The sequence below is a fragment of the Dialister sp. i34-0019-2H8 genome, from assembly GCF_042846925.1.
GTDB lineage: Bacteria > Bacillota > Negativicutes > Veillonellales > Dialisteraceae > Dialister.
Genome location: NZ_BAABYQ010000001.1, coordinates 1,449,595 through 1,680,280 on the forward strand (window position 1 = coordinate 1,449,595; position 230,686 = coordinate 1,680,280).

Sequence of the window (230,686 nt, forward strand, 5' to 3'; positions counted from 1 at the left end):
GGAAAACGGGCTAGTTTGAAAAGCCAGAGATTGGGAATCTCAAGTGACTGGTGACTCGTAACGGGTAACTCAGAGACATCCGTCCCTCGTATCGTCATTTCGAGCAAAGCGAGAAATCTTCCTTGCACACCGGTAAAAGGGAGAGTATGAGATGACGGGAAAACCAAGCAACTGGGCGATTTTCTGTACTGCCGCATGAATGCCGTGCACCGCTGTGGCAAGGAGATCGAGGACCGCGATCGGGATGACGAAACGAGAGACGGGCTGTCTCACATGGCTTTTCATCCGAGCTGCGGGAGCCAACCTCCGCCCCTTCGGGGCACCTCCTTCCAGAGGAAGGAGGGAAAAGTCCAAAATCCTTCCCGCCATGGAGAAAGCAATGAAACGAGAATACCGTTACCGCACCCAAAGCCTTCCTCGTATCGTCATTTCGAGCAAAGCGAGAAATCTTTGTCATTCGCGATCAGGCGATCGATGTTTGAAAGTCCCAAACGGGAAGCCTGACACCCGCAGACTTTCGGGCATTGCCCCATATACTCGCGGCGAACCGCCAGCACCATTTCGCATTTCTTATTTCTAATTCAATCGAGGCTTTCATCCCCGATAAAGGGGCGATACGCCCCACGACCAAGTTTGACGAATCCGTATTTCTTAAGAGGATCCGCGCATCGCTTCGAGGTAGCCTTTCTGCATCTTCTTCGCATGGCGATAGATCACGGAAGGCGAGGTGTGTGTCCGCTTCGCGATTTCCGGCCACGACAGCCCCTCAAGGCGCAGAAAGAGCAGCTCCTTCTGTTTCTTCGTCCAGGGGATCAAGTCCCACGGATTTCCCTCCTGCATGGAAATCCGATGGTCCCAGTCCACCTCATACCAGTTCGGCGCAGGGCCGTCGGATGCGATTTCTCCCGTCACCAGGAGCTCCGCCGTCTCGCTCGAAGATGCCGTCATCTCGTGGGCGAGCCTCTTCTGATGTCCGCGGCAGATGTCGACGGCGCGCCACCGCATACGCTGCGTGATGTACGACAGAAAGGACACGCGGCTCTTCTCGTCGTACTTTTCCAGGCATTCCAGAAAGGCAAGCCACAGCTCCTGCCGCGCCTCTTCCGCGGGCAGCGTCTCATAGGCTGTCTTCGACAGCGAATAAATAAGACCTTTGAACCGTTCGCAGAGCGCTTCTTTTGCCGCCTGCTCTCCCGCCTTCGCCGCCAGCGCCAGACGCTGGATGGCCTCACGGGCAGAAATAGATTCGGGATTTGCATATATAGTTTTTTTCATAGAGAAATCTTCCATTTCTCCGAAAGCGCTTCCGGTCATCTCACCGGCTGGCCATACTATATCATGCGAATTTTTCGCGTTCCCGCTCCAAAGAAGCCTGTTTTTCTCATCTGCCTCTCAGAAAAGCTGCTTCAAAAGCAAGGAAGAGAAGAGTCCATCTCTTCCCCATTTTTCAAGCCATGTCCGATGTGCTTCAAAATTTTTGAAGCACGTCAGTGATTTTCTCCACTCAAAAAACCGTAAAAGCTCGATTCTATCTGACTTTTACGGCTTTTTGAAAATTATAAAAAGGACTTGACAAGTTTTCAAAAGTACGCTTTCAAGACGTATTTCCCCCACGCAAAAAAGACAGGAGGCTATCCTATCGAAGGGTCTGATCCAATGAATCGGGCGCCAGGCTGGGAGGCGTAGAGTTTTCGAGGGCGGCCTGGCCGTAGCCAGGACTTCTACTCACTTAGAGGCGAGCCTGATCTTGTCGTCAATGCGATCCACTTTATTCGGCTTCGGATTTTCATCCTGTCTTTTTTATTGTCTTACTGTCTTGCACACCTTCCCCGACTCCTCCCGGGCGAAGCCGTCGAAGGGAGAAACGCTCGAGAGCCGCATCATATCCGCTGTCCTTTCTTCCCTCTGCCTAGGATGAAGGAAATCCGGTCACCAGATATCTCCGGGAAGCTCTCTCCCGCTTCTATACATAGCATCGAGAATGCCGGAAAAAAGTGACCTTTTTTAGGAAATGCGGATCAGGAAAATACTGATTCAATCGCAGAGTCTGATTCTGCAAGAATTTTTATATACTATTTCTACTCCATGTAAGAGACAATGCCATCGAATAGTTTGCAAGCCGTGTCATACGAGGCGCGATCATAAAGAACAAGGTAGATCTCCATATCCACTTTGGTGTGCAACAAGAAATCTCGGATAGCACGCACGGCGATGCGGAGTGCCTGGTCTTTCGGATAGCCATAGGCACCTGAGGAGATCAGCGGGAACGCGATGGATCGTACGCCGCGTGCGCAGGCAAGGGCAAGGGATGTCTTGTAGCAGGAAATGAGAAACCCTCCCTCTCCATGCTGCCCATCTTTCCAGATGGGCCCGACGGTGTGGATCACGTATTTTGCCGGTAAAAGATAGCCCTTCGTGATCTTCGCATCGCCCGTCTGACAGCCATGGAGCGTCCGGCACTCCGCGAGGAGCTCCGGCCCCGCCGCCTGATGGATGGCACCATCCACCCCGCCCCCGCCCAAAAGTGTCGGGCAGGCGGCATTCACGATGACATCGACTTTCATTTTTGTAATATCGTTTCGAATGATTTGAAATGGCATGGTTTTCATCCTTTCTGGTCACGAGTCTGGCAGGTGTGTGAAGGAAAATACGGATTCAATCGTTGTCCGCCTTGGCTCTTGTATTTTCATGCAAGGCGAGGAATAAGCCGCCGCGAATAGCGAGCTATGTAAGGAAGGCTATGACGAAGTCATGTAAAAATTCTTGTAGAAACGGACTCTGCGATTGAATCAGCGTTTCCTTATATCATTCGCCTGCCTTTGCTCTTAGTATACTGAGCATCGGCTATTTCCTCAACCGCTAAAAGAAATAAGGTGTGATATGTTACCGCGCTTGTAGAAATCATCCCCCGTTCTCATCGGAAGATACGCCACATGGCAGCGCTTTTGATGACGATACCAGAAACCGCAAAAGTCTCATGTCTCCTAGTCTCATGTCTGACGCCACCAAAAAAGGCGATGTGAAATAACGATCATCTCATTTTCGCGTTCCATCTGCCACGGGGGACTTGCAGCTCTCATAGGAGTGACCGGGAAACCTTATCCCAGCTGTCTTTCATGCCATAGTCACCCTATCCGCCCCTTCGGGGCACCTTCCCCTAGAGGGGAAGGCTGCGATACGAGAATACCATCTTCTAAAAAAGGCGGCGAAGCCGCCACCTGAACCAAATGAAAGCAAAGTAAAAAGGAGCTGTGAAGAAATGAGGATTCATTTCTTCACAGCTCCTTTTCTTGACCATCTGTCGGTCACGCTTTCAGCGTACCGACGATCTCATTGATATCTTTGACGCCATTCTTATCACACCATGCATCGAGTTCACGAACGATGCGTGCCATGGCGGTCGGGTCAGCGAGGTTTGCCGTGCCGACCTGGACGGTCTTCGCACCCGCCATCATGAATTCGACGACGTCCTCGCCGGTCATGACGCCGCCCAGCCCGCAGACGGGGATATTGACGGCTTTCGCGACCTGCCAGACCATACGAAGAGCCACTGGCTTGATCGCCGGGCCGGAGAGGCCGCCGGTGACGTTGCCGAGGATCGGGGTCCTTGTACGGGTATCGATAGCGATGCCAAGGAGGGTATTGATGAGAGAGATCGCATCTGCGCCTGCCGCTTCGACGGCTTTGGCGATGGTGACTACGTCAGTCACATTCGGCGAGAGCTTCACAATGACAGGAAGATCTGTCGCATCCTTCACCGCTCTGGTGACAGCCGCTGCCTGCTCGGGGTCCGTGCCGAAGGCTGCACCGCCGACCTTGACATTCGGGCAGGAAATATTGACTTCGAGCGCTGAGATGCCGGGGACGGAGAGCAGTTTCGCGCATTCGGCGTATTCTTCGACGGATTTTCCGACCATGTTCGCGATGTAGGGGCAGCCGAGTTTCTTCACTTCCGGAAGGTAGTGCTCGAGGAAGTACGGCGCGCCCGGATTTTCCAGACCGATGCAGTTCAGCATGCCGGAGGTGGTTTCTGCGATGCGGGTACCGTTATTGCCTTTCCATGGCGTCGGTGCAAGACCCTTGCCGGAAATGGCACCGATCTCCTTCATATCGATGAACTTGGCAAGCTCAAGGCCGAAGCCGACGGTGCCAGAGGCGCCGATCAACGGACTTGCCATCGGGATGCCAAGGAAATTCACAGCTAAAGAGCTCATAATACGACCTCCTCTGCTTTGAATACGGGGCCATCCACGCAGACTTTGTAGTGACCTTTGCCATCGGCTCTGTCGCATACGCAGCCGAGGCAGGTGCCGATACCGCAGCCCATGCGGCGCTCCATGGAGACTTCGCAGGGGACGTTTGCTTCTTTCGCCATCTGCGCGGTGATACGCATCATGATGCCGGGGCCGCAGACGCAGGCTTCATCGACATTTCCATTCTTAAAGAGCTCGGGGAGGACGGAGACAGAGAATCCTTTGATCCCATAGGAGCCATCATCGGTGGTGACGATGAGCTCTTTCAGAGTCTTGGGGAAAAGGTCTTTCCAGAAGACTTCTTCTTTGTTGCGTCCGCCGATGACGACGGTCATCTGCCCCGGCTTTGCTTTCTTTGCCATGAAGAGGATCGGCGCGATGCCGACGCCGCCGCCGATACCGACGATATGATTTTTATCCATATCGAAGGCGGTGCCCAGCGGCCCCAAGCAGTCGACCACGTCTCCTGCTTTCAGGTGGGACATGGCTTCGGTGCCTTTGCCGACGATACGGTAAATGATCTCAAGGATGCCCTTCCCCGGTTCTGTGCCGGCGATAGAGATCGGGCGGCGCAGGATGCAGGTGGGATCATTCACCTTCACATGGATGAACTGACCGGGCTTTGCATCTTTTGCGATGAGCGGAAGCTCGAGACGCATGCGCCAGATCGAGGGGCCGACCAGCTCTTGGCTGAGGATGCGGCCTTTTTCTACATAGCCTGCCATATCAATTCTCCTTCACATAGTCCTGAATGGCTTCGACATGCGGTTCGCTCGAAGAAGCTGCCATGACGCGCAGGACTTCCTTCGCAGTATCGAGGGAGGTGATGCAGGGGATCGCAAGCTCGACAGCGATGCGGCGCAGGTCATAGCCTTCCTGCTCGATCTGGCTGCCATAGGAAATGGTATTCACGAGCATGTCGACACGGCCGGACTTCAGGTACTTTTCACAGTTCTCGCCTTTTTCGTGGATCTTCTTGATGATCTCGACCGGGATGCCGAGTTTTTCGAAATAAGCGCCGGTGCCGGAGGTGCAGATGAGGTGGTAGCCCAGCTCTACGAAGCCTTTGGCAAGTTCGGCAGTTTCCGGCTTATCTCTGTCGGAGACGGTGATGAGGACATTGCCGCCTGCCGGTACGGTGAGATGAGCGGCTACGACAGCCTTGTAGAGGGCTTCCTGATAGGTGTGGCCGATGCCCATGACTTCACCGGTGGACTTCATTTCCGGTCCCAGTTTGATCTCTACGAGGCCGAGCTTCGAGAAGGAGAAGACCGGTGCTTTGATCGCGACATAGCCTTTATCCGGGACAAGTCCGAGCGGAAGGCCGGTATCCTTGAGGCTTTCGCCGAGCGCGATGCGGGTCGCGTATTCGACCATATTGATACCGGTGATCTTGCTCATGAATGGTACGGTACGGCTGGCTCTTGGATTGACTTCGATGACATAGACCTTGTCTTTGACCACGATGAACTGGATATTCACAAGGCCCTTGACGTTCATGGCTTTGGCGATCTCTCTGGTGTAATCGGTCAGTGTCTCGATGATCTCCTGCGAGAGGTGCTGCGGCGGGTAGACCGCGATGGAGTCGCCGGAGTGGACGCCGGAGCGTTCGATCTGTTCCATGATGCCCGGGATGCAGACGTCATTGCCATCGGAAATGGCATCGACTTCGACTTCACGGCCGACCATGTACTGGTCGATGAGAACAGGATGTTCATGGGATGCAACGACGGCTTCTTTCAGGTACTGGCGAAGTTCTGCCTGATCGTAAACGATCTGCATCGCGCGGCCGCCAAGGACGTAGCTCGGGCGGACGATGAGCGGGTATTCCAGCTCTTCTGTCTTTGCCATCGCTTCTTCGACGGACTCGACGAGGCAGCCTTTCGGGCGCGCGATACCGAGCTGTCCCATCAGGGTGTCGAAGCGTTCGCGGTCTTCGGCCATATCAATGGATTCATTCGAGGAACCGATGATACGGATGCCGCGCTTGGCCATCGGGGTCGCCAGGTTGATGGCGGTCTGTCCGCCGAACTGGCAGATTACGCCTTCCGGTTTTTCTTTGTCAATGATTTCGAGGACGTCCTGCTCGGTCAGTGGTTCGAAGTAGAGAGAGTCGGAGGTATCGAAGTCTGTAGAAACGGTTTCCGGGTTGTTATTGATGACGATGGATTTCTTCCCTGCCTTGCGCAGTGCCCAGGAGGCATGGACGGAGCAGTAGTCGAATTCGATGCCCTGACCAATGCGGATCGGGCCGGAGCCGAAGACGACGACAGAGCCCTTGCCCTGCGGCTTCACTTCGTCTTCTGCGCCGTAGGTGGAGTAGTAGTACGGTGTGTGCGCTTCAAATTCTGCCGCACAGGTATCGACCATCTTGAAGTCCGGATGGAAATCCAGTTTCTTCTTGAAGTTTTCGACGTCTTTCGGGGTGACTTCAGCGAAATGTGCAATGGCTTCATCCGGCATCTGGATGCGTTTCGCCGCTTTCAGAGTCTCTTCGGTGAGACCTTCCTTCATGAGGCGGCGTTCCATCTTGATGATGTTCTGAATCTTGTAGATAAAGAAGAGGTCGATCTTGGTGATGCGGTTGATCTCTTCCGGTTCGATGCCGCGGCGCAGGGCTTCGGCAAGGACGAAGATCCTTTCGTTATCGATGCGGGAGAGCAGGCAGCGGATATCATAGAGGGACTGTCCGTCGAGCTTCTTCAGGTGCAGGTAGCCTTCCCCGACTTCCAGCGAGCGGAGGGCTTTCAGGAGCGAGCCTTCGAGCGTGCGGTCTAGTGCCATGACTTCGCCGGTCGCTTTCATCTGGGTACCGATGGCACGATCCGCGAGGGTGAATTTTTCGAATGGCCAGCGCGGGAATTTGCATACGACATAGTCGATGGATGGTTCGAAGCAGGCTTTCGTATTGCCGGTGATGGCATTGGTGATCTCATCGAGGTGCAAGCCGAGGGCGATCTTCGCTGCGACTTTCGCGATCGGGTAGCCGGTGGCTTTCGATGCGAGCGCGGAGGAACGGCTGACACGCGGATTGACTTCGATGACGTAGTACTGGTTCGTCTTGGTATCAAGACCGTACTGGACATTGCAGCCGCCTTCGATCTTGAGGTAGCGGATGATATCAAGAGATGCGGTACGGAGCATCTGGTACTGGCCATCGGTCAGCGTCTGTGTCGGAGCGACGACGATGGAGTCACCGGTATGGACACCGACCGGGTCGATATTTTCCATAGCGCAGACGATGATGCAGTTATCCGCACTGTCTCGCATGACTTCGAATTCGACTTCTTTCCAGCCGGCAATGCTGCGTTCTACGAGGATCTGATTGATCGGGGAGAGCTTGATGCCACGGTTCGCGATTTCTTCCATCTCATAGCGATCATGTGCGATGCCGCCGCCGGTGCCGCCTAAGGTGTATGCCGGACGGATGATGACCGGATAGCCGATCTTATCCGCAAAGGCGATGGCTGGTTCCAGTTCCTCGAAGATTTCAGATTCCGGGACTGGCTGATGGATCTCTTCCATCGCAGCCTTGAAGAGTTCACGGTCTTCCGCATGCTTGATCGCATGGAGAGAAGAGCCCAGGAGCTTCACGCCGTACTGGTCGAGGACACCGGCATCCGAGAGCTGGACAGCCATGTTAAGGCCGACCTGCCCGCCCAGTGTCGCGAGCAGTGCGTCCGGGCGTTCTTTCTTGATGACTTCTGTCACGAATGGCAGAGTGATCGGTTCGATATAGACACGGTCAGCGATATCCACGTCTGTCATGATGGTGGACGGATTGCTGTTCACCAGGACGACTTCGACGCCCTCTTCACGAAGGGAGCGGCAGGCCTGAGTACCGGCATAGTCAAATTCCGCAGCCTGTCCGATGACGATCGGGCCGCTGCCGATGACGAGGACTTTCTTCACGTCTTTATTGATCATTTTTTGAATTCCTCCATGGCCTTGGTAAATTCGGTGAAGAGATAGAAATTATCCTTCGGTCCCGGGGAGGCTTCCGGATGGTACTGGACAGCCTGGATCGGAAGGGTCTTGTGACGGATGCCTTCGATGGTGCCGTCATTGACGCTTCTATGGGTGACTTCGATGCATTCCGGAAGGTCGTCATCGGAGATCGCATAGCCATGGTTCTGGCTGGTAATATAGACGCGGCCGGTGCGAAGATCCTTGACCGGGTGGTTCGCTCCGCGATGCCCGAAGGGCAGCTTGAAGGTGTGACCACCGAGTGCTGTCGCGAGCATCTGGATACCAAGGCAGATGCCGAAGATCGGTTTCTTTCCGATGAGCTTCTTGACGGTCTCTACGACGAATGGCACATCCTGCGGGTCCCCCGGTCCAGGAGAGAGGAAGATGCCGTCCGGATCTCCTGCCAGCAGCTCTTCGGCAGACGTATGCGCCGGGAAGACATGGACGGTGCAGTCATTGGCCGCAAGCGAGACGAGGATATTCTTTTTCAGGCCGCAGTCGAGAAGGGAGACCTGATATTTCCCGTCGCCATAGGTATAGGGATAGTCGGTCGTCACGCGCTCTACCTGATCTCTGTGGAGCGGCTTTGCGAGTTCTTCGGCGATGAATGCATCGCTTCTGTCTGCCGAAACGATGATCGCTTTCATGACGCCCTGGGTACGGACCATACGTGTCACGGCACGGGTATCGACATTGTAAAGGCAGGGTACATGGTATCTTTCGATGAAATCAGTGATCTTTTCCTTGCATTCCCAGTTCGACGGATGCTCTGCGATCTGGTCAAGGACGAAGCCTGCTGCTGCCGGCTTTCTATTCTGCATGAAAAGATCGTTCGCGCCATAGTTACCGATGAGCGGGTAGGTCAGGGTGAGGATCTGCCCTTCATAGGACGGATCTGTGAAACATTCCTGATAGCCTGTCATGCCGGTATTGAAGACCAGTTCCCCCAGCCCTTCGACAGAGCCTAAGAGGTCGCCTTCGAAACGGGCGCCGTTTTCCAAAATCAAGAGGCCTTTCATTTGAGCACCTTTCCTTCTTTCATGACAATCTCTCCATCCACGATGGTCATGACCGCTTTGCCTTTCAGCGTCAGCCCTTCATAAGGAGTGAAGAGGGATTTCGTATAGAGATCCTGTCCGTGGACAGTCCATTCTTTATCGGGATCGATCAGCGTAATATCTGCCGGAGCGCCTTCTGTCAGGACGCCGCCTTCGATGCCGAGGAGCTTTGCCGGGTTCACACTCATCAGCTCGACGATCTTGTCGATGGTGAAGCCCTCCTGATGGTAGAGCACCGTCAGCGTCGAGGCGAGAGAGGTCTCAAGACCTGCGATGCCGTTCGGCGCACAGTTGAAGGGAACATCCTTTTCTTCATTGCAGTGCGGAGCATGGTCCGTCATGATGGCATCGATGGTGCCATCCTTCAGCCCTTCGATCAGCGCTTTTCTGTCTTCGTCCGTGCGCAGCGGCGGCGCCATTTTGAAAGCCGCTTCATAGTGCTTCAGCCATTCATCAGTGAAATAGAGGTGCTGCGCGGTGACTTCTGTCGAGCAGTTCACACCCTTCGCCTTGGCCTCGCGGATCAGATCGACGGCCTTGCCGCTCGATACATGCGCGATGTGGATATGACAGCCGGTCAGCTCCGAAAGGAGCAGGTCGCGAGCGACTGCGATATTTTCCCCTGTCGCCGGACGTCCGGTGACGCCCATCGCATAGGAGACCTTGCCTTCATTCATGAAGCCGTGTCCGCACATCGTCATATCTTCCGCATGGTCGATGACCATCTTGCCGAGCTGATCCGCATACTCCATGGCGCGGCGCATAAAATTGGCACTCTCTACATAATGTCCGTCATCCGAGAAAGCGACAGCGCCATCCGCTGCCATATCCCCCATTTCCGAGAGCTGCTTGCCTTCGAGATCCTTGGAGATCGAGCCGATCACGGAAACCTTCACGACACCCGTCTCAGCTATGCGGTGCTTCACATCACGCAAAACCGCCGCATTGTCGATGACAGGCTTCGTATTCGCCATAGTCGCGACACGGGTCACGCCGCCGGCAGCCGCTGCCTGTGTGCCTGTATAAATATCTTCCTTGGCTTCCTGTCCCGGTTCACGCAGATGGACATGCATATCGATGAGACCCGGTGTGACAAAAAGTCCCCTCGCATCGATTTCTTCTACCTCTTTGCCAGCCGCGCTGACATTCTGGCCAATTTCCTTGATCTTTCCATCTTCCACCAGGATATTTGTCACTTCATGCTGGTGCTTGGCCGGGTTTACGATGGTACCATTCTTAATTAAGAGCATCAATGTCTTTCCCCTCCGTCAGTGTCAAATATTCCAAAGCCATACGTACAGCCACGCCATTTCTGACTTCTTCCTGAATCCAGGATGCTTCATCGTAGGCTACATCATAACCGATTTCAATGCCTCTGTTCATCGGGCCCGGATGGATCACTGCCACATCCGGCTTGCAAAGTGCGAGGCGCTTCTGATTGATACCGAAAAGGCGTGCATATTCACGGGTCGTCGGGATGAATCCGCCAGCCGCTCTTTCGAGCTGGATACGGAGGATATTGATCGCATCCGCATCTTTCAAAGCCGTCTCCAGATCATCATCCACGATGCAGCCCATCGCTTCCAGTTCCTTCGGGACCAGTGTACGCGGTCCCACCAGATGCACTTCGGCTCCCAGCTTTGTGAAGCCTATGATATCGCTTCTTGCGACACGGGAATGCAGCACGTCACCGATGATGACATACTTCATCCCTTTGATCTTCTTTCCTGCTTCCTTCATGGTGAAGAGCTCCAGAAGCGCCTGGCTCGGATGCGCATGGGCGCCATCGCCTGCATTCAGCACGACCGGCACCTTCACCTTAGGGCTCATGACCTTAGACGCAAAAAGAGCAGCCCCTTCAGAAGAATCACGAATGACCACTGCATCCACTCCCATCGCGGAAACGGTCAGCAATGTGTCTCGCATACTTTCACCCTTCGTCATCGAGCTGCCACTCTTTGTAATATTGATCACGTCGGCTCCCAAATACTTACCGGCAAGCTCGAAAGAACTACGAGTTCTGGTAGATGCTTCGGAAAACACTGTTACGATAGATTTGCCTTTCAGGAAATCTTTTTTCTTATTGTCAGATAACACAATTTTTTTCATCTGTGCTGCTACTTCTAAGATCCGCTCAATCTCTTCGGCTGTGAAATCAGCTAGCCCAAGAACACTGCGGCCTTGTAGTGAAATCGTGCTCATGCCGGCCTCCTTGAATCAACGCATAGAATGGGATTCTATGATAAATAGTTATCCCTATAATCATAAAGGGTAATTCACACTTTTTCAATAGCATAAGGGTATTAAATTTTTATTATGAAGAGAGCATGGAGTTTAAGAAAGCACTGATTCGATCGCTCCTCCCGATCAGCGTTTCCCTAAGCACATATCGCAAAGTTTGAAAGCAGGGATGAGTGACTGGTGGCTAGGGATTAGGCTGGCGATACGAGAAAACCGCTAGGGAAACACTGATTCAATCATTATCGGATTTCATCCTTGGATTTTTATACAGAGCGAGGAGACAGAGGGCGCGAATAGCGAGCTATTTAAGGAGGATGTCGACGACACTATGTATAAAAATCCATCTGAAACCTGATTCTGTAATTTAATCAGCGTTTCCCTAGTTCAAAATCTCCGCGGCGCTTCCATATTTTTATGCGCCGCACCACCCCCTCTGAACCTGTAGAACCCGCTCCCCCTCTTTCGCACGCCATCAAGGGACGGCACGCCCCAAGGACTTTCCCTTACCTCTCACTCGCTCCCACCGCCGCCAGAATCACTTTAACGAAAGCGGGTGGGATGAAATCCTTTCCCAGATGGTCAGCGAGTGAACGCCCGATGATGACGCCTTTATTTCCATAAAGCCATGCAAAGTAATAAAACTCCAGCGCTTTCTCATCTCTGGGATTGATATTCGAAAGTTTCCTTGGCGGATAGTAGCCCTTTGGGATGGCGAGCTTTGCGCCTGCCTTTTTGACAAGCGCTGAACTCACAAGATTCCCCCCCTCCGTGATATCTGCGATGACCGCATCTAAAAGACGTCGGCCATTCCGGGAAAGGCATGCCTTCACGACATCCATTTCATAGCAGATATAGTCCGTATAGAAGACACCCGCGCTCTTTTTGTGTTCCCCCATCACATCGCGATCATAGAGCGAGACGACAGGCACATGGAAGCGGCGGATGAGGGAAGCGATCTTTGAGATCGAGCTTTCGCCCCTCGCATTGATGAGGCAGATGCCATAGTGGTCGAAGCGGATCCCCAGCGTCTTTGCAAATCCAGCAAAGGAACCATACTCTGTCTCACCCTCGACAAGAACCGCCGCCCTCGCATAGAGCGCTTCCTTCACCTCTGGGAAATGCATGATGAGGTGCTTCTCGATTTCCCTGTCAAAATGAAATGAAGCGCCGCAGGCGGCCTGCACCAGCTTCTTCTCATCCCAGTAGAGGCGGATGATCTGCCGGTAATCATTCACCAGCGCATCTGTCGAATGCGTCACGACAAAGAGCTGCCCCGAAAGCCCGTCGACGCCCAGAAGCGTCTGCACCAGCTTCAAAAAAAACGGCTCCTCATTCGACAGGATCATGTGACAGAAAGAAAGCATCGCCCGCTGCAGGTAAGGGTGGAGATGGAGCTCCGGCTCATCTACACTGACGAGCAGCGATAAAAAGCGCCGCCCCTTCGCATCCGTCGTCACCATGTGCTCGAAGGAAATGGCGCGGCTTGCCTTTTTCTTCATCATCTGCATCAGCAGGACAAGCGCCGTCCGCGCCATCAGACAAGCCGTACGCTGGTACGAAGAGCCATCTCCCCTTTCCCCAAACAGCGTCTCAAGCAGTGAGAGCGCCGCCTGCGATGGATGCTCCTTCGGCAGGGAAATCCCAATCCCCTTCTCTCTAAACATCGTCTCCACCTCAGAAATAACCGCCGGTGACTCTGCAAAATAATGCTGCAAAAGAGAAAGCAGCTCTCCCATCGATGCATGAGCCATCATCCTGCGCGGCATCTCACACAGGGAAAAATCGATATAAAAAAGACATCGCAGGTACTCCAAGGGCAGCTGCCGCCCGCTCGCCTGATCAAAGAGACGTGGCACCACTTCCTGCACCGCCTGCACCAGATAGAGCTCTGCAGTCTCCCCTCCCGCCTCTTCGGCAAGCGCCAGCCGTATCTCGATGGGATGGTCTGCATCAAGGAAATCGCCTTCACGGAATCCATACCCATGGCTGATCCATTTCAAGAGGCAAAGGAAATTGCTCTTACCGATATTGTTATCCCCCACCATATAGTTCACCTGTCTGTCAAATTGAAAGACGACATGGCGGAAGGTGCGGTAGTTATCAATGGTCATGGATGAAATATGCATGATCTCCTCCTCAGAAATGCGTTCATGTGCATGCTCTTACCTATATTATATGCATCCTGCCAGCAGACTGCAAAAAACAAAATACGCCGCGAAAAGATGCACCAACTTGAACGGCTTAAAACAGGCAGGAAGAAGATGGATCAAGTACCTTGTAAAATCGTATCCTTCGATCCCATCAGTGTTTCTCTGATTTTCTCACGCAAAAACGGGCAGCAAAGCTTCTCTGCTTTGCTGCCCGTTCCTCAAAACGAATCAGGCATGTACTGCCGCCTCGTGAATCTTTACAGGGCTTACTTGCTCTTTTTGCTTCTGAAATACTGCATAGCGAAGACGCCACCCAGTACGACAACGCCGATGATGTCGGTCAGGATGGTCGGATCGATGAGACAGAGACCGCCTGCCAGAAGGAGAAGCCGCTCCAGGATATTCGCCTTGCAATAGAGCTGCCCGATCATGGCACCCGAGACGCCGACCATACCGATAAGCGCGGTGACAGTGGTTTCCGTGACGGAGAAGAGTGTCGCATTGATGCCCAGGATTTCAGGGGAAAGAACGAAGACATATGGGATAATAAAGGCCGCAATGCCAAGCTTCGACGCATTGACGCCAGTCTTCAAAGGATCACCGCCGGAGATCGCAGAGCCTGCGAAAGCAGCCAGCGCAACCGGCGGGGTGATATCGGCAATGATGCCGAAGTAGAAAACAAACATATGCGCCGCCAGGATCGGTACACCGAGGGAGATCAGAGCCGGAGCAGCGATGGTCGAAGTAATGACGTAATTCGCTGTGGTCGGTACGCCCATACCGAGGATCAGCGAGGTGATCATGGTGCAGAAGAGAAGCAGGATGAAGTTGCCTGCGGCGATATCGACAAGAGCCGAAGCCAGCTTCAGACCGACGCCTGTCTTGGTGACGATACCGATGATCATACCGGCGGACGAGCATGCGATCAGTACGCCGAGCGCACCTCGCGCACCTTTGATGAGACCGTCAATGATATCAGCGATGCTCATGCGGGTATTCGCACGAAGCATGGCAGAAGCGATAGAAATGAAGATACCGGCAAGCGCCGCTTTCATCGGGGTGTAGCCGGAAGCTAAAAGACCGATGATGGCGATCAGCGGAATGGCCAGATGCCCTTCTTCTTTCAGGATCTTGCCCCATGGCGGGAGCTCGCTTCTCGGTGTGCCCTGCAAGTTATTCTTTTTCGCTTCGAAATGTACCCCGAGGAAAACGCCAATGAAGTAGAGAATGGCAGGAACGATGGCAGCCTTGACGACTTCCATATAGGGGATACCGACGAATTCTGCCATCAAGAAAGCTGCTGCGCCCATGATCGGCGGCATCAGCTGTCCGCCGGTAGAAGCGGCCGCTTCTACTGCACCGGCGAAATTCTTGTGATAGCCCAGTTTCTTCATCATCGGGATGGTGAAGGAGCCGGAGCCTACGACGTTCGCTACCGAGGAACCGGAGATCGTACCCTGCAGAGCCGAGGAAATGACAGCGACCTTAGCTGGTCCGCCGGATGCCCAGCCAGCGATGGCATTGGCGATATCGATGAAGAATTTCCCAAGACCTGTCTTTTCCAGATACGCACCGAAAAGGATGAAGAGGAAAATGAAGGTGGAGGAAACACCCATCGGGATGCCAAAGACGCCCTCTGTCGTGAAGAAGAGGTGTCCGACCATCTGCTTGATGGTGAGCCCGCGATGTGCGAGCGGCCCGGGGAGGTACGGTCCGAAGAACCCATACGCAAGGAAGCAGCAGACAACAATGACGATCGGAAGGCCTACGATACGGCGAGCCGCTTCGATGATCATCACGATGCCAAGCACCCCGATCACGGTATCCGTCGGAGTGACGGTGCCGGCGCGCAGGATGAGCTGCTGGTAGTTCACAAGAATGTAAATGGGGGGGATCATCGCAAGGACGGCAAGTGCCACGTCGATCGGATGGAAACGCCCCTCCTTGACCCAGGCTTTCTTCGTCGGGCAGAGAAGATAGACGAGGCAGATCCCGAAGGACAAGTGAACGCAGCGCTGGATCATCGCATCCAGTGCGCCGAAAAACCCGGTATAGATCTGGAAGAGCGAGAAGCAAATACAGATGACTGCGATGACTTTGGCACAGATGCCTTTGTATTCCGCTGTATTTGACTCTTTATCCAGCTCTTTTAGCTTCTTCTGCAGCTCCTCAGACATTTCTCCATTTTCAGAAACGCCTTCAGCCTGCACGTTCTTTTTCTCTAAATCAGCCAATTGTATCAACTCCTAATTTCTTTTTTCTTATACAGCACCTGGTACAGCGGTGCTACATACAGATGAAGTTCCTTTCCCAAAGGCATAAGGCTTGCCAGGTCATACTCCGTATCTCCGACATAGACCTTTTCTTCATTCGTCACGCCGTTACGGATCGAGAGCTCCGGATAGGGACGGTTCATGTTATCCAGAATAAACCAACCGTCTTCTTCGCGGAAATCGCCATCTTCTTTGGAGAAAGGAAGTCCTACCCCCATGGATTGGTATTTGGTAGACTTCAGTACGAGCCCCGTCGCCATGTCATTGACTTCAAGGTACTCGTGAATCATCGTCTTCTGGACCGAGTGCCTGTACACCAGTGTCACCGGTGTACCCGGACGCACCCGCTGCCTGATGATGAATCCGTCTGCTGTCTGTCCGAAAAGATAGTCCTGCCGAACAAACCAGCCTCCCACGGTCACTATCACACAGACGATCATCCCGAAAACGATAAGTATGGTTTCTAATTTCCCGTTTTTCTTTTTCTTCATGAAATGAAAGTGAGAACGGACTCCTTAGATGAGCCCGTTCTCCCTCCTTCCTATAAGGGAAAGCGCTGATCAGATCAGTGTTTCGATATGGATTGAACTTGAATACGTCACATGCTTGCCATGCCAGAGGCTACGCGGTTGCTATGCGGAAGGTGCATCGCTCCCCCGTTCAATGTACAAAACCCGCTGAGCTTTAGAGACTTCTGCATGATGCCGGATGACCGCTGTCTTATTTCGCTTTCAGATACTTTTCAGCGCCGGCATTCATCTTGATGGACATGCCTTCCAGAGCAGTATCCTTGGTGATGTACTTGCCGACAGCATGAGCAGCTTTCATACGGTCAAGGTGTTCGTAGATGGCTTTGACGATCTGTTCGCCGAGATCATCAGAGAGTTTATCGGTGGTAACGATGACGCATTTCACGGCTACGGTGTTGACATCTTCTTCCTGTCCAGGATAGGTGCCCTTCGGTACGGTGATCTTGGTGAAGTATGGATACTGCTTCATCAGCTTGTCCGCATGTTCTGCATCGATATTGACCAGTGCTGCGGATTTATTGGCAGCCAGATCCTGGATCGCTGCGGTCGGGAAGCCTGCAACGACGACGCCGACATCGACATTGCCATCCTTCAGTGCATCAGCAGCTTCGCCGAAGGAGAGATACTGTACATCGATATCATCATAGGTCAGGCCATATGCACCAAGAATCTGACGGGCATTCGCTTCTGCGCCGGAGCCGGAAGCACCGACAGCGACCTTTTTGCCCTTGAGGTCAGCGATGGATTTGATGCCTTTGTCAGCGGTGGTGACGAACTGGACAGTTTCCGGATAGAGTGCAGCGATACCGCGGATGTTTTCTACCTTGTTGTCCTTGAACATTTCCTTGCCGTTGGCTGCATAGTAAGCGATATCATTCTGGATGAAAGCGATGTCGACGGAGCCGTCTTTCAGCATATTGACATTGGCTACAGATGCACCGGTAGACTGTGCGGATGCATTCATGCCTTTGATATTCTGGTTCAGCAGTTCAGCGAGCGCGCCGCCCAGCGGGTAATAGGTACCAGCAGTACCGCCGGTAGCGATGTTCAGGAACTGTTTTCCGCCGCCTGCAGAAGAACCGGAATCGCCGCAGCCTGCAATCAGAGCTGCACCTGCGATGCAAAGAGCACCTGCCATGATCATTTTCTTCATTGCTTTTTTCATAATAGTCGACCTCCTACGTCTCCCCCAAGTGGAAAGCATGTCCTCCATGAGATGAATTCCACTCTTATGCTTTCCTAAAAAACAGGATGCCTTCCGAGACTCCATCCGCAAGATGAAATAATATTCAAAAAAATGCAAATACCTTGAACTCTCAAAAGCACTCCCGCACCGAAGCAAAGTACAAAAAAAGCAGCAGACAAAGAGAAAACTCTCCTGTCATGCTGCAGCTTCTTTGCTCCAAGTGTTATTAAGTTGGTATTATCATACTACTTTTCAAAGTCTTTGTAAAGTAGGCTTGGCTGAATTCCTTGATTATTCTGATATTTTCCGCTGTCATATCGGTCTGCCTCCCCCAAAACGGTATGGAAATAGATCTGGCAGATCTCTACCCCCGCATAGATGCGGATCGGCTGTACGCAGAACATTTCCAGCGTCCAATACCCTGAGAAGCCTACATCTCCAAAGCCTGCCGTCACATGGATGAAAAGGCCCAGCCGCCCGATGGACGAGCGTCCCTCGAGCATCGGTACGAAGCATCTCGTTTTTGTATATTCATGCGTCCGTCCCAGGTAGAGCTTATTCGGCTGCAGCACATAGCCTTCCTCGGGGATATGGAGCAGCGTGCCTTCATTTCTCTTCTTCATGTCGAGCTCATAGTTATCATACACCATCAGCTCATCAGCCAGAGTGAGGTTGTAGCTGTTCGGATTCACCCTCTCCGGATCAAAGGGATCGATGATGATTTCTTCCCCCATATGTCGCACAATTTCTTTGCCGGATAAAATCATTTCAGTTTTCTTCCTTCCTCTGTAAAAATTTTTCGATGCGTAAGCATCCGCCTGCGGCTGAAAGGTGCCTTCGCCTTCTCTCCCGCGACAAGGCCATAGAGTTTCCTTTCCCTTTCAGAAATCCGAGGAGACACCAGAAGCTCGCCCGCATCTGAAAAAGAGATGAGATGCGCGGAAAAAAGTGCCGCATGGGTCGGACAAAGCATGAGCCCCTTTTGCGATTCGCCGTGCGTCCCATAAGGGACCGCATGGAGAAGAGAAATCCGATCTGCCCCGCACACGATGCAGCAGGGGTGCGTCCCCATCGATTTTCTTTTGAAATCCACATTTTTTGAAAACCGCTTTCGGATCTCATCGACCGTATGCGAAGACGAGTGGGAAAAGAGGCTCCCCTCGCACCCATATGCCGTCTCATCGCTCTCAAGCAGCTGGCGAATATCATCCAGATGCCAGATATCCGCATCCATGATCTCTCGGTACGCTCTTACGGCCTCAGGTTTCAGCACCCAGAAATAGGTACCGTTATCGTCCTCACTCCCATCGAAAACATACTCCCATGGCGAGCGGCGAACGCGAGAGGCCGGCGTTTCGGAAAGACGAAATTCTCCCGTCTCTTCCTCTCTTGGCGTCTCGTCCTTCTTCTCGCTCGCATGATAGGTCAAAAGATCTCCCGACTCATACATCTCACGGATCTTATTCCCTGCCCAGCCGACACCTGCATTCAGTGCCCGATACTCCAGATGGAGTGCCTTCGCAATATTCTTTGCGTTATCCATATAGTCTTCGGAGTGATAGAGCCGCGAGAAGATCTGCATCATCAGCGCACTCATGACCGTCTTGTCCGCCATAAGCGAGAGCCATCCCTCTGTCGTGATCTCGTCCCACCGCTTCAGCCCTTTCCGTCTGGCCATCTCGTCGCCTCCCTGCTCTCACGCTATTGTCGTCACAAAATTATTTTTCATTATAGCATCTTTCCTCATGAAAATGTAGATATACCGGCATAAAATAGGGACTGTCGGACAGGATTAACCCACGGGTCGCCCTTTGCTTGTTTGCGAAAGAGGGAGCGCAGGGTCTATGGGGAAGGCGGGTTCTACCGGTTCAACGGGGGGTGCGGCGCATAATAATTGCAAGCACCGCAGAGTTTTGATAGCGCTTCGCGCCGTCGTCATCCCGAGCGTAGCCGAGGGATCTCTATGGCACTACGGTCAGTATCACATAGGCACTGATACGGAAACGACGCCTTGGTGCTGCGTATTTCTGCGTTCACACATACATCGTTTCCCGGTCTGCAAGAAAGATTTCTCGCTTGCGCTCGAAATGACGATACGAGAGTCTGACGTCTCCTAGTCTCTTAGTCTCCTAGTCTCCTAGCCACCAGCCACTCATCCCTGTTTTCAAGCGCGAGGAGGCCCGGATCAGTTGCAAATGCTTCTCAAAACTCATGCCAGACTTGCTCACATCTGCTATAATAGGTAGAAGTGTAATTTATAAAATGTAGAGAAACGCTGAGGCAATGAGCAAGGGAAACACTGATTCAATCGTTGTCTGATTTCATTCTTGGATTTTTATACAGAGCAAGGAATCATCTGACGCGAATAGCGAGCTATTTAAGGAGGATGATGACGAAGCTATGTATAAAAATCCATATGAAATCCGGCTCTGCGATTGAATCAGCGTTTCCCTAGATGCAGATTCGTCTCTGCATCTCTCAATCTCTCACAAAAGGTGAATACTATGGATAATTTTATCGGAAAACATCTGCTGGTCGACTGCTATGGCTGTGTGCAGGAAGAGATCACTTCTTCCAAGGAGCTGATCTCTGTCATGAATCAGGCGGCCAAGAATCTGGGTATCGAAGTCGAAGACACCTTCTTCCATGAGGACGAGGAAGAGATCACACTCGCTGCTTATGGAAAGAAAGCCCATGTTTGCATCCACGCTTATCCGCAGCTCGGCTATGCCGCTGTAGACATCTACAGCTTTGACTGCGACATCCTCCCCGCCCGTGCGATGGCTGTCCTTCGCAGTGCTTTGGAGCCGGAGAAGATCCGTGCTACCTCAGTCAAGAGAGGGAATATTGATCCAGACATGAAGCCGAATATCCGCTCCCGCTCGACAGCGATGCACAAATTCAAAAACACAGGACATCACATGACCCAGGCCGGTAAGAAGGTCGCCAATTTCATGGTGCATAGAAACGAGAAAAGAGACACGCTGGGACCGGAGTAAGACCATGAGGGATCAGGGAAGCGTTGATTGAGAGCTCGATTTCACGAGAAGGCATTTCCCATGAAATCGAGTGCCTTTTTACTACCCGTTAGCACGCCCTCTCATCCCTAGTTAAAAAACAACAAAAAAGGAGCTGTGAAGAAATGAATCCTCATTTCTTCACAGCTCCTTTTTACTTTGCTTTCATTTGGTTCAAGGTTCAGGGGTAAGGTGGCGGCTTCGCCGCCTTTTTTTAGAAGATGGTATTCTCGTATCGCAGCCTTCCCCTCTAGGGAATGCTCTTAAAGTTAGCAACCCCCATTTCAAATGGGGGTTTATTTGGAACCCCTCCGGGGTTTTGTACTGACACCTGCCTATGGCAGGTCTAGCAAATCGTCTTTGTACTTACAGCCGCCTATGGCGGCTCTTTCGCTTATTCGTCTTACTTACTTCTCGAACTTATCGCTTTCTTCTTGCTCTGAAATGTAACGCTTGATAACTTCTTCGTTGATATTCCCGACGGTTTCTACATAATAGCCTCGTGCCCAGAGATGCCGTTCTCCCCATCTGGCTTTTATCTCGGGATGCCGGTCGTATATCATTAACGCACTTTTCCCTTTGATATAGGCTACTACGTCTGATATATTCAACTTCGGCGGTATCCCGAGATACAGATGCACATGATCCACGCATGCAGCTCCCTTGATCAGTTCCACTTTCTTCATCTCGCACAATTTTCGGATGATTTCAACCAAATCTTTCCTCATTTGCCCGTAGAATACTTTCTTGCGATATTTTGGGATGAATACGATATGATATGTGCAATTCCATTTGGTATGAGCTATACTATTGTTGTCCATTTGGACTCCTCCTTTGTTAGCTAAAGTGGTTTGCTAGACCCTCTTTATTCTAACACTGGAGGATTTTTTATACTCTAGGCAAAGCTACGGCTCCACCGGGTCCCCCATCTCAGATGGGGGCTTAATATACGAATACAGTTAAGGAAATCGTTAGCTACGTAACGTCTTGCTTCCCCCTTCGGGGGAAGTGCCGAAGGCAATAGGGGCATGCCAGCGGTATAGCGTGCTATGTTGAATAGTCCGATGCGATCGATATTCCAACACTTTCATGCAATACCGCTACGTAGCCCCCTCAGCCCTTCGGGCAGCTCCCCCGATGGGGAGCCAAGAACGTTCTTCCGCTTAACTTAATAGCCTTCCCCTCGAGGGGAAGGCGCCCCGCAGGGGCGGATAGGGTAACTATGGCATGAAAGACAGCTGGGATAAGGTTTCCCGGTCACTCCTATGAGAGCTGCAAGTCCCCCCCGTAGCAGATGGAACGCGAAAATGAGATGATCGTTATTTCACATCGCCTTTTTGATTGCACTGCTTTCTATCAAGCACGCAGGGTGATATCCGCTTCGCCAAGCTTCTTGACGATTTTTTCGATCCACTGATCGACTTCTTTATCGGTCAGTGTGCGGTCATCCGCGCGGAAGTACAGGTTGTAGGCCATGCTCTTATAGCCTTCCTGCACCTGCTCGCCCTGATAGAGATCGAAGAGACGGAGCGTTTCCAGATGTCTGCCTGCTGCCTTCTCAATGATGGCTTCGACTTCTTTGTTTGTGTATTTCGAAGGAACAAGCATAGAGAGGTCTCGCTCAGAAGCCGGGAACTTCGGGATCTTCTTGTAGTCGATGGTGGCATCGATATAGGGAAGGAGCTCCGGTACATGGATCAGGAAGCCATAGACATCCTTCTTGATGCCCCACTGGTCAAGGACCGCCGGATGCAGCTCGCCGAAGGAAGCAATGATTTTCCCATCTTTGACAAAGTCGGCGGAAATCCCCGGATGGAATACCGGATAGCTGGAACGCTCAATATCATAGCCGCGGACACCGATAGCAGAGAGCAGATTTTCCATGATGGCTTTCACATCAAAGAAGTCGTAGGTCCTCGTGCTGTTCGGGTAGCCGGCTTCTTCCGGGCACCCGCAGAGAAGTCCGGAAACGAGGTCGTATTCATTCGGGAGCTCGGTCAGCGGCAGGGCTTTCGGATAATACACATGGCCATATTCGAAGATGGCGACCTGATCGTTTTTCTGAGACAGATTGTAAGAAAGCGTATGCATGAGGCCCGGAAAAAGGCTGGTACGCATATCCGGGTATTCTTCGGAAATCGGGTTCAGGATCGGAATGGCTTCGTAAACTGCATCCCCTTCCGGGAAATTCAGCTTCTTGAGATCGTTCTTATCCATGAAGCTGTAGTTTTCGACCTGCGAAAGACCATTGGCAATGAGAGCATCTGCCATACGGAAGAGTGCATCCTGCTCCTTGGACATAGCACCCTTTGCAATAGCGCTCCATGGGGTGGTGATCGGAATATTCGAGTAGCCGTACACGCGGGCCACTTCTTCGGCAAGGTCTGGCATGCCTTCCAGATCGAGACGGAATTCCGGGACAGTGACTTTGAGTGCGCCATCCTGTTCTTCGACATGGAAATACAGGTGGGTCATGATATCAAGCATTTCCTCTTTTGGCATATGGATCCCGATGTAGTCATTGATGGCCTTCACGGACGTTTCGATGACCTGCGGCTCTGCCTTGACAGGATATTCATCAAGCATGCCCGGTGCAGCACTGGCAGCCCCCTGTTCCACCAGGAGCTGGCAGATGCGGTTGATCGCCATTTCACTTCTTGCCGGATTGATGCCCTTTTCGTAGCGGCCGGACGCTTCGGAGCGCAGGCCCAGACGGCGGGACGTTCTTCTGATGGAAGCACTGTCGAATACGGCAGCTTCCAGAAGGACAGACTTGGTTTTCTCCGTGACTTCGGAGTCAAAGCCGCCCATGACGCCTGCGATGCAGGCAGCTGTATCGCTGCCGTCTGCGATGACAAGGTCAGCCACATTCAGCGCTCTCTCCTGCCCATCCAGTGTTTTGATGGTCTCGCCTTCTTTGGCCAAGCGGCAGGTCAGAGAGTGGCCGGCCACCTTGTCATAGTCATAGGTATGAAGCGGCTGACCGATTTCCAGCATGACATAGTTCGCTGCATCGACGACATTATTGATCGGACGGATCCCATTGCTGCGCAGACGGTTTTCGATCCATTCCGGAGAACGGCCGATGGTCACATTTTCAAGGAGACGTCCGCAGAAGCGTTTGCAGAAGGTAGGCTCTGCGATATGGACTTCCGCGCGGCCCTCAATGGATTCACCGGTCTCTTTGACGGAGATCTCCGGCAGGTTCACTTTTCTTTTGAAGATCGCACCGACTTCCAGTGCCATACCGATCATGCTGAAGCAGTCGGCACGGTTTGCGGTGAGTTCCATTTCATAAATCACATCATCCAGATCAAAAAGGGTGTGGAAATCAACGCCGATCGGGGTATCTGCCGGAAGGATCAGGATGCCTTCTTTATTGAGTGCCGGGAAGAGATTATCATCAAGTCCGAGTTCTCCCAGAGAACACATCATGCCATTCGACACGACACCGCGGAGTTTTCCCGCCTTGATCTTCGTGTCACCGCGAGCAAGTCCCCCCGGAGCCTTTGCATCGTGTTTAGCCGGTACATGCGCTCCATCAAGTGCGACCGGGACGATCTGCCCGACTTCGACATTGGACGCGCCTGTCACGATCTGGATCGGTGCGCCCTTGGCGCAGTCCAGCTGGCAGACGACCAGATGATCAGCATCCGGATGTTTTTCAATGGAAAGAATCTTGCCGGTCACGACACCCTGGATGCCTTTTCCCGGATAAATCACATGCTCGACCGGAATGCCGTCAACAGTCAGCGTTTCCGCCATTTCTTCCGGATCAAGGCCCTTGATGTCGACCAAAGTGCCAAGCCATTTTAAAGATACGTTCATCTATGTAATCCCCCTCTGATTAGAACTGTTTCAGGAATCTGACATCATTTTCATAGAAATTTCTGAGATCGTCGATCCCGTAAAGAAGCATGGCGATACGTTCGATACCCATGCCGAAAGCGAAACCGCTGACCTTTTCCGGATCATATCCATTGAGCTTCAGCACCATCGGATGAACCATACCGCAGCCAAGGATCTCCAGCCAGTCCGGATCACCGCCTTCATCATGCGTGCGGGCTGCGAAGGAAATGTCGACTTCCGCAGACGGTTCCGTGAATGGGAAGTAGCTTGCGCGGAAACGGATCTTCGTATCAGAGCCGAAAAGATCTTTCAGGAAGATTTCCAATGTGCCTTTCAGATCAGCGAATTTGATGCCCTTATCGACGACGAGCCCTTCGACCTGATGGAAGACAGGGGAATGGGTCGCATCATTATCCCAGCGAAAGACTTTGCCCGGTGCGATCATACGGATCGGGGAATTGGGCTCATGCTTGCGAAGCGTTCTCGCCTGGACAGGGGAAGTGTGCGTGCGCAGCAGGATCTCCGGCGTGATATAGAAAGAGTCCTGCATATCACGGGCCGGATGATCCTTAGGCAGGTTCAGACATTCAAAGTTGTAGTAGTCCTGCTCGATCTCCGGTCCTTCTTCGACCGAGTAGCCCATGCGCATGAAAGACTTCATGATCTCACGGAGCGCCTTATCCAGCGGATGGATATGCCCTTCCTTCTGGTGACGAGCCGGCAGCGTGATATCGACCGTCTCACTCTGGATGCGCTCCTCGAGGCGCTTTGCCTTGAGCTCAGCCGCTTTCGCTGCGATGACCGCCTCTACATCCGTGCGGACCGTATTTGCCAAAGCCCCGATGACCGGACGTTCTGCCGCAGAGAGGTCCTTCATGGAGCGGAGGATCGCCGTCAGCTTGCCCTTCTTTCCCAAGAAGAAAACTTTGGCATCCTGCAGCGCCTTCTCATCGCCTGCCGCATGGACCTTCTCCTCCGCCTGCACCTTCAGTTCGTTCAGGTCTTTTTCCATGTTGGCTTTCAATGCGTCCAACTTACTTTCCATTGACTTTACCTCCTCTATGATATGCCGGATCTATCCGACTGCGAGTACGGGAAAATAAAATAAAAAAAGACCACGCCCCGAAAGGGGCGAAGTCATATCCGCGGTACCACCCTAATTTGTACTCGAAAGCCATAACGCAGCTCCTGCGTCCGACCTACTCCGTTCAGCCGGAAGCTCAGAAGTGAAATAAGTCTCCCCCCATCCGCCCGCTTCCCACCTGCCGCAGGCTCTCTATAGGATGTCATAAAGACTCTGTCTTCCTCATCGCTCTAATGTATAGGATTATTGTAGCGATAAACGAAAGAAATGTCAAATCATTTGCCATGAAAACGTAAAGATCAAAAGCCGGGATGAGTGGTTAGAGGCTAGTGACTGGTAGCTAGGGACTAGGAGACTGGGAGACTGGGAGACATCGGACTCCCGTATCGTCATTTCGAGCGAAGCGAGAAATCTTCCTTGCAGGCCGGTAAACGATGTATGTGTGAAAACAGGGATGAGTGGCTGGTAACTGGTGGTTAGGAATTAGTAGCTAGGGATTAGGCTTGCGATACGAGAAAACCGCTATTATTTATACTTCGCGGCGCTTCTATATTTTTATGCGCCGCACCACCATTTCGCATTTCTCATTTCTAATTTCTCATTCAATCGAGGCTTTCAAACGTAATCATGAGGTGTGCTACCCCTCCTTAAATAGCATAAAAATCCCGCCTGTAAAAAGCGGGATCTCAAAAACTATCGGGCAAGAAAATCATCCAGCGCCGCAAGCGCACGCTCTGCAAGCTTCTGGTTCTTTTCCTTTTTCGGCACTCTCTTTTCAAGCGGCGGGATGAGGCCGAAATTCACATTCATCGGTTGGAAATTTTTCCCCTCGAAATGGGAAATATAGTGACAGAGCGCACCGATCGCCGTTTCTCTCGGAAATGCCTTCGGCTCCCTTCCATGGAAACGGGCTGCCGCCGCATACGCTGCCACGATACCGGATGCGGCAGACTCGACATATCCTTCGACGCCTGTCATCTGCCCGGCAAAGAAAAGACCTCTCTGCTTTCGGCTCTCCATCGTAGCATCTAAAAGATCAGGCGAATCAATGTACGTATTTCTATGCATCACACCATAACGGATGAATTCCGCATGAGAAAGACCGGGGATCATACCAAAGACACGCTTCTGCTCCCCCCACTTGAGATGCGTCTGGAAGCCGACGATATTGTACATGCTGTCTTCCTCATTATCCTGGCGGAGCTGAACCACCGCATAGGGATCCTTCCCTGTGCGCGGATCTGGCAGTCCCACCGGCTTCATCGGGCCGAAGCGCATCGTATCTTCCCCGCGCGCTGCCATGACTTCGATCGGCATGCAGCCTTCGAAGACTTTTTTATTTTCAAAGCCATGTACCGGCGCCATCTCTGCTTCGCAGAGCGCTTCACGGAAGGCCTTGTACTCTTGCTCATTCATTGGGCAGTTCAGGTACGCCGCTTCGCCCTTGTTGTAGCGGGACATGCGGTACACGACGTCCATATCGAGCGACTCCTTCGTCACGATGGGCGCCGCCGCATCATAGAAATGAAAGCCTTCCCCGCCGCAGAAGGCTTCGATGGACTCCGCCAGAGCGCCTTCTGTCAGCGGCCCCGTCGCGATGATGGTGATACCGTCCTTCGGAAGCTCCGTCACCTCTTCTTCCACGACGGAGATCAGCGGGTGATCCTTCACCTTCTCCGTCACGGCTTTCGCATAGCCCATGCGGTCGACCGCAAGAGCCCCGCCCGCGGGGACGCTGTGTGTGTCCGCGGCATCCATGATAAGGGAGTGGAGGCGTCTCATTTCTTCCTTCAGGAGGCCGACGGCATTCGTCATCGCCGCTGCCCGAAGGGAATTGCTGCAGACAAGCTCAGCAAAATAGGATGTATGGTGCGCCGGTGTCTGCTTGGTGGGACGCATCTCGATGAGTGTCACCGGGATGCCCATCTCCGCGAGCTGCCAGGCCGCTTCACTTCCGGCAAGGCCCGCACCGACTACGGTGATATGGTCTGTCATATTTGTCTCCTTTGTAAGGTTATAGGGTTCAGGGTTCGGGGTTAGTCTGCGAGCGTGTGCCCCCTTCATTACGTTTGAAAGCCTCGCGCTCTCTAGTTAGAAGTTAGGAGTGAGGAGTGAGGAGTGGTTGTGCGGCGCAAAAAATAGAGCGCCGCGGAGTATAAATTGAGCAATGTCCGAAAAAGGCATTCCAGTCACCAGTCACTAGCCACTAGTCACTCCTAACCCCTAATCCCTAGCTACTAATTTCTAGTCACTAGTCACTCATCCCTGCTTTCACACATGCATCGTTTATCGGTCTGCAAGAAAGATTTCTCGCTTCGCTCGAAATGACGATACGAGAGAGTCTGGTATCTCCCAGTCACCAATCACTTGCGGCTCCTAATCCCTAGTCACTTCTCCTCTTTCTTTGCTCTTGTTTTCCGCTTCGGATGGGTCGGACAGTCAGGATTCGAGCAGGAAATGACCTCCTTGCCCGTTTTATAGGTTTTCTTCGTCATGATGGCTCCGCAAGTCTCACAGAACTGGTTGATCGGCTCATTCCAGAGCGCCATATCACACTTCGGGTAGCGGCTGCATCCGTAGAAAATGCGGCCGCGATGGCTTCTGCGCTGCACCATATGCCCTTCATGGCACTTCGGACAGACGATGCCCGTGTCGATCACGATGGCTTTATTCGCGCCGCAGGACGGACATTTCAGATAACGTCCATAGGGTCCTGTGCGGTAGACCATGAGCGTACCGCAGGCATCGCATTTCACATCCGACACCTCTTCCGGCCCTTCGGCAAGGCTGTACGGCTTGATGTTCTTGCAGTTCGGATAATTCGGGCAGGCAAGATATTTCCCATAGCGGCCCATTTTCACGATCATCTTTGCACCGCATTTCTCACAGGTGACATCAGAAACCTCCTGATTCTCCTTCTTATCCTTTTCTGCTTCTACATTCGCTGACTCAAGCTCGGCCGCAAAGACTTTGTAGAAGTCTGTCATGACCTTTTTATAGGTGGCTTTGCCTTCCGCGATCTTATCGAGCCAGTTTTCCAGATTCGCCGTGAAGTCGACATTGATGATGCCTTCGAAATATTTCTTCAAAAGCTCCGTCACTTTGAATCCGACTTCTGTCGGAACGAATTGTTTATTTTCCTTCGTCACATAGCGTCTCTTCTGGATGGTATCCAGGATCGGCGCATAGGTGGACGGACGGCCGATGCCTTTTTCTTCGAGTGTCTTGATGAGGCTCGCTTCTGTATATCTTGGCGGCGGCGCGGTGAAATGCTGCTCGCCATTGACCTTGGTGTTTTTGACGATATCGCCTTTTTTGAGCGGAGGCAGGAAATCACTTTCCTCGCTGTCCTTCTTTTTTGACTGCTGCATGATGGTAAAGCCGTCGAAGAGGACATGCACGCCCGTCGCTTTCAGGGTATAGATACCGCACTGGAGCGTCGCACTTGTGCTCTGCTGGATCTGCGGTGCCATCTGGGAAGCGATGAACCGATTCCAGATCAGGGTATAGAGACGGAGCTGGTCGCGTGAAAGTATGCCCGTGAGAGCAGACGGCGGGAAGGAAAGGCTGGTCGGGCGGATGGCTTCGTGGGCATCCTGCGCTTCCTTCGACTTGCTGAAAACGTTCGGCTTCGCCGGCAGGTAGTCTTCCCCATAGGTCTCGGAAATATACGGACGCACCTGCTTGATCATTTCATCAGAAATACGGGTAGAGTCGGTACGCATGTACGTGATGAGCCCCACGTGGCCATGTCCTGGGATCTCTACGCCTTCATACAGGTTCTGCGCGAGCATCATCGTTTTCTTCGAGCTGAAATTCAGCTTATTGACTGCATCCTGCTGCATGGTGGAGGTGGTGTAGGGTGGCTTTGTCTTGCGCTGCTTTCTGGACTTCGTGACAGCGGTGACTTCAGCCTCTTTCCCCTCGATCCCTTTGACCGCGGTATCCGTCTCCTCCCCATTGTGGAGTTCCGCATCCTTCCCGTCGATCTGGGTCAGCTTCGCTTTGAAGGACTCCTTTTTTTCCGTCTTGTACATGGCTTCGATCGACCAGTATTCGACAGGGACAAAAGCACGGATCTCCTCTTCTCTTTCGCAGATAAGGCGGGTCGCGACCGACTGCACGCGGCCTGCGGAAAGGCCACGGTAGACCTGCCGCCACAGCCATGGCGAGAGCTTATAGCCCACCAGACGGTCGAGGACACGGCGCGCCTGCTGGGCATCGACACGGTCAAGATCGATCGGCTCCGGATCCTTGATCGCTTCACGGATCGCTGGCGGCGTGATCTCATGGAAAGCAATACGCACCTTGTCTTCCGGATTCACATCCAGAAGCTTCGACAAATGCCAGGAGATCGCTTCGCCTTCGCGATCAGGGTCCGTTGCCAGAAGGATATCGCAGCACTGGTTCGCCGCTTTCTGCAGATCCTTGATGACATTCGCCCGATCCGTCGAATTGACGTACTCCGGCGTAAAGCCATTCTCTATATCGACCCCCATGGTACGCTTGGGAAGATCACGCAGGTGTCCCATGGACGCCATGACTTTGTAGTCCGGTCCTAAGATGCGCTCGATGGTCTTCGCCTTGGCCGGGGATTCCACCACGACCAGGTGCTTGCCCTTGGGATTCGGCTTTCTTTTAAATGCGACCTGCCGTGTGCGGCGGGTCTTTTTCTTTTCGATCGTTATCGTTCTGGTAATAGGCACTTCATTCCTCCTGAAATGGTTTGTTGTATGGAATAAACGCAGATGGGATCAGACTCTCTCCTGCCTTTTCTTAGAAAAGCACCGATCACATCGAAGGATCCCTCCCCTTAGTCTTTTCTCGTCACGATGTATCGCCCCGAGCCGACCTCTCTGATGTATCCTTTCAGCTGAAGCTGGAGCAGCAGCATGGTCAATTTTACCACAGACAGGCCGGACTGCTGCAGGATCTCCTCTGATGTCACTTCATTTTCTGTACAGCAGAAACGATACACCAATTCTTCCTCCAATGTCAACTGCTCAAGGAAACCTTTTTCAGATTTTTTATTTTCTTCTTCCTTCCAGCCATACTCCGAGAGGATGTCATCTGCCGATGTACAGCAGATGGCTCCGTTTCGGATGAGCTGATTCGTCCCCTTGCAGGAAGGCAGCCAGATACTCCCCGGGACAGAGAATACATCGCGCCCTTCCTCCAAAGCAAAGTCAGACGTAATGAGCGAGCCGCTCCGTTCAGCCGCCTCCACGACGAGTATCCCGCGGCTCATCCCTGCGATGATGCGGTTTCTCGCAGGAAACTGGCGGCCAAGCGGCGGCGTACCGGGCGGGTATTCGGAGACCAGTGTCCCGCCGCTCTCTATCACCTGATGGAACAGATGGCGATTCTCCGGTGGATATACGCGGTCCAGACCGCACGCCAGCACAACCACGGTCGGCGATCCGCCTTCCATCGCACCCGTATGCGATGCGCTATCGATCCCTCGTGCTCCGCCGGAAACGACCGTGATGCCGTGAGCGGAGAGCCCTCTGGCAAGTTCATGTGCCGTCTCGATCCCATATGCCGTCGCTTTTCGCGATCCGACGATAGCGATCGTCCGTTCAAAGCAGGGCAGCGCCCCGCGATAAAACAGAACTGCCGGCGGATTCGCCGTCGCAGACAAAAGCGGCGGATAGTCACTGTCCTCAAAGGTAGAGCAGCGGATATCAAGCCGGTAGAGCTTCTCTTCGATCTGCTCAAGGTTTGTCTCATTTCGGTAAGCCAGAAAGGCAGCCAGTGTCTTTCCTGTCAAGATGTGTGACTTTTCGACAGCCTCCGCCGATGCTTTCCATACATCTTCCGCCGTCTCAAAATAGTCCATCAAAGCCCGCATGTGCTTCGCGCCCAGCCGCGGACAGCCCGGAAGGGCAGCAGCATAGATATCCATGGGATGCTCCTTATATATAAGCAGATCAGAGATCCAGGGTCAGAACTGACAAAAAGAGATATGGCAAGGTGCCACTTCGATCCCTGGTCACTTTCCATTGATCATATTTCTGAAACTGATCGCTTCGGCGACATGCTCGGGGCGGATCTGGTCGGAACCCGCGAGGTCAGCGATCGTCCGTGCAACTTTAATAATGCGGTCATAGCTTCTGGCCGAAAGGTGTAGCTTTTCGAAGACGACACGTAGCATTTCTGTCCCCTCTGCGTCGAGCTGACAAGTCTCCTTCAGCTGGCGATGCCCCATCTGTGCATTGCTCTGCATATGCCAGCGTGAGAGACGCTCCGCCTGCACAGCCCGCGCCTCGGCGACACGCTTTGCGATATCACAGGAAGGCTCGCCCTGAATGGTCGCGGTGAGCTCACTGTATTTCGGGCGCATCACAGAGACATGCAGGTCGATGCGGTCGAGAAGCGGCCCAGAAATCTTCTGTCCGTAACGGCGGATCTCTCCATCCGTGCAGGTACATTCCCGCTGCGGATCTCCAAGGTATCCGCAGGGACATGGATTCATCGCCGCTATCAAGATAAAATCCGCCGGATAGGTGAAGGCTGCATTCACACGGGAAATATGTACTTCTCTGTCTTCCAGAGGCTGGCGCAGGACTTCCAGCACCGTTCTTGGAAATTCCGGCAGCTCGTCCAGGAAAAGTACGCCGCGGTGGGCCAAGGTCACTTCCCCCGGTCTGGGGATACTGCCGCCGCCGATGAGCCCCGCCATGGAGATCGTATGATGCGGACTTCTAAACGGGCGCTCCCGCATGATATCTTCCGCTTTATAGAGGCCGGCAACGCTGTAGATCTTCGTCACTTCGAGCGCTTCTTCCCGCGTCATCGGAGGCAGGATGGTCGTGATGCGGCGGGCCAGCATGGTTTTCCCGGAGCCCGGCGGCCCGGTCATCAGTACATTGTGCGCTCCGGCAGCTGCGATCTCCATCGCCTTCTTGGCAAGGATCTGTCCCTGCACCTCTGCATAGTCTACATCACTCATCACTTCGCGGCGCGTCTCGTGGCGTTCTGCCGGTGCCATCTCCTGGCGGCCGCAGAGAAATTCCACCAGATCCCGGAATGTCTTCGGCCCATAGACCGTGATGTTCTCACAGAGAAGTGCTTCACCGGTCACCTCTTCGGCCATGACAAATTTGGAGATCCCCGCTTCCCGTCCGGCAAGCACCATGGAGAGAATGCCGGGGACCGGGCGGATCTCTCCCTTGAGCGATAGCTCTCCGATGAACATGATCCCTTCGAGTGCTTCTTTGGCGACATCGCCGCTCGCAGCCAGAAGGCCGACAGCGATCGGAAGATCCAGTCCGGAGCCATCTTTTTTGAGGTCTGCCGGAGCCAGATTCACCGTCACTTTGTCGACAGGAAAGTGATAGCCGGAGTTCCGGATGGCAGAGTGTACGCGCTCCTTCGACTCTTTGACCGCCGTTGTCGGAAGTCCCACGATGTCAAAGGAGGGAAAATTCTTATTGATGTCGACTTCGACGCCGATCACATGACCATTCAGACCGAACGTGGTCGAGCCCAATACTTGTGCATACATAGGATATCCTCCTTTGAGAAGGGAAATGATGTAGGGTTCAGGGTTAGCCCCGGCATGGTGCCCTTTGATTACATTTGAAAGCCTCGCTTGAATGAGAAATGAGAAATGGTGGTGCGGCGCATTTCGTCATCCTGAGCGGAAAAAAACGTCGTATGTTAGCAAATGGCTTATCTGAAACAGGAGAACTGAGTCGAAGGAACTAAGCGACGCGGAGGTTTGAAACTAGCGGTTTTCTCGTATCGCAAACCTAATCCCTAGCTACTAATTCCTAGCCACCAGTCACTAGTCACTAGCCACGCATCCCTGCTTTCATACATACATCGTTTACCGATCTGCAAGGAAGATTTCTCGCTTCGCTCGAAATGACGATACGGGAGTCTGATGTCTTCTAGTCCCCAGTCGCTCCTCATCCCCACTTTCAAAACGCATTCCTGATATGATGAAACTTCACAGTCCCATCCGCCATCTGCATGACTTCGACAACGTCGAAACGGATGCGCCGGCCTTCTATATGGCGGCTACACGCGAAGGCTTTCGCTGTATAGCGGATGTGCTGCTGCTTGAAGGGCGTCACCGCTTCCTTCGGTTCTCCATAGCGACGGTTTGTGCGGCTCTTGACCTCGATGAATACCAGCGTCTCTCCATCTTCCATGATGAGGTCGATCTCCCCATGCGTACGCTTGAAATTACGCGCGAGAAAGTGATAACCCTTCCCTTCCAGATATTTTTCTGCCGCCGTTTCTCCATCGCGGCCAAAGCGGGTCGTCTGCATAGTATATCTCCTTGGCTATATGGCGCTTTCCGCCTGCCTAGTCCCGGTGAACAAGACCATTCTTTACTCTATTCTCTATCCTCCCCGCCGTTTCGTCAATGAAAGAACGTCGCTATATGCAAACGGTATCAATAATGACTTTCTCATGAAAAAAAGTAATAGCAGAGACATGTTCTGCTATTACTTTCCTCATCCCTCAAAAACTGCTTCCGCCATCGCAAGAAGCCGTTTCCGATCCGTCTTCCCTGTAGATGTTTTCGGGATAGATGCCACGCGAAGGATACGGTGCGGGATCTCCCAAGCATGAAGCTTTCCCGCAAGAAAGCTCATAAGTCGAGCATCCGACGCAGGCACCTGACCGGACAGAAAGGCGATCAGGCGGTCATCCCCATTCGCCTGCTTTTCTCCGATGACCTCAGCCTCCTCTACGCCGGGCAGCATCAGAAGATGGGAGAGCACCTTTTGGCGACTCACATGATTTCCCTTGATGTGATACTGATCCTCTCTACGGCCGAGGAAGTAGAGCATCCCCTCTTCATCGACGCGGCCCATATCATGACAGGTAAGAGGTCTGCCTGCCCCTTCGACAGCAAACGGCGTATCGACGTAGATCTCTTCGTCCCTGATGGAGATCGAGATCCCCGGAAACGGCCGTCCCACCGCGCTCGGATGGGTCAGGATATCCTTCCCTTCGATATAGCTCACATAGCTTAGCTCGGACGCACCATAGTAAAGGATGGTACGGCTCATCGGGAAATGCCGGGTAAGCGCATCCAGGATCCGCTTCGTCATGAGCTGCGAACCTGTCAGAATATGCGTGACGGACGGGGCTTTCCCTCTGACGCGGCAAAGGGCGGAGAGCTTCGAGGGGATCATATAGACATGCGTCGCCTGCGTCTCTCCGATGTCTTTCATCCATGTCTTTGGCTGTACAGCCTCCGTCCCCGCGATCGTCCCTCCTGCATAAAGGAAGGCCATCAGCATGTTCAGATTTCCTGTGAAAGCCATCGAACCGGACAGATAAAGCACCGCATGCCTATCGATGTGAAAAATATCGTTCTGCACTGGGAAAAAATCCCGCCAGCTCGCTTCTTTTCGGAAGAGCACCTTGGCAAGGCCGCTCGTCCCCGAGGTCAGTACACCAAAGTCGGCGTCGGCCCCCGTCTCTTTGCCGGTCATCTGCCAGAGCTCTCCCGCCGGCTGCATCTTCAGCCCGTCAAAGCAGGTATCCGAAAGAAGGCCTCCGATCGGACGCTCCCTGAGAAGCGCGGCGATGTCCTCCTCCTTCAGGTATTCGTGAAGCAGCACAGGCACGACCCCCGCCATCATCGCGCCAAGGAAATAGAGCACCTGCGAGGGAGGATCTGAAAGGCGCAGTCCCAGCACCTCTCCCTGCCACGGAGATAGAGACGCTGCGATCGCACAGACGCGCGAGTACGCCTCACTATATGACAGTGCCTCTCCCCTCCATAAGAGAAAGATCTTCCGAGGGGACTTCTCAGCCCAGCGTTTTAAATCCTCATATAAATGCATAGTCTTTTCTTCCTGTTCATGATATGAAATCTGATACATTGGGATTTCTGAAATTTGAAAGCAGATATGAGGGATGTGTGGCTAGGGATTAGGGACTAGGGATTAGAAACAAGCGGTGATTGAAATAGCGCAATTGGTATACTGACCGTTCTGCAAGGAAGATCTCTCGGCTACGCTCGAGATAACGACAACGCGAAGCGCTATCAAAATTCTGCGGCGCTTCTATATTTTTATGCGCCGCACCACCACTCCTAACTCCTAACTCCTAACTAGAGAGCGCGAGGCTTTCAAACGTAGTCAAGGGACGGCACGACCCCTGAAACCATTATGCGTCTCTTCCCATCTTATTTTCTATCAGTATCGCTTCGGCGACGCCACCCGCAGCCGGGATCGCGGCGACACCATAGCGCCCGTTTTTCTGCTTGAGGATCGCCATCAAATGAATCATGATCTCCGCCCCGGATGCCCCATAGGGATGTCCGTAAGCCAAAGCACCACCGAAGCAGTTCAGCCGATCCTTCACGGACGGATGACGCCCCATGAAATCGGCACTGATGACCGCGAAGGCTTCATTGTACTCGAAGGCATCGATATCTTCATAGGAAAGCCCCTCCCGAGATAACAACTGAGAGACCGCCTGATCTGCCATGAGAGGCGAGCAAGCTGGATCGCCGCCGGACGTGCGCACCGCCTTGATCTCCGCCATCGGATGCGCACCGTGTGCCTTCACCCAGTCATCGGAAGCGAGTGCCACAAAAGCCGCCCCATCATTCATCGTGCAAGCATTCGCCGCCGTGAGTATCCCATCCGGCACATTCGTCACATGCGGCGCTCTTGCCAGCAGTCGTTCGCTCATCCTTGGACGGATGGCCTCATCCCTTGTACTGCCAAAGAGAGGCACGATATACGGCGCGAGGCAGCCTTCCTTCTCTACGCGGCTCGCCCGCTTGTGGCTAAGAAGGGCTGCCTCGTCCGCTTCTTCTTTGGAAATCCCTGCTTTCTTCGCCGCGCGCTCCGCGCCCAGAAGCATCGCATCATCACTAAATTCCCCCGGCCGGAACTGTGCCGCCGTGAATTCAGGCTCTCTCTTTCGGCTTCGTTCATCCCATTCCTGATAGATGCGGCGCGGTGCGAGCGAAGCACTCTCGGTGCCGCCTGCAAGGATGAAGTCCGCCATCCCGGAGGCGATCTTTGCTGCAGAGAGGTCGATCGCTGCCAAAGCAGAAGCGCACTGGAGATCCAGCGTCATAGCGGGGACCTCTTCCGGAAGACCCGCCTCGAGTACCGTGAGGCGTCCGATATTTCCGCCTGGTCCCACCGCATTCCCGCAAAGCACCAGATCAGGGAGTGCTGACTTCCCGTACTTCGACCACACCCTGTGAAGAATTTCTCCGCCCAGCACCTCAGGCCGCACCGTCTTAAAGATGCCATATCGTATACCGATATGGCTGCGCAGCCCGCCCAGAAGATACACCCGATCTCTCATTCCCTGCTTCCTTTCCGCTGGCATTCTCCGGCAAAGCACAATGTATCCGTATACCCGAGAAGCTGATCCCCCTCTTTCTTCAAGTATACCATCTCCCCTGCCCTGACAGGATGATGGAAACGAAGCCGGATCGCTTTCCCGGGATACATGGCAACGAGCGACAAGAGCAGCTGAAAACCACTCACGATCGGCTGCGATCCCTGATGGATCGCATTATGATCGCCCAAGGCATCGCTGAAGTGATGGACCTCCTCAGCGGTAAACAGCCGCCACGGCTCTCCCTCCCGTCCCTTCTGCGGACATTTCCCCGCATGGAAAGGAAGGAGCACCATAGAAAGCTCCCCGCCGTCCGTACATGCCGAAAGGCGGATGAGCCGTCCCTCCTTGACATGTACCCCGCAGGATGCCTTCGGCGTGCCTTCTTTCCAGAAGATCTCTGCCATCACCATCCCCTGCCATGCGTCTTTCCATACTGAGCATAGCATTCGCATTTGTTCTTCCATACAGCCTCCGAAAAAAGCTGTGACAGCCTGGGCCATCACAGCTTTTACATCATATAAAACAACCGGGAAACGCTGATCCAGCTCCAACCCGTTTCCTAGGGAAACACTGATTCAATCGTTGTCAGATTATACTCTTGAATTTTTATGCATAGCGAGGAATAGCCTGACGCGAATAGCGAGCTATTTAAGGAAGGCTATGACGAAGCTATGTATAAAAATTCTTGTAGAATCTGACTCTGCGATTGAATCAGCGTTTCCCTAATCTCTCTCGATCAGTGTCTTTCTATACTTTGCCACCAGGAAAGAGGCGAGGATGATCTTAGCCAGATCACCGGGCAGGAAGGGGAACATGCACATCACCATCGCTGACCACATGCCTGTACCGGTGAGGAACATGAACCAGCTGATCCCCATCACGTAGCAGACTGCCGTACCAGCCAATGTCGCAGCGAGCATAGGCTTGAAGGTATGTCCCAGCTTTTCGGATACCAGTCCCACCACGAAAGCCATCGGCGCAAAACCAAGGATGAATCCGCCCGAAGGCCCTGCCAGGACAGAGATCCCCGCACGCATCATCGAAAAGACCGGCACACCGGCTGCCCCCAGAATGAGATAGATCAAAAGAGCGAGAAGCCCATAGCGCTTCCCGAGAAAACCACCAGCCATCAGCACGCCGAACGTCCCGAGCGTGATCGGCACGGGCTGGATCGGAATGGTCAGCTGCGAGCACACCGCGCACACCGCAGCGAATAACGCACACAGGACCTGCATGCGGATCGAATGATTTGTATTCATGGATATGACCTCCTAGAAATTGGCCGAGACAAGAAACCGAAGGTGTAAGGTGCAAAGTTTTCCTACCAGTCACCAGCCACTAGTCACTCCCAATCCCTGCCAACTATATTTGATGTGCTTATTATAAAGTGAGAAAAACCGTTTGTCAACTCACTTTATTCATCAGTTGACAAACGGTTAACGATAGAAATGACGCATATGGATTTCCCTGCAACGCCTATCTTTTTAACCATGTCCGTGCAGGATGAAGCGCTTTGTGAAATAATTCCAAATCATCACGATCGCAGAAGCCACGACCTTCGAAAACATATACCATATCCCAAGAAGGTCGATGCAGCACCACATGACAAGCTGATTCAGCCCCAGCCCCATGAGAGACGTCACAATAAAGAGCACCATCTGTTTCGTACTCTGAGTCTCTGCATGAAAGACCACATAGACACAGAGGATGTAATTCACAATGAGTGAGATCGTAAAAGCGATCGGTGCGGAAACCAGCGGCAGAAGACCGCCGTACTCCGTCAATGTAAAAAGCAGGACATACTCTAAGAGGAAGCATCCGCCCCCGACAGCGAGGAAACGAAAAACTTCCCAAAAACGATCCATGGAAGGGAAGATCTTCAAAATAAGAGACGCTAAAAATGTAGGCATAATATGTTCCTTTGGAAATAGCAGCTAGGGAAACACTGATTCAATCGCAGAATCAGCGTTTCCCTAAGGATTGCGAGTGACTGGGGATTCGTGGCTAGGGATTAGGGATTAGGAACCTCGAGTGGCTAGTGACTTGTGACTGGAAGATACCAGACTCTCTCATATCGTCATTTCGAGCGAAGCGAGAAATCTTTCTTGCAGTCCGATAAACGATGCATGTGTGAAAGTAGGGATTCGGGACTAGTGACTAGTCACCAGTGGCTTAAATGCGACTTTCGGGCATCGCCCCATTTATACATCGCGGCGCTTAGATCCTTCGACTCAGTTCTCCTGTTTCAGATAAGCCATTTGCTAACATACGACGTTTTTCTCCGCTCAGGATGACGAAATGCGCCGCACCACCATTTCGCATTTCTCATTTCTACTTTTTCATTCATGCGAGGCTTTCATCCAAAATCAAGGGGACAGCACACCCACGGGGCTGACCCTCCCCCCTATTTCATTAACATCCGAATCATATTCATCTGGATCTCCAGATTCTTTCTGGCATTCTTGACCTCGGTATCCAGCACAAGACCGATGCCTGTGGAAATCACGGCGGCCACCATGAAGAAACCGGAGGTCACGAGCGTCGGCATCTTGGGGACAAGGCCCGTTGCGAGATACTCATGAAAAACAGGTAGAAAGAGCGAGAGAGAAATGAGTGTGAGGACGAGTGCCGCCGCCAAGAAGAACCGCAATGGGCGATAATCCTTGTACAGCATGAAGATCGTTTTCAGCACCCGCGCCCCATCTCGGAAGGTATGAAGCTTGCTGACACTTCCCGCCGGACGGTCACGATAGGATACCGGCACCTGCATGAGAAGCAGATTCTTATCCAGCGCGTGGATCGTCATTTCCGTCTCGATCTCAAACCCTTCTGACAGGATCGGAAACGTTTTCACAAATAGGGGCGAAAAAGCCCGATAGCCCGTCATGACGTCTCGGATCTCCTCCCGTCCCCTGCCCCAGAACAGATTGATGAAACGGCGGACGAGCACATTGCCGGAATTATGAAAAGGACGCTTATTCTCCGTAAAGTATGTCGAAGAGAGACGATCACCGATCACCATGTCGGCTCTCCCCGAGAGCACAAGCTCCGCCATCTCCCGCGCCGCTTCGGCCGGGTAGGTGTCATCGCCATCAGTCATCACATAGCAGTCTGCCTCGATGTCGCGAAACATGGAGCGGATCACATTGCCCTTCCCCTGACGGTATTCATGCACGACGATTGCCCCCGCGCGCTTCGCGATCTCTGCAGTGCCATCGGTGGAATTGTTGTCATAGACATAGATATCCGCCTCCGGGAGTACCGCGCGGAAATCTGTCACTACCTTCTCAATGGTCAAGGCTTCATTCCAGCAGGGAATGAGAACAGCGATACGGGGCATGGGATATCTCCTTTTCATGAAATAAGTTTTCGGTCAAGGCTTCAGATTTAGCCCAAAGAGCGTACCGCCCTTTGCTTGGATACAAAAGAAGTTCAACAGATTCTATAGGTGCAAACGGAGCGCCATGCTACGCTTCGCAGGATCGTAAGATCCACACAGCAGATCTCCTGTGGACATAACGTCATCCGCCTGCCATTGGTTTCTCCATTGTACACCATAGAAACAGGCCGTGCCAGCCGATTCCCGAATTGTTTAAAATTTAGAAAAGCTAAGGCCAGCAGTTTCTTGCGCATTGCTTGTTGTTTAGAAATCCACGCCACGCATTCTAAGGCTTGGAGTGTAAGCGTGCCTGTCCCTGTGCTAAGAAAACGCTGATTGAGATCCCTAGCCTTTGTACTCATGATTCAGGCAAAATTTTCCCGATATACTACCTTTCCCTCCCACTCAGGTAATGCTATTAAGCTAAGCGGCAGAACGTTCTTGGCTCCCCATCGGGGGAGCTGCCCGGAGGGCTGAGGGGGCAGCACTACTGTATATTGGGCATTGTTCGATGGCAGCTGGCATGCCCCATCTCGCTGCGCTCGAAATGGCGTCTCACTGGATTTTAACGTCGATTCGCTCCTAAAAATCCAGTTCGCTTGCACATATTGCCTTCGCTGCTTTCCCCGAAAGGGGAAGCAAGTCATTACGGCGCTAACAGTTTCCTTAACTTAATAGCATTACCCGCTCAGGATCATGAGCCCTCCGTTCCACGGGCTGATCCTCCCCTGAGTCCTGCCCCCAAACCCATTTGATTTCCTTCCCCATTCCCTGTATGATAGGAGAAAAACGAAAGAGGGCTTGCTATGAGCGAAGACGTATCGGTATTACAGACGGCAGAAGAGATCCGCGCACACATTTTAGACATTTATTCTAAAAACCATTTCATGAGTGACTATTTCCATATAAAGATCACGGACATCCATTGCGGCAGTGCGACCGTCAGCCTGAAGACGGATCCTTTGAAGCACAACAACCACAGAGGGCGCCTGCATGGGGGCGTACTGGTAGCGCTCGCCGACTCGGTCACGGGCGTCACCTCGGCCACCGTCGGTGCCTCTGTCGTGACGGTCGCCATGACGATGAATTTCATCCGCACTGCCAAGCCGGGAGAGACGATCCGCGTCACAAGCCGCATCACGCACAATGGCCGCACTACAATCGTCATCGAGGCGGATATGTTCGATGAAGAGGACCACCTGATGGCCAATATCCTTGCGACAATGATGGTGGTGGATCATTTCCCGGAAATCCCGAGGGAATGGCGAGATAGTGACTAGTGACTAGGGACTGGTGACTAGGGACTAGGACGTGCCGCTCCTTGATTGTGAATGAAAGCTCTGCTCGAATGAGGAATTAGGAATGAAGGTGGCGACTTCGCCGCGAATATATATGAGGCGATGCCTGAAGGCCGGAGGATAGAAGTCAGATGTCTAATGTCAGGCGTCTGATATCTGATGTCTCCCAGTCTCCTAGTCTAATCCCTAGCCACTCATCCCTCATCCCTGCTTTCAAACTTATTTACGGCGCAAAAATCAAAAGCGCCGTCTTTTTTATGAAATCTTCCCATGCAAAAAAGACGTAAAATCATGCATCCTACGTCTTTTTTGATTTTAGTTGATTTGGGGAAACGCTGATTAAATCACAGAATCAGTGTTTCCTTAGATTTTCGCCAGCGCCTGTTCGAGATCTGCGAGAAGGTCATCGATGTTTTCGATACCTACGGAGATGCGGACGGTGCCCGGGGTGATGCCGGCTGCCTGCTGGGCTTCCGGGGAAAGCTGCTGGTGGGTCGTGGAAGCCGGGTGAACGACAAGAGACTTGGAGTCACCGACATTAGCCAGGTTAGAGAAGATCTCAAGATTGTCGATGAATTTTCTCGCTGCATCAAAGCCATCCTTGAGTTCGATGGAGAAGATGGAGCCTGCACCCTTTGGCAGGTATTTCAGCTGCAGCTTGTGGTACGGGGAAGATTCGAGACCCGGATAGTTGACTTTAGCGACCTTCGGGTGCTTTTCGAGGAATTCTGCGACTCTGGTGGCATTGTAGACGTGGCGTTCTACGCGAAGAGACAGGGTTTCGAGGCCCTGAATGAAGAACCAGGAGGAGATTGGGGAAATGCAGGCACCGGTATCACGGAGAACCTTCGCACGGATACGGGTCACGAAGCCTGCGCCCGGTACGTCAGTCGCAAAGTTGATGCCGTGATAGGAAGCATCCGGAGAAGCGAAGTGCGGGTATCTTTCCGGCTGGTTCCAGTTGAACTTGCCATTTTCTACGATCGCGCCGCCCAAGGTCGTACCGTGGCCACCGATGAATTTCGTGGTGGAGTGCACCACGATATCCAGACCATGTTCCAGTGGACGGAAGAGATAAGGCGTCGCGAAGGTATTATCAATGATGACTGGCAGGCCGTGGGCGTGAGCAATGTCGCGGATGGCATCGAAGTCCGGGATATTGATGGCCGGATTCCCCAGCGTTTCGATATAGACTGCCTTGGTCTTTGTGGTGATCGCTGCTTCGATCTCTTCCGGATGATCCGGATTTACGAAATGGGTGGTGATGCCGAGCTGCGGCAGGGTATCGGTGAAGAGCTCATAGGTCCCGCCGTACAGTGTAGAGGCAGAAACGATCTCATCCCCGGCACCGGCAATGTTCAGGATCGCATAGGTGACAGCAGCTGCCCCGGAAGCAACGGCGAGAGCCGCCGTGCCGCCTTCCAAAGCTGCCAGTCTCTTTTCGAGTACATCCTGGGTCGGATTCGTCAGGCGACTATAGATATAACCGGCATCCTTCAGGGCGAAGCGGTCTTCTGCCTGCTGCGCGTCCTTAAATACATAGGAAGTGGTCTGGTAAATCGGAACCGCTCTGGCGCCGGTCACCGGATCCGGTACCTGGCCTGCATGCTGCTGAAGAGTTTCGAAATGATAATGTTTTACGTCTGCCATGATGAATTCCTCCTGTAAAAAAAGGCTGTTGATAGCTCGCGGGAAAGCGTCTCTCTGGACTATCAATCACTATTTCTTCCTTCATAGTAAATGTGGCAATGCATGGGCAATAAAAAAAATCTCGTCCCTATCAAAGGGACGAGATCGTCATTCGTGTTACCACCCAATTTTATGTCCGGATCGCTCCAGAACACCTTATCAGGTACGCCGGCTATTGCCTTGATACCCTATCTCTATAACGGGAGCTCCCGGGCTGCTTCATCATTCAGCATGCCAGGCTCAGAGGCCATCTTCCATGGATTCATCTGTACTCGTTTTCACCTGCCCGAGCTCTCTTTGCCAGCGTCCTTCATGTACTCTTCTCTTCACTGCCTTTATGAAGTTGAAGCTAATATACACCCTCAGAGAATATGTGTCAAGAGTTTTTTATTCAATATGGGGAGAAAGGTGTGGGGCTTGAGATCGGGATCTAAGGATCCAATGGAGCCCGCAGGTCGTGAAGGGAGAATATGTCTCCCATGGCAGCAGAGGGATGCTTCCTACGCTCTGCTGCACTTTATAGCTATGCCGTCCCGCTCCCCGCAGGAGCTTTGGCACGCTGCATCCCGCATCAGCTTTCTTTGACAGCCTGAATAAACGCCGCTATCTTCTCCGGATCCTTCCCCTTCCTGTCTGTATACTCCACCCCCGACGATACGTCGACGACGTCAGGATGGATGAGGGAAATCGCCCTTCCTACATTCTCTGCCGTAAGGCCGCCCGCAAGAAACCATGGCTTCTTGCGTTTCTTTTCCGCGAGCCTCTTCCAGTCGAAGGCCTTCCCGCTGCCAGGCTCTGCCGCGTCAAAAAGATGAGCGCAGATGCGGGGATCCTCTTCTTCCTCTGCTTTGCCATTATACGCACGGATGATGGGAAGCCGGGTCATGGAAAGTACCTCTGCTTCAAGCACGCCGTGCACCTGCATATAGTCGAAACCTGCCTTCTCGATCTCCTCAGCCTGTGCCGACGAAGGAGACACCACGACCGCCACCTTTTTGATGCGCGGATCTGCCGCACGCAGGATGGCCTTTGCCGTCTCAAGAGAAATGTTCCGTTTGCTCTTCTCGAAGAAAAGCACCATCCCCATATATGAGACATCAGGATAGGAAACAAATGCGGCCTCCTTCGGATCTGTGAAGCCACAGATTTTGATCTGAGTCATAGAACCCTCCTTTGATATCATCAGCCCCCCGAGTCATGCATAGGCATGATGCCCGAAGGCTGGCAAAGTGATGCAGTTTCTCATTTTTCTTACTCTCACAGTTTCTCTGCGTTTGACATAACGATGCGAGGAAAACACCGATCCATTGGCAGACTATGATCGTTCCTGATCCACGACCGCCAGTCACTTACCTCGCCACGCCTGTTGTCACATTCACACGGATCGTCTCGAGCGACATGCCTGTCGTATGCTCGATCTCCCGCTGGATCCTGTCACGCATGGTATGGATCACCGATTTGATCTCCTGCGGCGTTCCCGGGCGGACGGAGACGTCAAGTGCCAGAATGAGGCCATTCAGCTGACTCTCACTCTTCTCACTGCTGACGCCTGTGATCCTGACTTTCTTCATCCCCTTCACCGCATAACGGACAAGCGAAGCGATGACGCGGTCAGAGAAGGAGAGCTTGCCATAGTAACTGAAGACCGGACGCACGACAGAGCGTTCATTCTGCTCGCTGAAACGCTTTGGCACTTCCTTTTTCCGATTTCTGAAAAATTTCAGCGGATCGACTAGGTACCCCTTGAAATACGGCTTCAGCTCCATCGTCGGAACGGGAATGACATGCTTCCCTTCCTTATGACGTGCTTCGCTCGCCTTCATCATTTCTTCAGGACGCGCCACATCCTCGATGCGGATATACTTGCAGGGCTCCGGCAGATCCAGTGCCTTCGTGATCGTCACGACCATACGATCTGACGTTCCCAAGATCAGAATGCGGTCCGGATGGATCTTCTGGAGCGTCTTCTTCACATCTTCTCTCTGCTCTTCATCCCAGAAAATCGCGCGGCGCACCGCCTTCAAGCGGCTCTCTTCTCTCTTGGCTGACTTCCCTGCGACAATGCGGTTGTGATAGATCAGGATCCCATCATCAATGATGCAGGAGCATTGATTCTCATAGGCGATCACCAGCGCACGGTCACTCTTACCTGTGCCTGGCGGTCCATAAAAAGCTACAACTTCCATAGTGCTCTCCTTTTCGTTTTTCTTTAGTATAAATGTTCACGGGAAATTTGTCATGAGGAAAATGGGGAAAAGGTTAGAGGTTCAAGGTTCAAGGTTCAGGGTTCGGGGTTCAGGGTTCGGGGTTCGGGGTTCGGGGTTAGCCCACGGAACGGGATGCCTCTTGATTGCGTACAAAAACTCTGTTCGAATGAGAAATTAGAAATGAGAAATGGTGATGCGGCGCATAAAAATCAGAAGCGCCGCGGAGTTTCGATAGCGCTTCGTGCACAACGTCATTTCGACCGTAGCCGAGGGACTTTATTGCAAAACGCTCATCGCCTGATGTGAGGCAGCACCAGGACATCGTTTTCCCTCGGTGGATACACGATGATTCTCGCAGTGCAGTAAAGATCCCTCGGCTGCGCTCGGGATGACGATGCCAGAGAATCCCAGTCACCAGCCACCAGTCACTCCTAATCCCCAATCCTTAGGGAAACACTGATTAAATCGCAGAATCAGATTTCATATGGATTTTTATACATAGCTTCGTCATCATCTTCCTTAAATAGCTCGATATTCGCGTCAGATGATTCCTCGCTCTGTATAAAAATCCAAGAATGAAATTTGACAACGATTGAATCAGTGCTTCCCTAGCTACTCATCCCTAGTCCCCAGTCACCCAAAACAAAAAAGAAGCCTTTCGGCTTCTTTCACTCTTCCCCTACGATCTGAACCTCGGTATGCAGATCCACGCCATAGGCCTCTTTGACCTTCTGCTGCACCTGATGGATGAGAGAGAGCATGTCTTCGCAGGAGGCACGGCCATTATTGATGAGGAAACCGGCGTGTTTCTCGCTGACCTGCGCATCGCCCACCGAAAATCCTTTGAGCCCCAGTTCTTCGAGCATCTGTCCAACAAAATGACCATCGGGGCGCTTGAAGGTGGATCCGGCGCTTCGTTTTTCAAGAGGCTGCTTCGTAGCTCTTCTCTGGTTGAGATCCTTCATCAGCGCTTCGATGTCCTTTTGATTGCCCGGCTTTAACGAAAGCGTGATATCAAGGATGACTTCCCCGTTCTGCATGAAGGGGCTGTGGCGATACCCATAGCCCATATCCTTGATGGAGTGGACAATGATATCCCCCTTCGCATCACAGGTGGTAGCAGAAACGATGATCTTCGCCATTTCTCCGCCATAGGCCCCCGCATTCATATAAGCAGCTCCGCCAATACTGCCGGGAATGCCGCTGGCAAATTCCATTCCAGAGAGGCCATACTCCAATGCTTTCCTTGCAGCAGCTGCCGTAGGCACTCCGCTCGCGACCGTCAGGAGATTCTCCTTTCTTTCCATGCGGTGCAGACGACCGGTGAATACCACCGCCCCTCGGATGCCTTTGTCCCGGACGAGCAGGTTCGCCCCGCCGCCCAGTACGAAAAGCGGCACCGCATGCTTGTGTGCGAGCTTTGTGATGAGGCACACTTCTTCTGTCGTTTCCGGCATCAGAAAACAATCCGCCGGCCCACCGATGCCAAAGGTGGTATGACGCTTCATGGGTTCATTTGTTTTTATCTGATTCTCTCTTAAAATGCCGGAGAAAATGCTTGCATAGTCGTTATTCATATCCGATTCCTTACCCTTATAAAATCATATCTTATTTATTATAAGGATGCGCATGGAGCGCGTCAATGGGAAAATAGGAACCTTGAGTGACTGGAGACGGGTGACTGGTGACTAGTGTCTAATGTCTAGTGTCTAGGGATTAGGGATTAGACTAAAAGACCCAGAGACTGGGAGATATCAGACTCCCGTATCGTCATCGAAAGCACAGCTGAGGGATCTTTCTTGGGAAACACTGATTAAATCGTTATCGGATTTCATTCTTGGATTTTTATACAGAGCGAGGAGACAGAGGGCGCGAATAGCGAGCTATTTAAGGAGGATGTCGACGACGCTATGTATAAAAATCCATATGAAATCTGATTCTCTGATTTAATCAGCGTTTCCCTTGCACTGCGGTCAGTATCACATAGGCATTGGCAGGGAAACGACACCTTGGTACTACGTATTTCTGCTTTCACACATGCATCGTTTATCGGTCTGCAAAAAAGATTTCTCGCTTGCGCTCAAAATGACGATACGAGAAAAGGGTATCCCCAAAAGTTTGAAAGCAGGGATTAGGGATTAGTGGCTAGGGATTAGGAGTTTCAAGTGACTAGTGGCTGGAATGCCAGCTCATGGCATCGCCATTATTTATACTCCGCGGCGCTTAGATCCTTCGACTCAGTTCTCCTGTTTCAGATAAGCCATTTGCTAACATACGACGTTTTTCTCCGCTCAGGATGACGAAATGCGCCGCACCACCATTTCTTATTTCTCATTCAATCGAGGCTTTCAATCACAATCAAGGAGCAGCACGCCCCCACAGCTCTTCTCCCCATCAAAAAACCGCAGCCTAAGCTGCGGTTTTTGGTTCAGGTTGTCAGATGAAATAAATTATTTGTTTTCGATCAGTTTCAGGTCGACAGCAATATTCTTTTCGACGTTTTCGCCCTTAGCGAGCTTCAGAGCAGCATCGACGCCGATCTCGCCCATCTTGTCCGGCTGCTGAGCGATGGTAGCTGCCATGGTGCCGTCTTTGACTGCTTTCACGCCGTCATCCGTGCCGTCAAAGCCGATGATGAAGATCTGCTTGTTGGCAGCTTTGGCAGCGGAGATAGCGCCGAGAGCCATTTCATCGTTCTGTGCGAAGATGGCTTTGACATCCGGGTTTGCCTGGAGAATATTTTCAGAAACGGTCAGGCCCTGGCTGCGATCGAAGTTTGCACTCTGCTTTGCGAGGACTTTCAGTTTCTTGTCAGCGATGTTATGGAAGCCCTGGCCGCGTTCACGGGAAGCGGATGCGCCCGGGATACCTTCGAGTTCAGCGACCGGAGTGCCTTCGCCGAGTTTGGAAACGATGTATTCTGCTGCCATTTCGCCGCCCTTGATGTTGTTGGAAGCGATGTGTACAGCGACTTCGCCCTTGTCAGAAGCACGGTCGATGGTGATGACCGGGATCTTGGCTTTATTGGCTGCAAGGACAGAGTTGGATACTGCTGCGGAGTCTACCGGATTCACGATGAGCACGCTGATGTTGCCCTGGAGCAGGTCAGCGATATCATTAGACTGTTTTGCCGGATCATTCTGTGCATCGACGATCTTGACATTCACGCCAGCCTTTTCAGCAGCTGCTTTGACGCTGTTTGCCATGGTGACGAAGAATGGGTTGTTCTGCGTGGAGACAGAGAAGCCGATGGTGACTTTCTTCGCGCCGGAAGCAGCAGAAGAGTCGGCTTTCTTATCAGAGCCGCCACAACCAGCAGCAGAGATGAGTGCTGCGCCAATGAGAGCTGTTAATGCGATTTTCTTAAACAAAATGTTTTCCTCCTTAGTTCTTCTTGCGATCCATCAGGACGGCAAGCAAAATAACTACGCCTTTGACAACCTGCTGATAGAAGCTGGACACATTCAAAATGTTCAGACCATTATTCAAGGTACCGATGATGAGAGCACCGATGAGCGTGCCGGAAATACGGCCTTTGCCGCCTGCGAGCGAGGTACCGCCCAAGACGACAGCTGCGATAGCATCCAGCTCATAGCCCATGCCGGCTGTCGGCTGCGCGCTGTTCAGGCGGGCAGTCAGGATAGCGCCGGCGATAGCGCAAAGGCATCCAGTCAAAGCATACGCAAAAATCTTGATTCTGTCAATCTTAATCCCGGAAATATAGGAAACTTTTTCATTTCCGCCGACCGCATAGGTCTGACGGCCAAGCGGCGTCTTCTTCAGGATGAAGAAAAGGATCAGGAAGGCGATGAGCATCACGATGGCCGGGACCGGAACTTCCATGATGAAGCCCTGACCGAAGCCTGTGAAGAAAGGATCATCCGAAAGGCCGGAGATCGGGTTGCCATTCGTATAGACGAGCGTCGCGCCGCGATAGATGGTCATTGTAGCGAGCGTTGCAATGAAAGGAGCGACCTTTCCGTAGGAAATGATGACACCATTCACAGCACCGAGCAGGATCCCGATGAAAGCAGAGAAAAGGATCGCGAGCTCCGGATTCGTCCCTTTGGCGATCATGCTCGCCATGAGCGCAGAAGACAGCGCGAGGATCGAACCGACGGAGAGGTCGATGCCGCCGGTCAGGATGACGAAGGTCATACCAAAGGCAATAAGCGCATTGATGGAAATCTGACGAGCCAGATTTTTCAGGTTCGACGGATCGATGAAGCTGTCATTCAAAGCCGCGATAACGATAAAGAGTACAATGAGACCAATGAGCGGCCCCATTTCTCTCACAAGATTTTTAACTTTTTCGGAATTCATGCTTACTCTCCTCCGGTAGCCAATGTCATAATACGTGTCTGTGTCGCATCTTTATGATCGATGATGCCAGCCAGATGTCCTTCGTGGATGACCATGATACGGTCGCTCATGCCGATAACTTCCGGCAGTTCAGAAGAAACCATGATGATCGATACGCCTTGGGCGGTCAGTTCATTCATCAGGTCATAGATATCCTTTTTCGCACCGATATCGATGCCGCGGGTCGGTTCATCCAGGATGAGCAGCTTCGGATGCATGCCCACCCACTTCGCGATGACGACCTTCTGCTGGTTGCCGCCAGAGAGAGCGCTCGCAGGAAGCTCGATGGTCTGTGTCTTTACGCCGAGCTTGTGCGATAACGTATCTGCGAAACCGAATTCTTCCTTGTCATTGATGACGCCGCTCTTGGCGAGGGCATTCACACTGGGGAGTGCAATATTTTTCTTGATCGAAAAATCCAGAATGAGCCCTTCCGTCTTACGGTTCTCTGTAATGAAACCGAAGCCGAGCTTGATGGCATCGAGCGGCTTTTTGATCTTGATCTCCTTGCCGGAAAGGTAGAGCTTGCCTTCCTTGTGCGGATCCACACCGAAGATCGCTCTCATGATCTCTGTACGGCCAGCGCCCATGAGACCGGCTACGCCCAGGATCTCCCCTTTTCTGACAGAGAAGGAGATGTGCTCGAAGACGCCCGGCTGCGAGAAATCTTCGACCTTGAATACTTCATCACCGGGTACATTCGTACGCGCCGGATAGTACTCGCTCATCACGCGGCCGACCATATCGCCTACGATCTGATCCATATTCGTTTCTTCTGTCGGGCGGCTGCTGATGGTCTGCCCGTCGCGCATGACGGTGATGGTATCACAGTTATTGAATACCTCTTCCATACGATGAGAAATATAGATGATGGAGACACCCTTCGCCTTCAGCTTTCTCATGACTTCAAAAAGGCTGTCGGTCTCACGCTCCGTCAAAGCGGCGGTCGGTTCATCCATGATGACCGTCTTGGCATCGAGCATCAGATTTCGTGTGATCTCTGTCATCTGCTGCTGACCGACAGAGCATTCCCCTGCGATCTCATCGAGCGGCAGCGTGATGCCCATTTCGCAGCACTTTTCTTCCGCCATCTGGCGCATCTTTTTGAAGTCAATGAAGCCAAAAGCCGTTTTCGGCTGATTCATCAGGAAAAGATTCTCCAGGATAGACAGATTCGGCCAGATATTCAGCTCCTGATGAATGAAAGCGATCCCGTGCTCTTCCGCATCTTTATTATTGCGGAAAGTCACTTCCTTGCCATCCACCAGAATGGTGCCGGCATCCGCCTTGTGGATGCCCGTCAAAATATTCATTAATGTGGATTTGCCTGCGCCATTCTCCCCCATCAGTGCGTGGACTTCGCCAGGACGGATGTGGAGATTCACTCCGCCTAAGACCTTATTCGTCCCGAAGGCTTTGCAAATCCCGATCATATTGATATCCATGTACTACCTCTCTTAGAAGATGACGCCGGACTCGAGAATGATATTCGAATACGGAGTGATTTCGCCCGTACGGATGACGGCTTTGCAGTCTTTTTCCCATGCTTTCAGCTCTTCATGGCTATCCAGCATGACCCATTCCACAGCATCTTCCGGGAACACTTCATGAAGCGCTTTCCACTGCTCCGGATTTTCCTTTTCCGTCTCCGGTGCGATATAGACCTTCTGGATCTCCATGTATTTCGCCATTTCCTTCACGACTTCGATGAATTTCGGTTCACCAAGACGGAGTGCGAGATCGATCTTCGGCGTACCGGCTGGCACCGGAAGGCCGCAGTCTCCGACACAGATCTTATCTGTATGACCGAGGTCTGCTAAAACCTTAGCAATATTGCTGTTCAAAATCCCTATTTTCTGCATGAGAGCATCTCCTCCACTTCTTTGCGCCATGGCATACCACCCTGTGCGCCGATCTTTCCGACAGATAGTGCTGCCGCCGCATTGGCAAAACGAATGGCTTCTTTGATAGCCAGGCCTTCGCAGCGCGCCGTAGCAAAAGCCCCATTGAAGGTATCGCCTGCCCCGGTCGTATCGACGACCGGCACCGTGAAGCCGGCGACCTTGACGACCTTGCCCGCTTCGCCATAGACCACGCCATCTTTGCCGACGGTCATGATGACCTTGCCGGCTTCGGAAATCAGGATCTCATCCCGATCCATCCCGTCAAACATCAGTGCCGCTTCATGTTCATTCGGCGTGAGATACGTCACTTTCCTGACCCAGTCCTTCGGGATATCCATGTACGGTGCCGGATTCAGCATCACCGGGACGCCCGCTTCAAAGCAGCGGTCGATGATATAGCCGATCGTGTCCATCGGGATCTCATGCTGCAGCATGACGAGATCAGAGGAAGAGATCACATCCCAGTCCTTATCGATCATCTCGCGGCTGACCTTATCATTCGCCCCCTTGATGACGATGATACTGTTATCCCCTTCTGCCAGCGTGATGTGTGCCGTGCCTGTCGTGATGCCGGAGAGCGTCTCCACATAGTCCGTCTTCACGCCGCTCTCTTCCAGCGCCTTTTTCATGAGCGCTCCGTAAGCATCATCCCCTACACAGCCGATCATGTATACGGTAGCCCCGAGGCGCGCCGCTGCGACAGCCTGATTGGCACCCTTGCCTCCAGGAGAAACGATCAGGCGGCTGCCCATCACGGTCTCGCCAGCCTGCGGTCTTCTGTCCGCCTCCACGGTAATGTCCATATTACAGCTGCCTATTACAGAAATATGACCCATAAGCCTCCATCTTCCTTTACCTTTTACAAATACGCCGAAGAAACAGGATAATCTCATAATTCCTAGCGAAATATTCGATTCAATAAAAAAGTATCCACATAACGCTTTTTTCTTTCTACATAACCGTATTATTTTAGCATAAAGCCTTTAAAGAAAAAAGAGAGGGAAAAAAATTTTACAATATGTAAGAGTTTAGTGTTTAGTGACTAGTGACTAGTGACTGGTGACTGGTGACTGGTGACTGGGAAGCGGAAAATGGCAACTGTCATTTTCTCTCATATCGTCATTTCGAGCGAAGCCCTCGAATCTTTCTTGCACACAGGTAAGCAATAAGTACGAGATAGCAGAAAAGCGTAGTACTAAAACTTCGTTTATGAAATGGCACAAACTTGCTGATTTTCGTGCTGCAATAGAGATTTCTCGCTTGCGCTCGAAATGACGATACGGGAGAGACTTTTTCCTCATGTTTGATTCCCCGCGGCGTTTCCATATTTTTATGCGCCGCACCACCACTCCTCACCCCTAACTCCTCACTCCTAACTAGGGAGCGCGAGACTTTCCTTCGCAATCAAGGAGCGCCCCCACGACAAAACCCTCTGCCCAAAAGCTGAGCAGAGGGTCTCCTCTATCCATCCATTACACGATCGGTTCTCCGTGATACAGTTCTCCATCGATATCCGGTTTCACACCATAGCCGATGGCCCATTCACATTTATACTTGAGAGCCTGCGCATGAATGTTCTTCACGCGGTCAATGGTCTTGATGACTTTCGCCGGGACACCGACGACGAGGGAATTCGGCGGGATGACCTGATTTTCCAGAACAAGCGCGCCAGCAGCGATGATGGAACCGCGGCCGATCTTGGCACCAGTCAAAACAGTCGCATGCATGCCGATGAGGACATGATCCTCAATGGTACAGGCATGGATGCAGGCGCAGTGCCCGATAGTGACATAATCGCCAATGATGCAGGGATCGTCATCCGCCACATGCAGGCAGACTAGATCCTGTACATTCGTGCATTCACCGATGGAGATGTAATTCACATCGCCTCTAGCCACGACGCCCGGCCAGACACTCGCATACTTTCCGATCCGGACATCGCCGGAAAGGAATACCTGTGGAGCCACAAACGCATTCGGATCGATCTGCGGAATTTTTCCGTTAAATTCTTCATTGGAAAGAGTATACATATGAAAGACCTCCCATCCTCTACACATAGATTATTTCCTATCTGTATTATACTACGGAAGGCAAGCGTATGGGGATTAAATTTTTCTAAAAAGGAAAAATTTCGGAGTTAGCCATCTAGGCGTGTCGTCCCATTGACTGCCAGCGAAAGAGGTGAGCGGGTTCGGAAGGTTCAATGGGTTCAACGGGTTCAGCAGGGGCGGTGCGGCGCATAAAAATAGGGAAGCGCCGCGGAGTTTTGATAGCGCTTCGCGCGCATCGTCATTTCGAGCGTAGTCCTCGATCTTTATTGCAGAACGCTCATCGCCTGATGTGAGGCAATACCAGGACATCGTTTTTCCTCGGTGCATACACGCTGATTCCCGCAGTACAGTAAAGATTTCTCGCTTCGCTCGAAATGACGATACGAGAGTCTGATGTCTTCTAGTCTCCTAGTCTCTAGTCACCAGTCCCTAGTCACTCGAGACGCCTAATTCCCAGCCACTAATCCCTAGCCACTAGTCTCTAGTTACTTCTTCCCCAAAAACTTTGTGATGGTTTTCACGACAAGGTCTGGCGCAAGCGGCTTGGACAGATGTTCATTCATCCCCGCTTCCCGGGTACGGATCTTATCTTCCGTGAAAGCATTCGCCGTCATCGCGATAATGGGAACCCTCTTCGCATCCTTGCGGGGAAGAGCCCGGATCTCTTTTGCGGCCTCGCAGCCATCCATGACAGGCATCATGACATCCATCAGGATCACATCGAATGCACCTTCGGGTGCCTTTGCAAAAGTCTCGACAGCCTCTTTTCCGTTCCATGCTTTCGTGACGACAGCGCCCTTTTCTGCGACAATAAATTCCGAGATCTCCATATTGAGCTCATTGTCTTCGACAAGAAGAATACGGACACCTTTGATCGACGCCTCGGCTTCTTCGGTCGTGTTCTCGGCTTTGCCGGCTGCCTTGTCGATCAGGAAGGGGAGCTTCACCGTGAACGCCGTCCCTTCTCCCTTTTGGCTGGTAAAGGAAATACTGCCGCCCATGGTTTCCGCAAGTTTCTTTGCGATCGGCATGCCAAGTCCCGTACCGTTGTAGGCCGTCTTGACACTTTCGTCTTCGCGGGTGAAGGGTTCAAAGATCCGTTTCTGGTACTCCTCGCTCATACCGATCCCGGTATCCTTACAAATAAACGTATAGAAAGCGCGGCCATCCTCACTCTCGTCTTCCCGGAGGCTGAGTATGATCTTCCCATGATCTTTATTGTACTTCACAGCGTTACCCATGATATTCATCAAAAGACGCTTCAGGTGACCTGGACTGCCTATGAGATTCCAGTGTGTAACGGAAAGATCCCTCTTGATGACTTCGATACCTCTTTCCTGTGCCAGCTTTTCGATGACAGTAAGGACTTCATTCAAAAGCTCCTGCAGATGGAAGGATTTTTCTTCGAGCACGACTTCACCGGACTCCAGTTTCCCCATATCAAGCACTTCATTGATGAGCTCCAGGAGCAGTTGGGACGCTTTACTGATCTTCTCACGACATTCGACCTGCTTTTTCAAATCATCGGGATAGCGCTCTGCCACCGCCAGCATGCCAATGATGCCATTGATCGGTGTACGGATATCATGGCTCATACGCTGGAGGAATTCTGTCTTCGCGACATTGGCGGCATCTGCCAGGCGAGCCTCTTCCTGAAGGCTCTTGCGGTATGTCTCTTCCCTCTCCTTCTCTTCTTTCTGGTGCAGCATCTGTTCCCGGTAGCGATACATAAAGAAGGCGGACAGAGCAAACAGATACAGGACGAAGATTATGCCCAGATTCTTCGGAAGTGCGGCAAATACTTTGGTATCCGGCATATATACATAGATGTAGTAGTCGCGCTGGCGAAGCATGATGCCATAGGCATATTCTTCACTGATATTCACGAGATGCCGACTGCCCGCATTTTCTTTCAAGGCCTGCACCACGGGGAGATGCTTCGTCTTTTCTCCGATCAGTGCTTTATCATTCGAAGCGATGACCTGTCCGTCATCCGCGACAAGGATGGTGCCATCCGTCAGGGGATTGTACCCTGCAAGCAGACTTTGGATCATGAGCGTGTAAGTTCTGGCATACTGAGCGGGTGTGTATTGGTACACGACGATGATGCCCGGCTTGTCCATGCGTCCGCAGGCAGCCATATCGATAAAGGCCCCATCCGGGAGGCGAAGACGCTGCGAATAGGTTTTTTCCGGATAACGGGCGCAGTCTTTCACGACATCTCTGGATAGGATGCCTGCGAGCGCTTCTTCTGCAGAAGGCATCTTGGTGACAGACTCCTTTGTCTCTCCTTTTTCGTCAAGAATCAGAATGCCGGAAAGCCACAGTCCACGGATATTCTGCTGCAGCAGCGCCTCCTCTGTACTGCGTCCTGTCTCTTTCTCCGCCTTGAGGTTTGTCCCTACCTGACGCACGCTTTCGATGAGCCGCAAAAGCGATTGGGACTCCAATGCTTCATTATAGTGTGTGACGCTTGAGCTCTGTACCTTCACATATTCTGCCGTTTCATAGAGACGCGCTTCCGCCGCCTTCTTTTCTTGGTCGCTGAAATAGAGCGAAGCGCCGAGCATGACCAGCAGCCCGCCAAGGATCCCGACCGACCAGAAACGGATGCCTTTTTCAATGGACGCTTTATCAGTAAGCAAGCTTCTCCACCTCCAGGTATTGTTTCGGATTTTCTAAATACTTTCCGATAATCCTCTCTGACGTCCCATCCTGCCTCATCTCTCGAAGTGTCTTATCAAGCTCCCGGCAAAGACTGCGGCGGTCCTCCTTATCGAAAGCCACGCCGATCCCGACCGTCATGAGCGGCTCAGGAAGGATGCGATACTCCACATCATAGTCCTTCATGTACTGGAGGATGGAAGTCTCGTGCTCTCCGACGGCATCCGCATAGCCTTTGCCAAGAAGTGTGTAGATCAGTGCGCGATCTCTCATGCTGAGAAGATGCTCCAGCTTAGGAATGCGAGGATCATTCCTTCGAAGGAAGATGCCTTCCGGCTTCGTGGTGGACTGTACCGCCAGTGTCTTCCCTGCAAGATCCTGCAAGTGGTAAATGTTACTCTCTGGATTCACTGCGACCACCTGACGGCTCACCATGTACGGACCCGCCCACCGGTAATCGTCCAGACGTCCTTCCATGGAAAAGCAGCCCATGATGCAGTCCAGCTCTCCGCTCTTCAAAAGGTCTTTCTTCTTCTCCCAGTCGATGTTATGCACTTCGACTTGATACCCCATGCGGCCGAAAGCCTCTGTCGCAAGATCCACATCGATCCCCGTCGGCACACCGTCTTCATCAAAATAATTGAAAGGCGGATAACGGTCACTCCCCAGCTTGATCACCGGACGCTTATCCTTCTGCGGCGTCCCCTGAGGCATACCGCAGCCTGCAAGAAAGAAGCCCGTGAGACAGATCCCAAGGATGATACCCATGATACCCTTATGACGCATGATAACCCCCTTAAAGAACGTTAATTTTTTATGATTGTATCAAATCGATAAATAAAAATGCAATAGAGCAATCGGAGAAATGTAATTCTCCAAGTGTATCATCAAGAAAAACGCATCCGCCGCTTCTAAGCGCTTGGCATCTCCGATGAGATCAGAATTTTTTCAGCTGAGAAGCCCGCATCTTTTGAAGCTATGAGCACACCAAAAAACGGTTCGCTTTCGCGAACCGTTGGCAGGGTTTCCCTGATTCTATTTCCCCAGCTCTCCCTTTCGGACACGCCCGAGGTAGATTTTCATCCCGAGAGAAAGCTGGATCAGACCGGCGATGGCGTAGACTTCCCAGATCCCTGCCATCATGGAGATCGCGGAGGAGACGAGCGGCCCCACCATATTGCCAAACTGCTGCGCCGTATTGAAAAGGCCAAAGACGCGGCCACGGAAATCATCCGGCGTGTACATGACCATCGCCGCATTGAGCGAAGGATTGACACCGATCACAAAGCACCCGACGAGGAACTGACAAAGGCCGAAGCCCACGACCGTGTCTGGTATGGACTGCGCCATCGTCAGGCATCCCGCAGCAAGCAGCGTGAGACAGATCGCAAAATAATAGCCTTTGCGCTGGCCGAATTTCCCCCACAGCGTCGTCGTGAGCGCGCCTGCGATGCCGCCGCTGCTCATGATGAAGCCGGAAATGAGCTCCACATTTCCCATGCCATCCAAAAGCTCGGAAACGTAAAGTGCCGTCACCGGCTGGATCATGAGGATCGTCGTCTGCAGACCGAAGGCGATGAAGAGGATCTCCCGAAGGTGCCCATTATGGAAGGCATACGAGAGGTCTTCCCCGATGGTGGTCACCTTTGATTCCACCTTTTTCACCATCCCCAGCTTCGGCTCTCTGACATAGAGGATGACGAGCACGGCAACGAACCAGAGGAACGCCGCAGAAATAAAAAAGGTATTCCGTATACCGATGAGATGCGCCAGCGTCCCTCCCACAAGAGGCCCCGCGATGCCGCCCACGATGAGCGCTGTCTGCCCCATCCCAAGCGTGGCCCCCAGATTCTTCGGATCCGCACTGACGGAGATGATCGCCATCGACGCTGCGACGAAGCCATTCGAGAATCCCATAAAGGCACGAGCCGCTGTCATCTGCCAGGCATTCTGAGACAACCCGCAGAAAAGGTAGGAAAAGCCGAGCAGCACCGCCGCGCGGATCGCCATCTGCTTCTTGCCCCTCGTATCCGCCATCTTTCCCCAGACAGGCCCCATGATGCCCGCCACCAGAAAGCAGCTCGAGAATACGACCCCCGTCCAGATCGCGATACTCTCCTCAGGTACTCCGATATCCAAAAGATAGAGCGGCAGGAAAGGAATGACCATCGTATAGCCGATAGAAACAAGGAACATGCTCGCAATAAGGATCATGATATTTTGTCTGTACTTCGTGGATGGTCACCTTCTTTCTGAAAATAGGGTTAGCCCACGGGGCGTGCCATCCCTTGGATTACGAATGAAAGCTCTGCTCGAGTGAGGAGTGAGGAGTGAGGAGTGAAGGTACGGCGCATAAAATTAAGAAGCGCCGCGGAGTTTTGATAGCGCTTCGCGCGCATCGTCATTTCGAGCGTAGCCCTCGATCTTTATTGCAGAACGCTCATCACCTGATGTGAGGCAGTACCAGCACATCGTTTTTCCTCGGCGCAACACGCTGATTCGCGCAGTACAGTAAAGATCCCTCGGCTGCGCTCGGGATGACGATGCCGACGAATCCCAGTCACTCCTAATCCCCAATCCTAGCTACTCATCTCTGCTTTCAAACTTTTGGGGATACCCTTTTCCCGTATCGTCATTTCGAGCGCAAGCGAGAAATCTTCCTTGCAGACCGATAAACGATGCATGTGTGAAAGCAGAAATACGCAGCACCAAGGCGTCGTTTCCCTGCCAATGCCTATATGATACTGACCGCAGTACAGTAAAGATCGAGGGTTGCGCTCGGGATGACGATGCCGGCGAATCCCAGTCACTCCTAATCCCCAATCCCTAGCTACTCATCTCTGCTTTCAAATTTCAGGGTTCAGGAGGTAGCATTTAAGTCACTAGTCACCAGTCACTAGTCACCAGTCACTTATCCCCCAGCCACTTCAGCGCATCATCGAGCATATTTGTCGTGACGAAATGCCCGAGACGAGGATAGGTGATGCGCGTCACATCACCGCCAGCTGCCTCAAGGGCTTCGAAGAAATGTGCCTGCGCGCGCGGATCAACAGAAATGTCACTTTCCCCATTGGTCATAAAAAGAGGAATGGATCTGATCTCCTCTATATGGGACAGCGGCTGCTCTTTTTCCAGCGCATCGTAAAGCGGCCAGTTTCTCCCTAACGAGATCCCGAAACGCGCCTGCATGAATAAATGTGAGAGGATCCAATCGCCCGAGCCATTGAAGGAAATCACCGATCTCACCAGTTGCGGATAGCGAGCTGCGATCCCCAGGACGGACATGCCGCCCATAGAGTGCCCAGCGATGATCGGCGTGCCATAGCCCTTTTCCCGCACGAAGTCATGGAGCGCCTCGTACTCTCTGACATTCTGCCGGATCGTTTCCCAGAAAATGCTGTAATCTTCGAGCCGATAGTAATCAGAGAGAGCATCGCGCTCCCCATGATGGATCGCATCCGGGACAAAGACAGTATAGCCATGAAGCGCAAAGACAGCCGCTTTCGTGGTCTGGTATTCTCCGCGGCTGCTCCAGCCATGGTAAAGAATGAGCGCCTTTCCCTCGTCTCGGATCGGGTGCACGATGCGGACGGGAATATCCCCCACGTAACTTTTCTCGATATGGAGCTGCAGCATATTTGCCCTCCTTTGGTATGTAATAGGGTGCAACGGGTTCAATGGGTTCTACGGTTTAATGGGTTCTACGGGGAAGGTGCGGCGCATAAAAACAGGGAAGCGCCGCAGAGTATAAATAATGGCGATGCCCAAAGGTGGTATTTAGTCACCAGTCACCAATCACTAGTCACTCCCAATCCCTAATCCCTAGCTACTCATCCCTGCTTTCAGACTTTAGCTCCGGATGCAGACGGTCTGTCCACTTCCAGCGATTGTGCAGCCAGAACCATTCCTCCGGATACTCACGGATCCACGCTTCCAGACGCTCATTGATCTTATCCGTGATATTCTGGATGGCTTCCTTCTTGGAGAGTCCTTCCTCCGGCGTGATCGGATCGCCGATGATGATCTCAAAGCGGAAAGGCCCCGTCTGGTGGATCAGCGCTGTCATGACCGGCAACTTGCAGAGCATAGAAAAATGCGCCGGCCCTGTCGCAGTCAGTGTTTTTTCACCAAAGAAATCAGACAGGATCCCCGTGTCTCCGGGGTCCTGGTCGCACAGAAGTCCCACGAAGTATCCTTCCTTCAGCCGGCGGAGCATATCACGGACGCCCGTCTTATACTCGACAGTCTGCCCCGGCATCGAGCGATATTCACAGAGGAAACGATCAAACTCTTCATTATTCTGCTTCATCGCGACCGAAAGCAGCGGATAACCGTAGAGCGCAAGCGCTGCCCCTTCGACTTCCCAGTTGCCGCAGTGCGTCGCCGCCAGAATGCAGCCTTTCCCTTCCGCCTTGATCGCATCCAGCTTTTCCTTCCCTCGAATGGTCACATACTCGGAAATATTCTCCTTCGTAAGCAGCGGAAAGCGGAACATCGAGACACCCAGCGGCCCGAAACGGACAGCCGAAGCCTTCGCGATGCGCTCTGCTTCCTTCTCGTCCTTAGCAAGGCCCGTGCGGAGAAGATTCGCTACCGCAAGTCGTTTTCTTCTCGCCGGTACCAGCAGCCAGAAAAATTTCCCCAAAGCGTCCCCTGCCTTCACAGCATTCTCTTCCGAAAGCCCACAGCAAAAAGCGCCGAGCGTCTTGAGCAGTCTATAGGTTCCTTTCATAGGATACCCCTTTCATGGATAATCAGTGAAACGTCTTGCCCGCATCCCCGATGGCCGGACTATGCCATTCCGTGTGCAAGACTGCGATAGTGGCTGCGCCATATCATAATATCCGGCGCCGCCACTGATGATCGGTGAGCCATCCCCCATTGCCTGAAAACAGGCCGTTCATACTGAGCAGATCCAGTGGGGCGGGCAGCCTATAAAAAGCGCCCGAGCGATCGATTTCTATCCATTTTACCATATTCATGAACAAAATGCTTTTATTGTTGAAAAGGAAGAGCCTCTCATTATGCCCCTCTCTGCGAAGCATTTCTCAAGCCTGCACATGATTTGCCATTTCCCGCGAAGGGAACCTTCCACCATACCGGCCATAAAAAAAGACTGGCTTTCGCCAGTCTTTTTCGTCCAAAAGCATCCGATTACTTGGAGTACAGTTCGACGATGTTGGTTTCGTTGACTTCGTCCTTGTATGGGAGTTCATCTCTCTGCGGGAAACGAACCAGGGTAGCAGTCCAGTTATCGAAAGATTTTTCGATGTATGGAAGATCGAAGGTCTTAGCTTCCTGGAAGGACTGTTTGAACATTTCGTTGGATCTGTAAGCTTCACGCAGGGAAACGACCTGGCCAGCGCGCAGCGGGTAGGACGGAATGTCTACTCTCTTGCCATCGACATTGATGAGGCCATGGGTAACCATCTGACGAGCCTGACGGATAGAACGTGCAAAGCCAGCACGATATACGACGTTATCGAGTCTGGTTTCCAGCAGGAACAGCAGGTTTTCGCCTACGACGCCGGACATTCTCTTTGCTTTATCATAATAGCGGTAGAACTGCTTTTCAAGCAGGTTGTACATTGCTTTTACTTTCTGTTTTTCTGCGAGCTGGATGCCGTATTCAGACATTTTCTTCTGACGAGCTTCCGCTGGCTGCCGTTTTAACGCTTTCGGATGGCCGTAAACATTTACGCCGAAACGTCTGCTGGTCTTAAAACGGAGATTTCTGTTTGTTGCCATTGTGTAAGTCACCTCTCTATAAAATACCGCTATCCGAATTGAATAGCTTATTTATTATAAAGGGTAATTCGGGCCGTGTCAAATAGAAAATGGTGAATAGATTCAGAATCAGGGGTAGTCCATGGGGCGTGCCGCTCTTTGATTACGTTTGAAAACCTCGATTTAATGAGAAATTAGAAATGAGAAATGCAAAATGGTGGTACGGCGCATAAAAATATGAAAGCGCCGCGAAGTATAAGAAGTATAAATAATGGCGATGCCATGAGCTGGCATTCCAGTCACTAGTCACCAGTCACTTGAGACCTCTAATCCCTAGCTACTAATCCCTAGCTACTAATTTAAGTTTGTCGAACATGACCCGTTTGACCGCGAATGACAAAGATTTCTCGCTTCGCTCGAAATGACGATACAGGAGTCTGATGTCTTCTAGTCTTCTAGTCTTCTAGTCTTCTAGTCTTCTAATCGCCTAGTCACCAGTCACTCCTTCTTCCCCACGACCTTATGCAGCAGAGAGACCACCGTCAGCACCGCAGTGAGCCCGATGATCGTCATCGACCAGGCGACGCCGACCTGCAGATAGCCCTTCAGGGTAAACTCCCACGGAAAATACATGACGGTCAGAATCGCCGTCGCGATGCATCCGATCACAAGGAGCGTACTGTGCGCGCGATAGGTGAAAAGATAGATGATGCCGGCCATATAGCCCCAGAAACCGCCACCGATCATCAGATCGTGATAATAAAAGACAAGCGACAGTGCCGAGCACATGATCGCGTACTTCATACCTTTCATAAAGGGACTCCTTTGTTCATATTTATTATTGGCATATCGCAAAAAGATGCCGGATCGCCCCTTGGACGGCTCGCCCATGGATCTTCTTAGTCTTCTTTAAACAGCTTGCTGTACGCGTTCAACAATGCATTGCCATGGTAAGCCAAAAGTAAATCTGACTAAGGTGTGATCCGTGTTTGCCGGGTCATTTCCCTCCTACTACCTTTTGGAAATCCGCATCCCCGCGGAGCCATTCAAAGTGATCCTGACTGAGCGCCTCAGGGCGGACATGCTCTGGATCGATCGTCATCGCTTTTTGCAGATATGAGAGCGCATTTGCCTTATCCTTTTTATCCGCATAGTTCGTCGCGATCCCATAGAGAGACCACGTATTCTTTGGATCGACAGCCAGCACCTTCCGAAAGTAGGAGATCGATTCATCATAATGCTTGGCAAGCTTCTGCGCCATCGCCATATCATAAAAAGCCTGCGTATAATCAGGATTGATTTTGAGCGCCTTCAAAACCTGTCCGATCCCCTGCTCCGGCGAAACATCGAGTGCCAGTATGAGCCCCTTCAGAGAAAGCGCTTTGTAATTCTCCCGATCGATTTCCAACGCCTTGTCACAAGTGAGAAGTGCCTCCCGATTCTGCCCTTTGGCGTAGAGAGTAGACGCCTCTTGGAAAACCTTTTCTGAAGCCGGCGCGATCTCATGGATCGCCTTCACGGACACAGACTGCGAGGAAGCGGCGGGTGCCGAGGAAGCCGCTGGTTTCATCTCTGCGCCGCAGCCAGAAAGGCCCACGGCCAGAAGCGAAGCGAGCAAGAGCGCGTAAATTTTCATGATGATTCCCCTTTCTGATGGGATTTCTGCTCGTGACATTGTATAATCATTATAGCAGAAGGGATTAGAGATGAGTAGCTTCGAGTAACTGATGACTGTTGACTTGAATGCTACCTTCGGGCATCGCCTCCTATGTATTCGCGGCGAAGCCGCCACCTTCATTTCTAGGGAAACACTGAACCCATTATTTTCAAGGAGGTTTTCTTATGAATCCATACGCATTTATCACAGGTGCCACGAGCGGCATCGGCCTTGCCACTGCCAAAGCGCTGGCAGCCTCTCACTACGACTTGGTACTCGCTGCCAGAAATACAGAAAAACTCGCGAACGTGAAAACGGACATCGAGAAAGAAAGCGGCGTGAAAGTCACGACCTACGCACTGGACGTACAAGACCGCGAGGCCATCAAGGAAGTCACCTCCCAAGTACTCGATACCTTCGGTGCGCCGGATGTGCTCGTGAATGACGCAGGTCTTGCCAGAGGCCTCGAGCCCTATCAGGACACAGCCCCGGAAGATACGATGGAAATGATCGATACAAATATCAAGGGCCTCTTCCTCGTCACCCGCGCCTTCCTTCCTGCAATGGTAAAAGAAAATAAAGGTCACGTCGTAAACCTCGGCTCCACGGCTGGTCTTTATGCCTATGCCGGTGCGGCAGTCTACTGCGCGACAAAGGCCGCTGTCAAAACCTTCAGCGATGGCCTTCGCATCGATGTCATGGCAAGCGATGTAAAAATCACCACCATCCAGCCGGGTCTTGTGGAGACACCATTCAGCGAAGTCCGTTTCCACGGCGATACGAAACGTGCCGCTTCTGTCTATGCAGGCATTGATGCGCTGCAGGCAGAGGACATCGCGGATGTCATCGCCTTCGTTGTCAGCCGTCCGAAGCGAGTCCAGATCAGCGACGTCGTCATCATGGCTGCCCAGCAGGGGACAGGCTTCCTTGTCAGCAAGAAATAGCGACCGGAGATCTGATTTCACTAAAAAAATCCTCACTTCTTTCGAAGTGAGGATTTTCCATTTTCATTTATACATTCGAGCGGAATTTCAGGAAAAAGAGCTGGATAGCAAGCATCATGACCAGCGCCACCACGCCGCCTGCCAGACCATTCCCTGTGAATCCATCTACCAGGTAACCGACGACGCAGCTCGAAGCGACCACCATGACATAGGGAATCTGGGTCGAGACATGGTCGATATGGTGACACTGCGCGCCCGCCGAAGCCAGGATCGTCGTATCGGAGATCGGAGAAATATGATCGCCGCCGACAGAGCCAGCCAGCACCGCAGCGACCGTCATGACCATGAGATTCTGGTCATTATTCACGACAGCCAGCACGATCGGGATCAGGATGCCGAAGGTCCCCCAAGAGGTACCGGTAGCAAAAGCAAGACCGATAGCCACCAGGAAGAAGAGTGCCGGGAGCATGATAGCCACCGATGCATTATCGCTGACCACATTTCCTACATAGCCGCCGATATTCAGGTATTCCTTACCAACGACACCAGAGAGCGTCCATGCGAGCGTCAGGATCATGATGGCCGACGTCATCTGCTTGAAGCCTTCACCAAAGCAGGAACAGAACGTACCAAAGGAAAGCACCTTTCTTGGAATATACAGGACAAAGGTGAATACAAGCGCAATGAAAGAACCGATGACAAGGCCTCGTGCGGACTCACAGTTTGCAAAAGCATCCGCGACGCCTTTGCCTTCCAGAATACCGCCTGTGTAAAGCATACCGAAGATACAGCCGCAAATCAGGACGAAGAGCGGGAGTACAAGGTCGATGATGCGGCCATTTCCCACCGGCGCACTCGATTCGTCATCTGCATACTCTTCCGGAATCACCAGCGTGCCGCCGCTCTTCCTTTCAAAACCAGCCATGCGGGAAAAATCCTTTCCCGACCAGATAAGGACCAGCATGAAAATGACCGTCAGCCATGCATAGAGATTCAGCGGAATGGTCGAAAGGAAAAGAGCGAATCCATCGATCTCACTTCCCTCCGGCAAAGAAGATGTAACTGCCGCCGCCCAGGAAGACACCGGCGCGATGATGCAGACCGGTGCTGCTGTCGCATCGATGATGTAGGCGAGCTTCGCACGGGTGATCTTAAAGCGGTCTGTGACCGGACGCATGACCGTACCGACTGTCAGACAGTTAAAATAGTCATCAATAAAAATCAAAACACCGAGCACCATGGTGACAAAGAGTGCGCTCTTTTTACCCTTGATCGTGCGCGCTGCATAGTCTCCATATGCCTGCGAAGCCCCTGATTTCTGAATGGCTGCTACCATGATACCAAGCAGCACCAGAAAGACCAGGATGTACACATTGCCCCCGACCTTGTCCGACATGATCTTGAACATCGTATCAATAGCCCCAAGTACGCTGAAGCCGGTGAACATGAAGGCACCCATGAAAATGCCAATGGCCAGCGACATGTAGACTTCCTTCGTCGCCAATGCCAGGATAATTGTCACGACTGGTGGCAGCAGTGACCAGATGGTTTCACTCATTCACTCATTCCTCTCTTCTAAAAGCAGCACCTCGCTGCAATGTAATATTTTGTTTATTATACTCTAAATACCCCTATTTGTACACCAAGCTGATCACTCTCCTGCCGTCTTTTCATTTTCAAAAATACCCGGCGCTGCAATAGCAAGGAGAACGAGCAGAATGCCAAAGCCCTGGACAAAATTGAAATGGGTATGAAAGATGAAATAGGACGCAATGACAGAGATCGCCGGTTCGATGGTCGCAGTGACGGAAGCCTGTGAGGCCGGAAGGAACCGAAGGCCTGCATTGTAGCAGGTAAAAGATAGCGCCGTACCAAGGACAACGATCCAGAAAATATCGAAGCGGACTTCCGGAGCAAAGAAGCCGGAGAAGTCCCCCATGGGATTGATGATATAGGAAGCCACGGCTCCAGTGAACATGCCCAGCGCGAGGACGAAGGAATTATCCAGTACACCGATGAAGCGCTTCGGAAATACACAGCAGATCGCAAAGAAGACCGCTGACGCCAGCCCCAGATACACGCAGTCTGCAGGTACCGAGAGACGACTCACATCTCCGCCCGTCACCAGAAGGAGGACTCCGATGATCGCCAGTACGACGGCCGCGAGCTCCCCTGCCAGCGGCAGCCGTCTTTTTTGAAAGGAGACCCAAAGGATCACCATCGCCGGACAGGTATATTGGATGACCGTTGCCGCTGCCGCATTGCCGGCGGCGATCGAAGCAAAGTAGGTATAGTGCATCAGCATCAGACCGACTACACCGTAGAAGATCAGTCCCCACCAGAGAGATGGCTGTTGCCCCAGCTTCCGCCAGCTGTCTTTCAGCTGTCCTTTGGCAATAGTCACAAGCAGCATGATGCCGCTCGCACAAAACATGCGGAAGACCGTAAGATCCATCGAGTCGAGTGTACTTTTTTGGAAAAAATCCTGCGCCGCAAGCCCGCACCCCGCCCACATGGTGCCTGCTGTCATAACGAGAAGAATAGCGATAAGATGCATAGAGGTCACCTGTTATTATAAAAAGGAACAAAATACGCTTTCAGAGTCAGTCCTTGAAGTGAAAAGGAGACTAAGAGACGCGAAAAGTATTGAGCGGGACATTTCCGTAAGCCGCTGCTTTCACCATTGGCCTGATCTCGGGCATGAGTCAGCTTGATTACCGTCACTCGCAATTTCCCGTCACTTTCCTTTATATAACACAAAAACCCGCCATTGGCGGGTTTTTCATGGTGGGACTATTTGGATTCGAACCAAAGACCTCTTCGATGTCAACGAAGCGCTCTAACCAGCTGAGCTATAACCCCATGTCAGATGAATGTATTATACACGATATGAGCGAAACATGCAAGATGCTTTTTTGCAATTTCTTGCATATGGCTAGACAGATGCGGTATCCACGCTGCAACTCGCCATCTTGTTATGGATCGCAGTTTCGGCGATCGACGCCGCCGATCCTATCGGCTTCATTTACAGGATAAGAAGCTCGCCATGCCGTAAGATGACAGGAACATCGTTCCCGGCAGGGTAATGTTATTAAGTTAAGGAAATCGTTAGCTACGTAATGTCTTGCTTCCCCCTTCGGGGGAAGTGCCGAAGGCAATAGGGGCATGCTAGCGGTATAGCGTGCTATGTTGAATAGTCCGATGCTATCGATATTGAAGTGGTAAACTAAAATTGGACACAGAGGGGGTAATCTTTAGACATACAGTGTACACTGCATAGGCAGTGCAAAATAAGCACTGGACAGAGTGTCCCCCTTACTGGACAGGAGGTTTGCCATGAAGTACACGAAAGAACAAAGATTGGACATCGGTCGACGAATTTACTACAGCGAAATAAGTCGGTATGAAGCCGCGGAAGAATATGGCATTAGTGAGCAGACCGCACGGAATTACATGAGAATGTATCGGGATGTCAATCGGCTGCCGCCCAAACACGGTCAGAGATCCATCGGCGCACTCTCTTTCAAGAAAGAGCCGGTAGAGCTGGATGAACTGAAATCTATGACAAAGGAGGAATTGATCCAGGAGCTGATCAAGGCCAGGATCACAGAAGCAAGGTTAAAAAAAGGATACGAGGTGAAGGGAGATGGTACGGTAATTCTATACGCCAGCAAGACTACCAAGTGATTATGGAGCTGTCAGGAGAAATCCCAGTGAAGATCCTATGTAAAGCAATGGGCATCCAGCGGAGCAGTTTCTACGCATGGAAGAAGCATCTCTCCCATCCTTCGGAAAGAGAGAAGAACCTTGCAAGCAATGTCAGGCTGTTTCAAGAATACCACTCGAAGTATCCGTCGCATGGTTACCGCTGGCTGAATGCCAAGATACGCCTAGACAAAAACATTGTCCTGTCTGACCCCTATGCTCATAAGTGTTGCAAGATTGCGGGAATCAAGAGCAAGTCCAAGCATTACCGCTACAAGAAGGCTGGAGATCCGGCACGGATATTCCCAAATCTGCTCCTGTCAGAGATGCAGATTGACGGGCCGATGCAGTGCATCGTGAGCGATATGACAGCGTTTTATGTGAAGGGCGCCTACTACGAACTGACTCTTTACATGGATCTCTGGAACAATGAGATTGTCATCTATTCCCTTTCGGCAAAGCGTGGCGACCGCATGACCTATATCAGTGGGCTGAGAGATCTGATTGCATGGAAGGAGCAACATCCAGAACACCAAATGATCCTGCACACGGACCAGGGATCTGTCTACGCATCTAAGGCCTACAACGACCTGCTGCCCATGTACGGCATTACCCGGTCGATGTCACGTGCCGGAACGCCGACAGATAACGCTGCAATGGAATCTGTCAATGGATGGATTAAGGCCGAGATGTTCATGGACTTGCACGTGACCGGAGAGAAGTCCATCGCGGAAGAGGTGGATGATTACATCCATTTCTTTAACGAATATAGGCCAGCCTATACACTGGGCTACTTGACGCCGAAGCAGTACCGAGAACGCCATATTTCTAAATGCTGAACTTATTCAAGTTGTAGTTGGCATAAAGTGTCTGGCGGTTCCCGAGACGATGTTGGAAGATTTACTGTATCTTGTACAAGTATTCAATTTTTATGCCTAATTTTTTTAGTTTCGTGTCCAATTTTTGTTGACAAGTGCAATATTCAAACACCTTCATGCAATACCGCTACGTAGCCCCCTCACCCCTTCGGGGAGCTCCCCCGATGGGGAGCCAAGAACGTTCTTCCGCTTAACTTAATAGCATCGTTCCCGGCAAGGCGAGCTTACGGTGGACAAGATACGGATCTTCTTCAAATCCATCTATCAGGACTCCAAAAAGCGAACAATGCTTCTCTGCACTCATCCCATGTTATTTGTACGTGGGGATCTCTCAGAAATCAGAACTCATTATACAAGCGAATACCCCGCCTTGCAGAATCCTGTAAGGCGGGGTATTCGTAGAATTGTAGTTTGGTGGGACTATCTGGGTTCGAACCGGAGACCTCTTCGATGTGAGCGAAGCGCTCTGACCAACTGAGCTATAGCCCCATGTGATACTACGTATTATAGCACCACATGAGAGATTTGTTAATAGTCGTTTTACACAGAAGCGAGGAAGATCTTTGGATCACGTTTCATCTGTTACATATGAATGAATCCCAGTACATTGGCAAGGGAGGAGATGAAAATAACAGCCAGACAGATCGGCGCAAGGAAGCGGACGAAAAGACCATAGACACATTCATAGCGGAATTTTGAAGACTGCTTCACTTCGTTCTCGATCCACTTGATGCCGACAGTCACCACGATGAGGACGCAGGTCGCAAAGGCCGAGACCGGCATCATGATGGAATTCGTCAGGAAATCAAAGAAACTGAGAATATCCATACCAAAGATGGTGATGGATGCAAGAGGACCGAATCCGAGCGAAGAGAGAGAGCCCAGCACGATCATCAGAATGAAGACGGCAAAGGTCGAGAAATTACGACTCCAGCCGCATTCATCCTGGAAGGTGGAGACGCTGGTTTCTGCCAGAGAAATCGCTGAGGTAAGAGCAGCAAAGAGGACGAGTGTAAAGAATACGACACCCACGAGGGTACCAAGCCCCATGCTGGCAAAGACTTTCGGGATGGTGATGAACATGAGAGACGGGCCCGCATTCAGCATTGACGGATCGCCGCCGGAGAAGGCAAAGACTGCCGGGATGATCATAAGACTGGCGAGGACAGAAATTCCTGAGTCGAAAGCGATGACCTGAAAGGTCGCATGCTCCAGATCAAATTCCTTCTTCATGTAAGAGCCATATGTATAGAGGATCCCCATCGCGACAGAAAGAGAGTAGAACATCTGCCCCATCGCAGAAACAACCGTCATCCAGGAAAAATGTTCCAGGTTGGGCACCATGAAGTAGGTGACGCCTGCCCATGCACCGGGCAGCGTGACGGAGTAGCCGGCCACCATGATCGCGAGCACAATGAGTACCGGCATCATGATTTTGGATACGCGTTCGACACCATTCTTGACGCCGGCGAGAATGATGGCAAGGACGCCGGCGGTGAAAACGATGAACCAGAATTCAGCCGCCATGCCGTCAGAAACGAAGGCACCGAAAAAGGTATCCGTCGCAAGCAGTTTCGTATCACCGGCGAGGTATTCGAAGAGGTAACGGGTGACCCAGCCGCCGATAACGCTGTAGTACGGCAGGATCAGCATCGGAATGACGGCATTGATCCAGCCCCCTGCGGTAAAGAAGCCGCTCTTCCCGAAATGATGGAAAGCTCCGACCGGACTCTTTCTCGTACCACGTCCGAGCGCGGTCTCAGAAACGATCATCGTATAGCCGAAGGTGACGGCCAGCAGAAGGTAGGTCAGGAGGAAGATGCCTCCGCCATACTCTGCAGCAAGGTACGGGAATCTCCAAATATTCCCGAGGCCGACAGCGCTGCCTGCGACAGCCAGCACATACCCCATTTTGCCGGAAAAGGTACTGCGGCTATTCCCATTTTGATTTGTCATATGATTGCCCTCCTATTGGGTGCTGAGGAAACACTGATGCAATAATTTTTTTGACTGGTGACTCGTGACTTAAGGAAAGAAGAATGCATCCGATTTCCACTTATACGGAATGGAAAACGGCCAGCCGTAAGACTCTATGTCCTGAAAAACGCGGATATGGAATGCCTTATGGCTGACCGTCAATCTATACACCGGTTCAATAGATTCTATGGAACTACGGAACCTGTTGGCTCATTCATCCAAGCTGAGTCATCAAAGGATAATGGACCCCCCATTATTCTCCGAGCGGTACCCACTTGCCACCCTTGACTTCGAGGACTGCGAGGTCCATCTTCGGATCACGGTTTTCATCGAATGCAAATTTGCCGGTAGCGCCTTCGAAGTCGCTGATCTTAGCCAGGGTATCGCGGAATTTCTTGCGATCGGTGGTGGTACCAGACTGTTCAACTGCCTGATGGAGGACATACATCGCATCATATGCCTGAGCGGCGAACTGATCCGGTTCATGTCCGTATTTAGCCACATATGCTTTACGGAAGTTCTGTGCCTTGTCGGTCTTTCTTTCCGGGTTCCAAGGAGTAGCTACGACGGTGCGGTCAGCTGCTTCGCCAGCCTGTTTGATGTATTCCGGGCTGTTGAAGCCGTTGCCTGCAAGAACATACTGGTTCATGCCCATTTCACGCGCTTTCTTCACGATGAGAGCGCCTTCCTGATAGAGACCTGCGACAGCGATGACATCCGGGTTTGCTGCCTGGATCTTGGTCAGCTGAGCGGAGAAGTCGGTATCTTTATCTGCGAAGGTTTCATCTGCAACGACTTCGAGACCGAGCTTCTTGCAGGCATCCAGATAGAACTGGTGTTCACCGACCATCTGGTCATTGTTATTGGAGTACATGATAGCGATCTTCTTGAAGCCCAGTTTTTTCTGTGCTTTTTCTACCACCTGCGGGATGTTCATTTTGCCCGGGATTGCATTACGGAATACATAGTCGCCGATTTCAGTGACTTTCGGGCCGGTGGTACCGGTGCCGAAGACAGCGACTTTGGACTGCTGGGCGATCGGGTCGGCAGCCATCGCTTCACCGGTGGTCATCGGTCCTTCGATAGCGAGGACTTTATCCTGTTCGATACACTTCTTCATAGCGTTGATGGCTTCATTCTTGACGAGCTTGGTATCATACACCTTAAGATCGATCTTGACCTTAGTGTTCGGATCCTTGTTGATTTCCTCGACTGCGAGTTCCGTGCCTTCCTTCATGGCGACACCGTAAGCCGCACCAGGACCGGTATAAGCGGTGATGAAACCGAGTTTTACGGTTTTGCCGGCATCTGCGCTGCCGGAAGCTGCTTTCTTATCTCCGCCGCAGCCTGCGAATGCACCTGCCAGTGCTGCTGCTGCCATGACTGCTGCCATTCCTTTGATCCATTTTTTCTGCATAATTTTCTACCTCTTTCAATAATCAGCTACTCCACCCCAAAAGATCGTATGAAGAAATAAAAAACTCCGCCGGCTTTTCTGCCAGCGGAGGCGCGAACGCGGTACCACTCCGATATTTCACTCTATGCCAAGCCAATGCGGGTAAAAAAAGCCCCTATCCTCTTTCGAAGATAGGGGCGAAGTCTCGCGGTACCACCCTACATTGTACTTAGCAGTCTTATTCGTAACGTGAATGAAACGCCTGTCATTACTCAGTTCACGACAAGGGCTCTCGAGGGATATTATACAAGGCTCTTCGCCGATTCTCACCATCCATCGGCTCTCTTTAGAAGAGATCAAGTACTTTTTGTCTCGTTCATAGCTTTCTTTGGGGGTATTGGATTTTAAATTGTGATTATTTTACTTCCTGCTTCATGAGTTGTCAAGAGGGATTTTGGAAAAAGTTGAAAAAACTGTGCAGGATTATAATACATATGATTCTTCTATCATCTGTGGCAGACATACTGACATGCCATCCCCTCATCTGACGTCTATGCCTTCTGTCCTTTCCTGAATCAAATACTCATCCTTGGCTCTTCATACCAGTATACTATACATACATGTAATGTATATATTACATATACTACAACGAAGCAGCTATACATGTAAAGTTTACAAAAATACATAAATCCATGCATATCAACTATATTTTCTTTGCCTTTTCTCTCCTTTTCCTATATACTACTATAGTAATAGTACACAAAATAGCTGAAAGAAGTCTGCAGGGCTTTCCCTCTGCGAATCTGACTTTCCCCCTTTGGAAAACGAGGTTCAACCCATGAATATGACACACGAAGAACTCTTCGTAAAAATTCTTGACCAGATGCCCTTCGGCGTTTACTGCGTCGATACAGAACGCAAGATCTTCTACTGGAGCAAAGGCGCAGAGCGCATCAGCGGCTACAAAGCGGAAGACATGCTCGGCAAGCACTGCTTCGAGAGCCATCTCGATCATATCGATGAGACCGGCACCCATCTGTGCCATGCCATGTGTCCGCTCGTCGCGACCATTTTCGACGGACTATCCCGTGAAAAAGCCGTCTGGCTGCGGAACAAAGAGGGCGACCGAGTCGCTGTCCTCGTTCACACGGAGCCCCTCTTTCAAAATGGAAAGACGCTGGGCGCTATCGAGTACTTTTATAAGATATAAGTAGAGCGACTGGTGGCTAGGGATTAGGGATTAGGAGTCTCAAGTGCCTAGTGCCTAGTGCCTAGTGACTAGTGACTGGTGACTACATACCATCTGCGGGCTTCGCCCTTTTTATACTTCGCGGCGCTTCATAATTTTTTGCGCCGCACCACCACTCCTCACTCCTCATTCCTCACTCCTAACTAGAGAGTAGAACTTTCACCCGCAATCAAGGGGCAGCACGCCCCAGGGGCTACACCATGACTATTACTACGACAAAGGCGGTGACGAACAATGAATAAAGATGTTTCACTTGACGTAATCAATCATTCTATACAAAACAGCATACTGCACGCTATGCCCGGAGGCATTTTTATTTATCGGGCGGATACCCATGACATTCTGTATGCCAATGATCGTTTTCTTGCCATGCTTGGCTATGACAGCCTGGAAGCGCTAACTCAATCGCGTGGCCATACCTTCGATGACATTCTCTCCGCCGCCGACAAAGAGCGTGTTTTCCTAGAAATCGAACATCAGCTGCGGCAGAGCTTGATCGGATTCGTTGATTTCAAAGCCATCACAAAACAGGGTCCTCTCCGATACATGGAGATTTTTTGCCGTACCACCACACTTCCGGACTATGGACATGTGATTGTGGCCTTCGCCGTCGATGCAGGAGCGAAGTACCTGACCTACTCTATCGACCGGCTGACAGCGCTCCCGGGGCAGCGTCGTTTCCTTGAATATGCAGCCAAATGGTTCAAGCTTGCCAGCATGAATCCGGCATCACCGCCGATTGTGATCCTTTATTTCAATCTCTGCCACTTCAAGTCGTACAATATCCACTTCGGCCTTGATGCAGGTGATGCCCTCCTGCTCCATATGGCGGAGACGCTCAGGGAATGCTTCCCGAATGATTTCATTGCGCGCTTCTCTGATGATCATTTCGTCGTCCTCACCTATGACATAGATCTTCAAAACCGTGTCATCGATGCCCACAAGAAGCTGCTTTCCATGTACATGCGTTCCCCGCTCGAAGTGAAAATCGGGATCTATCAGGTAGAGGATCTCTCGATCACGCCGAGCAAGGCCTGCGATCTTGCGAAGCTCGCCTGTGACAGCATCAAGGATCGCCTTGATGTCTTCCTCTGTGAATATACCGCCAAGGTGCAGCACGCCGTCCTCATTCGTGACTATGTCATCGATCATCTGGATGAGGCCTTTTCCAAAGGCTATATTCAGGTCTACTACCAGCCTGTCATCCGCTCCATCACGAAGACGCTATGCGGTCTCGAAGCGCTGGCCCGCTGGATCGATCCCGTGTACGGATTCCTGAAGCCGAGTGAATTCATCCCGGCTCTTGAAAATACACGCCAGCTCTATCAGCTCGACCTGTACATCTTAGAAGAGGTCTGCAAGCGCCTCCGCGCCTGCCTGGATGACGGCATACCGGTCGTCCCGATTTCCATCAACCTCTCCCGCATGGACTTCCTCACCTGTGACATCTTCACCGAGGTGGAAAGACGAACCCAAAAATACCGGATCCCCCACCACCTTCTCTGCATAGAAATCACGGAGAGCATGTTCGTACAAAACGCACGAGAGATCCGCATCATCCTCGACCACTTCCGCGAGGTGGGCTATCAGGTCTGGATGGATGACTTCGGAAGCGGCTACTCCTCACTGAATGCGCTCAAGGACTATCACTTCGATGAGCTCAAGATCGACATGGACTTTCTGTCGAATTTCACGCAGCGCTCGAAGGATATCATCCAGTCCACCATTCATATGTCAAAAAAGATCGGCATTCGTACGCTGGCAGAGGGCGTGGAAACGGAAGAACAATTCCGCTTTCTCCGAGACATCGGCTGCGAAAAGATCCAGGGCTACTTCTTCGGCAAGCCGCTCCCCTTCGATGAGATGAAAGCCCATATCCTTCTGCAGCATATTGACGTTGAGACAGAAGAGCTCACAGCATATTATGAAAAAGCGGGAGATATGGACTTCACGACGGATGAGTCACTTGCGATCGTAGAGACCATGGAAGATGGCAAGCTCTATTTCCGCTTCGCCTCCCCAGCCTATCAAGACGTACTTGCTTCCGTCGGCGCACCCACTACACGTGACAGTGAAGCCCGCCTCAATATGCCGGAGAGCCCGATCCGTAAAAAAATCGCGCGTCTGCTCTCCCATGTCTACGATTCCGACCAGCCCTACGCCATCACCTATACCATCGATGATCAGTATCTCTGGCTGAAGGTGCAGAAGATCGCCCAGCTCGGAAAACGCTTCCTCATGCGCTGCAAGCTTCTCAATATCACACGCAATGCCATCCAGATCGAGCAGATGAAAGTGAACGGTCTTGAAAAGGATCTCTACGACCTCTACCATGCCATCGTTATCAATGATCTTGACCGCGGCACCTGCCAGCCTGTCGTTTTCTGCCGGGACTATCACAAGTTTCATCCCGGTCACACCTACTGTTACCGCACAGCAATGCGTGCTTTCGGATATCTCTCCATTCAGAAAGAAGACCGCCCTCGCTATGAGCGCTTCATGGATGCGGACACCATCTCCGATCGCCTTTCTGCACATGGCGGCACACTCTCTGAATACTTCCGCACCCTGACGCCGAACGGCTTCGTCTGGTGTCAGCATGTCTTCATCGCTATCCCCGACACCAATTGCCGTATCTTCCTTCACACGGTCAAGCCCGCCGCCCCGAATAACCTCGCCATGGAAAAGGGTCTTGTCAAGCTGTATAACGAGATCAAGAAAGACTGGTGACCTGTAACCGGTGACTGGTGATAGGACCGGCAGCATAAAAGGCTCTCCGTACGAGCATTGCGCGGGAGAGCCTTTTTTCGTGTGCCGATCTGCGCTATAATATAGGATATAAGTTTCAACGTACAGCGGTGTGACCGGAGATCAGAGTAGACCATGTAGGGCACTTTCCTCAAAAAGGATCTTCCCGCCAATGGAAAAACGGGACTGCCATTTCCTCACTCATGACATCTCCGGATCCCCCACACTTTTTTCAGGAGATACCCATGACAGAATCCACACGATGCACCATCATCGTCAATCCGACCTCCGGACGCGAACGAGCCCCGCGCTATATCCCGCTCCTCCATACGACACTGGCAAAGCGCTATGACAATATCACGATCAAGCTGACTGAAAAAGCCGGAGATGCCACGGAATTTGCACGCATCGCCGCAGAAAAAGGACGTGACGTCATCTGCATGGGCGGTGATGGCACGATCAATGAAGTCATCAATGGCATGGTACCCGTAGGAAGTCACTCCGCCTTCGGTTTTATCCCTTTCGGTACAGTCAATGACCTCGCCCGCGCTCTTCACATCCCACGCTCCCCACAGGGAGCCATCCGTATGCTCGAGCATGCAGTCAAGACGAAGATCGATGTCGGCAAGATCAATGACCGCTACTTCATCAACGTTGTCGCCGCCGGTCTCATTTCTGAAGCAGTCAGCGAAGTCTCCATCAAAGAAAAGACCCTCTTCGGATCGCTCGCCTACTTCATGAAAGGCATGCAGGTCTTGAACAAGCAGAGATCCTATCACTTCAAGATCGAAGAGGAAAACGGCACCGTCATACAAGTCTCCTCCCCTTTGATCGCTGCCATGCTGACAGACTCTGCCGGCAGCTTCCGCAACCTCATCCCGCCGGAGGATCGCAATAAAGGCATCATCAAGCTCTGCCTCTTCCACGACTTCGCCTGGCTGAATGCCATCAGGCAGGCACCGAAGCTCCTCGCCGGTTTCCAGATGGGTCCTGACTTCGTCACGGTCGTCGGTATCAAAAAAGCGCACATCTCCATCACGGAAGGCGATACCCTCTCGACCAATGTAGACGGAGATAAGGGACCGAATTTCCCGATCGACCTTGAGATCCTCCCCTCCCGTCTCCCCGTCTTCGTTCCCGAGCACGTGGATGACAATGCGACGCATCTCCCCCACTTCTTCGAACGCGTCGCTCCACACATGCATTTCCCATGGGCAGAAAATGGGGAAGAACCGATCAAGGGGACGACCATTGAAGAAGTCGTACGGGAAGTGCAGGAACGGGAGAAGAGGAAGAAGTGCTAAACGAAGAGACTTGAAGACTTGAAGACTTGAAGACTTCAGACTTCAGACTTCAGACTTCAGACTTCAGACTTCAGACTTCAGACTTCAGACTTCAGACTTCAGACTTCAGACTTCAGACTTCAGACTTCAGACTTCAGAAAACGCGTCCGATGTTTCGCATGTTGCGAAACATCGGACGCGTTTTAGCGTATTGCATATTGCCCAAATGGCTTATTACAAATGGCTTATTATTGAGTACCCGCTTGTACCACGCTCCCTCCGCCCACGGCTTTTTTCGACATTGCTTCTCTTTCCCAGAATTTGTGCCATCCGCATGTCTGACTAGTGAAAGCCAAAGGAAGACGCTTCTATCCATATACCGCCATTGATGAGTTCTCACGCTGGCGTTATATGGAAGCCATTGAAGAGTGCAGCACCTACTCTTCCATGATATTTCCGATGCATCTCGTTCAGGCTTCCCCTATGCCTATGGAATGTGTGCAGACAGATAACGGCACCGAATTCACTAAACGATTCAACAAAGCAAGGCTTGACGAAGACCTTACTCTTTTTGGGCGTACATTAAAGAAGTATGGAAATCTCCCAAAGATACACTCCATGGTTTCATCAAGCACGGTATAACATATGTTTGACAAACCAACAATTGGGAAAAGATACGTGTCAGTTTTATCCCTTAATCAATAAAAAAGGTGTTGCAGCATATGCCGCAACACCTTAAAAAAGCAGTAATTAAAACACTGTCTGATTTGACGTCGTGATCTAATCTATGTTTTTTATGATTTCACTACCTTCTCCGTATTTTCTGCAAGTCCCGGGAAATCCAATGTCGCGAAGAGGTCGCAAAGGGTTTCATTTCTGCGGATCTGCTGGATGCTGCCATCTTCATGGACGAAGATCTCCTGATGACGGAGGCGTCCATTGTAGTTATAGCCCATGCTGTGACCATGAGCGCCGGTATCATGAATGACGATGAGGTCGCCCATTTCGATTTCCGGAAGTGCTCTCTGGATGGCGAATTTATCGCAGTTCTCACAAAGGGAGCCGGTCACGTCATAGACGTGATCCTTCGGTGCATCTGCTTTGCCGAGGACCGTAATGTGGTGGTAGGCGCCATACATCCCCGGACGCATGAGGTCGGCCATGCAGGCATCGGTACCGATGTAGTCTCTGTAGATGTGCTTGTAATGGATGGCTTTCGTGACGAGGAAGCCATACGGGCCGGTCACCATGCGGCCGCATTCAAAGGAGATGCAGGTATCTTCAAAGCCTGCCATTTTTTCTTCGAAGAGCTTCTTCGCACCTTCGCCGAGGCCTTCGAGGTCGACCGGATCCTGTTCCGGACGATAGGGGATGCCAATGCCGCCGCCAAAGTCGATGAAGGAGACGGTGATGCCTTTTTCTCTCTTGATCTCATTCGCAAGATCAAACATCATGCTGATGGTTCCGAGAAGCCCCGGGAGCTGGAGCTCCGCGGAGATGACCATGGTATGGATACCAATGTAGGAGATCCCATGGTCCTTCGCCCAGTCGACACAGGTCATGAGCTGGTCCTTGGTCATGCCATACTTGGCTTCTTCCGGAGTACCGATAATCGCATTGCCGCGTGCAAGCTCCGGCCCCGGATTATAGCGGAAGCAGATCTTTTCCGGGACGATGTGAAGACGTTCCATGTCGCCTAAATTCGATACATCATCCAGATTGATGATGGCGCCAAGGTCATTCGCTTTCAAAAATTCTTCGTCCGGGGTATCATTCGAAGAGAATACGATCTGATCACCGGTGATGCCGACACTCTCAGCAAGCACCAGCTCTGCCATGGAGCTGCAGTCTGCACCGATGCCGAGCTCCTTGAGGCTCTTCATGATCCAGGGGTTTGGCGTCGCTTTCACCGCAAAGTATTCATGAAAATTCGGATTCCAGGAAAAGGCCTTCTGCAGACGCTTCATATTGTCGTGGATGCCTTTTTCATCATAGATGTGAAATGGTGTACCATACTGCTGTGCTACCTGTCGGATCAGCTCATCGCTGAATGGGATCTTTTTATCAGTCATTACATATCCTTCTTTCCTAGTCTTTTGATTTTATCAGAAAATTCGATGTTTAATTATAACACACGAGCATGGGATTGACTATAGAAAATAAGAAGGGGTTCAGGGTGAGCCCATGGAGCGTCAAGCCCCAGAGACAGACCCTGAACCCTAGAGAAAATCGTCTTACCAAGTGACACTACCGATGAACGGTTCTACTTACTTATTATCCGCATTCGCTACAGCTTTCTTGCTGTATTCTTCTGTCCATTTCTTGAAGTTGCCATTGTCCGTATTTTCTTTGATGACTTCGTTCACGACAGCAAGGACATCTTCGTTGCCCTTCTGAATGGCAGCCGCAGAGTTCTTGACAGCATTCGGGAATTTGATATCCGAGAACATCAGGTCATCATTGAAGATGAGATACTGCTGACCGACGATGCCTTCGACAACGAGGCCATCTACCTTACCATGCTTGAGCTCGAGCACGACTTCAGGGACATGCGCAAGACCGACGATCTTGGCATCCTTGATCTTTTCCTTTGCCAGAGCTTCCTGTGTGGTGGACTTCTGGACGCCGATGGTCTTGCCGTAGAGATCTTCTACTTTCTTATATTTATCCGCATCTGCCTTTTTGATGATGACAAGCTGTTCTGTAGGCAGATAGTTGTTCGAGAAATCCATAGATTTCTTACGTTCATCAGTTGGGTTGATACCGGCGATGGCGATATCGACCTTACCGCTGGTCAGCGAGGTCAGAAGCGCCTGGAAATTCATATCCTGCACTTCGAGCTTGACGCCGAGCTTGTCAGCGACTTTCTGTGCAAGCTCCATATCAATGCCGATGACTTTCTTTTCGCCGACGGATGTATCGACGAATTCATATGGCGGGTAGCCAGACGCAGTGCCTACGACGAGCTTGCCTTCTTTCTTGATCTTCTGCATCAGCGGACTTTCTTTCTGCGTCTGTGGCTTGCTCGATGCCGCTTTGTCAGCGCTGCCGCCGCAGCCTGCCAGGGTGAATGCCGCCATAGCTGCCAGACCAAGGGCAGCTGCTTTCCATGCTTTGCTATGTTTCATCATCATGATACGCACCTCTCTAGTGAAATCGTCCCCATCGGACTTGCGGAAACGCTGATTAAATCGCAGAGTCAGATTTCATCAGTGTTTCCTTACGTTTTTGTATGCATAGATAATAGCATGATTATGCATATATGTCAATAATTATTCATTCAATTTTCGCAATTTTTCGAGATCCAATTTCTTTTATTCTTCCCTTTACGGAAAGCTCCGCATGCGTGCAGCAGATAGGCTCTGCGATATCGCGTACTTTTCAGCCTTACTCCTTCCTGCTGATAAAAAGGCGCAGCCTCCTCCATGGAGACTGCGCCTTTTATGCAAAATATGCACGAGCAAAGTCCGATAGCCTTACTTCGCTTTTTCTACTGCGATCTTGCTGTACTGATCGACCCATTTCTCAAACTGGCCGGATTCGGTATCCTTCTTGATGATCTCATTGATGATCTTCATGAGATCGTCATTGCCCTTCTTCATCGCTACAGCAGAGACTTTCTTTGCCCCTTCGAACTGTACATCTGCAAGAGCGAGGTCATCATTGAAAATCAGGTACTGTTTAGCTACGACGCCTTCGAGAACGATCCCATCGAGCTTTTCATTCTTCAGCTGCAGGATCGCATCCGGTACGCTGGAGAGACCGAGGGCTTTCGCACCTTCGACCTTCTGTGCCGTCGCTTCCTGTGTGGTGGACTTTTCTGCGCCGATGGTCTTGCCTTTCAGATCTGCCGCTGTCTTATATACATGCTGATTCTTCTTCAGGACGAGCAGCTTCTGCTCCGTCGGAAGATACTTGTCAGAGAAGGCCATGACTTTCTCGCGTTCCGGAGTCGGGGAGACACCGCCGACAGCGATATCGACCTTGCCTGCCGTGACGGAGGAGAGCAGTGCAGAGAAGCCCATATCCTGGACTTCCATCTTGACACCGAGCTTGTCAGCGAGCTGCTGGCACATTTCGATATCGAGTCCGATGACCTTCTTGTCAGCAGAGCCGGAGTCTACGAATACATATGGCGGGTAGCCGGAAGAGGTGCCGACGATGATCTTGCCTCTCTTCTTGATGGTTTCCATCAGCTGTCCCTGCTGCGCTTCGCCGGAGGCAGCAGATTTCGCTATGCCTTTGTCATCCCCGCAGCCAGCCATCAGAAGTGCGCCGGCAGCAGCCAGACCAAGCAGTGCGAATTTTACAGATTTTTTCATTTGAAAGACCTCGCTTTCCCAAATTGGTAATTCACTCATGCCATACTAGCATGATGATGGAAATCATGTCAATAAGAAAAACGGATGCAGCCGCTAACGTACATCCGTCCTTAGATTTGTAAAATTTTTGAAAACGCTGCATCAATCGCAGAAGCAATATTATAAGCAGGGTTTGAGCTCTCGTGAGAAATTGGCGCTTGCACCGATCCGGAAATACCGATTTCTAGCCCTGCCCTGACTTATTTCTTTGCGTTTTCTACGGCTTTCTTCGTCATTTCATCGACCCATTTATCGATGTTGCCATTATCACGGTTCTCTTTGATGACTTCGTTGACGATCTTGATAAAGTCTTCATTGCCCTTAGGTACGGCGACCGAGGAGCCTTTGCTGTCTATTTTGAAGAATACATTCGTCGGAGCCAGATCAGGATTCGTGATGAGGTACTGTCCGCCGACGATGCTCTGTACCGGGACAGCATCGACTTTGCCCTGCTGGAGTTCCAAAAGCGCATCCGGAACCTTCGTCAAAGATACGACCTGTGCATCTTTGATCTGCTCGTTGGTCAGCTTTTCCTGCAGAGAAGACTTCTGGACGGCGATCTTTTTGCCATTGAAATCAGCCAGCGTCTTGTACTTGCCTGCATCTTCCTTACGGACAAGGAGGGTATGCTTGCCGACGAGGTAGCTGTCGGAGAAATCGACAGTCTTCTCTCGTTCTGCAGTCGGAGTGATGGCGGAAATCGCAATATCGATCTTGCCTGTCGTGATAGAAGCCAGGAGCGACTGGAAAGTCATGTCCTGTACTTCGAGCTTGACGCCGAGCTTCTTCGCAACGGCTTCTGCGATTTTGATATCGATCCCCGTGATGGATTTTTTATCCTTGACTGAAGTATCCAGGAATTCGTAAGGCGGGAAGCCCGGTGCTGTACCTACCACGAGTTTACCGTCTTTCTTGATTTTCTGAAGGAGAGCGCCCTGTCCTGCCGCACTCGATGCTGCAGAAGAAGCGGCTTTGTCTCCGCCGCAGCCGGTAAGGGCAAATACACCGCAGGCTGCCACACCCAGGATGACCAGTTTCAACATTTTATTCATCATCTATACCCTCTTTGCTTTCTTTTCACATGTAGTTGGATTGGATGCAATAAATATACACCTATTTGCATGAAAATGCAATAGTCACGTATAAAAAACAATGGCGATGTGAAATAACGATCATCTCATTTTCGCGTTCCATCTGCCGCGGGGGACTTGCAACTCTCATAGGAGTGACCGGGAAACCTTATCCCAGCTGTCTTTCATGCCATAGTCACCCTATCCGCCCCTGCGGGCACCTTCCCCTAGGGGGGGAAGGCTGCGATACAAGAATACCATCTTCTAAAAAAGGCGGCGAAGCCGCCACCTCAACCTTGAACCCTGAACCCTGAACAATGAAAGCAAAGTAAAAAGGGGCTGTGAAGAAATGAGGATTCATTTCTTTACAGTCCCTTTGTTTACATGAGGGATCGTATACATCATATGTATGTGTCAGGGCAGAGCTCTTGATCGCTAAGAGCATATCCTCTCAAAACGAATGCCCGATGGGCGCTGCTGCCCGCGCAGAAGCGATAAGCCGCATTATCTGTTACTTTCCTCGACGAGCTTCATGATCTCATCTTTCTTCTCTTCGAGGAGCGATCGGTCTCCCATCGTCTCCATATTGAAACGTATAAGAGGCTCCGTATTCGATGGACGGAGATTGAAACGCCAATTTTCAAACTCAAGCCCTACGCCATCCGTAGGATCGATAGCCAAGGCTTTCGGTGCATAGGCTGCCTTGACTGCAGCGAGGGTTTTCTCCACATTTTGGGCTGGCAGATTGATCTCTCCGCTCACGGGGAATTCTTTCTCCATTTCAGCGACCATTTCGCCAAGGTGCCTGCCTGTCTCGCTCATAAGCTCTGTCACGATGAGCCATGGGATCATACCGGAGTCACAGTAAGAGAAGTCACGGAAAAAATGATGGGCACTGTTTTCAGCTCCATAAATGCCATGGACGCGACGCATAGTCTCCTTCATGAAAGCATGTCCCCCCTTCGATTCGACGGGCACACCTCCATAGAGACGGCAGATCTTTTCCGTATTCCAGAAGACGCGCGGATCGTGAATGATGATCTCTCCGGGATGCCTCTTGAGAAAATAGGATGCAAGCAGTCCTACCATGTAGCAGCCTTCTACGAATTTCCCATTTTCATCGATGAAGAAGCAGCGGTCAAAGTCTCCGTCCCAGGCGATCCCGAGATCTGCTTTTTCTTCGAGCACCTTCTCCTTGAGCGGCTTCTGGCACTCTTCCAGCATCGGATTCGGCACACCATGAGGGAAGCTTCCGTCCGGCTCCATATATAATTCTGTAAAAGTAAAGGGCAGGTGTTTCTTTAGTTCCGCGAAGGCGATATTGGCACAGCCATTTCCTGCATCCACCACAATGTGAAGTGGCTTCATCTTCGTGACATCCACAAAGGAGAGGATACAGTCGATGTAGTCCTGGAGAATCTGTCTCGCAAAGATCTTCCCTTTTTTCTCTGCCTCGGGAAAATCACCGGAGAATGCGAGTGCTTCGATGTCTTTCAGTCCCGTATCAGCACTGACAGGGATCCCCCCTTCGCGCACAAGTTTTAAGCCATTGTAATTCGATGGATTATGGCTCGCGGTAATCATGATGCCGCCGGAAAGTCCGTAATGGAACGTAGCGAAGTACATCATTTCCGTCCCGCAAAGGCCGATGTCCATCACATCCGCGCCGCCATCCGTCAGACCTCGCATGACAGCCTTAGCGATGGCAGGAGAGCTCGGACGGATATCATAGCCGACACACATCGCCTGCGGATGGTAGAGTGCTGCATACGCGCGACCTACGCGATATGCCAAGTCTTCGTTCACCTCCGCCCCCACGACACCGCGAATATCATAGGCTTTGAAGCCTTTATGAGAAAGTAGGAGTGGTTGCATGGTATTTCTTCCTTTTTGAAAAACCGAAGGAGACAGGGAGCCGATCATCGTCAGACAGCATCCATCGGCAAATCTGATCCGTCGATTGGATCCCCATGTCCCTAACATCATCAGTCAGTCATCTTCGACACGTCTTTTCCCATCCGAGAGAGCACCTGCACATATCCGTCGGCGCCGAATTTCAAGCAGCGCTTCACGCGGGAAATCGTGGCAGTGCTTGCGCCCGTCGCTTCTTCGATGCGGTCATACTTATCTCCCGCTTCGAGCATACGTGCCACTTCCAGACGCTGCGACATGTCACGCAGTTCATTGATCGTACAAAGGTCTTCAAAAAATTCATAGCACTCCTCTCTCGTCTTCAAAGTCAGAATGCCATCGAAAAGCTGATCCGTCAGCGGATTCACCAGTCTGTGATTCACACTCATTGATATGTCCTCCTGTCATTGGGTAGTTATAGTTACGATACTTTAGTATATTATAGCATTAGAGGCGAAGCGGTGCAAAAGGAAAATGGGTTGGGAGTGGCTTGTGACTAGTGACTGGTGACTAAATACTAGCTTCGGGTCTCGCCATTATTTTATACTTCGCGGCGCTGCTATACTTTTATGCGCCGCACCACCATTTCGCATTTCTCATTTTTAATTTCTCATTCAAGCGATGCTTTCGCACGAAATTAAGGGCAGCACGCCCCACGGGCTCCCCCTTCCCCCCTATTGACTTTCCTTCTCATAAAGAGTACAATTCATTCAATCGGCTTTGTCGATTGAATTACATACGACTTTCATCATGAGTGGCGGAGGGACTGGCCCTTTGAAGCCACGGCAACCATCTTTATGAAACGGTGCCAATTCCAGCGAGTGTATTCTCGAAAGATGATGCGACTGCAAGCTTTCATCTTCCGATGAAAGTTTTTTGTTTTTATGAGGAGACTCCAATGATTGAACTCAAACATATAACGAAAGTATATGGCAATTTCAAAGCACTGGACGACGTCAGCGTCACCATCAGAGATGGTGAGATCTACGGTATCGTCGGGCAGTCCGGTGCAGGGAAATCGACCCTGGTCCGCTGCATCAATATGCTTGAACCACCGACCACAGGCGAAGTCCTGATCAATGGCAAAGACATGATGAAGCTCTCCAAGGCGGAACTGCGCAGCGAGCGCAAAGGCATCGGCATGATCTTCCAGCATTTCAACCTGCTGTCCTCCCGCACAGTGGCAGGAAATATCGCATTCCCTTTGGAGCTTGCCAATGTGCCGAAGGCAGAGCAGAAGAAACGCATCGATGACATCCTCGAGATGGTCGGTCTCACTGAGTACAAAGATAAGTACCCCGCAAAGCTCTCCGGCGGACAGAAGCAGCGTGTCGGCATCGCACGCGCTATCGTGTCCAATCCATCCGTACTTCTCTCCGATGAAGCGACCTCTGCGCTGGATCCGGAAACGGTCAAATCCATCCTGCAGCTGCTGAAAGATATCAATAAGAAGCTCGGCATCACCATCATCATGATCACGCATCAGATGGAAGTCATCAAGGAGATCGCTGAACGTGTCGCCGTCATCGAACATGGCCGCATCATCGAAGAAGGCTCCGTCGTCGATCTTTTCACCAATCCGCAGACTCCGACTCTGAAAAAATTCGTCGGCTCGGTCATGTCTTCGGAAGTACCGGAACAGCTCTCCCACATGGATATCCATGCTGATAAAGAGAACGCGGACGACCAGACCGTCCTCTCCCTCTCCTTCCGCGGCGACGTCGCAAATGAACCGATCATCGCCAACCTCATCAAAAAGTACAATCTGGACGTATCTATCCTGTACGGTTCCATCGACTACATCCAGAATGTATCCTTCGGCCGTCTCATTATCACCATCATTGGCGATGACAGCGATATGCAAGAAGCGCTCAGTCATCTGAAATCGTTACCTATCACAAGCGAGGTGCTCGGATATGTCTCCAGTCATTAGTAATCTTCTTCTGAAAAGTACGGCAGAAACCTTCTACATGCTCGGCGTTTCTGCCCTGATCGCCGCTGTCGTCGGCATTCCTCTGGGGATCCTCCTCGTCGTCACGGAGAAAAACGGCATTCTCGCCTGCCGCCTGCTCAATAAGCCGCTCGCTTTTGTCATCAATATGATCCGCTCCATCCCATTCATCATTCTGATGGTCGCGATCATTCCTCTCACCCGTCTCATCGCCGGCACCTCCATCGGCACCACCGCAGCCATCGTCCCACTGACCATCGCTGCGATCCCCTACACCGCCCGCATGGTCGAGACCTCCATCCGTGAAGTTCCCTTCGGCCTCATCGAAGCAGCTGAATCCATGGGCGCTTCCCCATTCCAGATCATCAAGAAAGTCCTCATCCCGGAAGCCCTGCCTTCCGTCATTGAGAATATCACTGTCGTCATTGTCACCCTCATCGGTTCCTCCGCTATGGCAGGCACCATCGGCGGCGGCGGCTTAGGCGACCTCGCCATCCGCTACGGCTACCAGCGTTTCCAGGCCGACGTCATGGTGGCTACCATCCTCGTCCTTATCGTCGTCGTCCAGCTCATCCAGTTTATCGGAAGCAATCTTGCGAAAAAGGCGAATAAGAAGTAAAAAATGGATAAGCCTGGGGAATGGAGACTGGCTATGTCCGCCTTCTCCTCTGCGTCCTCTATATGCGCCCTGCCCCATGCCTCTTATCAGGTTTTCCACCGGATCTATAGGAAATGCGAATTCTCCCGCTTCCATACATAGACACCGGATTTTATAAAAGAAGGGAAGTATATTTATGTTAAAGAAACTCGTCATCGCTGGACTTTGCGCCCTCTCCGCAGCAGCCATCATCACCGGCTGTGGTTCCAACGCAAAGCCAGCCTCCTCGGCCGCTGCCTCTGTACAGGAAAAGAAAGAGATCACCGTCGGTGCTACGGCTGGTCCGCATGCAGAAGTCGTCGAAGCCGCTGCCAAAGAAGCTGAAAGCAAAGGTCTCAAGGTCAATGTGAAGGAATTCTCCGACTATGTCACTCCGGACCAGGCACTCGCTGACGGCGATCTCGACCTCGTTGTCTACCAGCATGAACCGTTCCTGAAGAACTTCAACAAACAGCACAATACAAACCTCGTCTCTATCGGCAAAGCTATCCTGATGCGCATGGGCGTCTACTCCGATAAGTATAAGGATATCAAGGATCTGCCGGACGGCGCTACCGTCTCCATCCCGAACGACCCGACCAATGAAGGCCGTGGTCTCCAGCTGCTCGAAAAAGCAGGCGTCATCAAGCTGAAGGAAGGCGTCGGCATGAAAGCCACCCCGGCAGATGTCGTAGAAAACCCGAAACACCTGAAATTCCAGGAACTCGAAGCCGCTCAGCTTCCAAGAAGCCTTGCTGATGTCGATGCATCCGTCATCACCATGAACTACGTCATGAGCTCCGGACTTTCCCCGAAAGACCAGGGCATCTTCCTCGAAGACAAGGATACCCCGCTCGCCGTTATGATCATCGCTGCCCGCGAGAAGGACAAGGATCAGCCGGCTTATCAGAAATTCGTCAAGTACTATCAGTCTGAATCCGTCAAGAAATTCATCGCTGAAAAATACAAAGGCACCATCGTTCCTGCTTGGGAATAATGAAATAGAAATAAAAAAGATCGCGCAAGCGGTCTTTTTTTGGTGTGGGGAACCGGTCTATGGATTCAAAAGTGTGAATGTCAATGAAAAAGTGAACCACATGACCGTGAATTTTTGAGCCACTGTGATTGCGAAAAACTGAGCCATGTGGCCGTGAATTTCTGAGCCACTTTGAGCGTAAAAAACTACGACTTCCTTCTGCGCGCATTTTGGAAGCGATACGATTCGCCATTCATGTTAAGGATATGGGAGTGGTAGGTCAGGCGATCTACCAATGCCGCAACCAGTGTGGCATTCTTGAACATCTCAGGCCATTTGGAAAACTCAAGATCGGTCGTAATCATGACGCTTATTCGTTCTGAACGTTCGGCTATGACCTTGAAAAGGGGCTCCGATTCATGAATAACCAGTTTACAATCTCTCATATATAATGCTATTATTCAGGTCTTGATATTTTGAGCGTTATGGATTCACGTCCCTTCTTATAAGTTATTTCATCCCCTTCTATTTTAACTACTTTCCATGAATCATCTAATATTGGAGATGTCGCTTCAATATAAGCTTCATCTAGTTTTCGGACCAATTCTTTAAATTGTTTATCATATTCCTTCTTTCTTCTTTTTCCTTCAATATGTTTTTCTATATGATCTATAGCATCTTCTTCATTTTCATATTTGAATTTGAAGGAGCTAAACCCAAGCATGCGTGAGACCCCCTTTACCGGTGGACGATAGCAAGGATAGTAAACTAGTTTTCCCTTTCTCACATATTTATTAACATAGTATTCATTTCCATCATCATCTGTCTCTATTATTTTTATGTCATTCATCAAGTGAAAATAATCGTATATTTTATATATGACATCGTTATAAAGATCCTCTTCATCATAATATTCACCAGGTCTAAAATAATGCTTCTCGTCTTCATTATCTATGAAGCCAAAATTATAACCAAATATCTTTCTTTCGGTCGGAGGACAAGTTTCGATACAATAATGCCTTAGTATTTTTACATGTATACCCGTGTGCACATGCAAAACAGTTCGATTTTATCGAGTGTTTCAAAAATCTCACTTTATTTTCTTCTTATCTATGACATACGCAAAATAGCCCCTGCAGATACAGGGGCTGTGTCTTTTTTACAACGATTCGTAATACTCACGAATCTTGTTTGCCATCAATTTTCTTCGCTTAACTAGGAAATCGGAGTAATCAGTGATATCCATATTTTCAAATCCATCTGGAACGCAGTTTTGGCGCAAATTATCTTTCAGTACCTCCTTATCGACAATACTTCCATATTGAGGAATTTTGGACTCGCACTGACTCAATATGTTTTTCATATAGATACACGGGGCATCATCACTGATTCGGATATTGATTTCCTGCTGAAGGAATACGTAATTCGCGATCTGGTTGTACATCGATTTAAGCAGACCATGATCCGTCAAATACTTTTTAGGAAACAGATGATGAATATCGCCGCGATTTTCCAACATGCTCTCCACTTCGATGTGTTCTGACAAGAAGCCTTTGTCATGCGATTTTGCTTGTGCTGCTAAGAAAATATTGAAATAGGGGCTGCTTGCTACGGAAGTATCCAATTTCTGTAAGAGCGTAACATTCCAGAAAGCAGCAGAAAGTTCCCCTGCTTCAGTCACATTCAAATATTCTACCGGGTCATCATAAGAGAAGAAACGCTTGATATCATAATCAAACATGGATTCAGGGGAGCTGGAATACCGTCCTGTCAAAATCGAGAGCACCACCCAGTGCCGCACGATTTTTTCGATGATACCATCGGCCACCTTGCGCTCCCGCAGTGCCAAGTAAAGTGCATAACCAAAGTTCAACACATTCTGCGAGCGTATCAAGGAAGGCTTCACAATACCCGCCGAATTTATGATCATAAGGAATCGTTCGTAATTGGTCTGATTGATGGTATGCAATACCGCATCATGCAATTTGGCAAAAGAGTCCTCTTCGATTTCAATTTTAAATTCTCGTGTTTCAAAATCACGGCCAGACAGCAAACTAACCAGATCTGCTAATCTGCCTCTTTTGAATTTGTAGGTGAATGCCACGCGCAAAACATCAGCATAGGATGTTTTATATATAGGATTCACTTTTCCGGCGGCCCATTTGATGGCATCGAATTCTGGCTTAGACGCAAAATCCGTGTCATTTGCTTTGATATCTTTCAAATCTTCTGGGGATTCCAGCAAGTGACAGAAATAATCGATGGTCTTCCTGGTCAGATTTCCTCCGTATGCTTCATTAGAGGAAATCTTTGACATGGCAAAATCGGCTTGTGACAATACGACCCCTTTGGAATTGATTCGAATAAAAATATCTGTGACGCTATCAATATCCAAGTCTGCATTCAAGCTGATAACGCCTAATCTATTATCCTGAATTCCACGAAGTTTAGTAAAAATGTCACTGATTCGAGACATTTGATTATTGTCATTTAGCCCATTCTTTTGGCAATAATCCATGACCTGGGAGAAAAAATTAAAATTCGACTCAAACATTTTCGAGATATCCGGAATCCACTTACTACTCTTTTGATTTGCGGAGTTGGATACTTCAAATGTTTCTTCCAGAGGATTAAATGCGATGACAATCCGTTTCCATTTATAGTGAGAATCAAGAACTTCATTCCCTGCAATAGCCGCTGACAGTGCTGTAATACGCTGCTGCCCGTCAATTAGTACTTTTTTCCCAGAAGAAGTTGTCCCATCTTTCAGTTTAACTTTCGGATTTTGCCATACAATAATGTAGCCAACGGGAAAGCCTTTATATAAGGAGTCTAACAAATCACGAACTTTGGAGGCGTCCCAGACAAATGGGCGCTGCATCTCCGGAATAGCAATTTCTCCAGCCTTTATATCTGACAATATCGTATCCACAGCGAAATTATTGACATCGTATCGAGCCATCATCGCACCCCATTCTGTAAAAAGTTTAAATAATCCTCAGCACTCACTATAATGATCTTTGACAAATATTATAGCATAGAGCACACAAGAACACGAAAAAGAGCCCCTGAAAAACAGGGACTCTCTCTTTTTAAATTTACTTACCTTACGCTCACCGCTTTGCCATCTGTCTCTGATACATAGAGATCAGTGCATCCTGCAGAACCTGAGAAAAGTTTACATGATTGGTCTCTGCGAATGTATTCAGCCAGGCAGGAATCGTCAGATTTTTTCGAACTGCTTTATTTCCATAGCGCTCTTCATAGGCGTTCATGTCCAGAACCAATATATTTACAAATCCATCCGGGCTATCTGGATGAATGGTGCTCCGATCACTCGCTGCCGGAACCGGACGGCCTTCTTCCATTTCATCCAATACCCAGCTGGAAGCGGCATCGGTTGCCATGGCGATTGCATCCTCCAAAGAATCTCCTTCGCTGATGCATCCGGGAAGGTCAGGAACAACTACCGTATAAGCGCCTGGCTTATCTTCACACGGATAGAAGCAAGCAGGATAAAGTAATTTTTTCATAGGAATCGCCCCCTTATCAAATCAATCGGGACGTATCAAGTCCCGCAGCAGTAAAAATCGATTTCACTGTTCTTTTATCTAGGGAAACACTGATTAAATCGTTGTCAGATTTTACTCTTGAATTTTTATACATAGCGAGGAATAACCTGACGCGAATAGCGAGCTATTTAAGGAGGGCTATGACGAAGCTATATATAAAAATTCTTGTAAAATCTGACTCTGCTATTTAATCAGCGTTTCCCTAGATCGCCTCTGTGACAGGGAACGGTAATCTTTCCCGGTCTCCCAGGATGCGTGTATTGATAGTGAGAGCCTCTCACAGCCTTTTGGACCCACCCGTTGTCTTCCAGTATTTTGATGACTTCTCTGAATTTCATTGTTCCGCCCTCCTTTCTTTATTATACGCATTATGCGCATTTTGTAAAGGCCACTTATCATTGTCCAAAATGATTGGCTATCAGACATAAAAAACAGCATAGCCGCAATCACGACTATGCCGTTTTTTCATGAAATAGAAGGTTTAGGGTTCAGAGAAACAGGTTCAACGGGTTCAATAGGTTCTGAGGGTTCAACAGGTGTGGTGCAGCGCATAAAATAGTAGAGCGCCGCTCTTTCCCCGTTGAACCTTCTGAACCCCTGGAACCTGTCGAACCCGCTAAACCAGTCACCAATTAGTACAATGCTTCATTAGCAATGACGAGGCGCTGTACCTGATTCGTTCCTTCATAGATCTGCATGATCTTGGCATCACGCATGTATTTTTCATTCGGATTTTCACGGGAGTACCCATTACCGCCCATGACCTGCACCGCTGTCGTGGTGACTTCCATCGCCGTATCCGAAGCGAAACACTTCGACATAGCGGAGAACATGGACGCCCTCTTATCTCCCTGCATCTTCAGCCAGCAAGCCTTATAGACAAGCGCGCGTGCCGCTTCCGTCTTGGTGACCATATTCGCGATCATTTCCTGTACCATTTCGAAAGAAGCGATCTTCTGGCCGAACTGCTTTCTCTGGTGTGCATAGTGGATGGCATTTTCCAGTGCAGCCTGTGCGATACCGACAGAAATCGCACCGACGACCGGACGGGATGTTTCAAGCGTCTGCATAGCGATGCGGAAGCCCATGCCTTCACGACCGATGCGGGCGCTTGTCGGAACGAAGCAATCATCAAAAATGATTTCCGATGTAGCCGAAGCGCGGATCCCCATCTTGTCCTCTTCCTTGCCGATGGAGACGCCTGGCGTATTTCTATCGACAGTGAAAACGGTGAGGCCACGAATACCGCCCGACTCACGGGTATTGGCAAAGAGTGTGATTTTGTCACAGATCGGCGCATTGGTGATGAAGCACTTCGTACCATTCAGGACATAGCCGCCATCGACCTTTTTGGCCTTACAGGATACCGCACCTGCATCAGAGCCTGCTCCCGGTTCCGTCAGCGCAAAGCAGGCGATCCCACCGTTGTTCAGGCAGTCAAAGTATTCCTTTTTCTGTTCATCGCTGCCGGCGAAAAGGATCGGGAAGGAAGCAAGCGAATTGGCTGCGCAAACAGTCGCAGTACCTGCACAGCCCTTTGCGAGCTCTTCACTGATCATCGCACCCGTCAACAGATCGAGTCCTGCTCCGCCATATTCCTTCGGAACAGCCAGCTGAGTCATACCGGACTGTTTCAAAATCTTCAACAGTTCCGGATCCATGACACCGCTCTTATCGATGTCCAGAGCGCGCGGCGCGATCTCCTTCTGTGCGATTTCCTTCGCCAGATTTACCAGCTCCTGCTGCTTTGCATCTAATGTAAAGTCCATTCTCGTTCCTCCATGAAATCAAAGTGCTTCTTCTGCCAGGGCTTCCCCCTAAAATTTTACTATATTGCTATTATTATAACAGATATGCTGGGCTTTCGGATGGAAAAATATAAAAATACTCGCAGAATCCACGCCTCCATCTTCCCTGAGACCGCCCTGTCTCCCGTACCTTTTTCCGTCAGCTCCTGCACCTAGGCTTTGCCGCCGTCCTGCTTCCCTAATGCTTCGTACACTTCTGCCAATGTCATAATAAGAACCTCCTGTGTTCTTCACTCTTTGGGCTTCTATCCCAATAAAAAAGGCCGTTCTTTAACGCCTGCGGCAGGGCTCCCGTCCCTTTGGACTTAGTGTAAAATTTTACTCGGTAGGGGAATTTTTCCAGAAACAATAAAAGAGGAAAGCCTCCCTTTGAGTGGAAATGTTATAATTTCCGTGCACAAATAAAACAAAGAAAGGGCTTTCCTCATGGATATTATAACAAAAACTGGAGAAATTTGGAGTGAAAATGCAATTGGTGCAGTCATTTCTCTCATTAAGAAATCTGATGACTCTATCGAGGCTGAAAGGAAGCTAACTCATTGGCTCACTGAAATGAACTGTCAGCTTATAGCTATGGCTCTGGCGCGTATTGACACTGAGCTGTATCAGATTTACAAGGTACAGGGGTGGCGTGTGGCACGCCGGGACCCTAGGACGATTTGCTGCCGCTATGGAGAGCTGACCTATACCCGAAGACTTCTGCAGAAAGAAGGGAAGAGCTTCTATCCCCTGGACTGCAAAATGGGCTTTGAGTCCAGAAAGCACTACAGCCTGGGAATGATTGAGCGGATTGTCGAGTCTGTCGCAATTACGACATCCCGCAGTGCCAGTGAACTCCTGCAAAACCTGGCAGGGATTACCATCTCCCATCAGTCCGTTATCTCACTTAAGAATTATGCCGGTAAGAAGGCAAAGGCTTACGAAAAAGCATTCGTAGAAGAGAAGAAGGATAAAAAGCCAGTACAGCCGGAGATTATAGCGATTGAAGGGGATGGAATCATCCTCAAAAACAAGAAGAAAGGCGAGGTCTCGGAGGTGCATCGCCTCCAGGTATACGAAGGAGTCAGGAAAAATGGCAACAGGACAGAACTGGTAGGACTTCGCTGTTTTGCGTCCACCAGCAGGAAAGAACTTTTTGCAATGGCAGCAAGCTATCTGCATGGGCACTATGACCTGTCTAAGACCACGGTGCTATCGAATGGGGATGGAGGGTCCGGGTACCAGTTTCAGGACTTTGAGCAAATGGTAGAAGGCTGCCTGGATCACCAGCACTTCCGTGACTGCTATCATGTACATGAAAAGATCCGGACCCGGCTCAGCTTCTGCAAGAGGGAACTGGTAGACCGTATGATCCGAGAGTTTCACCAGACCGACGATATTATGAAACGGATTCCCGTATGGATGGACACTGCCCGGAGCTGCGCCCGAACAGAGGCGGATTTGGAGGAGGTAAACAAACTGCAAAGCTATCTGGAAAGAAATGCTCCCTATATCCCAAGCCTGAGCCAGCGCGGCATCCATACAGAAATCCACTTGGGTACTGCAGAAACGAATCACCGGTTCTACAGCTATCGCATGAAACGGCAGGGGCGGAGCTGGTCCAGCGAAGGAATGGAGTGCATGGTCTGGGTACTGACCGCCCGGAAGAATAAGACGCTTACGCAAGCCCTCTTGTACCATGCTAATGGGAAGAGCTACAAAAAGATGGATAGAGCCATGCACAAAGCCGTGGTGCAGGCAGAGCGCAGAATGAGAAACTATAGGCCAGGATGCCTGGAAGGGCGTATAGGCATTTATGGAGCTTCTTCTTCCCCCATGGGAAGACTTGCCAGAGCAATACAGAAATACTGATTAAACCGAAGCCACGGAGATAGTAATTATCGACAGTCAAATGAATTACCGAGGAAAACTTGACACTTATCCCTTTGGAAAGGCGTGTTTGTTACCATTTTGAATTATGCTATAATATATAGAAAAGGATGACTAGAACCTTCGCCCTTTATTGGTGGGGGCTGGTCATCCTTTTTTTGATACCGTTATTTGAAAGGCAATAAAAAAGCACTCGCAAGAGCGCTTTAGATTGTTAGATATCCCTCGGCAGGCGTCGCCTCTCCTGCATCTCTTTTGACCGTGAAGGTGCGTGGTTGCAACGGAATTTACCACCTCGAGGGATTTCCATAATCATTATACTTCATTTTTAGTCTCCGACTATGCCTATTCGCCTAAAAAATTCATCTGCTAACGGGTCCCCTTTCTCAAAATTAGCGGGGTCCCAATCTTCTCCATATTCCTTAGCGATAGCTTCGTCTAACTCTTCATCGGTCATTTTTTCTAGATCCTCGTTACTCATTTTTATCGCCTCCTACAATATTTTCGACCGCTTCCGCACCGACGCAGCGTTGGCTGTTGATTTGCCATTCCCTGCCCTCTTGATAATGTGGATTTACGGAAGCGAGCTTCTCCGCGGCGGTCTTCTTTTCAGCAATGAAAAGGAATTGTTTCAGTTTATCTTGTTCGTTCACTGGTCTTCCTGCCTGCATTATACCATTAGTGATTTGACATTGCATTACTTCATCGGAATCCCCCCTCGCATACTGCTTCCAGCTGGCTCCCTTCTGGACTTCCTTTGCCCCATTCACTCCGGCAAGCGTCTTGTCTTTCGGCTCTTCGCTTGTCACTCGCATGGATCCATGAAATATGGGAACCACACGGCACATGCAGTTCGGATGGACTGGCAGCTTCTAATGTCATAATAAGAACCTCCCGTGTTCTTCACTCTTTGGGCTTCTATCCCAATAAAAAAGGCCGTTCTTTAACGCCTGCGGCAGGGCTCCCGTCCCTTTGGAAAAGCAATAAAAAAGCACCTGCATACGCAAGTGCTTTTATTCTGTTTTGTTAATCAAGCCAGGCTTCTGCCATTACCTGCTTTTTATATTCCTCAAACAGTTCCTTTGCTTCTGGCGGCGCATCCGCCTTCAAACCTCCTCTTTGGGCAAAATATGGCTCTAACTTTCTTTCCAACTCTTCCACCGTTTCAGAGAATTTCATTGTTGGCATCGCACTCACCTTCCTTTCAATAATTCATGCGTCCTATATTCCGTAAAGAACTCATCATATCGGCCAAGCTTGTATATTTTAGTAGCATATGAACTTACACTATCCACATCATACCCTTTAGCTATTAGCTTGTCAAATATCCCCGCATACTCAGCACATAGTATATTTATTTGTTGAAATCTGTTATTTTACCATGCTTTGCCATATACTTTTGGGCGTCTTTCCAATGATACAATTCGTGTATTAACGTTGATAGACGATTATTATCGCTACTTAGGTGCTCTTTCACCCACTTTGAATCTAACAAGTGCACATTTATAGCCAGTTGATTCCTTATACAGTCAAACGTTCCTACAGCAGGTCCCATTTCATTATCGCTTGCAATAATAACCTTTGGGAAATCCTTTAGCTCCGTTATCCCCATGAGGTTTATGCTTTCATTTAACTGCTTCTCGACTTCATGCACCATTTTAGGTTTTACAGGAACTCCGTCAGCGAAGGCCAAATCATATTTTGAGTTTAAAATAGGGCGAACCGTTAACATTTGCCCTCTATACATTCCATATTTTTCCAAATCTCCATATTCAGGGATTTTGTACGCTTGTACCGTTTGCGCTATTCGACATTGCATCACTTCATCGGAATCCCCCCCCTCACATACTGCTTCCAGCTGGCTTCCTTCTGGACTTCCTCCGCCCCATTCACGCCGAGAAGTGAACAGCGCTGCATCTCTGTAAGGATCATGATGTAGGCGAGCCCCCCCCGCAAGCGTCTTGTCTTTCGGTTCTTCGCTTGTCACTCGCATGGATCCATGAAATATGGGAACCACCCGGCACATGCAGTTCGGATGGACTGGCAGCTTCTAATGTCATAATAAGAACCTCCCGTGTTCTTCACTCTTTGGGCTTCTATCCCAATAAAAAAGGCCGTTCTTTAACGCCTGCGGCAGGGCTCCCGTCCCTTTGGAAAGGCAATAAAAAAGCACCCTTTCGGATGCTTAATATTCTGTGACGCGACCATTTTCGTCTGGTTCTGGGTCTTTGAAGAACTCTTCATAACTCTTTCTAGCTTCAGGCGGTGCGTCCTTTGCAAGCCTCAGTCCGCCATATTTATCTCGATAATACCATTTAGGATTAGTTAAAAAATACGGCATCTTTCTGTCACCGCACATCTGTCTTTTCTCCATTATTCCACCTCCTCAACCATTCTTCTAAAGCCTTCCCTAACACATTAGGGCTCCCACAACGCATATTTGCATGACATTCAGCAAAAAACTCTCGTGGGTTTTCCTGTCCATAAGCAGAAAGCCAATTTTTGTAGGTTCTGTTTGTAACATTTGAATCAATCGTCCTAGCAATCTTAATGATTTCCTTCTTAATCTTTCCTGTTTCTTTAAGATATGCAGACTTCACATCGTAGTCACTTACACCTGCAATACGGCCATAAACCGCAACCGTTTCAATAGCATGCCCCAGCTCATGGCTCATTGTATAATGCAATGCTTCATTTTCACTAGCTGGCATTTTGAAATTGCTTTTAGCTTGTCTATCTACAGCCTTCTTGATTACTGCCTTGTCTTGGAATGAATTTTCATTTATAGAAATATCAATGCTCTCCCCACCTCGGAAATAATATGAAGTGACTCCATACGCTCCCCTTAAAGGTTCAGCCTTTAAATTCAAACCATGTGCTTTGACATATTCAGCAAATTTAGGGTTGCCCTGCAGCACGTCTACGACTTCTTGCTTCATCGCTACACGAATTCCTCTTGGTATAGCGGAAAAATCACAACTAACTCCAGCAACTTTAAATGCCTTCGTAATCTTGCTCTCTTGAATTATATCATGAGGAATACGACAAGTCATTATTTTGGAAAAGAACCCTTTGATGTACTTTCTCCAATCACCGCCTTTATCTACGTTCTTCGCTCCATTTTCACCTAGTAATGAAGTACGGTGTGACTTGCTAAGGCTCTTGATATATTCCATACCACCATCAAGAATTCGGTCTTTTGGTGTCTCACTCTTCAATCTGCTTGAACCCTTGAACACTGGAACCAATCGGCACATACAATTCGGATGAACTGGCAGGGATGGTACTTTATCTTTCGGGAAAATGCCTTCCCCCATGCTCCACAAATCAGCATGGGCGTACAGGTCGCAAATGTCATCGCATGGATGGCGGCTCGACAGCTTCCACTTGAAGGCGATGCAGTCGGGATCATTGGCATATTTGTACATGACCCCATCCATGTAGGCTCTCGCTTTCTCAGTGCGGGCAATTCGTTCCGCAAAGTATCGGGCTTTCTCTTGGGTGGCCACGTAAATGGCTTTATCTACCATCTCCTCATTGCCCTTTGAAATAGCGTCGATTATGCCATTGTAGGCCGCCTTGAGTCCCTGCGTGGATAATTTATCTATGTTCCTTTGCGCATCGCACAGGGCGCGTTTGAACGCGTTCCTTTGGTAGTCTTTAGACAGAGCAGGCTGCAGAAGGCGGCGAGCGTGCTTTGGTTGTACCGTCAAACCTTGATGACAGGCAAATACTTTTTTCTAACGAAGAAGATGATTAAGCCAGTCATACTGCATCAAAAAATGCCATCCCGTCATGCGCTGCGGAATGGCATTTTCTTGATTTGGTAAAAGTATTGGTAGAAGTGATAAATTTTATGCGAGTTAGGTAGAAAAAGAAAAGCCCGAAGTCATCCATAACTTCGGGCTGAATGTCTGGTGGTCCTTCCCGTCATGGGTACAAACACAATTACCTTCAAAAAGAATTATTTTTCTCTAAATATAAGAATAGCATAAAATCTCCGATTCCCCACTTGCAAAATAAAAAAAGACGTCTTGATTTAACAATGTGCTAATGTGCTAAATCAAGACGTCCTTTTTTTATTGCCATCCTATTTCTTAATCCATGCACACAAAAGCCCGCCAGAAATTGCGATCCAGAGATTCCGCTGGCGGGTCTTTACCCTAATTTTCCTTTTTGCCTCTTGCTCTAACTCGATCAAGGATTGATTTGCTCTCTCTAATGATTTCTGCGTCGCTTCGTTCACTGTCTTGGAGATTACGATTTCCTTCCTCAATCTTCTCAATTCCTCGGCCTGCTTCTTGATTGTCTCTTTCTGCTGATTCAGCAAGGTCGCTTGCTCGGTCAAGACTTTCTGCCGTTCTTGACTGTGAGCTTTCAGCGTTTGTAAGTTCGTTTTTAATTGCGTCAACTCGCTGCTGGATATCTGATACATCCCCTCGGCCCGCGAAATAGATCCAGCCGCTAGCCACAAGGAGCACGCCAGCAAGCAGATACATAATCTTTTTGCAGTCCACATTATGCCCTCCTTTATTTTATCCTTCCCACACTCTTAATCTAAATAAACAGCGTCGATTTCGCCTTTACTTTGTGCAGCTTCGACCTGCGCCTTTGCCGTGCGGTATGCAATATGCAGGAGATTGGAGCGTACGGCGACCGCTGCTACAATAGCGCGCAGGTCCTGAACCGTAACCACCGCATCATCATTGTCTGCCGTGGTCCAGCTGATGCTTGCGCCTTCTCCCTGAAGCGCCAACGCGATTATTGCTGCTGCGATGCGGTCGCGAGCTTTACTGTCGTAATCGTAGAGGTGCCCGCCATACGCAATCGGCTCAACCTCCGCATCATCGCGTTGGCGCTTCAGTTCAAAAATTTTGCGGGTGCGGATATTTTCAATCGGCTCCTCAGCCTCACCGATAGCAACACCTAAACATCCCAAATCAGCATCCGATATGCTGAGTGGGATAAATGTGCCATCCTGTCCCATGGCCTCTGCCAAATCATAGAGGTTGTTATAGATATTGTCCTTGTATGTGTATGTTTTCACTGCTTGCCTCCTTAGTTAAACACAATTTCGACTTTATATTTTTTACCCACATTAGCGGCGGTAAACATGCTTGATATATTTGACGGCACACGTTGCAAAAAGGTATAAAATCCTACTAAGTCACCTTGATATGACATTTTGCCTACTGTCAAATTAACAGTTACACCCGTTTCAAGCGGTGTGATGTTAAGGCTGATATTGCGACTACCGCTCGTAACACCATCCCCCTTAAAGGCTACATCAATCCATCCACCATAATAAGAGAGTATAACAAGAGTAACAGCTCTTCCTTCGTGTGTAACATTGCCTGTAACTTCACCATAGTAACCGCTGTTGGCATTATATCCATATTGACCACTTTTAGTTCCCATAGTCATGATAAAGGCATTATCCCCGGTATCCCCGCCGCTTCCAGCAGATTTTTTGATAAACATCATCCTGTTAAGTCCCATGGTTATCACCTCATGTCAGCTTATTAGCCTGCACGATGCTGGTCAGGCTCCCGTTGCCATCCTTAGTCATAAGGATGTTAAGTAGCAAGCCAGCACTCGTTATTGCTAGGTCGGAAGCAGTACCGATGTATTTAATCGTTCCGCCGTTGGTGATGGACAGCGCATAATCACCACCAGCAGTGATGTATGCCGTAAACACTGTTGACTGATTACTGCCCAACAGTGCTGATAACGTCGCAAGGTTAAGAGTAAACGCTCCTGTTGCATGATAGTATGCTGCTGACGTAGATGGGCTGACGGATGATGTACTGCGGTTAGGCGTAGTATACTGCTCATATCCAAGAGTTGCCAAATTAAACGTCTGCTGCGCTCCCCACACGTTTTGTCCGGATGTTTTAACATAGCCATCCAAAGACTGATGCTGCGTCAGATATCCGCTGTCATTCGATAATTGTGATACCTTAGTCGGTACATCGGATTTCTTGGCAAATTTCCCGTTCAGCTGCGTACATAGCTTTCGAATAGCCCCCAGCAGCGAGTCCTTGTAAGTGCTCATGCTAGCACCTCACTTATATAATCGTTTCATTAACAATAGCGGTAATCTCATCATCAGTCGCCAACGGAAAGTCATTGATTTTCATGTAGGCAGATAAGTCGACCACGCCGGAGAGATTATCCCATGCGTTGCCATTCCAAACTACGTTATCCCCGGCTTTGATTCCGTTAGAAGCATCAGCCGCCACAACGTTGTATACATCGCCTACAGCCTTCCCGTTAACGGGGAGCTCCGCATAGGTGTTCACGCTCCCGCGGTACTTGTAAACGGTTGTGATGTCTGCTTTTTTCGCATAAGTACGATCTATATCGGCGCTCTTTGCGTAGAGAGACAGGTCCAATTGCCCCTGAATAGCGGAAATCGTACCGTCTTCGGAAATAGTCACATTATTGCCCGCCTTGACGCCACCGATGGTGCTTGCTGTCGGTGCTGGAAGGACGTAGTTATTCGCTCCTGCTGCTACGCCTGCGAGCTTTGCTTTTTCTGCGGCAGTATAATCATTGGTAGAAAGGCCTTTCCCAGTTTCCTTCCTGACAAAAAGGCTATTCAGCTTTGCAATCAAAGCGGTCATAGCGGCAGCAAAATTGGATTTTCTCAGAATTTTATCAGTAGTAGCCATATTATTCTCCTTTTAGTAGATTATCAAAAATATCATCAATGACAGCCACGCATTCCGCATCGGTTGCATAATCTGCCACGAAATCGCCAGTATCAGCCGGAGTCAACACACCAGTTAAAACTCCTACGGCAGACAGGACTCCCGTAAGCGTTTCGTTATCACTCATCAGAAAGTCACCTCTTCTGTTAGTTTCAGCATGTGTGGTGGAATCACAGTCGCAACAAATCCATCAGGCCGGCGCAATTCGACATCATAGTAGTATGTGCCATACGCCAGATTATCTGTCTCTCTAGGAACAATGGTGATGCAATTATTAGCAGCCGCTTTTTGGATAACGATTTCCTCATCGTTTGGGGATCTTTTTACTGTAAAAAGCACCTGATCATCCGGAGTGATTTCGTAGTCAGTACCGTCTTGATTTTTAATTTGCAGTCTGAAAGTAGCAGTATCTCCTCTTGTCAGACTAATTCCATTGTTGACCACTTTCAGCACAATATCACCTCATCAGTACCATTCACTTAAATCATATTTCCGCCCATCAATTTCAAAAGAATCAGTATATTGCCAACCAGCAAGGATTCTGCTCGGGAAATAATCATGGAAATCACATGCACCGGCATATTGGGCAATCCATACGGGTACATAATCAGCTAGATCATCAAGATTCAGGCAGTCTGTGATAGTAGACAGACTTGCATAGATTCCGGCAGAATAACCCGCTGCATTGCATTCTGAAATAAAAGCACTGCAGATAGCCGTCACATCATCTCTACCCTGTCCAATGACCTCAGGGGCTTCCGCATCAAACCAAATCCCTAACGGCGGTGTACCGTACCCCAATGCATTCAACGCCTCGATCACTCGATTTGCTTCTTCTCTTGCTCGCTCGGTAGTTTGTGCGTGCGTGTAGCAATAGGCGCCCCACGGCAATCCCCTAGCCTCCGCACCGGCGATATGTTTTCCGTGCAGTTGAGTCAGGCTTCTGCCCTCGGAAATCTTCACAATCGCACCACCGACTCCTGCGGCGATGAGATGAGACCAGTTAATGTGATCATTCCAGTCACTTAAATCAGTTACCAGCATTCGTTATCCTCCTTTTTCCAACGTCCCTTTATCCAATCCCCTACGGTAAACAAAAAGGCTGCCACGTAAATAACAACCCATTCTTTTAATTTCATGTTGGACTCCTCTTTTTAATTACTGCAGCTAAATTATGGACCATAGACACGCCAGCATCGTCCAGGTTTTCCACGATGCTGAGGAGCTCAGTGGATGCCAGGTAGGCAATCACGATCTGTGCAAAATTGACATGACCCACAAGGATATCGGCTAGACCGCCAGCAATCACCAAAAACATATAAGCAAAGATTTTCCCTGCAAACTGCGTCTTCATTTCATGGCTATTGATGATACGAGCCCGATGTGCCGCTGGAATGCCTCGGATGGAATCAACCAGCGAGGGCTTTTCCACGTTGTTCTCAATCAGCCAGTGATAAGACAGGGCGATAAATTTGGCGAACAAGTCAAGAGCCACCAACACGGCGAATGCGGTAAAAAGCATGATGTGCTTCGACATGGCGATGAGTAAGATCCCCATAAGAATTTTGTAGGGCCAGCCATCCGGGATACTGCAAATCGCACGATCGGCGGAATTGTAAATTTGAATGAAGATTTCAGTCATGTTTTATCCTCCGCATCTTTCTTTTCTTCCGTTTCATCTTTGGGTGTCAGCGGCTTCGATCTGATACATTTCGCATTAGTGCAAAGTCCAGTCTTATTATCCATCTTGCGATGGCAAAGGAAACATCTTTCCATTTAAATCGCTCCTCTCTTTTCTGTGTATTCTGCAACCAGTTCTTCTCTTTCAGCTTTGAGGTCATTGTAGTAGTCCTCATCTTCTACGGCTTTTGCTTTCGCCATTTCTGTTTCGATATCGCTGATTTTTGTTGAGTATTCCGCATCAAGAGATGCGAGTGCTGCCTCGCGCTTCTCGTCCTCTGTTGGTTCGGGCCGCGGCACGTACTCCCCGTTCTTGTAAAGCAGATCATGCTGTAAGGCGTTATTATAGGTCAAAGCATCCTGCACTACATGCGTAAAGGTTGGATACTGGTTATTTGCCAGCTCTTCCAGCTCCTCTACCGTCTCCCCATGCACACCGGTGACGTAGGATGTGACACGTTCCCCGCTCTCCTCGTAAATGGAAACATACGTGAGAGCAGGGTTCGTGATAGAAATTGATTCACTCATTTTTACCCTCCTTGAAAGGAAACACTATGAAAAATCCAAACGGTTATGGCTGTGTCAAACATTTAAGCGGATCACGGAGGAATCCGTTCGCCTTTGTTGTAACAGACCACGGAAAACAGATAGTGAAGGGCTACTTTCCTACCAAAATGGACGCACTCGCCTATCAGGTTGAATACTGGAATATGCATGGCCGCACCCGTCTTTCTGAAATCACACTTGAAGAATTGTACGCCGAATGGCTGCCAGCGCACCGCCCCCTACGTTTCTGAAAGCACCGTGCGAAGCTATCAATCAGCCTATGGTCATCTCTATCCCCTCTATGGCATGCCAATCAAGGAAATCAAATACAAGCACATGCAAGCCGCCCTGGACGCCATGGGTGGCTTATCTTATGCAAGCAAAAAGAAAGTACGCAATCTCCTATCACTGCTCTGGGCATATGCAAGGCAGATGGACTACACAAGCAATGACTATACCGGCCTGCTACGTATAGGAAAGAACCGCCCTGTGAACCCACATCACGCTATCAGCCGCCGCAAAGTCAATGCCCTATGGAAGATGACAGACGTTCCCGGCATCGATATCATCCTCATACTGATCTACACCGGCCTGAGAAACGGCGAGCTCCGCGCCCTGCTGAAATCCGATGTAAACCGTCGGCAGAAATACATCCGCATACGGAAATCAAAAACCGCGGCAGGCGTGCGTATCATACCTATCCATAGCCGCATATGGCCTTTTGTAGAAGTGCGCCTATCCTGCAATGGTTCCCATCTGATAACCGACGATAGCGGCATGCCCTATACATATAGCCGTCTAGCCCGCCTTTTCACCCATGTTATGGAATTGGTGCACGGCGAAAAGCATAAGCTCCACGACACCCGCCACACCTGCGCCACGTGGCTTGATGACGCCGAGGTGAATGACAACGCCAAGAAAATGATTCTCGGGCATGCACGCAATGATGTGACGAACGGCGTCTATACCCATAAAAACTTGCGCCAGCTGCGGAAAACCATCGAGAAAATCTGATACCAACCTGTTACTAACGGCTACCTATTGCAACAAAAAAGTATCGCGGATATCGAATGATCCGTGATACTGATTTGTCCCATAGAAAGCCCACGATTTAGCCAGTTTTCGCTCTTTCTGTACAGAGCAATGCGGGGCGGCTGAGATTAGAAAATACGCGACGGAGACTGAAAATATACAGGGTGGAAACTGCGGGACTAGCACCAAAATTGGCTTCCCAGTTGCATTCCCAAAATTTTGCGGAGCCGTCACTTTAGGACAGATTTATGGCGGTAACAGGAGTGACCATTACGGAAACCTCGGGAAAATAACAGCGACAGATTTCACTAAAGACAGCTGGAATAGTATGTACATCGCTATTGGCATATAGACAGGGTGGAATTGGTGGTTCCGGTTTCACATATCCGCTTGCCCTGTCTAGGGTTTTGACAGTTGCGTTTTCGCTCAATAGCGGCGTCTGGGCTTATAACTGGTATACGCAAGATTCGAAGGTAAATATCAGCAATACAGATGCATCAAACCCCAAAGGATTTCCTTACAATTGGTTGGTTATTGGCATTGCTTAACGGCCGATAGCTACCCACTCGAAGTATTGACCTTGCTGCTCTGTACCGATCGCATAGCGAAATTGTGATTCATTTTTCCAGACAATGTGGTGACCGGTTCGGTACGCATACCTATCATTCTTGTTGCGTTCTGGGCTGCCTGTAATCGTAAAGCATGCATTAGGGAATGCAATAGGGTAGCTGACAGTGTAAGCAGGCGTGGCCCCATCGTTCTCCCAGTTCTTTCCATTGTTGTGCATTCCACCCTGTATAATTAGCGGCACCGCGCCGCTAAGCTTCACCCACCATGCATTAGCGTTTGACACATCGCCTGCAATAACCCCAACACCAGGCTCATTGATAGCCCCAATAGCCGTACGCACTTCTGCTGCCGTCGCTTTACCAAGTACGTCGCGCATGAATTTTGACAGACTGGCAAGAGATGCTGCGTTCGCTCCTGTGAAGTAAGGTAATTTATCAACTGATGGACTGAGTCCGCCTAATGCTTTTAGTGCAGTAGTTAAATCAACTTCGATATCAGCATTATCACTTCCATCAAAAGAAGCAGCCTTGCCCGTCAGACAATCTCCAATAACGTTGATGTATCTAGCCGTTTTCAGCTTAGTGGCAGATGCTGCATTTCCCGCAATGCCATTAGCATGGGATTGGGCGCTTTTGTTATGATTTGCAAGCGTATCATCTCCGGCTGCTTTGTTAGCATCAATAGCTTCTTTTAATCGGGCATCGTTAGAGAAGAGCTGACTTGCCATGTCGTTTTCCAGTTTATAATGAACCGGATCAGATGAGATTCGCTGCGGAAATCCGTCGGAATTGAAGTCAAGAGTATCATCGATTCCGTCTGTTGGTCTTGTCACATTCCCCGCCGAAGCGGGAAAATCAGTTTTCCATTTATCAAGATATTTTGCCATGTCTATTCCTCCCATTTAGTAATGGACGAACCATAGGTATATTTCCCATCAAATTGGATTTTTCCATTCCATGAAAAGCCTAGATACACATTGAGTCCCAAATGTGCCGGCTTGTAATAGATGATTGTATTCTGCATCTGTTTCAAATCCTCTGTATTTGTGGATGTAGTGTAGATATTGAAATAGTACTTGTCGTTATGTTCCTCGATGTATCCATATCCGTAGGCATTCACCACTTTCCCCAAAAAAGATACCGTGCTGGTTTGCGTACCTTGCAGCTTAACCAGCACTTTTTTGCGCCGTTGTTCATAAGTATCTTCCGGGCTAGGGTGCAGGTCCAGCACTCGTTCCCACATGGATAGTCCCCAAGTCGCTTTCTCGACGAAAAACTGATTCAGCGCATCGAGAATAGCATTACGGATGTTTTCATGCTCCCATGAACACGCCTCACATACTGCACGGAAATGAGGATCTTTTTTTAGAAAAGGCGGCAAGTACTGCGTGATATCTATTTTGTCAGATGACCTTAGTAGTCTAGTCAACCCTAGTCACCCCCATAGTGCCGGCTCTAGGCAGGTATCCTGATGGAATTCTTACATTACTGATACCACCATTGATTTTTAGTGAGTCATAGTCTGAAATAGCACCACTATTAAGCAGTACCTTGCCGACTTGGGCAATGGATACATAATCACTATCAAATCCACTATCTACCAAGTACGCATCCAGTGTATTTTTCAGCACAGACGCATAATCCTGTAAATATTCCTGATTGACCTTTACGTTAGCCGTCACGTTGATATTGAGATATGCCGGCGCCGTTACGGTCACAGTGGCACCGATGGGCCGTACCGTCTCGATATAATCAGCCACCTTTTTCTGCAGTTCCTGACTGGCTGCATTTTTATTGACGTCGGTAACAAGCACCTTGACCGTGCCATTGCCGTTCCATAGGGGAATGACTTTCACATCCCCCACACCAGCTACGGAGAGAGCCCATTCCTTATAATGCATCACATTTCCCGACGTGGCAGGCGTTCTGACATGTACCAAGTACCGTTTCAAGAGAGATTCGTCTGTTTCCTCTTCAAACCCATCGTGGGTAGCATCCTTATTGATGACTTTCGACACCCCGGGAATACTCATAGGGATCTTGTCGATGGTGTTGGCCCCCACATTACCCGAAGTGCCAGCGATCTGCGCCGTGATTTTTACATCCACGGTCCCGTTATCAGCGATGGTACATGCTGCATCAGTCGTAAAATATACATTATTGTCGGTTGAAAATACGGAGCCCTGCGGGACGATGATACCTTTGGTCCCGGTGATAGTCAGGGCCCCAATGGCTTTAACGGCCGGCTTCCTATCAATGCCGAACTCCGCGGCGCGAAGTGTCAAGTATTCACCCCATGATGTATCCGCAAAGGCAGCCTTATAGAGCTGCTCAATTTCAACTTCGCTCTTCGCAAACTCAAAGCTATTGGACGCCAACACATCATTTTCAAAGGTTCCTTCGATTTTCGACGCTTCAATCCCGCTTTGTCTTTGTAATTCCTGCAGGATTCCGTTCTGATCTCTAGCTACATACATTACGCACTCACCTCCCCATAGACCGTTGTCAGGTCAATCGTTACTGTCGCCTTTCGCCCTTCCTGTGAAAATGAAATATCATTGATGGATAGAATGTAGGGATTTACCATAAGGCATTCCGTAATCATTCGTTTCAGCTCGCTGATTCGTTCCTGTACTCCCATCACCAATCCTATAAATGGCTTGATTTCAATACCGTACTGCCACGAATAAGCAAGGTATGTATAGCGTTCTGTGGCCAATGCTTTATATACCCATATCTTGATAGCCTCGGTGCCTTCTAGCAGGATATGCTTCCCCGATTTGTCATACAGAAAACAATTCTTTTCAAAATCCCATGCGAATTCTTTAAATAACGGTAGATCCTGCGTATCAGAGGAAGCCTGAATCAAAGCCTCGCTGGCACCGACAAAAGGAAACGCTTCACTCATAGTTTCACCCCGCTATCTGCTATCCAATATAGCTGATTTCCTTCTAGATTCTTTGAACCTTCCAAAGGTATCACTAGGACGATAGTTCCCTGCTTTAGCGTATCCGTCCATGTCTCATCGTTATCAATAGGATGATTGTGGCTGGCGTATTCCGCATAACCGCCACCACCGCCACGATAGGACGTCTCGCCTACCATGTGCCTGGTATAACCGGGCATGAGGTATCTGGAGATATAAACATCTTCCTTGTGGAGCTGGATAGTGTTGACATCAATAGCGATATCGGGAGGCGGCGATCGCACGATACCCATCTGAGCCATTTGCACCTGCTCGTCTTTCCCTGCCTGGTGCATCAACCCGATCATGCGATTGGCCGACTGCTCGATAGTTGGAATTTTATCCGCCATTGGCTCCCGCCTCCTCTTTGGTCATAATGTTTTCAAATTCCAGTTCCAGTTTCATGGTGTGCATACCATTCTCAAAGATATGGCTATCACTCTTGATCCAAAACTGGCCTTTGAAATATTGCTCCTGCACGGCAATGGAATAGGGGGCTACCACCCGATAATCGCCCAGCATATCTAAGGTGCCGGTTCTATCAGGGCCTTTTAGCAACGATTCGATTTCCTGCTGCGCATTGGCTTTTGGATTAGTCTTATATACATCCTGTATCAAGCCATATTTTTTGATTTGGTCATCTTCGGATTGATAGCCGGTGGCATTCCCCTCTGCATCAGTGATCACGACCTGATTCACCATGTTTTCAATGCTTTCGGCAAACCGTTCATTCAATACATTGGTATACCCATTGGCTTCGTAGTCCTCGATGAGAGTTCCCTTTTCGACTACATCCAGCTTACTGCCATTCATCAGCAGGGCATATTTCTTCTTGGTTTGCTTCGCCGCCTCGGTATATGCCATGAGAATAATCTGATAGCCAGATTTCCTGACAGCAATGAAAGAAACGGGCGTCCCTGTAGCAAGGATATTGCCCGTTTCGATTCCCAGTTCATTACAAACCGACTCTGTGATACTTTCAGGAGTCATGTCTGTAAATTTACGTGTAGTTTTGCTTTTATTTAGGATGAACAAATTGTCATAGGCAGTGACAGAGACTTTGGACGCCTGCACGTCCCGCTCCAGATGAAATATATGCCCATGGAATCGAAGCGTGCCGTCCTCATCGTACCCATATACCGTATCGCCATTATCCAATGGATGATTAGGTAGGTTAGGATCTCGATAGTCCTGCACTACATCAAATACCAGCCGGCGGGCTGCCTGCAAACGGGACCCGGACCACTCGATGCGACTGATTAGCTGCGTGATGTCATCTACATGCTGAGTCTTTTTCCCATCACTATCAGTCGTTATGTATTCGTGTTTGACAATCATTTGATGATCAACCTGCCAATCTTATCCGCGTTATTGATAGCCAAATCTTTCAGATCATTGCTTTGGGCAATACGACGCCATTTGTTGGCCTGCCCGTAGCATTTCTTGGCCACGTCCACCACATCCTTCGCCTTTTTCAGTTTAGCTGCTAAATCTGCTTTTTTGTCTGGCGATGGTCTGTCTTTCAAGCCCGTGGTCTTATCTACCTGCTTATTGTTGTTGGCAAGTGGCGTATTCAGATCCTTGTACTCGGTGAGAGTCAAAGCGTAGTAAATATCCCGACTTCCATCCTGTTCTTTGTAATCGAATTTCATGATACCGGTCATAAGGTTGACCGGCGAATCAGTGATAATGATTCTGACAGGCTTTCTGCTTTCCTTCCACTTCCTTAGTTTTTCGACGAAAAAAGACGGTTCGAGTGCATCCCCAACTACAAAGGGGTAGTCATGTACCGAAGCTGGAAAAAAACACTGGAAAGAAATCCGTTGCGCCTGAGGCAGCCCAAAGACGAGTGCTTCGCCTACCTGCTCGACGTTGACAACCTTATTCCCCTGCCCGGTAGATACCTCGTATACACGCGGCGTAACAGGCAGCGTGACTTTTTCTGTTTCACAAGAAAGAATGATCTGCCGCTTCGAGCTGCCTCCACCTAAGATTGCGGAGGCGATATTTAACGCGGTACCAAGTGCTCCCCATGCCTTCATTACGCACCTCCGTAGTTTGCATAGCCCTGTTCGAGGGCTCTCATGATGGTATAAGCGATTTTGTCCATATCGGCTTCGTTTCGCACAACGAACGTATTTCCCGTAACCATGACAGTGTTCCCAGATGCGGTCGAATTCTGTACTTCACGAGAAATGATCTGTGCTGTTTTCCCCGCCGGATAGATCCGGCTGCCCTGCGGCAGGTCGATGAGTTCGCCACCGTGTTCATTGATTTGCGCCAAACCGCCAGAGAAATGCATATCCCCTACGGCGTCCATCGGCACGCTGTCACCGACACGCACAGTGCCATCGCTTCCAAAAGAGTAATGACTCATAGCACTGGCAGAAATCTGCGAAATTTTAGAGGAAATCGGTGCCATGACGTTTGCTTTAAACCATGCTGCTGCGCCGCTCCATGCACCCTGCACTGTGCTCCACGCATCCGTAAACGCGGATCCGATGTCAGCTCCCGTAGTCCCTGCGCTGGCGTCAATAGGATCCCAGACGGAAGCGTCATACCAGCCCGCTGCATCGCTCCACTGTCCTTTGATGGACTCGACGGCTTCCTGTCCGTGCGCCTTGAGTCCTTCCCAGACGTTATTCCACAAGTCTCCGATCACCTTCGAGCGTTCTTCCGTTGCCTGCTCCATGGTTTTAGTGATGTCGTCATAGTCCTCGTAGGTCATACCGCGAGACGCATTGTCCCGATACATGGCCGCTTCTTTCATAGACTGCAGACGGCCTGCACCAAAAGTGCCATTAGCAAGACCGTTCCCGATATAGTTGCCGAAAACGCTGCCACCCAGTCCACCAATAATCGAGCCTATCATTGCGCCAGGAACAGCACCTATGCCGCCGAAAGCACCTCCGATGGCCCCGCCGGCCAGCGCACCAGCTTTGGAACCGGCATACATGCCGGCAAGTGAGCCGCCCGCCTTTAGGGCTGCAGCACCACGTTCTTCCGGCGCTGCACGGTAGACCTCGTAAGCAGAAGTGGCAAGAGCAGCGCCCATCATGACGCGTCCGAAGATTTTTCCGTACCGGGCGGCTTTCCCTGCATCCATCTTCCCATCCGCTTTTGTACCGGGGATAGAGCCAGCTCCGCCGACGCCTGTGCCGCCAGAGCTTACCGCACCATTGACGATAACTGTGTTGGCAGACACCACCATGTCATTTAATGCACCGTTCCTGCCACCGGCAATGCCGCCAGTCTTAGGATGCAGCACACTGGAGACAGCATCGACGCCGTTCTTCGTCAACTTTGCGATCTTATAGAGCGCCCCGGCCAGCGCTCCGCCGGCTAGAACGGAGCCTACGCCATCAAGCTGCAGGAACTTGTTCTTCAGATCGACGACGAGCGTCCCGACTATATCAAATACGTCACCAAAATCCAGCCCGTCCTTGATATTTTCATTGAACCGATTTAAGAGCTTCGTACCCTCCTGCGCCAAATCGCGAAGGCCGCTAGATACGTGGCCACTCAGCAGGTTTTTCGTCAGCCCGTCCCATGCGCTGGAAAGATAGGTCAGATCGCCCGCCAAATTGTCCAGGCGAGTCTTTGCCATCTTATCCGCGGCACCGCGTGAACCGTCGATGGCTTTCGTCAGCCGTTCGAACTTGTCATCCGATTCGTTGACGATAGCCAGTAAACCGGACATGGCTTCCTGTCCGGCAAGATCAGAGGCAACTTTGCCCTGCGTGGCTTCGTCGAGGCCTTTGAACCCTTTTCGCAAATCCAGCAGAATCTTCCGGAGCGGTTTCATCTTCCCCGTTGTCGTGTCGATAGCAGAGAACCCGCCGTCGATGTGCTGGCTCAGTGTCGCCATCGCTTCTTTCACGTCTTTTGTCGGCGATACCAGGCGGGTCATCAATGCACGAAGCGACGTGCCGGCCTGCTCCCCTTTGACGCCGCTGTCTGCCATTGCGCCAATAGCGAGCGCCGTGTCCTGAATGTTATAGCCAAGAGCCCCCGCAAGCGGCGCTACATACTTGAATGTGTAACCCATCTTTCCGACATTGGTATTAGAATTGGCAGCCGCTGCAGCGAGCACGTCAGCGAATTCCCCCGCTTCATCAGCCCCCATTTTAAAAGACGTCATAGCGTCCGTTACGATGTCTGATACCGAAGCCAGGTCTTCGCCAGAGGCGGCAGCCAGATTCATGATGCCAGGAAGACCGCCGATCATTTCCTCAGTCTTCCAGCCCGCCATGCCCATATAAGTGAGCGCCTGCGCCGCCTCCGTCGTGGTGAATTTCGTTTTCGCCCCCATCTCCAAAGCGGACGCCGTGAGCTTCTGAAATTCTTCGTCTGTAGCACCGGAAATCGCCTTGACGCCGGACATGGTCTGCTCGAAGTCCATGTAGCTTTTCACAGTATTATAAATACCAAAGCCGACTCCCGCACCGCCAAGCATCTGCAGCGAAGTATTCATAAGCATGCCAGAAGCAAGCCCATCAAGACTGTTTTTCAGCTTGCCGCCCTTCTGCACCAGGTTAATAGCTACCTCTTTCGAGCGGATGCTGTTCATCTGGTTCCTGATCCGGGTAATCGCAGGCGTTGCCTTATCCGTCACGGATACTGCCGCCCGATGATTTCCCTTGATCCCAGAAAGTGCGCTGGCGGTCTTCTTGATTTCAGCCGCAGACTTGACAGCAGATGCCGCCAGTCTGCCATTGGCCGTCGTCAGCCGGTCGACCGCCGACAGCGAACCCACTACAGAAGTTTTAAACCCGGAGACGTTTTTCTTCGCGGTCTTGATGGCAGCCGTCATCTTATCCCGCATCTCGAGCGTAGCGCTCAATACATACTGGCTCATCCTATCACCTGCCTTGTCATGCCTACTGCGACCAGTTTAGCCGCCCTCTCATCCTCTGCCTCCATAGCCGCATGGCAGAAGATCTTCTCGACCGGCGACAGTGAGAAGAAATAAGAGAGAGAATGACCATGGGAAACTAAAAAGGCCGCCGTAGCAGCCTCCCAGTTCCCTTCAATCAGTTTTTTGCGTCGTCGTGAACCTTTCGCACGATGTTTTTGTTATAACCTGCACAATCAAGAATAGCCACGGCGATCCGAGTCATTTCGCCTGCATCAAACAGTTTACGCACAATATCCGTCGGTTCCACGCACCCATAGGCCTCCTGCAGCTTGGCATCCTTCAGATTCGGGGATACTACGCAGTTCAGCACGAGATACGCATCTCCATCCCCCTCCGTAGCTTTGGATTCGAGCACCATCGCTGCCGTCGGTTTCTTTACCGTGATGACGCCGATGGATGTTTCCATGTCATACTTTTCTTTCTTCGCCGCTGCTACGGCTTCTTTCATTTCGATCAGTTCTTCGATACTTACAGCCATTCTCATACCTCGCTATTCTACTGTTTCAATAAATTTCGCATCCTCAGGAGTGAATCCAAAGGGAAATTCCTTCTCGACCACTTCACCCTTCTTGAAATTCATCAGAGCAAGCTCATTAAAGAATACATTATCAATGGACACGCGTTCCTTCTGTCCATCTACGGCATCCGGATCATCCAGCAGACCCACAAGCGTAGCTCTCGGATCATGGCCATTTTTCCACTCCTCCAGATAGGCGTTAATGTTGCGGTTAATGACAGACTTGATTGTCAGCGTACCCGAACCGGTGAGGGATACGATTTTGGAGTCTTTGGAATTGCCGATCAGCACGTCCTCGCGGTCTGCCGTTACCTTACATTCAAAGGATTCAATTTCAAAGAGAAGTTCACCATCCCACCATACTTTTCCGTGGGAACCATTCCAGCGACGACGACCTCTGTATTTCACATCTTCTGCAGCTCTAGTCATTATTCATGCCTCCTACATTACATAATAAATACAATGTTCAGATCTTCCATGGCGTTGACTGGCTTCACACTGCCAGCCAGTACCACATTAGTACCTGTATTGTACTGACGAATCTGCATAGCCGTCATGGTGGATGTATCTTCCCCGTGGAGCTTAGCATAATTCGCCTGATACTGTTCATCGATATCTACCGTGTTATTGCCGTCACGGTCAAGAACATTGCCTTTGATTTCATCGAAGTATACCAGAATAGCGGTGATGAAGAGCATTTTATGGTCATAGCCATTAATGACTTTGCCCACATAGTACTTCTTGAACGTATCACGGATATCATCGGTAATCATATCGAGTGCTTCCATAATCTTGATGTATCGGAAATCTTCGCCTTTATCAGTGGTGAAGGTAGTCAGAGAATTGCATGCTCGGGCAATCTTGACTCCATCCCCATCCTGTTCATCAAAGAGAAGCAGCTGGCCTTTATCAATAAGAGAATCGATATCTTCATACTGTTCTACCTCTTCGATTTCGGTCAGCTTGAAATAGGTAGCAGAACGGTCAAGCGCAAGGCCGGCCAAAATACCGGTGATACGAGCGGTGTACTGGAGAGCAGTGTAGGTGGTATACACCGGATTTCCCTTGGAATCGGTATCAGTCTTTACCTTGATGCCGCCGGTACAGAAATTGATGATGCCTTCATGGTCCGCTGCCTGATTAGCTACCACAGCCTTGAAAGTCTTTCTCTTGTTTCCGCGTTCAGACTTGATCCAAGAAACGATATCCTGCTGCTCCTGTTCAGTACTGTTCGGATAGCAGAGATAATTCCATTTTACGCTTTCCAGTTTTGCAAGGGTACCGGCCAGTGTCTGAGTTGGTTCAGAGATGTCTGCTTTTGGCAGGGTATATACCAAAATGCGAAGCGGTGTCCCCAGCAAGCACTTTTTAATCAGATCTACGTTTTCCGCGGTCAGTCCTTCATCTGGGATGTCAGAAACATCATTGATTTTGTAGTACTTGCTGACATCAGTTTCCTCATTTTTGAGGATCATCGCCACAATGCCTCGAGCGCTGCGCTTGATAGCCGTAGTTCCCTTGGTTTTAAAATCAATCAGTACCTGTGGCAGGCCAAAAACTTCAGCTTCATTTGCCATATTGTTACTCCTTCCTTAAATTGAGCGTCAGCTCTTCCATCAGTTCAAATTCTTTCTGACTCATGTCAGCGTCCGTGAACTGTAACCGGAAAATATAATGCAGCACTTCATCATGGACAGTGGTTTCGGCTTCCGGAATGGTGATGGCTCTATCTTCTACATAAAAGACAGGGCGAATCGCCAAATCGAGAATCTGACCAATATCATAAATCTTCATCCGATCAATCCGTCCGAATAAGTCCTCATCAGGAATATACTGGATGTCAATCTCGATATTGCGGTCATGATATACGCCTTCCCCATCCACCGTTGATGTGTAGGGCTGCATTTCGACATAAAAATAAGGCGCATCCGACTTTTCAACGTTGTCAAAGTGCACCTTACAATCTGGAAATTTGTTTTTTAGTAACGCCGTAAGCGTTTTCTTGAGACTTCTATAGGTAATCATGAGAGCAAATCCTCCATGATGGTTTCTGCATCCGCCTTGAATTGCCTTTCCGTTTCCGCCAATCCTTCATGAAGCATCTTCGCACCGGGAACGAACCGCGTGCGGCCCTTCCTATCCTTCGCCCACCCGCCTCCGCGCTTTCGTATGCGGTGCCCGAATTCTACATGCCCCGCATAATGCGTATTGTTGTAAACTGTAGCAGCCCCCTTGACGGCGCGGCTCCTATGCCAGCCGTTTCGAAGCGTACCGGTATCCACCGGTGTGTTGTCCTTGACACGACCGTTCAGAAGCTCCGCCTGCTGCGCGACGAACTTGTTTCTCTTAGCCAGTGATTGATCCAAAATACTTTGCAACTTGGCATCCAGCTGGTCGAAGCCGGTGATTTCTTCGCCCATCAGGCCTCCTCCCCTTCCCGTTCTGCGTTAATTTCCTTGTGAGTAGGATAGTTCAAAGCCTTACCGGCACGAAGCAGAAACTGCTGCTCCGCTACCGTCTGAATGGCCAGAATGTCATTAGGCCGTATATCATACTGGGGGTCACAATCAATGCGGAGCTTTTGTGTCAACACATCGCCCCGATCGGACTGTTTCCCGGTCAAGCTGATTTCGTAGATGCCAAAATGACAGGGAATCTCGTGATAGATTTCATCAATCCTATAGTCGTCAGCTCCCTCTGCATCCAAAGAAGCGACTTGTCTGGACACAGTCATGCGGTCATTGTACATAAACTGTTTCAGCAACCGCTTCATTCTTACGAATTCCATGGCTGCCTACCTCCCACCTTGCGGAAACGGTTCAGCTTTGGTTTCAAGCTCTCAAAGTCTGCTTCATGGGGATTCCCAGTAGAAGATACATCAGATACCGCAAAGGTAAATTCCGTATCATTCTGCTTCAAAGATTTCAGCGGTGCTTTTTCTCCTGAAGTCTCCGCATCCATCCACTTAGTAATAAGCTCCACCGCCGTATAAATCAGGCTATCAGGGAAATCCTCTCGGTGGCAGTAATCCATCACATCCACTACAAACTTCTCCACGTACATTCGGAGCTTTGTATCGTTGATGATAGGCGATTCCTCTACCATACCGTTATAATCCCCTTTGACCTCCATGATTTTGTCATAAATGGCCGCATCGGCTTCCTCTTGAGAAATATATTTCATCGCATCACCTACATTCTAGGGTATCAAAAAAGCACCTGCAACTCGCAAGTGCTTTTGCTTACCAATCTATATCTGGCAAAATATCTTTAAAAGGCCTGCCCATAATCTTAAAGTTTGCCAATGCCTCATCAATAGAAGAATATCGGTAGTCATCATCAGTATCTGCACGTCCACAAGTATATTCGGTAGGATCATTGTAAACTCCTGTTTTGGAGTCAAACACTTCACCAATGAAATACCAATGTCCTTTATAAGAAAATGTTAAATCCTGTGCAGCATCTAAATACTCAATAAGCTCTCTGCGTGTCAATGATCTCACCTCAGATTCCTACCAACTTCTTTTCTATCAACTCGCAAGTGCTTTTGGTTTAAAATATCACTGTATCCCAAATTTCCTTGTCAAATTGAGGAATTGCTTGCTTCGTTTTTATCGCACGCCAAAGTTTCTTCGCTGCTAATTTATACTCACTTGCAACAGGGTGTACAGGATCCAATAACGTAACACGCTCAAGAGAATGCTGTCCGAATACTTTTAAGTATTCCGTCTTTGCACGAGTTAAATCCGCCATTGCTATATCAAGATTCGTCCCGAATGCGTCTGCAGGCATATTAATCCCCCCATTTATGCCATTAATATCAGACCAGCATGTTCGCCAGCACTTTTCAACAAGTGTTTTTTAGGGTTACATCGCATCCCAATCCAAATCTGGTAAAAGACTTCTGAATGGCTGTCCATCAAGGAATGTAGCATTCATAAAGGCCTCAAAATCAGGAAAATCCCAACATTCCTCATCTTTCAATGTATCATATACGCAAATATAGTATCTTAAATCACCCGGATCGTGCTCAACAGAATATCTAATTCCTTTATACCAAAATGAATTATTATACAGTGTCCAATTTTCCATCCCATCACGTAGTTGCTTTTCGCTTAACTGCAGCTTCAATCTCATTTTTCATCCACTCTCTTTCCCTATCGCCAAGCTCTTTCCCTTTATCAGGGCTTCCCGCCCATTTACCGGAAGGTTTCTTCTTCCATTGCCAAATATGCATATGCTCTCCGACTTCGCCAAAGGGATGTTTTTTGGAATTTCCATGTGGCCCGCAATGAATCTGTACTGCCATAAAACCATTGCTATCATAAAAATCAAAATCGTATTGTAAGTCATTTCTGTTAGATTGGTGCATTACTACGCTATTAGGTAATCCTCTACTTGGAGTCTGCTGATGAGCACTTTGTGCATATTTGGTAGCAATAATCGTCCCATCTTTTCGAGTAGGCCATTTACCCTCGCCTGTTGGTACAAGCCTTGGTTCTATATAAGTATTATACCACGACTCATAGGTCATATTCTTTGGAACATGAATGGTTTTCTTTTCGTAATTCCTAGCTGTTCGAGTTCCATCTTCGTTATAGACGTCTCGCAAACTACCAGCGATAGTGCTACGACAATTCGGATGCAACGGTGGTGCATTTTCACCAGGGCGGTATTCATCAATGGAATAGACGTGACCGTCATGTGACCGGCATATAGCAGAAGTACGCCTGTCTAATGTAGCAATGAAACGGTAGTATTTCATGCCGGACTCTTTGATACTGTCAGCGGCTGCACGATTCTGAACATAGTTCATTTCCGTCCGTACTAGCCTTCTCGCATTGGAGAGACCGGCATGCATTTTGTCTTCTACCATTTTTGCCATCTGAGGGACGGACAGCCCGCGGTGCAGCCCATTCGACACGACTGTGCGAAGGGCCGTGCCGAGCTGCTGGTCATTCTTCCAGATACGCTGACTATAGGACTTTCCGCTCCACGGAGCAGCGGCGATTTTTTGTGCCGTATCGTCATCAATAGCGACATTCGCCTTCATGATTCCCGTCCGTTCTGCCACGTCATAAATGCCGTGGTAGAAACGATCCTTATAGGCATCCATCAGAAAGTCCGTCATGCGGTCTTCTGTCTTGCGTCCCAGCCGGTCAAGAGCCTTCAGCGTTTCTGCATAGAGCTTATCCAGACGCGAAATGCGGCTTCGCATAGCGAGGGTGTTCAGTTCCTCCGACAGAACGCTGCCGTTCTCGATCCCCTGCAGGTATTCTTCCATGCTCATCCGCCAGACGCGATATTCATCGCCCGTCAACAGTCTGTGCGCTTCTGCCATAGATAGTTTGTTATCTTTCGCGAAGCACCCATACAGAGCAGCGATGTCCCTTTGGATGTCAGCCAGAGCCTGCTCATAATACGCCGCCAGATCGCGCTCTACGGTAGTCTGGCAACGATTGTGCCAGGCTTCTTCATAGGCTGCGGCCCTGGCGGCCCAGTATGCTTCATTCTCTGACTGCTTATCCATCATTAGCCAACCTTATGCTTCAGGGCTACCATGCGGATAGCTTTGGATTCATATACACGATTCCAATTGGTGGCATCCGCCAGTTCTGCGCGAGTTGGGGATTCCGGATTGGTCCTCCTCTTGTTGGTCCATGCTACTCCCCGTGGATGCATGATAAAGCAACGGCGGTTATAGAGCATGTCTACGCCAGCGCCGTCATCCGGGTCACGTTTGGTTTCGGTCTGCACGAAACGAACCGGAGAACCTTCGCCGTAAGCAATAGCACCGGTACCAAAGAAATAGGTGGTGTATACGCCAGCAGATACTGGGCATCCATCATCTACAATGACACGGCGGCCCTGGTATGTATCAAATTCCACATTGGTAGAATCTCTTTCGGTAGCAATGAGGTTCTTTTTCTTCAGGTATGCTTTGGTAGCAGAATGCATCACCACAGCGGAAAGCTGATCCTGTGCATCGCCCATGAGCTGGAGGGTATCGATGACTGCAGAGGCAGAAATGTTGGCAGCTTCCCCTTCCAGTGCAGAAATATCCAGAATATGGTCTTTCATGGAAGTAGAAGCGAATACGCCAGCAAGGATATTGATGAGTTCCTTCTGGTACTGTCTAGCCCAATAGCCTGCTACCAGATCGCCAATAGCGGCCATCGGGTCCTTACCAGCCAGTGCGGCAGACAGATTGGAAGCACTCCATTTCTGTCTGCGCATGATGGTAGTGGATACATCTTTCTTGGATGTGATTTTCTGTGCTTCGATAGTCTGCCCTTCTACGATGTTGTCAGCGTCTCCCTGCAGATCTTCGAAGAATGGCATGTTGTGAGTACGTGCTGCTTCGCTCGCCAGGGCATCGAATGCCGGGCTTCTAGTAATAATACCGGAATTGAAAAATGCAGATTTCTCCATGGTTTTCTGCACTACGTATGGATTAAACAGTTCCGGGACGATGATATCGGAAATAGTAGTTCCTGCCATTTGTATTGTCTCCTTTTAGATTAAATGGTTACTCCGGCGGCCTGTGCAAAGGCTTTGGCCTGTTCCGGATTTTCTCTGAGCAATCTTCCCTGTTCAGTGAGGTTAAACGTATCTTTTGCGAATGGATTGGTGCTGGGGTTTCCGTTTCCGCCTTTGGGATCATACTTCGGGTTAGGGCCGGCCTGCTTAAACAAAAATGCTTTGTTCTTCTGCAGTTCCTTCAGCTGTTCGTCCAATCCGGTGATTTTTCCATCGTCACCAAGGATGAGTTTGGTCTTGTCGAACAAGCTGGAAACAATGTCCACATCCTGCGCTTTGTCCACAATAGCCAGTTTGATAGCGTCATTGATACGGAGTTCTTTCATTTTCGCATCAGCTTCCTCTTGGGCCTTCTTGTTGGCATCCTGCAGGGATTTAATCTGGTTCTTCAATGCGTCCAGATCACCTGTAGACTTTTTGAGGGTTTCCAATTGTTTGTCACGGTCCGCTACAGTAGCGATTAAGGTCTTCTTTTCCTCGTTGACCTCATTGAAACGAGATTTTGGTACATACGCACCATCTAAGAAAGCAGTCAGCGCTTTTTTCGCTGCTTCCTTTTTATCGGCTGCGATGCCCAATTCAGCAAATAATTCTTCCTGATTCATAAAATCCTCCTCCGGTTTTTACCGTGGTTCACCTGCCACGTTAGGAAATAAAAACTAGTCATCTTTCTTGCCATCTAAATCCCCTCCATAGGGATCAGCCTGCGCATCCTGCTCTTTGCGTTCCTTTTCGATCTGTTTTGCTTCTGCTTCTGGATCATCCACGAATGGATGGCGGGATAAGATCGTCTTATTGGACACAATGCCCACGGAATTGCTGCACATGGTCACAAGGTCAGAGTCATTTTTAATGGACGTTCTCGTCCATGTCTGTACGATGCCTGCTGTGTCCCTCCCATAATGCTGCAGTATCGCATGAAGCAATTCGTCGAATCCCATACGGAATTGGACTTCCATCTGCCCCGCCTTGAGCTCCAGCAGGGAATAAACGAATTTCATGGCTTCGCCGGAAGTCTTATCCAGTCCCTGCTGCTCCGGATCTACCCCCTGTCCCATGGTAAAGATCGCCTTTCGGGTGATTTCCAGCATTTTATCCCTGGCTTCTACCGGAATATCAATATTTAGAGTGGACACCCCAGACGAATCCCCTGTGCCTGCAGATTCCACGGAAATGGTTTTGTAGTATTTCAGGTTCTTCAGGAATTCGTTTAGGTCTTCCCCGCCGTAATTGGTCAAAATAAAAATGACCTCTTGAATATCCTCTAGGTCATTCATGAAACCGCTTAACGTTTTGTCATAAGCGTCTATCAGCTTTTTGATTTTATTGAGATCACTGGTAGCTCGTTGATTGTTGCGGAATGGGATAAACGGCACCCGGCCGAAGTTATGGATAAACTGGTTATCCGCTTCAGACAATCCCGCATTGTAAAAATCAGCAAAGCAGCTATAAGGGGATAGCCTATCCATCGTTTCATCCGATTCCGGGATTCGATAAGCCTCACATTCCCGGTCATTCCAATACTCATAAACCTTGTAGGCATCACCGTTATCATCGTACTCACGATACACGCGGAGCACTGCCAGCAGATCATGGGACAATTTGGGCGACCAAATCGGGATAATCTCCTCACTGGGTACTACGGCATACTGGAACTTCTTATTCTCATCAATCCAGTAGTGCAGCCATCCGACCCCTGCATTGGATGCATTGGTGGCCAGCTCTTGGATTTTGCTTGCATAACCGCCTCCCAGTGTATCAGTAATCACCTTATTGACGTCATCGCTATGTGTATCAAACAAAGGCGGGGCAGTAAAAAGATAAGACACCTTCTGATCCACCAGCAGGCTGTAAAAGCTCATGGGGATTCGATTGTCTGCCGTGCGCATGGGGTTCTCGATATCACCCTTTGCCTCTTTCTCCTGCCTGCTGGGGGCGAATAGGATATCATTCAGGTTGTTGTAATACCGGTCAGCCGTCAGGGCCTGCTTTAAAAATTCGCCGTGACCGGTGACATATTTCTGTATCATTTTTCTAGCTACGGTTAAATCCACGTTCTCACCTCCTTAAAATCTTCACTCTTGCCCTAGCCATTTCATTCTGGCAGGCGTATCTCGTGGCATCGATGGCGTGGTTGTCTGCGTCAGGGTAGGCAGAAATAAACTGCCCCTGACGATTTCTCTCGTATTCGTAGCAGGTAAATTCCCTGTATGTGTTCGGGCACCTGCGCTTATCGATGTATATCTTCCGCCTTCCCTGCAGCCATTTGATGCCGTAAGCTACACTGTCAGGCCCTTTGCGGCATCCGATAATATTGACGCCCATGTCACGTATTTCAGCAATACTCTTCGGCTCTGCAGAATCGGCGATGATCGGTGCCGTGAGGTGCTTGGCACGCAGGATTTGCGCTACAGCGCGGTTCGTGAGTTTCTGCTGGTATACCTCGTCAAAGATATACAGCTCCTCCTTCTTAGCATCATAGTGCATCTGAACGAAAGCCAGAGGATCTACCGCGAAACCGAAGTCCAGCCCGCAATGCAGCCTGTCGAATTGTGCAATCATCTCATCGCTCATGTGCAGATCCTCCACATTCTCGAAGACGGCACCGCCGGTCCCGGTGACTTTTCCCAGATACTCATGCTCGTAGCTCTTGAGATTCTTCCCCTTCAGCTTGTCCGCTTCCAGCAGGAACTGGCTGCCTAGCCATTCCTTCGGGACCTGCAAATAGGTGGAATGGTGTATCAGCCTATCCGCATCGTCATAGAGCTGCTCTTCGTTCACCCAGTTGTTTCTCGACTTTGGCGGGTTGAAAGAACAGAACTCCCAGTATTTATCACCGCCGCGAAGCAAAGACTGGTTCAGATTCCGGATCTCTTCCATACCGGCGAACTGGTCGAATTCTTCAAACCACACCACGCCGATATAGCCGAATGGCGGCTTGATGGACTTGAGCTTCATGGGATCATCATCGCCCATGAAATAAATCTTCTGCCCCGTATGCTTCAGGGTGATTTCCGGCGGGGAAATCTTTGCGGAAAACAAACCATTAAGGCCCATAGCATCGATTCCCCATAACACCTGCGGATAAACCGATGTCTTGATGGTGTTCCCGACTTTTCGGAGTACGACCGCATGGCACTTGGGGTTCTGCAATAGCAGGATAGGCAGCATGACACTCACAAAAGAGGACTTCGTACTGCCACGGCCGCCTTTCATCCAATAATGGGTATGACGGTGATGAATGATGTCTTGGAAGACGGCATCAAAAGCAGGCCCAACATGGTCCGCTACGTTAATCTCCATCGTCCCCGCCTCTTTCAAACTTGAATGTAATGTGCGCCTCACCGTCAACATCTTCCGGCCTGTCCAGTCCGTAGCGCTTCGCCAGCTGCACCGCCGCTTTGATACGGTCATTGGCTCCGATCTGCTTTTCTATGGTTTTTGCTTCGCTGCAGCCGTCGCCAGTCCCTTCCACGACAACGACCTCCTCTTTGATTTCGCCGCGCATGGAAGACGTCAGGAACTCCATCACTTCTTTCGCCTTGGCAATGCGGTTCTCCTCTATTTCCTTGAGACGTTTCTCCAAAAACGCTTTCACATAAGGCAGATCTAAGGTTTTGGATGCAATGAATCGGGCGTTCTTTTTTGAATACCCGGCTTTAATGGCCGCCTCTGTCTGATTGCCGGTCTCTATAAAATAATCTACCAGTCGTTTTTGCTTTTCCGTTAGTACCACTTCAGCCATTACATCCTTCACCACCTCTGTTTCTGCCAAATAAAAAGCACTCACTATCAAAATGAGTGCCTAAACCTGATCAATTTTGCTGTGTATATTTGACGACTTGCGTTATAACATTATCTGTATGTCCCAATTTCCTATGATTTTTGATTTGCTGATGCTTTTCTAATTTTACATCAAGCAAGTCTTGCGGGCCTAATCGAATTTGACCGGCTGCAATTTTCGCAAGGAAATCTTTGTCCGCCACAGTTGCTGTAAAAGAGGTATCTCCATCATTAAACTTCCATTTATGAGAACCATCAAAAACGGCAGCTTCTACGGTTACAGATATGACATAACAGGAACATTTTTCCTCAATCACATCTTCCGGGACTGTTTTGACATATTCTGATTCTTCTTTATTGATACTCATAACGGGACGAGCCATTTCATGAATATCTCGAACCTCAAAATGATCAACACCTGCTTGCTCCAAAGGTTTAACAAGGCCGGGCAACGCCTCTCTAACATTTTTGTCTACAAACAAATTATATACTGGTTTGTAAACAATAAATGGAGCACCTTTATCTGGATGCACTTCAACTTGCCCATTCTCTTTTTCCACAGTCTTAATAATTCTTCGGGTACGTAACTTCTTAATTAGCCAGAAGAGCCCGCCACCTACTGCGCCTGCAACTTCGATACCGTTATTAGTTAAATCAAGGAATTGGGCAATTTGGTCAATGCTGTAGCCAGCAACAAACAAAGACTTGATTTGTTCCGGCAAGGTCTGAATCAAAGCCAAGACAATTTCAAACGATCCTTTTTGAAAATCTGCCTTTACCCTGACATCTATAGAAGAATTATCATTATTCAATAGTCGATTGGCTTGATTGACCAATGAACTCATTGAAATCAGAACTTCGCCTAGTGTCTTAGCATCCATAGAGCCATTATCAACACTAGGTCCACAATAAGCAATGCAAATCTTCGTGCTCTTTTCCATACGGATACTCCAAAACATTTTCATACCCCTACAAGAAACAGACAACCATCACTAGCAGCCTGTTTCTTTTGTCGCGCAATTTTCACAATACTATTATATCACTTTCAAAGTGCTGATTTGTGCTGGCCTTTTAATCGGCTCGCACTTTCTCCAACTCCTCTACCGTGCGACGAGCAAGGTCTCGAGTATAGCTCTTCCCATAATGCAGCCGTTCCGCCACGATACCCCACGGCACGCGATAGAGATAGTGTTCCTGCACCGCCGCCTTCCCCGGACCATCAGGTACCTTCTCCATGAGCTGATACAATTCCGCCCGATGCCGCATAACGCGTTCTAGCTGACGGGCAATCTGTTCATTGATTCGCTCCCGTTCCTTCTCGATATTAAGCAGCACATCGGTCAGATCACCCTGCTTCCCGCCAGATACTTTGTCTTTATCGTATCGGATCGCCTTTACACCGGCGTTGTCCGCTATGATCATGTCCTTCTGCCTGCGGGACGTCTCCAGCAGCCCAATCTCCCTATACACCTGTCGAAGCAAATCCAATACTCTCACTACTGATGCCCTCCTATGTCGATGTCTATAGAACGCCAAAATGAAGCAGCGGTAAAGCCGCTACTTCATCCTGTACTCAATCCATTCCCGATACAGCTCACAGATCGTCCCGCAGCCACCACGTGGCTCTGTTGCCTTTTGTGGTGGCTGTTACTGCCGCTGGCTGCGCAGCTTCTCGAAGAAATCTCTAACCTCTTCCTCCGTCATCCTTGTTTCTCCTTCTTCTCACGCCGGTGCGCCTCCTGCCAATACCGCTTCTGACAGTCTACGCTGCAGTACTTCTGCTTTGCGGTGTTCGGTTGAAACAAGTGACCACACTCCACACAGAGCCTTGGCTTGTATATCTTCCCACAAAGAGACTGCCTTTTCTTCCGTTTTCGCTCGAGCGCGTGTTTCTTCTTCTCTGCCGTGTCGCTTGCCTCGGAGTACTTCAAGAGGATGACCGCGCCTGGATAGTCGTCTGCCTCCCACCCGCGGTCAGAAAGCTGACGCGCCTTCGTCCAGAAGGCAGCGCTTGCCATCCACTCCAGATCGAAGTGCTCTCGCTCGCTGGGCATGATCCCGACATGTCCCCGTGCGTCGCTCTCGATCACCATGAAAAGGTAACCTTTTGTAAGCATGCCAGGCCTCAGGGTATCCTTCGCCAGCAGGAGCTCGGTCACTCTGGCTCCCTTTCGGAAATAGAGGATCATACTTTGGTCGCCTCTTTTCTTCCTGATGCTAGTGAGCTTGGGTGCTTAAACCGCACACCGGCTTCCTCAAATAAACACTGCCTCAGCTCCGCCGGCGTTACGAACCCTTTCTCTACTGTGTCGTAAAGTTCGAGACACATCTCAGCAAAGCGCTCTTCTCTGCCGTCTTTCTTCATAAGCTCGCCGAAGTGGTCGTGAATGACCATGACCGGGATCGCGATCAGTTCCTCGAATAGCCTTGATACAGCCTCATTTTTGGCATGTGTCGCTAATTTTTCTGCTTCCTGTTGGACTGCCTGCGAGCACAAGTCTTTTAGATACTCCGGCTTGACCGTGAGTGTAGCGTTTTTGTTTTTTTGCCGCTCGATCTTCCTGCGTACTTGTCTGCTGAGCAGGGATCCGGTTGTGTCGATCATGATTATCTCCTCCTAACGCCATCCGTTTGCATTATCCATCTGGAAGACGTGCACCTGCAGCCCCGCGGGACGGGTTGTGTCTGCATAAACTTTTTTGCACTGAGTCAGAACTACTTGCTTATCGTCCTCATATGCGATGCCGTTCAGTCCGTCGAGTACGACTTTCAAGATGTTGTCAATGTCAGGCTTCCCCGGCGGAAGTTTCCCCGCCATCGCCTCTGCTTTCTTTGCCCGCGGCCATGACTTCGGGATCGAAAAGACCGCCTCGATCACGACCATCACAGCCCCCTCGAAGCAGGGACCGTGCTGTGCTTCATAAGCCTCCGCGATCTGCCGTTCATAAGACTTTGTTTTTCCCGGCGTGTAGACAGTCCCGCTTCGCGAAGAGAAGCGCGGTCTCGCTTTGCCCTGCACCTTCCCCGGCACGAAGAAATATACCATACTCATCGCTTCCTCCTGAGTAACCATTCGACGGTGAGAAGGATGGAAGCAGTTGCCACCAGCGAGCCCGTCGGCACACCAATGAAGAACCACACCGTACTGTTCATGAGATCCTCCCTTCTTTCTTTAGTCTTTCCGCTCCCCGCGCTGCCATGGCGTCCACCTCTGTCTTTAAGATCACCAGGTCACGCATCACTCCCCGCTGGTCGTCCTGCAGGTCAGCGACGGCCAGCCAAAGATCCCCGATCTTCCCGAAAAGGAAAGCAATCGTCGCCAGCAGCCCCATCCCGACGATGCAGACGAAGAGCAGGACTTCCCACTCAGTCATGAGACCCCTCCATGTATCTATTCAGCACCTCTCTCATACGGATGACGCAGTGAGGGCATTCATCAAAGAAGAGCCACTTATTCATTTTCTTACACATCATCTCGAGCATCTGCTCCAATTCATTTTTTGAATAGCTGAACACTGTCAGCTTTACAGCTTTCACTCGATCCGTACTGGACAAGTCCGCGTAGATATGCAGATGTCCATCTAAGTCCTTGTCGATATAGATTTCTTTCGGGTCCGTGACAATAGCCCCGTCTTCTGTCTGAATAATAATCATGATTTCTCCACTGTATAACCGTGAAACTCCATCCAATACTGATTCACTTCTCGCATTTTCATCAAAGCCTCTGCCTCGCTCTTGCACGGGAAGTCTTTGTTCGTCCATTTATCCTCCTTCTCAATGTAGCGATGCATCTGCAGCAATACTTTTTTCTTCGGCGTCCGCCCCGTCCGGTCCGTATAGCTCCGGATCGTCAGCTCGATGCGGTCAGCGCCCTTCACAAGATGGCTTCGCATGACTTACCTCCCTCCTAAAATACAGATCTGTATTTTTCTGACTTTTTCTGACTGCTTACAAAATCAGCTGATTTGCTATCATAAAAAGATATGTCTAAATCCAGTCAACTCTTTTTACGGTGAGTGAAGGGGTGGAAGGGGTGGGTGTGTATGTTAAGGAACACCCACCCTTACACCCCCATTCACCGCGTGAAATGAAACTAGACCATTCTATCTATATTTCTATATAGAGTTGGACTAGTTTATGAACCACTTTAATGCCTTTCGTCTAGTCTTCGGATTCGAGCATTTTTCCCTGTCGTAATCTCATATACTTGAATCGGCTCGTTTGCTTGCTTCATGTATCGTTTAACCGTTGACACAGACACTTGCATCTCGTCCGCCAGATTGTTCTGATTCACTACATCCCCATTCGCTAAATGATGCTCCAGCGTTCGGATGAATTCTTCGTAGCGATCATTTTTGTTCTGCGTCTGGGTGATGTTCCCCTTGACGCGGTTCCCTTCAATGCTGCCCTCGGTGCGCTTCGGATCGATATCAGGGGCGAGCGTGTGGAGCGGATACTGGAAGAGGATGGCTTTCGGCTTCGGCGTCTTGAATTCGCGAAGAATGCAGGTACAGCAGTAAGCGACATCGCACCCATACTGTTCCTTTTCCTCCTCTTTCAGCTCAATCGCCGTCAGGTCGATGATGGCATCTGCATCGCGGGAGAAGACTCCCGAACCGCTGCCGCGGTCGGTCGCTCGCTTGGCACCCTGCGCGCCCTTAGAGTGATGATGGCAGTAGATGACAGAGCATCCCAGCTCTCGGCAGATGTAGTCGAACTGATTCCCGAAGTACGCCATATCGCTGGCGGCATTTTCGTCACCCGTGATGACCTTGTAAATAGGGTCGACGATGATCGCCTCGAGATGCATATCCTTACACCGCCGGACGATGATCTTTGCCAGCTTATCCATCGGGAGCGCCTTGCCCCTGAGATCCCACACGATGAGATTGCTGGAGCTGGGGTGCATCGGCATGCCCTTTGCCCGATAGATGTGCTCCAGTCGATCGATGAAAGACTTCTCGTCGATTTCCAGATTGATATAGAGGACTTTCCCCTTCCGGCATCTCCATCCCAGAAACTCACCGCCGGACGCAATGGCAAGTGCCAGTTGCATCAGCCAGAAAGACTTCCCCGCCTTCGAGGGGCCGGTCAGTATAGCCTTGTGCCCCAGACGGAGGATGCCGTCGATCAAGACCGGATTCAGAGGCGGCGGGTCATCGATGACCGTATTGAGCGGCAGGAAAGGCGGCAGGTCATCCTGCTGCTCCTCCGTCCATGCGAGCCATGCCAGATAGTCCTTCTGCCCCTGATGGACGCCGATCAGGAACTGCTTCTTGCCATTCCGCGTGACGCCCGGCATGCGGGACAGGCGAGACGGGTTCTTGTTCTGCTCGTCGACCTTGAAGCCGTTCTTATTGCAGATGTCGTAAATATGGGCGACGCGTTCATAGTATTCCTTCTGTGTCGCGGCGTCGACATGGACGATGGCATGCACCGACTTCCTGCCGGAGTAGACGATGGCAGCGCATGGCAGCTGCATCTGGCGGATGAGCGCCAGCTGCTGGCCGAGAGGCAGCGTGTCCGACTCCACCAGCGCATAGCGGAAATCTGTCACATTCGCATTCTTAGCCCCTTCTCCGTCCAGCGGATTGATACGGATCCATGCCCCTGCCGCCTCATTCTGCAGGCTGCCGATGGCACTGGACATCTTCCGAGAATGCTGCAGCGCCTCGACGATCTCTCCGCACGTCCGCTTACACTGGCCATTATCGACAGGCTTCCATTTCCCGTCCTTAGCCAGGAAGGAATTCACTGCCAGCCCGACATACTCATCCGGCTTGAAGAGCGCCTGCAGATAGGAGATGAGGTCCCCTTTCTGGTCCCATTCCCCATCACTTGGCTCGCAGAAATCTTCCGGCTCGACCGTCGATGGATCGATCAGAAAATCGGAATCCGTGAAGGTGAACCCCGTCACGGTGTGAACCGGCCCTTCATGACGTCCGGAGGGCTTCCACCCGCCTTCCTTCGCCCACTGGGTGATGACGGCGCCGGTGACTGGTTGCTCGCGGTCTTCATGGAAAGACTGCCACTTCTTGACGCATTCCCCTTCATGGAACTTCCCGCCCCTGCGGCTCCACGCTTCCCAGACAGACAGGGGATAGCCCTCCTCCTGGAGAGCCATACCCACTTGGATCCATCGTTCATAGCTGTAGTCTGGGTCGATGAAGGCTAAGAGCGGCACTAGATCGATTTTGCTCATAACCGTTTACCGTTCGGGCTTGTAGTACTTCTTGATGACATTGCGCGTGGTCTGCTTGCCGTTCCACTCGGACGTTTCATTATCGACCTCGAAGTCCCCTTCCTGCCCTACGGCGGTCGCCCAGAGCGGGTCATCTGCACCGCCGATGCCGTTCTCTTTGAGCGCATCACCAAGACCGATGGCATCGAAGAAGCAGGCAAATTTCCACTTCTGATTGCTCTTGTAGACCAAGTAATCTGTAAGGCGTGTCTTTGTTCCGTCTTCGTGATGGATGTCCATCAGGATGGTCTTCATCAGTGTGTTATCCTTCTTCGTGAAGCCGGTCTGGCAGTCATAGACCACGAAGTGATAACGGCCTTTCGGGATGGGGTCAAAGAGACCTCCCTTCTCCTCGAAATCATCGTCCGTAAAATTAGAAAACCCGGTAACCACCATTGCCTTTTCCTTCTCGGTATCCGGTGTAGCATTTCCAAACTGTCCAAAATTCGGCATAGTATGTTCCTCCTAAAATGTAAAATTTGTAACTTAATGTGTGAAAATTGAGGAAAAATCCCTCAAAATCATGATTACAAACAGAAATCGTGGTTATAGACTAAAACGGAGTGCGGATGTTGTTCAGCACATAGTATTTGAATCCCGCCCATGTATCGGGCTTGATGAGTGCTTCTACATAGTCCGCCGGGATCTTCGCCAGATTCTCGGCCTTCGCTGCGGGTTCATTGGGGTCTACTTCGCGGATCGCCTTCAGCAGCTCCCCCTCCGTGATCGGCGAAGGGTCCGCTTCCGATACGCCGAGCGCCATCAGACGCGCGAGCTCGTCATACACATTCGTGGGCGGGGCTGGCTTCGTTTCTGCGGGCTCCTCGGCCGCTTTAGGGGTGATTCCCTTCTGCACCTTCTTCTTCGCCTGATACGCCTTTTCCATGGTGGTTTTCGGCGGCGTGACAGGACGGGCGGGGATGATAGACTGGATTTCCTTGAAGTCGAAGTCCAGAATATCTGCGAGCCCGAAGCGGTTCTTAGCGTCTGCGAACGGCGTGTGCGTCGCGCGCATTCTCCGCTGGCCGCCTGCCGCCTTGCCTTTGCCGTCTGCGCCCTGCCGGATGATGACTTTGTAGTCCGCGAAGAGCAAGAGATCCGCCCACTCTTTGAGAAGAGCCCCCAGTGAATTGTTCTTGCTCCCGGGGAGCTTCATTTCCCAGTGGTCATAGCTCCCGGTATCATCCGGGCGGGTGACCGTCCGCTGCATCGCGTGTGCCAGGAATACGACATTGAAGCCCATATTCACCAGCACCTCCGCATTGACCAAGAGCTTTGAGAATTCTTCGGCAAGGATCACATAGCCCTTGCCGTAGCCGAATTCTTCGATACTCTTCTTGCTGCCGTTTGCCTTGCAGATGTAGGCACTCGCCAGTTTTGCCGCCATATCCGCCGTATCGATGACGATCGTCGAATAGGGAAGCGACGGGTCGCGCTGGATCTGATCCAGCGTGCCCATGAGAGCGGGCCAGTCCTGGATAGAGTCGATGCGATCGACATCCATCCGGCGGCTGCCGCGGTCCAGGTCGAGGAAAAGCGGCGCGGGGAAATGGCTGGCGAAAGTCGTCTTCCCGATGCCCTCCACGCCGTATACCACGACCTTGACGGCACTCTGCTGGATACCCTTGTTGATGGTAAGCATATATACCTCCTATGATGTATTTCTAAAAGTGAGATACCTCACTTAATAGACAGATTCTGCTTTTCTTCCAAAGAAGCGCCGGGGACGGCCTTCCCTGCTTTCAGAAGCTCTTTGATAGCCAGCTTGTCCGGCTTGGTCGTGATGACCTGCTTCATGAAGCACATGGGGATCATATTCTCATCCGGGATGGATACCGTCACGGACTTTCTCCAGCGGATCTGTGCACTAGGCACATCCGCCTTCTTGCCCGCTTCCAGATGCACAGCCAGATAGGCTTTAAGACTCTCCAGCTTCTTCTGTGCCGACACGGCTCTCGCCGTCAGCTTGTCTACTTCTTCTTTGTACTGCTCGATATCCGACTGGAGATTCTTGATATACCGGCAGATGTTATCCACCTTGGACCATTTCTCCATCTCGAGATCATCCAGTGCTTTTGCATCCAATACTTCCCCGGTGCTGCCGTCTACAGCAGTGCCTTCCGGGGTGACAAAGATATTTGCCAGCCTTTCGTCGATTTCATATAACGTCGCCATTTCTCCTCCTGTTTTTATGGTATGAATCCACCACATTGATAAATTCCCAATAAACATCCCTTGGCATTTTTGTGGGCAGCATCTGCGCCGGAAGGTCCAGCAGATCCTCTGCCACATCCACCAGCTCTGCGAGCGTATCCAGCTCTTCCTCTGAGCAGCCCTCGAGGAACGGCCAGTCCTTCTCGCAAAGATCGATCATCATGTCCCATTCGAAAGAAGACATCATGTCGATCATCTGCTGCTTGTCACCCATCTGCTGCTCGATGGTGCTAAACAGCATCTGCAGATGCTTCACCAGCGCCGCTGCGTCTCTCAGAGGGTGCCGCCTCATCCTGTAGCCGATTTTTTCGTGGATCATGCGGCATCGCTCACAGCAGGTGCCCGGTCTCTTGCTATTGTGTGAGTTGTAGTAAGTCTTACCGCAGATCCGGCACTGATGCGGATACATCCGCTTCGGCTTCGTTTTCAATCGGCTCGCCTCCCAACCAGTCATCCCATGCGTCATCCGCGTGCTCCATCTCGTATTCTTCCCGTTCAAGGTGGCGGCGGGCGGCTTCTTCATCGAAGTACCCAATGCCGCACACCATGTGATTTTCAAGCTCTGCCATGATTCCTCCATTTCTGCTATAATAGAGGCAGGAATGTCACTCAAAACCTTCCTGCTCGAGCCTTAGCAGTAGCCGCTGCCAAGGCTCTTTTTCTTTACTCTTTCACCTGCAGCTCGATGACCTGCATCTCGCCATTGCCGTCTTTCAGATCCTCGGTGTTTGCGAAGATCCCGGTGACGACCAGATGCGGGACAGGTTCTTCTTCGTTGATGGCGCTCTTGTACCCGAAGAAATAATCGTCGCCATCCTCATTGAACACGTGGACAGGCTGATCCTCCATGAGGAGCTCGAGCGCCTGCTCCAGTGTGACTTCTGCTTCCATCTCCAGTATGACTTTTGCTTCCATTTAGTCGCTCCCTCCATCCACGAACGGTCGGTACTTCGACCGTTTCCTAGCCTTCTTTTCTTCGGCGGCGTTCTGTTTCTTCCACATCAACGCCATGTGCTTATGCTCTCGGCAGCAGTACTTCGCCGTTGCCGACTGCGTGCCGAATGCTTTGCCGCACCACTTGCAGCATCTCTCAAAGTAGCCACCGCCGAAGCCTCTGCCCGCCGGAGCTTTCGCAGCCCTTGCAGCCTTCGGCTTATTCCGCTTCCAAAATGCCTTTTCGCATTTGGCGCTGCAGAACCGGAAGCGCCTGTCATTCTTGCTCATGACGCGGACCCAGTGTCCGCATTGCTCACATTGGAACTCGCGGAGCGGAATGCCTTCTTCCGCTTCTTCTTTAGCGTGGTCCTTATCGCGGCGCCCTTCGTAGTAAGAGCGCCTCTCACACTCCGCGGAGCAGAAGCGTTTCCGCGCTGCGGCATCCGCAGGGAGCGGCTTCCCGCAGCCCTCGCAGCATCTCATTGAGCCACCGCCATCAGCAGCGCCCATGCAAAGATGCTCACCACCGTCAGCGGACCGACTGCTACTTCTGCCCAAAACTCCATGCGAGTGCTAGCAGGGTCGTATTTTTTTGTGACTGGCTGCATGGCAGCCGCCATTTCACGTTCGCGAGCCTCCATCATCTGATGGACGACCTGAATTGCCTCTGCACTACTCATATTTGTTCTCCTCCCTGACCTCGGTCACCACTCTGGATGCCGCCATGTATCCGGCGGCTTTGCCCTCGTAGAGCCGAGACATCATGTCCTTCGAACACGACCTGGCACTTTCTGCCATATTCATATTGCGGGTTTCCTCGTAGCACAAGAAATGTGCCATGCTTTCGAGCAGCGCCTTCGACTCCACCATCTGCATGGCGACGGCGAGGGCGTCAGCCTTCCCCGTCAGGTAATCCTCGACGCAGGTGTCTTTGCACGCGACAAGCTCGACGCCCGCATCCGCGCGGAGCGCGCCCAACTGTGCGAGGATCACTTCTCTCATTGCTTTTTCTCTCATTTCGTTCCTCCTAGGCAGTCTCATCGCCATGATCGGCTTCCTCTTTCTTCTTTTTTGCTAACCATTCCTGAAACGCCTGAATGTTTTTCGGGTCCTGATAAAACCGTGCGCATTCCCGGGCCACTCTTGAAATGTACGGGCCTTCCGGATGTTCGCTGTCCAACATGTTTATCACCTCTCATTTCTACCTAAGCTCGGGGATCTGTCGCAGAATGTCCCAAAGCGCCGTGTGCGGGGCGTCCATAGAGATGTCCGCATAGCGAACTCCCCAATGGCGAGCTCCATATTTGAACATTGCCTCGACCGTGCAGTCGCTGCCGTCCTCGATGATTTTCAGCGAAAGGAGCGGCACGCCAGCTTTCTGCAGCGCCTGACAGAGCAGGGCGACCGCCTCTGCGCGGGCTTTCTTCTCTTTGGCGATTCTCTCGCTCCATTCTTCGTCTGTCATGGTTCCTCCTCCATCCTCTTTTCGATTTCTTTCATGGCCCATATGGCGCCCTCGGCGCGGCCTTTCATGAACCAAGTGTCTCTGGGATTACAGTACTCGCGGCATTTTTCTTTAGCGTCGTCAACGTAGTCATAGACACACTTCATGTCATCCGCCCCGAAGCAGCCATGGTCCTCGATCGCGTGGCGAATGTTCCCCGCGATGTCGATGATCGCGGACTCCTGCCCGCTAATCTCCGTGGATTCTCCTACACCCGCCTCGACGAATCTCTTGTGAAGCTCGTCCAGTTTCGCACGCATGATGCGAAGTACCTGGTTTGGATCTTTCAATACTTTCATGATTTGTCCTCCTTTTAAGATGGTTAAGCATACTTAACTATCTAGGTAAAAAAATTTCTTCTACAGTAGAATCTAGCGCGTTCGCCAAGCTGAGCATAGTGCTAATCTTCAAATTTGTAACCGCGCCACGTTCGATGTTCGCAATCGTTACTCTGGAAATTCCGGATTTCTCCGCTAATTCTTCCTGCGTCAACCCTTTGTCTTTTCGAACTTCCGAAAGATTATTATTAACCATCGCATGCCTCCTTTCTGTTAAGTCAACTTAACTTTCTGGGATTATGATACATCTTAACCGATCCTTTGTCAAGTACACTTTACATTTTTTGCTATCTCATGTAAAATACAATTAACAAAGGAGGCTTGATAAAAATGTCACTATCTGAATTTCTGCGAAATTACCGTGCCGAGCACGAACTTTCTATGGATGAGCTTGCAAAAAGATGTGGATTAAGTAAGCCATATATATCCATGCTCGAAAAAAATCGTAATTCTAAAAACGGGAAATCCATCACGCCATCTATTAGGACGTATGAGAAGATTGCGCATGGCGTTGGTTTAACCGTTGACTCTCTAATGAAGCTGATAAATGGGAATGAACGCGTGGCTCTTATGAGCAGCGACATTTCTTCTCTCAAAAACATTGTCCCCATTGAAAGATGCATGGTCCCCATCATTGGGCAGATCGCCGCCGGAAAGCCGATTCTGGCGGATGAGCATATAGAAGCCTTTCTACCATGTGATACTGGCGTACACGCAGACTTCGGGCTTGTGGTAAGCGGGGACAGCATGATAGGTGCCGACATCCATGACGGTGACGTGGTATTCATCCGCAGCCAGCCGGTCGTAGATGACGGCCAGATCGCCGCCGTCCGTATCGACGACGACGCCACCCTGAAGCGCTTCTACAAAAATCCAGACGGCTGCACCCTCGTGTCCATGAATCCGCAATATCCGCCGATGATCTTTAACTCTGACAACTGCGATTCGATTCAGATCATCGGACTGGCAGTGGCGAAGTATTCAGTGATCAAACAGTAAGTTTATATTCAAAATTGACATTAAGATCATTTTCGTGTAGTATATACACAGATATGAGCCGTGGCGTATTGCACAAAGCGGACCGAAAAAGGATCTTAATGTTCATGCATTAAGATCCTTTTTCTTTTTGGAGGTATTTATGAATATCCCTGCAACAACGATTCAGGAGCAACTTTCTATTTTAAAAAACAGAAATGTAAGGCTTGATGAAAACTCTGCCGGTATATTGCTTCAATATGGATATTACAATTTAATCAATGGATATAAAGACGCATTCATTGATAAAAAACGATCGAATTTGCGTCATTCTGATTTTTATACAGAAGGAACTACTCTTGAGCAAATTGTCACACTGTACCTCTTTGATGCCAATTTGAGGCGTAATGTTTTGAACTGTGTCACTATTATAGAAACTCAAATGAAATCACTGATTTCCCCTCATTTCTCCTCTCGTTTTGGTACCAATCACTGGAATTATTTGCGTCCCAATTCTTTTACACGGAGCCCCAAAGAAAGGCAACATGTAAATTCTCTTCTCTACAAGTTGAACAAATGTATCAAGACATTTTCGACAAGAAAACCCCATCCTGCTATTTGTCATTTCATAAAAAAGTATAATCAGGTTCCCTTATGGGTTTTGAACACGGTGATTTCGTTCGGTACGATGGCCAACTTCTATGATTTGCTGCCCGACGACATGAAGAAGGACATCGCTCATACAGTAAATCCAAAACTGGCCCCCAAAACACTTAGTTCCATACTCTATTATTTAACAGATATCCGAAATAAATGTGCTCATAATAACCGATTATACACGCACAAGATTGACCAGCGTTCTACGCGTGTTGCTACAATTCCCCAACTGGATATTCACAAACAGCTTAATCTCCCTATATCAGGCCCCGGTGCTATTTACACTTATGGCCAGGATGATATTCTAGCTGCACTAATTTGTATCGCGGTCTTCTTCGGCCAAAATCATGTGTACCAAGTGAATTACGAGGGGATTGATAGTTCCTTGGGCTTCTTGTCAGAGAATATTTCTCCTTCCGTGGAAAGCTTTGTCCGTGATGTTACTGGTTTGAAACATAAATATATAACTAAATTAGAAGATATTTCGATATAGTTTTAGCAGTTACGAAGTATTCAGTGATTAAGCAGTGACAGGTCCCGCATATTCACAAATTTTACATTTGATATTTTGCAACAAGCGTTTATAATGGAGATGGAAAAGTGCTGGTACTTCTACGGGAGCCAGTGCAAAAGCCTTCTCTTTTTTATCAGAGAAGGCTTTTATGTTCTTATAAGTATATCACCACAGAAAGCTATATCTGACATAAACGATTATCATAAAATAACTTACATGTGTAATTTATACAAAGAAGAGATTGATGCTACTGAACTAAAAAAATTCCTTGTTAGTTTTTTGACCAATCACCCCAATTTATTCGTAAGCGATGGAAAGGATTTTGTTATGAAAACGAATTTCAAGCGTTTAATACGTATTTATGATTGGCTTATTTATGGCCCAAAAAAATAGGAAACCCGTAGATCAGTCCTGCCCAATGGTAAGACCTATACCAAGTTTCCTTTTGTGACTCTATTATACACATTTTGTTTATTCATTGCAAGATTAATATTCTGCATTTAATTCCCCATTTTGTATAAATTTAAGAAGCCGTATCCATACGTCAATATGGATACGGCTGGTGCTGCAGAGTATTACCAGTACTCTGTCAGCGGTTGTAATTCCCAGTTCCATGCGGTCATTACTGTATTAGTATACCATGCCATGACCTCTATTTCTTTAGTTGGAATCTAAATTGTTCTAAGATTCCGCAATAGTCCTATATCTTATGGGATCGACTATCGCGAAATATTCGCTAATCGAGCAATAAAAAAAGACCATTTCCGTGAGGGCACGAAAATGGTTCAAACGTGATTATCAAAAACAAAGGAGCAATCGTATTATGGGTAAAAACGGCAAAAAATAAAGGCCCGGAGTGCAGCCCCGTTCAGAACGGGGCCTATCCTGAGTCTCTTACCCATAGTTATTACACCAGAAAGGAATACGAAAAATGGAAAAACAAACGGCCGTAATATATGCCAGGTACTCTTCTGATCGGCAGCGTGAGGAGTCAATCGAAGGCCAGATCCGTGAATGCAAAGCCTTTGCTACCGCAAACGGCTACCGGATCATCGGGACCTACATTGATAGAGCCATGTCTGCTCGGACTGACCAGCGCCCCGACTTCCAGCGGATGATCCATGACTCTGACCGGCATCTGTTCCAGTTTGTTATAGTGTATGCCCTGGACCGGTTCTCCAGATCACGCTACGATTCCGCAATCTATAAGAATCGCTTGAAGAAAAACGGTGTCCGGGTCCTGTCTGCGAAAGAAAATATCAGAGATGATCCGACAGGAGTGATCCTGGAATCCCTGCTGGAAGGATACGCTGAATACTACTCGCTGGAGCTTGCCCAAAAAGTCCGCCGCGGAATGGCCGATAATCTGTTGGAAAAGAAATGGGTGGGCACCGTTATTCCCTTCGGGTACAAAAAGGGAATAGATTCCAGGCTATATGTCGATGAATCAAAAAGACAGGCGGTCATAGATATTTTCCAGATGTATTCTGACCGGTATCGTCTTGTTGATATTATCGCCTATCTGAATGCCCATCATTGCACCAACGCCCAGGGGCGCCCGTTCAGTCGTAACAGTCTGAACAACATCCTGGTAAATTCAATTTATACCGGCACGTTCCGGTGGGCAGGAACGGTCTATCCGGGCTATGCCCCGCGGATCATCTCCGACGAGCTTTTCAATAAAGTCCAGAAAATAAAAGAAGGGAGGAAACGGAATATGGTAAAGAGTACATCCCCCGACTACGAGCTGACAGGGAAACTCTTCTGCGGACGCTGCGGCCGTCCGATGGTCGGTATCTCCGGAACCGGCAAGAGCGGAAACACATATTTCTACTATAAATGCTCAGGGAAAACACACGGCCGGAAAGACTGCGACGCCAAAGCTATCCGGCGGGACGCCGTTGAGTCTGCTGTCTACAATGCGACCGTGGCTATGCTCAAACAGCCCCATGCAATTAAAATCATCACAGCTCAGGCCATTTTGGCCCAGGAGCGCGACCAAGGCAATTCCGAAGTAGATAGGCTAAAACATGAAAAGGCGGCTCTGGATGCCAAAATCCGCAATATTTCGAAAGCCGTGGCTGCGGGGCTGACTGCTGACGAAATCATTTCACAAGCCAATGAATATTCCAATCGGAGCAAGGATCTTGAGGCACTGATCCGGGTCGAAGAGTTAAAAGAAAAGGCCTTTACTCTCACGCCGGAAGCCGTGACATTCTTCCTAGAAAAGCTGCTAGAGAAGGCCGAAACCGGAAACGCCACCCTTTCTACCTTCTGGGACTTCATTCGCTGCATAAAAATAAACGGCTGCATAGCTGAAATTCATTTCAACTACACAGCCGTTCCCGCTACGCTCGACAATCCTATCAGAGTTAAGATTGAAACTAATGAAGAATGTTCGAACGATGATGTTCTGGTGGATCATCAGGGGTTCGAACCCCGGACACCCTGATTAAGAGTCAGGTGCTCTGCCAGCTGAGCTAATGATCCGTTTCAACGAGATTTATTATACTCGTTTTTCTTGCTTTTGTCAAGCTCTTTTTTCAAATCCTTGATTTGTTTTTGTTTCAAGAGGTCTTGTCTCAAGCGATGTTAAGAGTATATCATGTAACTTCATTTTTTTCAAGAGGTAAAATAAAGTTTTTTTGAAAAAGAACAGCTGCCTTTCAGTAGTGGATCCCATACTTATGCTTCAGCTCATCAATATCCTTTCTCATATCACGGTCACATTCTTCCAGTGCCATTTTCAGGTTTGGAAGCTTCTGTCTCACCATGAAAGACTTCTTCGCGCTGGACATTTTATAAATGCGAGCAAGCTCTTTCTTGTAGGATGCCATGAATTCCGCCAGCTCTTCAGGGGAAAGCTCCTGTTCTTCATTCAGATCGACTTCTTTCTGATCCATTCTATGTTCTCCTTCCCTGGGAAACGCTGATTCAATCGCAGAGTCCGATTTGGCATGTATTTTCATGCCATGCTTCGTCATAAGCCGCCTTACATAGCTCGCTATTCGCGGCGGCTTATTCCTCGCTTTGCATGAAAATACAAGAGCCAAGTCGGGCAACGATTGAATCAGTGTTTCCCTTCTTTTCTTTTATTGTACCATGAAACCAGTCTCTCTGCCTGTAAGAAATAGCGGCCATTTCTTTTTTTGAAAATAATTCTTAAAATTGTTGGTTTGTCAAACATATGTTACACCGTGCTTGATGAAATCATGGAGTGTATCTTTGGGAGATTTCCATCCAAGCGGTCGCATTGGGAAGCAGTTATAATCTCGATAATTATATCTTTTGAGTTGTCTTCTGAAATCTTCAAAAGAGAAGAAACAATGCGTGGCATAAAAGCGTTCGTTATCCTTGCGATGACTGCGTTCTACTTTCCCATTGTGCCTTGGGGTATAGGGACGAATCTTTTTGTGCTTGATGCCTAATTCCTTTAATTTACGTTCAAAAAGAGTAAGGTCTTCGTCAAGCCTTGCTTTGGTGAATCGTTTAGTGAATTCGGTGCCGTTATCTGTCTGCACACATTCAATAGGCATCGGGAAAGCCTGAACGAGATGCACCAGAAATATCATGGAAGAGTAGGTGCTGTGCTCTTCAAAGGCTTCCACATAACGCCAGCGTGAGAACTCGTCAATGGCTGTATATTGATAGAATCGTTTTCCTTTGGCTTCACCAGTCAGACATGCGGACGGCACAAACTTTACGTCAATCTGGATTCGCTGCCCTGGATACAGCATCTGTTCATAGGGTTTGGGCACATATTTTGGGTTAGGTGGTTTCACCGGAGTCACCCCTATGCGTTTCAATGTACGGTAAAGTCCGGTAACTGAACGACTGTATCCACGCTGACGCAGCTTTACCCAGAAAACCACCAGACCGGCTTCTGGATTTCGACGCCTCATATCCTGAATGAGCTTTAATTCCGCAGCTGTATGTGCTTTGGGATGGTGTTTTGGCCTGCGGGATTTATTACGTAGGGACTCCAATGAGCCGTCATAACGTCGAAGCCAGCGATATACGTATTGGCGATATGTATTGTATTTGATGGCAGTTTTAGTAACGCCATGCTTCAATGCATATTCGACCATAGATCTGCGATATTTCATAAGTTGTGTTATACTGTTCATGCGAGATACTCCTTTGATAAAAGTTTCTTTTGACGAATTAACTATATCACAAGGATATCTCGCTTTTCATGTTTTCAATGTGTAACACATGTATTGTAATCCTACACTTTTTTTGAAAATAATTCTTAAAATACAGTGGAAATATAAAGTACCATTCAGTATAATAAAGGAAGGCAATCATATAGTTTTTATTCACCGATCAGCTTATATATTGTATACACTATATCAATGTTGCATTGAAAGGAAGGTATCGTTATGCCGCTCGTAGGAACTACTGAAATGTTTAAAAAGGCATATCAGGGGCATTATGCCATTGGTGCATTCAATGTGAATAACATGGAAATCATCCAAGGGATCATGGAAGCTGCCAAGGAAGAGGAGTCTCCGGTCATTCTTCAGGCTTCGGAAGGTGCCCGCAATTATGCCGGTCAGGAATATATCGTCGGCCTGGTCAAGACTGCCCTTCAGGATTATCCGGAGATCCCGACCGCACTCCATCTGGACCACGGCTCTTCTTATGAGATCTGTAAGGCCTGCATTGACGGTGGCTTTACTTCCGTCATGTATGATGGCTCGAAGCACTCCTTCGAGGAAAATGTCAAAGTCACAAAGCAGATCGTCGAATATGCACATGACAAAGGTGTCGTGGTCGAAGCCGAGCTTGGACGTCTGGCCGGCGTAGAAGATCTGGTCAGCGTCGATGCGAAGGATGCGATCTTTACGGATCCGGAAGAAGCGGCTGAGTTCGTAGAGCTTACCGGCTGCGACTCTCTCGCTATTGCGATCGGCACCAGCCACGGAGCTTACAAATTCAAAGGCGACCCCTATCTTGACTATGAACGTCTGGAAAAGGTCGGCAAGCTCCTGCCGGACTACCCGATCGTCCTCCATGGCGCTTCTACCGTCATTCCGGAATTTGTGGAAAAGTGCAATGCCTATGGCGGCAAAGTCCTCGGCGCGAAAGGTGTCCCGGAAGACATGCTCCGCAAGGCTGCCACGATGGCTGTCTGCAAGATCAATATCGACACCGATATCCGTCTGGCTATGACAAGTGCCATCCGTGAAGCGCTCTGCAAGGATCCGTCGAATTTCGACCCGAGAGGCTATCTGAAGCCGGCCAGAGAGGCTGTGAAGCAGATGGTCATGCACAAGATCGAAGCTGTCGTCGGCTCCGCGCATACCATCTGATCAGCCAATCAAAAAGCAGCCCCCAAGGGCTGCTTTTTGATTGCTTCTATTTCACTGGTTGATCAGATTTTTTGCCGTCTTTTTCAGCTTCGAAAGCGCTTTCCCTTCGATCTGACGGATGCGTTCGCGGGTCACATCGAAGTATTTTCCCACTTCTTCGAGAGTCCTTGTCTTGCCGTCTTTCAGCCCGAAGCGCAGCTCGAGCACCTGTCGTTCTCTTTCCGTCAGTCCGGTCAGGAGTTCTTCGATCTGCTCGCGGAGAAGGATGCTGCCGGCGGCATCATCCGGCGCGATGGCTTCATGGTCTTCGATGAAATCTCCCAGATGGGAATCTTCCTTTTCACCGATCGGCGTTTCCAAAGAAATCGGGTCCTGCGCGATCTTTTTGACCTCGCGTATCTTGGCGAGTGATACGCCCATGGCTTTGGCAAGCTCTTCATTGGTTGCCTCACGCCCATTCTCCTGTAGCAGCTGGCGGGAAATGCGATTCAGCTTATTGATCGTCTCTACCATATGTACCGGCACACGAATGGTGCGTGCCTGGTCCGCAATGGCGCGTGTGATAGCCTGCCGGATCCACCAGGTAGCATAGGTGGAGAATTTATAGCCCTTGGTATAGTCGAATTTATCGACCGCCTTTAGGAGTCCCAGATTTCCTTCCTGAATGAGATCCAGAAACTGAAGTCCGCGGCCCAGATATTTCTTTGCGATGGAGACCACGAGGCGGAGGTTCCGATCAGCCAGCTCTTTCTTCGCTTCCCGCGCCGCTTCCTTTTCTTCGGGAAGCGCATCCGCACGCATACCCGCCTCGACCGTCTTGGCAAGCACGATCTCTTCTTCACTGGTCAAAAGGGGCAGCGCACCGATTTCCTTCAGATACATTTTCACGGGATCATCGATCGAGATGGCATTATCCAGATCAGGCACCGGCGTGTCTTCTTCGGCTTCCGCCTCGGCCTCTTCTTCTTTGACAAGCTCAGCCGACTCCTCTTCCTCGATGAAGTCGAAGGAATCATCCACTTCTTCATTAAAGTCGACTTCCAGCTGGTGGATATGAAGTGCTTCATAAAGAGCAGACAGATCTTCTTCTCCCAGATTGTGCGTGGAAATGAATTCCATGATATCCTTATTCGCTACCAGCCCGTCATGGGATTTTTTCTTCAGCTCCTGAATCCATTTTTCAAGTTGAGTCATTCGTTCAGCCATTTTTATATCCCCCGATACTGGTAATCCATTCCGGCGATCATGTCCATCTCTGCTTCGGAAATGTGGTATATGCAAAACAAACAATATGCGTAAAGACTAGTGACTGGTGACTAGGGACTAGGGATTAGGGATTAGATTTCAGGTATCTGACTTCTACCGCCCGACTTCTGATGTCTGATATCTGACCGCAGTAATCGGTCACCACTCATGCCCTTCCCAGTGCCATGATCTCTTTGCTGAGGCGGATACAGATCATCTGCTCTTTTCTGGCCTCTTCCGGATCTGAAGTCATGAGAGACTGGACTTTTTCTGTATGAAGACGATACTCCTTCTGGAGATACATCTTCATCAAAGGCCATATATATTCCTCCTGAGGGACAGAGCCGGGCGGATCCCCCTCCATCGCAAGCTCTGCCAGGAGCGGTATATCCTCGCGAAGGAGCTTCCCCTCCACCGCCTGTTCCGTGATCTCTCCCTCCATCGATTTCATCGCATCAAAGAGTCTCTGACGGAAAGGCGAGGTGAAAGGATAATTTTTGAGTAACTCCCAGCCCTCAGGAAGCATATGAAAGCGGAGGCAGTACTTGAGAAGCCCTTCTTCCAGGAGCTTCTGCTTCTTTGCCTGCGGCCCATTGTCTGTCGTCGGTGCTTCCAGCGCTGTTTTCTGGGAAATATATAGGGTCGAATGATTCTTTTTCGCAAAGGAGAGCGCTTCACTTCGGATCATTCCTTCATCCATGTGGAGCGTCATCGCCATCTTGCGGATGAACGAATTGAACTGAAACGTATCCTGCTGCGCGAGAAGTACAGCGAACATCTCATCAAGAATGTGATGCTGCCCGTCAAGTGTCGACGCATCATACTGCCGCTGCAGCGCGCCAAAGAGATAGTCCAATGCAGGCTGCGCTTGCGCTACCGCTTCTAAATAAGCCTCCCCGCCATGAAGATTGACAAATTCATCCGGATCCTTGCCCTCCCCCACGAGTGCCACACGCAGCTTCAGTCCCACAGCGCCGGCGATCTCCAATGCCCGCCGCGTCGCATTCTGACCAGCAGCATCCATATCATAAGAGAAAACGATCTCGTCGGCATATTTTTTGAGAAGCCTTGCCTGCTCTACGGTGAAGGCAGTCCCGAGGGAAGCCACTACATTCGTGACACCATGGGCATGCAGGGAAATCGCATCCATGTAGCCCTCGACCATGATCGCCTGCCGCTTTTTGCGGATTTCCGGCAGTGCCTGATAGATAGCAAAAAGGAGACGGCGCTTATTGAAAATGGGGCTTTCCGGCGAATTCAGATACTTCGGCTTACTGTCATCCATGACACGACCGCCGAATGCCACCACGCGCCCCTTCAGATCCAGAATGGGAAACATGCAGCGATTGCGGAACATATCAAAATAGTTTCCATTCTTGTACCCGCAAAGCCCACAGACTGTGAGTATCTTCGGATCTATCTGCTTTTTCGTCGTGAAGTCATGGTATAGACGATGCCAATCCGCCGGTGCAAAGCCCAGCTTGAATCTTTCTATGGTTTCCATCGAAAGGTGGCGCTTCTCGAAGTACGCCATTCCCGCCTGTCCCATCTGCGTCCGTGTGAGGCAATTGTGGAAATAAGAGCCTGCAAGCTCCGTGACCTCCACCATTTTCTTCATCATGGCTGCCTTTTGCCGTTCTTCCGGAGAGATCTCCTCCGTCGGCATATCGATATGGGCATAGTCAGCTACTCTCTCCACAGCCTCCATGAAAGTGATCCCTTCCATCTTCTGCAGGAAATGGAAGACGTCCCCGCTCTCGTGACAGCCAAAGCAATAATAAAATCCTTTTTCCGGAGACACTGAAAAAGAAGGAGTTTTCTCCGGTCCATGAAAAGGACAGGAGGCGAAATAGTATCTTCCTTTTTTCTTTAGATCGACATACGAGCCGATGATGTCATTGATATTGACACTGTCCTTCAGCCGCTGCAGAAAATCATTGCTCAGCCTCACCACAACTCCTCCTTTCTGTAAATTCATTCATCGTTATTGCGTATCCTATCCGTTTCGCAAGAAGCGCACAGGCAGCATGCAAAATGCCTGAAAGTTTTATCTGTTTATAAGCTCCGCGGCACCTCTTTTTGTGCCGTACCGTTGCGGCTCGCCTGTCAGCCAAAGACAGCCGAGAAAGCAGAGGATCCGCTTTGCAGGTAAGAAAAGCACCGACTACTGCAGAAAACACAAAGGTACTACAAGCATCGGTGCCATAGGGACAAAATGATGAGCAGATACGCCAGCTCACACTTTCACATCTTTAGTTAATTCCTGCCAGCGTGCAAGAAGGATCTGCATATAGAGCCTTGATTTCAAGCCAAAGGAAGCGAGCGCATAGCCATCAGATACCTCGACCAGGAGCGTCTTACCTTCATCCGTGATACCAAAGTCCAGCGCATAGCCGGCAGGGGCGGAATGATACGCAGCAACGGCTGCTTTGAGGACGCTGGGATCAGGGAAAATATCCCAGCGTCCTTTATATGGACAAAGACCTACGATCTCTCCCTGAAGTACCCAGAGACGCCATTCGGAGATGAAATTCACACGGCTGCTGCACCAGACATCGATATCTTCCAGTCCCCCGCCCAGCTTGATGAGGTCTTCCGACTTATCGAGCACAGTGCCATGGAATCGCTTCACATCCTCCACCGGTTTGACGAAGACATGCCAGTCTTCCGCATGGCTGGTGATGGTGAAGAGCGTCGATTTCCAGATCTTTCGTCCGACGAAGGGCATCAGCTCATCCGGATAATCCAGTGGCAGCAGCTTCACGCCGAATCTTTCGAGTGCCACCTTCACATCAGAAAATGTTCCCACCACAGGATCCTTCGGATCATTATCGGTCAGAGAATACACCACTTTATAGGGCTTCACAGGGATATCCAGTTCATTTGCTCCCGCATAGGCTGCATAGCAGCTGCGGTCATATAATTCTCCAGTATGTCTGATACGGATATAAGCCTTCATGTACTCCCCTCCTTCTCTCTCTTTTCAGGCAGAAATAGAAACTATTCCTACTACTACAAATTCAATCATACCATGAATGTATTCTTTTTGCCAGTAGGGAACAATGATTTGCATGCCAATCCCCCATCGGCCATTCTCTCGGGCTGAGCCATCGCCGAAAGCGGCTTCTGCGGAGATCCTGCAGTTGGAGGGCTTTGGGAAGGAGCAGCAAGAGGGATAAGTTAGCAACCCCCATTTCAAATGGGGGTTTATTTGGAACCCCTCCGGGGTTTTGTACTGACACCTGCCTATGGCAGGTCTAGCAAATCGTCTTTGTACTTACAGCCGCCTATGGCGGCTCTTTCGCTTATTCGTCTTACTTACTTCTCGAACTTATCGCTTTCTTCTTGCTCTGAAATGTAACGCTTGATAACTTCTTCGTTGATATTCCCGACGGTTTCTACATAATAGCCTCGTGCCCAGAGATGCCGTTCTCCCCATCTGGCTTTTATCCCGGGATGCCGGTCGTATATCATTAACGCACTTTTCCCTTTGATATAGGCTACTACGTCTGATATATTCAACTTCGGCGGTATCCCGAGATACAGATGCACATGATCCACGCATGCAGCTCCCTTGATCAGTTCCACTTTCTTCATCTCGCACAATTTTCGGATGATTTCAACCAAATCTTTCCTCATTTGCCCGTAGAATACTTTCTTGCGATATTTTGGGATGAATACGATATGATATGTGCAATTCCATTTGGTATGAGCTATACTATTGTTGTCCATTTGGACTCCTCCTTTGTTAGCTAAAGTGGTTTGCTAGACCCTCTTTATTCTAACACTGGAGGATTTTTTATACTCTAGGCAAAGCTACGGCTCCACCGGGTCCCCCATCTCAGATGGGGGCTTAATATACGAATACAGTTATGATGAAACGATGTATAAAAGTCCTATGGGACTTGGTTCTTAGGCGGCAAGAAACGATTTCACGCCGCTAAAAAAGCCCCCGCCGAAGCGGGAGCCTTTTTTCACCAGAAGTAAATGAGTGCAACGAGTGCGACAAGGAAACGATAAATGGCAAAGCCGGTCAGTGTCGAAGTATTCAGGAATTTCAGGAACCAAAGAATGGATGCATACGCTACAAAGAAAGCGGTCACAAATCCGACGGCCAGAATGCCGAAGTCACCCATTTCAAGGTACTTGATCGTTTTCAGAAGATCATAGATGCAGGCAAGGAACATCAGAGGAACCGCCATGATGAAGGTGAAGTCTGCTGCCGCTTTTCTGGAGATCCCCAAGAGCAGGCTGCCGGCGATGGTGCTGCCGCTTCGAGAAAACCCCGGCCAAAGAGAGAGGCATTGGAAGAGTCCGATCTTCAGCGCCTGCTTCCATGTGATGTGATCTACATCTGTCACAGAGAAATGCTTATGCATTTTTTCAGCCGCGATCATGAAGATACCGCCCAGCACCAAACCGATGATGACTGTCATAGGACCAAAGAGCGTATTCTTGATAAATCCATGAAAAACAAGCCCCAGAAGGCAGGCCGGAAACATGGCGATGGCCAGATTCAGAAGAGAAGGCCCCTTTGTGCGAAACCAGTGATGGGTATTCAGGATAAAGGTAAATTTTTCTCTGTACACCACGAGAACGGAAAGGATCGCACCGAGCTGGATGAAGACATCGAAGAGATCGGCAAGCGTCCCCTCGAAGCCCAGCATATGCCCGACGATGATCATATGGCCTGTCGATGAAACTGGAATATACTCTGTCAGCCCTTCCACTACGCCGACAATAAATGCGCAAAAATAATCGTACACGATAACACCTCAGATTGCTTGACTACTAAAAATGAGTGCCTGGGGACAGGTCACTTTCTCCGCTGTGGATTCCCGGCGCAGACGATGCCATCCACTTTTTTATTCTTGAAATAGAGGATGAGTACCTCCTTCTGCCCTTGGGAGAAGTACACATAGGCCGTGCGCGGGCTGCCTGTAGAGGTATCCATCTCCAGCTTTTGCGGCGCGCCATAGAGCATTTCCGCGGTCGACTGATCATCGCCCATGGCAAGGCCTCGAGGAGTCAGCATCCGATCATCTGTCAGGAAGAACGCCATGATCCAGTGTTCCTTCTTTGTCATGCGGACGCCATAGCCCTCGTAGTACCAGATTTCCTCTCCGGGATTCATCATCTTCCGTTCCCACTCCATAAAAGAGTAGTCTTTGAAGCGCTGCCCCAAGGAAAGGCCCGCCAAAGAGAAGTCCCCTTTCGGCAAAAAATCATGCCTTTCTTGCGTTTCTGTCTTCTTCTTTTCAGACAAGTAAGACACATGCAATGATTTTACCACGTTCTTATGAATGGTGAAAGAAATTTCTTGATCCCCGGCTTCATAAGTCAGAAGGAAATCCCGCTTTTCCCCATCCCAAAGAAGGCGAAGAGGGCGACCATAGGCACGCAGGACAGCTTCACGTGAGCTTCCCGCGTGAATGCCGCGCAGCGTTTCCAGATCCTTTCTCTCACTTCGATACTCGGCAAGGCCTGTGGGCGGTGCCTTTTTCCCCATGACCTTCCAGGCGCTCTCTTCGGTGACAGCATGGTTCACCCGCGCCGTGAAGTCCTTCCATGTATAGGTATCACTCACACTGCCGCGCGAGATGCCATCCGGCACGCCCATCTTTTGGATGAGAGAAGAAGCGCGATCTCCCAATGCCATACCGTGCAGTATAAAATCATCCCTTGTAAGCGGAGAGGCATCGATGGGAAGAAGCAAGACCTCGGCTGTCTCCTCCTTCGCTGCTTTCCCATGAGACTCCGCTATGGTCTTCTCCGCCGGAACCTCGGCCGATGAAGGAAGAGCCGTTTCACGCATGTTCTGCTCTGCCGCTTCGCATCCTGCAAAGCCGAGAACTCCGAGCAGGAGTGTCAGTAGATATATGCGTAGCTTCATCATTTTCTCCTTTTATCGAAAAGCCATGATCCATGACCGGTCATTCATGGCTGAAACTGCCAACAATCATATTATGCTAGCCCCGCCTCTCATCTGTCAAGCAAAAGAGAGCCTCCACGACGTGGAAGGCCCTCTTTTCAAATGAAGGAAACACCGATTCAATCGTTGTCAGATTTTACTCTTGAATTTTTATGCATAGCGAGGAATCACCTGACGCGAATAGCGAGCTATTTATTGAATCGGCGTTTCCTTGTATTTACGCCTTTTTATATTTCTTTACAAAGCGGGCCATGCGTTTAAGCGCTTCGGCGATATTCTCACGGCTGGCTGCGTAGGAAATGCGAATGTGATTCTTCCCCTGCGGTCCAAAGCAGGTGCCGGGTACGACACCGACTTTTTCTTCCGTAAGAAGCCTGTCGCAGAATTCTTCCTCATCCATCCCTGTACAGCTGATATCCGGGAAAATATAGAAGGCACCCTTCGGTTTGAAGACTGTCAGACCCATATCCACCAGCCCCTGATAGATCATTTCACGGCGGGCCGCATATTCTTCATACATAGCTTTTACATCATCATCGCAGTTTCTGAGTGCTTCGATCGCGCCATACTGGCTGGTCGTGGAAGCGCAGAGGATCTCATACTGATGTACCTTGTAGATCTCCTCGAGTGCTTCCCGCGGAGCACAAACGTAGCCGATACGAAGGCCCGTCATCGCATAAGACTTGGAGAAACCATTCAAGACGATCGTGCGTTCCTGCATGTCAGGCAGCGAAGCGAAGCAGGTATGCTGCCCCTCATACGTCAGATCGCAGTAGATTTCATCCGCGATGACGATGAGATCATGTGCTTTGGCAAAAGCAGCGACCTTTTCCAAAGACGCTCTGTCCATGATCGTTCCGGTCGGATTATTCGGATATCCGATCAGGATGGCCTTCGTCTTTGGCGTGACTTTCTTTTCGAGTTCTTCTACCGTGAGGCGGAATTCATCCTTCGCATAGGTCGGTACCAGGACCGGTACGCCGTGCGCAATAGAAACGCAGGCCGGATACGCCAGGTAGGCAGGATCAGGGATCAGCACTTCGTCTCCCGGATTCAGGAAAGTCGTCATGACAAGGCCGATGGCTTCTGAAACACCGACAGTCACCATAATCTCATCCTTCGGATCATAGGTCAGCCCATAACGCTTTGCAAAAAGCTTGGCGATCTCTTCACGGAGCTCAAGAAGTCCCCAGTTCGACGTATAAGATGTTTCTTTTCTCTTCAGGCTTTCAATGCAGGCATGGATGACCTTATCAGGAGCCGCATAATCCGGCTCACCGACACCCAGAGAGAGCACATCTTTCATAGAACTGGCCAGATCGAAAAATTTACGGATACCGGAAAATGGTACCGCTTTCACATCGCTGGCAAATTTATTGTCCCAATTCATTGGTTATCGTCCTTTCGATTCTTTTGTTTGTTGGTTGTTTGATTCTATGCGTGGAAATAGGTTGAACAGTTTCAACAGGTTTAGAAAGTTCAACGAGGGTATCCGAAGGACTGGGGCTAGGGAAACACTGATTAAATCGCAGAATCAGTGTTTCCCTAGCAGTTTTCCCGTTTCGGAGGTCCAAACATCGCCCGCCTGACCGCGAATGGGAAAGATTTCTCGCTATCGCTCGAAATGACGACACGAGAGTCTGACGTTCTCTAGTCTCCAGTCACTAGTCACCAGTCATTCCTCCGCCTCTGCCACTGCTTTTCCGAGCTCTTCGCAATTTTTGAGTGCTGTCTCATCCGGGTAGCCATACGCAAGGAGCGGATGCGCCGGGAATCTGGCTCCGGCAAAGTGCAGCTCATTGTACCAGGAATTCAGCCATGCGCCGCGGCTCCAGCCACACGAGCCGAAGATGCCCATGATCTTTCCCTTGAGGTAGGGCTTCAGCTTATCACAGAAGGGCTTCATCTGTGCCTCTTCGATAACCTCCACCCCCCAGGCCGAACAGCCCAAAATGATCCGATGGCAGGTGTTGCCGATCTCCACCGGATCCACATCAGATACCGGCGCCAGCAGCACATCAGCTCCTGCCTTTTTAGCACCGACTGCGACAGCCTCTGCCATAGCTTCCGTATTCCCTGTCGCAGAATAAAAAATGATCGCTACTTTCTGTCTCATCTTGACCTCCTCACCGGGGAATGACTGCATCCATCATCCCCACGTCTCATGAGATTATGCGAAAATGTAAGGAAACGCTGATCCAAATAGAAATATGAAGGGAGAGCCTGTCGCCATTCGCAAGAATCTCTCATTGCCCTTCTTCTACAAAAAAAGAGCGCCCCTTGGAACGCCCTTTTTTATATAGTCATTACGCTTTAGCAACGGTTTCGCCAAGAGCTTTGCAAGCTGCCAGTGCATCGTCGTCCGGATAGCTGTAAGCTTTGACCGGTTCAGCAGCGAGTTCGATGCCTTCATCGGTAAAACGCTGTTTCCAGGTTTCGATCCAGTCGCCCTGATTCCAAGCGTAGGAACCGAAAATGCCGACAACTTTACCTTTCAGCTGTGGAAGCAGTTCTGCGAAGAATGGTTCGAATTCATATTCTTCCAGTTCTTCATTACCCATAGCCGGGCAGCCAAGGATGATGTGATCGAAAGCTGCTACATCGGAAGCCGTGGTGTCAGAAACGAAAGAAAGGGTCGTTTCTGCGCCAGCTGCCTTGGCACCTTCTTCTACAGCCTGAGCCATAGCTTCTGTGTTGCCGGAACCGGACCAGTATACGATTGCTACTTTTGCCATTTGGAATTCCTCCTATTACATACCAGTACATCTGAGAAATCTGATGCCGCAATGACATCCATGTTTCCCTGAATTTACTACACTTACATATTAAATGTTTGAGGTCACCTTGTCAATGGTGATGTTGGCGGCAGGGATGCTCCGGAGAATCAACGCTTCCATTCACTCCCACTCTGTCAAGGATGTCCCTCGTTTTGCCAGATCGAGCAGTTTCACCTTTTCAGGGAGTTTTCTCTTCTGCACCATTATCTTTACCGCCGCGGTAAGATCTTTCTGATCCGCATCTGTATTGATGATACCGAGCGTTGTGAAATAACCATCACAGGCAAGGACGATCTGATACGCCTCATGGTATGTGACATCTTTTTCCTTCGTCGTGATGACGACAGAGCCCTCATAGCGAAGATGCTTCTTATCCTTGCTTTTTACCAGAGGTGCTTCGCCTTCAAAAGATGCTCCGGACTCTATCAGCCTTTCATTGAGATCGGCCGCGATGAGATCCAGCTGTGCTTCCGCCGGATCATCCTTATGACTCACCGCTCCGATGCCGAGAAGATAAGACACACCGAGCTTATGCGACATCGCCCAGCCATAGCTGAAATCCGGAGGATCCGCATAGGTCATCGTGTAATATACACTGTCTGTCATCCCGCGCCGCAAAAAGAATCGCTCTGTCCCACCTGCAGACAGGAAGGGCAGTGCATCCTGCGCCCCTTTTTCAAAGGTCACATTCTTTGGCACCGTCATCCGCCCGATGCCTTTGAGATCCAGCTTCTCCGCTGCCAGCGAGGAGATCGGCAGCAGGGCAGCCACGAGAAGCCCGGCGCAAACGCGTTTCCACATCTTCATATCAGCCGTTCTTCTTAGCGAGCTTTGCCCAAGTATCACGCAGACCTACGATGCGGTTGCAGACCAGATGATCCTCGCTGCTGTCCTTGTCGATGATGAAGTAGCCTTTTCGGAGGAACTGGAAGCGATCTCCGACCTTGTACTTTTTGATTTCCGGCTCTGCCTTGCTGTGCTTGATTTCCAGCGAGTGGGTATTCACCTTCTCCATGAAATCGCGGCCATCATCCGTATCATCCGGCGGGATCAGGTAGTCATAGAGGCGAGATTCCACATCGACCGCTGTATCAGCGGCGACCCAGTGGAGGGTCCCCTTCACCTTGCGATCCGCTCCCGGCGTACCGCTTCTTGTGTCAAAGTCGACTGTGCAGTGGATCTCCTCGATATCGCCATGGGCATCCTTGACGACATCCTCACACTTCACGATATAAGCCCCCTTCAGGCGGACTTCCTTGCCTGGTGTCATACGGAAGAATTTCTTCACCGGTGTTTCCATAAAGTCTTCCCGTTCGATATAGAGAGTTCTGCCAAACGGTACCTGACGTTCTCCGGCTGAAGCATCCTCCGGATTGTTCTCCATCGTCATCTCTTCGATCTGTCCTTCCGGATAGTTGGTGAGGACAACCTTCACCGGATCGACGACCACCATGAGGCGAGGAGCTTTCGCCTTCAGGTCTTCACGAATGCAGTATTCCAGCTGCGCGATATCGACAAGATTGTCCGCTTTGGCGACCCCTACCAGCTCACAGAAATGACGCAGCGACTCCGGCGTGTAACCTCGGCGGCGGATCCCGCTGATGGTCGGCATACGCGGATCATCCCATCCGGAAACGAGGCCGGCTTCTACCATCTTGCGGAGCTTTCTCTTGCTCGTGATCATCGTCGTCACGTTGAGGCGGGCAAATTCGATCTGGCGCGGCTTTTCCGGCCCGTCGAATGCCTGCAGGCACCAGTTGTAAAGCGGACGGCGTTCTTCAAACTCCAGCGTACAGATGGAGTGTGTGATCCCTTCGATGGCATCAGAGAGCGGATGTGCAAAGTCATAGAGCGGATAAATGCACCAGGTATCTCCCGTTCTATGATGGGTCGCATGCAGCACACGATAAATGACCGGATCTCTCATGACCATATTCGGCGAAGCCATATCGATCTTGGCGCGAAGCACCTTTTCCCCATCCTTGTACTTGCCTTCCTTCATTTCCTGGAAAAGCTTCAGGTTCTCTTCGACGCTTCTGTTTCTATACGGACTTTCCTTGCCCGGATGCTTCAGATCGCCACGGGTATCATGGATTTCCTCACTCGTCTGGTCATCGACATACGCAAGGCCCATGCGGATCAGCTTGCAGGCGAATTCATACAGCTGCGGAAAATAGTCAGATGCATAATGGACAGGTTCCTTCCAATGGAAGCCGAGCCACTTCACATCCTCCAGAATGGAATTCACATACTCGACCTCTTCCTTTGCCGGGTTCGTATCATCGAAGCGGACATTCGTCTCCCCATGATACTTCTGTCCAATGCCAAAATTGAGACAGATGCTCTTCACATGCCCGATGTGAAGGTATCCATTCGGTTCCGGCGGAAAACGCGTCAGCACCCGATCATTCGCATAGACATGATTTTCAATATCTTTATTGATTTCTGCTTCGATAAAATTCGCAGCTTTTCTTTCTTCTTCCATTCTTCTCCTCCGTTCTGTCATTATACCTTCAAGGTATTTTCACTTTATTTTAGCACAATCCAAGAGAGATAGGAAAGATGAAAATGGGAATTTTGTTGAGACGGCAGGAGGACTTGACCAGTTCTCTAAGCTCTGCGGTCTGAGCAGCTTCCACAGACGTGGTGCGATGCGAAAAAAACAGTAAAACGCAGTCATTTTTATCCCACACTGTAAGCCTCTTGGCATCTGACCGACAACAGGGAAAGCCAAGTATGATAAAATATAAGAGCAGCAGGCATGAATCTCTGCTTAGCCCGCTGAACCTTTTGAATCCGCTGATCCCATTTCTAAAGGAGCCCCCATGACAGACACGGAATACATGCAGATCGCACTTGACGAAGCACAAAAAGCCTATCACGAAGGAGAGATCCCCATCGGTGCCGTCCTCGTCTATAAAGACATCATACTCGCTGCTGACCACAACCGCTGCGAAGCCGCCTTCGACCCCACCAGCCACGCAGAAGTCAACGTCATCCGCGCCGCCTCCCATTTTCTTTCCAAATGGCGTTTGACGGACACGCGGCTTTATGTTACCATAGAGCCATGCCCAATGTGCGCAGGCGCCATTATGAATGCCCGCATCCCGCATCTGATCTACGGTGCAGCCAATCCCCTCTATGGCGGTATTGACTCGTGCTTCCACATCGGAGAGGGTATGGCAAATCACACCTTGGACATCACTTCCGGGATTCTGAAAGAGAAGTGTCAGACACTCATGGACGATTTCTTCACCCATCGCCGGAAGTAATTTCATCATGGAGCAGTATCGAAGTGGTCATAACGAGGCGGACTCGAAATCCGTTAGCCTTTCGAGGCCCGTGGGTTCGAATCCCACCTGCTCCGCCAAGCAAAACGCTCTTTGCCTTTTTCGGGCAAAGAGCGTTTTGCTTGGAAGGATCTCCTCTCCGGTGGTTTCCCCGCATACGCCCCGTCGCCATGCCTCTTCTGCTCCGGCGGGCGATATCCTCCGGCAGGTACACCATATCCGCTTACTCCATCGTATCGCAGCATCAGCTGATGATCGCGTTCTCCGGTCCCATAAAAAGTTCTCAGCCGTCTCCTTTCCAACATGGTTCATGACACATGATCTCCCACGTAAAAAGGAGCTGTGAAGAAATGAAGATTCATTTCTTCATAGCTCCTTCTTTTGTGTCCTTTTCACTCCTGGTAGTAAAAAACAAGAGGAAAAGGGCATACTTCCCCCTTTCCCCCCAAAAATTGGCTTTTTAAAATTAAGCTGCCATATCCATATGTGCCTGTTGCTTCCTATGGTATTTGTACAGGTTGAAGCCAATAGAAACCAAAAACACTTCCATTTTCACTGAATCCATACCTCTTCGGACAATCCGGTCATATTCCCGGTCGTTCTTCATCACTCCGAAAGTACCTTCTGCCTGGATCGCACGGTTCCTCCTTAGCAGAAATCCACGGGTATCTGTCAATCGTCCAATGACTTCAACATGGACCTTTGTAAGTTCACGATTCAGGCTGATCCGTCTGTTATGAGGTGTTTTCTTGCAACGTTCTGCATAAGGACAGCCACTGCAGTCCTCACATTCATAGATTTCTTCCTGACGGCCATATTGGTTGCCTCGAATGTTTTTCCTGTAGACGAATTTGAACTTCTTTCCATTGGGACAGAGCAGCGCTCCATCCACCGTCGTCTTGAAATTGACTGCACGGAATGGGTCCTCGCGATACTTCTTGTTCGTCGTTTCTTTGAAGAACATGGGAAATTTCATACAGGCTTCCATCCCATGTTTGCTGCAGTACAGATAGTTATTAAATGAACCATACCCTGCGTCAGCTACTGGATATTTTGGATATATCTCATGGTGCTCATAAAACTTTTCCAGAAGGGGAACGAAGCAGTCCATATCTGACCTGTACTGGTTTACGTCAAGGACTGCTATGTATTCATCGGCTATGCCAACTTGGACGTTATATGCCGGCAGCAGCTGGTCGTTCCCCATGTAGTCTCTCTTGATCCGCATGAACGTAGCTGAATGATCCGTTTTAGAATAGCTGTTACGATTCTCTCCACAGATACTCAACTTTTCCCCATATTCCTTGATTTTATGCAGATACATTTTTAGCTTTTCGTAATTCCGCTGTTCCGGACTCTTATGGTGCCCTTTGCCATGGACAAATTTTTCCTCGTCCAGGCTCCAGATTTCATGAAGTTTGCTCAGGATGAGCTCCAGATATTCAGGAGCATATTCTGAATTGATCTCGACTTTCAGACCACTACAGCCCAACATTCCATTGATTTCTTCCAGGAGTGCTGAAATTTTGGTATACAGACGGAATCTCGACTTCTCCGTACCTTTTTTCCAGACCCAGGAGTACTTGTTGGCATTGGCTTCGAATTTGGAGCCATCGATATAAAGGTGGTCCAGGTCCACATGTTCTTTGGTGATGATTTCCTGGGTGATTTCATAAAAGAGCGATTCAGCTTGATTCATCAGGACAGTATTGATGAAATATCCGAAAGTCCGATAGGACGGGCGTTTACCGTCCATAAGGTATTTATAGCGGATATTGACTTTGCAATTGTCTTCCAGCTTTCTGAGAGAGATGCATCCTTCATCCATAAACCCGAACAGAACCGTTTTCAACATATTGACGGGATTATATCTGATTCTTCCCAACTTATGAGCAGGGAGTTTGCTCAGATATTTGCGTAAATCGATTTCCTCCATAAATCTGTCAAACGTGAAAACCGGATCTGTGATATCTAGGCACTCAGAAAAAAATGCTGGTAAAATTCCCTGTTTGGGAGTACTATAATACACAGTTAGGTTTTTCATTGCAGTTAAATTCTAACACAAAAAAGGACTTTTGATTCGCAAAAATCGAAAGTCCTTTTTTGTGTTCATGGAGCTATTATTTCACAGCTCCTTTTCTTATTCATGGATCAATTCATACCATGCATCTGCCATGCGACCATACTCTTCCATGGAGAAGGTCTCTCCGCGGCGAGAGCCGTCGATATCCGCTTTTTCGAGGATCGCCTTCACCATATCAGCAGAGATGCCGCCTGCCTTCATGGCATTGGTGAAGACTTTGCGGCGCTGGCCGAAGCCCATCTTAACGAGGCTGAAGAAGAGCTTTCTATCCTTCACCTCGACTGCCGGTCTCTCGCGGCGGCGGATTTTGAGCACCGTCGACGTGACCTGCGGGCGCGGAATGAAGGCGGTCGGCGGGATGTCGATGACACGCTCTGCCGTGCAGTCAAACTGTACCGCAAGTGTCAAAGCGCCATAATCCTTCGATCCGGGCGCAGCCAGGATGCGGTCTGCCACTTCCTTCTGCATCATGAATACGAAGAGAGAAATGGGAAGTCCTGACTGAATGAGCGTCAGAAGGATCGGCGTGGTCACATAATACGGCAGGTTCGCCGCACAGTGCCAGTCCTTTTCTCCCAGAATGGTCTTGAGGTCGGCTTTCAGCACGTCCTCATAGATGATATGAATATTTTTATAATGTTCCAGTGTATGGTCGAGGACGCGCTTCAAGCTCTGATCCAGCTCGAAGGCTGTCACATCCGCGCCGGTCTCCGCGAGTGCCTGCGTCAGAGTGCCGATACCGGCCCCGATCTCCATGACGGGCGTCCCATCGCTGAGTTCAGCAGCCTCTGCGATGGCAGCAACGACATCGGGTCGGATGAGAAAGTTCTGCCCCAGGCGATGCTTCGCGTGGATGCCGAAACGGTTCATCACATACTGGACGACTTTACGATCTGCTAAATTGGCGTCTAACATGTCGGCTCCTTCTGGCATGCTTCCAATGCCTTTTCCCACTCGCTACGAGTAATGCCGAAATGATTCAGCCGTTTCAAAAACTGTTTCCCATTCCCATAGCCGATACCAAGGAGCGCACCGACTCTGGCTCTTTTTTCAGAAGAATCCGGCCTGCCTGTAAGACCTGCCGCAAAAATATCTCCCATGGAAAACTCCTCCGAGTCTTCCTGATATTGGACACGGAGACAAGACAGCGCCTTTCGGATGGACTCGGGCGAAGCGTCTTCTATCCCGACATCATTTTCTGTGGAAGCTTCTGACTTCGGCACGAAGGCGTGAAGCGCCTTCGGGAAAAGACGGGTCAGTCGCTGACGGATGCGTTCTCCCGGACCATCGGGATCCGTCAGGATGATGATGCCCCGCTTTTCATAAGCGAGGCGGATCTGTTCTAATGTTTCGCGACGGATGCCGAAGCCTTCCGTGGCGATCATATCAGCTTCTACGGCATGGCTCACACGAGCGATATCCGATTTACCTTCTACGACAATGACTTGACGGATCATATCAGTCTCTAGCTACGTAGCCGATGCCACGAACGGTATGGATGTATTTCTTGCCGACTTTTTCATCGATCTTGCTGCGCAGATAGCGGACATAAACGTCCACGATATTCGTCTTTCCTGCATAGCCATAGCCCCAGACCTTTTCCAGAATCTCTTCTCTTTTCAGCACGCGGTTTTTATTCTTGGCCAGGAAAAGGAGCAGATCGAATTCTTTCTTTGTGAGATCGACAACTTCATCACTGGCACGTACTTCATGACGTTCCGGATAGATGGAGAGATCACCGATCGTGAAGGCCGGGTCCACGATAATTTTCGGTTCTTCGTGGCGGCGCAGCGCAGAATGGATGCGAGCGATCAGTTCCTTGGTAGCATATGGCTTTGTCATATAATCATCGGCACCGGCATTCAGAGCTTCGACCTTCGCATCGACAGATGTATCGGAAGACAGGTAGATGATCGGCAGAGAGCTGATCTCTCTCACCTTTCCCAGAATCTCATGGCCACCTTTCAGTGGTTCATCCGGATCCAGAAGGATCAGGTCCACCTGACGCTGACCTGCCAGATCAACAGCCGCCTCTCCCGTATTATCAATGAGGCAGCTGAAGCCTTCCTCTTCCAGCTTGAGCTGCATAAAACGGCTGACACTCGGATCATGTTCGATGATTAATACACAGTTTCTCATTATGAAGTTCCTCCCATAGCAAGTAAAAAGAAAAAGGAAATCCAATCGCACAGCTTTGTTATTATTTTTAGTGGGGTATTGTTATTATTATTGAACCCGCAGCTATGCAAAAGTAAATAGTCATTAGAAGTTATTTTCCTTATATGAGTATAATACCATAGCTTTCTAGGATTTCAAGTCCTTTCTTTCAAAAAAACGATAAAATTATTAGTTTTTAAGTACTTTTGAAATTTTCAATTCCATGATATTATTCCATTTTATTTGAGAATAGATCCTAACTATAGCATATTTTACTTGGTTTTTACTGATATTTATGAATTTTCCTGATTCTCATTTACCGCATTAGTCCTCTATGAGGAAATCGAATTTTCTATACGTTTACCCATACCCCCTATATGTATAAATTTTTTCTATTATTAGTTGGGTTTTAGCTCAATATGAAAATATCCGGTATTTTATGAGACTCTATTTCACAGAAAAAAGTTTTTCAAAAGGTTGCCATTCCGTTTGGGCATACTTTACGGCTGTTGTATAATAAAAAGAATATAAAGGTGTGAGGGTTCGGGGCTAGCCCACGAGGCGTGCTCCCCTTTGCTTGTTTGAGAAAAAGGTTCAACAGGTTCAATGGGTTCAACGGACGATGTGGCGGCTTCGCCGAGATCCTTCGACTCAGATCTCATCAGTTCTGGCTGAGGCTATCCGAATAAACGTCGTTTCCCTCCGCTCAGGATGACGAAAACGGAGCGATGCCCGAAAGTCGTATTCAAGGCACCAGTCACTAGTCACTCATCCCTAATCCCCAGCTACTAGTCACCAGCTACTAGTCACCAGCTACTAGTCACCAGCTACTCATAAAAAAAGGAGCAAGTTTCATGCATCAATATGTCACTTTCATCGGTGGATTTCCGATCCGTTTTTATGGGATCTTTTTTTCTCTGGGCATCATCTTCGGCTGCATCATGGCCTACTACCTTTTGAAGAAGGACGGCCGCGGCTGGCATGAACATGTCTTTGATCTCGGCATCACCATCGCCTTTGTCGGCATCATTGGCGGACGTCTCTGGGATGTCTTCTTCTTTGACTGGGACTATTACCATGATCATCTGCTTGAGATCCCCTACGTGTGGCAGGGCGGCATGGCCATCCAGGGAGGCGTCATCTTTGCCTGCGTGGCTGCCTATTTCTATCTCAGAAAGCACAAGATACCAGTCCTGCCCTTTGCGGATACCGTGACGCCCGCCATCATTTTCGGACAGGCCATCGGACGTATCGCAAACTTCATGAATGGTGATGCCTTCGGTCATCCGACGGGCGCTAATTTCGGGATTCTGTATCCTGATACCACACTTGCCTACCGCACCTACGGCGCACAGCCTCTCTGGCCTGCCGAGGTCTGGGAGTGTCAGGGCGATCTCATCATTCTGGGACTGCTCCTGTGGTATGCCTGCTTCAAGCATGCCCGCGGTACGACCTTCTGTCTCTACATCATGCTCTACTCACTGCTTCGCTTCTTTTTGGAATTCTTCCGCGGTGACTATGGCAGTCTGGCCTTCGGTCTCAAGAGCGCGCAGCTTACAAGTCTGACGTCCTTCACCTGCGCTCTTCTCGTCTTTATTTTCTTCTCTGTCAAATATCGTGCTGATACGAAAGTGGAAGAAAGCCCCGGAAATCCCACTTGAAGACGAAAAGGCTAAAAAGGCTTTCTACGCCTTTTTAGCCTTTTCGTTTCCAAGTCCTTGGCTCTCCTTTCTGCCCAGCATACCAAAAGTCGATGTGAAATAACGATCATCTCATTTTCGCGTTCCATCTGCCGCGGGGGACTTGCAGCTCTCATAGGAGTGACGGGGAAACCTTATCTCGGCTGTCTTTCATACCATGTCTGCCCTATCCGCCCCTTTCGGGCACCTTCCCCTAGAGGGGAAGGCTGCGATACGAGAATACCATCTTCTAAAAAAAGGCGGCGAAGCCGCCACGAGAGCCCTGAACCTTGAATCCTGAGCCAAATGAAAGCAAAGTAAAAAGGGGCAGTGAAGAAATGAGGATTCATTTCTTCACTGCCCCTTTTGGCATGCACTATTTCACGAAGCTGCTCTCTTACAGCAGACCGCCGTAATTTTCAAGCATCTGACGTACCTTTGCCTTTTCTGCTTCAGTCGGTTCGACCATCGGCAGACGGAAATGTCCGCCAGGCTGGCCGACCAGATTCGTAGCCGTTTTGACAGGAGTCGGGCTTGCCGTGAAGAACATGCCTTTGTTGATCTCATACATCTTGAGGTGCAGCTCTCTGGCTTTTTCAAGATCGCCTTTTTCGAAAGCATCCACCATAGCGAGCATGTCATCCCCGATGACATGTGCGGAAACGGAAATGATACCTACGCCGCCGGCAAGAAGAACAGGCAATGTGAATGCATCATCACCGCTGTAGATCATGAAGTCTTCCGGAAGAAGCGCTTTTTCCTTGGTGACCTGATCCCAGCTTCCGGTTGCATCTTTGATGCCGACGACATTCGGGCATTCATCCACGATTCTCTTGATGGTTTCCGGCTGGATAGACACGCCAGTTCTGCCCGGTACGTTGTAAAGAACGAGCGGCAGATCTACGCCTTTAGCGACAGCCGTGAAGTGCTGGTACATCCCTTCCTGGTTCGGTTTGACATAGAAAGGAACGATCATCAGCGCGCAGTCAATGCCCGTTTCCTTGGCTTTGTTGCCGAATGCAATGGTATCTGCAGTGCTGATGGTACCGATATTGCCCATGACAGGCACTTTCTTGCCTTTCGCACGTTTTCCGACAGCATCTACGATAAGGGTATACAGTTTCAGCTTTTCTTCTGCAGTCATGGTAGCACCTTCGCCGGTGGTCCCACCGACAAGGAGGCCCTCAGAGCCATGAGCGACAAGATGCTTTGCGAGTGCGACAGCACTTTCGTAGTCGACAGCACCGTCTTCTGTGAATGGAGTGATCATAGCCGTAATGACGCGGCCAAACTGAGCAGTTGCCATAGTTATATCTCCTTTGGATCTTTATCTTTGAACTAGGGATTAGTGGCTAGGGATTAGGGATTAGAAGTGACTGGTGACTAGTGACTTCAATGCCACTTTCGGGCATCGCCCCATATATATTCGCGGCGAAGCCGCCACCTTCATTCCTCATTCGAGCAAAGCTTTCATTCACAATCAAGGGACAGAACGTCCCCGGGGCTAACCCTGAACCCATCAACCATTTTTATAACATATCATGCGCTATCATATATTCTGCGATCTGCAGGGTATTGAGCGCTGCGCCTTTTCTGATCTGATCGCCGGACACCCAGAGGTTGATGCCATTCGGATTCACGAGATCCTTGCGGATACGACCGACAGCTACATCTGTTTTATCAGAGGTATCAAGAGGCATCGGGTAGATCATATTCTTTACGTCATCGACCAGTTCAGCGCCCTCGAAGTCTTCGATCGCTTTCTTCACCTGTTCGACGGTGAGCGGCTCTTCGGTTTCTACATAGATAGACTCCGCATGGCTTCTTGCGACCGGCACACGAACAGCGGTCGGGGTGATGCCGATCTCCGCATCATGCATGATCTTATGAGTTTCATTCACCATCTTCATTTCTTCCTTGGTGTAGTCATTATCAAGGAAGATATCGATCTGCGGGATCAGATTGTATGCGATCTGGTAATGTTTCGGAAGGCTGGCCGACGGAAGGATCTTCGGTTCATAATTCTCGCCTTTAGCAAAAGCGGCAGCTTCTTCATAGAGCTCATCGATGCCTTCTTTGCCCGCACCGGATACCGCCTGATAGGTGCTGACGACGATGCGTTTGATGCGGGAAAGGTCATAAATCGGCTTCAGTGCCATCAGCATGATGATGGTGGAGCAGTTCGGATTTGCGATGATGCCTTTGTGCTTTGCAATATCCTCCGGATTGATCTCCGGAATGACGAGCGGTACTTCCGGATCCATGCGGAAGGTGGAGGAGTTGTCAATGACTACAGCACCGCGTTTGGCTGCTTCCGGTGCCAGCGTCTTGCTGATGCTGCCGCCTGCAAAAAGAGCCACATCAATGTTTTCAAAAGATTCGGGCTTGGCTTCCTCTACCGTATATTCCTTGCCGCAGACCATGAGCTTCTTGCCTGCACTGCGTTTGGAGGCCAGAAGCTTCAGGGAAGCGAACTGGAAATTTCTTTCTTCAAACAGACGGATAAATTCCTGTCCGACGGCACCAGTAGCACCAAGGACGGCGACGCGCGGGAGTTTACTCATAGTCAAGCACCTCATTCCAAATAATTTTCAAGTCCATAAACAAAGCCTTTGACCGTCATGCACTTTTTGCAGGCAAGCATGACGCCAGGCATAAAGGATTTGCGATCCAGAGAATCATGACGCAGTGTCAGGATCTCCCCATAACCGCCAAAGAGGACTTCCTGATGTGCCACATAGCCGGGGAGGCGGACAGAGTGAATGGTGATTCCTTCGTATTTGCCGCCGCGAACGCCAGACAGGCTTTCCTTTGTTTCATCCGCTTCCGGTTCCATGGTGCGGGCAGCTGCCATTTTTTCGGCAGTCAGCTTCGCTGTGCCGGAAGGAGCATCATATTTATGATTGTGATGGAGCTCGATGATTTCTGCATTCGGCATGTATTTGGAAATCTCAGCCGATACCTTCATCAGAAGGACAGCGCCCAGAGAGAAATTCGGCGCAACAAGTCCATTGGCGCCTGTCTTTTGGGCAATGCCAGCGAGTTCCTCTCTCTGCTTCGCCGTGAGACCGGTCGTTCCGATGACAATATTGACCCCATTTTCAAGGACATACTTTGCATTTTCATAAATGACCTTCGGGCTGGTGAAATCAACGATCACATCCGGCTTGCCCTTGGCAAATGCTTCTTCCAGCGTCTTGTCAATGGTCATCCCATTGTGTCCGATACCGATCACTTCTCCCAGATCTTTGCCAGCTGCACCGATATCGACGCCGCCGCAAAGCTCCAGACCATCTTCTGCAAGGACTGAGCGGACGACCTCGCTGCCCATGCGTCCTGCAGCCCCATTCACTAATACACGAATCATTCTGACTCCTCCTTTATCGCAAGTGAGGACACAGTCCCCCACCGCTTTTGAATAAACTTAAGTCAATGGTAGTATAAAAATGAAAATGCGTCAATAGGTGAATTTCGATAGTTACATCATTTGATGAGATCTGAGTATCTTGGAAAGAAGGACCGTGAATCAGAGACCATGTGCAGCGGATTCGAAGGCTTCAAAGGTCCGCTGGACCTTTTGGCAGCTTCGCTGCGCTCATCAAAAGGAGCGCTTGCTTCCTTGCCGCGTCTTTCCTAGTGAGCTTCATAAGCCCATAGCCACTGTTTCGCTCCTGATTTTTCAAAATAAAAAAAGCCGTACTCTTTCGAGTACAGCTCTTTATGTTTAGATTATTCACCTACAGGATAAACGCTGACCTGTCTCTTATCTCTGCCGAGACGTTCGAAAGCAACTCTGCCTTCTGCGACTGCAAAGAGCGTATCGTCCTTGCCAATCTTAACGTTCAGACCCGGATGGAGATGGGTGCCTCTCTGGCGAACGATGATGTTGCCAGGTTTAGCGATCTGACCTGCGTGCATTTTGGTTCCCAGACGCTGCGCATTGGAGTCGCGGCCGTTCTTTGTGCTGGAAACACCTTTTTTATGAGCGAATAACTGAAGATCAAACAGTAACATGTAATTCACCCCTTTGCCGTTATAATTTTAAGTTTATCAGGATACTGCTCCTGAATGGCTTCCAAACCATGAACCATGGTTTCTATCAGAATCTGGCTCTTTTCATTCGCATGCGACTGAAGATCCACATTCATGAAGCCGGATTTCGAATCAAAAGTCCCATCCATCTGCAGAATATCCTGCAATCCGGCAGCAATCGTCAGTGTGATCGCTGACACCGCTGCACAGATGAGATCGTACTCATTATCTTCCCTCGCTCCATCGGCATGGCCGGTAATGGTAAATCCCTGATAGAGCCCTTCGACTAAATGTAGTCTTGCGGTAATCATTAGCCTTCGATCTTTTCGATCTGAACCTTGGTGAAAGGCTGACGATGACCCTGGCGACGACGGTAGTTGGACTTAGCTTTGTATTTGAAAATACGAATCTTAGCGCCTTTACCCTGTTCCAGAACCTTGCCAGTAACCTTTGCGCCTGCAACGGTTGGCTGACCGATCTTTACGCTGTCGCCGGATACGAGAAGAACTTCATCAAAAGCTACTTCTGCGCCTGCTTCAACGTCCAGTTTTTCAATGGTAATGACTTTGCCTTCTTCAACGCAGTACTGTTTACCACCGGTTTTGATAATTGCGTACATGTGTGCACCTCCTCTTTACTATACTCGCCGAATATGGCAGCTTACGAAAGCATTTACGGAGCCGTCTCCGTGCGGTTGCGTCATGGCACCTTGTACAATGACTTAATTATTTTAGCAGAAATAAAAATAGATGTCAAATATTTTTTTGACATCTATTTGGGAAATTGGGGTCAGGGTTAGCCCGTGGGGCGTGCTGCCCTGTGATTGTTTGCGAAAGAGGTTCAGCAGGTTCTATAGGTTCAGCGGGGTAGTCCATGGGGCTAATCCCGAGCCCTTTTCTACACCGTCTCATAAATCTTCCTCACCAGCTTCTTGGTGATCGTCCCGAAGAAATCCTGGTCGGCAAAGCGAATAAAACGGATCGGCTTATTGGCTCCTTTGATGAAAAGCCGGTCTGTCGTCTTGAAAGGACAGGATTCGCTGCCATCGAGCGAAATACAGAGATTCTTCTCCCGCGGCGGAGCAGTGACTTCTACAGTATCACTGCATTTCAAGACGATGGCGAAGCGCTGCAGCGTATGCGCGCAGATAGGGATCACGATCATACGGTCATCGCCAGGCCCCATGACCGGACCGCCGCAGGAAAGAGCGTAACCGGTAGACCCGGTCGGCGAAGAAACGATGAGTCCGTCAGAAGCATATTCCTGGATCAGATGCCCGTTGACGGAAAGATTCAGCCGTGCCAGCTGCCCGATCTCGTTATGCCCGATGACGACATCATTCAGCACGCTGGTCAGCCATTCCTGACTGCCATCCTCATGCTTCAGGATAGAGTCTAAAAACAGGCGCGACTCTTCGGTATAATGCCGCGCAAGGATCTGGTCCAGACGCAGCGCAGCATCTTCGACGGTGATGCTGTTCAGAAATCCCAGCTCACCCAAGTGGATCCCTGCCATCAGGATGGGATAGTCCCGAAACGTACGCGCCGCTCCCAGGAAGGAGCCGTCGCCACCGATGGAGAGCAGGCAGTCACAATTTCCCAGCTCATCGATGCTGCCATAAGAAGCCCCCTTGATACCGCCCGCTTCCAGTCCTTCTTTCATAGAAAGCGGCAGCAGTGCGCTCGACTTTCTTTCTTCTATCATCCCAAGAAGCTCGGGCAGAAAGGTAAAGAGCTTCTCTTTTCCCAAATTCGGAAAAATGGCAAATCGCAATGAAATCACCGCCTCGTCTATGATCATTATAATGTATGGTTCTACACCTATTTTTTCAAAGTCTCATGTGCCTCTTCGACCACCTGACGGATCCGTTCTTCACTGATTGCTTCCTGTGGCTTTTTCCACTTCAGATAGGCTAGAAACTCAATATTCCCTGAGCCGCCTTTGATGGGCGAAAACGTCAGATCCCAGCAGTGGAATCCTTCTTTTTCGAAAGCAGTGAGAGTATCCGAAATGACCTCTTCATGGATGTCTTTTTCTCTCACGATGCCGCCTTTTCCCACCTTGTCCCTGCCGGCTTCAAACTGCGGCTTGATCAGGATCGCCATCGCACCATCCTCCTTCAAGATGGATCTTACCGCCGGAATGATCTTCAGAACGGATATGAAAGATACATCTGTCGAAACGAGATCGACCTTTTCTCCCAGCATCTCTTCTGTCACGACTTTGATGTTCGTCTTTTCCATATTGACGACCTGCGGATGAGAGCGGAGCTTCCAGTCGAGCTGATTGGTCCCGACATCGATAGCAAAGACCTTCGCCGCACCATTCTGCAGTGCACAGTCGGTGAAGCCGCCGGTAGAGGCACCGATGTCCGCCATGACCTTTCCCTTCATGTCGATGCCGAATGTCTTGATCGCTTTCTCCAGCTTGTAGCCGCCGCGACCCACATACGGCATTACATGTCCTTTGATCCGGAGCTTTGCATCCACAGGAATCTTCGTCCCCGCTTTATCGACAGGCACATCATTGACAAGGATGATGCCTGCCATGATATGCCGTTTCGCATTCTCCCGGCTGTCGAAAAAGCCCTGCTCTACGAGCATGACATCCAGCCGTTCTTTCTTGACCTTCTGATTTCCCATATATTTCCTCTACTTCGTGCGTACCAGCAGCATGTCCACAAGTTCTGTGAGAAGGCTTGTATCCCGATCGACCCTTCCCAGTATCTCTTTGGCATGCCTTGCTTCTTCTTCTGCGAGTGCCTTTGTCCGCTCCTTGCCAAGAAGGCTTACGTAGGTGGACTTATGATCTGCTGCATCCTGATGCGGCATTTTCCCCATCTCATCCAGATGCCCATTCACATCAAGAAGGTCATCCGTCATCTGGAAAAGCAGTCCCACATGGACAGCAAATGCATGCAGAAGGTTCTTTTCTTCTTCACTGCTCTCTGTCATTGCCAGTGCCATATCCACCGGTGCCGTCAAAAGGCATCCTGTCTTGCAATGGTCCATGAGCTGTAATTCCGGAAGAGTCAGCGTCCGGCCTTCGCTCTCGATATCATGCGCCTGTCCGCCCACCATGCCTTCGGGGCCAGCAGCCTTGGCCAGGATGGAGATCAATTCACAGCGGAGCGCAGGCGCGATTTGCTGCTCGCCTGCCAAAAGCTCAAAGGCAAAGGTCAGAAGCCCATCCCCTGCCATGGTCGCCATGCCTGCCCCAAAGACCTTGTGATTCGTGGGGCGGCCGCGGCGGTAGTCATCATTATCCATGGCCGGAAGGTCGTCATGGATGAGGGAATACGTATGCACGCATTCCAGCGCACAGGCAATATCCAGATACAGTCGCGCATCTTTTCCCCAAAGTTCCAGGATCAGAAGAAACAGAAAGGGACGGATACGCTTCCCCCCAGCCGAAAGGCTGTAGTTCATGGCATCAAACAATTTTTGATGAGCGCTCAGGTCAGAGACCAGCAGCGTCTCAAGTCTTTCGTTGATTTCCTTCTGTTTTGCGAGCAAAACATCTTTCAGCATGGGTGGCTCCTTTCTGGATCATTGCATATGTGCTTTTTTAAATTCATAAATGGTGGCAGCTTCCCCGCAAATATCACGGATGATGCCCGAAAGTGACCTTTCAGTCACCCGTCACGCCCAAGCGATCTTCCATATACGCGCCAAACGCATTGCCCGTCGCATTGTCACTGCTATAGCGTGGATCGGCGAAGAGCGGCGTGAGACCGACAGCTTGGCAAATCTCTTCGACCCTTGCCCGAAGATAGCGGTTTGCCATGACCCCGCCTACTGCGATGAAGGGATGGCCCTTTTCGAAAGGATAGCCGCTGAGCTCCTTTTCGAGAGCACGCCCTATGTGGATGAGGACTCCTTTGGCGATGTCTTCCTTTCGATAAGCGAGCGACGCTATATCACGCTGGACGCGTGTTTCGGGACCGGAAAAGCTGAACGCCCCTTTCACGGACGAGCGGGGGATCCGATACGTATCATTTCCCTGTTCTGCCAGCGCTTCCAGCCATTTCCCGCAGGGGAATGGAAGTCCCAAAGCCACGCCCACGCGGTCAATGAACTGTCCTGCCGTAATGTCTTTGGACGTCAGGAGCTCATGGATCTCCATACCCTCTTCCTGCCATTGACAGGAGAGCACATCCTGTGTGCCGCCGGACATATGCATCATATAAAATGGCTTCCCCCAAAGAGCAGGCGCCTCTCGGATCGCTGCCATCGCATGATTTTCCTGATGGCTAAATACATAAAGAGGTATGTGATGCGAAGAGGACAGCGCCTCAGCCATACCCCGACCAACAAGAAAGGCGGGCATGTATGAATCTGCCCGCCTCCGTGGAAATCCTGAAACGCCTATGCCCTTCAGATCCTGCAGCAAAGGAGAAAGCCTTCGAAGCAGGACGGGAAGATTCTTCACATGCTGGAAAACCATCTCTGACTGAGACAGTCCCCGCCGCCCTTCCTTCACTGAAAGGACGATCCGTTCTTCCCCCATCAGCCCCTTGGAAGAATCATAAACCGCTGCCGATGTCGTATAGCAGCTGGTATCTATTCCAAGAAACCTCATGATTATTCACCTTGTAATGCCTTATCCAGAAGTCCATTGATGAATCGATAGGACCCTTCACCGCCATATGTCTTGGCAAGCTCTATCGCTTCATTGATAATGACCTTCTTATCCGGGCGGTCTTCCCCGGAATGATAAAACTCAGCGACAGCCAGACGGAGAATATTCTTATCCACCACATTGAGCTGCGTGAGCGACCAGTTCTTTTTCAAATATGCCTTGATTTTATCATCGACATCTTCATGAGCTGCCGCTTCGATCAAAGCATCTGCAAAAGCCTTGTCCTTCTCTTCCAAATGAAGCGTCTCTTCCTCGATCGGCTCTGACTCCGGATTGAGCTCTCTGGAGTACAGCACCTTGAGTGCATATTCTCTTGCGCTTGTTCTACTCATGTCAGCCTCTCTCTATGCTATGAAATTTCCTGTCTTACATACATGGTTTCCCATGGCACGCAGGCCAGGCGGATCCATCAGATCCTGCCGGAAGCAGTTTCCCTAAAGAAACTTTGGCGGCAGGATCTGATAACACCCGTTCACTCTACCATTTCAGTAATCGTCACATCAATGCTTTCGATGTCCTCTCTTCTAAGCGAAGAGAAGACATTCTTCACCACCATCTGGATATAGCGGGCAGTCTCCTGTACCTGACAGCCTTTATGCAGTGCGACAGAGATCGCCACCTTCACACGTCCATCCTTCAGATTTCGTATCCAAAGCCCGCGATGAGCCTTGAAGCCAAAAGCCTGACTAATCCCCTGCATCAGGTACTGAAAGCCATCCGCGGTGAAATGAGATACCTCAGGCATGGCAAGCAGAGCCTCTTCAATTTTCTGATATACGACTTCTTCCGATTGTTTCTTCTCTGCTTCTTCACCGGACATCTCTATTTCTCCTCACCGAAAACGATGCGTTCCACATTGACATTGACTGCATTCACTCTAAGGCCCGTAGAATCTCCGACGCTTTCCTTGACTGCTTCCTGCAGCTGTAAAGCGATAGCCGGCAGGCGTTCGCCATGCCAGGCTGCCACGTAGAGATCAATGACGATACCATTCTCCCGGATGGAGACACGCACGCCTTCTGCTTCCGCATCACTGATGACAGCAGAGATCCCATGAGAAAACCGATCATCCATCCCGTAGATCCCCTTCACATGGAGCGCTGCTTCTCGGGCAATGACTGCAATGACCTGGTCCGATACACGAACGGTTCCCAGGTCATTTTTTACTTCTGCAGTTTCCATATAGAAATTACTTTACGCGTTCGATGTAAGCGCCGGTACGGGTATCAATGCGGAGCATTTCACCTTCATTGATGAAGAGCGGTACAGAGACGACATAGCCGGTTTCCATCTTAGCCGGTTTGGAACCGCCGGTCGCTGTATCACCGCGGATGCCCGGTTCGGTCTCTACGACTTTCAGCTCTACAGAGTTCGGGATATCGACGCCGATGATGGTGCCGTTGAAGAATACGACATTGCATTCCATTTCTTCCTTCAGGAAGTTGATCTTGTCGCCGAGCTGTTCTTTGTTCAGCATGATCTGTTCATAGGTTTCCGTATCCATGAAGCAGTAGGAACCATCAGCTTCATACAGGTACTGCATCGGTTTACGTTCTACAGTAGCCGGCTGCAGTTTGATGCCTGCATTGAATTTACGTTCTACGACAGAGCCGCTCTGCAGGTTTTTCAGCTTAGCACGTACAAAAGCTGCCCCTTTGCCTGGCTTTACGTGAAGGAATTCAATACACTGCCATACCTGTCCATCCAATTCTACGGTAATGCCTGGGCGTAAATCGTTACTAGAAATCATTTAGTTTTTCCTCCTGCTACACTCTTAAAAATTTCTTTGGGAATTTAGTCAAGATGGAGATTCCATCCTTTTCTATTACAACCGTATCTTCGATACGGACTCCACCAACACCTGGGATATAAACCCCCGGCTCCACAGTTTCTGTCATACCTACGCAAAGGACGGTATGATCTCTTGGCGACAGCGTGGGTGTTTCATGGATCTCCAGTCCTACACTGTGTCCCAGCGCATGACCGAACCACTTATCCAGATCCTTCTCTTTCAGATATTTTCGGGACTCCTGATCCACATCTGCTGCTGCAAGGCCAGCCCTCAGTATCTTTTCGATATGCTCATTGCATCCCAGCACCGCATCATAGATGTAGCGCTGCCGCTCTGAGATCTCCCCGACAGCCACCGTCCTCGTGATATCCGAGTGGTAGCCATGGTAGATCGCGCCGAAATCAAAGGTGACGAGATCACCTTCTTCGATCACCTTATCTGTCGCTGTCCCGTGAGGATAGGCAGACCGCCAGCCGGATGCCACGATCGTATCGAAAGATTTCCCTTCCGATCCGGCCTCCAGCATCGCACACTCCAGGATCGTCCGAAGCTCTGCCTCTGTCACGCCCGCCTTGATATAAGGCACGGTCTTCTCAAAGCCCAGATCGGAAATCCGGCATGCTTCTTCGATGAGGCGGATCTCTTCCGCGCTTTTGATCTGGCGCAGCGTATCAGGCACTACGAAGACGAAATCCGTTTCCGGCAGTACCTCATCGAAAGAAAGATACATCTTATACGTCATGCCCGCTTCGATCCCGAAACGAGTGACGTGATGCTTTGCAGAAAGCTCTCCCACCGTCTTCGCCAGTTTTCCGGCATAGTCGATGATGGTAAAGCCCTTCGCTTCTTCCTTCGCCTGCTCTGTATAACGGCTGTCTGTCAATAAATAGCAGTCATCAGCCGTTAAAAAGAGATAGCTGTCAGATCCGGTAAAGCCAGAGATGTATCGGCAGTTTTCATCCTTCTCTATGAAAGCTGCATCTACACCGCTTTCTTTCAGAAAATCTGAAATCATTGCTCTTTCTATCAACATATATCACCGCTTTCTATCATCTAAATATATTACCGTATTTACCCTCTTTTGTCCATGAAAAAATTAAGAAGGTCAGAGATCTCTGCCAATCGGGCAGGGTGCTCTCTGAAATGCAGGACCCGCTGCACTCTCAGGCCCTTTCGAACCTGTGCCGCAGCAAAATGAAAAGCCGCCCGATAGGTACCGGGCGGTGATGAGATCGTTGTTTGATCCTCTCTTGCACGTTCATGCAGCAAGCGGATAGGGAGACAGCGATCCACGTAGTGAGTATACCGACGAAGTGTTTCATGAACATGCTTACAGCGTCAGACTCCTCGATGGGATCGGCATTCCCCTAGTTCCCATTTCTGAGCTGATTCAGCTTATCCTGCACAGACTTTGGAAGCGCGCGGCCGATCTCGCTTCGAAGATTTTGATTGTTATGATGAGAAATGAAAGTGGTCTGCACTTTCTTGTCTTCATTCACTGCACGGATGAGATCATCGACAGCCACACGATATGCCCCATTCCCAAGGACCTGACTCTGTTCCGGTCCATCCGAAGTGACGACGTAGATCGAGCGGTACTCCTCCCTGCGGTCATAGGACTCTTTTTCGATATAGCTGTCAGCCGTCATGCGGCTCGGTGTGAAAACAATGGTGAAATTTTTCCCCATCTTTTCGATCCTGGCCTTATTCGAGCTGCCCTGTCCATCGAAGACGACGATCATCTCCAGATTGTTGTGCGCCCCGTAGTCTTCCAGAAGATCGATCAGCTTTTTGCGGCTTGACTCGAGGTCCTCCCGGTCAAAGACCTTCGGAAGCCAGAAGATCACGTTGTAGCCATCGACCAAGTATAAATCTTTCATAATACGGCTCCTTGCTATTCAGTAACGGATGACCAAAGATCGGATGAAGCGGATGACGGGCGGCGGGCCCCCTCTCACGCCGGAGATCTGTCACTCACCTCTCTGCTTCGCCGCCTCATAAATAAGGAGCGCAGCTGCCACCGAGACATTGAGCGAAGAGACCTTACCTTTCATCGGGATACGGACACAGAAGTCACAGAGTTTTCTGGTGAGAGGCGAGACGCCCTTCCCTTCCGCGCCCATGACGATGACCAAAGGCCCCTTGAGATCGGCATCATAATAGAGGCTTTCCCCATCCATATCTGCGCCCACGACCCAGAAGCCTTTTTCTTTCAGCCCCTCCAGCGTCTGACGGATGTTTCCCGTCTGGCACACCGGAAGATAGGCAAAGGCTCCGGCCGCTGTCTTCATGGCCGCCGCCGTGACGGGCGGGCTCTTGTGCTTCGGAAGGAGGACAGCCGCCGCTCCCGCGCACTCTGCCGTGCGGACAATGGCGCCCAGATTTCTCACATCCTCCAATCCGTCCAACAGGATGAGGATGGGCTCTTTTCCCTCCCAGTCCGAGAGCACTTCGTCAAGTTCTGCATATTCATACGGTTTGAGGAGAGCGGCTGCTCCCTGATGCACGACACCGCCAGCCATGGCATCCAGCTTATCTTCTGCGATCTCAAGCACAGGAAGTCCTTTGCTTATAGCTTCTTCTGCGATCCGGGCGAGCCTTTCATCTTTCCGGCCTTCCTTGATGAAGACTTTGCGCACCCGATCAGCCCGCAGGAATTCAGTGACGCTGTTTCTGCCGAAGGTCATGAGCGAGTCATCCTGCACGGGACGAACCCCATCACTGCTTCTCCGCTTCGGCGGTCTTTTCTCCCTGTGCCTGGCAGAAGGAAACCGGCCTTCCGCCGGTTTTTCCCCCCTCTGTTTTCTATTGCTTTGCTTTTTAGTCTGCATGTTGGAATTCTCCTGCCACATACTTCAAGCTTTTTTGGAGGATGAACCGCAGGCGTTCCTCCTCTCCCGCAAGCTTCAGATAGCCAAGAAGAGCTTCAAAAGCAGTGGCTTCACGGTACTCTTCGACAGTCGCACTCTTCGGTACCGTACTCGATGTATTTCTTCCTCGCTTGCACACCTTGAGCTCTCTGTCATTCAAAACTTCGCGAATCTCAAAAAGGATACGGCTCTGCCAGCGTGCCGATACGATTTCCGAAGTCAGCGTCGAAAGGATCTGCACCTGGTAGATCCCGGTATGGATGAGTGCATCCCGGATGAAGAGGGACCAGACAACATCTCCCATATAGGCGAGCGTCAATGCATCCATAGAGAAAGCATCCTGCTCCGTGAGGGGCGCAGCCTGCTTTCCCATCTTTTGCACCATCTGTTTTTTCAGAAATAAAACTCTCTTAAACTCCACGTTTCTTCCACCTTGCTCCTGTCGGGGTATCTTCGATCACGATACCGATGTCCCCCAGCTTATCACGAATCTCATCAGCCAGCTGATACTGCTTTGCTTTGCGGGCAGACTGGCGGACCGCAAGGATCACATCCATAAGGTCGTTGTAGTCCTTGTCATCATAGGCCTCCTGCTTCTTCCATTCCTTTTCAAGAATGCCGAGGATGTCTAAAATGGTCTTGAAGGTCTTGCCTGCCTTTTCAAAAGCCGCCTTGTCGAATGCGATACCGCCATGGACTTCATTGTAGTATACATTGATCGCTTTGGCGATCTCAAACATAGCACCTGTGGCAAGGCCGGTATTAAAGTCGTCGTCCATCGCTTCATGGAAGACTGCCATCGCATGATCAGAAGCATCGGCAAGTACTTTGGAGGCTTCCGTGACTGCACTCCCCTCAGCAGAAGAGAGCTCTTTCACGCGAGCAATGACGTCTTTCAGTTTTTCCATATTCTTTTCCGCTTCTTCCAGACGGTCATCAGAGAAGTCGAGCGGGCTTCTGTAATGGGTGGAAAGCAGGAAATAGCGGAGCGCATCGCCGGAGTATTTTTCCAGCACATCTTTGACAAGGAAGAAATTATTAAGCGATTTGCTCATCTTTTCCGAATTGATGGTGATGAATCCATTATGCAGCCAGTAGTCTACGAAGTGGCAGCCGGTGCAGCCTTCGGACTGTGCGATTTCATTTTCATGATGCGGGAAGATCAGATCGCTGCCGCCGCCATGGAAGTCGAGTGTATTGCCCAGATAGTGGGTGGACATGGCCGAGCATTCGATGTGCCAGCCCGGGCGTCCCTTACCCCACGGGCTTTCCCAGAATGGTTCGCCGGGCTTTGCCGCTTTCCAAAGTGCAAAGTCTCCCGGATTTCTCTTTTCATCATTGACTTCGATGCGGGCGCCAGCCAGCATATCTTCGATCTTGCGTCCGGAAAGCTTGCCGTAGTCTTTGAATGTAGAAATGTCATAGTAAACATCGCCGCCAAGGACATAGGCATGCCCCTTCTCGATCAGTGTCTTCACCATATCGATGATGTCCTTCATATGATCGGACACTCTCGGATAAATATCGGCACGGCGGACATGGAGCTTATCCATGACTTCAAAGTACGCATCAATGTAACGATCGGAGATCGTTTTCCAGTCGCTGCCTTCCGCATTGGCTTTATTGATGATCTTATCATCAACGTCCGTGAAATTCTGTACAAAGGTCACTTTATAACCGATGAATTCCAAATAGCGACGGATGATATCCCAAGTAACAGCCGGACGAGCATTGCCGATATGTGGATGGTTGTAGGGAGTGACGCCGCAGACGTAGATCTTCGCTTCTCCTTCTTTGATCGGATGGAATACTTCTTTTTCTTTTGTCAGTGTGTTATATACCTTGATCTCTTCCATAAAAGCCTCCTGTTTAATTATATATGGTATATTGTATTTTTTGAATCGCTGCATAACATGAGGAAGCCGGTCATGCCATCTTCTGATTTTCACGTATAGAAATCATGGCTTCCTCCTATGGCGCCTGAAACAGCTCGATGTTTTTGGCAAACAAAAACCACCGCCTCACAGAGACGGTGGCCCGCTATTCCACTCTGTCGGCCGAAGCCGCGCAAAATGTTTTTATCGCAAACACATTACGGAAAAGGATACTTGCGAAAACACTGGTCGATCGCAGGAACAGTATTCCCCTGCTTTCCCCTTTTCAGCTCCCAAATGCATTTCCTTACGAATCACCTGGATAGTTTCACCGGTCCTATCCTCTCTGAAAAGCTTTTCGAAAGTACTTCTTCTGTTCATCGCCTGCATATGATATTGACAAATGAAGCATCCACAGCTGACCTGGCTTTTGACCCCACACTCGCCTGCTGGAGCTTTAGCTACCCGGCGCTCGCCTCTCACAACTCACTCTCTCGGTTTTCCCGGCAGGACTTACTTCTAAACCGCACCATGCTCAGCAGCCCTTTTGACTGCGTTACGTGGATCGTTTTGGCTGCGACTGCCATCGACTTTCAGCCACAGACCTGTGATGCTTATTGATTATTATAGATGGAATAGGGATATTCTGTCAAGGGGATTTCGTGACTAGTAACTAGTGACTGGTAGCTAGGGATTAGGGATTAGGAGAAAGCGGTGATTGAAATAGCGCATTTGGCACACTGACCGTTCTGCAAGGAAGATCTCTCGGCTACGCTCGAGATGACGACGGCGCGAAACGCTATCAAAATTCTGCGGCGCTTCATTATTATTTGCGCCGCACCACCATTCCGCATTTCTCATTTCTCATTCAAGCAGAACCAAAGGACGCACTTCCTCGGGGCTAACCCTGTATGTAACTTAGTTATTTTCTACTCCAAGCTCATGCTCTACAACGGAGGCAATGTCATCAATGATCCGTTCAAGCTGATTGATCTCCTTGCCCTCCCCCATGACACGGATGAGCGGCTCCGTGCCGGATGCACGGACGAGGATGCGGCCATCGCTGCCGAGTTCTTCTTCAGCAGCACGGATGGAGTCACGGATGAGTTCATTGTCTTCCCAGCCATTCTTGCTGTAGACCTCGACATTTTTGAGGATCTGTGGGTACGTGACCATGAGGTGATTGAGTTCGGACATGGTCTTTCCGGATTCACGCAGGACCTTCAGCGTCTGCACCGCAGTGATGAGGCCGTCGCCTGTCGTATTGAATTCTGGGAAAATGATATGGCCGGACTGTTCACCGCCGATGGAGTAGTCATGCTTCAGCATTTCCTCAAGAACATAGCGGTCGCCCACCTGTGTGGATACCGTCTGACAACCGTTTTCCTTCAGGGCTTTGCCAAAGCCAAGATTGCTCATGACAGTGCCGACGACCATATTCTCATGAAGACGTTCTTCTTTCTTCATCTGGAGGGCATTGATGAGCATCAGATGGTCACCGTCCATGACCTGTCCTTTTTCATCGACAAAGAGACAGCGGTCTGCATCGCCGTCATTGGCGATGCCGCAGTCTGCGCCAAGCTCCAGGACCTTCTTCTGCAGTGTCTCGATATGCGTGGAGCCGCAGCCGTTATTGATATTCACACCATTTGGTTCATGGAAGATCGCAGTGACTTCTGCCCCAAGCTCTTCCAGCATCGCCGGCAGGAAATCACTCGCTGCGCCATTCGCAGAGTCTGTCACGATCTTAAGACCTTTGAAATCGCCCTGTACAGTCGAAAGGACATGTGCTCTGTACTTATCAGCCAGCTCGGGGCGGTGCGAGATCACGCCGATCTTATCCCCTGTCGGACGCGGGATTTCTTCATCATGACGAAGGATATTTTCGATATCTTCCTCAGTCTCATCTGGCAGCTTATAGCCATTTTTATCAAAGAACTTGATTCCATTATCTGGGAATGGATTGTGTGAAGCAGAGATCATGACGCCGGCATCATAGCCTTCCGTGCGGGTGAGGTAGGCAATGCCCGGTGTCGGAATGACGCCTGCAAGATCGACATCAACGCCAGATGCACAAAGACCGGCAGAAAGAGCCGCTGTCAGCATGGAGCCGGAAATGCGGGTATCCATACCGATCAGGAAGCGATGCTTACCGCTGGCCTTGCAGAAGTACGCGCCTGCCGCGCGTCCGAGCTGGTACGCCAGCTCCGGCATCAATGTGGAATTTACGAGTCCACGCACACCATCGGTACCAAACAATGTAACCATTTTATTTCCTCCCAATAATTTCTTGATAACTTTCGTATTCTACCGCGAAGGGACCATTTCGTCAACAGGGCGGGAAATGGACGCCGGGAAAATGCGGATCGAATTCCAGGATCCGGTAGGACCGGTGTCTCTTTAATCCTTATCTATTTCTATCGTGACCGTCGTCTGTGAAACGGTGATACTGCCGCCTGCGGGCTTCGGGATGGTCACGGTCTTCCGGATCGTATCGCTGGCCCCTGTGACGTCGATAGGATCAAGACTCAGTACACTGTTTTTTTCGAAGTAGCTGATCGGCGCAGTCAGTGTAGCGACGGGCGGATCGACGGTGATCTTACCCACCTTGTATCCTTTGGCCGGTTCACCTGTCGTTTCCGCCTTCATCGGCAGATTGCCGATCCTTGTTTCCTCTTTCATCTTTACATTGATGCGGACCTGGCTCGGCATCACATCAAGACCGGTGACGGTATTGCCATCTGCATCAAGTACATTCACACTGTCAAATTCCACAAAGTTCTTGTCCTTGCCGGATACATTGACAGAGACCACGGCGCGATCCGCCTCTGCGATCTTGGAAGAGCTTCCCGCGATCGTGATCGTGTCCGGTGTCGCTTTGCGGCTTTCGACTGAGAAATTCGCATCCGGTGTACCGAAGACTTCGATCACGGCAGGGAGTGTCTTCACGGCATAGGTGTCGATATTGAGGTCAAAATACTCCGGCGTGACCGAGATGACGGATTCATCCCCCGGTACGGAGATATGGATCTTCGTATTCGGGAAATCGCCATCGGTAAGACCAGAAAGGTCGACATAGGCTTTGATGTTATCTGAACGCATATAGACCATATCGCTCCTCGGCATGCGGATCTTTGCCTTGACTTTGTGAGGCACATTGGTCGCCACCAGCGAGCGATCCAGATTTCTGACTTCCACTGGGACCGTGTAGGTATTCTCCACCATCGGATTCTGTTCATTCATCACGTACACCCAAAGGGCGCAGGCTGCGATCAGACAGAAGATTTTGGGTAGCCACCACTCATGTTTGGCAAATCTCATTTTAGGGGGCTCCATTTCTGTAATACATCACTGACATTCTTCGGCTTGCCTTGCATCAGGTAGTTGCGAAGTATATTTCTAAGGCTCTCTGCATCCTGACCACGATAAATATGACCACCATAGGTGTAGGATACGATGCCCGTCTCTTCGCTGACGACCACCACGACACAGTCTGCCTGTTCGCTCATACCGATAGCCGCTCTATGGCGGGTACCCAGTTCGGAAGAAAGGCTGTGATCCCGCGTCAGCGGGAGCAGACAGCCTGCCGCCATGACACGGTTCTCACGGATGATGACCGCACCATCGTGCAGCGGAGTATTCACGATGAAAATATTCCCCAAAAGCTCCTTGGACACCAGCCCCTCGATGCGAATGCCCGTATCGATGCGATCATCAAGACCGACGCTTCGCTCAAAAACGATAAGGGCGCCAATCTTATTCGCGGACATGACCATGGCCGCATCGACGACATCATCGATCACGTGATCCCACTCGATCTCATTCATCATGCGGGAGGAAACATAGAATTTCCCGCGGCCGATCTGCTCCAGCGCCCGGCGCAGCTCCGGCTGAAAAACGACCGGAAGAGCGACGATGAGGACAGTCATCAGTTTATCCAGGATCCAGCTGACTACATGCAGCTGCAGCCATCCCGCCAGCACGGTAAAAAGCCCGAGAAATACCAGCCCTTTCAGAAGAGCTGTCGCTCGGGTATCCCGGATCAGGATGTAAATACGGTATAAGAAAAAAGCGACTACCAGGATGTCCAGCACATCCCAAAGCCGCATGGTCATAAAGAGTCCCTGTATCTGACTTGACATAGTAGTACCTCATAAAAATAAGCAGAGCGATATCGCCTTCGGGCAAGCCGGCCTTTGAAAACAATTCTGGTCTCATTTTATCATGAATCACTGCACGTGAAAAGAGGAATCCGACGTCCGGACTCCTCTTGCCGACACGCTCCACATCGCTGTCTTTCGGAGAGAACGCAGGCTGTCTATCACCAGGGAAACGCTGATTCAATCGCAGAGTCAGATTTTACAAGAATTTTTATACATAGCTTCGTCATAACCTTCCTTAAATAGCTCGCTATTCGCGTCAGGTGATTCCTCGCCATGCATAAAAATCCAAGAGTAAAATCAGACAACGATTGAACCAGTGTTTCCCTAGCAGCCAAGATGTTTCGCTTTTTCGTCGAGCTTTGCTTGGATGCGCTTACCGGTCTCTGTCATGGCAAGACCAGCGCGGCTGGTTTCCTTAAGCTCGACAGGAAGCCTGCGCCCCACATCCGCCATGGCAGAAATGACTTCATCTGCAGGAATGGCACTTCGGACCCCATTCATGACCATTTCCACCGCAACCAGAGCGTGGACAGCATGGAACGCATTCCGCTTCACGCAGGGGACTTCGACAAGTCCGCCGACAGGGTCACAGACAAGGCCCAGAATATTTTTCAGCGCAAGCGCGAAGGCATCCGCCATCTGTGCATTCGTCCCGCCCAAAAGGTCTACAGCCGCCGCTGCCGCCATCGCAGTCGCAGTGCCGCATTCCGCCTGGCAGCCCCCGACCGCCCCTGCGATCGATGCCTTCTCTGCCACGACCTTACCGATCGCGCCTGCTGTAAAAAGTGCTCGCGTCATGTCATTCATGGTGGCATTCACTTCTTCCGAGACCGCAGCCAGTACCGCAGGCAGAATGCCGCAGGAGCCAGCCGTAGGGCATGCCACGATGCGATACATCTTGGCATTCGCTTCCGCTGTCGCAACGGCATATGCCGCCGCGCGCTGACAGACCGGAGAGAGGAAGCGCATCTTGCCTTGGAAAAGGCGATTGGCATCGCCTCCGACGAGGCCGCTCGAAGACTTCGCCGTATCGGACAGCCCCTCCTGGATCGACTGCCGGAAAATAGGGATCATATTTTTCATACGTTCCCAGACGTCCTCAAAAGACTTTCCACTCTCCTCTGCCTCTTGGCGGCAGGCAAGCTCCCCCGGAGCACAGTGCGCCGCATCGGCAGCAGCAAAAAATTCAGATAATGTATGGTAAGTAAGCATGTTTATCTCCTTGGAATAGGTAGTTGTTGGTTCAAAAGGTTCTGAAGGGAGGGCAGGTTTAGGGTTCAGGGTTCAGGTTGATGGGTTCAGGGTTGTGGTGGCAGCTTCGCTGCAAAATATATATTTGCGGCGAAGCCGCCACCTTCATTCCTAATTTCTCATTTAAGCAAAGCTTTCAAACGGAATCACGAAGCGGCACTCCCCACGGGCTAACCCCGAAGTTTGAACGCGGGAATAATTGGCTAGGGATTAGGGATTAGGGATTGGGGATTAGGAGTAACTAATGACTTAAATACCATCTTCGGACATCCCATCTATACGCCGCGGCGCATCCATATTTTTATGCGCCGCACCACCACGCCTCACTCCTCACTCCTAACTCCTAACTAGAAAACGCAAATCTTTCAAACGAAATCAAAGGACGGTACACCCCCACGGGCTAGCCCTAAATAATATCCATTGCCATTGCGTACACGATGTTGGCATTCGAGGCAGCGATCTCGTCAGCAAGCTTCTGCGAGACGCACTGGTCCGTATGGATGATCATGACTGCTTCATCCCCTTTTCCCTTGCGGAAAAGACGCATATTGGAAATATTGATCTCTTCGGCAGCGAGCGCGCGGCAGACCTCAGCCACGATCCCCGGTACATCGTGATGACGTGTAAGGAAGGTGTACTCTTCTCCCGTGATCTCGACAGGATACCCATCGATTTCTGTGATCAGCACACGACCTCCACCCAGCGATCGGCCCACGACCGTCACATGCGCGCCATTTTTGCCGTAGGCTTCGATCTTGGCCACATTCGGATGTCCCATGTCATCTTCGGAAAGGGCAAAGGAGATCGGGATCTCCTTCTCTTCTGCAATGTGCAGTGCATCACGGATGGAGCCGCTGTCCGGCGCATAGCCCATCAGCCCAGCTGCCAGCGCACGATCGGTCCCATGACCTTTCCCTGTTTTTGCAAAAGAACCATAGAGTGTGATCTTCGCTTCTTTCAGAGGTTCTCCCAGAATGCGGCCTGCGACCTGCCCGATGCGTGCCGCTCCTGCGGTATGTGAGCTGGATGGCCCGATCATGACGGGACCGATGATATCGAAAATTCCCATTTCTCATTCTCCTTATCCTATAACGGTAAAGTCAGTCCGGGAAGTACAGGTGACTTTAGGAAACGCTGATTCAATCGCAGAGTCAGCTTCTACAAGAATTTTTATGCATAGCTTCGTCATAGCCTTCCTTAAATAGCTCGCTATTCGCGTCAGGTTATTCCTTACTATGCATAAAAATTCAAGAGTAAAATCTGACAACGATTGAATCAGTGTTTCCTTGATTCCATAATAAAAATCTGCCCCAAAGGGCAGATCTCCTTCAAGCACAATCGCCCCACGGGTGAAATCCGGCATTGAATCAATGATACATGTGGTTGTCTAGTTTTCAAAAGGCATGGCCCGATCGCCAGCCGCATCACATCCAGTGGCTGAGGTCGAAGTCTTCGCCAATGGTCTCACGGATGCAGATCTTGGCGATGTACATGCCCATGAGTGTCAGTGACGAACGGCGAAGGAGGCTCGTATCCCAGGCATCCTGCAGCTTGACCAGATCCGGAGAAATGCGGCCAAGGATATAGCTCATTTCCTTCCTGTCATACGGCGCCGGACGAGACTCTGTCAGTGCCTGCAGGGTACTTCTCATGACGGCATCCTCGATGCCAAGATCATCCAAAAGTGATGTCAGCATGGCTTCGTCGACAGCCGCCAGCTTGTAGTAGGAATTATACAAGCTATTGACAATGACACCGGCCGGCCAGGAAGGACGCACCGCTTCCAGCTCACTCTTCATGCAGCCGCGGAAGGCAAAGACGAAGGGATATGAATCATGCAGCACCTGTCCGAAAGGATCCTCTTTATTCTCAAGAGAAATGCAGTGCAGGTACTCGAGCTGCTGATAGCCGCTGTATTCGTTCGGAAGCTCGCCCACAAAAGGCGTGATGTACTTTTCTGTATATTTTTTGAGGTGTAGGGCATCCACGTTATCCGTATTTCTGGAGTAGTGGAAAATGAGCAGCAAAGACAGCGCGTGGAATCCGGTCTCCTCCATGCGCGGCATAGCTTTCAGGGCATCGTAGGCAAGGATGGTCTTTGTATCCGACCTGTTTCCATGCGCCACATCCGAGAAAGCATCCGAAACCATGGCGAGCACGACCGGTGTCGGCATCATGACATAGGTGCGCTGGGCATTCTGCATCGCTTCCTGCACCATGATATGTGTCAGCGTATCCACCAGCTCCCGGTCGTTCATGGCGAGCTTCTCGATGAGATGATGTGTCACTTTGCGTGTATCCTGCTCTACTGTCCGCGATACAGCACCGTAACGGTTCAGGAAATGGCGGACAAAATACTCCTCGAGCGTATCCACCTTGGGGTGGTCCTCCAGGATCTTGGGCGTAGGCTCCGGCGGAAAGGGACTCTTTTTCGCAGAAGCCACCGCTTCAAAGGGCGCTGTATTTTCAAAATCCTTTTTGGCAAAGACGCGCGTCTTTTCTTCCTCGGCATCGTCCTTTTCGATGATCGGAAGGATCTCTGTCGCATCATCGACGGCAGGCTTTCCGGCGATCGGAGAAGCGGCTGCTTTTTCTTTAGAAATCGTAGGAATTTCCATGGTCTTATCCAGATCGGCCATGATGGGTTCTGCATTTTTCTTCCTTCCGGGCAATCCGAATATCATGAGACAGGTGACCGCAAAGAACAGAAGAACGACCCCGGCAAGGACCAGGTAGGGAATGATAAACATCGATGCTCCTTATATACTCTCTTTACTTTATAAAATCAAATCAGTTACATGGTATCATATTTTCCTTTTGACTTCAATCATATACGATGGGAGGTTCACCCGTGAAGATGCGCCCTTGACGTGCGAAGTGGTTCTGCAGCTTCTTGCGAATAGCCTTCCTCAAACAGCTCGATGCTCACGTTTTTTCCACACTCTTTGGCATCTCTTGAAAGAGGGATAAAATGGCTGCGTGATCGGATCAGCCTTTGCCGAGCTTCACCGCCTTTGGTGTTCGAAGCTCTTCGAAAGCATTCCACGGCTTATCGTAGGTGACCAGACACTCCGTCACAGAGTCGTAAGCCGCTTTGGCAAGAAATGACCCCAGTTCGGAAAACGGACCTGCATCCGTATAGCGTTCTGCTCCGATCTCCGTCACAAGTGTGATGCCGTCCGTTCCTGTTCCTGTAGCCGGACGCCCGTTATTCACATCCGCGATGCCCAGATCTGAAAGCGCTGCGCTCTTTCCTTCTGTCAGCGTGATGAAGCTTCTCGCCATGATGCCTTCAGGAAGACTTCCATGGATGAGGACCATCATATTGATGGTGCCGACAGGCGCAAAGTGACCATCCCTCTCCCGATACAGCGGCTTTGACGATGCGCGGCAGGCTGTCTTTTCCACGCCTCCCGTGGTCACGATCTCTACCATAAGATCTCCGGATGTGAAAACCTTGTGCGAGTACTGATACACCTTCGCCGCAGTCAGAAGCGCACTGGAGGTTTCCGGATCGGCCCCCTCCTTTTCAATACAGCGTTTCAGGTATGCGGCTACCGATCCGCCGGGAAAATCGGACTCTTCCCCATAAAAGGTTCTGAGCCTTTGATTCATCACAGCTCTCACACGGCGCAGACCGCCGCCATAGATCGCAGTCGATAGTGAGAGATGCTCTTTGTCAAAGGAGATCAAAAGGCTGTCCTCGCTGACACGAAGACGGGCTCCCGGCACAGCGAGAGAATGGATAGTGGGATACATGGACGTCGACCTCTTTTCAATGAATGAATGGGCAGAAACACGGATGACGCTCTTCCCGATGTCGTCCGTATTTCTACGCTTCATTATATCACGAGCGATCAGCAGCCAGAGCGCTCCCCCGCATTGCCCCTTATTTCCTTATGGACAAACCCACACGCCTTTGCTATGATAAGAGCAAAATATTTCTGTTTTAAAAAGGAGTTGGTACGGCTATGCCCTATGACGAGCGGACACTTTGTGAATTAAGCGAATCTGCAGAAATCACCCCTATAGGAATCCAGCTGGAAGTGAATGCGGAAATTTTCAATACGCTTCACAACCTGCTTTGCACCATGCGAGAGGACAAAGACATCTCCCCTTCTGATGAAGCACGCCTCTACAAACTTTGGCGGCAGACCATCCATGAAATGTCACTGATCGAGCTTCGGAAAGGCCGCGGCCTCCCTATGTCCGAGCAGATCTCGATGCTGCGCGAAGCCTATGACATAGAGACTAAGTACATGGCGGACCAGATCTTCCGTCCTGTTTCCAGCGTACAACTGACAAAAAAACTCATCGAGAAGGAAAGCAGCTTTGATGAAGAAGAGATGAATGCCTTCTTCCGAAAGACCATCTGGCCATCTATCCGTCTGGGAAAGAAAGGCGGGCAGAAGCATCCCACCGCCTTCATCATCGCAGGACAGCCAGGCTCGGGCAAGACGCGCATGTCTTCCATGATCATCGAAGAGTATGATGGAAATATCGTACAGTCCATGAGTGATAATTTCCGCGGTTTCCACTCTCGTTATAAAGCTCTCATGAAGAAGTACGGGCAATATTGTGCCTATTTCTCCATGGCTCAGGGGCAGTACCTCTCAGACCTTGCCATGAAGCAGGCCGCCGTAGAACGTTACCACATCCTTCAGGAAGGATCCCTAGAAGATGTCTCCCACACAAAAGAATACATCCGTTATCTGAAAGAGCGCGGCTATACCATCTGCGTGCTCCTCAGGGCCTGCCCCAAAAAGGAAAGCTGGAAGGCCATCCACCAGCTCTTCCTGCAGCAGCGTCTGAAAGCACCCGGACTCTCCCGTCTCATCACGAAAGAACAGCATGACAAGGCATGCCTTTCCTTCCTTTCTGCCACCAATGACCTCATTGCACAGAACTTGATGGATCGGCTCATCATCAAAAGCCCCAAAGGGCTTCTCTATGACAGTGACGATATGCCCACAGAACGAGTCAGTGAGCTTCTTGCGAAGCGAATGACAAAATAAAAAGAGGCCGAAAGGTCTCTTTTTTTACGCGCCGCAGCAAGAAATGTCACCCGTGAATGAAACGCCCCTCTCCCACTTCCCGCCTCTCCACGGCATCTGTTTCCCTGTATAACTCAAAACTCCTATGACTCCCAAATCTCACCTTGCCCAGATCGCCGCCTCGCTTCATCTGGATGCCTGCGGCGCATGCTCTGCCTCCTTAGACAGCACACTGAAAGAGCAGCTTCAAAATGCCGGCCCTATCCCCTTTGCGCCCTCCTCGTTTGCAGAAAGACTGGATCCTTCCGCGCTCCTTAGAGATGCACGCTCCTTCTTTGTGATTCTATTTCCATACAAACCTGCCAGAGAAGAAGAAGGAAATATCGCACTCTACGCAAGGCCCATGGACTATCATAAAGTCATCCACCACTATCTTCAGAAAATCATAGAGACGGCTCGCCCGTCTTACCCGGGCGAGCAATTTCTTCCCCTCGTGGATACCTCTCCCATGGTCGACCGCTGGCTCGCCTATGCCGCCGGACTTGGGTTCTTCGGAAGAAATCACTGCCTGATCCATCCGACATACGGCTCCTTCGTCACCATCGGATCCATCCTGACCACACTGTCACTTACACCTGATGAGCCGCTCACGCTGGATTGCGGCAGCTGCCGCGAATGCCTCATCCGTTGTCCCGGGCGTGCCATCGGAGAGAAGAGGCTCGACCCTTTCCGATGCAAGTCTTACCTCACGCAAAAGAAGGAAGAGCTCTCTCCGGAAGAGATGCAGATCCTGCAGCGGACACCCTACATTTTTGGCTGCGATGAATGCCAGCGCTTTTGCCCATTCAATCAAAAAGCCCTCCCCTCTCCGCTTCCGGAGATCCATGAGCATCGGATCTCTACACTGACAAAGGAAGAAATGGACAGCTATTCCAACCGCGCCTTCGACAAAGCCTTTTGCTCCTACGCCTTCGCCTGGCGCGGGAAAAAAGTACTGCTCAGGAATTGGAACATCGTAAACGAAAAAGGGAAAGAGGATATAAACAGCAGCCGGTAAGAGAAGCTCAGCCTTTGCCGCGTAATGGTATCTCATTGCAAAAACGTATATAAAACGTATATAATAAGATGATTGGCTATTATCTCTCATTCAGTTTCCAAGGAGGTATCATGGAAGCGCTCAACGCTATTGTTTCAGAAATCAATGGATTTCTCTGGTCCTCGGTGATCATCATTCTTCTGGTGGGTGCCGGGTTCTACTTTACCGTCCGCACACGCGGCGTACAGATCCGCTATTTTACAAAAATGTTTTCTCTCATCACAGAGAGTGCCGGCAAAAAAACCGCCGACAATGAGATCTCCCCGTTTCAGGCCTTCTGTGTCAGCACGGCATCCCGTGTCGGCGTCGGCAATATTGCCGGCATCGCCATCGCTATCACAGCGGGCGGTCCGGGTGCGATTTTCTGGATGTGGTTCATCGCCATCATCGGCTCAGCGACAGGCTTCGTAGAAAGTACGCTCGGACAGATCTATAAAGTCCCGCGCGAAGACGGCAACGGATTCCGCGGCGGCCCGGCTTACTACCTGAAAAATGGTCTCGGGCATGGTCTGTGGGCAGCGATTTTTGCCATTCTGATCTCTGTCACCTATGGCATGATCTACAACTCCGTCCAGTCGAATACCATCGCACTCGCACTTTCCTCCTCTCTAGGACTTGACCGCATGCTCATCGGCGGTGTCGTCACCGTCCTCGCTATGGCTGTCATCTGCGGCGGCATGGGCCGTATCGCCCGCGTCACGGAATGGATGGTCCCGATCATGGCCGGCATTTACATCCTGATCACGCTTGGCATCATGCTTTTCAACATCACAGAAATGCCCCGCGTCTTTGGCATCATTCTCCGCGATGCTTTTGACTTCCAGGCAGTCTTTGGCGGCGGCATGGGCGCTGCCGTCCTGACAGGCTTCAAGCGCGGCCTCTTCTCGAACGAGGCCGGCGAAGGCTCTGTACCGAATGCAGCAGCCACCGCAGACGCCAGTCACCCGGCTGTGCAGGGTCTCATCCAGTCCTTCGGCGTCTATGTCGATACGCTCTTCATTTGCTCTGCTTCCGCATTCATCGTCCTCCTGACAGGCGACTATACTTCGACCGGTCTCACCGGCATCGAGCTCATCCAGTGGGATCTTGCCCAGTACTTTGGCCCGATGGCTCCAAAAGCCGTCTCCATCCTGATCTTCCTCTTCGCCTTCACCTCCCTCATCGGTAACTACTACTATGGGGAGATCAATATCGGCCACCTGACCAAAAAGAAATGGCCGCTCAATCTTTTCCGCGTCTGCATCGCTGTCATGATCTTCTGGGGCTCTCAGGCTGACCTCCCGCTCGTCTGGAATCTCGCCGACCTCTTCATGGCTTTCATGATACTGACAAACGTCACTGCCATCCTCCTTCTCTTCCCGCAGGCCAATGCGTGCCTCAAAGATTATGAACGTCAGCTCAAGGAAGGCATTCAGACACCGTTCTTCCATAAAAATGTCCTCCCCAGCCAAAAAGGCATCTACTGGTGGGATAAGGAAAACAACTATAAAGAATAATCTGTATTTGAAAAACCGCGCTGCCCTTTGATATGATCCCCCTAAAGCAGACAAGGTAAATAACCAAACTGCTTTAGGGGGATTTTTTTAATGGCCAAAAGGAAACATTCAGCAGATTGGATGCTTGCCAGAGTGAGAGAATATCTTTCCGGCAAAGGATCTTACCGACAAATCGCCAGAGCGAATGGGATATCCGAGCGGAGTCTTCGTGGCTGGGTAAGGAAATACGAGAAACAGGGCGAGGCCTCTTTCATGGATAGAGCTGGGAACGCAAGCTACAGCAAGGAATTCAAGGCAAGCTGCGTCCTTGCCGTGCTACGTGGCGAGGGCAGCATTGACAACATCGTAGCAAAATACAACATTTCAAGCCGTTCCGTTCTCCGGCACTGGATGAAGCAGTATAATGACCATATAGAACTTAAGGACTACGATCCAAAACGGGAGGTCTATATGGCAGGAGCAAGAAAGAAAACATCGCTTTCGGAGCGCAAGGAGATTGTGGAGTATTGTCTATCGCATGGCAAGAACTACAAGGACACCGCTGCGCACTATGACGTTTCCTACAGTCAGGTATACGATTGGGTGAGGAAATACGTCGCTGACGGGGAAGCTGGCCTTACCGACCGGCGCGGACATCATAAAACCGACGAAGAAGTTGACGAGATGGAACGTCTCCGGCGTGAGAACCGGCGCTTGAAACGGCAGCTTGAGGAACAGGAGAGGTTGGTCTATTTCTTAAAAAAATTGAAAGCCCTGGAAGGGAGGTGAAACTTGGCAGGCTGCGCCATGCCATAACCTATGAAGCAATCCAGCAGTGCCACGCAGAAAAGGGCTGGGGCATTTGCTGGCTGTGTGGTCAGGTAGGTATTACGAGAGCATCCTATTATCAATGGCTGAAGCGAGATGTCCCAAAAGCGGAAAAAGAAAACGAGATCATCGCCCAACTGATCCAAGAGTATGATGAACGATTCCACCACATCCTGGGCTATCGGCGCATGACTGATTGGATCAATCGCCTGAACCACACGCATTACAGCAGGAACCGCATTCATCGACTCATGAAGGAGCTCAATATCCATTCCGTGATCCGGTGCAAGAAGGCAAAATACAGAAGGACCACACCAGAAGCCACATCAGAGAACATCCTTCACAGGGGTTTTCAGGCAGAACGACCGAACCAGAAGTGGGCAACGGACGTGACAGAATTCAAATGGTACGAAGGATCAGTCGTCAAAAAGCTCTATTTGAGCGCCATCCTCGATCTCTATGACCGGTCGATTGTCGCCTACGTCATAAGCGGACGCAATGACAATAAGCTGGTGTTTGACACATTTGAGCAGGCGATTCGCAAAAATCCGGAAGCACACCCGTTGTTCCACAGTGACCGGGGGTTCCAGTATACCAGTAAAGCATTCCAGTTCAAGCTCTCGAAGCAGAGGATGGAGCAATCCATGTCCCGTGTTGGGCATTGCATCGACAATTGCCCAGTGGAAGGTTTCTGGGGAATTGTGAAGACAGAGATGTATTCCCTGAATAAGTTCAGCAGCGGCGGCGAGCTGCGTTCGGCCATCGACCAATACGTCCATTTTTACAATTACGAACGTTTTCAGGAACGATTTGGAGTAAGGACGCCAATGGAAGTTCGCATGGCAGCTCTGCACGCGAAGAACCCGGAACAGTTCCCGATTGCCGAGAACAAACGGATTCAGAAATACAAAGCAAAATTCGCGGCATAACAAAATGCCGCAAATCCCATGCTGATGCTAAAACACCAACATGGAATTTACGGCAGTAATTTTTTTTAGATATTTGCCATGTCTACCTTGACAGGGGCTGATCACTTCGGGAGCGCGGTTTTTTTATCTTACGGATCACTTCTTCTATCAAGCCCCCTACAGAGGCTTCGGCTGTTTCATGAATCGCCACGGGTTCTTTGCATCCAGAAGCTATCATGGAGCACTGATGCCAAAAAGCTGCAAAGATGGCTCCTCTTTTACCCAAACAGGAGCCTCAACGGACACCGGTTCCAAGCATTTATCGGCTGACGATCCACACAAAAAAGACTGCAAATACTCGCAGTCTTTTTTGTATACCCTTTATGCTTTTGATCTCTTCTCTTCGCGCGAAGACGCATTTCTTGCGCTTCCGGTATGTTCATGCCATGTGACCCACAGAGATGTTGCTACGCACACAGAGGAGTAGGCCCCAGAGATGAAGCCGATCAGCATGACCAGTGCAAAGTTTCTCGTGGTATCGCCGCCGAAAAAGTAGAGCGAAGCCACGCAGAAGAGCGTCGTAGTCAGTGTATAGAGGGAACGACGGATGGTCTGATGAATGGAATCATTGGCCAGTTTCGCAAAGCTGTCCGTCCGGCGATGGGTATGAATGGCTTCACGAATACGGTCGAAGATGACGACAGATTCATTCATGGAGTAACCAAGAACCGTCAGGATCGCCGCAAGGAAGGATGCATCGACTTCCAGATGGAAGAATGCAAAGACACCGAGCACCATCAGGATATCATGGCAGATCGCTACGATCGCAGACAGTGCGATACGGTGCTCAAAGCGGATAGACATATAGAGGATCATCGCGCCGAAGGACAGGATGACATTGAGAAGTGTATTCTTCGTGACCTCAGAACCGATCACGGCACCGACAGTCTCGATGCGCTTCACTTCGGCTTCGCCGACTTTATCCTTCACATGAGAAACGACCGTCTGTGCTTCTTCCGCAGAGAGGTTTCTGGTACGGATGATGACGTCATCGCCGGACTCTCCCTGCATATTGCTGCCGGAAAGCTGAATGGTCGCTGTTTCAAGACCATCCGCGCGAAGTCCGTCACGCACCTCTTCTACCGTGACATTCTTGGGAAATGCCAGCTCCAAAATGGTGCCGCCGGTAAAATCAATCCCCCAGTTGAAACGGAAGAGGATGATGGACACAATGGAAAGAATGATCAGAAGTCCGGAAAAGCCGAACCAGAGCTTTCGTTTGCCGATAAAATCAAAGCTGTTGAACATTATCTATCGTACCCCCTTTTTCCGCCAAACCACCAGGGGTTATGGATCCAGTTCGCATCGATAAGGAACATGAGCAGTGTACGGCTGACGGTGATCGCCGTGAACATGGATACAGCGACACCAAGACCGAGCGAGAAGGCGAACCCCTTCACCGTCGCACTGCCCAGGAAGAAGAGGATGCAGGAGGTGATGATGACTGTCATATTCGCATCAAAGATGGTGACAAATGCACGTTTGAAGCCGGACTGGACAGCCAGCCTAAGCATCTTGCCGGATGCGATCTCTTCTTTGAATCGTTCAAAGATGAGGACATTCGCATCGACCGCCATACCGATGGACAGAATGACGCCCGCCACACTTGGAAGTGTCAGTGTCGCATGCAGCATATTCAGGATGCCCAGAAGGATGAGGACATACACAAGAAGCGCCACATCCGCGACAAAGCCGGCCATACGGTACACGGCCAGCATGAAAATAACGACCAGAGAGAGACCGATGGTGAAAGCCACGACGGACTTATCCTTCGAGTCCTGTCCAAGAGACGGACCGACGGTACGGACTTCCATGACGGAAACCTTGACCGGAAGCGCACCGCTTCGGAGAAGGATCGCAAGATCCTTCGCTTCTTCGAGCGTTCTCTGCCCCGTGATGACAGCCGAGCCGCCGGTGATGGCTTCATTGACGACCGGATTCGTCAGGAGCTCTCCATCAAGATAGATCCCGATGTGACGGCCGATATTTGCTGCGGTGAGAGCGCCGAATTTCTTTCCACCCTCATCGGAAAATTCCAGAGCAACGAGCGGCTGCTTGTTCTGCCCCATCTGTTCTTTTGCATTTTTCAGGTCTTCCCCCGTCAGCTTGACATTGCCTTCCTCATCCTTGAACTGGAGGACAGCGGTCTTGCCAATGGTTTCGATGGCCTTCTGCGGATCCTTTTCACCCGGCAGCTCGATGATGATACGGTTCGCCCCTTCACGCTGGATGATCGGTTCCGTCAGACCCATTTCATTGACACGCTTCTGCATGATATTGATGACCTGCGTGATCGCCTCATTGGTGACCTTATTTTCTTCGGTATCCTCAGCCTGCATAACGATATGTGTGCCGCCCTGCAAGTCAAGGCCCTGACGGATATGCCCGGCCAGCCAGCCTACGCTCGCAAGGAAAATTCCGATAATGGCCGCGATAACGACCCAGAATCGGATGAGCGCGCCGCTTCTGACGCTGCTGTTCCTTTTCTTTTCCAAAACTTCAACCTCTTTTCGTGATGATACTTCGTTTCTCTGTAATGATACCGGCCATGCACTGATCGAAGGGCTCTTCAGGGAGGAAATCTACGACCTGGAAATCCCACAATGTCATGATCCTTTTTTCATAGGAGATCTTTGCCAGATACCTGTCATAGTATCCGGCTCCCATCCCCAGGCGCGCGCCGCTTTCTGTCCCCGCAGTCCCCGGTACGAGGACTAGATCAAGCATGTCCGGCGCTATGGCTTCATAGCCCTTGGGCAGATCCCGCAGGCCATACGGCCCTTGGATGAAATGCTCCATATCCATGAGCCGTCCCGCCTCCATCTGCTTCCCCGGCAGACATACAGGGATGTAGATCTCTTTCCCATCAGAAAGAGCGCGGCGGATGAAAAGATCGAGATCGGCTTCTCCCTTCATAGAAAGATAAGCCATGATGCGATGGGCTTTCTGATACACAGCTGACTCGCAGATCCGATCCGCCAGAGCGAGGCGCATAGCTTCCATGTCAGTAGCAGAAAGAGCCCGCCGTAAGGCGAGCATCTTCTGGCGGATTTCCTTCTTCCGTGTCACGGAAGGAGTATCCGTCTCTATCATTTCTTTTCCTCTTTTTTGTCTTTAGAAGCGTCTTTATCTTCGACCTCGACGACTTCCTCGACCACTTCCGTGCCGGCATCTTTCGGATCATCCACTTCGACGACCTCTTCCACCACTTCGGTTTCCGGTTCGTCTTTGTGCTTGGTCTGATTCATGACCTGTTCCTCCGAAGCAGCGCCCAGGGCTGCCGCACCGGCTTTCTTGGCGGTCTCTTCGTCGATGAGCTTCACATCACCGTGCTGAATAGCGGTCTTTTCTACTTTGATGATGACCTTCGGTGCGATCTCCAGCTCTACGTATTTGTCACGCAGTACTTTGATCGTCCCGTGAATGCCTCCAGCCGTTACTACATGATCCCCTTTTCTCAGGGACATCAGGAAACGACCTCTTTCCACCTTCAGCTTCTGCTGCGGGCGATACATGAAGAAATACATAATACCGACCAGCACCAGAAATGGCCATGCCAGACTGACGAAATTCATTACCTGTTCCATTTGATTCACCTCCGTCAAATCATATAGTATTTATTTTACCATACTTTGATGATCGTTGTCTGTAGTTATTTTCTAATTATATGTCAAAATGTTGTAAAGGGAGCTGAGATCACCGATGATAGCCCGCCATGAAGCTCTCTCTGAACTCCGTGAAGTTTCCATCTATGATCGCCTGTCGCATATCACGCATAAACTGGAGCAGGAAGAAAAGATTGTGTATCGTCACGAGGCGGAAGGCGAGAAGCTCTTCCGACTTGTAGAGATGACGGATGTATGCACGGCTGTAGTGCTGACAGGTGTAACACCCGCAGCCCTCCTCGAGCGGTGCCCAGTCCTTCTCATACTTCTTGTTCTTCATATTCATGCGGCCGGAATGCACCATGGCCATGCCATTTCTGGCAACACGCGTCGGGAATACGCAGTCAAACATATCGATGCCGCGAGCCACGCCTTCGACGAGGCAGTCCGGCGTGCCGACACCCATGAGGTATCTGGCTTTATTCACAGGCAGGAACTGGGTGGTGTACTCCAGAATGTCATACATGAGGTCATGCGGCTCACCGACCGAAAGTCCGCCGATCGCCATGCCGTCAAAGGGCATAGAGGAAATCTCGAGTGCGCTCCGCTTCCGAAGATCCTTGTACATACCGCCCTGCACGATACCGAACATGCCGCGATCCGTGCGGGTATGCGCTTTGATGCAGCGCTCTGCCCAGCGCGTCGTGCGCGCCGTGGAATGGTCGGCGTACTCATAGTCTGCCGGATAGGGGATGCATTCATCGAAAGCCATGGCGATATCGCTCCCCAGATCCTCCTGCGCATGAATGGAAACCTCCGGAGAGAGGAACTGCTTCGATCCATCAAGGAAGGAGCGAAAATGCACGCCCTCCTCTGTGATCTTGCGCATAGCTCCCAGAGAGAAGACCTGAAAGCCGCCGCTGTCCGTCAGTATTCCCTTCGGCCAGTTCATGAAACGATGCAGCTCGCCAGCCTCTTTGATCAGCTCCGTGCCGGGACGCAGGAACAGGTGGTAGGTATTCGAGAGGATGATCTGCGCGCCCATGTCTTCGAGTTCTTCGGGTGTGACAGTCTTGACTGTCGCCTGTGTGCCGACCGGCATAAACATCGGCGTTTTGAACGTGCCATGAGGCGTGTGCAGGAGCCCTGCCCGCGCACCGGTCTTCTTGTCTTCGGCAACCAGTTCGTAGTTAATAACCATAGTTTGTAGATCCTTATGATGTCTAAAAGATAGTTGATTAAATTCAGCGTTTCCTTAACGCAAAAACATGGCATCACCGAAGGAGAAAAATCTGTATTTCTGCTTCACGGCTTCTTCATACGCGGCAAGAATGTGCTCACGGCCGGCGAAGGAGGCCATCATCATGACGAGGGTGGATTCTGGAAGGTGGAAATTCGTAACGATGGCATCGACCATGTGCCACTGATAGCCCGGATAGATATAGAGCTGCGTCCAGCCGCTGCCGCTCTCAAGGATACCGCTCTGACCAGCGGACTCCAATGTACGGACAGAGGTCGTGCCGACTGCGATGACACGACGGCCTTCGGCTCTCGCAGCATTTACTTCTTTCGCAGTTTCTTCACTGACCGTGTACCACTCCTTGTGCATTTCATGGTCTTCGATATTTTCTTCAGAAACCGGGCGGAAGGTACCGATACCGACATGAAGGGTGACGAAGAGGAGCTTCGCGCCCTTCTTCTTCATTTCTTCCATAAGCTCCGGGGTAAAATGAAGGCCTGCCGTCGGAGCAGCCGCTGAACCCTTATACTTCGCATACACAGTCTGGTACTCATCATTGTTGCCAAGTTTTTTGTGAATATACGGCGGGGTCGGCATCTCACCGATCTGATCGAGAAGGCTGTCGAAATTGCCGTCATAGTGGAATTCGACCAGACGTCCGCCGAATTCCGTCTTATCCAGCACTTTGCAGTAACAGTTCTCTGCGAATTCGATCTCTACGCCGGGCAGTGCCTTACGGCCCGGGTTCACGAGGACTTCCCATGTATCATTGCCCTTCGGCGTGAGGAGCAGCATCTCCACCTTGCCGCCGGTATCCCTCTTCTTGCCATAGAGGCGCGCCGGAATGACTTTCGTGTTATTGAAGACGAAAACATCGCCTTCGCGGATCTCGTTCAGGATATCACGGAAATGGTGATGCTCCCACTCCCCCGTCTTCTTGTCAACCATCATCAGGCGGCAGGAGTCACGCGGCTCTGCCGGTTCCTGAGCGATCAATTCCTTCGGTAAATCGTAATTGAATTCTTCCAGTTTCATGAATATATCTCCTTTGTAAATGGGTTTAAGGGTTCAGGGTTCAGGTTGATGGGTTCAAGGTTGTGGTGACAGCTTCGCTGCAAAATATATTCGCGGCGGAGCTGCTACCTTCATTTCTCATTTTTCCCCCTGAACCACGAAGTTTAAAAGCAGGAATGAGTGGCTAGGGATTAGGGATTAGGGATTAGAAGCAAGCGGTAATCGAAATAGCGCAAATAGTGCGCTGACCGTTCTGCAAGAGAGATCTCTCGGCTACGCTCGAGATGACGACGGCGCGAAGCGCTATCAAAACTTTGCGGCGCTTCCTTATTTTTTGCGCCGCACCACCATTTCGCATTTCTCATTTCTAATTTCTCATTCAAACGAGGCTTTCAAATAGAATCAAAGGACGCCCCGCCCCACGGGCTAACCCTGAACCTTGAACCCTTTCATTGATACCACTTTTCCACTTTTGTCCCCTGATAGTAATGCGCGAGGATCTCTTTATAATAATTTTTCCCATCGCCGTGCTTTTCCGCCATGGCCTCCGCGCCCCACTGAGAGAGGCCGAGACCATGACCATAACCATAACCGGTGATGATGAGCTGATCTCCTTTGAAAAGGATATCAAACATCGCACTCCTAAGGCCAAAGATCTTTCTCATCGTCACTCCCGAGAGGCTCACCCAGCCGTTGCTGCCGCGGCAGATGAGTTTCTTCACACGGCCTGCCGGCGTGCGGTCTCCCGCGTAATGGACTTTGCCAAACTGCAGATTTGACAGCTTGATATTCTGTATCTTTCCGACGCCATAGCCGGACGCGCTCAGTTTTTTCGAAAACGCATCCCGCGTCAGCGTGACTGTCCACGGTTTCTTTGTCTGGAGGGAGAGCTCCTCGGGGACGCCCTGCAGGTAAGGCTTTGAAATCCCCCAGACATTTTCGCCATACTCCGTATAGCCACCGCCATCCGCATGGAAGAGCGCATCGATCGCTTTCCCGTCAAAGGTGATGACCTCGCCGCGGGTCTCTCTGACAGCTTCGTCGGTCGCCTTCGTCTCCACGCCGGCGCCTTTGTAGACCTGGCTCTCCACATCATCGGTCACATCATAGCCCGATGCGCGATAGCCGTTCCTGTGATAGAGGGCATAGGTCCTCGCGGCGACAGCCTGCGCTTTCAGTGCATCGATCCTCCATGTAGGAATGCTTTCGCTCGGAACGACGCCGCGAAGATATTCCTCCATCGGCACCACATTCACCATCACCACGCCCTCATTCCATGGGGAGGGGATGAGCTTCATCTTTCCCCGATAGCGATTTCCTTTCACCGCAAAGGACGGCTCGGTCTGGACAGGCTCGAGATAGACCGCGGTGCCGAGCTTTTTTCCATTGATGGAGATCATCTGCCCAGCGCGTGAGATGGAGAACTCTTCCCCTTTCCGATAGGTGCTCACCGTTTTCCCATCGACCATACCCCGGCACGCTTCAAGCCCGGTAAGAGAGAGGCGCATGCCGGAAGTGAGCCCCACTTCGATCCATGGCTCATCCATCTGAGAGATGGGTGACGCTTCCTTATTCTCCTTCTTTTTATTCTCTTTCTTATTCTTTTTATCTTTTTTCTTTTTCGCTTTTTCTTTCTTAGACTGCTTCTCTGGAGCCGCTTTCATCTGCTGGGCTGATGGACTTGCCAGCGTTTCCTTCAGCCGGATCGGAATGGTCTCTGCAGATATGACTGCCCCCAGGGAAAGAGAGAAACAAGCAGCGAGACAAGCGGATATGATCTTTTTCTTCATATACATGCTCCATGATAAAGGGGAAACGAGCTGATTGATTCAGTGGGTTATCCCCCATGAAATCAAACAACAAAGTATGCGCGTATCCAGCGTCTCCCATCAATATACCTTCTCCACTTTCGTCCCGGTGAAATAATGCATAAGGATGGTCTTGTAGTAATCTTTGGCCCCGCCGTGCTTTTCTGCCATGGCTTCTGCCCCCCCATTGCGAAAGGCCAAGACCATGACCATAGCCATAGCCGGTGATAACGAGCTGATTTCCGCTGACAGACAGATCAAAAAGTGTACTGTTCAGGTCATAGATCTGCTGCAGACGGTCCCCCGAAACCACTCGATTTCCCTTCGAACCGACAAGGGTCACAGACTTTACGCGTCCGGAAATCCCGCGGTCACTCGCCTTATGCGCCTCTCCAATATGCAGGGCTGAAAGCTTGATCCCCTTCAGTTTACCGACATCCGCCATCTTCATGAAGGAAGAAAGAGAAATCGTCTTCTTCCATGGGGTGGCGTACTTGTCTTCCGGCACGCCTTTGAGATATGGCACTGCCGATCCCCATACATTTTCACAGTTTTCCGTATAGCCGCCGCCGCTCGCATGGAAGACCGCATCGATCGGCGAGCCGCCGTAGGTGACGACTTCTCCCGCTGTCTCCATGACGGCGCGGTTCGTCGCCTCTGTCTCTGCGGATACGCCGCGATACACCTGCGTACGTGTGTCGTCTGTCACATCGTAGCCGGCTGAGCGATAGCCATTCCTATGAAACATGGCATACGTTCTGGCCGCCACAGCCTGTGCCTTGATGGCATCCATCTGCCAGGAAGGGACGATCTCACAGGGCACGACACCCTTGAGGTAGTCCTCCATAGAGACCTGATTCACCAGTGTTACGCCGGAAGGAGAGGCGATGGCCTTGATCACGCCGCGATATTGATTTCCCTTCACGGCAAAGGCAGCTCCGCTGCCGCTGGATCTGAAATAGATCTTGGCTCCCGCGCTTTTTCCATTGACAGAAAGACCATTCCCGCTTTTAGAGATCGTAAGCCGCGTCCCCGCCGGATAAGAGCCGAGGCTGCTCCCCGCTTCCACATGAAACGCAGAAAGTCCGGTCAAAGAAAGCTCGCTTCCCGACTGAAGCCCGACCTCGATCATCTGTCCTGCCTCAGTCCTTTTTCTATGGGACTCCGCAGATGGCTGCGTCTTCTTCTGCCTCGTGGTCTTACGGGTGATCACCCGTGGCGATCTATGGATAGTCACTGTAGATTTTCCCGGGACCGGCTGCGTCGCTGCCATGGATGCCGACCCCAAGGGGAGCAGCAGAGACAATGACAGCAGAATGACCATATATTTTTTCATAAACAGATACCTTCTTATAGGAGATTTAGGGAAATGTGGCCGCGGTATGTCCCGCATCACTTTTCCCCTTTCGCAGGAAAGGCCGCTCCGATGTGCTCATAGGCTGCCTCAGTGGCAAGACGGCCGCGAGGGGTACGAGAGAGGAAGCCGATCTGCATGAGATAAGGCTCGCAGACATCTTCAATGGTCGCGCGCTCTTCGCTGACAGCGGCAGAAATGGTGTCGATCCCGACAGGACCGCCATTGAATTTATAAATGATCGCCTTCAGGATCTGATTATCCAGATCATCAAGTCCGATCTCATCGACATGAAGCGCAGCCAGCGCCTCTGCGGCAATATCCGCCGTGATCGCGCTCCCCTTCACCTGCGCAAAGTCTCTGATACGCTTCAAAAGGCGGTTCGCGATACGCGGTGTCCCGCGCGAGCGACGAGCGATCTCCTCTGCCCCGCTGTCCTCGATCTCGATCTGCAGGATGTGTGCGGCACGGGTAATGATCTTTTTCAACTCCTGCGGTTCATAGAACTGCATATGGTTCGTGATGAGGAATCGGTCACGCAGCGGCGCGGAGAGAGAGCCTGCCCGCGTTGTCGCACCGATCAGCGTGAAATGAGCAAGATCGATGCGGATGGAGCTGGCGCCAGTCCCCTTCCCCATGACAATATCCAGAGAAAAGTCTTCCATCGCAGAGTATAGGATTTCTTCGACATTCCGATTCAGTCGATGGATCTCATCGATGAAAAGTACATCGTGGTCCTGCAATGTCGTCAGGATGGAAGCCAGCTCCCCCGGACGCCCGATGGCCGGACCGCTCGTCACTTTAAACTGCGAACCCAGCTCATTGGCGATGATCTTCGCCATGGTGGTCTTGCCGAGTCCCGGCGGTCCATAGAGCAGCACATGATCCAGCGGCTCTTTGCGCGACTTCGCTGCCTCGATGTACACCTTGAGATTCTTCTTGAAGGCTTCCTGTCCGATATAATCGTCCAGATGCTGCGGACGAAGCGTCGTCTGCCACTCGTCTTTTGCGCTTTCTTCGGTGGAAACGATGCGCCCCTTGCTGCCGAGCACCTCTTCCTCTTCACCGCCAAGGCTTTTGATGTATTTGTTCTTCATGAAGACTCCTTTGAAAAAGGTTCAGAAAATCGATTCCATAGATTTCAATAAGTTTGAAAGTGGCCTCGAGTGACTAGTGACTGGTGACTTAAATGCCATCTTCTGGCATCGCCGTATTTATGCTTTGCGGCGCTTCCTTATTTTTTCGCGCCGCACCATCATTTCGCATTTCTCATTTCTAATTTCTCATTCAAGCGAAGCTTTCACTCCCAATCAAAGGACGGCACACCCAAGGGGCTACCCCTATCCTCTGCTCTTCCCAAACTCCCGCAATGCCGCTCCGACGAGCTGAGAAACATTGTCATACTCGCCTGCGAGCCTCTTAAGGACAGGCGCGATCTCTTCCGCCTCATAGCCGAGCGCCATGAGTGCACGCGCTGCTTCTCCGCTCACTCCTTCATCCGGCTCTGCCGCAGAGACCGCAGGCATCTCCATTTCGCCCAAAGCAAAGACACCGACCTTATCCTTGAGCTCGACAAGAAGACGCTCTGCCGTCTTCTTGCCTATACCGGGGAGCTTTGTCAGCTGGGAGACATTCTGTGCCTTCACCGCACCAACAAAAGCAGCCGGCGTCATGGCAGAGAGGATGCCCATCGCGACCTTGGGCCCGATCTTGGAGATAGAGATCAAAAGCAGAAAGAGCTCCTGTTCTTCCTGTCCAAGAAAGCCATAGAGCAGGATCGCATCCTCACGGACTGCCATGTACGTGAAGAGCTTCGCCTCCTCCCCGGTCATGAGCTGCTGACGGGTCTTATCGGAGATGAAGATCCGATACCCGATGCCGCCTGTTTCCAGAAAACAGAAATCTTTGAAAAGGGCCGTCACACGGCCTTTGATATATCCGATCATGAGAAACTATTCCTTTACCTATGAAAGAGACCATCAGCTTGAATGGGTCCGCCGGATTCTGCGGGGAAAACGCCGCAAAGGATAACTGGATAATGCCTGAAGGTGACCTTTCAGTCCAGCGATATTTCCTATCCCCCCGGCGTCCAATTCTTATGCTCCAGGCGATAGATCGCGGTCAGCGCGATCGCAAGTGCATCTGCGGCATCGTCCGGATCGATCTTTTTCGTGATGTGCATCATGCGCTTCACCATTTCTATGACCTGCTTCTTGTCAGCGCGGCCATAGCCTGTCAGCTGCTGCTTCACCTGCAGCGGCGTCACCGGGATGATAGGGACGTTCTGGCGATAGCCTGCGAGCAGGATCACGCCGCGCGCCTGCGCCACCTTGATGCCTGTCGTAATATTCGTATTGAAATAAAGTGTCTCTACCCCCATGAACGCAGGCCGGTATGTCGCGATGAGCTCAGCGATGCCTTCATAAACGATGTTCAACCGCTCGAGGTCACTCTGGTCTTTGTACGTCTCAATGACGCCGTAGTTGACCGGAGTGATGGTGGTGCCATTCTTCTCAACCACACCGAAGCCGCAGCGCCCGGTACCGGGGTCAATGCCTAAGACGCGCATAATTCTCTCCTTTGCATGCAATCGGTTGTATTATACCATATTTCGCAAAGACACGCAGACGGCAGCGGCGCTCTCCATGAAAAAAGGAGCTGTGAAGAAATGAATCCTCATTTCTTCACAGTTCCTTTTTACTTTGCTTTCATTTGGTTCAGGGTTCAGGGTTCAGGTGGCGGCTTCGCCGCCTTTTTTAGAAGATGGTATTCTCGTATCGCAGCCTTCCCCTCTAGGGGAAGGTGCCCCGCAGGGGCGGATAGGGTGACTATGGTATGAAAGACAGCCGAGATAAGGTTTCCCGGTCACTCCTATGAGAGCTGCAAGTCCCCCGCGGCAGATTGAACGCGAAAATGAGATGATCGTTATTTCACATCGCCTTTTCTAAGGAAACACAGATCATTTCGCCAGCTTTTCTCCCGCTGCGATAATATTTTCGATCACCATGGTCGTAGTGACGCTGCCGACACCGCCCGGAACCGGTGTGATGGCTCCGGCTTTTGCCGCAACAGCTTCATAATCCACATCCCCCACAGTCTTTCCATCCACGCGGTTGATCCCCACATCGATGACTGTCGCACCTTCCTTCACCATGTCAGCGGTCACATAGTTTGCATGACCGACGGCTGCGACTAGGATATCTGCCTCGCTTGTAATAGAGGCGATGTCCTTCGTATGCGAGTGACAGATGGTAACGGTCGCATTCTTCGAAAGGAGCATCAGAGAGACCGGCTTTCCGATGACATTGCTGCGTCCGATGATGACGGCTTTCTTCCCATCGATCGGGATCTTGTAGTGATCCAGAATCGCCATGACAGCGCGCGGCGTACAGGCGAAGAGGCCTGCCTTCCCCGCCGTCAGACGGCCCGCATTCGTCTCAGTGAGGCCGTCGACATCCTTATCCGGATTCATAAGAGCGATCATTTTCTCTGCACTGATGCCTTTCGGAAGCGGCATCATCATGAGGATGCCAGTGATCTCCTGATCCGCACTGAGATCTGTCACAAGAGAGCCCAGCTCTTCTTCTGTCACATCATCGGAGGCGCGGAAGATCTCTGCATCAATGCCATAGCCCTTGGCGACCTTCTGCATAAAAGATGCGTACATGGCAGACGGCTTGGAGGATCCGGCCAGAATGATGGCGAGCTTGGGTTCATAGTGCTTCTCACGCAGTTTTGCAAGGCGCAGGGCGAGCTCTTCTTTCAGAGCAGCCGCCGTTTCTTTCCCGTCTAAGATCATTGCCATCAGAAGAGCCCCGTGATATTTCCTTCCTCATCCACATCGATCTTCTCCGCAGCCGGACGGCGAGGAAGCCCCGGCATGGTCATGACCTTGCCGGTAAGGATGACAACAAAGCCGGCGCCTGCAGCAATGCGCGCTTCTCTGACATGGAGCGTGAAGCCCTCCGGCGCCCCGAGCTTGGTCGGGTCGTCGCTGAAGGAGGCCGGCGTCTTGGCAATGCAGACCGGGACATGGGCAAATCCCATCTCTTCGATGTGCTTCAGTTCCTTGGCAGCCGCCGGATCGTAAGCAACATCCGCTGCGCCGTAGATCTCTTTCGCAATGGTTTCGATCTTGTCTTTCAGGCTGCCTTCCAGATCATAGAGGGTGTGATAGTGGGAGCCCTGATCAATAGCAGAGAGGACTTTGGTAGCCAGATCCAGACCGCCTTTGCCGCCTTCGGCAAATACATTGGACTCTGCCACTGCGACGCCGACTTCCGCGCAGGCATCTTCGATGACCTTCTTCTCTTCTGCGGTGTCAGCGGGGAACATGTTCAGCGCAACAACGATCGGCAGACCAAATTTCTTCATGTTAGAAATATGGCGCATGAGGTTCGGAAGGCCTCTCTTGACCGCTTCCGGATCAGATTCTGTGAGTTCATTCTTCGCTTTTCCACCATTCATCTTAAGCGCACGGATGGTCGCAACAAGGACCGCCGCATCCGGCTTCAGACCGGCGAAACGGCACTTGATGTCAAGGAACTTTTCAGCGCCGAGATCGGCACCGAAGCCTGCTTCCGTGATGACATAGTCTGCGAGATGCAGTGCCGTCTTCGTCGCAAGGACAGAGTTGCAGCCATGCGCGATATTCGCAAATGGACCGCCGTGAATGAAGGCCGGGACGTGCTCGAGCGTCTGCACAAGATTTGGCTTCAGTGCATCCTTCATAAGAGCTGCCATCGCACCTTCCGCATGAATGTCGCCCGCAGTGACCGGGGCATTGTCATAGGTGTAGCCGACAATGATCTTGGCAAAGCGTTCCTTCATGTCGCTGATAGAACGAGCCAGACAGAGGATCGCCATGACTTCCGATGCGACGGTGATATCGAAACCGCTTTCTCTCGGTACGCCATTCGGATGACCGCCAAGACCGACGACGATGTGACGGAGCACGCGGTCATTCATATCCATGACACGGTTCCATACGACGCGGCGCGGATCGATGCCGAGTACGTTTCCCTGCTGGATGTGGTTGTCCACCATGGCAGCAAGAAGATTGTGTGCAGCGGTGATCGCATGGAGATCGCCCGTGAAATGAAGATTGATATCTTCCATCGGGACGACCTGCGAATAGCCGCCGCCTGCTGCGCCGCCCTTGATGCCCATACAAGGACCAAGGGATGGTTCACGAAGGCAGATCATCGTCTTCTTGCCGAGCTGAGAAAGAGCCTGCCCGAGACCGACGGTGGTCGTGGTCTTGCCTTCACCGGCCGGTGTCGGAGAGATCGCCGTCACAAGGATGAGCTTGCCATTCGGTTTCTTTTCCAGCTCTCTGGTGAATTTCAGAGAGACCTTCGCTTTGTAATGGCCGTAGTTTTCCAGTTCCGTTGCCGGGATGCCGATGCTTTCACCGATTTCAGTGATCGGCTTCATTTCAGCTTTCTGTGCAATTTCGATATCGCTTAACATGTGGATCTCCTTTCAAAAAACGACATGCTCTCACAATGGCTTTCCATTTCATTATAGCATAGGTGGGTGGGGCGTGTGCCGGGGGATGGCAGCACTGATTTTTTCTAAACAAAAACCGTCTGAGCAGAAGTTCTGCCCAGACGGTCGGCGTTTCAGATAGTACAGTACCCGTGGTCATTTCCACTTTACTCCGTCAGCCCTGTCCCATCTCCATGTTGTAACCCTAGCCTACCATGGCTTTCTAGCTATGTCAATGGTACATTTTAGGGAAACACGGATGTAAAAAGGCGTTCCTCACAAAGATATTGAGTCACCAGTCAATAGTATAGCGATTTGTTAACTTCTGGACTTAGTGAGAAGTGAAAAGTGCTGGAAGTAACACACCATTCATATAGTGCCCCAATCCCCCTTCATTATATAAAACTCCGCGGCGCTTCCTCATTTTATGCGCCGTACCTTCACTCCTCACTCCTCATTCCTAACTCCTCACTTAATTTGGAAGTTTCCTTAAATGCCAGTGATTTAGAAAACGCAATACGAGTCAGTAGATCCCTCATTCACTGCAATGCACCCACACGGTATCTCCTTTCTTCACATAGATGCCTGCGCCGGGGCTCTGCTTATCCACGAAGCCGCTTCCTTCCAGCGCAAAGCCAAGACCTGCTTTGGTGAGCCATTCCCCTGTGTCTCGCATAGACCAGCCATAAAAACTGGGCAGAGGGAATTCCGTCTCTGCTTCGGAGGGCAGCTTCGGCTTATTCGTCTCAATGGATGGGGTGACAGGTTTAGCATGGTTCTCACTGTCTTCGATCGTCGGGACAGCCAGGTAGCGCATGATCTGTGTCATGGCTTCTTTGAAAACCGGAGCCGCGACTTGCCCGCCATAGTACGTACCCGTCGGCGTATCCAAGACAACGAGACAGATGGCCCTCGGATCCTCCGTCGGGCCGAAGCCGCAGAAGGAGGCGATGTACTGGTTCTTGAGATAGCCGCCGTGCTCTGCATCGATCTTTTGCGCGGTGCCTGTCTTGCCTGCCATATGATAGCCCGGTACCTGGGCATTGCTGCCGCCGCCCTCGGAGACCTCCTTCTCCATCATGTCCTTCACTTCAGCGGCGACCGCTTCCGTGATCGGCTGTCCGATCACTTCCTTTTCCGTGACTTGATAGTCACTGCCGTCGGCATTTTTGATCGAAGCGATGATATGGGGCTTCACCATCTTTCCGCCATTGGCAAGGGCGCTGTAGGCCTGCACCATCTGAAGCGGCGTGACTGCGATGCCCTGCCCGATGGACATGGTCGCAACGTCAATGGGCCGCATGTTTTTCGGCTCAAAGAGAAGTCCCACGCCTTCTCCCGGGAGCTCGATACCCGTCGACCGTCCAAATCCGAATCGCTTCGCATAGTCGGTCATCGTCTCACCGCCGGTCAAAAGACCGACATGTGCAAAGCCCGTATTGATCGACCACTTGATGATATCGACGAGACGCACGTCACCGTAAGATTCTTCATTCCAGTTCTTGATGGGATGACCGGATGCCCAGACCACACCCGGGTCATGCCAGACGCGCTTCGTATCGTAGGTCCCGGCCGAGAGTGCCGTCGCCGCGATGATCGGCTTGAAGGTAGAGCCCGGTTCATAAATATCGACAACGGCACGGTTCTTGAACTGCCGCTCATCCGCTTTTTCGAAATGATTCGGATCATAGGATGGCTGATTTCCCAATGCCAGGATCTCTCCTGTCTTCGGATCCATGACGATGATGATGCCGCCTGTCGCATGGGTCGTCTTCATCGCACGGTCAAGCGCACGCTCCGCATAAAACTGAATATTCTGATCAATGGTCAGGTACACAGAGCGTTCCTTCTCCGCCTTGAATGGAGTAAGTACTGACTTCAGGATCGGATTTCCCCTGGCATCCGTCAAGATCTGCTGCTTATTCGAGCCGCCGCGGATGAGACTGTCAAGCGACATCTCAAGACCGTCGAGCCCCTTGTCATCCATCCCGACAAAGCCGAGAACATTCGCCGCCATGGAGCCATTCGGATAGAAACGACGGCTTTCATCCACGAAACTGAGGCCTTCCCATTTCCTTTCCCTGATGAGATCCTTTACCCTGTCCGAGTCTTCCGGATCCATCGTGCGCTCCAGCCATACGAAGCTCGTATCTCGCGAGAGTCGTTCCTCGATGTCTTTCTCTTTTTTGTGCAGAATCGGCGCCAGCGCCTTCGCCGCTTCTTTGGGAGAGACATTTAGCATTCCCGGATCGCCATAAAGAGACTTCACCATGATGGAAAAAGCCATTTCCTTCCCATTCCTGTCATAGATCGTACCGCGCGGTGAGTAGAGCGTCTGGCTCCCCTCCGTCTGATTCATCGCCATCTCTTCATAGCGGCTGCCTTCGATGACCTGCACCCAGAAAAGACGCAGCACAAGAAGAGCCACCAAAACACTGATGGCTTTCGAGATGTTGGCGCTTCTCATGCGCATTTTATTTCTGGGCTGTCCCTGATCCATACGAGCTCCTTTCGTGAAATGGGGTGAATGGGGTCAATGGGTTCTACGGGTTCAAGAGGTTCAAAGGGGTTGGTGCGGCGCATAAAAATCAGAAGCGCCGCGGAGTATAAATAGGGCGATGCCCGAAAAGTTCCTGAAGAGCAGGTTTCCCGTTTGGGCTTTCCTATCACCGACCGATGAACCGCGAATGACAAAGATTTCTCGGCAACGCTTTCAATGACGATGCGAGAGAGTCTGATATCTACCCGTCTCCCAATCCCTAGCCTCTAGTCACTAGTCACCAGTCCCTTCTAATCCCTATGTCTTTTCGCAAATCGCAGTGCCGCCTCGTGAAGCGCTTCTTCCGTATTATCCAGATCGCCATTCTGCACGCGGAAAAGCAGATTATTCATGCCCTCTGCGACATGCGGAGCAAGAATAGCGGGTACATCCTTCGGATAGTGCAGCTCCTTGCTGGTAACAGGCATACGCCGCGAGAGCTCTGCCATATAGTGGCCGAATGCTTCGTGACCTTCTGTCGCGGAAAGAGGCCGTCCGCAGCCAATGATGTCCGCCTTGCAAAGGTCTTTGAGATGGAGAAAGCTCTCCGCCATCGCTTCAGAAGAAGAGAATACATGGTCTCTTGCGAGCTGGCGTACCCATTTCTCTGCATCCGCTTCCGGTGAATTAGCGAAAAAATGAAAACGCATATGATTCTCCACCAGCCAGACCACCTCTTCCGTGAAAGCAGGAGACCAGCGATAGCGCGTAAGGATATCCCTTGCCATCTCAGCCCCCTTCTTATCATGGCCATAGTCCGTGAGCCGGCCTTTACGTATCGCGCGGATCCCCGGCATCCCCTTGGCTACATCATGAAGCAGCGCTGCCCAGCGTAAAAGCGGCTCCGGGCTCACCGCCTCAAGCACTGCAAGCGTATGATACCATGCATCATACTTATGAAATTCCTTTTGCTGCGGCAGCCCCACCAGATGAGAAAGCTCGGGCAGGATGGGGACTTGCGTATATGCTCCCTTTTCCTTGATGCGGCAGGAGCAGCGAGCGAGGCCGCTTCGTACCAGAAGATCCATGCCGCGCGCAGCATGCTTCGAAACGAGCAGCCGGTCCATCTCCTGGCGTACACGCTCAAGCGACAGCCCCGAGACCCGCGGAAAAGCACTCTCCATCCCCTCTACCAGCGAGCTGTCCGCCATAAAGTCGAGCTGAGCCACAAACCGGCAGGCGCGAAACAGACGCAGCGCATCCTCTGAGAAACGCTCTCCTGCATCCCCTACCGTCCGAAGACGTTTCCTCGCGATATCGGAAAGACCGCCAAACGTATCATGAAGCCGCCCTCTGCGATCCATCGCCATGGCATTCACCGTGAAATCACGGCGCATCAGATCCTCTTTCAGCGTCCCTGCAAAGGATACCTCGCTCGGCCGATGGGCATCACTTCCATACCTCTCGCTGCGGAATGTCGTCACTTCGTAATTTTCACCGCCCAGGACAATGATGACCGTCCCGAACCGGCGTCCGCCGCCATCGATCGCTTTCCAACCACGCAAAGCAGCGATAGAGAGCATTTCCTCCGGACGCGCCGACGTGGTGATGTCCCAATCATGCGGCACCTTTCCCATCGCAAGATCACGGACGCACCCGCCCACGATATAGCCCTCTTTCCCCGCTTCTTCCAGCGCTTCCAGGATCTGCCTCGCTCCCTCATCTATAGCTCGCCCCCGCTCATCACAAGAGCAGGAAGCGAAAGAGTTCTTCGTAAAGCAGGAAGAAATCCGATGCAAGAGTCCCACGTGTTTCACCTTCTCTTTCGTATCATTGATTGTATTATATACTCTATCAGAAAGAAGGGAAAGGGAGCAAGCCCCGCTCAAGGCGTTGCGCCCTTGTTCTTCCCGAGTCAAGGACGCACGCTCCCTCAGTCAGAAGAGGCCGAAGAAAATCCACGGGAATCTCTCTCTTTTCTCCCATCAGCCCCAGTCAAAAAAGGATGCCTTTCGGCATCCTTTTATTCATCCCTGTTGGGGTGTTTCTTTTTATACATCCGATGCGACACGCAGCCGCCGATCAGCAGAAGGAACAGCAGGATAAAACGCGTACTGTGTTCCTGAAAATAAATGAGATCATGTCCCAAAACCACCTCGATCACGACCGAGGGGATCTTTCCGATGAGCGTCGCCTTGAAATGCTCCTTCGATGACAGCTTCGACACCACCGCGACCGCCGTGAAGAGAATATTCGGCGAATAGGGGATCGCCCTCGTAAGTATCATATGCTTCACGCTGCTATACTTATCGAGCTTCTCAAGCATATGCCGCTTCTCGATGAAGCTTCTCGCTTCCTGCCTGAAGAAGATACGCCCGATATGAAAACTCAGCTCGATTCCCAAGACTTCCCCCAGCCAGGAGATCACCAGTCCCGGAATCAGACCAAAAAGAGCTCCGTTCACTGTAAGAAAGGGGATCGTCGGGATCCCGAAGACATTACAGAAAATCAAAAGCCCAATACTCACCGCAAAGGCTCCATAGCCAAAAGAGGAGATATAATCACCTAAGCCATCAATATCCCCCGCCAGTGTCAGCTGAATCGTCTGGTCATAAAATTCCGGGTAGTACGTCTTCATCACGAATACAGAGACCGCGGCCGCAATGACCAGGATCAGTACCCCGATGAATTTCTTATATTCATCTACCATGCTCTACCCTTTGGCCACCCATAGTTTCAGAGGCATCACGGCAGGGCAGCGTTGCAGCGATACATATAGTAAGATCTCTAAAAATAATTTTTACAATTTGTCGTATACATTATAATACATCGCACGGAAATATGCCAATGTAGATCGCAAACTATAATGAGCCCAATGTCAAGACCGCTGAAAAAATTTTTAAGCGTGTTTTTGAATAAAGGTATAAATGGTGTTGTTTCTGGGCTTGATTGATTTACCTCATACTCATATCCGGATGGTCTTTCAGGAAGGTGTCAAACATGGGCTGCAAGCCTTCCATAGTGGCTCCGGAGGCTGCACCGGACAGGATGCTGTTCAAAGAGTCTTTCCCCTTGGCAATGGTTTCATAGACTTCTGCGCCATAGAGTGCTTTTAGCTGTTTATCTCTGGCATTGGAAGCCTTCTTTGCATAATCAATGGCGTTTGCTAGTATGTCAGCAACTCCACCATTAGCAGAGACGGTGATCCCACTCTTCTTGTATTCGTGCTTTTCATCACTGCGATATACATTGTCTTTGCTTGTGATGGTGACATTGTCACCGGTCAAAATTTTATGGATACAACCCCAGTTCCTTTAGCTCTTGAATTCTAGGTTGTGCTTTTTCCTGCAACTTAATGTAGGCCTTTTGTTCTTCTGGTGTTAATTCAGCTGCGGAATAAGTCTGGGTGAATTGATTTTCATACTTTTCGTAGTTTTCAAGAGCTTCATCCAAATCTTTGCTACTTTTTGGGGAAATATTTTTATTACGCAACAAAGTAATATGAAATGGATCCGCATTTATAATCCAAAAACCATTTCGTCCAAGGACATATAATACCTTGTATTGATAAAACCACCCCATCTGTATTTCATAATCGTATACATCATCTTCTAAAGGCGTTGCGATAAAATCAGATCTAGTATCCGACTGTAATTCTGGTTGAATATCTGATAAAAACCATTTATGGGTATTTCTTGGCTCGTATTCATAGAGTATTCCTGTTCGAAGATGTGTTCCAAATGCAGCTATTGTATTATCATTACTTCCCATTGGATATTTAAAATCTATAAGTACCCTAGCTGTACCAAAGATGGCATGATATCCCAAAACAACCATAAGTAGCCATATAATTATCTTTTTCTGTGTCAATTTCTTCATTGTTTTGACTCCTTCTTATATATGACCTTTTATGGAAGCAGTCCAATTAAATGGTTGTAACGCCCCAATTTTTTGGTATATTACTGCACCATTATTCATGACGAGCTTAATATGTTCATTTTGGTAGTTTGACCTAGTGAGTTCATGCCAATCAAAATTATAGGTATCACCGACTTCTCCCATATAAGAAACATGACCACTTTTATCTTTCTCTATGCTAATTGCCAACTTTACTTTGCCATAGGCAAGTTGTTGATCTTTGCTTGATTGTTTTCTTCCTATCCCTCCATTAAAATCCATAGAAGAATAAAAATATTTTTTCTCACCGGGTTTTATGTTTCTCGCTAATTCTTTTACTTTAGTCGCTAATATTTCGGAGTTTTCCAAATCTTTTGACACATCAGAGCCATAGCCAAAGGACAATGGTTCTCCAGTTCCAGCTAAGCTATATTTTAAGAATTGGGAGGCAATCGGTGTATGCAATGTCCGTTCCGAAGCTTCTGCACCAATAAATCCTACTGTTTTCAGCCCACTATAATTCATCATAGAAACTTCCGGCGATTTTAGCGCTAATTTCGTAAGAAAGTTCTCTCTTGAATCTGCCAAGTCAGCAGCCAAGTTTCTTTCTAGATCCATCTTAGCCTCATACCAATCTGAATGATTGCATTCTTCTGATAATGAATGATTTTTCTTGGCAGTCACATTAATACCAGGTAGTTCATAGATGTTCCCTAGTGTATCTGACTTGGATTGATTAAAGTCATGTGTTTTCCTGATTATATTCAAATCCTCCTGATGTGCTTCCAGAAATTCTTTAAAATACACATCCATAATGCGTGCTATATTCTCATCATCAATGCCATGTTCCTTTAAGCAATCTACCACGGCATTTTCGGATTCTTTATTACCATATTCCCAATATTTTGATTGGTCTGCTTCCGGATCCAATGAGCGGACTTTGACTAAGATATCCAGTAGCAGTCCTTCAATTTCCTTGTCAGTCATTTGTTGTCCGCTCTTTTTGCATAGAAAATTTTTTACATCGTCTTCTGTAAGTCTTTCGTAGGCTAATTTATTCCACTTAGTTGCAGTCAAAGCAATATTAATTGCATCAGATACATCTTTACCACTAAGTTTTCCTATAGCAGCTCCTACTCCAGCGCTGATCCATTGTACGGTATCCGGGTGTTTCTGTACCCAGTCTTGACCTTTTGTTTTGGTTAAGTATCCCATCACATACTCATTCACACTGCCAGATAAGGCACCGGAAGCCGCACTGCCTCCTGCCATGTCCCCCATTAGGGCGCCAAAGGCTCCATGAAGCAGCATCTTCTCCGTAGAACCATCTTCCCATCCTTTGCTTTCGGCATATTTATGGATTGCCTGATTGCCGTACTTTTCCAGCATGCCTATCAGTTCCTGCTTTTCTTCTACTTTGGTTTTATCAAAGATGTCTTCCAGTTGATTCAATGCATTCTTGGTATCTCGATTCAGAGTGGATACATCTTGTTTCTGGTGTTCTTTATCTGTAATCGTAATAGTTCCATCTGCTACAGCCGACTTGGTCGTACTATCTGCTTTTCCTTTGACGGTAGGTGTCATGGATGGGGTCAGCCCTTTCTGGTTCAGCTGCGTATTAGTATCTTTTGGCGTATAGGAAATCCCTGCTCCGCCTGCTTTATAGTCTGCTTTGTTGTCTATGTCTTCCCATGTTAAGGTTCCGGTGGTGAGGGTATTCTTCTCTTTGGCTGCGTCACTGTCTATAAGGCCGCCTTTGAGATGGGTGTTATCTTTCACGGTAATGTCATAGCCTTCTTTTCCTGCACGGATACCTGACTAGTCTTTAGCACTTTCGTAGTTGCTCTTGGTATTGCCTCGACTAGCTCCACCGCTAAGGCTTGTTTTTCCTTCTTTTACACCATAATTCATAGACACGCCGGCTGAGGTGTTCTTTTCTTCGTAGGTATTTCTTTCTTGCTTGGTTTCGATGGAGAGATTACCACCCACATTGCCGATGACTCTATCTCCCGCCATAGTGCTTCCTGTGATAGTGGTGTCTTTTCCGCTGGTAACGGTCAGATCTTTATTGGCATAGATGTCACTCTTTTCATATGTCGTGGCATCATTGTAAAATTAAAAAATAAGCTAAAGTCATAATGCACATGATGACTCCAAAAGCACCACAAAAACACCTCTTTTTCCTCCAAAGCATATATTCCGCTGCAAATATGTGATCATAATTTTTCTTCGCCCCATACTCTGCTTCATTTATAAGGCTTGTAAAGTATAAATATCCTGATATTGGAAATGTTAAGCAAGCATAACAAAACAGTAACAATAAATAGTGTCTGGTCATGGCAGCAAACTCTAAACAATATACTAAATAAGCAAATAAAGATAAACCCAATGTCATACCAAAAGTACCCATTATAAAATAAGCCTTGTTCTTTGTACATGTAAAATTTTGCTTTTTTAATTTTTGCAAGCCATATATTATAGAATACATTATGCCACCTAAGTATAATATTGTTTGCAACAACTCCTTCATATTACCTTCCATTTCTTCCCCTCTCTTACTTATCAGCATCTTTGGTCAATATCCGATCCTTTAATTTTAACGTTGCGAAATCCAGAAATGGAGCACTAACAAACCCGATATAAGGGTTATATAAGCCGATAATTACGCCTGTACCAGTTTTCCATCCATCTATAAGAGTAGCAACAAATAAATCTTTTCCGCTATAGTCCTTATAATCACTTGCAAAATCAAGAGTCCCTGAAATCCCAATTCCAACTGCATTGTATTTCCCTAGAGCTTTTACCAGACCATTGCTGCCATATTTTTCACTCAACGCCCATGGCAGACCGGCTTCTTCTCCAATAATAGCTGTTGCAATAGAACTCTTCCAATCAAATGTACTGCCAGGTACTACATCGGGATTCTCTACAACGTACAGACCTTTAATTCCACGTAAATCCCAATAATCACCTACGCCTTGTTCTTTCAACCAGTTATCTTCTTGTTCATCATTTATTTCTAGCCATTTGGCTTTTACCTGTTTCTTCTCCTCTTCTGTTGTCGCTGCATCCCATTCTTTTGCATACTCAGCCATCTGCTCATGATTCAGCCAATTAAACTTTGTCCCATTCCATGCCACAGCAGAACCATTTTCTCCATCACCACCAAGCAGCTTTCCTGCACAATATCCGAAAATACTAGACACTTCTTCTCGCATATCCGGATGGTCTTTCAGGAAATTGTCCAGCAATGGCTGCAAACTTTCCATACCACCTTCTGCCATTACACCAGACAGTACATTGTTCCCGCCTAGTTTGGCTGTGATACCACCGAAAATCCCATGGAGCAAGGTCCTTCTTGAATCATTCTTAGACCAACCTTTTTCTTTGGCGATGTCTCCGATCTTCTCTGCTCCCAGTTTGGCAAATTCGTTAGCCAGTGCCTGTCGTTCTTGTACCTTTCTAAATGTAAAAGGACATAACAATGGACTCAGAATGATATTGGTTTTGCACGCTGCGGTATACTTTTTGTTTTGTATGATGAGGATCTCCTATTTGTGCTCAATTATGCTCCAAATCTACGCTAAAAAAAGCCAAGGGGCTGGCCAGGATCTCTGGGTCCATTATTAAATGGTTTCTATTTTATTCCAATGATGCTCACAAGAACAATACCTATCATAAGTAATTCTATGTAAATAAAGATTGTCTTTTTCTTTTTCCAAGTAGAAAACTCTGCTGATAATTTTTGTTTCTCCACCAGTAGCTTATACTCATTTTCATTTAAAAGACTTTTAAAATAGCAGTATCCTGAAAGTGGGAATATTAAAGACATAAAGCATAATAAACGTAAAATGCATTGTTCGGGTAAATAAGAGTGATGAATACAGTATATGTAATAGATAAACATTAATAGAAAAAGCACAGATATAGCGCCCAATAGACCAATCAGAAATAACATTTTGTTCTTGAGACATTGGAAACTTTCCCTTTTAAATGTTCGAATAGCATCTGTAATAAAATAGATGATCCCTAAAAAAAATATTCCCCATTGTAAAAAACTTCCATAATTATTTTCCATTATCGACTTTCTCCGAAGTGCTAATATGCTTAGTTAAATGCTTCTCCTTTAGATCTGTAGCTAATTTGTCTAAATATGGCGACGCAACAAATCCCATGTAAGGGTTCCAGAGACCTATACCTACTCCAAGTCCGGCTTTAGCTGAATCAATTAATATCGCTTTTATAAATTGATCACCGCTATAATCCTTATAGTCCCCAACCAAGTCCAATGTGCCGGATATACCTACTCCTACTACATTATATTTTCCAAGCGCCCTGATAAATCCTTGACTGCCATATTTTTCGTTTAAAACCCAGGGTAATCCGGCCTCTTCGCCAATAATAGTTGTAGCGACTGAACCTTTCCAGTCAAAGGTGCTGCCTGGCGCAGTTAATGGATCTGCTCTAACCAATGTCCCTTTTTCACCAGACAAATCTGTAAAATCGCCATTTCCTTGAGCATTTAACCAATTATCTCCTTGCAGTGCATTGATATGAAGCCACTTTTCTATAACTGCTTCTTGTTCTTTTTCTGTCTTAGTCTGCTTCATTTCTTCGGCATATTCATCCATTTGGTCATGGGTAAGCCAGTTGAACTTCGTCCCATTCCAGGCCGTAGCAGCGCCCACATCTCCATCTCCACCAAAGAGTTTTCCTGCACAATATCCGAAAATGCTAGACACTTCTTCTCGCATGTTTGGGTGGTCTTTCAAGAAGTTATCCAGCAATGGCTGCAAACTTTCCATACCGCCTTCTGCCATGATACCAGACAGTACATTATTCCCGCCTAGTTTGGCTGTGATACCACCTAAAAGCCCATGAAGTAATGTTCTTCTGCTATCATTCTTGTCCCAGCCTTTTTCTTTGGCAATATCACCAATCTTTTCGGCTCCCAGTTTGGCAAATTCGTTAGCCAGTGCTTGTCGTTCTTGTACCTTCTCTTTGTCAAAAATTTTTTCCAACTGGTTCAAGGTGTTCTTTGTATCTCGATTAAGGTCAGAAATATCCTGTTTCTGGTGTTCTTTATCAGTGATGGTAATCGCCCCTTCTGAAACAGCAGATTTTGTTATGCTTTCTGCTTTGCCCTTGACCGGTTGTGATTTAACCGGACTAGTACCACCGGTCAAACCGCCGACCTTCTTATCACCGACAGTTTCTTTCGGAGACCAGCTGGCACCATAGTTTCTGCCGCTCGCGGTTGCTTTATAGTCTGCCTTGTTCTCTATATCTTCCCATACTAATGTACCTGTGGTAAGGGTGTTTTTGTCTTGGCTTGCATGGCTATCTATCAAGCCACCCTTGAGATGGGTAGTATCTTTGACAGAGACCTCATAGCCTTAGCTGCCGGCAGTGATGCCAGCTTGGTTTGTCACGCTTTCATAGGTGGAATCTATGTTGCTCTTGGACGTACCAACAGCCAAGCCACCTTTTAGACTGGATTTCATTTTGTTATTATCGATTGTCTTCTTCATACTGCCAATGCTCAATCCCATGCCTTTGTTTTCATTATGAGATGTATAGCTGTCCTTATCCTGTACATTTTCAATGGCCAGATTTCCGCCCGCCTTAATGAAGGATGAATATTCCATACAATAGGAAATGCAATAGAAGTATAACATGCATTGCGATTGATGATACTTTTTGCAATATAATTTGTTTTCCCTTGGGGACAGGTTTATCATTGAGCCTATATTCACAAACAAGGTTCCATTGAAAGTAAGCAAAATATGCTATTCCCCCAATCATCATAGCGGCAATTCGGAAAAAGATAGGTGAACAGCTGAATAAAGGGAAACGCCAACTATCAAAAACATTCGTTGCTGAAAAGAGTAAATTCATCCCCACGTCAACTATTATCATCAAGCAAGCAATTATCCAAATCAGTAAGCGGTATGATGGAATTGATTTCTTGCATATTAAGAAAAAGCTATAGAAAACAAAAAAGAACGAGAGCAATAGGATGACCACTAAATTATAAAACGAATGCCAATTTAAAATCTCTATGGTTCTCATAATAGCTATTTCCTTCCCTCGTTATTTTCTTTTTCATTGTTTTCTTCTTTATTACGCTCATTTTGCAATTCATTTTCCACTTTCTCTTGCGTTGAATTTCCCGCTAACCCACCTATAATTCCGCTTCCCAACAATCGGTATTTTGGCGCTAATCCCATATATTTTCCGCTCAAGTTCAAGGTGCTCCCGACAATATATGCCGTCTCTGCACCAACCACCCATGCATATGCGGCATCCCCCGGATAGTCACTCTCTATAATATGAAGCCCATCTATAACATAATCGACACCATTAATGGCATACTTTATATATTTTGAATCTGAAGCATCCTTTATTGAATCTGCTGTAGCTCTTACCAATGGCAAATCATAAAAATTATCATGATTTTGTCGTTCTTGTAAATCACTTGCCCAAAATTCGTAACTGTCCATAAATTTTTCAGTACTATCAGTAGTAAAGCCATGCTCAATAAGATATTGGCGTACCGTTTCTTTAGCAAATTCATTTCCAACTTCTAGGGAGTCTAAATCTGAACCGAATGGATCAGCCTGATCTGCTATATCCATCAAAGCATTGCTTAGCTGGTGCCATTCCTGATCAGTAAGAGTTTGACCATCATCTTTTTTCAGCGTCCGCTTCAGTAGCGGTTCTGTTGTCAAATCGAATCCCAAATAATTCCACTTTGCTGCATTTAAAGAGACCATAGTACTCGTCAATACATCTTTCGATAAATTTCCAATTGCCGCGCCTACGCCAGCACTAAGCCACTGTACTGTATCTGGATGTTTTTGTACCCATTCTTTGCCTTTGGTTTTGGTCAGATACCCCATCACATATTCATTTACGCTGCCAGATAATGCACCGGAAGCCGCACTGCCACCTGCCATGTCTCCCATGAGCGCCCCGAAAGCGCCGTGGAGGAGCATCTTTTCCGTAGATCCATCTTTCCAGCCTTTGCTTTCGGCGTATGTATGGATTGCCTGATTGCCGTACTTTTCCAGCATGCCGACGAGCTCTTGCTTTTCTTCTACTTTGGTCTTATCAAAGATTTCTTGCAGCTGATTCAGGCTGTTTTTTGTATCTCTGTTCAGCTTCAAAATATCCTGCTTCTGGTGCTCCCTGTCTATGATAGTAATCGTCCCTTCCGACACTGCAGACTTAGTCGTGCTGTCAGCGCTTCCTCTGATGGCAGGGGAAATCGATGGCGTGAGGCCCCTCTCATTCAACCTGGTGCCTTCGTCCTTCGAAGCGTAGGAAATCCCCAGACCGCCCGCTTTGTAGTCTGCACTGTTTTTCATATCTTCCCATGCCAGTGTACCTGTGGTGAGGCGGTTCTTATCCGCATTTGCTACGCTATCGATCAGTCCGCCTTTGAGGCGGGTATTTTCTTTGACCGTTATCTCGTATCCATCATTTCCGGCATGGATGCCGCTTTGCGAAGTAACGCTATCAAAATCGCTTCGCATGCTGCCGCGAGAGGCGTTGCCGGTCAAGTTGACCTTGCCCGGAAGTGTGCTGACATGCATGCCAGCCGAAGCATTCTCCGATGTATAGTGATGAGAGGCCTGCTGGCTCGTGATATTCATATTTCCACCGATATTCATCGTGACCTTACCTCCGCTCAGGGTACTGCCTATCAGGTTCGTGTCTTTCCCGCTGTGGGAAGTGAGCTCATTTCTGGCTTGGATAGTACTTTCTTTATAAGAAACTGACGTATCATTCTCTTTGCCTTTTCCTGCATAGAGGCTACCTTCTACAGTAATCGGGGCATGTGCAGAAATAGAAACGCCGAGACTGCCTCCTTTGCTGGACTCGGTCATGTTCTGCTGCTGCGTTTCTTCTGCTGAAGTAATAGTCAGGTTTTGGCCTACATGCCATGTGACATTCTCACCTTCTACAGCGGAACCTTTGATTTCCATGTCAGATTTAGCCTGTATCGAGACATTTTCTCCAGCACTCAGGGTGCTTCCCTGTGCTTCTGTTCTTACGCTATGGTTTTCCGACTGGCTGGATGTACTTCCGATGCCGACAGATACGGCCAAGTGTACTTTGCCACTTGAAAGATCTTTCAGCGCGGAGTTCTCACCTTTTAGGTCAGACTTTACTGTATCATAGGCTTCATAGCCATAAAGTGCTTTGAGACGGTTATCCGAAACAGCCGTTGCTTTTGCTAGCGGTGCTTCTACCTTCTGAAGAGCCTTTATCGTATCACCGCCTACAGAGACAGTGAGCCCGCTCTTTCTATACTCGTGCTTTTCATCGCTGTGATACACATTGTCCTTGCTGGAAATCTGTACATTCTCGCCTGTGATAGAAATATTCTTCCCCGCGAGTACGGCTGACGCGCCGACTTCCGTCTTGTTGCCCGATTCGATCGACACATTGCCGCTTACACTTCCCACGGTGGATGCTTTCTGAAGAAGGTCAGCATCGCTATACTGATCTTTCCGCTTCTCCGTCCCGATGGTAAATCCGAGTCCGCCACCCGAGAGCGGGCCGCTCTTCTTGACGCGTTTCTCATAGTCGTGCTGCTCTACTTCTTCTGCACTGGTGATAGTCGTATTTTTACCAGAAGTGATAGACACGTCGTTCGTACCTACCACATTGGATGCGGTGATAGTGGTGTTTCCAATAGAAGTAATGCTTATTTTGTCTCCAGAAAGCATACTGCCAATTGCCGTCTTGCTTTCGTCATGGCTTTTTATGGCTGTTGTCTTATGAGAGAGGAAGCCACTTTCTTTGTACTTTAAGCCGTAGTCATCCATAGCTTTATTATATCCGTTTTCGATGATTACATCATCAGCAGCTTTCATGGAAACCTGCCCATTTTCACTAGCTACGGTGGTACTTCTCGCTTTGATATCATTGCCTGAAATGAGCGAGATATCTTTCCCGGCGGTCAAAGTATTCGCTGTTTCTGTCTTGCGATAGGTGCGGATATAGTTGTCATTATTCTCAGTCATATCTTTCTTGGCTTCCAGACTATCCGTATCCATAGTGAGATTGTGCCCAGCAGAGAAGATCATAGAGCCATTTTTACCTAAAGCGGCTAGCGTAGCACCAGTCATGGTGATGTCTTGTCCTGATTGCATCAGAAGTAAGCCTTCTTTCCCTTTGACGGCGATGCCGGCGGTGGTGTCCAGGATGGCCTGGTTCATGCCATGCTGGATGGTGTTTTTCATGGTAATGTTTCTGCCTGCATCTAGGGAGATTCTATCTTCTCCCTCTATGATACCACTATGTACAATATCCTGGCTAGCTTTGAGGGAAATGTCATTGCCGAAGATGGTGCCTTTGTTCACGATGTTCTTGGACTTAGTGATGATGGTATTTCCTTTGAGTGTGCCTTGGTTCGTCAAAGTACCCTTGGTATCTGTAATCAAGGTATTGGCACTGATGAGGCTGCCGTCTTCGGTGAGGGCTTTTGCCGTGCTGGCTTTGAGATACACATGAGGATAAAGAACCGTGTATGTCTTGCCATTCACGGTGACGGTGGTGGTCTCAAGCCAGACGATGTCGCTGGTGAGAGCGGCTATCTGTTCTTTGGTGAGGGCGATGCCTGGTTTCAGGTTATATTCTTTCGCATAGGCGATCCCTGCATCCATTAGAGCCTTGTATTCCTCTTCATCATTGGTATAGCCATTGAGATGACGCATGCCAGTGAGCTGGGTCACTTGGTTCCGGATGAGTTCTTGTTCATAGAATCCGTCACCGAGCCGTTTATTGACTTTGTCGTTATCCCAAAGAAGCTGGTTGTACATGTAATCAGACGAAAGGAACTTCTTTTTGTTGGTGAAGGCGGGATCGGTCTCGATGAGATACTTTGCCTTCTCTTCTGGATGGAGCTTGCAGAGAGAGCTATCTGGGATAAAAGACAGCGTGCCACCTGTTTCTTTTCCGGCTGTACTGCCTGGATTGGTTTCTTTCCCGGTAGCAAATGGATTCAAATGTTGCTGGACGTTGTCACGCATGGCCTGGGTAATGTCTTCTTTATTTGGGTTCTTTCCTGTGTTTCCTTCATAGGATCCAACATCAAGAGAGGTGGGGTTGTCCAGCTCTTTCTGTGGCGTCATGAAAATTTGGTCCCGATAGTGCCGTCTCCATGCTTTATGGGGTCTATGTTTTCTTTTGGTGTAGCTTTCTTGTGTGGTACCGAAGGTGATTTTCTGCACTTGATTCTTTTCGGCAATGTTGTCCAATGTGCCACTGTTTGCCGTGAGGGTACTCCCAGCGGTGATACGGCTGTTTTCATTGGTCACGTTGCCAGAGAGGATCATATCTTTCCCACTGGAAATGTTGCCCGCTTTCGTTTCCTGCACTTGTTTTTCTGACGTGTGGGTGGTGGTGCGAATGATGGTGTAGTATTTGATGGCTTTACTTTCGATAGCACCGATGGAATCATTGTAAGCCTTGGCTTCTTCGTTGTAGGCTTTTATCTTTTCATTGAGTTGATTCAATATTTCTTTATACTGCTTGTCCCAATCGGCTTGCTTCGGATCATCATAGCCGGGGCGTGGAGTATCCATGGATTTGACACCCAGTTCTTTGAAAATGGGATCATTGTAGTCATAGTTTGGTGCTTCTTGGCCTACTAATTCGTCGGGGACCGGTGTTTCGCCGTCTTTCCGTTCTTCCTCGGTGATTTGTTCTATCTTGTCATAACCGGCTTCTTCGTAGAGTGTTTTCGGGGTGATACCTTTGTTATGGTACGCCCCATAGCCGCTATCCAGAGCAGAAAATTCATCTCTGGTGAAAGATTGCCCTCTTTCTGGATGTCCATTTTCATCGATACGGATAAGGTCAGGATTAGTGACTTCGCTTGTCCATACTCGTTTAGCAGAGAAGGCTTCGTTTTCATTGGTGATGGTAGGAGCTGTGAGGGACATATTTCCCTGTGCTTTGATGTCAGCTCCGTGGTTAGTGATGTCTTTGGCTTCGGAAATAGCCATGTCGCCACCGGCATAGAGCAGAGAAGAGGCACTATTCAGCAAGGTATCCCCTGTAATGATCATGTCATTCCGTGCAGCGATAGTGGCAGACTTCACCTGTGCCATATCTGCTAAAATAGCATCGACAGACGCTTTGGAAGCAGCATAGGCCGCTTGCTTATTTTCTATTTCTTTGAAATAGTTTTCTTTTTCACTATCGCTCTTGAAAGCGGTCACGTCGATGGCAAAGGCGCCATCCAGATCTTGTTCTTTCTGCTTTAAATCTTTCATGGCAGCAGCCAGTTTTTCTTCCAGTACTTTGTCTTTTCTATTTTCCAGCGTCTTAGCATGAAGGGTAATGTCTTCACCATAGATGCGACCGGTAGCTATATTCTGTAATATATCTGTGGTGATTGTATTTGCTTGGTCAGCACTCACTAAACCACGGTTTGTCAGAGTCGTGGACGTGATAGAAACACTGCCACCGTTGATCTCACCACTTTCTTTATTGGAAATATCTTTGGCACTGAGTGTAAGTGTCCCTTTGGATTCCAGTTTCTTGCTGTTAGTCAGGTTACCTTTGGCGGAAATGGTCAGATTTCCATCTGCCTGGGTGATACCGTAGTTTTCTTTAGCACTGTCATTGGTGATGTCATGATCTGTGGTGATAGTCAGATTATTACCTGCTGCCAGTTTCCCATCCAGCTGAATATCTTTCGTTGTGATAGTTTCATTCTGCCCAGCCGTGATGGTTCCTTGGGCATTATGAATCAGATCAGATGAAATAGAAATATTCTCATTAGCAGCGATTTGACCTTGTTCATTTTCCAGTTTGTCTGATACAGAAATGGTATTGCTCCCATAAGCAGTTAGTTTCCCTTGAGAGTTATTTAGTGTTTTTCCTTGGATAGACAAGGTACTGCCAGAAGCGATATTACCATTCAGGTTGTCCGTATGACTGGCTTGGATAGTCACATTTCCATTGGCAAGGATTTCACTATTGGAATTGTCCAGCGCATTTTCTTCTTCACTGGTTGTGGTAATGGACAAGTCTTTTTCAGAAGCAATGGTCTTGTGATTGGTGACTTGGTTGGCAGTGATTGCCATATTTCCAACGCTTCCCATGATTTTATCATTGACAACCTGCCCGTCAGCGCGTAACGTCATATTTCCGGAAGCTGCCATAGTGCCAGTATTCTGTATATCTTTCGCATGGATGGTCATATCTTCCGTGCTGTGGGTGGTGCCGGCATGGTATAAGTTTCCTTGGTTATCCAGCACCATATGCTGGCTTTCGATGGCACCTTTAATGTCTATAGGAAGGCCTTTTTCATTGCCAATAAGGAAGATACGTCCAGCATACATGCCGCCTAGGTCTTTCACATCAATGGCAATCTCCGGTTTCTTTCCTTTTCCTTCGATAGCAGTGACTTTCCCTGTATTGGCATCAATCACATTGGCACCGGTGGTGACATGTACGGTATTCCCAAAGATAGCCGCTTCGATTTCTGCGGCTCTGGTATAAAGTTCCAATGTGTCTGCTTTTTTACCATTGAGCCCATTTCCGGTGATAAGAATGGTAGCGTCATTATCTATGCGGAAATCTTTCAGTCGTTCCTTGTTGTCATACTCCGGTTTGCCCGTGGTCAAAATGGCACGAGCTGTATTGATGAATCCGCCACCATTGACGGTAATACCATTCGGATTGGCAATGATCACATCAGCTTTATGGCCTGCTACTTCCAGAAATCCATTCATCGTCGTAGGATTTCCGCTGGTCACTTGGTTCACAATGATTTTCGCCGGACCTTGTGCCATATTGGCATTGCCTTGCACGTAACCGGCCAGTTCCGTTTTGGATAGGGTATAGGAGTTATTCAGAATGGCCCCTTTAGTAGGTATATTGAATCGTTCATAGTCATTCCGAGAGACGCCACCAGCGGTGGGGGCAGAAATATTGACCAAGGGGATCCCATTGGCTGTTTCCTGCACTAATGGACACCGATTTCCCGGTGCTGTTGTATCAGGAAGAATGGGGGCTTCTGCCCATGCGATGGTATCACCGAAAAAGACACCGCTCAGTAAGACACAGAGTATCTTCCTTCCTAGGGATTTCATGGCTTTTGTTTTGATAGACATGGATGATATGGATTTCATGGTATGATGCTTCCTTTATATCTGTAGGCAGTTAGCAGTTGGAGGTTAGCCGTCATTGATATACTGCTTGGTACCAATTGCCTACCACTAACTCATTCTTGCTCACTAATACTAAAATTTCCAGCTTACAGTAAATCCGGGAACCCATTTCCTGGTGTGATAGCCTTCGGGTTTGTACAAGCTGTGGCTGATCAAGGCATCGGAGGAAAGCCCTGAGGAAAAGTTTCCACGAAGGCCCAATGTCATACCTGCTATGGTACGGCCCACCAGGACATCGGTAGAGACACCATAGACGCTGCCTACATCCAGTCCCAGGTAGATATCGCTATGAAGGGTGGGAATCGAAGAAGATAGTTCATTTCTCAGGTACCATCCATTTTCTCCCATCAAGGTATATTCTCCATCAAAGCCTCTGACGGTATATCTATTTCCTATACTCAGGGCATCTACGCCGTATAGCCGATTTCCCTTGGTATTCCACTGGCCATGAAGGGAGCTGGAAAAGGATGCTGGACGATGCCCCATTGTAAACGGCTGCTGCCAGTCGATGTCAAAGAGCCACATCTGGTACCTTGTCTTGGGAGAATCGGGATAGGTATTTTCTTTTTGGGCACCCATCCAGCCGGTTCCTTGTTTATGCCCCAGTCGTACATAGAGTGTATTTCTTCCCATATATATGCGATCAGATAATCCAACCTCTAAAGCAGTGGTATCCATGGCTTGTACGGGGATTTCCATGTCGTTAATAAAGTAATGGGAGTCTCTCTTGATCATAGAAATATCCAGTGTTTTTCTTTCTGATTGGGAACGAGAAATCATATGGTCATAGGTGAAGCGGGTGGTCTGCGTCTTTCCGCTGCTGATAAAGTCATAAGGGATACCGGCAACGGTTTGATGATAGCGGCTGCGATTGTGGCTGATAGTCAGACGGTTTTTCCCTTTCGGAATCGTATAGGAAAAGCTCTGATACCGACTCCCCTTTTCAGAGCCTCTCCGACTTCCATCCAATACAGCAGATAGTTGTAAGGTATCATTGGCATGAAATACATCATCAAAAACAATGCCTGCATTCCATTGGTATTTCCCTGTTTCTTTCATGCCGGAGTCATCTAACGATAGCATCCCATGGACTTGCTTTCCCTGTTGCACGGTGAGTTCTAGGTCCGAATAGCCGGCCTTAGCCGTAGGAAGTATTTTCATGGACACCTCTTGGGACGATACTCGTTTCATATTTTCCAGGCCTTCCTCCAGCATGCGAAGGTTCAAGAGGTCTCCGTCCCGGATGGGGAATGCGTTCAGCCAGGGAAGTTTCTTACTGCCCTGGCTGTAGATGACCTGATGCAGTCTACCGGGCAAACATAATAAATGAAGAGTGCCTGCAGAAATATTCTGCTCAGGAATCACGATCTGGGTGGTCACATAGCCTTTATCTTGCAGCTTTTGATTGAGTATTCTCACTAGTTTCTCTATGTCGTTCATGCTCAATTTCTGCTTTTCGTAGGCATGCACTTTGTCGTTCAAGAAATCCAGTTCTTCCGGTAGACCTTCTAGATGAATTTCGTCCACATAAAAAGCAGCCATCGAGGGAGAGATGTCCTGTGTCTCTTTCTCGATGGCTGCTTTTTCTACTTTTATGCGGGGCAGAACGGCTCTGTCTTTTTTCCATTGTTCCAATTGCCGAGCTTGGTTCAGCTGTTCCTGCTGTATAAAAGGCTCAGATGCCTTTATGGCAGAAACCGGCAGCGTATAAAGTATAGATAGTGATAAAGTGGCTATAAGAATCGGTGCACTTCTTTTCATGTTCTCATATCCTCCTCAAAATGATAGATCTTCATTACTTTCTTTAGAGAATATGTTACAGCTTTTGCTAAAGCTTAGCAAGTAGGGAAAACGGAAAATAACCGGAATAAAAACAAACAATAATAGTAGGTTCAAACTAACAGTATCGATAAAATCTGATTTTTCCATAGATATTTTATACTATTACAACACATAGCCAATCAGAAATATCATACAGCAGCTGATGCTAAAGAGCTATTTCTATAACATAATCCAATAGATACCAAAAGCCCCAGTTATATAGAGCCAATAAATATCTATTTTCGAGACATTTCAAAAATGCTTGCCAATGTAGATTTCAAACTATGGAAGTCAAAGTGTGAAAGATAAAAATCTTCCCTGCTGATCGGGGCGCCTCCGCTTCAGCCAACGCCCCACTTTCGCAAAGCGGCAGGTCGTAGCGAAACACGTCCAGCCGCATTCCTCTTTTTCACACTTTCTCCTCTTCCCTTCGTATTGTATAATATAGGTATCAATAGATGGAAGGTCTAGCGATTTTACTCATCATTCCTTTGCCTGTCAGATTTCCCCAAGGAGGTCTTTTATGAAAGGATATATCGAAGTCTATACCGGTGATGGAAAAGGGAAAACCACCGCTGCCATCGGACTTGCCGTCCGTGCCGTCGGCGCCGGAAAGAAAGTCTGTTTTATTCAGTTTATGAAGTCACTCGCCTATTCCGAGCAGAAGATCCTGCAGGGACTTCCGGGCCTGACGCTCATTACTTTGGGTAAACCATATTTCATTGCCAAAGAAGGTATGCTCTCAGAAGAAGAGATCAAAGCCTGGGGCTCCGCATTGCGCGTCTACCCCGCAGGGCATCCGCCGAAAGAATATCGCGACATGGTCCTCAAGGGGATCGAGGATGCGGTCAAAGCAGTCTCCAAAGACTATGATCTCGTTGTTTTAGACGAATACAACATGGCTTATTGGTATGACCTTGCGACCGAAGAGGACACAAAGCGCATCCTCGCCGCCAGAAGCCCGGACTGTGAACTCGTCTTCACGGGAAGAAATGCGCCAAAAATCATTCTTGACGCCGCCGACCTCATCACAGAAATGAAAAAGATCCGGCATTACTACGACAAGGGCGTGGAATGTCGAAAGGGAATAGAGAATTGAGTTAGGGAAACGCCCCTTGAGCTCGATTGATTTACAATACAAAACGAAAGGATACCACCTATGCTTACCATTCATGGCAAAAGTATTTCCGGCATGGTCACGATCGGCCCGCTGCGTATCTTCCGACACCAGCCGATGGATTTCGCCCGCATAGAGATCGAAAAGCCGGAGACCGAAGTCGCACGCTTTGACTCCGCGCGCAATGCAGCCGCTGTCAAGATGAAGGAATTCTACCAGGAAGCTATCTCTCATGTCGGTCTGGATAACGCTTCCATCTTCAAAGTCTATCAGCAGATGATGACAGACTCTGAATTCGTTGACGCTGTCAAGTCTATCATCCGGAAGCAGAGCGTCAATGCA

The 230,686-nt window shown here is 49.9% G+C and carries 224 protein-coding genes, 4 tRNA genes, 1 pseudogene, 2 riboswitches and 3 other annotated features (1 of these 234 cut by a window edge); of the genes and pseudogenes, 30 read left to right on the forward strand and 199 right to left on the reverse strand.

All coding sequences use genetic code 11. The features are described 5' to 3' along the window. Positions 1 to 651: 651 nt before the first annotated feature. The 14 genes from ACGG9R_RS06195 to ACGG9R_RS06260 form a co-directional block, all read right to left on the reverse strand. On the reverse strand, positions 652 to 1,275 hold the full coding sequence (locus tag ACGG9R_RS06195) for an RNA polymerase sigma factor (protein WP_390152809.1): 624 nt from the start codon (positions 1,273 to 1,275) through the stop codon (positions 652 to 654). Positions 1,276 to 2,078: 803 nt separating this feature from the next. Beyond that, entirely contained in the window at positions 2,079 to 2,600 is a 522-nt protein-coding gene (locus tag ACGG9R_RS06200; RefSeq protein WP_390152812.1) for an O-acetyl-ADP-ribose deacetylase, read from the reverse strand. Between the two features lie 705 nt (positions 2,601 to 3,305). After that, entirely contained in the window at positions 3,306 to 4,214 is a 909-nt protein-coding gene (locus ACGG9R_RS06205; RefSeq protein WP_390152815.1) for a dihydroorotate dehydrogenase, read from the reverse strand. Further along, the gene (locus tag ACGG9R_RS06210) at positions 4,211 to 4,978 is read right to left on the reverse strand and encodes a dihydroorotate dehydrogenase electron transfer subunit (RefSeq protein WP_390152818.1); all 768 of its coding nucleotides are present in this window, start codon (positions 4,976 to 4,978) and stop codon (positions 4,211 to 4,213) included. Before ACGG9R_RS06210 ends, ACGG9R_RS06205 begins: the two co-directional genes overlap by 4 nt. Position 4,979: 1 nt before the next feature. Next, positions 4,980 to 8,180, reverse strand: coding sequence for a carbamoyl-phosphate synthase large subunit (carB, locus tag ACGG9R_RS06215; RefSeq protein ID WP_022105355.1), 3,201 nt, complete (start codon positions 8,178 to 8,180; stop codon positions 4,980 to 4,982). Continuing rightward, on the reverse strand, positions 8,177 to 9,241 hold the full coding sequence (gene carA / locus ACGG9R_RS06220) for a glutamine-hydrolyzing carbamoyl-phosphate synthase small subunit (RefSeq protein WP_390152822.1): 1,065 nt from the start codon (positions 9,239 to 9,241) through the stop codon (positions 8,177 to 8,179). Before carA ends, carB begins: the two co-directional genes overlap by 4 nt. Then, positions 9,238 to 10,533 carry a dihydroorotase family protein gene (locus ACGG9R_RS06225; RefSeq protein ID WP_390152825.1) on the reverse strand — a complete coding sequence of 432 codons (1,296 nt, stop codon included), beginning with the start codon at positions 10,531 to 10,533 and terminating at the stop codon, positions 9,238 to 9,240. The genes carA and ACGG9R_RS06225 overlap by 4 nt, the downstream gene beginning before the upstream one ends. Next, positions 10,517 to 11,482, reverse strand: coding sequence for an aspartate carbamoyltransferase catalytic subunit (locus tag ACGG9R_RS06230; RefSeq protein ID WP_022105358.1), 966 nt, complete (start codon positions 11,480 to 11,482; stop codon positions 10,517 to 10,519). The genes ACGG9R_RS06225 and ACGG9R_RS06230 overlap by 17 nt, the downstream gene beginning before the upstream one ends. A 542-nt stretch (positions 11,483 to 12,024) precedes the next feature. Beyond that, positions 12,025 to 13,647, reverse strand: coding sequence for an ATP-dependent endonuclease (locus ACGG9R_RS06235; protein WP_390152828.1), 1,623 nt, complete (start codon positions 13,645 to 13,647; stop codon positions 12,025 to 12,027). 290 nt (positions 13,648 to 13,937) lie between these two features. Continuing rightward, positions 13,938 to 15,905, reverse strand: coding sequence for a TRAP transporter permease (locus tag ACGG9R_RS06240; RefSeq protein ID WP_390152831.1), 1,968 nt, complete (start codon positions 15,903 to 15,905; stop codon positions 13,938 to 13,940). Between the two features lie 5 nt (positions 15,906 to 15,910). Then, positions 15,911 to 16,435, reverse strand: coding sequence for a DUF1850 domain-containing protein (locus tag ACGG9R_RS06245; protein WP_022105361.1), 525 nt, complete (start codon positions 16,433 to 16,435; stop codon positions 15,911 to 15,913). Positions 16,436 to 16,664: 229 nt separating this feature from the next. After that, positions 16,665 to 17,639, reverse strand: a complete 975-nt coding sequence (locus tag ACGG9R_RS06250; protein ID WP_390152834.1) for a TAXI family TRAP transporter solute-binding subunit — start codon at positions 17,637 to 17,639, stop codon at positions 16,665 to 16,667. 266 nt (positions 17,640 to 17,905) lie between these two features. Then, entirely contained in the window at positions 17,906 to 18,427 is a 522-nt protein-coding gene (gene dcd, locus ACGG9R_RS06255) for a dCTP deaminase (protein WP_390152837.1), read from the reverse strand. Further along, the gene (locus ACGG9R_RS06260) at positions 18,424 to 19,338 is read right to left on the reverse strand and encodes a type II restriction endonuclease (protein WP_390152839.1); all 915 of its coding nucleotides are present in this window, start codon (positions 19,336 to 19,338) and stop codon (positions 18,424 to 18,426) included. Before ACGG9R_RS06260 ends, dcd begins: the two co-directional genes overlap by 4 nt. Positions 19,339 to 20,164: 826 nt before the next feature. On the opposite strand from ACGG9R_RS06260, the gene speD reads away from it, so the two are divergent. Beyond that, positions 20,165 to 20,659 carry an S-adenosylmethionine decarboxylase gene (gene speD, locus ACGG9R_RS06265; RefSeq protein WP_390152841.1) on the forward strand — a complete coding sequence of 165 codons (495 nt, stop codon included), beginning with the start codon at positions 20,165 to 20,167 and terminating at the stop codon, positions 20,657 to 20,659. Positions 20,660 to 21,084: 425 nt separating this feature from the next. On the opposite strand, the gene tnpA (ACGG9R_RS06270) is transcribed toward speD, so the two are convergent. The 14 genes from tnpA (ACGG9R_RS06270) to ACGG9R_RS06335 form a co-directional block, all read right to left on the reverse strand. After that, positions 21,085 to 21,498 (reverse strand): IS200/IS605 family transposase, encoded by a 414-nt coding sequence (tnpA, locus tag ACGG9R_RS06270; protein ID WP_045172396.1) that lies wholly within the window; start codon positions 21,496 to 21,498, stop codon positions 21,085 to 21,087. A 535-nt stretch (positions 21,499 to 22,033) separates the two neighbouring features. Next, complete coding sequence (gene pheT, locus ACGG9R_RS06275; RefSeq protein WP_390152843.1) at positions 22,034 to 24,505, reverse strand: phenylalanine--tRNA ligase subunit beta; 2,472 nt, start codon at positions 24,503 to 24,505, stop codon at positions 22,034 to 22,036. A 19-nt stretch (positions 24,506 to 24,524) separates the two neighbouring features. After that, entirely contained in the window at positions 24,525 to 25,538 is a 1,014-nt protein-coding gene (pheS, locus tag ACGG9R_RS06280) for a phenylalanine--tRNA ligase subunit alpha (RefSeq protein ID WP_390155112.1), read from the reverse strand. A gap of 112 nt (positions 25,539 to 25,650) precedes the next feature. Next, positions 25,651 to 25,845, reverse strand: a binding site (T-box leader). Positions 25,846 to 26,303: 458 nt separating this feature from the next. Continuing rightward, complete coding sequence (gene trmFO, locus ACGG9R_RS06285) at positions 26,304 to 27,605, reverse strand: methylenetetrahydrofolate--tRNA-(uracil(54)-C(5))-methyltransferase (FADH(2)-oxidizing) TrmFO (RefSeq protein WP_390152846.1); 1,302 nt, start codon at positions 27,603 to 27,605, stop codon at positions 26,304 to 26,306. 392 nt (positions 27,606 to 27,997) lie between these two features. Continuing rightward, a complete protein-coding gene (gene topA, locus ACGG9R_RS06290) occupies positions 27,998 to 30,316 on the reverse strand; it encodes a type I DNA topoisomerase (protein ID WP_390152849.1) in 2,319 nt (772 codons plus the stop codon). A gap of 107 nt (positions 30,317 to 30,423) precedes the next feature. Then, on the reverse strand, positions 30,424 to 31,515 hold the full coding sequence (dprA, locus tag ACGG9R_RS06295) for a DNA-processing protein DprA (RefSeq protein WP_390152852.1): 1,092 nt from the start codon (positions 31,513 to 31,515) through the stop codon (positions 30,424 to 30,426). Positions 31,516 to 31,602: 87 nt separating this feature from the next. Beyond that, positions 31,603 to 33,117, reverse strand: coding sequence for a YifB family Mg chelatase-like AAA ATPase (locus tag ACGG9R_RS06300; RefSeq protein WP_390152855.1), 1,515 nt, complete (start codon positions 33,115 to 33,117; stop codon positions 31,603 to 31,605). Between the two features lie 418 nt (positions 33,118 to 33,535). After that, on the reverse strand, positions 33,536 to 33,889 hold the full coding sequence (locus ACGG9R_RS06305; protein WP_022105373.1) for a YraN family protein: 354 nt from the start codon (positions 33,887 to 33,889) through the stop codon (positions 33,536 to 33,538). Between the two features lie 189 nt (positions 33,890 to 34,078). Further along, a complete protein-coding gene (locus ACGG9R_RS06310) occupies positions 34,079 to 35,422 on the reverse strand; it encodes an AMP-binding protein (protein WP_390152858.1) in 1,344 nt (447 codons plus the stop codon). Between the two features lie 325 nt (positions 35,423 to 35,747). Next, entirely contained in the window at positions 35,748 to 36,908 is a 1,161-nt protein-coding gene (locus ACGG9R_RS06315; protein ID WP_390152861.1) for a thiolase family protein, read from the reverse strand. Continuing rightward, the gene (locus ACGG9R_RS06320; RefSeq protein ID WP_390152863.1) at positions 36,905 to 37,393 is read right to left on the reverse strand and encodes a hypothetical protein; all 489 of its coding nucleotides are present in this window, start codon (positions 37,391 to 37,393) and stop codon (positions 36,905 to 36,907) included. Before ACGG9R_RS06320 ends, ACGG9R_RS06315 begins: the two co-directional genes overlap by 4 nt. Before the next feature lie 276 nt (positions 37,394 to 37,669). Further along, entirely contained in the window at positions 37,670 to 38,206 is a 537-nt protein-coding gene (locus ACGG9R_RS06325) for a biotin transporter BioY (protein ID WP_390152866.1), read from the reverse strand. 225 nt (positions 38,207 to 38,431) lie between these two features. Beyond that, on the reverse strand, positions 38,432 to 38,857 hold the full coding sequence (locus ACGG9R_RS06330) for a GtrA family protein (RefSeq protein ID WP_390152869.1): 426 nt from the start codon (positions 38,855 to 38,857) through the stop codon (positions 38,432 to 38,434). Positions 38,858 to 39,351: 494 nt separating this feature from the next. After that, positions 39,352 to 40,287: a glycosyltransferase family 2 protein gene (locus tag ACGG9R_RS06335; RefSeq protein WP_390152872.1), complete on the reverse strand. Its 936-nt coding sequence runs from the start codon at positions 40,285 to 40,287 to the stop codon at positions 39,352 to 39,354. Positions 40,288 to 41,132: 845 nt separating this feature from the next. Here ACGG9R_RS06335 and ACGG9R_RS06340 point away from each other — a divergent pair. Then, positions 41,133 to 41,606, forward strand: a complete 474-nt coding sequence (locus ACGG9R_RS06340; RefSeq protein WP_390152875.1) for a PaaI family thioesterase — start codon at positions 41,133 to 41,135, stop codon at positions 41,604 to 41,606. A 381-nt stretch (positions 41,607 to 41,987) separates the two neighbouring features. Here the strand turns inward: ACGG9R_RS06340 and ACGG9R_RS06345 are convergent, their stop codons facing one another. The 19 genes from ACGG9R_RS06345 to ACGG9R_RS06435 form a co-directional block, all read right to left on the reverse strand. Then, positions 41,988 to 43,274 (reverse strand): O-acetylhomoserine aminocarboxypropyltransferase/cysteine synthase family protein, encoded by a 1,287-nt coding sequence (locus ACGG9R_RS06345; protein ID WP_390152878.1) that lies wholly within the window; start codon positions 43,272 to 43,274, stop codon positions 41,988 to 41,990. A 131-nt stretch (positions 43,275 to 43,405) separates the two neighbouring features. After that, positions 43,406 to 43,652: a binding site (T-box leader), on the reverse strand. A 232-nt stretch (positions 43,653 to 43,884) separates the two neighbouring features. Further along, positions 43,885 to 44,475, reverse strand: coding sequence for a phosphoribosylanthranilate isomerase (locus ACGG9R_RS06350; RefSeq protein WP_390152881.1), 591 nt, complete (start codon positions 44,473 to 44,475; stop codon positions 43,885 to 43,887). Between the two features lie 187 nt (positions 44,476 to 44,662). Continuing rightward, positions 44,663 to 45,499, reverse strand: a complete 837-nt coding sequence (locus ACGG9R_RS06355) for a hypothetical protein (protein ID WP_390152884.1) — start codon at positions 45,497 to 45,499, stop codon at positions 44,663 to 44,665. Between the two features lie 689 nt (positions 45,500 to 46,188). Beyond that, complete coding sequence (gene murB / locus ACGG9R_RS06360; RefSeq protein ID WP_022106405.1) at positions 46,189 to 47,097, reverse strand: UDP-N-acetylmuramate dehydrogenase; 909 nt, start codon at positions 47,095 to 47,097, stop codon at positions 46,189 to 46,191. 873 nt (positions 47,098 to 47,970) lie between these two features. Further along, positions 47,971 to 48,891 (reverse strand): ribose ABC transporter substrate-binding protein RbsB, encoded by a 921-nt coding sequence (rbsB, locus tag ACGG9R_RS06365; protein ID WP_022106406.1) that lies wholly within the window; start codon positions 48,889 to 48,891, stop codon positions 47,971 to 47,973. 13 nt (positions 48,892 to 48,904) lie between these two features. Beyond that, the gene (locus ACGG9R_RS06370) at positions 48,905 to 49,843 is read right to left on the reverse strand and encodes an ABC transporter permease (RefSeq protein ID WP_022106407.1); all 939 of its coding nucleotides are present in this window, start codon (positions 49,841 to 49,843) and stop codon (positions 48,905 to 48,907) included. Positions 49,844 to 49,845: 2 nt separating this feature from the next. Then, a complete protein-coding gene (locus tag ACGG9R_RS06375) occupies positions 49,846 to 51,327 on the reverse strand; it encodes a sugar ABC transporter ATP-binding protein (protein ID WP_390152888.1) in 1,482 nt (493 codons plus the stop codon). Between the two features lie 12 nt (positions 51,328 to 51,339). Continuing rightward, entirely contained in the window at positions 51,340 to 51,744 is a 405-nt protein-coding gene (gene rbsD / locus ACGG9R_RS06380) for a D-ribose pyranase (RefSeq protein WP_022106409.1), read from the reverse strand. Next, positions 51,732 to 52,622, reverse strand: coding sequence for a ribokinase (rbsK, locus tag ACGG9R_RS06385; RefSeq protein ID WP_390152892.1), 891 nt, complete (start codon positions 52,620 to 52,622; stop codon positions 51,732 to 51,734). Before rbsK ends, rbsD begins: the two co-directional genes overlap by 13 nt. Before the next feature lie 636 nt (positions 52,623 to 53,258). Continuing rightward, positions 53,259 to 53,816 carry a gamma carbonic anhydrase family protein gene (locus ACGG9R_RS06390; RefSeq protein WP_022106686.1) on the reverse strand — a complete coding sequence of 186 codons (558 nt, stop codon included), beginning with the start codon at positions 53,814 to 53,816 and terminating at the stop codon, positions 53,259 to 53,261. A 506-nt stretch (positions 53,817 to 54,322) separates the two neighbouring features. Beyond that, a complete protein-coding gene (locus ACGG9R_RS06395; RefSeq protein ID WP_390152895.1) occupies positions 54,323 to 56,482 on the reverse strand; it encodes a hybrid sensor histidine kinase/response regulator in 2,160 nt (719 codons plus the stop codon). Further along, complete coding sequence (locus ACGG9R_RS06400) at positions 56,472 to 57,287, reverse strand: substrate-binding periplasmic protein (protein ID WP_390152898.1); 816 nt, start codon at positions 57,285 to 57,287, stop codon at positions 56,472 to 56,474. The genes ACGG9R_RS06395 and ACGG9R_RS06400 overlap by 11 nt, the downstream gene beginning before the upstream one ends. A gap of 249 nt (positions 57,288 to 57,536) precedes the next feature. After that, a complete protein-coding gene (locus ACGG9R_RS06405) occupies positions 57,537 to 58,715 on the reverse strand; it encodes an MFS transporter (RefSeq protein ID WP_390152901.1) in 1,179 nt (392 codons plus the stop codon). A 693-nt stretch (positions 58,716 to 59,408) separates the two neighbouring features. Further along, complete coding sequence (locus ACGG9R_RS06410; RefSeq protein WP_390152904.1) at positions 59,409 to 60,137, reverse strand: alpha/beta fold hydrolase; 729 nt, start codon at positions 60,135 to 60,137, stop codon at positions 59,409 to 59,411. A 190-nt stretch (positions 60,138 to 60,327) separates the two neighbouring features. After that, the gene (locus ACGG9R_RS06415) at positions 60,328 to 61,233 is read right to left on the reverse strand and encodes a lysophospholipid acyltransferase family protein (protein ID WP_390152906.1); all 906 of its coding nucleotides are present in this window, start codon (positions 61,231 to 61,233) and stop codon (positions 60,328 to 60,330) included. A gap of 103 nt (positions 61,234 to 61,336) precedes the next feature. Beyond that, positions 61,337 to 61,483 (reverse strand): hypothetical protein, encoded by a 147-nt coding sequence (locus ACGG9R_RS06420; RefSeq protein WP_390152909.1) that lies wholly within the window; start codon positions 61,481 to 61,483, stop codon positions 61,337 to 61,339. A 172-nt stretch (positions 61,484 to 61,655) separates the two neighbouring features. Beyond that, a complete protein-coding gene (rpsD, locus tag ACGG9R_RS06425) occupies positions 61,656 to 62,249 on the reverse strand; it encodes a 30S ribosomal protein S4 (protein ID WP_022106694.1) in 594 nt (197 codons plus the stop codon). A gap of 477 nt (positions 62,250 to 62,726) precedes the next feature. Then, positions 62,727 to 63,041, reverse strand: coding sequence for a hypothetical protein (locus tag ACGG9R_RS06430; protein WP_390152912.1), 315 nt, complete (start codon positions 63,039 to 63,041; stop codon positions 62,727 to 62,729). A 184-nt stretch (positions 63,042 to 63,225) separates the two neighbouring features. After that, the gene (locus ACGG9R_RS06435) at positions 63,226 to 63,864 is read right to left on the reverse strand and encodes a tetratricopeptide repeat protein (protein ID WP_390152914.1); all 639 of its coding nucleotides are present in this window, start codon (positions 63,862 to 63,864) and stop codon (positions 63,226 to 63,228) included. Positions 63,865 to 64,070: 206 nt separating this feature from the next. Between ACGG9R_RS06435 and ACGG9R_RS06440 the strand changes: the two genes are divergently transcribed. Further along, entirely contained in the window at positions 64,071 to 64,829 is a 759-nt protein-coding gene (locus tag ACGG9R_RS06440; protein WP_390152916.1) for an SDR family NAD(P)-dependent oxidoreductase, read from the forward strand. Between the two features lie 67 nt (positions 64,830 to 64,896). Here the strand turns inward: ACGG9R_RS06440 and ACGG9R_RS06445 are convergent, their stop codons facing one another. The 3 genes from ACGG9R_RS06445 to ACGG9R_RS06455 all read right to left on the reverse strand — a co-directional run bounded on the left by ACGG9R_RS06445 (position 64,897) and on the right by ACGG9R_RS06455 (position 67,691). Further along, positions 64,897 to 66,387: a Na+/H+ antiporter NhaC family protein gene (locus tag ACGG9R_RS06445; protein ID WP_390152919.1), complete on the reverse strand. Its 1,491-nt coding sequence runs from the start codon at positions 66,385 to 66,387 to the stop codon at positions 64,897 to 64,899. Between the two features lie 93 nt (positions 66,388 to 66,480). Then, complete coding sequence (locus tag ACGG9R_RS06450; protein ID WP_390152921.1) at positions 66,481 to 67,386, reverse strand: DMT family transporter; 906 nt, start codon at positions 67,384 to 67,386, stop codon at positions 66,481 to 66,483. 228 nt (positions 67,387 to 67,614) lie between these two features. Next, a tRNA-Val gene (locus tag ACGG9R_RS06455) sits at positions 67,615 to 67,691 on the reverse strand. Between the two features lie 474 nt (positions 67,692 to 68,165). On the opposite strand from ACGG9R_RS06455, the gene ACGG9R_RS06460 reads away from it, so the two are divergent. Then, positions 68,166 to 68,516 (forward strand): hypothetical protein, encoded by a 351-nt coding sequence (locus tag ACGG9R_RS06460; RefSeq protein ID WP_287835597.1) that lies wholly within the window; start codon positions 68,166 to 68,168, stop codon positions 68,514 to 68,516. A 2-nt stretch (positions 68,517 to 68,518) separates the two neighbouring features. After that, positions 68,519 to 69,373: an IS3 family transposase gene (locus tag ACGG9R_RS06465; RefSeq protein WP_287835595.1), complete on the forward strand. Its 855-nt coding sequence runs from the start codon at positions 68,519 to 68,521 to the stop codon at positions 69,371 to 69,373. 451 nt (positions 69,374 to 69,824) lie between these two features. Here ACGG9R_RS06465 and ACGG9R_RS06470 read toward each other — a convergent pair. From ACGG9R_RS06470 to ACGG9R_RS06480, 3 genes are all read right to left on the reverse strand, one after another. Further along, positions 69,825 to 69,901, reverse strand: a tRNA-Val gene (locus tag ACGG9R_RS06470). Between the two features lie 93 nt (positions 69,902 to 69,994). Further along, positions 69,995 to 71,368, reverse strand: a complete 1,374-nt coding sequence (locus ACGG9R_RS06475) for a sodium-dependent transporter (protein WP_390152924.1) — start codon at positions 71,366 to 71,368, stop codon at positions 69,995 to 69,997. Positions 71,369 to 71,642: 274 nt separating this feature from the next. Then, positions 71,643 to 72,806: an ABC transporter substrate-binding protein gene (locus ACGG9R_RS06480; RefSeq protein WP_390152927.1), complete on the reverse strand. Its 1,164-nt coding sequence runs from the start codon at positions 72,804 to 72,806 to the stop codon at positions 71,643 to 71,645. Positions 72,807 to 72,975: 169 nt separating this feature from the next. Beyond that, positions 72,976 to 73,174 (reverse strand) — a binding site (T-box leader). A 449-nt stretch (positions 73,175 to 73,623) separates the two neighbouring features. On the opposite strand from ACGG9R_RS06480, the gene ACGG9R_RS06485 reads away from it, so the two are divergent. The 4 genes from ACGG9R_RS06485 to ACGG9R_RS06500 all read left to right on the forward strand — a co-directional run bounded on the left by ACGG9R_RS06485 (position 73,624) and on the right by ACGG9R_RS06500 (position 78,707). Continuing rightward, positions 73,624 to 73,995, forward strand: coding sequence for a PAS domain S-box protein (locus ACGG9R_RS06485; RefSeq protein WP_390152930.1), 372 nt, complete (start codon positions 73,624 to 73,626; stop codon positions 73,993 to 73,995). Between the two features lie 273 nt (positions 73,996 to 74,268). Beyond that, on the forward strand, positions 74,269 to 76,764 hold the full coding sequence (locus tag ACGG9R_RS06490) for a putative bifunctional diguanylate cyclase/phosphodiesterase (RefSeq protein WP_390152933.1): 2,496 nt from the start codon (positions 74,269 to 74,271) through the stop codon (positions 76,762 to 76,764). Positions 76,765 to 77,027: 263 nt separating this feature from the next. Next, complete coding sequence (locus ACGG9R_RS06495; protein WP_390152936.1) at positions 77,028 to 78,086, forward strand: diacylglycerol/lipid kinase family protein; 1,059 nt, start codon at positions 77,028 to 77,030, stop codon at positions 78,084 to 78,086. 324 nt (positions 78,087 to 78,410) lie between these two features. Then, the gene (locus ACGG9R_RS06500) at positions 78,411 to 78,707 is read left to right on the forward strand and encodes a hypothetical protein (protein ID WP_390152939.1); all 297 of its coding nucleotides are present in this window, start codon (positions 78,411 to 78,413) and stop codon (positions 78,705 to 78,707) included. Positions 78,708 to 78,859: 152 nt separating this feature from the next. Here the strand turns inward: ACGG9R_RS06500 and ACGG9R_RS06505 are convergent, their stop codons facing one another. From ACGG9R_RS06505 to ACGG9R_RS06530, 6 genes are all read right to left on the reverse strand, one after another. Beyond that, positions 78,860 to 80,137, reverse strand: coding sequence for a diaminopimelate decarboxylase family protein (locus tag ACGG9R_RS06505; protein ID WP_390152942.1), 1,278 nt, complete (start codon positions 80,135 to 80,137; stop codon positions 78,860 to 78,862). A 195-nt stretch (positions 80,138 to 80,332) separates the two neighbouring features. After that, positions 80,333 to 81,199 (reverse strand): transporter substrate-binding domain-containing protein, encoded by an 867-nt coding sequence (locus ACGG9R_RS06510; protein ID WP_390152945.1) that lies wholly within the window; start codon positions 81,197 to 81,199, stop codon positions 80,333 to 80,335. A gap of 342 nt (positions 81,200 to 81,541) precedes the next feature. Beyond that, positions 81,542 to 82,387: a transporter substrate-binding domain-containing protein gene (locus ACGG9R_RS06515; protein WP_390152948.1), complete on the reverse strand. Its 846-nt coding sequence runs from the start codon at positions 82,385 to 82,387 to the stop codon at positions 81,542 to 81,544. Positions 82,388 to 82,626: 239 nt separating this feature from the next. Then, positions 82,627 to 83,481 carry a transporter substrate-binding domain-containing protein gene (locus ACGG9R_RS06520; protein WP_390152951.1) on the reverse strand — a complete coding sequence of 285 codons (855 nt, stop codon included), beginning with the start codon at positions 83,479 to 83,481 and terminating at the stop codon, positions 82,627 to 82,629. A gap of 519 nt (positions 83,482 to 84,000) precedes the next feature. Continuing rightward, positions 84,001 to 85,371, reverse strand: coding sequence for a phosphomannomutase (locus ACGG9R_RS06525; RefSeq protein WP_390152954.1), 1,371 nt, complete (start codon positions 85,369 to 85,371; stop codon positions 84,001 to 84,003). 110 nt (positions 85,372 to 85,481) lie between these two features. Further along, entirely contained in the window at positions 85,482 to 85,796 is a 315-nt protein-coding gene (locus ACGG9R_RS06530; protein WP_390152957.1) for a YerC/YecD family TrpR-related protein, read from the reverse strand. 353 nt (positions 85,797 to 86,149) lie between these two features. After that, positions 86,150 to 86,250, forward strand: a riboswitch (SAM riboswitch). Positions 86,251 to 86,305: 55 nt separating this feature from the next. Between ACGG9R_RS06530 and ACGG9R_RS06535 the strand changes: the two genes are divergently transcribed. From ACGG9R_RS06535 to ACGG9R_RS06545, 3 genes are all read left to right on the forward strand, one after another. Continuing rightward, complete coding sequence (locus ACGG9R_RS06535) at positions 86,306 to 87,340, forward strand: methionine ABC transporter ATP-binding protein (RefSeq protein WP_390152960.1); 1,035 nt, start codon at positions 86,306 to 86,308, stop codon at positions 87,338 to 87,340. Then, positions 87,324 to 87,977 carry a methionine ABC transporter permease gene (locus tag ACGG9R_RS06540; RefSeq protein ID WP_390152963.1) on the forward strand — a complete coding sequence of 218 codons (654 nt, stop codon included), beginning with the start codon at positions 87,324 to 87,326 and terminating at the stop codon, positions 87,975 to 87,977. The genes ACGG9R_RS06535 and ACGG9R_RS06540 overlap by 17 nt, the downstream gene beginning before the upstream one ends. A gap of 175 nt (positions 87,978 to 88,152) precedes the next feature. Further along, complete coding sequence (locus tag ACGG9R_RS06545; protein WP_390152966.1) at positions 88,153 to 88,992, forward strand: MetQ/NlpA family ABC transporter substrate-binding protein; 840 nt, start codon at positions 88,153 to 88,155, stop codon at positions 88,990 to 88,992. A 185-nt stretch (positions 88,993 to 89,177) separates the two neighbouring features. Here ACGG9R_RS06545 and ACGG9R_RS06550 read toward each other — a convergent pair whose 3' ends face one another. The 6 genes from ACGG9R_RS06550 to ACGG9R_RS06575 form a co-directional block, all read right to left on the reverse strand. Beyond that, positions 89,178 to 89,417, reverse strand: coding sequence for an ATP-binding protein (locus ACGG9R_RS06550; protein WP_390152968.1), 240 nt, complete (start codon positions 89,415 to 89,417; stop codon positions 89,178 to 89,180). Between the two features lie 11 nt (positions 89,418 to 89,428). Next, positions 89,429 to 90,022, reverse strand: coding sequence for a hypothetical protein (locus ACGG9R_RS06555; RefSeq protein WP_390152971.1), 594 nt, complete (start codon positions 90,020 to 90,022; stop codon positions 89,429 to 89,431). A gap of 108 nt (positions 90,023 to 90,130) precedes the next feature. After that, positions 90,131 to 91,903, reverse strand: a complete 1,773-nt coding sequence (locus tag ACGG9R_RS06560) for a DUF262 domain-containing protein (RefSeq protein WP_390152974.1) — start codon at positions 91,901 to 91,903, stop codon at positions 90,131 to 90,133. Positions 91,904 to 92,084: 181 nt separating this feature from the next. Then, entirely contained in the window at positions 92,085 to 92,504 is a 420-nt protein-coding gene (locus ACGG9R_RS06565) for a type II toxin-antitoxin system HicB family antitoxin (protein ID WP_390152976.1), read from the reverse strand. A gap of 230 nt (positions 92,505 to 92,734) precedes the next feature. Continuing rightward, positions 92,735 to 92,881, reverse strand: coding sequence for a type II toxin-antitoxin system HicA family toxin (locus tag ACGG9R_RS06570; RefSeq protein ID WP_390152979.1), 147 nt, complete (start codon positions 92,879 to 92,881; stop codon positions 92,735 to 92,737). Between the two features lie 294 nt (positions 92,882 to 93,175). After that, complete coding sequence (locus ACGG9R_RS06575; protein ID WP_022105754.1) at positions 93,176 to 94,312, reverse strand: acyl-CoA dehydrogenase family protein; 1,137 nt, start codon at positions 94,310 to 94,312, stop codon at positions 93,176 to 93,178. A gap of 465 nt (positions 94,313 to 94,777) precedes the next feature. Between ACGG9R_RS06575 and ACGG9R_RS06580 the strand changes: the two genes are divergently transcribed. Beyond that, the gene (locus ACGG9R_RS06580) at positions 94,778 to 96,202 is read left to right on the forward strand and encodes an ISLre2 family transposase (RefSeq protein WP_390151423.1); all 1,425 of its coding nucleotides are present in this window, start codon (positions 94,778 to 94,780) and stop codon (positions 96,200 to 96,202) included. 346 nt (positions 96,203 to 96,548) lie between these two features. Here ACGG9R_RS06580 and ACGG9R_RS06585 read toward each other — a convergent pair whose 3' ends face one another. The 17 genes from ACGG9R_RS06585 to ACGG9R_RS06665 all read right to left on the reverse strand — a co-directional run bounded on the left by ACGG9R_RS06585 (position 96,549) and on the right by ACGG9R_RS06665 (position 105,141). After that, the gene (locus ACGG9R_RS06585; RefSeq protein WP_390152982.1) at positions 96,549 to 96,701 is read right to left on the reverse strand and encodes a hypothetical protein; all 153 of its coding nucleotides are present in this window, start codon (positions 96,699 to 96,701) and stop codon (positions 96,549 to 96,551) included. After that, positions 96,694 to 97,029: a hypothetical protein gene (locus ACGG9R_RS06590; protein ID WP_390152985.1), complete on the reverse strand. Its 336-nt coding sequence runs from the start codon at positions 97,027 to 97,029 to the stop codon at positions 96,694 to 96,696. Before ACGG9R_RS06590 ends, ACGG9R_RS06585 begins: the two co-directional genes overlap by 8 nt. A 217-nt stretch (positions 97,030 to 97,246) precedes the next feature. After that, positions 97,247 to 97,408 carry a hypothetical protein gene (locus ACGG9R_RS06595; RefSeq protein ID WP_390152988.1) on the reverse strand — a complete coding sequence of 54 codons (162 nt, stop codon included), beginning with the start codon at positions 97,406 to 97,408 and terminating at the stop codon, positions 97,247 to 97,249. Positions 97,409 to 97,574: 166 nt separating this feature from the next. After that, positions 97,575 to 98,207 carry a hypothetical protein gene (locus ACGG9R_RS06600; protein ID WP_390152990.1) on the reverse strand — a complete coding sequence of 211 codons (633 nt, stop codon included), beginning with the start codon at positions 98,205 to 98,207 and terminating at the stop codon, positions 97,575 to 97,577. Between the two features lie 198 nt (positions 98,208 to 98,405). Continuing rightward, positions 98,406 to 98,594, reverse strand: coding sequence for a hypothetical protein (locus ACGG9R_RS06605; protein WP_390152993.1), 189 nt, complete (start codon positions 98,592 to 98,594; stop codon positions 98,406 to 98,408). Then, positions 98,569 to 99,933, reverse strand: a complete 1,365-nt coding sequence (locus ACGG9R_RS06610) for a hypothetical protein (RefSeq protein WP_390152995.1) — start codon at positions 99,931 to 99,933, stop codon at positions 98,569 to 98,571. Before ACGG9R_RS06610 ends, ACGG9R_RS06605 begins: the two co-directional genes overlap by 26 nt. A 377-nt stretch (positions 99,934 to 100,310) precedes the next feature. Beyond that, a complete protein-coding gene (locus ACGG9R_RS06615) occupies positions 100,311 to 100,739 on the reverse strand; it encodes a hypothetical protein (protein WP_390152998.1) in 429 nt (142 codons plus the stop codon). 33 nt (positions 100,740 to 100,772) lie between these two features. Continuing rightward, positions 100,773 to 101,267, reverse strand: a complete 495-nt coding sequence (locus tag ACGG9R_RS06620) for a DUF4376 domain-containing protein (RefSeq protein ID WP_390153001.1) — start codon at positions 101,265 to 101,267, stop codon at positions 100,773 to 100,775. Positions 101,268 to 101,278: 11 nt separating this feature from the next. After that, positions 101,279 to 101,719: a hypothetical protein gene (locus ACGG9R_RS06625; RefSeq protein ID WP_390153004.1), complete on the reverse strand. Its 441-nt coding sequence runs from the start codon at positions 101,717 to 101,719 to the stop codon at positions 101,279 to 101,281. Between the two features lie 10 nt (positions 101,720 to 101,729). Then, positions 101,730 to 102,275: a hypothetical protein gene (locus ACGG9R_RS06630; protein WP_390153006.1), complete on the reverse strand. Its 546-nt coding sequence runs from the start codon at positions 102,273 to 102,275 to the stop codon at positions 101,730 to 101,732. A 13-nt stretch (positions 102,276 to 102,288) separates the two neighbouring features. Then, positions 102,289 to 102,894 (reverse strand): head fiber protein, encoded by a 606-nt coding sequence (locus tag ACGG9R_RS06635; RefSeq protein ID WP_390153009.1) that lies wholly within the window; start codon positions 102,892 to 102,894, stop codon positions 102,289 to 102,291. Between the two features lies 1 nt (position 102,895). Continuing rightward, positions 102,896 to 103,060, reverse strand: coding sequence for a hypothetical protein (locus tag ACGG9R_RS06640; RefSeq protein ID WP_390153012.1), 165 nt, complete (start codon positions 103,058 to 103,060; stop codon positions 102,896 to 102,898). Further along, complete coding sequence (locus ACGG9R_RS06645; RefSeq protein ID WP_322350599.1) at positions 103,060 to 103,386, reverse strand: hypothetical protein; 327 nt, start codon at positions 103,384 to 103,386, stop codon at positions 103,060 to 103,062. Before ACGG9R_RS06645 ends, ACGG9R_RS06640 begins: the two co-directional genes overlap by 1 nt. Positions 103,387 to 103,398: 12 nt before the next feature. After that, positions 103,399 to 103,977 carry a GH25 family lysozyme gene (locus tag ACGG9R_RS06650; protein WP_390153016.1) on the reverse strand — a complete coding sequence of 193 codons (579 nt, stop codon included), beginning with the start codon at positions 103,975 to 103,977 and terminating at the stop codon, positions 103,399 to 103,401. A 91-nt stretch (positions 103,978 to 104,068) separates the two neighbouring features. Then, on the reverse strand, positions 104,069 to 104,575 hold the full coding sequence (locus tag ACGG9R_RS06655; protein WP_390153019.1) for a phage holin family protein: 507 nt from the start codon (positions 104,573 to 104,575) through the stop codon (positions 104,069 to 104,071). Beyond that, complete coding sequence (locus ACGG9R_RS06660) at positions 104,572 to 104,709, reverse strand: hypothetical protein (RefSeq protein WP_390153022.1); 138 nt, start codon at positions 104,707 to 104,709, stop codon at positions 104,572 to 104,574. Before ACGG9R_RS06660 ends, ACGG9R_RS06655 begins: the two co-directional genes overlap by 4 nt. Beyond that, positions 104,710 to 105,141 carry a hypothetical protein gene (locus ACGG9R_RS06665; protein WP_390153025.1) on the reverse strand — a complete coding sequence of 144 codons (432 nt, stop codon included), beginning with the start codon at positions 105,139 to 105,141 and terminating at the stop codon, positions 104,710 to 104,712. Between the two features lie 26 nt (positions 105,142 to 105,167). Between ACGG9R_RS06665 and ACGG9R_RS06670 the strand changes: the two genes are divergently transcribed. Both ACGG9R_RS06670 and ACGG9R_RS06675 read left to right on the forward strand, forming a co-directional pair. After that, entirely contained in the window at positions 105,168 to 105,410 is a 243-nt protein-coding gene (locus ACGG9R_RS06670) for a hypothetical protein (protein WP_390153028.1), read from the forward strand. 55 nt (positions 105,411 to 105,465) lie between these two features. After that, entirely contained in the window at positions 105,466 to 106,173 is a 708-nt protein-coding gene (locus tag ACGG9R_RS06675) for a tyrosine-type recombinase/integrase (RefSeq protein WP_390153031.1), read from the forward strand. Positions 106,174 to 106,735: 562 nt separating this feature from the next. Here ACGG9R_RS06675 and ACGG9R_RS06680 read toward each other — a convergent pair. From ACGG9R_RS06680 to ACGG9R_RS06905, 46 genes are all read right to left on the reverse strand, one after another. Continuing rightward, positions 106,736 to 107,647: a hypothetical protein gene (locus ACGG9R_RS06680; protein WP_390153034.1), complete on the reverse strand. Its 912-nt coding sequence runs from the start codon at positions 107,645 to 107,647 to the stop codon at positions 106,736 to 106,738. A 2-nt stretch (positions 107,648 to 107,649) separates the two neighbouring features. Then, entirely contained in the window at positions 107,650 to 108,141 is a 492-nt protein-coding gene (locus tag ACGG9R_RS06685) for a putative phage tail protein (RefSeq protein WP_390153037.1), read from the reverse strand. A 40-nt stretch (positions 108,142 to 108,181) separates the two neighbouring features. Next, positions 108,182 to 109,237 (reverse strand): baseplate J/gp47 family protein, encoded by a 1,056-nt coding sequence (locus ACGG9R_RS06690; RefSeq protein ID WP_390153040.1) that lies wholly within the window; start codon positions 109,235 to 109,237, stop codon positions 108,182 to 108,184. Continuing rightward, positions 109,237 to 109,668 (reverse strand): DUF2634 domain-containing protein, encoded by a 432-nt coding sequence (locus ACGG9R_RS06695; RefSeq protein WP_303229504.1) that lies wholly within the window; start codon positions 109,666 to 109,668, stop codon positions 109,237 to 109,239. The genes ACGG9R_RS06690 and ACGG9R_RS06695 overlap by 1 nt, the downstream gene beginning before the upstream one ends. Beyond that, entirely contained in the window at positions 109,665 to 110,075 is a 411-nt protein-coding gene (locus ACGG9R_RS06700) for a DUF2577 family protein (protein WP_390153044.1), read from the reverse strand. Before ACGG9R_RS06700 ends, ACGG9R_RS06695 begins: the two co-directional genes overlap by 4 nt. Beyond that, on the reverse strand, positions 110,065 to 111,063 hold the full coding sequence (locus ACGG9R_RS06705) for a hypothetical protein (protein WP_390153047.1): 999 nt from the start codon (positions 111,061 to 111,063) through the stop codon (positions 110,065 to 110,067). Before ACGG9R_RS06705 ends, ACGG9R_RS06700 begins: the two co-directional genes overlap by 11 nt. Then, positions 111,060 to 111,767, reverse strand: a complete 708-nt coding sequence (locus ACGG9R_RS06710; RefSeq protein ID WP_390153050.1) for a hypothetical protein — start codon at positions 111,765 to 111,767, stop codon at positions 111,060 to 111,062. Before ACGG9R_RS06710 ends, ACGG9R_RS06705 begins: the two co-directional genes overlap by 4 nt. Then, positions 111,767 to 114,583, reverse strand: coding sequence for a phage tail tape measure protein (locus ACGG9R_RS06715; RefSeq protein WP_390153053.1), 2,817 nt, complete (start codon positions 114,581 to 114,583; stop codon positions 111,767 to 111,769). Before ACGG9R_RS06715 ends, ACGG9R_RS06710 begins: the two co-directional genes overlap by 1 nt. Before the next feature lie 175 nt (positions 114,584 to 114,758). Further along, the gene (locus ACGG9R_RS06720; protein WP_322352261.1) at positions 114,759 to 115,121 is read right to left on the reverse strand and encodes a hypothetical protein; all 363 of its coding nucleotides are present in this window, start codon (positions 115,119 to 115,121) and stop codon (positions 114,759 to 114,761) included. A gap of 12 nt (positions 115,122 to 115,133) precedes the next feature. Further along, positions 115,134 to 115,589, reverse strand: a complete 456-nt coding sequence (locus ACGG9R_RS06725) for a phage tail tube protein (RefSeq protein WP_390153056.1) — start codon at positions 115,587 to 115,589, stop codon at positions 115,134 to 115,136. 17 nt (positions 115,590 to 115,606) lie between these two features. Next, entirely contained in the window at positions 115,607 to 116,737 is a 1,131-nt protein-coding gene (locus ACGG9R_RS06730; protein WP_390153059.1) for a phage tail sheath subtilisin-like domain-containing protein, read from the reverse strand. A gap of 4 nt (positions 116,738 to 116,741) precedes the next feature. Then, complete coding sequence (locus ACGG9R_RS06735) at positions 116,742 to 117,185, reverse strand: DUF6838 family protein (RefSeq protein ID WP_390153062.1); 444 nt, start codon at positions 117,183 to 117,185, stop codon at positions 116,742 to 116,744. Beyond that, entirely contained in the window at positions 117,182 to 117,580 is a 399-nt protein-coding gene (locus tag ACGG9R_RS06740) for an HK97 gp10 family phage protein (RefSeq protein WP_390153065.1), read from the reverse strand. Before ACGG9R_RS06740 ends, ACGG9R_RS06735 begins: the two co-directional genes overlap by 4 nt. Then, the gene (locus ACGG9R_RS06745; RefSeq protein ID WP_390153068.1) at positions 117,580 to 117,948 is read right to left on the reverse strand and encodes a hypothetical protein; all 369 of its coding nucleotides are present in this window, start codon (positions 117,946 to 117,948) and stop codon (positions 117,580 to 117,582) included. The genes ACGG9R_RS06740 and ACGG9R_RS06745 overlap by 1 nt, the downstream gene beginning before the upstream one ends. After that, complete coding sequence (locus ACGG9R_RS06750) at positions 117,936 to 118,343, reverse strand: hypothetical protein (protein ID WP_390153071.1); 408 nt, start codon at positions 118,341 to 118,343, stop codon at positions 117,936 to 117,938. The genes ACGG9R_RS06745 and ACGG9R_RS06750 overlap by 13 nt, the downstream gene beginning before the upstream one ends. Positions 118,344 to 118,401: 58 nt before the next feature. Continuing rightward, positions 118,402 to 118,653 carry a hypothetical protein gene (locus ACGG9R_RS06755; RefSeq protein ID WP_390153073.1) on the reverse strand — a complete coding sequence of 84 codons (252 nt, stop codon included), beginning with the start codon at positions 118,651 to 118,653 and terminating at the stop codon, positions 118,402 to 118,404. A gap of 58 nt (positions 118,654 to 118,711) precedes the next feature. Further along, entirely contained in the window at positions 118,712 to 118,951 is a 240-nt protein-coding gene (locus tag ACGG9R_RS06760; RefSeq protein WP_303229521.1) for a hypothetical protein, read from the reverse strand. 75 nt (positions 118,952 to 119,026) lie between these two features. Then, positions 119,027 to 119,251: a hypothetical protein gene (locus ACGG9R_RS06765; protein ID WP_390153076.1), complete on the reverse strand. Its 225-nt coding sequence runs from the start codon at positions 119,249 to 119,251 to the stop codon at positions 119,027 to 119,029. A gap of 4 nt (positions 119,252 to 119,255) precedes the next feature. Beyond that, on the reverse strand, positions 119,256 to 120,692 hold the full coding sequence (locus ACGG9R_RS06770) for a minor capsid protein (RefSeq protein ID WP_390153079.1): 1,437 nt from the start codon (positions 120,690 to 120,692) through the stop codon (positions 119,256 to 119,258). Further along, a complete protein-coding gene (locus tag ACGG9R_RS06775) occupies positions 120,692 to 121,660 on the reverse strand; it encodes a major capsid protein (RefSeq protein ID WP_390153082.1) in 969 nt (322 codons plus the stop codon). The genes ACGG9R_RS06770 and ACGG9R_RS06775 overlap by 1 nt, the downstream gene beginning before the upstream one ends. A gap of 20 nt (positions 121,661 to 121,680) precedes the next feature. Beyond that, positions 121,681 to 122,304 (reverse strand): phage scaffolding protein, encoded by a 624-nt coding sequence (locus ACGG9R_RS06780; RefSeq protein ID WP_390153085.1) that lies wholly within the window; start codon positions 122,302 to 122,304, stop codon positions 121,681 to 121,683. Positions 122,305 to 122,358: 54 nt separating this feature from the next. Next, positions 122,359 to 123,753, reverse strand: a complete 1,395-nt coding sequence (locus ACGG9R_RS06785; RefSeq protein ID WP_390153088.1) for a phage portal protein — start codon at positions 123,751 to 123,753, stop codon at positions 122,359 to 122,361. Positions 123,754 to 123,757: 4 nt separating this feature from the next. After that, positions 123,758 to 125,002: a PBSX family phage terminase large subunit gene (locus ACGG9R_RS06790; RefSeq protein ID WP_390153091.1), complete on the reverse strand. Its 1,245-nt coding sequence runs from the start codon at positions 125,000 to 125,002 to the stop codon at positions 123,758 to 123,760. Beyond that, the gene (locus tag ACGG9R_RS06795; protein ID WP_390153094.1) at positions 124,992 to 125,474 is read right to left on the reverse strand and encodes a terminase small subunit; all 483 of its coding nucleotides are present in this window, start codon (positions 125,472 to 125,474) and stop codon (positions 124,992 to 124,994) included. Before ACGG9R_RS06795 ends, ACGG9R_RS06790 begins: the two co-directional genes overlap by 11 nt. A 40-nt stretch (positions 125,475 to 125,514) precedes the next feature. Further along, positions 125,515 to 126,423, reverse strand: coding sequence for a hypothetical protein (locus ACGG9R_RS06800; protein WP_390153097.1), 909 nt, complete (start codon positions 126,421 to 126,423; stop codon positions 125,515 to 125,517). Between the two features lie 130 nt (positions 126,424 to 126,553). Continuing rightward, positions 126,554 to 126,979 carry a hypothetical protein gene (locus tag ACGG9R_RS06805; protein WP_390153100.1) on the reverse strand — a complete coding sequence of 142 codons (426 nt, stop codon included), beginning with the start codon at positions 126,977 to 126,979 and terminating at the stop codon, positions 126,554 to 126,556. A gap of 203 nt (positions 126,980 to 127,182) precedes the next feature. Next, positions 127,183 to 127,671 carry a hypothetical protein gene (locus ACGG9R_RS06810; RefSeq protein ID WP_390153103.1) on the reverse strand — a complete coding sequence of 163 codons (489 nt, stop codon included), beginning with the start codon at positions 127,669 to 127,671 and terminating at the stop codon, positions 127,183 to 127,185. After that, positions 127,668 to 128,087: a hypothetical protein gene (locus ACGG9R_RS06815; protein ID WP_390153106.1), complete on the reverse strand. Its 420-nt coding sequence runs from the start codon at positions 128,085 to 128,087 to the stop codon at positions 127,668 to 127,670. The genes ACGG9R_RS06810 and ACGG9R_RS06815 overlap by 4 nt, the downstream gene beginning before the upstream one ends. 12 nt (positions 128,088 to 128,099) lie before the next feature. Then, on the reverse strand, positions 128,100 to 128,534 hold the full coding sequence (locus tag ACGG9R_RS06820; RefSeq protein ID WP_390153108.1) for a RusA family crossover junction endodeoxyribonuclease: 435 nt from the start codon (positions 128,532 to 128,534) through the stop codon (positions 128,100 to 128,102). A 97-nt stretch (positions 128,535 to 128,631) separates the two neighbouring features. Next, positions 128,632 to 128,856 carry a hypothetical protein gene (locus ACGG9R_RS06825; RefSeq protein ID WP_390153110.1) on the reverse strand — a complete coding sequence of 75 codons (225 nt, stop codon included), beginning with the start codon at positions 128,854 to 128,856 and terminating at the stop codon, positions 128,632 to 128,634. Then, positions 128,849 to 129,136 (reverse strand): hypothetical protein, encoded by a 288-nt coding sequence (locus ACGG9R_RS06830; RefSeq protein WP_390153112.1) that lies wholly within the window; start codon positions 129,134 to 129,136, stop codon positions 128,849 to 128,851. The genes ACGG9R_RS06825 and ACGG9R_RS06830 overlap by 8 nt, the downstream gene beginning before the upstream one ends. Next, positions 129,133 to 129,375: a hypothetical protein gene (locus tag ACGG9R_RS06835; protein WP_390153114.1), complete on the reverse strand. Its 243-nt coding sequence runs from the start codon at positions 129,373 to 129,375 to the stop codon at positions 129,133 to 129,135. Before ACGG9R_RS06835 ends, ACGG9R_RS06830 begins: the two co-directional genes overlap by 4 nt. Positions 129,376 to 129,629: 254 nt before the next feature. Continuing rightward, on the reverse strand, positions 129,630 to 131,684 hold the full coding sequence (locus ACGG9R_RS06840; RefSeq protein WP_390153117.1) for an AAA family ATPase: 2,055 nt from the start codon (positions 131,682 to 131,684) through the stop codon (positions 129,630 to 129,632). A gap of 6 nt (positions 131,685 to 131,690) precedes the next feature. Continuing rightward, the gene (locus ACGG9R_RS06845) at positions 131,691 to 132,176 is read right to left on the reverse strand and encodes a hypothetical protein (protein ID WP_390153120.1); all 486 of its coding nucleotides are present in this window, start codon (positions 132,174 to 132,176) and stop codon (positions 131,691 to 131,693) included. 100 nt (positions 132,177 to 132,276) lie between these two features. Continuing rightward, positions 132,277 to 133,365, reverse strand: coding sequence for an ATP-binding protein (locus tag ACGG9R_RS06850; protein WP_390153123.1), 1,089 nt, complete (start codon positions 133,363 to 133,365; stop codon positions 132,277 to 132,279). Positions 133,366 to 133,403: 38 nt separating this feature from the next. After that, complete coding sequence (locus tag ACGG9R_RS06855; RefSeq protein ID WP_390153126.1) at positions 133,404 to 133,898, reverse strand: siphovirus Gp157 family protein; 495 nt, start codon at positions 133,896 to 133,898, stop codon at positions 133,404 to 133,406. Continuing rightward, positions 133,882 to 134,256 (reverse strand): hypothetical protein, encoded by a 375-nt coding sequence (locus ACGG9R_RS06860; protein WP_390153129.1) that lies wholly within the window; start codon positions 134,254 to 134,256, stop codon positions 133,882 to 133,884. The genes ACGG9R_RS06855 and ACGG9R_RS06860 overlap by 17 nt, the downstream gene beginning before the upstream one ends. A gap of 58 nt (positions 134,257 to 134,314) precedes the next feature. Continuing rightward, positions 134,315 to 134,506: a hypothetical protein gene (locus ACGG9R_RS06865; protein ID WP_390153132.1), complete on the reverse strand. Its 192-nt coding sequence runs from the start codon at positions 134,504 to 134,506 to the stop codon at positions 134,315 to 134,317. Between the two features lie 94 nt (positions 134,507 to 134,600). Then, positions 134,601 to 134,852, reverse strand: a complete 252-nt coding sequence (locus tag ACGG9R_RS06870; protein WP_390153135.1) for a hypothetical protein — start codon at positions 134,850 to 134,852, stop codon at positions 134,601 to 134,603. After that, positions 134,853 to 135,356, reverse strand: coding sequence for a hypothetical protein (locus ACGG9R_RS06875; protein ID WP_390153138.1), 504 nt, complete (start codon positions 135,354 to 135,356; stop codon positions 134,853 to 134,855). It abuts the gene before it with no gap. After that, positions 135,353 to 135,553, reverse strand: a complete 201-nt coding sequence (locus tag ACGG9R_RS06880; RefSeq protein WP_390153141.1) for a hypothetical protein — start codon at positions 135,551 to 135,553, stop codon at positions 135,353 to 135,355. Before ACGG9R_RS06880 ends, ACGG9R_RS06875 begins: the two co-directional genes overlap by 4 nt. Then, a complete protein-coding gene (locus ACGG9R_RS06885) occupies positions 135,546 to 135,890 on the reverse strand; it encodes a hypothetical protein (RefSeq protein ID WP_390153144.1) in 345 nt (114 codons plus the stop codon). Before ACGG9R_RS06885 ends, ACGG9R_RS06880 begins: the two co-directional genes overlap by 8 nt. 10 nt (positions 135,891 to 135,900) lie before the next feature. Beyond that, the gene (locus ACGG9R_RS06890; RefSeq protein WP_390153147.1) at positions 135,901 to 136,056 is read right to left on the reverse strand and encodes a hypothetical protein; all 156 of its coding nucleotides are present in this window, start codon (positions 136,054 to 136,056) and stop codon (positions 135,901 to 135,903) included. Positions 136,057 to 136,074: 18 nt separating this feature from the next. Then, positions 136,075 to 136,338 carry a hypothetical protein gene (locus tag ACGG9R_RS06895; RefSeq protein WP_390153150.1) on the reverse strand — a complete coding sequence of 88 codons (264 nt, stop codon included), beginning with the start codon at positions 136,336 to 136,338 and terminating at the stop codon, positions 136,075 to 136,077. After that, positions 136,335 to 136,676, reverse strand: coding sequence for a hypothetical protein (locus tag ACGG9R_RS06900; protein WP_390153152.1), 342 nt, complete (start codon positions 136,674 to 136,676; stop codon positions 136,335 to 136,337). Before ACGG9R_RS06900 ends, ACGG9R_RS06895 begins: the two co-directional genes overlap by 4 nt. Positions 136,677 to 136,713: 37 nt before the next feature. Continuing rightward, a complete protein-coding gene (locus ACGG9R_RS06905) occupies positions 136,714 to 136,911 on the reverse strand; it encodes a helix-turn-helix transcriptional regulator (protein ID WP_390153155.1) in 198 nt (65 codons plus the stop codon). A gap of 134 nt (positions 136,912 to 137,045) precedes the next feature. On the opposite strand from ACGG9R_RS06905, the gene ACGG9R_RS06910 reads away from it, so the two are divergent. From ACGG9R_RS06910 to ACGG9R_RS06925, 4 genes are all read left to right on the forward strand, one after another. Beyond that, entirely contained in the window at positions 137,046 to 137,714 is a 669-nt protein-coding gene (locus tag ACGG9R_RS06910; RefSeq protein WP_390153158.1) for a LexA family protein, read from the forward strand. A 139-nt stretch (positions 137,715 to 137,853) separates the two neighbouring features. Continuing rightward, positions 137,854 to 138,840: an Abi family protein gene (locus tag ACGG9R_RS06915; protein ID WP_390153161.1), complete on the forward strand. Its 987-nt coding sequence runs from the start codon at positions 137,854 to 137,856 to the stop codon at positions 138,838 to 138,840. Positions 138,841 to 139,374: 534 nt separating this feature from the next. Further along, on the forward strand, positions 139,375 to 139,536 hold the full coding sequence (locus ACGG9R_RS06920; RefSeq protein WP_390153163.1) for a hypothetical protein: 162 nt from the start codon (positions 139,375 to 139,377) through the stop codon (positions 139,534 to 139,536). 256 nt (positions 139,537 to 139,792) lie between these two features. Continuing rightward, the gene (locus tag ACGG9R_RS06925) at positions 139,793 to 141,313 is read left to right on the forward strand and encodes a recombinase family protein (protein WP_390155115.1); all 1,521 of its coding nucleotides are present in this window, start codon (positions 139,793 to 139,795) and stop codon (positions 141,311 to 141,313) included. Here ACGG9R_RS06925 and ACGG9R_RS06930 read toward each other — a convergent pair. From ACGG9R_RS06930 to ACGG9R_RS06940, 3 genes are all read right to left on the reverse strand, one after another. Beyond that, positions 141,276 to 141,351 (reverse strand) — tRNA-Lys (locus ACGG9R_RS06930). The genes ACGG9R_RS06925 and ACGG9R_RS06930 overlap by 38 nt on opposite strands. Positions 141,352 to 141,527: 176 nt before the next feature. Then, positions 141,528 to 141,764, reverse strand: coding sequence for a hypothetical protein (locus ACGG9R_RS06935; RefSeq protein ID WP_022105752.1), 237 nt, complete (start codon positions 141,762 to 141,764; stop codon positions 141,528 to 141,530). A gap of 276 nt (positions 141,765 to 142,040) precedes the next feature. Further along, complete coding sequence (locus ACGG9R_RS06940; protein WP_390153166.1) at positions 142,041 to 142,988, reverse strand: DDE-type integrase/transposase/recombinase; 948 nt, start codon at positions 142,986 to 142,988, stop codon at positions 142,041 to 142,043. 255 nt (positions 142,989 to 143,243) lie between these two features. On the opposite strand from ACGG9R_RS06940, the gene fba reads away from it, so the two are divergent. Then, complete coding sequence (gene fba / locus ACGG9R_RS06945; RefSeq protein WP_390153169.1) at positions 143,244 to 144,176, forward strand: class II fructose-1,6-bisphosphate aldolase; 933 nt, start codon at positions 143,244 to 143,246, stop codon at positions 144,174 to 144,176. A gap of 51 nt (positions 144,177 to 144,227) precedes the next feature. Here the strand turns inward: fba and rpoD are convergent, their stop codons facing one another. From rpoD to ACGG9R_RS07000, 11 genes are all read right to left on the reverse strand, one after another. Beyond that, entirely contained in the window at positions 144,228 to 145,370 is a 1,143-nt protein-coding gene (gene rpoD / locus ACGG9R_RS06950; protein WP_390153172.1) for an RNA polymerase sigma factor RpoD, read from the reverse strand. Positions 145,371 to 145,587: 217 nt separating this feature from the next. After that, entirely contained in the window at positions 145,588 to 147,372 is a 1,785-nt protein-coding gene (gene dnaG, locus ACGG9R_RS06955) for a DNA primase (protein ID WP_390153180.1), read from the reverse strand. Between the two features lie 285 nt (positions 147,373 to 147,657). After that, complete coding sequence (locus ACGG9R_RS06960) at positions 147,658 to 148,380, reverse strand: ATP-grasp domain-containing protein (RefSeq protein WP_322350597.1); 723 nt, start codon at positions 148,378 to 148,380, stop codon at positions 147,658 to 147,660. A 359-nt stretch (positions 148,381 to 148,739) separates the two neighbouring features. Continuing rightward, positions 148,740 to 149,153 (reverse strand): IS200/IS605 family transposase, encoded by a 414-nt coding sequence (tnpA, locus tag ACGG9R_RS06965; protein ID WP_390151400.1) that lies wholly within the window; start codon positions 149,151 to 149,153, stop codon positions 148,740 to 148,742. A 242-nt stretch (positions 149,154 to 149,395) separates the two neighbouring features. Next, the gene (locus tag ACGG9R_RS06970) at positions 149,396 to 150,187 is read right to left on the reverse strand and encodes an undecaprenyl-diphosphate phosphatase (protein ID WP_390153185.1); all 792 of its coding nucleotides are present in this window, start codon (positions 150,185 to 150,187) and stop codon (positions 149,396 to 149,398) included. Positions 150,188 to 150,237: 50 nt separating this feature from the next. Continuing rightward, positions 150,238 to 151,314 (reverse strand): hypothetical protein, encoded by a 1,077-nt coding sequence (locus ACGG9R_RS06975; protein ID WP_390153187.1) that lies wholly within the window; start codon positions 151,312 to 151,314, stop codon positions 150,238 to 150,240. Positions 151,315 to 151,570: 256 nt separating this feature from the next. Continuing rightward, complete coding sequence (locus tag ACGG9R_RS06980) at positions 151,571 to 152,743, reverse strand: pyridoxal phosphate-dependent aminotransferase (protein ID WP_390153190.1); 1,173 nt, start codon at positions 152,741 to 152,743, stop codon at positions 151,571 to 151,573. Positions 152,744 to 153,028: 285 nt separating this feature from the next. Continuing rightward, entirely contained in the window at positions 153,029 to 153,469 is a 441-nt protein-coding gene (locus ACGG9R_RS06985) for a flavodoxin domain-containing protein (protein ID WP_390153193.1), read from the reverse strand. Between the two features lie 190 nt (positions 153,470 to 153,659). Continuing rightward, complete coding sequence (locus ACGG9R_RS06990; RefSeq protein ID WP_390153196.1) at positions 153,660 to 154,088, reverse strand: flavodoxin; 429 nt, start codon at positions 154,086 to 154,088, stop codon at positions 153,660 to 153,662. 162 nt (positions 154,089 to 154,250) lie between these two features. Next, positions 154,251 to 154,937: a hypothetical protein gene (locus ACGG9R_RS06995; RefSeq protein ID WP_390153199.1), complete on the reverse strand. Its 687-nt coding sequence runs from the start codon at positions 154,935 to 154,937 to the stop codon at positions 154,251 to 154,253. A gap of 1 nt (position 154,938) precedes the next feature. Further along, the gene (locus ACGG9R_RS07000; protein ID WP_390153202.1) at positions 154,939 to 156,615 is read right to left on the reverse strand and encodes a glutamine--tRNA ligase/YqeY domain fusion protein; all 1,677 of its coding nucleotides are present in this window, start codon (positions 156,613 to 156,615) and stop codon (positions 154,939 to 154,941) included. Between the two features lie 340 nt (positions 156,616 to 156,955). On the opposite strand from ACGG9R_RS07000, the gene ACGG9R_RS07005 reads away from it, so the two are divergent. After that, positions 156,956 to 157,402: a nucleoside deaminase gene (locus ACGG9R_RS07005; RefSeq protein ID WP_390153205.1), complete on the forward strand. Its 447-nt coding sequence runs from the start codon at positions 156,956 to 156,958 to the stop codon at positions 157,400 to 157,402. A 9-nt stretch (positions 157,403 to 157,411) separates the two neighbouring features. Next, positions 157,412 to 157,500 (forward strand) — tRNA-Ser (locus ACGG9R_RS07010). Between the two features lie 386 nt (positions 157,501 to 157,886). Here the strand turns inward: ACGG9R_RS07010 and ACGG9R_RS07015 are convergent. From ACGG9R_RS07015 to ACGG9R_RS07030, 4 genes are all read right to left on the reverse strand, one after another. Beyond that, entirely contained in the window at positions 157,887 to 159,464 is a 1,578-nt protein-coding gene (locus tag ACGG9R_RS07015; protein WP_390150229.1) for an IS1182 family transposase, read from the reverse strand. Positions 159,465 to 159,560: 96 nt separating this feature from the next. After that, positions 159,561 to 160,418 (reverse strand): 16S rRNA (adenine(1518)-N(6)/adenine(1519)-N(6))-dimethyltransferase RsmA, encoded by an 858-nt coding sequence (rsmA, locus tag ACGG9R_RS07020; RefSeq protein WP_022105729.1) that lies wholly within the window; start codon positions 160,416 to 160,418, stop codon positions 159,561 to 159,563. After that, positions 160,412 to 160,960 carry a ribonuclease M5 gene (gene rnmV, locus ACGG9R_RS07025; protein WP_390153209.1) on the reverse strand — a complete coding sequence of 183 codons (549 nt, stop codon included), beginning with the start codon at positions 160,958 to 160,960 and terminating at the stop codon, positions 160,412 to 160,414. Before rnmV ends, rsmA begins: the two co-directional genes overlap by 7 nt. 1 nt (position 160,961) lies before the next feature. Next, on the reverse strand, positions 160,962 to 161,642 hold the full coding sequence (locus ACGG9R_RS07030; RefSeq protein WP_022105727.1) for a response regulator transcription factor: 681 nt from the start codon (positions 161,640 to 161,642) through the stop codon (positions 160,962 to 160,964). Between the two features lie 872 nt (positions 161,643 to 162,514). Here ACGG9R_RS07030 and lgt point away from each other — a divergent pair. Then, positions 162,515 to 163,321 carry a prolipoprotein diacylglyceryl transferase gene (gene lgt, locus ACGG9R_RS07035; protein WP_390153213.1) on the forward strand — a complete coding sequence of 269 codons (807 nt, stop codon included), beginning with the start codon at positions 162,515 to 162,517 and terminating at the stop codon, positions 163,319 to 163,321. A gap of 415 nt (positions 163,322 to 163,736) precedes the next feature. Here the strand turns inward: lgt and dapA are convergent, their stop codons facing one another. From dapA to ACGG9R_RS07165, 26 genes are all read right to left on the reverse strand, one after another. Continuing rightward, a complete protein-coding gene (gene dapA / locus ACGG9R_RS07040; RefSeq protein ID WP_390153216.1) occupies positions 163,737 to 164,645 on the reverse strand; it encodes a 4-hydroxy-tetrahydrodipicolinate synthase in 909 nt (302 codons plus the stop codon). 223 nt (positions 164,646 to 164,868) lie between these two features. Continuing rightward, on the reverse strand, positions 164,869 to 165,903 hold the full coding sequence (locus ACGG9R_RS07045; RefSeq protein WP_390153219.1) for an aspartate-semialdehyde dehydrogenase: 1,035 nt from the start codon (positions 165,901 to 165,903) through the stop codon (positions 164,869 to 164,871). Between the two features lie 11 nt (positions 165,904 to 165,914). Further along, entirely contained in the window at positions 165,915 to 166,706 is a 792-nt protein-coding gene (dapB, locus tag ACGG9R_RS07050; protein WP_390153222.1) for a 4-hydroxy-tetrahydrodipicolinate reductase, read from the reverse strand. Positions 166,707 to 167,068: 362 nt separating this feature from the next. Further along, positions 167,069 to 167,353, reverse strand: a complete 285-nt coding sequence (rpmA, locus tag ACGG9R_RS07055; protein WP_022105722.1) for a 50S ribosomal protein L27 — start codon at positions 167,351 to 167,353, stop codon at positions 167,069 to 167,071. Between the two features lie 5 nt (positions 167,354 to 167,358). Next, on the reverse strand, positions 167,359 to 167,682 hold the full coding sequence (locus ACGG9R_RS07060) for a ribosomal-processing cysteine protease Prp (protein WP_055237190.1): 324 nt from the start codon (positions 167,680 to 167,682) through the stop codon (positions 167,359 to 167,361). After that, entirely contained in the window at positions 167,682 to 167,990 is a 309-nt protein-coding gene (rplU, locus tag ACGG9R_RS07065) for a 50S ribosomal protein L21 (protein ID WP_022105720.1), read from the reverse strand. The genes ACGG9R_RS07060 and rplU overlap by 1 nt, the downstream gene beginning before the upstream one ends. Positions 167,991 to 168,268: 278 nt before the next feature. Then, positions 168,269 to 169,171, reverse strand: coding sequence for an NAD(+)/NADH kinase (locus ACGG9R_RS07070; protein ID WP_390153227.1), 903 nt, complete (start codon positions 169,169 to 169,171; stop codon positions 168,269 to 168,271). Positions 169,172 to 169,191: 20 nt separating this feature from the next. Beyond that, the gene (locus ACGG9R_RS07075) at positions 169,192 to 170,013 is read right to left on the reverse strand and encodes a TlyA family RNA methyltransferase (RefSeq protein ID WP_390153230.1); all 822 of its coding nucleotides are present in this window, start codon (positions 170,011 to 170,013) and stop codon (positions 169,192 to 169,194) included. A 9-nt stretch (positions 170,014 to 170,022) separates the two neighbouring features. After that, positions 170,023 to 170,901, reverse strand: coding sequence for a polyprenyl synthetase family protein (locus ACGG9R_RS07080; protein ID WP_390153233.1), 879 nt, complete (start codon positions 170,899 to 170,901; stop codon positions 170,023 to 170,025). 100 nt (positions 170,902 to 171,001) lie between these two features. Beyond that, positions 171,002 to 171,952, reverse strand: a complete 951-nt coding sequence (locus ACGG9R_RS07085; protein ID WP_390153235.1) for a glycoprotease — start codon at positions 171,950 to 171,952, stop codon at positions 171,002 to 171,004. Positions 171,953 to 171,954: 2 nt separating this feature from the next. After that, positions 171,955 to 172,344 (reverse strand): transcription antitermination factor NusB, encoded by a 390-nt coding sequence (nusB, locus tag ACGG9R_RS07090; RefSeq protein WP_022105715.1) that lies wholly within the window; start codon positions 172,342 to 172,344, stop codon positions 171,955 to 171,957. A 140-nt stretch (positions 172,345 to 172,484) separates the two neighbouring features. Beyond that, positions 172,485 to 172,832 (reverse strand): hypothetical protein, encoded by a 348-nt coding sequence (locus ACGG9R_RS07095; RefSeq protein ID WP_390153238.1) that lies wholly within the window; start codon positions 172,830 to 172,832, stop codon positions 172,485 to 172,487. A 2-nt stretch (positions 172,833 to 172,834) separates the two neighbouring features. After that, a complete protein-coding gene (locus ACGG9R_RS07100; protein ID WP_022105713.1) occupies positions 172,835 to 173,194 on the reverse strand; it encodes an Asp23/Gls24 family envelope stress response protein in 360 nt (119 codons plus the stop codon). Positions 173,195 to 173,201: 7 nt separating this feature from the next. Beyond that, complete coding sequence (gene efp / locus ACGG9R_RS07105) at positions 173,202 to 173,762, reverse strand: elongation factor P (RefSeq protein ID WP_022105712.1); 561 nt, start codon at positions 173,760 to 173,762, stop codon at positions 173,202 to 173,204. A gap of 16 nt (positions 173,763 to 173,778) precedes the next feature. Further along, positions 173,779 to 174,819 carry a M24 family metallopeptidase gene (locus tag ACGG9R_RS07110; protein ID WP_390153243.1) on the reverse strand — a complete coding sequence of 347 codons (1,041 nt, stop codon included), beginning with the start codon at positions 174,817 to 174,819 and terminating at the stop codon, positions 173,779 to 173,781. A 352-nt stretch (positions 174,820 to 175,171) separates the two neighbouring features. Then, on the reverse strand, positions 175,172 to 175,684 hold the full coding sequence (locus ACGG9R_RS07115; protein WP_022105710.1) for an NYN domain-containing protein: 513 nt from the start codon (positions 175,682 to 175,684) through the stop codon (positions 175,172 to 175,174). Between the two features lie 90 nt (positions 175,685 to 175,774). Beyond that, positions 175,775 to 176,635, reverse strand: a complete 861-nt coding sequence (gene rlmB / locus ACGG9R_RS07120; protein ID WP_390153247.1) for a 23S rRNA (guanosine(2251)-2'-O)-methyltransferase RlmB — start codon at positions 176,633 to 176,635, stop codon at positions 175,775 to 175,777. Continuing rightward, positions 176,625 to 177,095 (reverse strand): Mini-ribonuclease 3, encoded by a 471-nt coding sequence (locus ACGG9R_RS07125; protein WP_390153249.1) that lies wholly within the window; start codon positions 177,093 to 177,095, stop codon positions 176,625 to 176,627. Before ACGG9R_RS07125 ends, rlmB begins: the two co-directional genes overlap by 11 nt. After that, complete coding sequence (cysS, locus tag ACGG9R_RS07130) at positions 177,085 to 178,530, reverse strand: cysteine--tRNA ligase (protein WP_390153252.1); 1,446 nt, start codon at positions 178,528 to 178,530, stop codon at positions 177,085 to 177,087. The genes ACGG9R_RS07125 and cysS overlap by 11 nt, the downstream gene beginning before the upstream one ends. A 936-nt stretch (positions 178,531 to 179,466) precedes the next feature. Next, complete coding sequence (glmM, locus tag ACGG9R_RS07135; RefSeq protein WP_390153255.1) at positions 179,467 to 180,816, reverse strand: phosphoglucosamine mutase; 1,350 nt, start codon at positions 180,814 to 180,816, stop codon at positions 179,467 to 179,469. A gap of 132 nt (positions 180,817 to 180,948) precedes the next feature. Next, positions 180,949 to 181,869: a YbbR-like domain-containing protein gene (locus ACGG9R_RS07140; RefSeq protein WP_390153258.1), complete on the reverse strand. Its 921-nt coding sequence runs from the start codon at positions 181,867 to 181,869 to the stop codon at positions 180,949 to 180,951. Further along, on the reverse strand, positions 181,866 to 182,690 hold the full coding sequence (cdaA, locus tag ACGG9R_RS07145) for a diadenylate cyclase CdaA (protein ID WP_390153261.1): 825 nt from the start codon (positions 182,688 to 182,690) through the stop codon (positions 181,866 to 181,868). Before cdaA ends, ACGG9R_RS07140 begins: the two co-directional genes overlap by 4 nt. A gap of 345 nt (positions 182,691 to 183,035) precedes the next feature. Then, positions 183,036 to 183,923, reverse strand: coding sequence for an L-serine ammonia-lyase, iron-sulfur-dependent, subunit alpha (gene sdaAA, locus ACGG9R_RS07150; protein ID WP_390153264.1), 888 nt, complete (start codon positions 183,921 to 183,923; stop codon positions 183,036 to 183,038). A 445-nt stretch (positions 183,924 to 184,368) separates the two neighbouring features. Continuing rightward, positions 184,369 to 185,031, reverse strand: coding sequence for an L-serine ammonia-lyase, iron-sulfur-dependent subunit beta (gene sdaAB, locus ACGG9R_RS07155; RefSeq protein WP_390153267.1), 663 nt, complete (start codon positions 185,029 to 185,031; stop codon positions 184,369 to 184,371). Between the two features lie 355 nt (positions 185,032 to 185,386). Continuing rightward, positions 185,387 to 186,712, reverse strand: a complete 1,326-nt coding sequence (locus tag ACGG9R_RS07160; RefSeq protein WP_390153269.1) for an LPO_1073/Vpar_1526 family protein — start codon at positions 186,710 to 186,712, stop codon at positions 185,387 to 185,389. Between the two features lie 238 nt (positions 186,713 to 186,950). Then, complete coding sequence (locus tag ACGG9R_RS07165; protein WP_390153272.1) at positions 186,951 to 187,721, reverse strand: adenosylcobinamide amidohydrolase; 771 nt, start codon at positions 187,719 to 187,721, stop codon at positions 186,951 to 186,953. Positions 187,722 to 187,933: 212 nt separating this feature from the next. On the opposite strand from ACGG9R_RS07165, the gene ACGG9R_RS07170 reads away from it, so the two are divergent. From ACGG9R_RS07170 to ACGG9R_RS07190, 5 genes are all read left to right on the forward strand, one after another. Then, positions 187,934 to 188,977 (forward strand): zeta toxin family protein, encoded by a 1,044-nt coding sequence (locus tag ACGG9R_RS07170; protein WP_390153275.1) that lies wholly within the window; start codon positions 187,934 to 187,936, stop codon positions 188,975 to 188,977. A gap of 124 nt (positions 188,978 to 189,101) precedes the next feature. Beyond that, positions 189,102 to 190,013 (forward strand): epoxyqueuosine reductase, encoded by a 912-nt coding sequence (locus tag ACGG9R_RS07175; RefSeq protein ID WP_390153278.1) that lies wholly within the window; start codon positions 189,102 to 189,104, stop codon positions 190,011 to 190,013. 110 nt (positions 190,014 to 190,123) lie between these two features. Next, the gene (locus ACGG9R_RS07180) at positions 190,124 to 191,548 is read left to right on the forward strand and encodes an alanine/glycine:cation symporter family protein (RefSeq protein WP_390153280.1); all 1,425 of its coding nucleotides are present in this window, start codon (positions 190,124 to 190,126) and stop codon (positions 191,546 to 191,548) included. Between the two features lie 90 nt (positions 191,549 to 191,638). Further along, a complete protein-coding gene (locus tag ACGG9R_RS07185; protein WP_390151395.1) occupies positions 191,639 to 192,316 on the forward strand; it encodes a helix-turn-helix domain-containing protein in 678 nt (225 codons plus the stop codon). Further along, positions 192,313 to 193,284: an IS3 family transposase gene (locus ACGG9R_RS07190; protein WP_390151397.1), complete on the forward strand. Its 972-nt coding sequence runs from the start codon at positions 192,313 to 192,315 to the stop codon at positions 193,282 to 193,284. The genes ACGG9R_RS07185 and ACGG9R_RS07190 overlap by 4 nt, the downstream gene beginning before the upstream one ends. Before the next feature lie 360 nt (positions 193,285 to 193,644). Here ACGG9R_RS07190 and secF read toward each other — a convergent pair whose 3' ends face one another. The 27 genes and pseudogenes from secF to ACGG9R_RS07325 form a co-directional block, all read right to left on the reverse strand. Next, a complete protein-coding gene (secF, locus tag ACGG9R_RS07195) occupies positions 193,645 to 194,571 on the reverse strand; it encodes a protein translocase subunit SecF (RefSeq protein WP_390153283.1) in 927 nt (308 codons plus the stop codon). Further along, a complete protein-coding gene (gene secD / locus ACGG9R_RS07200) occupies positions 194,571 to 195,818 on the reverse strand; it encodes a protein translocase subunit SecD (RefSeq protein WP_022105999.1) in 1,248 nt (415 codons plus the stop codon). Before secD ends, secF begins: the two co-directional genes overlap by 1 nt. Before the next feature lie 4 nt (positions 195,819 to 195,822). After that, on the reverse strand, positions 195,823 to 196,416 hold the full coding sequence (locus tag ACGG9R_RS07205; protein ID WP_390153286.1) for a 5-formyltetrahydrofolate cyclo-ligase: 594 nt from the start codon (positions 196,414 to 196,416) through the stop codon (positions 195,823 to 195,825). Further along, on the reverse strand, positions 196,413 to 196,910 hold the full coding sequence (yajC, locus tag ACGG9R_RS07210) for a preprotein translocase subunit YajC (protein ID WP_390153289.1): 498 nt from the start codon (positions 196,908 to 196,910) through the stop codon (positions 196,413 to 196,415). The genes ACGG9R_RS07205 and yajC overlap by 4 nt, the downstream gene beginning before the upstream one ends. 109 nt (positions 196,911 to 197,019) lie before the next feature. Continuing rightward, positions 197,020 to 198,129 (reverse strand): tRNA guanosine(34) transglycosylase Tgt, encoded by a 1,110-nt coding sequence (tgt, locus tag ACGG9R_RS07215; RefSeq protein WP_390153293.1) that lies wholly within the window; start codon positions 198,127 to 198,129, stop codon positions 197,020 to 197,022. 54 nt (positions 198,130 to 198,183) lie between these two features. Further along, positions 198,184 to 199,203 carry a tRNA preQ1(34) S-adenosylmethionine ribosyltransferase-isomerase QueA gene (gene queA, locus ACGG9R_RS07220; RefSeq protein ID WP_390153296.1) on the reverse strand — a complete coding sequence of 340 codons (1,020 nt, stop codon included), beginning with the start codon at positions 199,201 to 199,203 and terminating at the stop codon, positions 198,184 to 198,186. A 428-nt stretch (positions 199,204 to 199,631) separates the two neighbouring features. Further along, entirely contained in the window at positions 199,632 to 200,846 is a 1,215-nt protein-coding gene (locus ACGG9R_RS07225; RefSeq protein ID WP_390153299.1) for a SpoIID/LytB domain-containing protein, read from the reverse strand. After that, positions 200,818 to 202,326: a SpoIID/LytB domain-containing protein gene (locus ACGG9R_RS07230; protein ID WP_390153302.1), complete on the reverse strand. Its 1,509-nt coding sequence runs from the start codon at positions 202,324 to 202,326 to the stop codon at positions 200,818 to 200,820. Before ACGG9R_RS07230 ends, ACGG9R_RS07225 begins: the two co-directional genes overlap by 29 nt. Positions 202,327 to 202,382: 56 nt before the next feature. Further along, complete coding sequence (gene ruvB / locus ACGG9R_RS07235) at positions 202,383 to 203,441, reverse strand: Holliday junction branch migration DNA helicase RuvB (protein WP_390153305.1); 1,059 nt, start codon at positions 203,439 to 203,441, stop codon at positions 202,383 to 202,385. 243 nt (positions 203,442 to 203,684) lie between these two features. Beyond that, on the reverse strand, positions 203,685 to 204,290 hold the full coding sequence (gene ruvA, locus ACGG9R_RS07240) for a Holliday junction branch migration protein RuvA (protein ID WP_390153307.1): 606 nt from the start codon (positions 204,288 to 204,290) through the stop codon (positions 203,685 to 203,687). A gap of 128 nt (positions 204,291 to 204,418) precedes the next feature. Further along, positions 204,419 to 204,913 (reverse strand): crossover junction endodeoxyribonuclease RuvC, encoded by a 495-nt coding sequence (gene ruvC, locus ACGG9R_RS07245; protein ID WP_390153310.1) that lies wholly within the window; start codon positions 204,911 to 204,913, stop codon positions 204,419 to 204,421. A gap of 390 nt (positions 204,914 to 205,303) precedes the next feature. Next, on the reverse strand, positions 205,304 to 206,149 hold the full coding sequence (locus ACGG9R_RS07250) for a bifunctional 5,10-methylenetetrahydrofolate dehydrogenase/5,10-methenyltetrahydrofolate cyclohydrolase (RefSeq protein WP_390153313.1): 846 nt from the start codon (positions 206,147 to 206,149) through the stop codon (positions 205,304 to 205,306). Next, positions 206,149 to 207,816: a formate--tetrahydrofolate ligase gene (locus tag ACGG9R_RS07255; protein ID WP_390153316.1), complete on the reverse strand. Its 1,668-nt coding sequence runs from the start codon at positions 207,814 to 207,816 to the stop codon at positions 206,149 to 206,151. Before ACGG9R_RS07255 ends, ACGG9R_RS07250 begins: the two co-directional genes overlap by 1 nt. Before the next feature lie 127 nt (positions 207,817 to 207,943). After that, positions 207,944 to 208,027: riboswitch (ZMP/ZTP riboswitch) on the reverse strand. 342 nt (positions 208,028 to 208,369) lie between these two features. Continuing rightward, a complete protein-coding gene (locus tag ACGG9R_RS07260) occupies positions 208,370 to 210,334 on the reverse strand; it encodes a penicillin-binding protein (RefSeq protein WP_390153319.1) in 1,965 nt (654 codons plus the stop codon). 290 nt (positions 210,335 to 210,624) lie between these two features. Further along, entirely contained in the window at positions 210,625 to 212,040 is a 1,416-nt protein-coding gene (locus tag ACGG9R_RS07265) for a CCA tRNA nucleotidyltransferase (RefSeq protein WP_390155118.1), read from the reverse strand. Between the two features lie 296 nt (positions 212,041 to 212,336). Next, entirely contained in the window at positions 212,337 to 213,023 is a 687-nt protein-coding gene (locus tag ACGG9R_RS07270; protein WP_390153322.1) for a TVP38/TMEM64 family protein, read from the reverse strand. Between the two features lie 244 nt (positions 213,024 to 213,267). Further along, the gene (locus tag ACGG9R_RS07275) at positions 213,268 to 213,600 is read right to left on the reverse strand and encodes a hypothetical protein (protein WP_390153325.1); all 333 of its coding nucleotides are present in this window, start codon (positions 213,598 to 213,600) and stop codon (positions 213,268 to 213,270) included. A gap of 4 nt (positions 213,601 to 213,604) precedes the next feature. Beyond that, complete coding sequence (locus ACGG9R_RS07280) at positions 213,605 to 214,192, reverse strand: hypothetical protein (protein ID WP_390153328.1); 588 nt, start codon at positions 214,190 to 214,192, stop codon at positions 213,605 to 213,607. Positions 214,193 to 214,207: 15 nt separating this feature from the next. Continuing rightward, a complete protein-coding gene (locus ACGG9R_RS07285; RefSeq protein WP_390153331.1) occupies positions 214,208 to 215,989 on the reverse strand; it encodes a hypothetical protein in 1,782 nt (593 codons plus the stop codon). Positions 215,990 to 216,028: 39 nt separating this feature from the next. Then, positions 216,029 to 216,304, reverse strand: a pseudogene (locus ACGG9R_RS07290) (hemagglutinin repeat-containing protein); the annotation flags it as partial. A 10-nt stretch (positions 216,305 to 216,314) separates the two neighbouring features. Beyond that, positions 216,315 to 216,752 (reverse strand): hypothetical protein, encoded by a 438-nt coding sequence (locus ACGG9R_RS07295; protein WP_390153334.1) that lies wholly within the window; start codon positions 216,750 to 216,752, stop codon positions 216,315 to 216,317. 13 nt (positions 216,753 to 216,765) lie between these two features. After that, positions 216,766 to 217,695: a hypothetical protein gene (locus ACGG9R_RS07300; RefSeq protein WP_390153337.1), complete on the reverse strand. Its 930-nt coding sequence runs from the start codon at positions 217,693 to 217,695 to the stop codon at positions 216,766 to 216,768. Between the two features lie 152 nt (positions 217,696 to 217,847). Beyond that, positions 217,848 to 218,288, reverse strand: coding sequence for a hypothetical protein (locus tag ACGG9R_RS07305; RefSeq protein WP_390153340.1), 441 nt, complete (start codon positions 218,286 to 218,288; stop codon positions 217,848 to 217,850). Next, positions 218,278 to 219,561: a hypothetical protein gene (locus ACGG9R_RS07310; RefSeq protein WP_390153343.1), complete on the reverse strand. Its 1,284-nt coding sequence runs from the start codon at positions 219,559 to 219,561 to the stop codon at positions 218,278 to 218,280. Before ACGG9R_RS07310 ends, ACGG9R_RS07305 begins: the two co-directional genes overlap by 11 nt. A 45-nt stretch (positions 219,562 to 219,606) precedes the next feature. Then, entirely contained in the window at positions 219,607 to 219,858 is a 252-nt protein-coding gene (locus tag ACGG9R_RS07315) for a hypothetical protein (RefSeq protein WP_390153346.1), read from the reverse strand. 429 nt (positions 219,859 to 220,287) lie between these two features. After that, on the reverse strand, positions 220,288 to 227,349 hold the full coding sequence (locus ACGG9R_RS07320) for a hemagglutinin repeat-containing protein (RefSeq protein WP_390153349.1): 7,062 nt from the start codon (positions 227,347 to 227,349) through the stop codon (positions 220,288 to 220,290). Positions 227,350 to 227,478: 129 nt separating this feature from the next. Continuing rightward, entirely contained in the window at positions 227,479 to 229,167 is a 1,689-nt protein-coding gene (locus ACGG9R_RS07325; protein WP_390153352.1) for a ShlB/FhaC/HecB family hemolysin secretion/activation protein, read from the reverse strand. 583 nt (positions 229,168 to 229,750) lie between these two features. Between ACGG9R_RS07325 and ACGG9R_RS07330 the strand changes: the two genes are divergently transcribed. Both ACGG9R_RS07330 and ptsP read left to right on the forward strand, forming a co-directional pair. Continuing rightward, complete coding sequence (locus tag ACGG9R_RS07330) at positions 229,751 to 230,326, forward strand: cob(I)yrinic acid a,c-diamide adenosyltransferase (protein WP_390153355.1); 576 nt, start codon at positions 229,751 to 229,753, stop codon at positions 230,324 to 230,326. A 60-nt stretch (positions 230,327 to 230,386) separates the two neighbouring features. Then, on the forward strand, positions 230,387 to 230,686 hold the 5' end (the start) of the coding sequence (gene ptsP, locus ACGG9R_RS07335; RefSeq protein WP_390153358.1) for a phosphoenolpyruvate--protein phosphotransferase. Its footprint extends 1,329 nt past the window's final position; 300 of the gene's 1,629 nt are visible here — the first part of the coding sequence; its start codon is at positions 230,387 to 230,389; the stop codon falls past the right edge of the window.

Excerpts from the sequence above, each read along its gene's own strand:
- rlmB (WP_390153247.1), bottom strand. The coding sequence starts at position 176,635 with ATGCAGACTAAAAAGCAAAGCAATAGAAAACAGAGGGGGGAAAAACCG.
- ACGG9R_RS07015 (WP_390150229.1), bottom strand. The coding sequence starts at position 159,464 with ATGAAAAACCTAACTGTGTATTATAGTACTCCCAAACAGGGAATTTTA.
- queA (WP_390153296.1), bottom strand. The coding sequence starts at position 199,203 with ATGAAACTGGAAGAATTCAATTACGATTTACCGAAGGAATTGATCGCT.
- speD (WP_390152841.1), top strand. The coding sequence starts at position 20,165 with ATGGATAATTTTATCGGAAAACATCTGCTGGTCGACTGCTATGGCTGT.
- ACGG9R_RS06585 (WP_390152982.1), bottom strand. The coding sequence starts at position 96,701 with ATGAGTAACGAGGATCTAGAAAAAATGACCGATGAAGAGTTAGACGAA.
- ACGG9R_RS07070 (WP_390153227.1), bottom strand. The coding sequence starts at position 169,171 with ATGATCATAGACGAGGCGGTGATTTCATTGCGATTTGCCATTTTTCCG.
- dapA (WP_390153216.1), bottom strand. The coding sequence starts at position 164,645 with ATGGCAACTGCTCAGTTTGGCCGCGTCATTACGGCTATGATCACTCCA.
- ACGG9R_RS06300 (WP_390152855.1), bottom strand. The coding sequence starts at position 33,117 with ATGTATGCACAAGTATTGGGCTCGACCACGTTCGGTCTGAATGGTCAT.
- yajC (WP_390153289.1), bottom strand. The coding sequence starts at position 196,910 with ATGGAACAGGTAATGAATTTCGTCAGTCTGGCATGGCCATTTCTGGTG.
- ACGG9R_RS06875 (WP_390153138.1), bottom strand. The coding sequence starts at position 135,356 with ATGAGATGCTGCGAGGGCTGCGGGAAGCCGCTCCCTGCGGATGCCGCA.
- ACGG9R_RS06415 (WP_390152906.1), bottom strand. The coding sequence starts at position 61,233 with ATGAAAGGAACCTATAGACTGCTCAAGACGCTCGGCGCTTTTTGCTGT.
- ACGG9R_RS06940 (WP_390153166.1), bottom strand. The coding sequence starts at position 142,988 with ATGAACAGTATAACACAACTTATGAAATATCGCAGATCTATGGTCGAA.
- ACGG9R_RS07230 (WP_390153302.1), bottom strand. The coding sequence starts at position 202,326 with ATGAAAAAATATATGGTCATTCTGCTGTCATTGTCTCTGCTGCTCCCC.
- ACGG9R_RS06465 (WP_287835595.1), top strand. The coding sequence starts at position 68,519 with ATGGAGCTGTCAGGAGAAATCCCAGTGAAGATCCTATGTAAAGCAATG.
- ACGG9R_RS06545 (WP_390152966.1), top strand. The coding sequence starts at position 88,153 with ATGTTAAAGAAACTCGTCATCGCTGGACTTTGCGCCCTCTCCGCAGCA.
- ACGG9R_RS06925 (WP_390155115.1), top strand. The coding sequence starts at position 139,793 with ATGGAAAAACAAACGGCCGTAATATATGCCAGGTACTCTTCTGATCGG.
- pheS (WP_390155112.1), bottom strand. The coding sequence starts at position 25,538 with ATGGAAAAAGACCTGAACGAACTGAAGGTGCAGGCGGAGGAGAAGGTC.
- ACGG9R_RS06660 (WP_390153022.1), bottom strand. The coding sequence starts at position 104,709 with ATGGAAAGATGTTTCCTTTGCCATCGCAAGATGGATAATAAGACTGGA.
- ACGG9R_RS06850 (WP_390153123.1), bottom strand. The coding sequence starts at position 133,365 with ATGCTTACCATCAACAAGGGTATCCAGCAGAGTGCCGTCAAGGTCGTG.
- secF (WP_390153283.1), bottom strand. The coding sequence starts at position 194,571 with ATGTTCAACAGCTTTGATTTTATCGGCAAACGAAAGCTCTGGTTCGGC.
- ACGG9R_RS06350 (WP_390152881.1), bottom strand. The coding sequence starts at position 44,475 with ATGACTCAGATCAAAATCTGTGGCTTCACAGATCCGAAGGAGGCCGCA.
- ACGG9R_RS07085 (WP_390153235.1), bottom strand. The coding sequence starts at position 171,952 with ATGAGGTTTCTTGGAATAGATACCAGCTGCTATACGACATCGGCAGCG.
- ACGG9R_RS06305 (WP_022105373.1), bottom strand. The coding sequence starts at position 33,889 with ATGCAGACGACCCGCTTTGGCCGCGATGGAGAAACGGCGGCAGAAAAA.
- ACGG9R_RS06325 (WP_390152866.1), bottom strand. The coding sequence starts at position 38,206 with ATGAATACAAATCATTCGATCCGCATGCAGGTCCTGTGTGCGTTATTC.
- ACGG9R_RS06250 (WP_390152834.1), bottom strand. The coding sequence starts at position 17,639 with ATGAAAAAAGCAATGAAGAAAATGATCATGGCAGGTGCTCTTTGCATC.
- ACGG9R_RS07110 (WP_390153243.1), bottom strand. The coding sequence starts at position 174,819 with ATGATTTCAGATTTTCTGAAAGAAAGCGGTGTAGATGCAGCTTTCATA.
- ACGG9R_RS06495 (WP_390152936.1), top strand. The coding sequence starts at position 77,028 with ATGACAGAATCCACACGATGCACCATCATCGTCAATCCGACCTCCGGA.
- ACGG9R_RS06450 (WP_390152921.1), bottom strand. The coding sequence starts at position 67,386 with ATGCATCTTATCGCTATTCTTCTCGTTATGACAGCAGGCACCATGTGG.
- ACGG9R_RS06845 (WP_390153120.1), bottom strand. The coding sequence starts at position 132,176 with ATGCCGAATTTTGGACAGTTTGGAAATGCTACACCGGATACCGAGAAG.
- ACGG9R_RS07250 (WP_390153313.1), bottom strand. The coding sequence starts at position 206,149 with ATGGCAATGATCTTAGACGGGAAAGAAACGGCGGCTGCTCTGAAAGAA.
- ACGG9R_RS07315 (WP_390153346.1), bottom strand. The coding sequence starts at position 219,858 with ATGGAATATTCATCCTTCATTAAGGCGGGCGGAAATCTGGCCATTGAA.
- ACGG9R_RS06520 (WP_390152951.1), bottom strand. The coding sequence starts at position 83,481 with ATGATGAATAAAATGTTGAAACTGGTCATCCTGGGTGTGGCAGCCTGC.
- ACGG9R_RS06760 (WP_303229521.1), bottom strand. The coding sequence starts at position 118,951 with ATGCCTGCAGACGCATTCGGGACGAATCTTGATATAGCAATGGCGGAT.
- ACGG9R_RS06355 (WP_390152884.1), bottom strand. The coding sequence starts at position 45,499 with ATGGAAGTTGTAGCTTTTTATGGACCGCCAGGCACAGGTAAGAGTGAC.
- ACGG9R_RS06310 (WP_390152858.1), bottom strand. The coding sequence starts at position 35,422 with ATGCATTTATATGAGGATTTAAAACGCTGGGCTGAGAAGTCCCCTCGG.
- ACGG9R_RS06315 (WP_390152861.1), bottom strand. The coding sequence starts at position 36,908 with ATGAGAGATCGGGTGTATCTTCTGGGCGGGCTGCGCAGCCATATCGGT.
- ACGG9R_RS06630 (WP_390153006.1), bottom strand. The coding sequence starts at position 102,275 with ATGAGCACTTACAAGGACTCGCTGCTGGGGGCTATTCGAAAGCTATGT.
- ACGG9R_RS07280 (WP_390153328.1), bottom strand. The coding sequence starts at position 214,192 with ATGAAGAAATTGACACAGAAAAAGATAATTATATGGCTACTTATGGTT.
- efp (WP_022105712.1), bottom strand. The coding sequence starts at position 173,762 with ATGATTTCTAGTAACGATTTACGCCCAGGCATTACCGTAGAATTGGAT.
- ACGG9R_RS06960 (WP_322350597.1), bottom strand. The coding sequence starts at position 148,380 with ATGAAGGCTTATATCCGTATCAGACATACTGGAGAATTATATGACCGC.
- ACGG9R_RS06625 (WP_390153004.1), bottom strand. The coding sequence starts at position 101,719 with ATGGGACTTAACAGGATGATGTTTATCAAAAAATCTGCTGGAAGCGGC.
- ACGG9R_RS06935 (WP_022105752.1), bottom strand. The coding sequence starts at position 141,764 with ATGGATCAGAAAGAAGTCGATCTGAATGAAGAACAGGAGCTTTCCCCT.
- ACGG9R_RS06335 (WP_390152872.1), bottom strand. The coding sequence starts at position 40,287 with ATGCCCCGTATCGCTGTTCTCATTCCCTGCTGGAATGAAGCCTTGACC.
- ACGG9R_RS06730 (WP_390153059.1), bottom strand. The coding sequence starts at position 116,737 with ATGGCAAATGAAGCTGAAGTTTTTGGCCTGCCACAGGTACTGATTGAT.
- ACGG9R_RS06740 (WP_390153065.1), bottom strand. The coding sequence starts at position 117,580 with ATGGGCGAAGAAATCACCGGCTTCGACCAGCTGGATGCCAAGTTGCAA.
- ACGG9R_RS06430 (WP_390152912.1), bottom strand. The coding sequence starts at position 63,041 with ATGAAAGGTATGAAGTACGCGATCATGTGCTCGGCACTGTCGCTTGTC.
- pheT (WP_390152843.1), bottom strand. The coding sequence starts at position 24,505 with ATGAACGTATCTTTAAAATGGCTTGGCACTTTGGTCGACATCAAGGGC.
- ACGG9R_RS07260 (WP_390153319.1), bottom strand. The coding sequence starts at position 210,334 with ATGGATCAGGGACAGCCCAGAAATAAAATGCGCATGAGAAGCGCCAAC.
- ACGG9R_RS06480 (WP_390152927.1), bottom strand. The coding sequence starts at position 72,806 with ATGCAGAAAAAATGGATCAAAGGAATGGCAGCAGTCATGGCAGCAGCA.
- ACGG9R_RS06540 (WP_390152963.1), top strand. The coding sequence starts at position 87,324 with ATGTCTCCAGTCATTAGTAATCTTCTTCTGAAAAGTACGGCAGAAACC.
- rpmA (WP_022105722.1), bottom strand. The coding sequence starts at position 167,353 with ATGTTACTGTTTGATCTTCAGTTATTCGCTCATAAAAAAGGTGTTTCC.
- ACGG9R_RS06525 (WP_390152954.1), bottom strand. The coding sequence starts at position 85,371 with ATGCAACCACTCCTACTTTCTCATAAAGGCTTCAAAGCCTATGATATT.
- ACGG9R_RS06915 (WP_390153161.1), top strand. The coding sequence starts at position 137,854 with ATGAATATCCCTGCAACAACGATTCAGGAGCAACTTTCTATTTTAAAA.
- ACGG9R_RS06860 (WP_390153129.1), bottom strand. The coding sequence starts at position 134,256 with ATGATCCACGAAAAAATCGGCTACAGGATGAGGCGGCACCCTCTGAGA.
- ruvA (WP_390153307.1), bottom strand. The coding sequence starts at position 204,290 with ATGATCGGATATATCAAAGGCCGTGTGACGGCCCTTTTCAAAGATTTC.
- ACGG9R_RS06460 (WP_287835597.1), top strand. The coding sequence starts at position 68,166 with ATGAAGTACACGAAAGAACAAAGATTGGACATCGGTCGACGAATTTAC.
- ACGG9R_RS06705 (WP_390153047.1), bottom strand. The coding sequence starts at position 111,063 with ATGATTGTCAAACACGAATACATAACGACTGATAGTGATGGGAAAAAG.
- ACGG9R_RS06635 (WP_390153009.1), bottom strand. The coding sequence starts at position 102,894 with ATGGCTACTACTGATAAAATTCTGAGAAAATCCAATTTTGCTGCCGCT.
- ACGG9R_RS06840 (WP_390153117.1), bottom strand. The coding sequence starts at position 131,684 with ATGAGCAAAATCGATCTAGTGCCGCTCTTAGCCTTCATCGACCCAGAC.
- ACGG9R_RS06565 (WP_390152976.1), bottom strand. The coding sequence starts at position 92,504 with ATGAAAAAATTACTTTATCCTGCTTGCTTCTATCCGTGTGAAGATAAG.
- tnpA (WP_390151400.1), bottom strand. The coding sequence starts at position 149,153 with ATGGACAACAATAGTATAGCTCATACCAAATGGAATTGCACATATCAT.
- ACGG9R_RS06735 (WP_390153062.1), bottom strand. The coding sequence starts at position 117,185 with ATGATTACCTATAGAAGTCTCAAGAAAACGCTTACGGCGTTACTAAAA.
- ACGG9R_RS06980 (WP_390153190.1), bottom strand. The coding sequence starts at position 152,743 with ATGAATTGGGACAATAAATTTGCCAGCGATGTGAAAGCGGTACCATTT.
- ACGG9R_RS06375 (WP_390152888.1), bottom strand. The coding sequence starts at position 51,327 with ATGGATATCAATATGATCGGGATTTGCAAAGCCTTCGGGACGAATAAG.
- ACGG9R_RS06820 (WP_390153108.1), bottom strand. The coding sequence starts at position 128,534 with ATGAGTATGGTATATTTCTTCGTGCCGGGGAAGGTGCAGGGCAAAGCG.
- ACGG9R_RS06720 (WP_322352261.1), bottom strand. The coding sequence starts at position 115,121 with ATGGCTGTAAGTATCGAAGAACTGATCGAAATGAAAGAAGCCGTAGCA.
- ACGG9R_RS06865 (WP_390153132.1), bottom strand. The coding sequence starts at position 134,506 with ATGGCAGAGCTTGAAAATCACATGGTGTGCGGCATTGGGTACTTCGAT.
- ACGG9R_RS07255 (WP_390153316.1), bottom strand. The coding sequence starts at position 207,816 with ATGTTAAGCGATATCGAAATTGCACAGAAAGCTGAAATGAAGCCGATC.
- ACGG9R_RS06345 (WP_390152878.1), bottom strand. The coding sequence starts at position 43,274 with ATGGCAGACGTAAAACATTATCATTTCGAAACTCTTCAGCAGCATGCA.
- dapB (WP_390153222.1), bottom strand. The coding sequence starts at position 166,706 with ATGATTCGTGTATTAGTGAATGGGGCTGCAGGACGCATGGGCAGCGAG.
- ACGG9R_RS06195 (WP_390152809.1), bottom strand. The coding sequence starts at position 1,275 with ATGAAAAAAACTATATATGCAAATCCCGAATCTATTTCTGCCCGTGAG.
- ACGG9R_RS06985 (WP_390153193.1), bottom strand. The coding sequence starts at position 153,469 with ATGAGACAGAAAGTAGCGATCATTTTTTATTCTGCGACAGGGAATACG.
- ACGG9R_RS06615 (WP_390152998.1), bottom strand. The coding sequence starts at position 100,739 with ATGTGGACTGCAAAAAGATTATGTATCTGCTTGCTGGCGTGCTCCTTG.
- rpsD (WP_022106694.1), bottom strand. The coding sequence starts at position 62,249 with ATGGCAACAAACAGAAATCTCCGTTTTAAGACCAGCAGACGTTTCGGC.
- ACGG9R_RS06510 (WP_390152945.1), bottom strand. The coding sequence starts at position 81,199 with ATGATGATGAAACATAGCAAAGCATGGAAAGCAGCTGCCCTTGGTCTG.
- ACGG9R_RS06690 (WP_390153040.1), bottom strand. The coding sequence starts at position 109,237 with ATGTATGTAGCTAGAGATCAGAACGGAATCCTGCAGGAATTACAAAGA.
- ACGG9R_RS06665 (WP_390153025.1), bottom strand. The coding sequence starts at position 105,141 with ATGAGTGAATCAATTTCTATCACGAACCCTGCTCTCACGTATGTTTCC.
- rnmV (WP_390153209.1), bottom strand. The coding sequence starts at position 160,960 with ATGATCCGTCAAGTCATTGTCGTAGAAGGTAAATCGGATATCGCTCGT.
- ACGG9R_RS06815 (WP_390153106.1), bottom strand. The coding sequence starts at position 128,087 with ATGATCGACACAACCGGATCCCTGCTCAGCAGACAAGTACGCAGGAAG.
- ACGG9R_RS06895 (WP_390153150.1), bottom strand. The coding sequence starts at position 136,338 with ATGACAGACGAAGAATGGAGCGAGAGAATCGCCAAAGAGAAGAAAGCC.
- ACGG9R_RS06750 (WP_390153071.1), bottom strand. The coding sequence starts at position 118,343 with ATGAAATATATTTCTCAAGAGGAAGCCGATGCGGCCATTTATGACAAA.
- ACGG9R_RS07005 (WP_390153205.1), top strand. The coding sequence starts at position 156,956 with ATGACAGACACGGAATACATGCAGATCGCACTTGACGAAGCACAAAAA.
- ACGG9R_RS07205 (WP_390153286.1), bottom strand. The coding sequence starts at position 196,416 with ATGATAGAGACGGATACTCCTTCCGTGACACGGAAGAAGGAAATCCGC.
- lgt (WP_390153213.1), top strand. The coding sequence starts at position 162,515 with ATGCATCAATATGTCACTTTCATCGGTGGATTTCCGATCCGTTTTTAT.
- ACGG9R_RS07115 (WP_022105710.1), bottom strand. The coding sequence starts at position 175,684 with ATGAAAGATTTATACTTGGTCGATGGCTACAACGTGATCTTCTGGCTT.
- ACGG9R_RS06910 (WP_390153158.1), top strand. The coding sequence starts at position 137,046 with ATGTCACTATCTGAATTTCTGCGAAATTACCGTGCCGAGCACGAACTT.
- ACGG9R_RS06570 (WP_390152979.1), bottom strand. The coding sequence starts at position 92,881 with ATGAAATTCAGAGAAGTCATCAAAATACTGGAAGACAACGGGTGGGTC.
- ACGG9R_RS06550 (WP_390152968.1), bottom strand. The coding sequence starts at position 89,417 with ATGAGAGATTGTAAACTGGTTATTCATGAATCGGAGCCCCTTTTCAAG.
- rbsD (WP_022106409.1), bottom strand. The coding sequence starts at position 51,744 with ATGCAGAAAATAGGGATTTTGAACAGCAATATTGCTAAGGTTTTAGCA.
- ACGG9R_RS06595 (WP_390152988.1), bottom strand. The coding sequence starts at position 97,408 with ATGCCAACAATGAAATTCTCTGAAACGGTGGAAGAGTTGGAAAGAAAG.
- ACGG9R_RS06535 (WP_390152960.1), top strand. The coding sequence starts at position 86,306 with ATGATTGAACTCAAACATATAACGAAAGTATATGGCAATTTCAAAGCA.
- ACGG9R_RS06390 (WP_022106686.1), bottom strand. The coding sequence starts at position 53,816 with ATGTATACTCTTTCCAATGAAGAATTTAACGGAAAAATTCCGCAGATC.
- ACGG9R_RS06990 (WP_390153196.1), bottom strand. The coding sequence starts at position 154,088 with ATGGCAAAAGTAGCAATCGTATACTGGTCCGGTTCCGGCAACACAGAA.
- glmM (WP_390153255.1), bottom strand. The coding sequence starts at position 180,816 with ATGGTTACATTGTTTGGTACCGATGGTGTGCGTGGACTCGTAAATTCC.
- ACGG9R_RS06810 (WP_390153103.1), bottom strand. The coding sequence starts at position 127,671 with ATGATCCTCTATTTCCGAAAGGGAGCCAGAGTGACCGAGCTCCTGCTG.
- ACGG9R_RS07045 (WP_390153219.1), bottom strand. The coding sequence starts at position 165,903 with ATGAGTAAACTCCCGCGCGTCGCCGTCCTTGGTGCTACTGGTGCCGTC.
- ACGG9R_RS07185 (WP_390151395.1), top strand. The coding sequence starts at position 191,639 with ATGGCCAAAAGGAAACATTCAGCAGATTGGATGCTTGCCAGAGTGAGA.
- ACGG9R_RS06475 (WP_390152924.1), bottom strand. The coding sequence starts at position 71,368 with ATGACAAATCAAAATGGGAATAGCCGCAGTACCTTTTCCGGCAAAATG.
- ACGG9R_RS06825 (WP_390153110.1), bottom strand. The coding sequence starts at position 128,856 with ATGACTGAGTGGGAAGTCCTGCTCTTCGTCTGCATCGTCGGGATGGGG.
- sdaAB (WP_390153267.1), bottom strand. The coding sequence starts at position 185,031 with ATGGGAATTTTCGATATCATCGGTCCCGTCATGATCGGGCCATCCAGC.
- ACGG9R_RS06870 (WP_390153135.1), bottom strand. The coding sequence starts at position 134,852 with ATGGAAGCAAAAGTCATACTGGAGATGGAAGCAGAAGTCACACTGGAG.
- ACGG9R_RS06205 (WP_390152815.1), bottom strand. The coding sequence starts at position 4,214 with ATGAGCTCTTTAGCTGTGAATTTCCTTGGCATCCCGATGGCAAGTCCG.
- ACGG9R_RS07100 (WP_022105713.1), bottom strand. The coding sequence starts at position 173,194 with ATGGAAACTGCAGAAGTAAAAAATGACCTGGGAACCGTTCGTGTATCG.
- ACGG9R_RS06605 (WP_390152993.1), bottom strand. The coding sequence starts at position 98,594 with ATGGAGAAAAGACAGATGTGCGGTGACAGAAAGATGCCGTATTTTTTA.
- ruvC (WP_390153310.1), bottom strand. The coding sequence starts at position 204,913 with ATGCGCGTCTTAGGCATTGACCCCGGTACCGGGCGCTGCGGCTTCGGT.
- ACGG9R_RS06200 (WP_390152812.1), bottom strand. The coding sequence starts at position 2,600 with ATGCCATTTCAAATCATTCGAAACGATATTACAAAAATGAAAGTCGAT.
- ACGG9R_RS06340 (WP_390152875.1), top strand. The coding sequence starts at position 41,133 with ATGAGCGAAGACGTATCGGTATTACAGACGGCAGAAGAGATCCGCGCA.
- ACGG9R_RS06855 (WP_390153126.1), bottom strand. The coding sequence starts at position 133,898 with ATGGCGACGTTATATGAAATCGACGAAAGGCTGGCAAATATCTTTGTC.
- ACGG9R_RS06775 (WP_390153082.1), bottom strand. The coding sequence starts at position 121,660 with ATGGCAGGAACTACTATTTCCGATATCATCGTCCCGGAACTGTTTAAT.
- ACGG9R_RS07305 (WP_390153340.1), bottom strand. The coding sequence starts at position 218,288 with ATGGAAAATAATTATGGAAGTTTTTTACAATGGGGAATATTTTTTTTA.
- ACGG9R_RS06405 (WP_390152901.1), bottom strand. The coding sequence starts at position 58,715 with ATGATCCTTATTGCGAGCATGTTCCTTGTTTCTATCGGCTATACGATG.
- ACGG9R_RS06440 (WP_390152916.1), top strand. The coding sequence starts at position 64,071 with ATGAATCCATACGCATTTATCACAGGTGCCACGAGCGGCATCGGCCTT.
- ACGG9R_RS06765 (WP_390153076.1), bottom strand. The coding sequence starts at position 119,251 with ATGGAAAATTGGACACTGTATAATAATTCATTTTGGTATAAAGGAATT.
- ACGG9R_RS06670 (WP_390153028.1), top strand. The coding sequence starts at position 105,168 with ATGAAAAATCCAAACGGTTATGGCTGTGTCAAACATTTAAGCGGATCA.
- sdaAA (WP_390153264.1), bottom strand. The coding sequence starts at position 183,923 with ATGCTTACTTACCATACATTATCTGAATTTTTTGCTGCTGCCGATGCG.
- ACGG9R_RS06580 (WP_390151423.1), top strand. The coding sequence starts at position 94,778 with ATGGATATTATAACAAAAACTGGAGAAATTTGGAGTGAAAATGCAATT.
- ACGG9R_RS06830 (WP_390153112.1), bottom strand. The coding sequence starts at position 129,136 with ATGATTATTATTCAGACAGAAGACGGGGCTATTGTCACGGACCCGAAA.
- ACGG9R_RS06890 (WP_390153147.1), bottom strand. The coding sequence starts at position 136,056 with ATGTTGGACAGCGAACATCCGGAAGGCCCGTACATTTCAAGAGTGGCC.
- ACGG9R_RS06885 (WP_390153144.1), bottom strand. The coding sequence starts at position 135,890 with ATGAGAGAAAAAGCAATGAGAGAAGTGATCCTCGCACAGTTGGGCGCG.
- ACGG9R_RS06435 (WP_390152914.1), bottom strand. The coding sequence starts at position 63,864 with ATGAAAATTTACGCGCTCTTGCTCGCTTCGCTTCTGGCCGTGGGCCTT.
- ACGG9R_RS06655 (WP_390153019.1), bottom strand. The coding sequence starts at position 104,575 with ATGACTGAAATCTTCATTCAAATTTACAATTCCGCCGATCGTGCGATT.
- rbsK (WP_390152892.1), bottom strand. The coding sequence starts at position 52,622 with ATGGGTCATATTTCTGTAATAGGCAGCTGTAATATGGACATTACCGTG.
- ACGG9R_RS06420 (WP_390152909.1), bottom strand. The coding sequence starts at position 61,483 with ATGAATATGGTAAAATGGATAGAAATCGATCGCTCGGGCGCTTTTTAT.
- dprA (WP_390152852.1), bottom strand. The coding sequence starts at position 31,515 with ATGGATATCTATGCTGCTGCCCTTCCGGGCTGTCCGCGGCTGGGCGCG.
- ACGG9R_RS06700 (WP_390153044.1), bottom strand. The coding sequence starts at position 110,075 with ATGGCGGATAAAATTCCAACTATCGAGCAGTCGGCCAATCGCATGATC.
- ACGG9R_RS06745 (WP_390153068.1), bottom strand. The coding sequence starts at position 117,948 with ATGGAATTCGTAAGAATGAAGCGGTTGCTGAAACAGTTTATGTACAAT.
- ACGG9R_RS06780 (WP_390153085.1), bottom strand. The coding sequence starts at position 122,304 with ATGAATCAGGAAGAATTATTTGCTGAATTGGGCATCGCAGCCGATAAA.
- ACGG9R_RS06260 (WP_390152839.1), bottom strand. The coding sequence starts at position 19,338 with ATGGCCAGACGGAAAGGGCTGAAGCGGTGGGACGAGATCACGACAGAG.
- ACGG9R_RS07295 (WP_390153334.1), bottom strand. The coding sequence starts at position 216,752 with ATGGAAGGTAATATGAAGGAGTTGTTGCAAACAATATTATACTTAGGT.
- ACGG9R_RS07320 (WP_390153349.1), bottom strand. The coding sequence starts at position 227,349 with ATGTCTATCAAAACAAAAGCCATGAAATCCCTAGGAAGGAAGATACTC.
- ACGG9R_RS06995 (WP_390153199.1), bottom strand. The coding sequence starts at position 154,937 with ATGAAGATGTGGAAACGCGTTTGCGCCGGGCTTCTCGTGGCTGCCCTG.
- ACGG9R_RS06680 (WP_390153034.1), bottom strand. The coding sequence starts at position 107,647 with ATGGCAAAATATCTTGATAAATGGAAAACTGATTTTCCCGCTTCGGCG.
- ACGG9R_RS06905 (WP_390153155.1), bottom strand. The coding sequence starts at position 136,911 with ATGGTTAATAATAATCTTTCGGAAGTTCGAAAAGACAAAGGGTTGACG.
- cysS (WP_390153252.1), bottom strand. The coding sequence starts at position 178,530 with ATGGAAGAGATCAAGGTATATAACACACTGACAAAAGAAAAAGAAGTA.
- ACGG9R_RS06320 (WP_390152863.1), bottom strand. The coding sequence starts at position 37,393 with ATGCTATGCTCAGTATGGAAAGACGCATGGCAGGGGATGGTGATGGCA.
- tnpA (WP_045172396.1), bottom strand. The coding sequence starts at position 21,498 with ATGGACAACAATAGTATAGCTCATACCAAATGGAATTGCACATATCAT.
- ACGG9R_RS06330 (WP_390152869.1), bottom strand. The coding sequence starts at position 38,857 with ATGCCTACATTTTTAGCGTCTCTTATTTTGAAGATCTTCCCTTCCATG.
- ACGG9R_RS07140 (WP_390153258.1), bottom strand. The coding sequence starts at position 181,869 with ATGAGATTTGCCAAACATGAGTGGTGGCTACCCAAAATCTTCTGTCTG.
- ACGG9R_RS07325 (WP_390153352.1), bottom strand. The coding sequence starts at position 229,167 with ATGAAAAGAAGTGCACCGATTCTTATAGCCACTTTATCACTATCTATA.
- ACGG9R_RS07180 (WP_390153280.1), top strand. The coding sequence starts at position 190,124 with ATGGAAGCGCTCAACGCTATTGTTTCAGAAATCAATGGATTTCTCTGG.
- ACGG9R_RS06900 (WP_390153152.1), bottom strand. The coding sequence starts at position 136,676 with ATGAAAGTATTGAAAGATCCAAACCAGGTACTTCGCATCATGCGTGCG.
- ACGG9R_RS07225 (WP_390153299.1), bottom strand. The coding sequence starts at position 200,846 with ATGAAAGCGGCTCCAGAGAAGCAGTCTAAGAAAGAAAAAGCGAAAAAG.
- ACGG9R_RS07165 (WP_390153272.1), bottom strand. The coding sequence starts at position 187,721 with ATGTATCCCACTATCCATTCTCTCGCTGTGCCGGGAGCCCGTCTTCGT.
- trmFO (WP_390152846.1), bottom strand. The coding sequence starts at position 27,605 with ATGACAGACCATATCACCGTAGTCGGTGCGGGCCTTGCCGGAAGTGAA.
- rplU (WP_022105720.1), bottom strand. The coding sequence starts at position 167,990 with ATGTACGCAATTATCAAAACCGGTGGTAAACAGTACTGCGTTGAAGAA.
- ACGG9R_RS06710 (WP_390153050.1), bottom strand. The coding sequence starts at position 111,767 with ATGAAGGCATGGGGAGCACTTGGTACCGCGTTAAATATCGCCTCCGCA.
- ACGG9R_RS06770 (WP_390153079.1), bottom strand. The coding sequence starts at position 120,692 with ATGATGGATAAGCAGTCAGAGAATGAAGCATACTGGGCCGCCAGGGCC.
- ACGG9R_RS06650 (WP_390153016.1), bottom strand. The coding sequence starts at position 103,977 with ATGCTGGTAACTGATTTAAGTGACTGGAATGATCACATTAACTGGTCT.
- ACGG9R_RS07030 (WP_022105727.1), bottom strand. The coding sequence starts at position 161,642 with ATGAGAAACTGTGTATTAATCATCGAACATGATCCGAGTGTCAGCCGT.
- ACGG9R_RS06410 (WP_390152904.1), bottom strand. The coding sequence starts at position 60,137 with ATGCTGCAGCTCCATATCGAGAAAAGTTACGTGGGGGATATTCCCGTC.
- carA (WP_390152822.1), bottom strand. The coding sequence starts at position 9,241 with ATGAAAGGCCTCTTGATTTTGGAAAACGGCGCCCGTTTCGAAGGCGAC.
- rsmA (WP_022105729.1), bottom strand. The coding sequence starts at position 160,418 with ATGTTAGACGCCAATTTAGCAGATCGTAAAGTCGTCCAGTATGTGATG.
- ACGG9R_RS06515 (WP_390152948.1), bottom strand. The coding sequence starts at position 82,387 with ATGAAAAAATCTGTAAAATTCGCACTGCTTGGTCTGGCTGCTGCCGGC.
- ACGG9R_RS06575 (WP_022105754.1), bottom strand. The coding sequence starts at position 94,312 with ATGGACTTTACATTAGATGCAAAGCAGCAGGAGCTGGTAAATCTGGCG.
- ACGG9R_RS06835 (WP_390153114.1), bottom strand. The coding sequence starts at position 129,375 with ATGCGAAGCCATCTTGTGAAGGGCGCTGACCGCATCGAGCTGACGATC.
- ACGG9R_RS07000 (WP_390153202.1), bottom strand. The coding sequence starts at position 156,615 with ATGGAAGAAGAAAGAAAAGCTGCGAATTTTATCGAAGCAGAAATCAAT.
- ACGG9R_RS06485 (WP_390152930.1), top strand. The coding sequence starts at position 73,624 with ATGAATATGACACACGAAGAACTCTTCGTAAAAATTCTTGACCAGATG.
- murB (WP_022106405.1), bottom strand. The coding sequence starts at position 47,097 with ATGAATAACGACTATGCAAGCATTTTCTCCGGCATTTTAAGAGAGAAT.
- rpoD (WP_390153172.1), bottom strand. The coding sequence starts at position 145,370 with ATGACTCAACTTGAAAAATGGATTCAGGAGCTGAAGAAAAAATCCCAT.
- ACGG9R_RS07175 (WP_390153278.1), top strand. The coding sequence starts at position 189,102 with ATGACTCCCAAATCTCACCTTGCCCAGATCGCCGCCTCGCTTCATCTG.
- ACGG9R_RS06245 (WP_022105361.1), bottom strand. The coding sequence starts at position 16,435 with ATGAAGAAAAAGAAAAACGGGAAATTAGAAACCATACTTATCGTTTTC.
- ACGG9R_RS07075 (WP_390153230.1), bottom strand. The coding sequence starts at position 170,013 with ATGGGAAATCAGAAGGTCAAGAAAGAACGGCTGGATGTCATGCTCGTA.
- tgt (WP_390153293.1), bottom strand. The coding sequence starts at position 198,129 with ATGGTTATTAACTACGAACTGGTTGCCGAAGACAAGAAGACCGGTGCG.
- ACGG9R_RS06800 (WP_390153097.1), bottom strand. The coding sequence starts at position 126,423 with ATGGAAAAGAGCACGAAGATTTGCATTGCTTATTGTGGACCTAGTGTT.
- ACGG9R_RS06790 (WP_390153091.1), bottom strand. The coding sequence starts at position 125,002 with ATGGAGATTAACGTAGCGGACCATGTTGGGCCTGCTTTTGATGCCGTC.
- ACGG9R_RS06675 (WP_390153031.1), top strand. The coding sequence starts at position 105,466 with ATGCCAATCAAGGAAATCAAATACAAGCACATGCAAGCCGCCCTGGAC.
- ACGG9R_RS06725 (WP_390153056.1), bottom strand. The coding sequence starts at position 115,589 with ATGACTAGAGCTGCAGAAGATGTGAAATACAGAGGTCGTCGTCGCTGG.
- carB (WP_022105355.1), bottom strand. The coding sequence starts at position 8,180 with ATGATCAATAAAGACGTGAAGAAAGTCCTCGTCATCGGCAGCGGCCCG.
- ACGG9R_RS07060 (WP_055237190.1), bottom strand. The coding sequence starts at position 167,682 with ATGATTACCGCAAGACTACATTTAGTCGAAGGGCTCTATCAGGGATTT.
- ACGG9R_RS07080 (WP_390153233.1), bottom strand. The coding sequence starts at position 170,901 with ATGCTGAAAGATGTTTTGCTCGCAAAACAGAAGGAAATCAACGAAAGA.
- ACGG9R_RS06640 (WP_390153012.1), bottom strand. The coding sequence starts at position 103,060 with ATGAGTGATAACGAAACGCTTACGGGAGTCCTGTCTGCCGTAGGAGTT.
- cdaA (WP_390153261.1), bottom strand. The coding sequence starts at position 182,690 with ATGTCAAGTCAGATACAGGGACTCTTTATGACCATGCGGCTTTGGGAT.
- ruvB (WP_390153305.1), bottom strand. The coding sequence starts at position 203,441 with ATGAAGAACAAATACATCAAAAGCCTTGGCGGTGAAGAGGAAGAGGTG.
- ACGG9R_RS06235 (WP_390152828.1), bottom strand. The coding sequence starts at position 13,647 with ATGCATATTTCATCCATGACCATTGATAACTACCGCACCTTCCGCCAT.
- ACGG9R_RS06445 (WP_390152919.1), bottom strand. The coding sequence starts at position 66,387 with ATGAGTGAAACCATCTGGTCACTGCTGCCACCAGTCGTGACAATTATC.
- ACGG9R_RS06975 (WP_390153187.1), bottom strand. The coding sequence starts at position 151,314 with ATGAAGCTACGCATATATCTACTGACACTCCTGCTCGGAGTTCTCGGC.
- ACGG9R_RS06370 (WP_022106407.1), bottom strand. The coding sequence starts at position 49,843 with ATGAATTCCGAAAAAGTTAAAAATCTTGTGAGAGAAATGGGGCCGCTC.
- ACGG9R_RS06490 (WP_390152933.1), top strand. The coding sequence starts at position 74,269 with ATGAATAAAGATGTTTCACTTGACGTAATCAATCATTCTATACAAAAC.
- ACGG9R_RS07095 (WP_390153238.1), bottom strand. The coding sequence starts at position 172,832 with ATGTCCGGTGAAGAAGCAGAGAAGAAACAATCGGAAGAAGTCGTATAT.
- nusB (WP_022105715.1), bottom strand. The coding sequence starts at position 172,344 with ATGAGTAGAACAAGCGCAAGAGAATATGCACTCAAGGTGCTGTACTCC.
- ACGG9R_RS06695 (WP_303229504.1), bottom strand. The coding sequence starts at position 109,668 with ATGAGTGAAGCGTTTCCTTTTGTCGGTGCCAGCGAGGCTTTGATTCAG.
- ACGG9R_RS07160 (WP_390153269.1), bottom strand. The coding sequence starts at position 186,712 with ATGTTTATCATTCCCTACCTGGTCCTTGCCGGGGTCGTTCTTCTGTTC.
- ACGG9R_RS06505 (WP_390152942.1), bottom strand. The coding sequence starts at position 80,137 with ATGACTGATAAAAAGATCCCATTCAGCGATGAGCTGATCCGACAGGTA.
- ACGG9R_RS06715 (WP_390153053.1), bottom strand. The coding sequence starts at position 114,583 with ATGAGCCAGTATGTATTGAGCGCTACGCTCGAGATGCGGGATAAGATG.
- dcd (WP_390152837.1), bottom strand. The coding sequence starts at position 18,427 with ATGATTTTATCCGGCAAAGAAATTGTGCGACATATGGGGGAAGAAATC.
- ACGG9R_RS06530 (WP_390152957.1), bottom strand. The coding sequence starts at position 85,796 with ATGAGTGTGAATCACAGACTGGTGAATCCGCTGACGGATCAGCTTTTC.
- ACGG9R_RS07270 (WP_390153322.1), bottom strand. The coding sequence starts at position 213,023 with ATGGTAGATGAATATAAGAAATTCATCGGGGTACTGATCCTGGTCATT.
- ACGG9R_RS06880 (WP_390153141.1), bottom strand. The coding sequence starts at position 135,553 with ATGAGTAGTGCAGAGGCAATTCAGGTCGTCCATCAGATGATGGAGGCT.
- ACGG9R_RS07330 (WP_390153355.1), top strand. The coding sequence starts at position 229,751 with ATGAAAGGATATATCGAAGTCTATACCGGTGATGGAAAAGGGAAAACC.
- ACGG9R_RS06210 (WP_390152818.1), bottom strand. The coding sequence starts at position 4,978 with ATGGCAGGCTATGTAGAAAAAGGCCGCATCCTCAGCCAAGAGCTGGTC.
- ACGG9R_RS06230 (WP_022105358.1), bottom strand. The coding sequence starts at position 11,482 with ATGAGCACGATTTCACTACAAGGCCGCAGTGTTCTTGGGCTAGCTGAT.
- ACGG9R_RS06400 (WP_390152898.1), bottom strand. The coding sequence starts at position 57,287 with ATGCGTCATAAGGGTATCATGGGTATCATCCTTGGGATCTGTCTCACG.
- fba (WP_390153169.1), top strand. The coding sequence starts at position 143,244 with ATGCCGCTCGTAGGAACTACTGAAATGTTTAAAAAGGCATATCAGGGG.
- ACGG9R_RS07170 (WP_390153275.1), top strand. The coding sequence starts at position 187,934 with ATGCCCTATGACGAGCGGACACTTTGTGAATTAAGCGAATCTGCAGAA.